The sequence below is a fragment of the Parundibacterium terreum genome (assembly GCF_014636315.1).
GTDB lineage: Bacteria > Pseudomonadota > Gammaproteobacteria > Burkholderiales > Burkholderiaceae_D > Undibacterium > Undibacterium terreum.
Map to the genome: position 1 here is coordinate 57,356 of NZ_BMED01000008.1, position 187,223 is coordinate 244,578.

At 54.1% G+C, this 187,223-nt stretch carries 175 protein-coding genes and 2 tRNA genes (1 of these 177 cut by a window edge); 88 read left to right on the forward strand and 89 right to left on the reverse strand.

Annotated elements, in window-relative coordinates; genetic code table 11:
- Positions 1-338, reverse strand: partial view of a S46 family peptidase gene (locus IEW12_RS26655; protein ID WP_188569191.1) — the 5' end (the start) only. Its footprint begins 1,744 nt before the window's first position; only the first 338 of its 2,082 coding nucleotides appear in the window; its start codon is at positions 336-338; the stop codon falls past the left edge of the window.
- Between the two features lie 39 nt (positions 339-377).
- Between IEW12_RS26655 and IEW12_RS26660 the strand changes: the two genes are divergently transcribed.
- A complete protein-coding gene (locus tag IEW12_RS26660) occupies positions 378-728 on the forward strand; it encodes a hypothetical protein (RefSeq protein ID WP_188569192.1) in 351 nt (116 codons plus the stop codon).
- 137 nt (positions 729-865) lie between these two features.
- Positions 866-2,788: a SurA N-terminal domain-containing protein gene (locus IEW12_RS26665; RefSeq protein ID WP_188569193.1), complete on the forward strand. Its 1,923-nt coding sequence runs from the start codon at positions 866-868 to the stop codon at positions 2,786-2,788.
- A gap of 199 nt (positions 2,789-2,987) precedes the next feature.
- On the opposite strand, the gene IEW12_RS26670 is transcribed toward IEW12_RS26665, so the two are convergent.
- Positions 2,988-3,443 carry an Hsp20 family protein gene (locus tag IEW12_RS26670; RefSeq protein ID WP_188569194.1) on the reverse strand — a complete coding sequence of 152 codons (456 nt, stop codon included), beginning with the start codon at positions 3,441-3,443 and terminating at the stop codon, positions 2,988-2,990.
- Positions 3,444-3,768: 325 nt separating this feature from the next.
- Between IEW12_RS26670 and IEW12_RS26675 the strand changes: the two genes are divergently transcribed.
- The 3 genes from IEW12_RS26675 to IEW12_RS26685 are packed head-to-tail and all read left to right on the forward strand — an operon-like array spanning position 3,769 to position 6,037.
- A complete protein-coding gene (locus IEW12_RS26675; RefSeq protein WP_188569195.1) occupies positions 3,769-4,320 on the forward strand; it encodes a thymidine kinase in 552 nt (183 codons plus the stop codon).
- 53 nt (positions 4,321-4,373) lie between these two features.
- Positions 4,374-5,534, forward strand: coding sequence for an MGDG synthase family glycosyltransferase (locus IEW12_RS26680; protein ID WP_229751372.1), 1,161 nt, complete (start codon positions 4,374-4,376; stop codon positions 5,532-5,534).
- Complete coding sequence (locus IEW12_RS26685) at positions 5,531-6,037, forward strand: hypothetical protein (RefSeq protein ID WP_188569196.1); 507 nt, start codon at positions 5,531-5,533, stop codon at positions 6,035-6,037. Before IEW12_RS26680 ends, IEW12_RS26685 begins: the two co-directional genes overlap by 4 nt.
- Here IEW12_RS26685 and IEW12_RS26690 read toward each other — a convergent pair.
- The 5 genes from IEW12_RS26690 to kbl all read right to left on the reverse strand — a co-directional run bounded on the left by IEW12_RS26690 (position 6,029) and on the right by kbl (position 11,332).
- A complete protein-coding gene (locus IEW12_RS26690; RefSeq protein WP_188569197.1) occupies positions 6,029-6,871 on the reverse strand; it encodes a universal stress protein in 843 nt (280 codons plus the stop codon). The genes IEW12_RS26685 and IEW12_RS26690 overlap by 9 nt on opposite strands.
- Positions 6,872-6,944: 73 nt before the next feature.
- A complete protein-coding gene (locus tag IEW12_RS26695) occupies positions 6,945-7,424 on the reverse strand; it encodes a universal stress protein (RefSeq protein ID WP_188569198.1) in 480 nt (159 codons plus the stop codon).
- Between the two features lie 298 nt (positions 7,425-7,722).
- The gene (locus tag IEW12_RS26700) at positions 7,723-9,105 is read right to left on the reverse strand and encodes an L-serine ammonia-lyase (RefSeq protein WP_188569199.1); all 1,383 of its coding nucleotides are present in this window, start codon (positions 9,103-9,105) and stop codon (positions 7,723-7,725) included.
- 39 nt (positions 9,106-9,144) lie between these two features.
- Positions 9,145-10,116 (reverse strand): NAD-dependent epimerase/dehydratase family protein, encoded by a 972-nt coding sequence (locus IEW12_RS26705; RefSeq protein WP_188569200.1) that lies wholly within the window; start codon positions 10,114-10,116, stop codon positions 9,145-9,147.
- Between the two features lie 10 nt (positions 10,117-10,126).
- On the reverse strand, positions 10,127-11,332 hold the full coding sequence (gene kbl / locus IEW12_RS26710; RefSeq protein ID WP_188569201.1) for a glycine C-acetyltransferase: 1,206 nt from the start codon (positions 11,330-11,332) through the stop codon (positions 10,127-10,129).
- A 159-nt stretch (positions 11,333-11,491) separates the two neighbouring features.
- Here kbl and IEW12_RS26715 point away from each other — a divergent pair, with 159 nt between their 5' ends.
- The 6 genes from IEW12_RS26715 (at position 11,492) to thrC (ending at position 19,394) form a co-directional block, all read left to right on the forward strand.
- The gene (locus IEW12_RS26715; RefSeq protein WP_188569202.1) at positions 11,492-12,064 is read left to right on the forward strand and encodes a helix-turn-helix domain-containing protein; all 573 of its coding nucleotides are present in this window, start codon (positions 11,492-11,494) and stop codon (positions 12,062-12,064) included.
- 395 nt (positions 12,065-12,459) lie between these two features.
- Positions 12,460-14,109: an OFA family MFS transporter gene (locus IEW12_RS26720; RefSeq protein WP_188569203.1), complete on the forward strand. Its 1,650-nt coding sequence runs from the start codon at positions 12,460-12,462 to the stop codon at positions 14,107-14,109.
- A 168-nt stretch (positions 14,110-14,277) separates the two neighbouring features.
- Positions 14,278-16,599, forward strand: coding sequence for an FdhF/YdeP family oxidoreductase (locus tag IEW12_RS26725; protein ID WP_188569204.1), 2,322 nt, complete (start codon positions 14,278-14,280; stop codon positions 16,597-16,599).
- Between the two features lie 7 nt (positions 16,600-16,606).
- Positions 16,607-16,903, forward strand: coding sequence for a hypothetical protein (locus IEW12_RS26730; protein ID WP_188569205.1), 297 nt, complete (start codon positions 16,607-16,609; stop codon positions 16,901-16,903).
- Entirely contained in the window at positions 16,884-17,732 is an 849-nt protein-coding gene (gene fdhD, locus IEW12_RS26735) for a formate dehydrogenase accessory sulfurtransferase FdhD (RefSeq protein WP_188569206.1), read from the forward strand. Before IEW12_RS26730 ends, fdhD begins: the two co-directional genes overlap by 20 nt.
- A gap of 201 nt (positions 17,733-17,933) precedes the next feature.
- Positions 17,934-19,394: a threonine synthase gene (gene thrC / locus IEW12_RS26740; protein WP_188569207.1), complete on the forward strand. Its 1,461-nt coding sequence runs from the start codon at positions 17,934-17,936 to the stop codon at positions 19,392-19,394.
- 80 nt (positions 19,395-19,474) lie between these two features.
- Here thrC and IEW12_RS26745 read toward each other — a convergent pair whose 3' ends face one another.
- The 6 genes from IEW12_RS26745 to IEW12_RS26765 all read right to left on the reverse strand — a co-directional run bounded on the left by IEW12_RS26745 (position 19,475) and on the right by IEW12_RS26765 (position 22,941).
- Positions 19,475-19,939, reverse strand: coding sequence for a DUF6265 family protein (locus IEW12_RS26745; protein ID WP_188569208.1), 465 nt, complete (start codon positions 19,937-19,939; stop codon positions 19,475-19,477).
- 129 nt (positions 19,940-20,068) lie between these two features.
- Positions 20,069-20,623: a glutaredoxin domain-containing protein gene (locus IEW12_RS26750; RefSeq protein ID WP_188569209.1), complete on the reverse strand. Its 555-nt coding sequence runs from the start codon at positions 20,621-20,623 to the stop codon at positions 20,069-20,071.
- A 96-nt stretch (positions 20,624-20,719) separates the two neighbouring features.
- Positions 20,720-21,067 carry a helix-turn-helix domain-containing protein gene (locus IEW12_RS28975; RefSeq protein WP_229751373.1) on the reverse strand — a complete coding sequence of 116 codons (348 nt, stop codon included), beginning with the start codon at positions 21,065-21,067 and terminating at the stop codon, positions 20,720-20,722.
- Positions 21,033-21,785 carry a DJ-1/PfpI family protein gene (locus IEW12_RS26755; protein WP_443098510.1) on the reverse strand — a complete coding sequence of 251 codons (753 nt, stop codon included), beginning with the start codon at positions 21,783-21,785 and terminating at the stop codon, positions 21,033-21,035. Before IEW12_RS26755 ends, IEW12_RS28975 begins: the two co-directional genes overlap by 35 nt.
- A complete protein-coding gene (locus IEW12_RS26760) occupies positions 21,736-22,647 on the reverse strand; it encodes an EamA family transporter (protein ID WP_188569210.1) in 912 nt (303 codons plus the stop codon). The genes IEW12_RS26755 and IEW12_RS26760 overlap by 50 nt, the downstream gene beginning before the upstream one ends.
- Positions 22,648-22,692: 45 nt before the next feature.
- Positions 22,693-22,941: a DUF1272 domain-containing protein gene (locus IEW12_RS26765; protein ID WP_188569211.1), complete on the reverse strand. Its 249-nt coding sequence runs from the start codon at positions 22,939-22,941 to the stop codon at positions 22,693-22,695.
- Positions 22,942-23,116: 175 nt separating this feature from the next.
- On the opposite strand from IEW12_RS26765, the gene IEW12_RS26770 reads away from it, so the two are divergent.
- The 6 genes from IEW12_RS26770 to pip all read left to right on the forward strand — a co-directional run bounded on the left by IEW12_RS26770 (position 23,117) and on the right by pip (position 27,656).
- On the forward strand, positions 23,117-23,992 hold the full coding sequence (locus IEW12_RS26770) for a PhzF family phenazine biosynthesis protein (protein WP_188569212.1): 876 nt from the start codon (positions 23,117-23,119) through the stop codon (positions 23,990-23,992).
- A gap of 99 nt (positions 23,993-24,091) precedes the next feature.
- Entirely contained in the window at positions 24,092-25,327 is a 1,236-nt protein-coding gene (locus IEW12_RS26775; protein WP_229751375.1) for a molybdopterin molybdotransferase MoeA, read from the forward strand.
- 43 nt (positions 25,328-25,370) lie between these two features.
- Complete coding sequence (moaD, locus tag IEW12_RS26780; RefSeq protein ID WP_188569213.1) at positions 25,371-25,628, forward strand: molybdopterin converting factor subunit 1; 258 nt, start codon at positions 25,371-25,373, stop codon at positions 25,626-25,628.
- Between the two features lie 64 nt (positions 25,629-25,692).
- Positions 25,693-26,184 (forward strand): molybdopterin synthase catalytic subunit MoaE, encoded by a 492-nt coding sequence (moaE, locus tag IEW12_RS26785; protein ID WP_188569214.1) that lies wholly within the window; start codon positions 25,693-25,695, stop codon positions 26,182-26,184.
- The gene (gene crcB / locus IEW12_RS26790) at positions 26,181-26,555 is read left to right on the forward strand and encodes a fluoride efflux transporter CrcB (protein ID WP_188569215.1); all 375 of its coding nucleotides are present in this window, start codon (positions 26,181-26,183) and stop codon (positions 26,553-26,555) included. Before moaE ends, crcB begins: the two co-directional genes overlap by 4 nt.
- A 135-nt stretch (positions 26,556-26,690) precedes the next feature.
- Positions 26,691-27,656, forward strand: coding sequence for a prolyl aminopeptidase (gene pip / locus IEW12_RS26795; RefSeq protein WP_188569216.1), 966 nt, complete (start codon positions 26,691-26,693; stop codon positions 27,654-27,656).
- 89 nt (positions 27,657-27,745) lie between these two features.
- Here pip and IEW12_RS26800 read toward each other — a convergent pair whose 3' ends face one another.
- Complete coding sequence (locus IEW12_RS26800; protein WP_188569217.1) at positions 27,746-28,291, reverse strand: hypothetical protein; 546 nt, start codon at positions 28,289-28,291, stop codon at positions 27,746-27,748.
- A 112-nt stretch (positions 28,292-28,403) separates the two neighbouring features.
- Here IEW12_RS26800 and clpB point away from each other — a divergent pair, with 112 nt between their 5' ends.
- Entirely contained in the window at positions 28,404-30,986 is a 2,583-nt protein-coding gene (gene clpB, locus IEW12_RS26805) for an ATP-dependent chaperone ClpB (protein WP_188569218.1), read from the forward strand.
- A 220-nt stretch (positions 30,987-31,206) separates the two neighbouring features.
- Here clpB and IEW12_RS26810 read toward each other — a convergent pair whose 3' ends face one another.
- On the reverse strand, positions 31,207-31,557 hold the full coding sequence (locus IEW12_RS26810; RefSeq protein ID WP_188569219.1) for a hypothetical protein: 351 nt from the start codon (positions 31,555-31,557) through the stop codon (positions 31,207-31,209).
- Positions 31,558-31,916: 359 nt separating this feature from the next.
- On the opposite strand from IEW12_RS26810, the gene shc reads away from it, so the two are divergent.
- Both shc and IEW12_RS26820 read left to right on the forward strand, forming a co-directional pair.
- Positions 31,917-33,908, forward strand: a complete 1,992-nt coding sequence (gene shc, locus IEW12_RS26815; RefSeq protein ID WP_229751376.1) for a squalene--hopene cyclase — start codon at positions 31,917-31,919, stop codon at positions 33,906-33,908.
- A gap of 14 nt (positions 33,909-33,922) precedes the next feature.
- Positions 33,923-34,597, forward strand: coding sequence for a phosphorylase (locus IEW12_RS26820; protein WP_268237275.1), 675 nt, complete (start codon positions 33,923-33,925; stop codon positions 34,595-34,597).
- On the opposite strand, the gene IEW12_RS26825 is transcribed toward IEW12_RS26820, so the two are convergent.
- Both IEW12_RS26825 and hpnN read right to left on the reverse strand, forming a co-directional pair.
- On the reverse strand, positions 34,579-35,424 hold the full coding sequence (locus IEW12_RS26825; protein WP_188569222.1) for an MlaA family lipoprotein: 846 nt from the start codon (positions 35,422-35,424) through the stop codon (positions 34,579-34,581). The two genes, IEW12_RS26820 and IEW12_RS26825, sit on opposite strands and share 19 nt — an antisense overlap.
- Before the next feature lie 6 nt (positions 35,425-35,430).
- The gene (gene hpnN, locus IEW12_RS26830) at positions 35,431-38,076 is read right to left on the reverse strand and encodes a hopanoid transporter HpnN (RefSeq protein WP_188569223.1); all 2,646 of its coding nucleotides are present in this window, start codon (positions 38,074-38,076) and stop codon (positions 35,431-35,433) included.
- A gap of 124 nt (positions 38,077-38,200) precedes the next feature.
- Here hpnN and IEW12_RS26835 point away from each other — a divergent pair, with 124 nt between their 5' ends.
- Complete coding sequence (locus IEW12_RS26835; RefSeq protein WP_188569224.1) at positions 38,201-38,833, forward strand: MlaC/ttg2D family ABC transporter substrate-binding protein; 633 nt, start codon at positions 38,201-38,203, stop codon at positions 38,831-38,833.
- A 26-nt stretch (positions 38,834-38,859) separates the two neighbouring features.
- On the opposite strand, the gene IEW12_RS26840 is transcribed toward IEW12_RS26835, so the two are convergent.
- The 6 genes from IEW12_RS26840 to ispH are packed head-to-tail and all read right to left on the reverse strand — an operon-like array spanning position 38,860 to position 45,514.
- Positions 38,860-39,885 (reverse strand): lysylphosphatidylglycerol synthase domain-containing protein, encoded by a 1,026-nt coding sequence (locus IEW12_RS26840; protein ID WP_188569225.1) that lies wholly within the window; start codon positions 39,883-39,885, stop codon positions 38,860-38,862.
- Entirely contained in the window at positions 39,882-40,691 is an 810-nt protein-coding gene (gene hpnK, locus IEW12_RS26845; protein ID WP_268237276.1) for a hopanoid biosynthesis-associated protein HpnK, read from the reverse strand. The genes IEW12_RS26840 and hpnK overlap by 4 nt, the downstream gene beginning before the upstream one ends.
- A 38-nt stretch (positions 40,692-40,729) precedes the next feature.
- Positions 40,730-42,151 carry a hopanoid biosynthesis associated radical SAM protein HpnJ gene (gene hpnJ, locus IEW12_RS26850; protein ID WP_188569226.1) on the reverse strand — a complete coding sequence of 474 codons (1,422 nt, stop codon included), beginning with the start codon at positions 42,149-42,151 and terminating at the stop codon, positions 40,730-40,732.
- A 31-nt stretch (positions 42,152-42,182) separates the two neighbouring features.
- Positions 42,183-43,388 (reverse strand): bacteriohopanetetrol glucosamine biosynthesis glycosyltransferase HpnI, encoded by a 1,206-nt coding sequence (gene hpnI, locus IEW12_RS26855; RefSeq protein WP_188569356.1) that lies wholly within the window; start codon positions 43,386-43,388, stop codon positions 42,183-42,185.
- A gap of 2 nt (positions 43,389-43,390) precedes the next feature.
- Complete coding sequence (gene hpnH, locus IEW12_RS26860; protein ID WP_188569227.1) at positions 43,391-44,551, reverse strand: adenosyl-hopene transferase HpnH; 1,161 nt, start codon at positions 44,549-44,551, stop codon at positions 43,391-43,393.
- A gap of 21 nt (positions 44,552-44,572) precedes the next feature.
- Positions 44,573-45,514 carry a 4-hydroxy-3-methylbut-2-enyl diphosphate reductase gene (gene ispH, locus IEW12_RS26865; RefSeq protein WP_188569228.1) on the reverse strand — a complete coding sequence of 314 codons (942 nt, stop codon included), beginning with the start codon at positions 45,512-45,514 and terminating at the stop codon, positions 44,573-44,575.
- Between the two features lie 147 nt (positions 45,515-45,661).
- Here ispH and hpnA point away from each other — a divergent pair, with 147 nt between their 5' ends.
- Positions 45,662-46,660 (forward strand): hopanoid-associated sugar epimerase, encoded by a 999-nt coding sequence (gene hpnA, locus IEW12_RS26870; RefSeq protein ID WP_188569229.1) that lies wholly within the window; start codon positions 45,662-45,664, stop codon positions 46,658-46,660.
- A gap of 63 nt (positions 46,661-46,723) precedes the next feature.
- Here hpnA and IEW12_RS26875 read toward each other — a convergent pair whose 3' ends face one another.
- Together IEW12_RS26875 and IEW12_RS26880 are read right to left on the reverse strand one after the other, a co-directional pair.
- On the reverse strand, positions 46,724-47,578 hold the full coding sequence (locus IEW12_RS26875) for a ferritin-like domain-containing protein (protein WP_188569357.1): 855 nt from the start codon (positions 47,576-47,578) through the stop codon (positions 46,724-46,726).
- A gap of 290 nt (positions 47,579-47,868) precedes the next feature.
- The gene (locus IEW12_RS26880; RefSeq protein WP_188569230.1) at positions 47,869-48,654 is read right to left on the reverse strand and encodes an AraC family transcriptional regulator; all 786 of its coding nucleotides are present in this window, start codon (positions 48,652-48,654) and stop codon (positions 47,869-47,871) included.
- Positions 48,655-49,066: 412 nt separating this feature from the next.
- Between IEW12_RS26880 and IEW12_RS26885 the strand changes: the two genes are divergently transcribed.
- Complete coding sequence (locus tag IEW12_RS26885; protein ID WP_229751378.1) at positions 49,067-50,251, forward strand: hypothetical protein; 1,185 nt, start codon at positions 49,067-49,069, stop codon at positions 50,249-50,251.
- A gap of 14 nt (positions 50,252-50,265) precedes the next feature.
- Positions 50,266-51,048 carry a hypothetical protein gene (locus IEW12_RS26890; RefSeq protein WP_188569231.1) on the forward strand — a complete coding sequence of 261 codons (783 nt, stop codon included), beginning with the start codon at positions 50,266-50,268 and terminating at the stop codon, positions 51,046-51,048.
- Positions 51,049-51,088: 40 nt separating this feature from the next.
- Here IEW12_RS26890 and IEW12_RS26895 read toward each other — a convergent pair whose 3' ends face one another.
- Complete coding sequence (locus IEW12_RS26895; protein WP_188569232.1) at positions 51,089-52,006, reverse strand: LysR family transcriptional regulator; 918 nt, start codon at positions 52,004-52,006, stop codon at positions 51,089-51,091.
- Between the two features lie 403 nt (positions 52,007-52,409).
- Between IEW12_RS26895 and IEW12_RS26900 the strand changes: the two genes are divergently transcribed.
- Positions 52,410-53,339, forward strand: coding sequence for an alpha/beta fold hydrolase (locus IEW12_RS26900; protein WP_188569359.1), 930 nt, complete (start codon positions 52,410-52,412; stop codon positions 53,337-53,339).
- 211 nt (positions 53,340-53,550) lie between these two features.
- A complete protein-coding gene (gene rraA / locus IEW12_RS26905; RefSeq protein ID WP_188569233.1) occupies positions 53,551-54,048 on the forward strand; it encodes a ribonuclease E activity regulator RraA in 498 nt (165 codons plus the stop codon).
- Here rraA and IEW12_RS26910 read toward each other — a convergent pair.
- On the reverse strand, positions 54,041-54,964 hold the full coding sequence (locus IEW12_RS26910) for a LysR family transcriptional regulator (protein ID WP_188569234.1): 924 nt from the start codon (positions 54,962-54,964) through the stop codon (positions 54,041-54,043). The two genes, rraA and IEW12_RS26910, sit on opposite strands and share 8 nt — an antisense overlap.
- A gap of 151 nt (positions 54,965-55,115) precedes the next feature.
- On the opposite strand from IEW12_RS26910, the gene metE reads away from it, so the two are divergent.
- A complete protein-coding gene (gene metE, locus IEW12_RS26915) occupies positions 55,116-57,416 on the forward strand; it encodes a 5-methyltetrahydropteroyltriglutamate--homocysteine S-methyltransferase (RefSeq protein WP_188569235.1) in 2,301 nt (766 codons plus the stop codon).
- A gap of 92 nt (positions 57,417-57,508) precedes the next feature.
- Here metE and IEW12_RS26920 read toward each other — a convergent pair.
- Positions 57,509-57,585 (reverse strand) — tRNA-Pro (locus tag IEW12_RS26920).
- A 265-nt stretch (positions 57,586-57,850) separates the two neighbouring features.
- On the opposite strand from IEW12_RS26920, the gene IEW12_RS26925 reads away from it, so the two are divergent.
- A complete protein-coding gene (locus tag IEW12_RS26925) occupies positions 57,851-58,666 on the forward strand; it encodes a TatD family hydrolase (RefSeq protein ID WP_188569236.1) in 816 nt (271 codons plus the stop codon).
- 11 nt (positions 58,667-58,677) lie between these two features.
- A complete protein-coding gene (locus IEW12_RS26930) occupies positions 58,678-59,736 on the forward strand; it encodes a ComEC/Rec2 family competence protein (RefSeq protein ID WP_188569237.1) in 1,059 nt (352 codons plus the stop codon).
- Between the two features lie 443 nt (positions 59,737-60,179).
- Here the strand turns inward: IEW12_RS26930 and IEW12_RS26935 are convergent, their stop codons facing one another.
- Together IEW12_RS26935 and IEW12_RS26940 are read right to left on the reverse strand one after the other, a co-directional pair.
- Complete coding sequence (locus IEW12_RS26935) at positions 60,180-60,722, reverse strand: DUF4231 domain-containing protein (protein WP_188569238.1); 543 nt, start codon at positions 60,720-60,722, stop codon at positions 60,180-60,182.
- Between the two features lie 325 nt (positions 60,723-61,047).
- Complete coding sequence (locus IEW12_RS26940; protein WP_188569239.1) at positions 61,048-62,061, reverse strand: hypothetical protein; 1,014 nt, start codon at positions 62,059-62,061, stop codon at positions 61,048-61,050.
- 495 nt (positions 62,062-62,556) lie between these two features.
- Between IEW12_RS26940 and IEW12_RS26945 the strand changes: the two genes are divergently transcribed.
- From IEW12_RS26945 to IEW12_RS26955, 3 genes are all read left to right on the forward strand, one after another.
- Positions 62,557-63,318 (forward strand): polysaccharide lyase family 20 protein, encoded by a 762-nt coding sequence (locus IEW12_RS26945; protein ID WP_188569240.1) that lies wholly within the window; start codon positions 62,557-62,559, stop codon positions 63,316-63,318.
- A gap of 641 nt (positions 63,319-63,959) precedes the next feature.
- Positions 63,960-64,757, forward strand: a complete 798-nt coding sequence (locus IEW12_RS26950; protein ID WP_188569241.1) for a type IV toxin-antitoxin system AbiEi family antitoxin domain-containing protein — start codon at positions 63,960-63,962, stop codon at positions 64,755-64,757.
- Entirely contained in the window at positions 64,754-65,602 is an 849-nt protein-coding gene (locus IEW12_RS26955) for a nucleotidyl transferase AbiEii/AbiGii toxin family protein (protein ID WP_188569242.1), read from the forward strand. Before IEW12_RS26950 ends, IEW12_RS26955 begins: the two co-directional genes overlap by 4 nt.
- A gap of 89 nt (positions 65,603-65,691) precedes the next feature.
- Here IEW12_RS26955 and IEW12_RS26960 read toward each other — a convergent pair whose 3' ends face one another.
- The 3 genes from IEW12_RS26960 to IEW12_RS26970 all read right to left on the reverse strand — a co-directional run bounded on the left by IEW12_RS26960 (position 65,692) and on the right by IEW12_RS26970 (position 68,409).
- A complete protein-coding gene (locus tag IEW12_RS26960; protein WP_188569243.1) occupies positions 65,692-66,741 on the reverse strand; it encodes a transposase in 1,050 nt (349 codons plus the stop codon).
- A gap of 748 nt (positions 66,742-67,489) precedes the next feature.
- Positions 67,490-67,969, reverse strand: a complete 480-nt coding sequence (locus IEW12_RS26965; protein WP_188569244.1) for a hypothetical protein — start codon at positions 67,967-67,969, stop codon at positions 67,490-67,492.
- Between the two features lie 29 nt (positions 67,970-67,998).
- The gene (locus IEW12_RS26970) at positions 67,999-68,409 is read right to left on the reverse strand and encodes an HAD domain-containing protein (protein WP_188569245.1); all 411 of its coding nucleotides are present in this window, start codon (positions 68,407-68,409) and stop codon (positions 67,999-68,001) included.
- 495 nt (positions 68,410-68,904) lie between these two features.
- Between IEW12_RS26970 and IEW12_RS26975 the strand changes: the two genes are divergently transcribed.
- From IEW12_RS26975 to ftsB, 6 genes are all read left to right on the forward strand, one after another.
- Complete coding sequence (locus IEW12_RS26975; protein ID WP_188569246.1) at positions 68,905-70,602, forward strand: DNA internalization-related competence protein ComEC/Rec2; 1,698 nt, start codon at positions 68,905-68,907, stop codon at positions 70,600-70,602.
- A gap of 99 nt (positions 70,603-70,701) precedes the next feature.
- Positions 70,702-71,505 carry an alpha/beta fold hydrolase gene (locus IEW12_RS26980; protein WP_188569247.1) on the forward strand — a complete coding sequence of 268 codons (804 nt, stop codon included), beginning with the start codon at positions 70,702-70,704 and terminating at the stop codon, positions 71,503-71,505.
- Between the two features lie 11 nt (positions 71,506-71,516).
- The gene (locus IEW12_RS26985; RefSeq protein ID WP_188569248.1) at positions 71,517-72,455 is read left to right on the forward strand and encodes a lipid A deacylase LpxR family protein; all 939 of its coding nucleotides are present in this window, start codon (positions 71,517-71,519) and stop codon (positions 72,453-72,455) included.
- Between the two features lie 100 nt (positions 72,456-72,555).
- Positions 72,556-74,199 (forward strand): CTP synthase, encoded by a 1,644-nt coding sequence (gene pyrG, locus IEW12_RS26990; protein ID WP_188569249.1) that lies wholly within the window; start codon positions 72,556-72,558, stop codon positions 74,197-74,199.
- A gap of 439 nt (positions 74,200-74,638) precedes the next feature.
- Positions 74,639-75,922, forward strand: coding sequence for a phosphopyruvate hydratase (gene eno, locus IEW12_RS26995; RefSeq protein WP_188569250.1), 1,284 nt, complete (start codon positions 74,639-74,641; stop codon positions 75,920-75,922).
- 90 nt (positions 75,923-76,012) lie between these two features.
- Positions 76,013-76,339: a cell division protein FtsB gene (gene ftsB / locus IEW12_RS27000; protein ID WP_188569251.1), complete on the forward strand. Its 327-nt coding sequence runs from the start codon at positions 76,013-76,015 to the stop codon at positions 76,337-76,339.
- 68 nt (positions 76,340-76,407) lie between these two features.
- On the opposite strand, the gene hslO is transcribed toward ftsB, so the two are convergent.
- Together hslO and IEW12_RS27010 are read right to left on the reverse strand one after the other, a co-directional pair.
- The gene (gene hslO / locus IEW12_RS27005; protein WP_188569252.1) at positions 76,408-77,334 is read right to left on the reverse strand and encodes an Hsp33 family molecular chaperone HslO; all 927 of its coding nucleotides are present in this window, start codon (positions 77,332-77,334) and stop codon (positions 76,408-76,410) included.
- Between the two features lie 6 nt (positions 77,335-77,340).
- A complete protein-coding gene (locus IEW12_RS27010; protein WP_188569253.1) occupies positions 77,341-77,865 on the reverse strand; it encodes a gamma carbonic anhydrase family protein in 525 nt (174 codons plus the stop codon).
- Positions 77,866-77,935: 70 nt separating this feature from the next.
- Here IEW12_RS27010 and IEW12_RS27015 point away from each other — a divergent pair, with 70 nt between their 5' ends.
- Both IEW12_RS27015 and IEW12_RS27020 read left to right on the forward strand, forming a co-directional pair.
- Positions 77,936-78,775 carry a ferritin-like domain-containing protein gene (locus tag IEW12_RS27015; protein WP_188569254.1) on the forward strand — a complete coding sequence of 280 codons (840 nt, stop codon included), beginning with the start codon at positions 77,936-77,938 and terminating at the stop codon, positions 78,773-78,775.
- A 98-nt stretch (positions 78,776-78,873) separates the two neighbouring features.
- Positions 78,874-79,866, forward strand: a complete 993-nt coding sequence (locus tag IEW12_RS27020) for a flagella assembly protein FlgT middle domain-containing protein (protein ID WP_188569255.1) — start codon at positions 78,874-78,876, stop codon at positions 79,864-79,866.
- A 49-nt stretch (positions 79,867-79,915) separates the two neighbouring features.
- On the opposite strand, the gene IEW12_RS27025 is transcribed toward IEW12_RS27020, so the two are convergent.
- Positions 79,916-81,607: an acetate--CoA ligase gene (locus IEW12_RS27025; protein WP_188569256.1), complete on the reverse strand. Its 1,692-nt coding sequence runs from the start codon at positions 81,605-81,607 to the stop codon at positions 79,916-79,918.
- Between the two features lie 122 nt (positions 81,608-81,729).
- Between IEW12_RS27025 and IEW12_RS27030 the strand changes: the two genes are divergently transcribed.
- The 5 genes from IEW12_RS27030 (at position 81,730) to IEW12_RS27050 (ending at position 88,445) form a co-directional block, all read left to right on the forward strand.
- A complete protein-coding gene (locus tag IEW12_RS27030) occupies positions 81,730-82,611 on the forward strand; it encodes an alpha/beta fold hydrolase (RefSeq protein WP_188569257.1) in 882 nt (293 codons plus the stop codon).
- 94 nt (positions 82,612-82,705) lie between these two features.
- Positions 82,706-83,947, forward strand: a complete 1,242-nt coding sequence (locus tag IEW12_RS27035) for a cystathionine gamma-synthase family protein (protein WP_188569258.1) — start codon at positions 82,706-82,708, stop codon at positions 83,945-83,947.
- Between the two features lie 42 nt (positions 83,948-83,989).
- Positions 83,990-86,488, forward strand: a complete 2,499-nt coding sequence (locus IEW12_RS27040; protein WP_188569259.1) for an ABC transporter permease — start codon at positions 83,990-83,992, stop codon at positions 86,486-86,488.
- A gap of 18 nt (positions 86,489-86,506) precedes the next feature.
- Entirely contained in the window at positions 86,507-86,926 is a 420-nt protein-coding gene (locus IEW12_RS27045; protein ID WP_188569260.1) for a group II truncated hemoglobin, read from the forward strand.
- Positions 86,927-86,960: 34 nt separating this feature from the next.
- Entirely contained in the window at positions 86,961-88,445 is a 1,485-nt protein-coding gene (locus IEW12_RS27050) for a DNA recombination protein RmuC (protein WP_188569360.1), read from the forward strand.
- A 123-nt stretch (positions 88,446-88,568) separates the two neighbouring features.
- Here the strand turns inward: IEW12_RS27050 and IEW12_RS27055 are convergent, their stop codons facing one another.
- The 7 genes from IEW12_RS27055 to IEW12_RS27085 form a co-directional block, all read right to left on the reverse strand.
- Positions 88,569-89,810, reverse strand: a complete 1,242-nt coding sequence (locus tag IEW12_RS27055) for a peptidylprolyl isomerase (protein WP_229751380.1) — start codon at positions 89,808-89,810, stop codon at positions 88,569-88,571.
- Between the two features lie 286 nt (positions 89,811-90,096).
- A complete protein-coding gene (locus IEW12_RS27060) occupies positions 90,097-90,444 on the reverse strand; it encodes a ComEA family DNA-binding protein (protein WP_188569261.1) in 348 nt (115 codons plus the stop codon).
- Between the two features lie 150 nt (positions 90,445-90,594).
- On the reverse strand, positions 90,595-91,455 hold the full coding sequence (locus tag IEW12_RS27065) for a peptidylprolyl isomerase (RefSeq protein WP_229751381.1): 861 nt from the start codon (positions 91,453-91,455) through the stop codon (positions 90,595-90,597).
- Between the two features lie 204 nt (positions 91,456-91,659).
- Positions 91,660-92,973 carry a molybdopterin molybdotransferase MoeA gene (gene moeA, locus IEW12_RS27070; RefSeq protein ID WP_188569262.1) on the reverse strand — a complete coding sequence of 438 codons (1,314 nt, stop codon included), beginning with the start codon at positions 92,971-92,973 and terminating at the stop codon, positions 91,660-91,662.
- Positions 92,966-93,601 carry a molybdenum cofactor guanylyltransferase MobA gene (mobA, locus tag IEW12_RS27075; protein ID WP_188569263.1) on the reverse strand — a complete coding sequence of 212 codons (636 nt, stop codon included), beginning with the start codon at positions 93,599-93,601 and terminating at the stop codon, positions 92,966-92,968. Before mobA ends, moeA begins: the two co-directional genes overlap by 8 nt.
- A gap of 9 nt (positions 93,602-93,610) precedes the next feature.
- Complete coding sequence (gene moaA / locus IEW12_RS27080; protein WP_188569264.1) at positions 93,611-94,738, reverse strand: GTP 3',8-cyclase MoaA; 1,128 nt, start codon at positions 94,736-94,738, stop codon at positions 93,611-93,613.
- Positions 94,739-94,924: 186 nt separating this feature from the next.
- Positions 94,925-97,993, reverse strand: coding sequence for an Rne/Rng family ribonuclease (locus tag IEW12_RS27085; protein WP_188569265.1), 3,069 nt, complete (start codon positions 97,991-97,993; stop codon positions 94,925-94,927).
- 619 nt (positions 97,994-98,612) lie between these two features.
- Here IEW12_RS27085 and IEW12_RS27090 point away from each other — a divergent pair.
- The 4 genes from IEW12_RS27090 to IEW12_RS27105 all read left to right on the forward strand — a co-directional run bounded on the left by IEW12_RS27090 (position 98,613) and on the right by IEW12_RS27105 (position 101,779).
- Positions 98,613-99,623: an RluA family pseudouridine synthase gene (locus IEW12_RS27090; RefSeq protein ID WP_188569266.1), complete on the forward strand. Its 1,011-nt coding sequence runs from the start codon at positions 98,613-98,615 to the stop codon at positions 99,621-99,623.
- Positions 99,624-99,727: 104 nt separating this feature from the next.
- Complete coding sequence (locus IEW12_RS27095) at positions 99,728-100,387, forward strand: HAD-IIIA family hydrolase (RefSeq protein WP_188569267.1); 660 nt, start codon at positions 99,728-99,730, stop codon at positions 100,385-100,387.
- Between the two features lie 12 nt (positions 100,388-100,399).
- Positions 100,400-100,765: a Rieske (2Fe-2S) protein gene (locus IEW12_RS27100; protein WP_188569268.1), complete on the forward strand. Its 366-nt coding sequence runs from the start codon at positions 100,400-100,402 to the stop codon at positions 100,763-100,765.
- Positions 100,766-100,804: 39 nt separating this feature from the next.
- Positions 100,805-101,779: a S49 family peptidase gene (locus IEW12_RS27105; protein WP_188569269.1), complete on the forward strand. Its 975-nt coding sequence runs from the start codon at positions 100,805-100,807 to the stop codon at positions 101,777-101,779.
- A gap of 402 nt (positions 101,780-102,181) precedes the next feature.
- Here the strand turns inward: IEW12_RS27105 and mnmH are convergent, their stop codons facing one another.
- The gene (gene mnmH / locus IEW12_RS27110; protein ID WP_188569270.1) at positions 102,182-103,303 is read right to left on the reverse strand and encodes a tRNA 2-selenouridine(34) synthase MnmH; all 1,122 of its coding nucleotides are present in this window, start codon (positions 103,301-103,303) and stop codon (positions 102,182-102,184) included.
- Between the two features lie 33 nt (positions 103,304-103,336).
- Positions 103,337-103,927, reverse strand: a complete 591-nt coding sequence (locus IEW12_RS27115; RefSeq protein ID WP_229751382.1) for an arylesterase — start codon at positions 103,925-103,927, stop codon at positions 103,337-103,339.
- 55 nt (positions 103,928-103,982) lie between these two features.
- On the opposite strand from IEW12_RS27115, the gene IEW12_RS27120 reads away from it, so the two are divergent.
- Positions 103,983-104,675 (forward strand): ABC transporter ATP-binding protein, encoded by a 693-nt coding sequence (locus IEW12_RS27120; RefSeq protein ID WP_188569272.1) that lies wholly within the window; start codon positions 103,983-103,985, stop codon positions 104,673-104,675.
- Between the two features lie 43 nt (positions 104,676-104,718).
- Here IEW12_RS27120 and IEW12_RS27125 read toward each other — a convergent pair whose 3' ends face one another.
- The 14 genes from IEW12_RS27125 to fliF form a co-directional block, all read right to left on the reverse strand.
- On the reverse strand, positions 104,719-106,272 hold the full coding sequence (locus IEW12_RS27125; RefSeq protein WP_188569273.1) for an NAD(P)H-hydrate dehydratase: 1,554 nt from the start codon (positions 106,270-106,272) through the stop codon (positions 104,719-104,721).
- A gap of 31 nt (positions 106,273-106,303) precedes the next feature.
- Positions 106,304-107,107 (reverse strand): flagellar biosynthetic protein FliR, encoded by an 804-nt coding sequence (gene fliR, locus IEW12_RS27130; RefSeq protein WP_188569274.1) that lies wholly within the window; start codon positions 107,105-107,107, stop codon positions 106,304-106,306.
- An 85-nt stretch (positions 107,108-107,192) separates the two neighbouring features.
- Positions 107,193-107,462: a flagellar biosynthesis protein FliQ gene (gene fliQ, locus IEW12_RS27135; RefSeq protein WP_188569275.1), complete on the reverse strand. Its 270-nt coding sequence runs from the start codon at positions 107,460-107,462 to the stop codon at positions 107,193-107,195.
- An 11-nt stretch (positions 107,463-107,473) separates the two neighbouring features.
- Complete coding sequence (gene fliP, locus IEW12_RS27140) at positions 107,474-108,250, reverse strand: flagellar type III secretion system pore protein FliP (RefSeq protein WP_188569276.1); 777 nt, start codon at positions 108,248-108,250, stop codon at positions 107,474-107,476.
- Between the two features lie 8 nt (positions 108,251-108,258).
- Positions 108,259-108,681 carry a flagellar biosynthetic protein FliO gene (gene fliO / locus IEW12_RS27145; RefSeq protein ID WP_188569277.1) on the reverse strand — a complete coding sequence of 141 codons (423 nt, stop codon included), beginning with the start codon at positions 108,679-108,681 and terminating at the stop codon, positions 108,259-108,261.
- Between the two features lie 47 nt (positions 108,682-108,728).
- Positions 108,729-109,145 (reverse strand): flagellar motor switch protein FliN, encoded by a 417-nt coding sequence (gene fliN / locus IEW12_RS27150; RefSeq protein ID WP_188569278.1) that lies wholly within the window; start codon positions 109,143-109,145, stop codon positions 108,729-108,731.
- Entirely contained in the window at positions 109,138-110,139 is a 1,002-nt protein-coding gene (fliM, locus tag IEW12_RS27155; RefSeq protein ID WP_188569279.1) for a flagellar motor switch protein FliM, read from the reverse strand. The genes fliN and fliM overlap by 8 nt, the downstream gene beginning before the upstream one ends.
- A gap of 3 nt (positions 110,140-110,142) precedes the next feature.
- Positions 110,143-110,652, reverse strand: a complete 510-nt coding sequence (fliL, locus tag IEW12_RS27160; protein WP_188569280.1) for a flagellar basal body-associated protein FliL — start codon at positions 110,650-110,652, stop codon at positions 110,143-110,145.
- A gap of 299 nt (positions 110,653-110,951) precedes the next feature.
- Positions 110,952-112,313, reverse strand: a complete 1,362-nt coding sequence (locus IEW12_RS27165) for a flagellar hook-length control protein FliK (protein ID WP_188569281.1) — start codon at positions 112,311-112,313, stop codon at positions 110,952-110,954.
- 21 nt (positions 112,314-112,334) lie between these two features.
- On the reverse strand, positions 112,335-112,775 hold the full coding sequence (gene fliJ, locus IEW12_RS27170) for a flagellar export protein FliJ (protein WP_188569282.1): 441 nt from the start codon (positions 112,773-112,775) through the stop codon (positions 112,335-112,337).
- A gap of 32 nt (positions 112,776-112,807) precedes the next feature.
- Entirely contained in the window at positions 112,808-114,238 is a 1,431-nt protein-coding gene (gene fliI / locus IEW12_RS27175; RefSeq protein ID WP_371874589.1) for a flagellar protein export ATPase FliI, read from the reverse strand.
- Between the two features lie 12 nt (positions 114,239-114,250).
- The gene (gene fliH, locus IEW12_RS27180; protein ID WP_188569283.1) at positions 114,251-114,946 is read right to left on the reverse strand and encodes a flagellar assembly protein FliH; all 696 of its coding nucleotides are present in this window, start codon (positions 114,944-114,946) and stop codon (positions 114,251-114,253) included.
- Complete coding sequence (gene fliG / locus IEW12_RS27185; RefSeq protein ID WP_188569284.1) at positions 114,939-115,934, reverse strand: flagellar motor switch protein FliG; 996 nt, start codon at positions 115,932-115,934, stop codon at positions 114,939-114,941. The genes fliH and fliG overlap by 8 nt, the downstream gene beginning before the upstream one ends.
- Positions 115,927-117,666: a flagellar basal-body MS-ring/collar protein FliF gene (fliF, locus tag IEW12_RS27190; RefSeq protein WP_188569285.1), complete on the reverse strand. Its 1,740-nt coding sequence runs from the start codon at positions 117,664-117,666 to the stop codon at positions 115,927-115,929. The genes fliG and fliF overlap by 8 nt, the downstream gene beginning before the upstream one ends.
- 293 nt (positions 117,667-117,959) lie before the next feature.
- Here fliF and fliE point away from each other — a divergent pair, with 293 nt between their 5' ends.
- Positions 117,960-118,268, forward strand: coding sequence for a flagellar hook-basal body complex protein FliE (gene fliE / locus IEW12_RS27195; RefSeq protein WP_229751383.1), 309 nt, complete (start codon positions 117,960-117,962; stop codon positions 118,266-118,268).
- 58 nt (positions 118,269-118,326) lie between these two features.
- Here fliE and IEW12_RS27200 read toward each other — a convergent pair whose 3' ends face one another.
- The 8 genes from IEW12_RS27200 to IEW12_RS27235 all read right to left on the reverse strand — a co-directional run bounded on the left by IEW12_RS27200 (position 118,327) and on the right by IEW12_RS27235 (position 125,596).
- Positions 118,327-119,088 (reverse strand): flagellar brake protein, encoded by a 762-nt coding sequence (locus IEW12_RS27200; RefSeq protein WP_188569287.1) that lies wholly within the window; start codon positions 119,086-119,088, stop codon positions 118,327-118,329.
- A 61-nt stretch (positions 119,089-119,149) separates the two neighbouring features.
- Positions 119,150-119,446, reverse strand: a complete 297-nt coding sequence (locus IEW12_RS27205) for an EscU/YscU/HrcU family type III secretion system export apparatus switch protein (RefSeq protein ID WP_188569288.1) — start codon at positions 119,444-119,446, stop codon at positions 119,150-119,152.
- Positions 119,433-120,641: a flagellar hook-length control protein FliK gene (gene fliK / locus IEW12_RS27210; protein WP_188569289.1), complete on the reverse strand. Its 1,209-nt coding sequence runs from the start codon at positions 120,639-120,641 to the stop codon at positions 119,433-119,435. Before fliK ends, IEW12_RS27205 begins: the two co-directional genes overlap by 14 nt.
- 5 nt (positions 120,642-120,646) lie before the next feature.
- Positions 120,647-120,985 carry a flagellar protein FliT gene (locus IEW12_RS27215; RefSeq protein WP_229751384.1) on the reverse strand — a complete coding sequence of 113 codons (339 nt, stop codon included), beginning with the start codon at positions 120,983-120,985 and terminating at the stop codon, positions 120,647-120,649.
- A gap of 2 nt (positions 120,986-120,987) precedes the next feature.
- The gene (fliS, locus tag IEW12_RS27220) at positions 120,988-121,509 is read right to left on the reverse strand and encodes a flagellar export chaperone FliS (RefSeq protein WP_188569290.1); all 522 of its coding nucleotides are present in this window, start codon (positions 121,507-121,509) and stop codon (positions 120,988-120,990) included.
- 42 nt (positions 121,510-121,551) lie between these two features.
- On the reverse strand, positions 121,552-123,564 hold the full coding sequence (gene fliD / locus IEW12_RS27225) for a flagellar filament capping protein FliD (protein WP_188569291.1): 2,013 nt from the start codon (positions 123,562-123,564) through the stop codon (positions 121,552-121,554).
- 106 nt (positions 123,565-123,670) lie between these two features.
- Positions 123,671-124,069, reverse strand: a complete 399-nt coding sequence (locus IEW12_RS27230) for a flagellar protein FlaG (RefSeq protein ID WP_188569292.1) — start codon at positions 124,067-124,069, stop codon at positions 123,671-123,673.
- Positions 124,070-124,144: 75 nt separating this feature from the next.
- Positions 124,145-125,596 carry a flagellin N-terminal helical domain-containing protein gene (locus tag IEW12_RS27235; RefSeq protein ID WP_188569293.1) on the reverse strand — a complete coding sequence of 484 codons (1,452 nt, stop codon included), beginning with the start codon at positions 125,594-125,596 and terminating at the stop codon, positions 124,145-124,147.
- Positions 125,597-126,126: 530 nt separating this feature from the next.
- Here IEW12_RS27235 and IEW12_RS27240 point away from each other — a divergent pair.
- Positions 126,127-126,753 carry a PEP-CTERM sorting domain-containing protein gene (locus IEW12_RS27240; RefSeq protein ID WP_188569294.1) on the forward strand — a complete coding sequence of 209 codons (627 nt, stop codon included), beginning with the start codon at positions 126,127-126,129 and terminating at the stop codon, positions 126,751-126,753.
- A gap of 200 nt (positions 126,754-126,953) precedes the next feature.
- Here IEW12_RS27240 and IEW12_RS27245 read toward each other — a convergent pair whose 3' ends face one another.
- The 7 genes from IEW12_RS27245 to IEW12_RS27275 all read right to left on the reverse strand — a co-directional run bounded on the left by IEW12_RS27245 (position 126,954) and on the right by IEW12_RS27275 (position 141,806).
- Positions 126,954-127,751 (reverse strand): hypothetical protein, encoded by a 798-nt coding sequence (locus IEW12_RS27245; RefSeq protein ID WP_188569295.1) that lies wholly within the window; start codon positions 127,749-127,751, stop codon positions 126,954-126,956.
- Between the two features lie 70 nt (positions 127,752-127,821).
- Positions 127,822-129,651: an O-linked N-acetylglucosamine transferase, SPINDLY family protein gene (locus IEW12_RS27250; protein WP_188569296.1), complete on the reverse strand. Its 1,830-nt coding sequence runs from the start codon at positions 129,649-129,651 to the stop codon at positions 127,822-127,824.
- Between the two features lie 320 nt (positions 129,652-129,971).
- Positions 129,972-135,086 carry a beta strand repeat-containing protein gene (locus IEW12_RS27255; RefSeq protein ID WP_188569297.1) on the reverse strand — a complete coding sequence of 1,705 codons (5,115 nt, stop codon included), beginning with the start codon at positions 135,084-135,086 and terminating at the stop codon, positions 129,972-129,974.
- 368 nt (positions 135,087-135,454) lie between these two features.
- Complete coding sequence (locus IEW12_RS27260; protein ID WP_188569298.1) at positions 135,455-136,813, reverse strand: HlyD family type I secretion periplasmic adaptor subunit; 1,359 nt, start codon at positions 136,811-136,813, stop codon at positions 135,455-135,457.
- A complete protein-coding gene (locus tag IEW12_RS27265; protein ID WP_188569299.1) occupies positions 136,786-138,927 on the reverse strand; it encodes a peptidase domain-containing ABC transporter in 2,142 nt (713 codons plus the stop codon). The genes IEW12_RS27260 and IEW12_RS27265 overlap by 28 nt, the downstream gene beginning before the upstream one ends.
- Positions 138,928-139,358: 431 nt before the next feature.
- Complete coding sequence (locus IEW12_RS27270) at positions 139,359-141,017, reverse strand: GGDEF domain-containing protein (protein ID WP_188569300.1); 1,659 nt, start codon at positions 141,015-141,017, stop codon at positions 139,359-139,361.
- 141 nt (positions 141,018-141,158) lie between these two features.
- A complete protein-coding gene (locus tag IEW12_RS27275; RefSeq protein ID WP_188569301.1) occupies positions 141,159-141,806 on the reverse strand; it encodes a response regulator in 648 nt (215 codons plus the stop codon).
- A 318-nt stretch (positions 141,807-142,124) separates the two neighbouring features.
- On the opposite strand from IEW12_RS27275, the gene greB reads away from it, so the two are divergent.
- On the forward strand, positions 142,125-142,676 hold the full coding sequence (greB, locus tag IEW12_RS27280) for a transcription elongation factor GreB (protein ID WP_188569302.1): 552 nt from the start codon (positions 142,125-142,127) through the stop codon (positions 142,674-142,676).
- 70 nt (positions 142,677-142,746) lie between these two features.
- On the opposite strand, the gene IEW12_RS27285 is transcribed toward greB, so the two are convergent.
- The 4 genes from IEW12_RS27285 to IEW12_RS27300 form a co-directional block, all read right to left on the reverse strand.
- Positions 142,747-145,044, reverse strand: a complete 2,298-nt coding sequence (locus IEW12_RS27285) for a RelA/SpoT family protein (protein WP_188569303.1) — start codon at positions 145,042-145,044, stop codon at positions 142,747-142,749.
- A gap of 42 nt (positions 145,045-145,086) precedes the next feature.
- On the reverse strand, positions 145,087-145,290 hold the full coding sequence (gene rpoZ, locus IEW12_RS27290) for a DNA-directed RNA polymerase subunit omega (RefSeq protein WP_188569304.1): 204 nt from the start codon (positions 145,288-145,290) through the stop codon (positions 145,087-145,089).
- 75 nt (positions 145,291-145,365) lie between these two features.
- The gene (gene gmk, locus IEW12_RS27295) at positions 145,366-146,010 is read right to left on the reverse strand and encodes a guanylate kinase (RefSeq protein ID WP_188569305.1); all 645 of its coding nucleotides are present in this window, start codon (positions 146,008-146,010) and stop codon (positions 145,366-145,368) included.
- A gap of 145 nt (positions 146,011-146,155) precedes the next feature.
- Complete coding sequence (locus tag IEW12_RS27300) at positions 146,156-147,061, reverse strand: YicC/YloC family endoribonuclease (protein ID WP_188569365.1); 906 nt, start codon at positions 147,059-147,061, stop codon at positions 146,156-146,158.
- Between the two features lie 233 nt (positions 147,062-147,294).
- Between IEW12_RS27300 and IEW12_RS27305 the strand changes: the two genes are divergently transcribed.
- From IEW12_RS27305 to IEW12_RS27355, 11 genes are all read left to right on the forward strand, one after another.
- Entirely contained in the window at positions 147,295-148,302 is a 1,008-nt protein-coding gene (locus IEW12_RS27305) for a serine/threonine protein kinase (RefSeq protein ID WP_188569306.1), read from the forward strand.
- A 63-nt stretch (positions 148,303-148,365) separates the two neighbouring features.
- Entirely contained in the window at positions 148,366-149,313 is a 948-nt protein-coding gene (locus IEW12_RS27310) for a PP2C family protein-serine/threonine phosphatase (protein WP_188569307.1), read from the forward strand.
- A gap of 8 nt (positions 149,314-149,321) precedes the next feature.
- Entirely contained in the window at positions 149,322-150,050 is a 729-nt protein-coding gene (rph, locus tag IEW12_RS27315; protein WP_188569308.1) for a ribonuclease PH, read from the forward strand.
- A gap of 92 nt (positions 150,051-150,142) precedes the next feature.
- Positions 150,143-150,727, forward strand: a complete 585-nt coding sequence (gene rdgB, locus IEW12_RS27320; protein WP_188569309.1) for an RdgB/HAM1 family non-canonical purine NTP pyrophosphatase — start codon at positions 150,143-150,145, stop codon at positions 150,725-150,727.
- Entirely contained in the window at positions 150,724-151,989 is a 1,266-nt protein-coding gene (gene hemW / locus IEW12_RS27325) for a radical SAM family heme chaperone HemW (RefSeq protein WP_188569310.1), read from the forward strand. Before rdgB ends, hemW begins: the two co-directional genes overlap by 4 nt.
- Positions 151,990-152,214: 225 nt before the next feature.
- Positions 152,215-153,423, forward strand: coding sequence for an EAL and HDOD domain-containing protein (locus IEW12_RS27330; protein ID WP_188569311.1), 1,209 nt, complete (start codon positions 152,215-152,217; stop codon positions 153,421-153,423).
- A gap of 2 nt (positions 153,424-153,425) precedes the next feature.
- Positions 153,426-155,444, forward strand: a complete 2,019-nt coding sequence (locus IEW12_RS27335; RefSeq protein WP_188569312.1) for a putative bifunctional diguanylate cyclase/phosphodiesterase — start codon at positions 153,426-153,428, stop codon at positions 155,442-155,444.
- A 163-nt stretch (positions 155,445-155,607) separates the two neighbouring features.
- A tRNA-Ser gene (locus tag IEW12_RS27340) sits at positions 155,608-155,697 on the forward strand.
- A gap of 278 nt (positions 155,698-155,975) precedes the next feature.
- Positions 155,976-157,301 carry a hypothetical protein gene (locus tag IEW12_RS27345; protein WP_188569313.1) on the forward strand — a complete coding sequence of 442 codons (1,326 nt, stop codon included), beginning with the start codon at positions 155,976-155,978 and terminating at the stop codon, positions 157,299-157,301.
- On the forward strand, positions 157,298-157,621 hold the full coding sequence (locus IEW12_RS27350; protein ID WP_188569314.1) for a hypothetical protein: 324 nt from the start codon (positions 157,298-157,300) through the stop codon (positions 157,619-157,621). Before IEW12_RS27345 ends, IEW12_RS27350 begins: the two co-directional genes overlap by 4 nt.
- Positions 157,569-158,366 (forward strand): hypothetical protein, encoded by a 798-nt coding sequence (locus IEW12_RS27355; protein WP_188569315.1) that lies wholly within the window; start codon positions 157,569-157,571, stop codon positions 158,364-158,366. Before IEW12_RS27350 ends, IEW12_RS27355 begins: the two co-directional genes overlap by 53 nt.
- An 8-nt stretch (positions 158,367-158,374) precedes the next feature.
- On the opposite strand, the gene IEW12_RS27360 is transcribed toward IEW12_RS27355, so the two are convergent.
- The 5 genes from IEW12_RS27360 to IEW12_RS27380 form a co-directional block, all read right to left on the reverse strand.
- Complete coding sequence (locus IEW12_RS27360) at positions 158,375-159,433, reverse strand: site-specific integrase (RefSeq protein ID WP_188569316.1); 1,059 nt, start codon at positions 159,431-159,433, stop codon at positions 158,375-158,377.
- Between the two features lie 11 nt (positions 159,434-159,444).
- Positions 159,445-159,687, reverse strand: coding sequence for a DUF4224 domain-containing protein (locus IEW12_RS27365; RefSeq protein ID WP_229751385.1), 243 nt, complete (start codon positions 159,685-159,687; stop codon positions 159,445-159,447).
- Positions 159,688-159,695: 8 nt separating this feature from the next.
- Entirely contained in the window at positions 159,696-159,893 is a 198-nt protein-coding gene (locus tag IEW12_RS27370; protein ID WP_188569317.1) for a hypothetical protein, read from the reverse strand.
- Between the two features lie 110 nt (positions 159,894-160,003).
- Positions 160,004-160,678, reverse strand: coding sequence for a hypothetical protein (locus IEW12_RS27375; RefSeq protein WP_188569318.1), 675 nt, complete (start codon positions 160,676-160,678; stop codon positions 160,004-160,006).
- Positions 160,679-160,761: 83 nt separating this feature from the next.
- Positions 160,762-161,127, reverse strand: coding sequence for a hypothetical protein (locus IEW12_RS27380; protein ID WP_188569319.1), 366 nt, complete (start codon positions 161,125-161,127; stop codon positions 160,762-160,764).
- Between IEW12_RS27380 and IEW12_RS27385 the strand changes: the two genes are divergently transcribed.
- The 9 genes from IEW12_RS27385 to IEW12_RS27425 are packed head-to-tail and all read left to right on the forward strand — an operon-like array spanning position 161,127 to position 166,163.
- Positions 161,127-161,777 (forward strand): hypothetical protein, encoded by a 651-nt coding sequence (locus IEW12_RS27385; RefSeq protein WP_188569320.1) that lies wholly within the window; start codon positions 161,127-161,129, stop codon positions 161,775-161,777. The genes IEW12_RS27380 and IEW12_RS27385 overlap by 1 nt on opposite strands.
- Positions 161,778-161,779: 2 nt before the next feature.
- Entirely contained in the window at positions 161,780-162,682 is a 903-nt protein-coding gene (locus IEW12_RS27390; RefSeq protein WP_188569321.1) for a hypothetical protein, read from the forward strand.
- Complete coding sequence (locus IEW12_RS27395) at positions 162,679-163,209, forward strand: hypothetical protein (RefSeq protein WP_188569322.1); 531 nt, start codon at positions 162,679-162,681, stop codon at positions 163,207-163,209. The genes IEW12_RS27390 and IEW12_RS27395 overlap by 4 nt, the downstream gene beginning before the upstream one ends.
- Complete coding sequence (locus tag IEW12_RS27400; protein ID WP_188569323.1) at positions 163,210-164,052, forward strand: hypothetical protein; 843 nt, start codon at positions 163,210-163,212, stop codon at positions 164,050-164,052.
- 2 nt (positions 164,053-164,054) lie between these two features.
- Positions 164,055-164,381 carry a hypothetical protein gene (locus IEW12_RS27405; RefSeq protein WP_188569324.1) on the forward strand — a complete coding sequence of 109 codons (327 nt, stop codon included), beginning with the start codon at positions 164,055-164,057 and terminating at the stop codon, positions 164,379-164,381.
- A gap of 26 nt (positions 164,382-164,407) precedes the next feature.
- A complete protein-coding gene (locus tag IEW12_RS27410) occupies positions 164,408-164,746 on the forward strand; it encodes a holin (RefSeq protein ID WP_229751386.1) in 339 nt (112 codons plus the stop codon).
- A 3-nt stretch (positions 164,747-164,749) separates the two neighbouring features.
- Positions 164,750-165,022, forward strand: a complete 273-nt coding sequence (locus IEW12_RS27415; RefSeq protein ID WP_188569325.1) for a hypothetical protein — start codon at positions 164,750-164,752, stop codon at positions 165,020-165,022.
- Complete coding sequence (locus IEW12_RS27420) at positions 165,019-165,651, forward strand: glycoside hydrolase family 19 protein (protein WP_229751387.1); 633 nt, start codon at positions 165,019-165,021, stop codon at positions 165,649-165,651. Before IEW12_RS27415 ends, IEW12_RS27420 begins: the two co-directional genes overlap by 4 nt.
- A complete protein-coding gene (locus IEW12_RS27425) occupies positions 165,648-166,163 on the forward strand; it encodes a hypothetical protein (protein WP_188569326.1) in 516 nt (171 codons plus the stop codon). Before IEW12_RS27420 ends, IEW12_RS27425 begins: the two co-directional genes overlap by 4 nt.
- Before the next feature lies 1 nt (position 166,164).
- Here IEW12_RS27425 and IEW12_RS27430 read toward each other — a convergent pair whose 3' ends face one another.
- The gene (locus tag IEW12_RS27430) at positions 166,165-167,586 is read right to left on the reverse strand and encodes a hypothetical protein (protein ID WP_188569327.1); all 1,422 of its coding nucleotides are present in this window, start codon (positions 167,584-167,586) and stop codon (positions 166,165-166,167) included.
- A 163-nt stretch (positions 167,587-167,749) separates the two neighbouring features.
- On the opposite strand from IEW12_RS27430, the gene IEW12_RS27435 reads away from it, so the two are divergent.
- The 5 genes from IEW12_RS27435 (at position 167,750) to IEW12_RS27455 (ending at position 172,246) form a co-directional block, all read left to right on the forward strand.
- Positions 167,750-168,190 (forward strand): LexA family protein, encoded by a 441-nt coding sequence (locus IEW12_RS27435; protein WP_188569328.1) that lies wholly within the window; start codon positions 167,750-167,752, stop codon positions 168,188-168,190.
- Between the two features lie 2 nt (positions 168,191-168,192).
- Positions 168,193-169,494 carry a Y-family DNA polymerase gene (locus IEW12_RS27440; RefSeq protein WP_188569329.1) on the forward strand — a complete coding sequence of 434 codons (1,302 nt, stop codon included), beginning with the start codon at positions 168,193-168,195 and terminating at the stop codon, positions 169,492-169,494.
- Positions 169,495-169,666: 172 nt separating this feature from the next.
- Positions 169,667-170,308, forward strand: coding sequence for a hypothetical protein (locus tag IEW12_RS27445; protein ID WP_188569330.1), 642 nt, complete (start codon positions 169,667-169,669; stop codon positions 170,306-170,308).
- The gene (locus IEW12_RS27450; protein ID WP_188569331.1) at positions 170,305-170,643 is read left to right on the forward strand and encodes a hypothetical protein; all 339 of its coding nucleotides are present in this window, start codon (positions 170,305-170,307) and stop codon (positions 170,641-170,643) included. Before IEW12_RS27445 ends, IEW12_RS27450 begins: the two co-directional genes overlap by 4 nt.
- A 910-nt stretch (positions 170,644-171,553) precedes the next feature.
- Positions 171,554-172,246, forward strand: coding sequence for a response regulator transcription factor (locus tag IEW12_RS27455; RefSeq protein WP_188569332.1), 693 nt, complete (start codon positions 171,554-171,556; stop codon positions 172,244-172,246).
- A 24-nt stretch (positions 172,247-172,270) separates the two neighbouring features.
- On the opposite strand, the gene IEW12_RS27460 is transcribed toward IEW12_RS27455, so the two are convergent.
- Entirely contained in the window at positions 172,271-172,885 is a 615-nt protein-coding gene (locus IEW12_RS27460; protein WP_188569333.1) for a hypothetical protein, read from the reverse strand.
- A 225-nt stretch (positions 172,886-173,110) separates the two neighbouring features.
- Here IEW12_RS27460 and IEW12_RS27465 point away from each other — a divergent pair, with 225 nt between their 5' ends.
- Positions 173,111-176,362 carry a bifunctional diguanylate cyclase/phosphodiesterase gene (locus tag IEW12_RS27465; protein WP_188569334.1) on the forward strand — a complete coding sequence of 1,084 codons (3,252 nt, stop codon included), beginning with the start codon at positions 173,111-173,113 and terminating at the stop codon, positions 176,360-176,362.
- A gap of 173 nt (positions 176,363-176,535) precedes the next feature.
- Here IEW12_RS27465 and IEW12_RS27470 read toward each other — a convergent pair whose 3' ends face one another.
- The gene (locus IEW12_RS27470; protein WP_188569335.1) at positions 176,536-176,997 is read right to left on the reverse strand and encodes a hypothetical protein; all 462 of its coding nucleotides are present in this window, start codon (positions 176,995-176,997) and stop codon (positions 176,536-176,538) included.
- Between the two features lie 310 nt (positions 176,998-177,307).
- On the opposite strand from IEW12_RS27470, the gene IEW12_RS27475 reads away from it, so the two are divergent.
- Complete coding sequence (locus IEW12_RS27475; protein ID WP_188569336.1) at positions 177,308-177,697, forward strand: VOC family protein; 390 nt, start codon at positions 177,308-177,310, stop codon at positions 177,695-177,697.
- Between the two features lie 226 nt (positions 177,698-177,923).
- The gene (locus IEW12_RS27480; protein WP_188569337.1) at positions 177,924-178,448 is read left to right on the forward strand and encodes a hypothetical protein; all 525 of its coding nucleotides are present in this window, start codon (positions 177,924-177,926) and stop codon (positions 178,446-178,448) included.
- Between the two features lie 28 nt (positions 178,449-178,476).
- Here the strand turns inward: IEW12_RS27480 and IEW12_RS27485 are convergent, their stop codons facing one another.
- Both IEW12_RS27485 and IEW12_RS27490 read right to left on the reverse strand, forming a co-directional pair.
- Entirely contained in the window at positions 178,477-178,938 is a 462-nt protein-coding gene (locus IEW12_RS27485) for a hypothetical protein (RefSeq protein ID WP_188569338.1), read from the reverse strand.
- Positions 178,939-179,055: 117 nt separating this feature from the next.
- Positions 179,056-179,673, reverse strand: a complete 618-nt coding sequence (locus IEW12_RS27490; protein ID WP_188569339.1) for a PEP-CTERM sorting domain-containing protein — start codon at positions 179,671-179,673, stop codon at positions 179,056-179,058.
- A 526-nt stretch (positions 179,674-180,199) separates the two neighbouring features.
- On the opposite strand from IEW12_RS27490, the gene IEW12_RS27495 reads away from it, so the two are divergent.
- A complete protein-coding gene (locus tag IEW12_RS27495) occupies positions 180,200-181,069 on the forward strand; it encodes a patatin-like phospholipase family protein (RefSeq protein ID WP_229751388.1) in 870 nt (289 codons plus the stop codon).
- Positions 181,070-181,229: 160 nt separating this feature from the next.
- Here the strand turns inward: IEW12_RS27495 and IEW12_RS27500 are convergent, their stop codons facing one another.
- Entirely contained in the window at positions 181,230-181,796 is a 567-nt protein-coding gene (locus tag IEW12_RS27500) for a C40 family peptidase (RefSeq protein WP_188569341.1), read from the reverse strand.
- Positions 181,797-182,384: 588 nt separating this feature from the next.
- On the opposite strand from IEW12_RS27500, the gene IEW12_RS27505 reads away from it, so the two are divergent.
- From IEW12_RS27505 to IEW12_RS27530, 6 genes are all read left to right on the forward strand, one after another.
- A complete protein-coding gene (locus tag IEW12_RS27505) occupies positions 182,385-184,079 on the forward strand; it encodes an HAD-IIIC family phosphatase (RefSeq protein WP_188569342.1) in 1,695 nt (564 codons plus the stop codon).
- A gap of 20 nt (positions 184,080-184,099) precedes the next feature.
- On the forward strand, positions 184,100-184,342 hold the full coding sequence (locus IEW12_RS27510; protein ID WP_188569343.1) for an acyl carrier protein: 243 nt from the start codon (positions 184,100-184,102) through the stop codon (positions 184,340-184,342).
- 58 nt (positions 184,343-184,400) lie between these two features.
- Positions 184,401-185,696, forward strand: a complete 1,296-nt coding sequence (locus tag IEW12_RS27515) for a hypothetical protein (RefSeq protein ID WP_188569344.1) — start codon at positions 184,401-184,403, stop codon at positions 185,694-185,696.
- Between the two features lie 55 nt (positions 185,697-185,751).
- A complete protein-coding gene (locus IEW12_RS27520; protein WP_188569345.1) occupies positions 185,752-186,285 on the forward strand; it encodes a GNAT family N-acetyltransferase in 534 nt (177 codons plus the stop codon).
- Between the two features lie 194 nt (positions 186,286-186,479).
- Entirely contained in the window at positions 186,480-186,899 is a 420-nt protein-coding gene (locus tag IEW12_RS27525; protein ID WP_188569346.1) for a sugar 3,4-ketoisomerase, read from the forward strand.
- A gap of 8 nt (positions 186,900-186,907) precedes the next feature.
- Positions 186,908-187,223: DegT/DnrJ/EryC1/StrS family aminotransferase (locus IEW12_RS27530; protein WP_188569347.1), on the forward strand; the 316-nt coding region annotated here is incomplete at its 3' end.

Sequence of the window (187,223 nt, forward strand, 5' to 3'; positions counted from 1 at the left end):
TCGGCTTCCCGGCTTTTGCTGAGAAAGCCATCATTCATGTAATTCTTTTGGGCCGTCGATATCTGCTCTATGCATTCGGAAGCGCAATGGTGGTTGGTCATCACCAGCCCATCTTTGGAGACAAAGGAGCCGGAGCAACCCAGCGCCAGCCGGGCAGAACTGAGCATCACATTCTTGACCCATTCGCCACTGGGTTTGTAGCCGTACTGGGATTGCAGTTTGGCCAGCGGTAAATTGTCCAGCGTCCACATGCCTTCGGCGGCACAGGACAGATTTGGCAGGGCAAGGATGACAAGTAAAGTGGTGGGGACAGCTTTTGAGAACCAGTAGTTTTTCATATTTTACCTGATGTAAAAGTCAAAAACGGGCGCAACCTGATGGATAGGGATGCGATTGGTCTAGCGGGTGGATCTGGTAGGGCGAAGCCGGTTCGGGCCGATTTTGTTCAGCCCACGGCTGCTTTCGGTGTGGCATCCTGCATGATACAAGGCCATATTAAAAAAGCAATATCGAAATGCATCAAGCATCTTGCACTTGATATTAGCTTGGGACTTCGTGAAAAAGAGGCGGAGGGCGTTGCACAAAAGATATTCTTTGGGCTGCTTTTTTGCTTTTATCAGTGTAAGAAGGCGGGAAACACTGCTAAAATCGGTGATCGTTTAGCAGTAGTAACAGAGTCAACACCAAGTTTCTGTTGCTTTCAATTAGTAGTGCTACTAAGTCTTTGATTGTATTGATGATTTTTGGAAGGTGAAAGCGTTTCAACGTCCTCCGGTCTCATCAGGAAATCAAAAAGGCGAACGTGAGTTCGCCTTTTTTCATATTAAGTAGCCTGAGCTTTTCCTATTATAGTGATCGGTCGAACATGTTTGAGTATATTCGTACACATCAACGCTTGATGCAGTTTCTGTTGTTGCTGATTATTTTCCCGTCCTTCGTGGCCGGTGGTGTTTTCAGCTACAAATCCTTCCAGGCTGATAGTGGAGTTGCCACAGTAGGCGGCAAGTCCATCAGCCGTCAGGAATTCGATGCGGCCCAGCGCGAGCAGATAGACCGCATGCGCCAGATGTATGGCGCGCAGTTTGATCCCAAGATGCTGAATACGCCTGAAGCCAGGAAGAGCATATTGGACAACCTGATTGCCCAGCGTGCATTGAATGCGGAAGTGGCCAAGAACCATTTGAGCATTCCCGACCAGGTACTGCAGCAAAGCATCCTGTCTACTCCTGGCCTAGTAAAGCCGGACGGCAGCTTTGACGTTGAGCGCTACAAGACTATCTTGGCTTCCCAAGGCATGACAACTGCCGGTTACGAGCAACGTCTGCGCCAGGACTTGGTTTACCAGCAACTGGTTAACGCCGTACAGGGCAGCGCATTTGTTCCAAAGACAGTAGCAACTCAGTTGTCTGCATTGAACGAGCAAGAGCGTGAAGTACAGGCGCTGGTCTTCAAGGCCGCCGATTACACCTCCAAGGTCAAAGTGACCGATGAGATGCTGAAAGCCTACTACGACAAGAATGCATCCTTGTTTGAGATTCCTGAATCCATCAAGGCTGAATATGTAGTCCTGAGCATTGATACGATTGCAGCGCAGATGGATGTCAGCGATGCCGATGTGCAGTCTTACTACGAACAAAACAAGAAAACCTATGGCACTGAAGAAGAGCGTCGTGCCAGTCACATCCTGATCGAAGTCAAAAAAGACGCGAACGACAAGGACAAGGCAGCCGCCAAGGCCAAGGCTGAAAGCCTGCTGGCTGAAGTGCGAAAAAACCCGGCTTCCTTCGCCAAGCTGGCAAAAGAAAATTCTTCCGACACCGGCTCTGCAGAGCGCGGCGGCGACCTGGATTTCTTCGGCAAGGGCATGATGGTCAAGCCGTTTGAAGAAGCTGCCTATAAGCTGAAGCAGGGCGAGATCAGCGATGTCGTGCAATCCGATTTCGGTTACCACATCATCCAGTTGACCGCGATCAAGCCGGCTACGATCAAGCCTCTGGAAGAAGTCAAAGCAGCGATTGTTGCCGAGATCAAAAAACAGAAAGCCTCCAAAGCCTATGCGGAAGCGGCAGAAACCTTTACCAATACCGTGTATGAACAGGCTGACAGCCTGAAGCCGGTTGCCGACAAGCTGAAGCTGAAAATTCAGACTGTGGAAAACCTGACGCGCAAGCCGAATCCTGCCTTGCCGCCAAGCGCACTGACTAATAACCAAAAATTCCTGACTGCGATTTTTGGCGACAATCCTGTCAAGAAGAAGCTGAATACCGATGCAGTGGAAGTTGCTCCTTCTACGCTGGTTTCCGGCCATATCGTTGAGTACAAGCCTGCTGCAAAACGTCCGTTTGAAGAAGTGAAGGCAATGATCACAACTGCAGTCACCCAGACTGAAGCTGTGGCACTGGCGAAAAAAGAAGGCGAAGCAAAATTGCAGGCGCTGAAAGCGGCGGACAATACTGCCGGCTTCTCTGAAACAAAAACGATTTCACGCCTGAAGAATCAGGATGTGCCAGGACCTGCATTGTCTGAGCTGTTCAAGGCTGATGTGCAGAAGCTGCCGGGTTTCGTCGGCATCGATGCACCGGGTAACGGCTATGTGATCTATCGTATAGGTAGGGTTAACGTCGGCACGCCGGATGAAGCTCGCCGTGCAAGCGAACGCGCGCAGTTGGATGGTGCGCAGGCGCAGACGGAAATGTTCTCTTATGTAGAGAACCTGAAGAAAAAAGCGAAAGTTACCATCACTCCTGGCGCGCTGGAAGTTCAGCCTGCATCCGGAGCAGATCAGTAATTCAAGATCTGGTAATCTGATCAGTATGAAAAAGGCACCGGATTCCGGTGCCTTTTTTTTGCCTGAGGGCCTCAGATTTCATTGTCCCCGGTAGGTGTTGTGCATGCCTCGCGATATAGCGGGTTTGCGCATAAAGCAAAAAAAGAAAGCAAAAAAGCAGGCAAACCTGGTTTGCCTGCTTTTTCTTTTTTGCGGGGAATTAAGCTGCTTTGCGATCCAGCAATTGCAGGTTTTCTGTACCGTCGATCAGGATCTTGCGTGGTTTCAGTGCTTCAGGCACTTCGCGCACCAGTTCGATGTTCAGCAAGCCGTTGTCCAGTTGCGCACCTGTTACGCGCAGGTGGTCGGCCAGTTGGAAGCTGTGTTCGAAATCACGCGCTGCGATACCGCGATGCAGGAAATTGCGCTGGCCTTCTTCAGTTTGTTTGCGGCCAGTGATTTTCAGTGTGCTGCGTTCTGTTTCGATTTCCAGTTCGGAACGGTCAAAACCGGCGACTGCCATCGTAATGCGATATTTGTCTTCGCTGATCAGTTCGATATTGTAAGGAGGATAGCTGGGTTGTGCATCGGCGCGTTGCGCATCGTTGAACAATTGTGCCAAGCGGTCAAAACCGATAGCGGAACGATAGAGTGGGGAGAAGTCATAAGTACGCATAATAATATCCTTGTTAAAGTAAGCGATATGGGTGACAGGCACACATCCGTATGTATCGCGCGATACACGCTTTTGCGGGCCTTCTGGCGGACCTCATTGAGCATCCGCTGGTACCGATATACGAACACTTGTGATGCTTTTCAAGGCTTTTTTTGAAAAAAGAAAATCTGCGTATTTGTCATCATTTTTTTGCTCCAGAACAAGTAGAATGGCGTCCATAGGTGCTGAGGGCGGAATCCGGAAATGCAAGAGCCAGTCTTAAAAATGGCGTGGCCGGACACGAAGCGGCAAGAAAAGTGACAAGAATTTGTTTTAAGGAAACATCGTGGCAAAACTTTATTTCAGGTATTCGGCAATGAATGCCGGCAAGTCGACGGCAATGCTGCAGGTCGCGCATAACTATGAAGAGCAGGGGCAGAGCGTCAAGCTGTATACCGCAGCGATAGATAACCGCTACGGCGGCGGCAAGGTGACCTCCCGTCTTGGCCCGCAACGCAATGCAGAAGTGTTCGACGCATCGTTTGATTTTTTAAAGGAAGTGCCCAAGGTCAGCTGTGTGCTGATCGATGAAGCGCAGTTCCTGTCCTCCGCTCAAGTCAAACAATTGCACCAACTGGCGCAGGTCAAGGGCGTGCCGGTGATTTGCTATGGCTTGCGCAGCGATTTCATGGGGGAGCCGTTTGAAGGCGCCGCCTATCTGCTAGCTTTGGCCGACGATATCGAAGAGCTGAAAAACATTTGCTCCTGCGGCAAGAAGGCGACGATGAATATACGCGTGGGTGCTGACGGCAAGCGTGTCACCAGCGGCGAACAGATTGATATCGGCGGCAATGAACGCTACAAGCATGTCTGTGGCCGCTGTTTTTATTCTTCCTGATTTTTAAACGTATTTACTGCATGCTCACAGACGCTCCCTGCTGATTGGATTCCATGAAAAAAAGATTGCTGCTGTTGAGCGTATCGGCGGGCGCTGGGCACATGCGGGCCGCAGAGGCTATCCGCGTCAGTGCCGGCGATGCCGACGTGGAAGTCACGCACCTTGATGCGATGGATTTCGTGACGACCGCGTTTCGTAAGCTGTATACGGATTTCTATATCAAGCTTGTCAACAAGGCGCCCGGCCTATGGGGCTATCTGTATAACGCCAGTAACGAGGCACAGCCCGACGGCACGATGGAAAGAGTGCGGCGCCAGCTGGAACGCATGAACGCACGCGCCTTGCTAAGGGAGATCAAGGCCTTCCATCCGGATGCAATTATCTGTACGCATTTCTTGCCGGCGGAGATGTTGTCGCGGCTGATACGCAAGGACGAATTACATTGCCCGGTGTGGGTGCAGGTGACCGATTTTGATTTGCACAGGATGTGGGTGCATGAGCATATGCGCGGCTATTTTGCGGCGAATGATGAAGTGGCCTTCCGCATGCGTGCGCAGGGTATAGCCGCCGACAGTATCCATATCGCGGGAATCCCCATCATGCCGGCGTTTGCGCAGCCGCTGGACCGTGTTGCCTGCGCGCGCGAGTTTGGGCTGGATCCGCAGCGCCGCACTTTTCTGCTGATGGGCGGCGGCGCCGGCGTCGGCAGTATGGATGCCATAGCCAAGCGCTTGCTGGCGCTGGAAGGGAATTTCCAATTAATCGTACTGACAGGGAAAAACACGGCACTGCTGGCCGGTTTGAAGACATTGGCGGAGGCCCAGCCCGGCCGCCTGTTTCCGCAAGGCTTTACCAACCAGGTAGAGCGCCTGATGGCCTGCGCCGATCTGGTGATTACCAAGCCCGGCGGCCTCACGACGTCTGAATGCCTGGCAATGGGTTTGCCGATGATAGTCAATGCGCCGATACCGGGGCAGGAAGAGCGCAATGCCGACTTCCTGCTGGAGCAGGGCGTAGCGCTGAAGGCATTTGACGATGTCACGCTGGAGTACCGCATACGCCATCTGCTGCAGCATCCGGCCAAGCTGGACGATATGGCGGATAAGGCGAGAAAACTGGGGCGCGCGCATGCTGCCAGGGATGTGCTGAATATCGTATTGAAAGACTTGTCGCTTCCACAAACCACGCCGGATGAATCTGTCACCACCTCATGACTAAACGAAACCAAGCTTTACCCATATTGATGACGCTGGCCTGGATTGCCTTGCTGGGGCTGTTCTTTGCGCAGACCGAGATACAGATAGAGGGCTCTGCGGGCTGGGCGGCCAACCTGCCAACCTGGCGCATAGAAAAACACTGGCTGCTGGATATCTTTTGGGGCGGTAGGGCAATGACCGGCTATCACGCCTGGGTTTTTCCATTCATCACGCTATTCTTCCACTTCCCGTTTTTCTTCATGCAGCAATGGTCCTGGCGGCTGCAGGCGCGCGCTGCTGCCAGCATCATGCTGTTCTGGATCACCGAAGATTTTCTGTGGTTCGTGATGAATCCGGCTTTTGGATTGGCGCGTTTCAATCCCGTGGATGTTCCCTGGCATAAGCACTGGCTCCTGGGTGCGCCTGTTGACTACTGGATGTTTTCCACGATTGCGCTGGTGCTGTTCTGGTATTCATACTCCCGCAGCAAAATTTCCCAGGGCCAGCCGGCATCAATGTGACATCAGGATAGGAACCGTCATGCTCTCCATGATGGTCCTGGTGACACCGCCCATGATCATTTCCCTGAAACGCGAATGCCCGTAGCCACCCATGACGATCAGGTCGCTGTCCAGGTCGTGCGCCAGCGATAGCAGGCCGTTGCCGACATCGGTATTGGTCTTATGCACCGACACTTCCGCATTGATACCGTGACGGCTCAGGTATAGCGCAATGTCTGTTCCAGGCCGCTCGCCGGGTACATCGAAAGTGGAGTGGTCCTGGTTGAACATCGCCACCTGGACTACTCCGGCCCGTTTCAGCAGCGGGATGGCGTCGGTCACTGCGCGCGTCGATTCACGGCTGGCATCCCAGGCGATCAGAGGGCGCTTGGCGAAGGAAGTGAAGTCGCCGGCATAGGGAATAATCAGTACTGGCCGTCCGGAATGCATCACGATGTATTCCGGGAAATCGGGTAGTACGGAAGGCGATGGTTCGTCGCGATTGGCTTGCCCCACCACGATCAGGTCGCTATACCTGGACAATACTCCTATGCCACCGCCTGCCTCGTCATGCGCAACCATGCTCTCCTGCGATAGCACACCCAGATCGTGCACCCGCTGTGCAAAGCCGGCGATAGCGCGCTCAGCCCGTTCGCGCAAGAAATTGAGGTGATTGGCAAGATTGGGGTCGCCGGTACTGATATTTCCGTCCTGATAAATAAAGCGCGACACGCCGGTGACCGCCGTTCCTATCAGATGGGCTCCTTCAAGCCTGGCTATTTCTGCTGCGATACCGACCCTGAAATCGGAACGGCTGGATTCGTCCACATGCACGAGCACCGTCTTGTAAGACATGTTGCCTCCTGAGCGAAAGAGTGCTTTCCGAAATGCCTGGCAATTCCCTATTCATGGGAAACGCGTCTTTTATTTATGCGGCTTTTGCCGTTTTTGTCGTCTCATGCTTGACGCGATGCACCAGTACGGGAATCTGGCAGTTCGACAATACCTTGGTGGTGACGCTGCCGAGCAGGAATTGGCCTAGGCCGCTACGCCCGTGCGAGCCCATGAAAATCAGGTCGCAGCCGAAGACATGTGCGGTATGCACGATCTCCTTGGCGGGGGAGTCATTGAATTGCACGACAGACTGGAATTCCACGCCATTTCTGGAGGCGGCATCTTGTATCGTATGCAGATAGGTTTCACCCAGCACCCGCATCGCGTTTTGATATTCGGGTTCGGTAGGCGTATTGGGTGGAATTAGGTCAACGTAGATAGGGTACTGGAAATTGGCGGCGACAAATACGCCGACCACGTCTGCATTCAATTGTTTGGCGAATTCGATTCCGGCCTGCACACTGCTATCGGATAAATCTGAGCCGTCGGTGGGAATAAGGATGCGTTTGTACATGATGCTAACTCCTTTTTAATAAGAAAGAGGATGCTGCACCTGAAGCGAGGTTGGCAGGGGCAAGATCAGGATTCGGGCCGCATCGCTGATAGTCTGCTATCTTGATAATAGGAAAAACTGAGCAAAATGTCAGGATTTTTTTTGTGTGCGCTTGCGGCAGGATTGCAATCAGGGGCGTTGCGTTGATTGCATCATCGCGGTAGTGGCCAGGCCAGTCTGTACGTTAGCTCTCATACAACCGGTGAGGAGAGATGCCGCGTCCGCGGCATCCGGAGGGAGGATTTGCTGGAGTGCTGCCTCAGCAGGCAGCGTAATTGACCGTTACGACGTGTACCGCAAGTCCGCCCAGCGAGGTTTCCTTGTACTTGTCCTGCATGTCGGCGCCGGTCTGGCGCATGGTTTCTATCACCTGGTCCAGGCTGACATGATGGGTGCCGTCGCTTTTCAGCGCCAGCGATGCGGCAGTAATCGCCTTGACCGCGCCCATGCCGTTGCGTTCTATGCAGGGGATCTGCACCAGGCCGCCGATAGGATCGCAGGTCATGCCCAGGTGATGTTCTATGCCGATTTCCGCTGCGGATTCTATCTGTTCATTGCTGCCGCCCAGTGCCGCCGTCAGGCCTGCTGCGGCCATGGCGCAGGCTACGCCCACTTCGCCCTGGCAGCCGATCTCGGCGCCGGAGATGGAGGCATTGCGCTTGCACAGCATGCCGATGGCGGAAGCTACCAGCAGGAAATCGCGTACGCCTTTTTCGGGATTGCTGGGTTTGCAGTCTTCTGCATAGTAGCGCAGCACCGCCGGGATGATGCCGGCAGCGCCATTGGTCGGTGCTGTCACGACGCGGCCGCCGGCTGCGTTTTCTTCATTGACTGCCATTGCATACAGGCTGACCCTGTGCATGCCGTCATGCGGCAGTTCATCCTTGTTGTCATTGGCCGTCAGCCATAGCTTGGCGGCACGGCGCTTCACATGCAGGCCGCCCGGCAGCTCTCCGCTGATTTGCAGACCGCGTGCGATGCAACCCTTCATTACTGCCCAGATACGGTCAATACCGGCATCCAGTTCTTCTTCGCTGCAATGCATCAGTTCATTGGCGCGCAGCATTTGTGCAATGCTGAGACCGGTACGCTTGCCGTGTGCCAGCAAGTCTTCCATCTTGGCAAACGGGTAGGGGATGGCGACTTTGGGTTCTTCGGTGGAAGACTTGGAGTTTTCGAGTTCTTCCTCGGCATAGATGAAGCCGCCGCCTGTGGAGTAGAACACACGCTCGCAGACGCTGCCGTCGTTCCTGGTCAGGGTAAAACGCATGCCGTTCGGGTGACCGGGCAAGACCTCTTGCTTATGCCACAGCAGGTCTTCGGTGATCTTGAACTTGATGTCGTATTCGCCCAGCAAGTGCAATGTGCCGCTGCTAGCCAGTGCGGCCAGCTTGCCTTCTACACTGTCGGGTATCAGGTCTTGCGGGGTTTCGCCCATCAGGCCCAGCAGGATGGCCTTGTCGGTCGCATGGCCGTGGCCGGTGAGGGCGAGCGAGCCGTACAGTGCAACCTGGACTTTGCTCGCCTTGAATAATTCAGGACATTCCAGCAGGAAGCGGCGCGCAGCCAGCATCGGTCCTACGGTATGGGAGCTGGACGGACCTACGCCTATCTTAAACAAATCAAATACACGCATGTCCATACAGTTCTCAGTCTCTATTCGTTTTAATCGTTTTATGTATCAAGCCGCCTGGTTCAGTGCTCCTTGCTCCACCTTGATATTGGCAAGCATGTCAGTGACCATTTGCGCCAGACCTATTTCAGCTTTCCAGCCCCACTCGGTGCTGGCGACGCTGTCATCCAGGCTGTCGGGCCAGGTATCGGCGATGTCCTGGCGGCTATCCGGCGTGTAGTGTATGTCAAATGCAGGCAAATTTTGTTTGATTGCAAGCGCCAATTCCCGTGGATTAAAGCTTAATCCGGCCACATTGTAGGCGGAACGTACCTTTAATTTGGCGGCAGGCGCAGCCATCAAGGAAATGGTGGCGCGGATCGCGTCCGGCATGTAGATCATAGGCAGCGTGGTCTCTGCACTCAGGAAGCAGGAGTAAGATTCACCCCGCAATGCAGCATGGAAAATGGCGATCGCATAATCGGTAGTGCCGCCGCCTGGAGGCGATTTGTAGCTGATGATGCCGGGGTAACGTATGCTGCGCACATCCACGCCGTACTTGATGAAATAGTATTCGCACAGACGTTCGCCGGCCAGCTTGCTGATGCCGTAAATCGTGCTTGGGTCCATCACTGTCAGTTGCGGCGTTTGCACGGCAGGTGTATTCGGGCCGAAAGCGGCGATCGAGGACGGCCAGAATACCTTCAGCGGTTTGCCTTCCAGACCGCGTATCCTTGCCAGCTCCAGGATGTTCAGCAGGCCGTCCATGTTCAGTGTCCATGCTTTCAGCGGCGCTTGTTCGCCGGTGGCCGACAGCATCGCTGCCAACTGGTAGACCTGGGTGATCTGGTATTGCTCGGCGATCTGTGCCAGGCGGCTGTTGTCCAGTACGTCGACGACTTCATAGATCTTCGCGCCGTACAGGCTGCGTGGGCTGATGTCGGCGGCGACGACATTGTCGGCACCATGCTGTGCTGCCAATGCATCAACCAGTTCGCTACCGATCTGCCCATTGGCGCCTATGACTAAAATACGTTCCATGCTGATTTCCTTATTTCAACAAACCAAGTTCGCGGCCGGCCTGCGCAAAGGCGGCCAGTGCAGTATTTAATTGTTCCGTGCTGTGCGCTGCCGACAGTTGTACCCTGACGCGGGCCTGGCCCATGGGAACGACAGGGTAGAAGAAGCCGGTGACCAGTACGCCCAGCTCATACAGGCGTGCTGCAAATTTTTGTGCAACCGGTGCGTCGAACAGCATTACCGGTACGACAGGGTGTGTGCCCGGTTTGATCGTGAAGCCCAGCGCCTCGATTTCGCGGCGGAAGTGTGTAGTGTTTGCGTGCAAGCGATCACGCAGTTCGGTCGAGGAGGACAGACGCTGCAATACCGATAGCGAGGCGCCGGCAATTGACGGCGCCAGCGTGTTGGAGAACAGGTAAGGGCGGGACTTCTGGCGCAGCGTGTCTATTACTTCCTTGCGCGCTGCAGTAAAGCCGCCCATCGCGCCGCCGAGAGCTTTGCCTAGCGTGCCGGTGATGATGTCGATGCGGCCCATGACCTTATGATGCTCATGCGTGCCGCGGCCGGTGGCTCCCATGAAGCCGGATGCATGGCATTCATCGATCATTACCAGTGCGCCGTATTTGTCGGCCAGATCACAGATCTTGTCCAGTTGAGCGATTGTGCCGTCCATGGAGAACACGCCGTCGGTGACGATGACTTTATGGCGCTTGCCTGCGGCTGCCTGTAGTTGCACTTCCAGGTCGGCCATATCATTGTGCGCATAGCGGTAGCGTGCGGCTTTGCACAGGCGTATGCCGTCGATGATGGATGCATGGTTCAGCGCATCGGAGATGATTGCATCCTGCTCATCGAACAGCGGTTCGAATACGCCGCCGTTGGCGTCAAACGCTGCCGCATACAGGATGGTGTCTTCCATGCCCAGGAATTCCGAAATCGCCGTTTCCAGCTGCTTGTGCACGGTTTGCGTACCGCAGATAAAGCGCACGGATGACAGGCCGTAGCCGAATTCTTCAGTCGCCTTGATGGATGCCTGCACCATCGATTCATCGCCGGACAGGCCGAGATAGTTGTTGGCACACATATTGATCAGCTTGCGGCCATCGTCACAGGTGACCTCTGCACCCTGACGGGAAGCAATGATGCGCTCCGCCTTATACAGGCCCTGCTGGCGTAGGGAATCAAGATTGCCGGCCAGGCCGGTGAAAAATGCCTGCTTGGAATTAGTTGCGCTCATTAGCTTCCTCCATGGATGACTTGTGCAAATCCGCCCCACCATGCTACAACACTCTGGTAATATGGATTTTTTTACAAATCATTGAATAATTCGATATTTAGAACTAAAGTTCAATATATCGAATTTTATCTATGCTTATTAAACTATGCAAGGAAATTTATGAAAAAAGCGGTTGCCAACACCCCGCCGGAAGTCGGTGCAACCTTGCAGAGAATGCGGCTGGAGCGTGGCCTGACATTGGAAGACCTGTCGCGCACGGCAGGTGTTTCCAAATCGATGCTGTCTCAGATAGAAAGGGAGAAGGCTAATCCTACGATAGCGGTGACCTGGCGGCTGGCGAATGCGCTGGGAGTCAATATTGCCGAGCTGTTATCGGCGGAGGTGCGCAAGGTGGATGCGATACGCATGCTGGAACCGCATGAGACGCCGACCTTGCCCGGCGGGCATTCAGGCTACGTGTTGCGCATCCTGGGCCCCATGGAGCTGGCGGGCAAGTATGAATGGTATGAGCTGACACTGGCCCCGGCTGGCGAGCTGGTTTCCAGTCCACATGACCCAGGCGCGACAGAACACCTGACGCTATTGCACGGCTCTATGGAGGTGGAGGTGGACGGCGTCAAGAAAAAGCTGAAACTGGGCGGCACTGCGCGCTATGAGGCCGACAAGAACCACGCAATACGCAACATAGGCAAGACTGAAGCGCGTGCGCTGATGGTGGTGATACATCGCTGAAATGGAGGGCCGCTGCCCGAAATTACTGATGCTTATGAAGGGGCCTCGCTTTTTAATGGGAAAAGCGGGGCTTTTTACTTTTGTTAGCCGAAAATTAGCCGAAATTTAACTTAACTAAATAAATGGCAATCAAAATGCGTATAAACACGTATTTTGTTTTTATTGATTAAATGTAATGTTGCGCTAGGCGAAGAAAATAGTTGTCAAGCGGCATGTTCTCAAACACAATGCGATGAAATAATACCGAATCCTTTGTTCCAGCAACTAGTTTTGGAGCGATGGCAAGTTGTTTAGGCATTATTTTGTATATAGACAACTATAAGTAATAGTACGCAACCCACAAGGCAGCACTTCGTCGCAGGGCCAAATACATAAATCTATACAGGGTGGACTCAATGTCACAATCGCAATTTTCATTACTTTCCAAAGAGCGGACGATCGCCGGCGAAGGCTTCAATCGATGGCTGGTACCGCCAGCCGCTCTGGCAATTCACTTGTGTATCGGGATGGCCTATGGCTTCTCGGTATTCTGGTTGCCACTGTCCAAGGCCATAGGCCTGGATAAGCCGCTGGCCTGCGCAAAAGACATGGGTCTTATTGAAGAGCTGTTTGCCACCAATTGCGATTGGAAAGTCTCCACGCTGGGCTTGATGTACACCTTGTTCTTCATTTTCCTCGGTTGCTCCGCAGCCTTGTTTGGCGGCTGGCTGGAACGCGCGGGTCCGCGCAAGGCCGGTGTTGTTTCCGCTTTGTGCTGGTGCGGCGGTCTGGTGATATCGGCCCTTGGCGTGTATGTGCACCAGGCATGGCTGCTGTGGGTAGGCGGCGGTGTCATCGGCGGCATAGGCCTGGGGCTGGGCTATATCTCGCCGGTATCGACGTTGATCAAATGGTTCCCGGACAAGCGCGGCATGGCGACGGGTATGGCGATCATGGGCTTTGGTGGCGGTGCGATGATCGGTGCTCCGCTGGCTGACTGGCTGATGCGTCATTTCGCAACACCGACCTCTGTCGGCGTATGGGAAACATTCCTGTGCATGGCTGCAATCTACTTCGTCTTCATGATGGCTGGCGCATTCGGCTACCGCGTTCCTGCTTCAGGCTGGAAGCCAGCGGGCTGGACTCCACCTGCCTCGCAGGGCAGCAACACCATGATTACTAGCAAGCATGTTCATTTGAGCAAAGCCTGGAAGACGCCTCAGTTCTGGCTGATCTGGGCCGTACTGTGCCTGAACGTTTCTGCCGGTATCGGCATCCTGGGTATGGCTTCTCCTTTGCTGCAGGAGGTATTTGCAGGCAAGCTGATTGGCTTGAATGACATCGGCTTCAATGACCTGACTACCGCGCAAAAAGCGCAGATCGCCACGATTGCTGCTGGCTTTACCGGCTTGCTGTCCCTGTTTAACATTGGCGGCCGCTTCTTCTGGGCGACTTGCTCCGACTACATTGGCCGCAAGGGAACTTACTTCATATTCTTCGTCTTGGGCGGAATCCTGTATGCGTCCATCCCATCCACGGCGCAAGCGGGAAGCCAGGGACTGTTCGTACTGTTCTTCTGCATTATCTTGTCCATGTATGGCGGCGGCTTCGCGACTGTGCCGGCTTATCTGGCCGACATGTTCGGTTCGCAAATGGTGGGCGCGATCCATGGCCGTCTGCTGACTGCATGGGCGACTGCGGGTGTACTCGGTCCAGTACTGATCACTTATATTCGTGAATCCAAGCTGGCTGCCGGTGTGCCTAAGGCAGAGGTCTATAACGAAACCATGTATATCCTTGCGGGCATGCTGGTACTAGGCTTCATCTGCAATCTGCTGGTGCGTCCTGTGAAAGACAGCGTATTCATGACGGATGAAGAGTTGGCGGCAGAGCGCAAACTGGCGCACGACCGTGTTGCAGCTTCCGCTACCGATTCTGCAGGTGTTGCCGTTGCAGGTACGCCTACCAGCCCGGTACTGGTCATGTTTGCCTGGTTGGCAGTGGGTATCCCTATGCTGATCGGTATCTCGATCACGCTGCAAAAAGCAGTAATCCTGTTTAAATAAGCAGCGATGTAAAAGCATGAAAAAAAGACCGCCTTGTGCGGTCTTTTTTGTTTGAAGCAGCCCGATGTAGTTTGGTCTAGCCGAATGTCTAATATGCTTTATTCAGCTTATTGAGCTGCTAATGGCAGGCGTGTTAGGCTACGGTCAACATAGTGATCCTAGGCAATTATGAGCAAAAAAACTATCCAGGTTTATGATCGTCCAGCCGGCGGTTGGGGCGCGTTGAAAAGTGTGGCGCAGCAGATCTTTGAGCAGGGCATACCTGCCAAAGGTGCGCGCACGCTATTGTCCGCGAATCAGCCGGACGGCTTTGACTGCCCCGGTTGCGCATGGCCAGATAAGGATCACACGTCCACCTTCGAGTTTTGTGAAAACGGCGCGAAGGCAGTTGCTGCGGAGTCGACTGCCCGCCGCGCTACCCCTGAACTGATTTCCCAGCATACAGTGGCCTACCTGGCCGCGCAGCCCGACTTCTGGCTGGAAAACCTGGGTCGCCTGACGCAGCCCATGCAGTACGATCCAGCGAGCGACCGCTATCAGACCGTGTCCTGGGAGCAGGCCTTTGAACTGGTGGCGGAAAGGCTGAATGCCTTGCCGTCGCCCAACGATGCGATCTTCTACACATCAGGGCGTGCCAGCAACGAAGCGGCTTTCCTGTATCAGTTGTTCGTACGCGAATTCGGCACCAATAATTTTCCCGATTGCTCCAATATGTGCCACGAACCTTCCGGTTTTGCGATGCGCGAATCGGTGGGCATAGGCAAGGGCACGGTATTGCTGTCCGACTTCCATGTCGCAGAAGCGATTTTCATTTTTGGACAAAATCCCGGCACCAATCATCCGCGCATGCTGGGTGAATTGCGTGAAGCGTCCAAGCGCGGCGCAGCCATAGTTTCATTCAATCCCTTGCGCGAACGCGGCCTGGAAAAGTTCCAGGATCCACAGAGCACGATAGAGATGATTGCAGACAAGGCGACGTCTATCTCTTCCAGTTATCATCAAGTAAAAATCGGCGGCGATCTTGCCGCCGTCAAGGGCATCATCAAGTGCACGCTGGAAGCCGATCAGGCGGCACAGGCAGCCGGCAAGCCGCGTGTGATCGATGTGGACTTCATCGCAGAGCACACGGCCAATTTTGATGCCTTCGCTGCCGATGTGCTGGCAGAGCCATGGGACGTGATTGTTACCGAATCCGGCCTTACCCGGGAACAGATACAGCGTTCCGCCGATATTTACATGAAGGCCAAGAGCGTTATCGCCTGCTGGGGCATGGGCATTACGCAGCACAAGCATTCGGTCGCAACGATACAGATGATCGTGAATATGCTGCTGTTGCGTGGCAATATCGGACGGCCCGGCGCCGGCCCTTGCCCTGTACGCGGCCACAGTAATGTGCAGGGTGACCGCACCATGGGCATTTATGAAAAACCTAGCCCGGCTTTCCTGGATCGCCTGGGTCAGGTGTTTGATTTTACGCCGCCGCGCGAGAACGGCTACGATACCGTTGGCGCCATCGGCGCGATGCTGGCAGAACCGAACAAGGTGTTCTTTGCGCTGGGCGGCAACTTCGCCACCGCGACACCGGATACCGATGCTACCCACAAGGCGTTGCGTAATTGCGCGCTGACCGTGCATGTCACCACCAAGCTTAACCGCAGCCACCTGGTGCATGGACGTGAAGCCCTGATCCTGCCTTGCCTGGGCCGCACCGAGATCGACATGCAGGAAACCGGTCCGCAAGCCGTCAGTGTTGAAGACTCGATGAGCATGGTGCATCTGTCTTCCGGCATCAATGCGCCGGCTTCCAAGCATCTGTTGTCTGAGCCGATGATTGTTGCGCGCCTGGCAGCGGCTACCTTGAAGAATCGCAGCAAGACGCCGTGGATGTCCCTGGTGGCAGACTACGACAGGATACGCGACAAGATCGCGATGGTATTGGATGACTTTGCCGACTTCAACAACCGGGTCAAGGTGCCGGGCGGCTTCCACTTGCGCAATACCGCATCAGAGCGTGTATGGAATACGGCTACCAAAAAAGCCAATTTCAAGGCGCATCGCGTACCGACAGACTTGCCTATCCACCGCGCCAGGGAGAAGCATGGCCGCCAGGTATTCAATCTGTCCACAACGCGCTCGCACGATCAATACAACACGACCATCTACGGCATGAACGACCGTTATCGCGGCGTGTTCGGCGAGCGCCGGGTATTGTTCATCAACAAGGAAGACATAGAGCAACTGGGCATGAAGGCCGGTAGCTGGGTGGATATAGAAAGTCTGGGAGAGGACGGAGTGCATCGCGAGGCAAAGCGCTTCATGCTGGTGGAATACAATATTCCGCGCGGCTGCCTGGCGTCGTATTTCCCGGAAACCAATAATCTGGTGCCCTTGTCCAGTTTTGCCGATTTTGCACGTACGCCAACCTCGAAGTCGATTCCTGTTTTGCTGACGCCGCATCAGGCAAAAGAAACGGCATCTGCGGTACACTGATTGTCACATGGAGCATAGCGTACAGTCCCTATCGGAAGCCTTGTTGCAAGAGCTGGCGATGCATGCAGAACCGGTATCGGCGGCGCGCCTGACGAAAAAGCTGGGTGTGCGCATGAGTAGCCTGCTGCGTTGTGTAGCCTATCTCGGCGACCAGCAGATAGGCGAGCAGGCTGGGCTGGGCTGGGTCGCGGTGGTGCAGGATGGCGACAGGACCTTGCTGGCATTGACCGCCAAGGGGCGCGCAGCCTGCGAGGAGTACAAAGGGTACAAGGGAGAGTCGCAAGATGGAAACGGATCCCGTTGAATTGCCAGGCTACCGTGATGTGACGGTAGTGCGCCATCAATGGCAGCAGCCTGATGCTTCCGCTATCGCTGATGGCTTGCCGACGATAGACCGGGTGGCTGAAGAAGTGCCGGTGGCCCTGGTATTCAATGGCATCTCGCATGCTGTGATGATGCTGACGCCGCAGAACCTGGAAGACTTTGCACTGGGCTTCAGCCTTTCTGAACAAATCATCGACAGCCCCGCGCAGATCTATGATATCGAATGCATAGCCGCACCGGATGCGGGTGGCATGGAAATTCAATTGACGATAGCCTCAGAGTGCTTCGTGCGCCTGAAGGACAAGCGGCGCCAGCTCGCTGGCCGCACCGGCTGCGGGGTATGCGGCCTGGAAAGCCTGACCGCGCTGGACTTGTCCATGCCCAGCCTGTCGGACAGCTTGCTGATCACCACGGCAGCCTTGCAAAAGGCCTTTGCATCCATGCAGGGGCTGCAAGAGATCAATGCCGTAACCGGCGCCACGCACGCGGCCGCCTGGGCCGATGTGGATGGAAATATCGTCTTGCTGCGTGAAGATGTGGGCCGCCATAACGCGCTGGACAAACTGATAGGCGCGCTGGCTTCTTCCAAAGCACCGAGATCACCTGGATTTGCGATCATGAGCAGCCGCGCCAGCTATGAGCTGGTGCAAAAGGCGGCACGCGCCAATATGAGCATGCTGGCAACCATTTCAGCACCGACCAGCCTTGCCATCAATATGGCCCAGCAGGCCGGCATCAGCTTGCTGGGTTTTGTGCGGCGTACCGGCTTTGTCGTGTATGCGCACCCGCAACGGGTTTCCCGGGCCTGAAAGCCGGCTTTTTCCTCAATTGCCGCTTCTGAGGTAGGAGACGATGCAGGAGACGACGCAAGAGACGCATCAAATACTTGTGCCAGGTAAATACGCCAAATAAATGCACTAATATTCTTTGTAAAAACCCAATTTTTACAGATTTTTGGCCGGTGGGGCGATATATAATAAGGAAAAATCCTTCCCACTCCTCTTGTTACTATGCAATATGTATCCACCCGCGGCCATGCCGCAGAGCAGACTTTTTCCGAAATACTGTTAGGCGGCCTGGCACCCGATGGCGGTTTGTATTTGCCGGTACATTATCCGCAAGTGAGCGGCGATGAACTGAACGCCTGGCGCAAACTGTCTTATGCTGACCTGGCTTTTGCAGTGCTGAGCAAATTTGCCACCGACGTCCCCGCTGCCGACATCAAAACCATTACGCAAAAGACCTATACCGCCGATGTGTACCGCAATACGCGTGCCGGTGAAGATGCCGCGCAAATCACGCCTTTGCGCGTGCTGGAAGAGGGCGCAAACGGCAAGCTGATTTTGCAGGCCTTGTCGAACGGCCCGACGCTGGCATTCAAGGACATGGCCATGCAGTTGCTGGGCAATCTGTTTGAATACACCCTGGCCAAGCAGCAGGCCGAGCTGAATATTTTCGGCGCGACCTCAGGCGATACCGGCAGCGCTGCCGAATATGCGATGCGCGGCAAGCAGGGCATACGCGTCTTCATGCTGTCGCCGCATAAGAAGATGAGCGCCTTCCAGACTGCGCAGATGTTCAGCCTGCAAGATCCGAATATTTTCAATATCGCCGTGCAAGGCGTGTTTGACGATTGCCAGGATATGGTCAAGGCGGTATCCAATGACCTGGAGTACAAGGCCAGGCAAAAGATAGGCACCGTCAACTCGATCAACTGGGCGCGCGTGGTGGCGCAGGTGGTGTATTACTTCCGCGGCTACCTGAGCGCGACTACGGCAAATGAACAGAAGGTGTCGTTTACTGTGCCTTCCGGTAATTTTGGCAATATCTGCGCCGGCCACATTGCGCGTATGATGGGTTTGCCTATCGATAAGTTGGTTGTTGCCACCAATGAAAACGATGTGCTGGATGAGTTTTTCACTACCGGCATTTATCGCGTGCGCAAATCGGCAGAGACTTACCATACGACCAGCCCCTCGATGGATATCTCCAAGGCATCCAATTTTGAACGCTTCATCTATGACTTGCTGGATGGTGATGCTGTAAGGGTCGCGGCTTTGTTCAAGAAGGTGGAAACCCAGGGAGGCTTTGATCTGTCCGGCAAGCCGGGCAGCGACGGCGATGAGTTTGCGAAGATCTCGCAGTTCGGTTTTGTGTCAGGTAAATCCGTGCATGCCGACCGCCTGAATACGATACGCCAGGTCAAGGCCAAATATGGGATCACAATCGATACACATACTGCGGACGGCATCAAGGTCGCGCAAGAACACCTGGCTCCGGGCGTGCCCATGATAGTGCTGGAAACGGCGCTGCCGGCGAAGTTCAATGAAACCATACGTGAGGCATTGGGCCATGATGCAGAGCGCCCAGCCGGCTTTGAAAACATAGAAGCCTTGCCGCAGCGCTTTGAAGTGATGACTGCTGATGTGAACAAGATGAAGGCCTATATCAGCCAGCATACCGGCCTGTAAGCGCCGCATCACTGACAAATAAAAATGCAGCCCCAGGGCTGCGTTTTTATTTGCATGTCTTTGCGCGCCTTTGCATGTTTTTACTGGCAGCTCTTTCTTTGCATGGGGAAATCGATGGCGCGCTCCTTGTCATTCGACTTGCCTTCTATGCGCCCCAGCAGACTGCCGTCATCCTTCAATTGATAGATCACACGCTGCGGGAAGTCCTTGGTGGCATTCTCAAATACCACCTTCTTGCCCTGCAGTGAAATCATCTGGAAGCTGGCTTCCGGCTTGCGAGATGGCTTGGCCGTAAATATCAGTTGATCCTTGTCCTGCTCTATGCGCATGAACTCAAAATCCACCATCTTGCCCTTGACTACGGTGCGCCCCATGCCCAGCAAGCTGCCGCCCGCTGCTGCCAGCCAGTGCTCTTCAGATCCTGCTTCGCCACCTGTGCTTTGCCAGCATCCGCTGAGCCAATCAAGGTCTGCCAGGCTGGCAGCTTGCGCCAGGCAAGGCAAGCCGGCGCAGCTTAAAGAAAATAAAAGGGGAAGGGCGCGCATGTTTTGTCTCCTGATATTGTTTTAATGGGAACAAGGAAGCTTAGCTGGATTTTGCGCTTGTTTACAGCGATGCACAATGCCTGGCCGTCACGCCCTGGCTAGCGTATGCGCGAAGATATTTGCGCTAATTCAGGATTTCTTGAGCCAGGGACCTAGTGTTTGATTTAATGCTTCTTCGCTATAGCCATGCAGTACCTGATCGCCTATCGTCACCACCGGCACGCCACCGCCGCCCAGTTTTTTATGACCGTTGTAGCCCTCTGTGGTTTTTTCTACATCGAGCTCGGTATAGCGTATGCCGTTCTCTTTAAAAAATTTCCTGGTTGCCGCGCAATAGCCGCACCAAGTCGTGCCATACAAGATGACGGTAGGCTGGGCGGTGTTGCTTGTTGTGCTATCTGCAGTGATACCGGTTCCGGCGGCATGGCGCAATGCCCTGGCTTTCATAATCGGCCTGGCAACCACGATGGTAGCCGCCAATATCACAAGCAATACGATGAGCTTTAATTTGCTTGATTCAGCAGGTGCCCGGCTGACGCTGGCAGCGCCATATTTGCCATAGCTGGCGTCGGCATCCGCACCGCCGGCCTTGCTATAGACAACCTGGCAAGATGGGCACTGCCATTCCGGACCTCCATCAGTGGCCTTGCGGATATAGCTGCATTTAGGGCAAATTTGTGGCATTCGGTGCTCAGGCTGAAAATCGGAAGGATGGACTATGATAGCTTATTTCGGGCCAAAGATTGCCTGATGGAACCATGCTTACTGCATGGCATGGTTTCAATGGCGCAGATTTTCCTGTGGTGCACGGTAGGCCCTGGGGGATTCGTCATGGAAATTGCCCCACACGCGGCGAAATTGCCTGGCGGAGCCAAAGCCCGACGCCTGTGCCACCCTGTCCATGGACCAGCCGGTCTGCGACAGCAGCTTGCTAGCCAGAGACAGGCGCAGGCTGGTCAGGTATTCCTGGACCGAAATGCCGGTATGTGTCTTGAACAGGCGGGTCAGGTGGCGCGAGCTGGTGCAGGCGATATCGGCCAGCTCCGGCAGGCTCCACGGATGGGCTGGATTTTTCGCAACTGCATCTTGTACTTTATGCACCACAGGATGGATATGATTCCTGTGCATGACCCACGGCGACAGTTGTGGATCGGAACCGGCCCGGCGCATATAGACGACCATGTTGCGGGCAACTGCAGCGGAAGTGAGCNGTGAGCGGACCGGCGAGCTGGCTGATCAGGTGCAGCGCGAGATCTATGCCTGCAGTAACACCTGCACTGGTGCTGACCATTCCCTGTTCGACAAAGATGCGGTTTTCCTCGACGCGGATGGAGCTATCGATATTGGCCAGGTCCTTGCAATGGTCATGGTGCGTGGTTGCCGCATGATTGGACAGCAGGCCGGCATGGGCCGCGAGCAAGGCGCCGGAACAAATGCAGATCAGCCGGTTGCTTGGTTTGACCTGTTGCCTGAGCCAGCGTATCGCGGCTTTTTCCTCGGGTGTATCGTAGTGGAACTCCATGCCCACGAGGCCCGGCAGGATCAGGATTGCATCTGCTTCCAATTCGTCGGGCAAAGGCGCCAGCTCACCCAGCAGCAAACCGACTGACGAGCGGATTTGCGGAAAAGGGCTGATGAATTTCAGGTCGAAATGGATATCCTTCTGGTAGCGGTTGGCAAACAGCAGTGCATCGGCGGGACCTGCCATGTCGATCAATAGCGTATCCGGCAATAGCAGGAAATACACTGTATGGCGTTTGACATTCTGCATGGTCGAGGCTCCGGGCGCTGCCATGTCAGACTGGCGCGCGCCGCCATTGCGCGAGCAGTTTGGCACCGAACACATTGATCACGAGGCCGCACATGACGATCGCCGCTCCTAGCAATTGCAAGGGATTCAGCGCTTCGCCCAGCAGTATCCAGGCAGTGCTGAGGCCGATCACCGGCACCAATAGCGTCAATGGTGCGACCATGTGCGTAGGCAGGCTGGACAGCAGGCTGCCCCACAATGTGTAGCCTGTCAGCGTCGCGGCAAAGGCCAGGTAGGCGATAGCGAGCACGGAGGACAGGCCTATATGGCTGAGGCTATAGCTGATCGTGTCTGCGCCTTCAAAAATCAGCGACAGCAGCAGGAAGGGAATTACCGGTATCAATGCGCTCCACGCCACCAGGCTCAGCAGCGAAGTCGAGCCTATTTTTTTATTCACCACATTGCCGCTGGCCCAGGATGCCGCGGCGAGCAGGGTCAGGATAAAACCGAGTAAGGTAACCTGGCTGGCCGAACTGCTGATGCTGGCGCTGCCCAGCAATAAAAGGCCTACGCTGGCGACCAGCATGCCGAGCAGATTGGATGCGCGGAGCTTGTCACCGAATACCATCGCCGAGAATCCCACCGTAAAAAATGCCTGTGCCTGCAGCACCAGCGACGCCAGCCCGGCAGGCATGCCGACCGCCATCGCCGAAAACAGGAAGGCGAATTGACCCAGGCTGATCGTCAATGCATAAGCCAGCAGCCACTTCAACTCTACCTTGGGGCGCGGCAAAAACAGGATGGCGGGAAATGCGACCAGGGCAAAGCGCAGTGCGCCAAGCAGAAAAGGGGGGACGCCTTTCAAGCCTATCTTGATGACAACGAAGTTGACGCCCCATAGCAAAATGACGGTCAGTGCAATGAGGAGTTGGCGTTTCGAAAGGACATTTTTGGACATGGCTGCTCGACTAGGGAAAATAGGTTTTATGCTTGCTTGATGCTTTTATTGAGTGCTCTTCAGTAAATCAGGATTAAAAACCCGCTTTTGCGAAGGAGTAAACTTGCCCAGCTTGCCTGCCGGCCGGATAGGCCGTGCTGCAAAATTGCCCCCGCAGTTAGGGCAGGTATCATGCAAGACATTCTTTACGCAATCAGCGCAGAACGTGCATTCGAAAGTACAAATCCGCGCCTCGGCCGAATCCGGCGGCAGGTCACGGTCACAGCATTCACAGCCAGGGCGAAGTTCCAGCATCACGTATCCTTAAAATATAATTCATAAAACCTGGATACGAGCGTAACAGTTTGATGCAAAACCGGTAGCTGGTTGTCAGACATTAAGCGGACATTTTAGGACATCATGATAGGCTATAAAAAGTAAGCCTCGCTTTTCAGGCACTTATGATATCTCTATTATCAGGATCTTGCCCATGAAGACTTATTCCTTCCGTTTGTTGAATGTCTTTGCCGAATCCATTTTTGGCGGCAACCCTTTGTGCGTGTTTGAAGATGCAGAGGGGCTGCGGGATGAGCAGATGCAGGCACTCGCGCTGCAGTTCAATCTGTCGGAGACGAGCTTTATTTTGCCTTCCGACAAGGCCAATGCCCGCATGCGCATTTTTACCACCGGCTATGAAATGCGATTTGCCGGCCATCCTACACTGGGCACAGCACACGTTGTACGCGACTTGATGGGAGGCAAAGACAGCTTGAGCCTGGAGTGCCTGGCCGGCGTGGTACAAGTAGAGGCCAGGCAGGATCACTGGGTCTTTACGGCGCCCAGCGACGGCAATCCGGTCATGACGGTACCCGGCTTGCCTGCGGAGGACATTGCCGCGATGCTGGGCCTGGAAGCTGATGACTTGTCAGCCAGTCCGGTCTGGGTCAATACCGGCACTGACCAGTTGCTGGTTCCGCTGAAAAGCGCTGCTGCCGTCAGGCGCGCGCAGCCGGACAGCTCGCGACTGGAGCAATGGCCGCAGAGCAGCCTGGGGCGCAAGACCGCGTATGTGTTTGCTTTTGACGAAGAAAACAGCAGCGCGGGACAGGAGATCCAGGTTCTGTCCAGATATTTTTTTGTCCGCAAGGGCGGCGGTGTGGTCGAGGACCCAGGTACCGGTTCGGCGTGCGCCAATCTGGGCGGCTGGTGGATTGCATCAGATCAGGAGCTGCCGGCACGCCTCAGTGTTTCCCAGGGGGAGCAAGTGCAGCGCCCGAGCCGGCTTAGTCTGGAAGTAACGGCTGACAGGCAAATTCGGGTCGGCGGCCGGGTGCTGGAAATAGGGCGCGGCACCGTCACGGTATAAAGCGAATATTAAGCGAATGGGCATTATCACCGCCCGCATCAGTGCAACTTATTGCTGCCGATATACAATAAGGCATGTATAGCAAAATAAGAGCCTGAGATGAGTGAAAAAAAGAGCGAAAAGAAGCCCATGCTAAGTGTTGCCGAAGCGCTGGATATCCTGCTGGCCGCAGTGCGCCCTGTGCTGGATGTTGAAACGATACCGACCATCTCCGCCTTTGGCCGTACCCTGGCGCAAGACCAGGTATCGCAATTACATGTGCCGCCTATGGACAATACCCAGATGGACGGCTATGCCGTGCGCACGGCAGACTGTTCCAGCGGCCAGGCCCGGCTGCGCGTCACGCAGCGCATCCCGGCAGGCCATGTAGGCCAGGCTTTGGAAGCGGGTACGGCAGCGCGCATCTTTACCGGAGCGATGATACCGCGTGGGGCAGATGCGGTCGTGATGCAGGAGCAATGCCTGCTGGAAAAATCGGAAGGCGCGGATGTTGTCACCATCAATCACGTACCGGTCTCCGGCGAATGGATACGCCGCCAGGGTGAGGATATACGCGCAGGGGCCATTATCCTGCCGGCCGGCACCCGCATGCGCGGGCAGGAGCTTGGCCTGGCGGCATCGGTGGGTCTGGCCAATCTGCCTGTCGTCCGCAAGCTGAAGGTTGCGGTATTTTTTACCGGCGACGAACTGGCAATGCCGGGCGAGCCTTTGAAACCGGGCGCCATCTATAATTCCAATCGTTTCACCCTGACCGGTTTGCTGCAAGGCATGGGCTGCGATATTACCGACTACGGCATCGTGCCGGATAGCCTGGAAGCTACCCGCGACACCCTGCGTCGCGCCGCGCAGCAGCATGACCTGATCATCACTTCCGGCGGCGTATCCGTCGGTGAGGAAGACCACGTCAAGCCTGCAGTGGAAGCGGAGGGGCGTCTGAATATGTGGCAGATCGCGGTCAAGCCGGGCAAGCCTTTGGCATTCGGCGAAGTGGGATCTGCTTTCTTCCTGGGTTTGCCTGGCAATCCTGTCGCGAGTTTTGTTACCTTCCTACTGTTTGTGCAGCCGTTTATTTTACGCATGCAGGGAGTGCTTGATGTCGCTCCGCTGTCCTATCAGCTAAGAGCCGATTTTGACTGGAGCAAGCCGGACAGGCGTAACGAATTCCTGCGCGCACGCATCAATCGTAGTGGCGGTCTGGACCTGTTCCCCAACCAGAGTTCCGGTGTGCTGACTTCTACGGTATGGGGGGATGGTTTGATTGATCTGGCGCCAGGCAAGGCTATTGCCGCGGGGGATCTGGTACGCTTTATCCCGTTTGCAGAATTGCTGTCTTGAAGAAACTCAGCTTTGAAAACAGATTTGAATGGTGGGATTGACTGTGAATATAGAATTACGTTTTTTTGCCAGCATTCGTGAAAAGCTGGGTACCTCGGCAGAGCAAGCCAGCTTGCCTGTAGAAGTAAAAACTGTCGGCGATGTACGGGCCTGGCTGATGACGCGCGGTGGTCCATGGGCCGAAGCGCTGGCGGAAGGCCGCGCTTTACGCATGGCTTATAACCAGCAGATGTGCGGCGCGGATACCGCTATTGCGGATGGCGGCGAACTGGCATTTTTCCCGCCGGTGACAGGCGGCTGAATTATTGACAGTACCCCGGTAGATGCGCCGGAAGTTCCACTATTTTTAACGAAGCAAATTCCTTATGTCGATTTACGTACAAACCGAAGATTTTGACTTGAGCACCGAGCTGGCGAAGCTGCGTGCCGACAAGCCTGCGATAGGAGCTGTTGTCAGCTTCGTCGGTGTGGTACGCGACATGAACGAGGGTATGGATGTACATGCGATGGAACTTGAGCACTATCCAGGCATGACGGAAAAGGCGCTGGAAGATATCGTGCAGCAGGCGCATCAGCGCTGGACCTTGCAGGATTGCCTGGTCATCCACAGGGTAGGGCCGCTGCAGCCGCTGGACCAGATTGTATTGGTCGCAGTGGCGTCCGCTCATCGCGGAGAGGCATTTTCCGCCTGCGAATTCATCATGGATTACCTGAAAACCCAGGCGCCTTTCTGGAAGAAAGAACAGACGCCCGAGGGTGCGCGCTGGGTGGATGCCAGAGAGCACGATGACAAGGCCCTGAGTAAGTGGGGTGTCGCTTCCAGCAATTCCGCCGGCAAGGATGAGGACGTTTCATGAGCTGGCTGGCGATCGGCCTGGGAGCTGCCATAGGCGCCTGGCTGCGCTGGGGACTGGGCCTGTGGCTCAATCCTGTGCACGGCGAGCTGCCGCTTGGTACGTTGGCCGCGAACCTGGGCGGCGGCTATCTGATAGGGCTGCTGGTGGCCTTGTTTTCCTCCTATCCTGAGATTGCCCCGGAGTGGCGGCTGTTTGCCATTACGGGCTTTCTGGGAGGCTTGACGACCTTCTCGACATTTTCTGCAGAATCCATGCTGTTGTTGCAGCGCGGTGAGTATATGTGGGCGGCCGGGCATTCACTGTTGCATTTGATCGGTTCGGTACTGTGCTGCATCGCCGGATTCGCATCCTGGCGGGCGTTGGCAAATTAAGCATTGCCTGCAAAGCGTTATGATCATGCCTGCTGCCACACTGGAGTAACATCGGAGTAGCCTGATTCGGGCTATGCAAGAACAATCAGGTGCAATGCGGTGATCCCGCGCTGCGCCATCATTTGGAAAATTCTCATGACGACTATCGATAATCTTTTGTTTCCGGCGATAGAGCCTTACCGCACCGGCACTTTGCAGGTTGATGAGTTGCATACCCTGTACTGGGAAGAGTGCGGCAATCCCGACGGCACGCCGGTCCTGTTCCTGCATGGCGGGCCGGGCGGTGGTTTGTCGCCGAATCACCGGCGTTTTTTCGATCCTCGCCATTACCGTATCGTCTTGTTCGATCAGCGCGGCGCGGGCAAATCGACGCCGTTGGGCGAGTACCGCAACAACACCACCGGCCTGCTGATTTCCGATATAGAGAAAATCCGCGAAATGCTGGGCATTTCGCAATGGCTGGTATTTGGCGGCTCCTGGGGTTCCACACTGGCCTTGGCGTATGGCGAAGCACATGCCCATCGTTGCCTGGGCTTTGTGCTGCGTGGCATTTTCCTGTGCACCCAGGCCGAGGTGGACTGGTTCGTCAACGGTATGGGCTGGTTTTATCCGGAAGTGCATCAACGTTTCGCCAACGCTATTCCTGAAGATGAACGCGGCGACCTGCTGCAAGCCTATGTGAAGCGCCTGTTCTGCGACGACCCCGCCATTTATACCGAGGCCGCCAGGAACTGGAGCCGCTATGAAGGCAGTTGTCTATTCCTGAAGCCACAGGCAGAGGCGATAGAAGATTTTGAGTCGGATGCGGTCAGCCTGGGCATAGGCCGGCTGGAAGCGCATTACATGCTGAACACGGCCTTTATGGAAGACGACCAATTGATCAGGAATATAAGCAAGATCAGGCATTTACCGGCGGTAATCGTGCAGGGCCGCTATGACGTGATTTGTCCTCCGGCGACTGCTTATCGTCTGCATCAGGCATGGCCTGAGGCACGCTTTCATTTGATCGGCGACGCCGGCCATGCTGCCATGGAGCCCGGGATTGCGGCCGCGCTGGTGGCGGCTACCGAACAATTTAAGAAAAAAATGGCGTTCGACTAGATATCATCCGCAGCGCGCTGGCAAGCGCTTGCTGCGGACATCCAAGCTGGAATGAAAAGCCTGCATGAAAATGGCAGGCTTTTTGCATTTTAGTTCAGCACGCGCGGCGCTGCTGAGGCATGTTCGCTGCCTGGTATGAGCAGCTCCAAGCCCCACTCTGCTTCTTTGGTCGCGGCCTGCAACAGGCTGCAGAAACCGTGCAGCAGGGTTTCCGGCATGGTGATTTCAAACGCTTCCTGGCCTACAGGGAAGAATTGCAGGCAAATGGATGCGCCGGCGACTATATTGAAGTTGATGCTATGGATCAGCAATGCGGCTTCTCCACGCGGGAAAATCTCTGCACAGGCCTGATAAGGGTTGCTGAAGCCGCCTTCTTCATGCATTTTTTGTAGTGAGGATTGATGTTCCATCTGGACAATGTCTGCGCTGGCGTGCGCGGCTTCCGGCTTGTTCAATACTACCTGGGTTGCAAGCGCTTGCAGTGTGGTGGGCCATAGGCGTAACAAAAGCCTCCTTGTCAGATGGGCCCGGATTTCTTGCCTTTCTCCTTCAGCAGCACTTTCGCCGAAAGAGAATTTGACCAGGATGCGGTCTTCCTCTGCCTGGTAGATTACTTGTATTTGTAATAATTCCATTGCGATTTTGGACGAAGCTTGATGCAGATCAAGCTTGTCGCATATTCCATTCTTGAAAAAAGGGTGATTGCCCCAATTTTTTGACGTAATAAACCATTTTCAGGAGCATTTAATGCGTCTCGACAAACTTACTACCAAATTGCAGGAAGCCCTGGCCGATGCACAAAGCTATGCGGTCGGCAATGATAACCAATACATAGAGCCCGTGCACGTTTTGTTGGCTCTGCTGAACCAGGAAGATGGGGGTGCTCGCTCCATTCTGCAGAGGGCAGGCGTCAATGTAGGGGGCCTAACCTCCGCCCTGAAGCTTTCCATGGAGCGCCTGCCCAAAGTGTCCGGCACTGATGGCCAGGTACAGGTTGGGCGTGAACTGAGTAATTTACTCAATCTTGCCGACAAAGAAGCCCAAAAACGCGGCGATGAGTTCCTGGCCAGCGAAATGCTGCTGCTGGCGCTGTCCGACGACAAGTCCGATGCCGGCAAGCTGGCAAGGGAAAACGGCCTGAGCCGCAAGTCGCTGGAAGCGGCTATTTCTGCGGTGCGCGGCGGCGCCAATGTCAATTCTCAGGAAGCCGAAGGCCAGCGCGAAGCCTTGAAGAAATACACGCTGGACCTGACCGAACGTGCCCGTTTGGGCAAGTTGGACCCTGTAATCGGCCGTGACGACGAGATACGCCGCGCGATCCAGGTCTTGCAAAGGCGCAGCAAGAATAATCCCGTGCTGATCGGCGAGCCGGGCGTGGGCAAGACCGCCATCGTCGAAGGGCTGGCGCAGAGGATTATTAACGGTGAAGTACCGGACAGCCTGAAGTCCAAGCGGGTATTGTCGCTGGATATGGCCGCTTTGCTGGCGGGCGCCAAGTTCCGCGGCGAATTTGAAGAGCGCCTTAAAGCGGTGCTGAAAGAAATCGCCATGGACGAGGGCCAGACTATAGTCTTTATTGATGAGCTGCACACGATGGTCGGCGCCGGCAAGGCGGAAGGTGCGATGGACGCCGGCAATATGCTGAAGCCTGCGCTTGCGCGCGGCGAACTGCATTGCGTCGGTGCCACTACGCTAGACGAATACCGTAAATACATAGAAAAGGACGCTGCACTGGAGCGTCGTTTCCAGAAGATCATGGTGGACGAGCCCAGCGTAGAGGCAACGGTGGCGATCTTGCGCGGCCTGCAGGAAAAATATGAGGTCCATCATGGCGTGGATATTACTGATCCGGCGATCATTGCGGCGGCAGAATTGTCGCACCGCTACATCACTGACCGTTTCTTACCCGACAAGGCCATCGACCTGATCGATGAGGCTGCTGCCAAGATCAAGATAGAGATCGACTCCAAGCCTGAAGTGATGGATAAGCTGGACCGCCGTCTGATCCAGTTGAAGATAGAAAAAGAAGCGGTTAAACGGGAAAAAGATGAAGGCTCGAAGAAACGCCTGGTGTTGATAGAGGAAGAAATCAGCCGCTTGTCGCGCGAATATGCGGACCTGGAAGAAATCTGGAAATCGGAAAAAGCCACGGTGCAGGGTAGTGCGCACATCCGCGAGGAAATAGAAAAAATCCGCTTGCAAATGGATGATGCCAAGCGCAAGGGCGACTGGCAGACAATGTCCGAGCTGCAGTACGGCCGCTTGCCGGAACTGGAGGCGCAACTGAAACAGGCTGACGATAGCCAGCAGCACAACACCGGCAAGATGAAGCTGCTGCGTACGCAAGTCGGTGCTGAAGAAATTGCAGAGATCGTCTCCCGTGCCACCGGCATTCCGGTTTCACGGATGATGCAGGGTGAGCGCGAGAAACTGCTGCAGATGGAAGATGCTCTGCATAAGCGTGTGGTCGGCCAGCACGAAGCCATCGTTGCCGTATCCGATGCGATCCGCCGTTCACGTGCAGGTCTGGGCGATCCTAGCCGTCCCTACGGTTCTTTCCTGTTCCTGGGACCAACGGGCGTGGGTAAAACCGAATTGACCAAGGCGCTGGCCAGCTTCCTGTTCGATACCGAGGATGCACTGATACGCATCGACATGAGCGAGTTCATGGAGAAGCATTCGGTGGCCAGGCTGATCGGTGCGCCACCGGGTTATGTCGGGTATGAGGAGGGTGGTTACTTGACCGAGGCCGTGCGCCGCAAGCCCTACAGCGTCATCTTGCTGGATGAGGTAGAGAAGGCGCATCACGATGTATTTAATGTGCTGCTGCAAGTGCTGGATGATGGCCGCATGACCGATGGCCAGGGGCGCACGGTGGACTTCAAGAATACGGTGATCGTGATGACGTCCAACCTCGGTTCGCACCAGATACAGGCGATGGAAGGTAGCGACCAGGCCGTGGTCAAAATGGCGGTGATGGGCGAAGTGAAAAACCATTTCCGTCCAGAGTTCATCAACCGTATCGACGAGATCGTGGTTTTCCACGCACTGGATACGAAGAACATCGGCGCCATCGCCAGGATACAACTGGATACGCTGACCAAGCGTCTGGAACAGATGGAGATGGGCTTGCAGGTAAGCGACGCTGCTTTGCAAAAAATCGCAGAAGCGGGCTTTGATCCTGTGTATGGTGCGCGGCCTTTGAAGCGTGCTATCCAGCAAGAGATAGAAAGTCCTTTATCCAAGCTGATTTTGCAAGGAAAGTTTGGGCCGAAAGATATTATCTCGGTGGATGCCGCCAATGGCGAACTGGTGTTTGGAAAAGCCTGAGCCAGCCTCGTCTCCCAGTGAAAAGCCGACTTAGGTCGGCTTTTTTATGCCTATTTGCACTTTGCACGAAGTTTGCTTGAGACTGAGGCTGGAATGCTGGTAAGCTAGTGTCTAAGTCGACCCTGTGATAGGGCGAAATGGAGCAAAGTACTACGGAATTTTTCCTCGTGGAAACATCCGAAAACTGCAAACGTGTTTAGCCTATGGACAGCAGATTTTATTACCGGTAGCGTTGCAGTTGCGCCGGACCGGCGGGAAATTGGATGCTGTGTGCAAGCAGGCAGCACGCTACCGTAATCGAAAGTAAAATAAGAAACAGCAGGCGGAGAAAACAATCTGCAGCACCAGAAAAACGCTGATTGATTTGTGCCCAGAACGTGTCTATATGCTTGCCGCTGATTGATGGTGAGCAGTTCATGTTCTCATATTCACTACCAGCCCGTAGATGCATGTGTTGATGAGCGCCAATCTGAATCCGCAAAATCGCGATCTTGTTATAATTCTTTGACCATATTGAAATCGCCAACCTTTGCCGGCAAGGTTGTAGTGTAGCGATGCTCAAATCCGGCATTTAGTTCAACATGAGATGAGGTGATACGTGGCAGGTACCCATATCGCTTTGCAAAGCACTCCGTCCGCGAGCGCAGCCAGTTGGCCGGAATCTTCTTTTCCCATAAGTTCACGAATATTTTTTTCTCTGCGGCCTAAGACTGTAGCTGAAATGGATCCTAATTATTTATCCCATTATTTCTCAGGAGGAAACCTCCATCGTGACCGGGGTGATGAGCCCGTACGAATGCCGAAAGCGTTATTGCATTAGTTGAACCATGCCGTGAGCGGCAAGCCAGATGGTATTTCAGAAGAGCGGCACGTTGGATGTAATTCAGGCGTGCCATGTAGTTGGTGTGAACGATTCGACCAATGAGCCCTATGACTACGTCCCAATTACGACAAGCCCACATTGCGCCGGAACCGCAGGATGCCGATGCCGCACTCGAACAGGCGTTGGAGGCATTACTGGCGCACCAGCGCGAAGATGGCCACTGGCTCTACGAACTGGAGGCAGATGCAACGATTTCTGCCGAGTATGTGTTGCTGGTTCATTACCTTGGTGAAACCCCGGACAGTTTACTGGAGGCCCGCATTGCCCGCTATTTGCGGCGTATCCAGAATGAGGACGGCAGCTGGCCCTTGTTTGCGCATGGCAAGGCGGATGTCAGCGCCAGTGTAAAAGCCTATTTTGCGCTGAAAATGATAGGGGACCCGGTGGATGCCGAGCACATGGTGCGTGCGCGCAAGTCCATACTGGCGCAGGGAGGGGCTGAGGCATCTAATGTGTTCACGCGCACGCTGCTTGCGCTGTTTGGTGTGATGCCGTGGAAGACCGTGCCGATGATGCCGGTGGAGTTGATGCTGCTGCCGATCTGGTTCCCTATTCATGTTTCCAAGGTCTCTTATTGGTCACGCACCGTTCTTGTTCCTCTTCTGGTATTGAACAGCCTGCGGCCGCAGGCGCGCAATCCGCGCGGCGTAGGCATAGACGAATTGTTCGGGCGTCCACGCGGCTTGATGCGGTTGCCACGCAAAGCGCCTCATCAGCAAGCATCCTGGTTTTATTTTTTTTCCGGCGTGGATTTCATGCTGAGGGTGTGCGAGCCTTTGATACCGAACGCCCTGCGTAAGCGTGCCGTCGCGCGTGCCGAAGAATTTGTGCGGGAGAGACTGAATGGCGAGTCCGGCCTGGGCGCCATCTTTCCAGCCATGGTTAATGCCGTGCTGATGCTGGATGTATTGGGTGTGCCTCGCGATGATCCTGCGATGCTCAGTGCGCGCAAGTCCATCGATCACCTGCTGGTGGTGCGCGATGATGAGGCGTATTGCCAGCCTTGCCATTCCCCGGTGTGGGATACCGCACTCGCATGCCATGCGTTGCTGGAAGTCGGCGGCACGCGGGCAACAAGTGCGGCGGCGCGCGGCCTGGCCTGGCTGCGTCCGTTGCAGGTGTTGGATCTGTATGGCGACTGGGCGGTGCGGCGACCTCAGTTAAGGCCGGGCGGCTGGGCTTTCCAATATGCAAATGCGCATTACCCGGACGTGGACGATACTGCCGTGGTGGTGATGGCGCTGCATCGCGCTGCAGAAACCCTGGACGGCAAGCTGCGGGTGGCCGGAGAGGCCATTCCTGTGGATGAAGGCTTGGCGCGTGCGGTTGAGTGGGTAGAGGGCATGCAGAGCAGTAATGGCGGATGGGGGGCGTTTGAACCCGATAGCACGCATTTCCATTTGAACCACATACCTTTCGCCGATCATGGCGCGCTGCTGGATCCCCCAACGGTTGACGTGTCGGCACGCTGCCTGTCGATGCTGGCGCAACTGGAAGGCGGCGTAAAGGGCGCCAAGGCGCAGGCGGCGCTGGATTACATCCTGGCGGAGCAGGAGGCCAATGGCAGCTGGTTTGGCCGCTGGGGCACCAATTATATTTATGGCACCTGGAGCGCGCTATGTGGGTTGAATGCCGCCGGCCTGCCTGCACAGGCGCCTGCCATGCGAAGTGCTGCCGCTTGGCTCATCAGCATCCAGAACGAAGATGGAGGCTGGGGTGAGAGCGGTGACAGCTATCGCCTGGATTATTCCGGCCACATGGCGGCGCCCAGTACGCCGTCGCAGACCGCTTGGGCCTTGCTCGGATTGATGGCAGCCGGAGAGACCGGGCACGAGGCGGTGGCGCGCGGCATCGACTATCTGATCCGCACCCAGCAGGCTGACGGCAACTGGGAAGAGGAATACTTCACGGCGGTGGGCTTTCCGCGCGTTTTCTATCTGAAGTATCACGGTTATTCCCGGTATTTTCCTTTATGGGCGCTGGCCCGTTATTGTAATTTGCGTCAGGATGCCTCAGACGTGACAGCCTGGGGCATGTAGCCGTGGCCGGGATTGTGGTAGTGACAGGCATGGCATTCGAGGCCCGTATCGCCGCCGGTACAGATGTCGAAGTGCTGTATGGCGGGCACGACGGCAAGCTGGAGCGTGAGTTAGCTGAACGCTTGCGCCACCCATGCGATGGCGTCATCAGCTTTGGTGTGGCGGGTGGACTGGATCCGCTATTAATGCCGGGCAGTATCGTGGTCCCCGAGCGTATTGCCAGCGGCGAGCAGAGTTTTGATACGAACAGTGCCTGGTCCGCAATACTGCGTAATGCACTTCCGGCAGCGGTGGGAGGCATATTGGCGAGCGGGGATGCCGCTGTCGCCAGCGTGGCCGACAAGCAAGCCTTGCAGCGTGCCAGCGGTGCGCTGGCTATCGATATGGAGTCCCACCTGGTTGCCCGGCTGGCGTTTGCGGCGCGGGTCCCATATGTGGCCTGCCGCATCATACTCGATCCGGCACAGCGGGCATTGCCATCGGCCGCATTGGCGGCTTTTGGCCGCGATGGCCATACCGATATGAAGGCCCTGCTGTCCAGCCTTGCCAGCCACCCTGGTCAGCTCAGCGATCTGCTGCAATTGGCACGTGATGCGAAGACCGCCAAGACGGCATTGCGGAAGGCTCGCACGACTCTGGGGCTGCGCTATGCGCTGCCGGAAGCTCCTGTTTATTTGGCCTCGGCCTGAACCGCATCCTTTACTGCTGCGCCTGCTGGTTTGGATGGCTCGGGCGGCGTAGATGGCGGCGAAACAGGTGCTTCCTCCTTGTCTTCTGGATCTTCATATTCAGGTAGCTTCTGCTTGCCCTGTCCTTTTTCTATCAAGGATTCACGCTGCTGCAGGTAGGCGTCGCGGACAAAGGTATATGGATCCAGTGCCGCCTGCGACAGCAGGTCCGTCGCACCTAAAAAATTGGCGCGCGTGTTGATGATATTGACTGCATACAGTTGATTGCGCAGCGGCGGCTCGGTGTAATTGACCGGATCCAGCTTTACGTTCACCACCTGGCCGGCACCATCGCGAAAGGAACTGGGTCCGAATAACGGAAGGACCAGATAAGGACCGGATGCAATATTCCAGCTCCCCAGCGTCAAACCGAAATCCTGCGAGTGCCTGGGTATTCCCGCTTGAGTGGCGATATCGATCAAGCCACCGAGGCCGAAGACCGTATTCACCCCCAGCCGCATAAAGCTGTCCATTGCATCCTGTCCCTTGCCTTGCAGCAGGCTATTGATGGTATTGCCTATGTCGCCCAGGTTGGAAAAGAAATTGGTGATCGCCGTACGTACCGGCGCCGGTGCGACCTTCTGGTAACCCTTGGCCAGGGGTGCAGCTACATACTGGTCGAGCTTGTCATTGGTGCGAAAGACTACCCGGTTGAATGGCTCCAGTGGGTCCTTCGGGTTGGCATTGGGGCCGGTGGCGCAGCCGCTTAGCAAGACAGATAAGAGCAGCAGTGCAGAAAAATTCTTGCGCTTGCGTACGGTAATGCTGAATAAAGTCAGGAGCGTCATAGAAAGTCACTCTTTCGTTGAGATGGGATCACGTGGCCGCCCCAGCAGGATGGGCTGGAAGAAGACCGCTCCGATCAGCGTGCACACCAGTGCCAGCGCCAGCAGCTTGCCCATGCTGGCGGTGCCGGGGTGATGCGAAAAACTCAGGCTGCCGAAAGCCGCAGCGGTAGTCGCGGCGCTATACAGCACCGCATGGGTCAGGCTGGATTGCAGCAAATGGGTCTGGCCCGCGCGCCAGGCCATCACATAGTAGATCTTGAAGGCTACGCCTACGCCCAGTAGCAGCGGCAAGGCAATGACATTGGCGAAGTTCAGCGCAATGCCGAACACAACACATAGTTCCAGCGTCACCAGCGTCGATACCAGCAGCGGGACAAGGGTGCGCAATACATCTCCGAAGCTACGCAAAGTAATCCACAATAATATCGTGATCGACAATACAGCCCAGGCGGCTGCCTGGGCGAAGGCGGACATGATGGTATCCGCCGAACCTTTTATCGATATCGGTCCTCCTGCCGCAGCGGGTTCGGCTTTGAGTACCGCGTCAAGAAAGTGCTGCAAGACTGCCGCCCGCTCTGGGCTATTGGCGCGGGGCAGTTTGGGGCTGATGCTGACCAGCGCTTTGCCGTCGGGCGTGAGCCAATCTCGTACCATGGCCGGTGGCAAGTCCTGTATGCCTACCGGTTTTGCCTGCAATGCCAGCTTCAGTTTGGTCAAGGTCAATTGCAAGGGCAGAGCCAATGCGGCCTCAGCGCGATCGCGCACAGATGCATCGCTGGCAGCAAGATTTTTCAGTACTTTTGCCAGTCGTGTACTCTGTGCAGCCCCCGGGCCTGGATGATCTTCCGCTGCAAATTCCAGTTGCTCTGCAAGCCGCTTCAATGCATCTACACGCAAGGCATCACTGGCTGGTGTGGCTCGCACCTGGTTCAAGGCAGGCGAGAGGCTAGTCGCAGCGGCGGCAATATGGGGCAGCTTTGCTTCCTGCTGTTCCGGAATGAAGCTATTGAGCGTGACCACTCTTGCCACCTCCGGCAGCACAGCCACGCGTGCCGCTATGGCTTGCGCGGCCGGCAGCGAAGCGGCCAATACGCTGACATCTTCGGTGCCGGCCTGCGGAGAATCAGCCAATGCAAGCAGCGTAGACATGGATTCGGATTGTGGATCTTTTAAATGCAGGGGATCGAAGTCGAAGCGCAAATGCCACAGTAAGGGCAAGGCTGCCAGGATGGCGACGCAACTGAGCAGCAGCACTGGCCGGCGATGCCGCTCGAAGAAATCGTCAGCCGGCTTTAGCCACTGCATGGTCGGTGTGTGCGGTTCGCTGGCGGGGCGCAGCACGCAAATCAGCGCGGGCAACAGCGTGACGGTGGTGGCGAATGCCACCAGCATGCCTGCTCCGGCTATCTGCCCCAGTTCGGCCACGCCGCGATAGTCCGTCGGAAGAAAACTGAAGAAGGCGACCGCAGTTGCTGCCGCAGCCAAGGCCAGCGGCACGCTGACTCCTGCGGCGGTGCGCGCCAGCGCTTCCGGTAAATCATCAAGCTCGTGGCGCTCGGCCCGGTAACGTACGCCGAACTGTATGCCGAAGTCGCCGCCGAGTCCGACGAACAATACGGCAAAGGCCACCGAGATCATGTTCAATGCTCCCACCATTGCCAAACCCAGCGCTGCGGTGATGATGAGGCCGGCAAACAGGCTCAGCAATACGGCAATGATCAGGCGGGTAGAGCGCAGCGCCAACCATAGTATCAGCAGGACCATCAATATCGTCAGCACGCCATTGAGGGCAGCTCCTTCTGCAACAGAGGCAAACTCTTCATCGGCCAGCGGTTGCGGGCCGGTCAGGCGCACGCTAGCTCCAAAACGCTGCTGCAGATTCAATTGTTTGGCCGTAGCGCGGATTGCTTCTGCCGCATCTGAGCCGGCTTCCAGATTGCTGTAATCCAGTACCGGACTGACTGTAACGAAGCTGCTGGACATGGCAGGTTTACCCGATGCAGAGGGCGCGGCTTGAATATCCACTCCAGCTTCCGGCGCCGCCAGTGCAGTCCAGGACAGTGCAGCCGGCTGTGTCGCCAGTACTCTCTCCAGTGTCAAGGCGCTTTGATCCAGCAAGGGCGCCATATCTCCCAGCTTGACCTGGCCCAGTTGCAGCGGCAAGGCAAGGGTGGTGGATAGCGTGTCTGCCAGACCGCGCAAGCTGGGGTCGTGTGCCAGCACATTCAGCAGCGGGCGGGCCTGTATCAGTTGCGTGCTTAGCTGGCCGACGGCTGGCGTCGGAAGGAAAAGCAGGCCGGAACGGGCGAAGAAATCGCCACCGCCAGGCTGATCCACCGCGCGAAAGCGCCGGCTTTGTTTGCGCAGTTCCTCGACCAAGGCATCGGCCGCAGCGTCAGCCAGCTCGCGTGCCGGAGCCTGGACTACCGCCAGGATAAGCTGCTGGCGTTGCGGAAAAGCCTTGCTGACGGCCGCATCGCGTTGTGCCCACGGTGCATTGGATTCCAGCAAGCGGTCGATATCGGTATCGATGGCGAAGTGTGCCACGACGTAAGCAGTGCAGCCGGCGGTGAGCAGCAGCGCGGCAATGATTACAGGCCAGGCGCGGCGAGCGGAGAAACGGACAAGGCGGGTGAGCAGGGATGACAGCATGTGGCTATGTAAGTTGGCGCGTGGCCGGCTGCTGGTCTATACTGGTTTGGTGGCACGTGCTTGCGCGTTTGCGCTCCTCACGGTTCCGGATGTCCTTTTTATTCACTATTTGTTCGCCTTCCTTATGAATAAACACGGCTTTGTTTGTTTTCTTCCCATCGCTGCAGTAACTGTCATGGCCTCGGTTCAAGCTCAGCCGGTCGCCAATGCGGCTCCTGAGGCCCAGGTGCAATCTGCTGTGGAGCGTGTGATCAGCAGCATACAGGCTGATCCGGCCACGCGCAGTGGCGACATCGCCAAGACGATAGCCGTGGTGCAGAAGCAGTTCTTGCCGTATACCGATTTTGAATACACGACTCGGCTGGCGGTAGGCAAGGCTTGGCGTGATGCGACGGTAGAACAGCGACAGCAACTGTTTGAGCAATTCCAACTCTTGCTGGTGCGCAGCTATGCCCTGTCCCTGTCGCAATTGCGCGAACAGAATGTCAAGTTCCGCTACAAGCCGGCACCGGTCGCTGCGACGGCGGCTGACGTAGTCGTGGAAACCCATGTGCTGAACAACGGTGACGAAATCCAGATCGACTACAGGATGAGGCGCACGCCCAGCGGATGGAAGATTTATGACATCAATATGCTGGGAGCCTGGCTGATCGAAGTTTATCGCCAGCAGTTTGCCGACATCCTCGCCAAAGACGGCATCAATGGTTTGCTCGCTTACCTGAACCGGCACAACGCCAGGCAAGCGGCCCGTCCTTAAAGCCTTTGTTGCGCCTGGATGGGGCATCATGGCAAACGCTCCTTGGGGTTCTTGCTGTCCACCGGAATCTTTCCGTTGCGCCTGTAGCGCTTGAATTCCACCCATTGCCAGCTCAATAATGCAGGAACGCCGAACAGTACTTCACGTGCGCGTTTGACCAGAGCGAGAGACAAGGCAACTTGTGGATTGACGCCAAGCAACTGACCGAGCAGTAGCACGACCGCTTCCTGTACACCCAGTCCTCCGGGTACAAAAAAAGCCATCTGGCGCGCCGCATGGGTCAGCGCCTCGATTGCCAGCGCCTCCCAGAAGGTAACAGGATGGCCAAGCAGTATCAGCGCGAACCAGACTTCCACCGTGCCTGAGACCAGACCCGCGAACTGCCAGAGCAGGGCCGCAAATAAATCACGATGGCGGCGATTGAGCTCGCGGATTTGCGCATCCAGGCGGGCACCGTCGACCAGAATATCCTTGTTATCGCTGCTACTGAACCAGCGTCTTGCAAAGTGTTCCAGCCGCTCGAAGATGCCGCTGTAGCGCAGGGATAGCGCAAATAGTATCGGAACAGGCAAGGATAGCAGGAGTCCGGCCAGGATGATCCAGCCGTGGCCGCTGGCATCGATGGAGATCACCAGCATCAGCACACCCAGCGCGGCAAACAGATATTGGGCAAATAGCGTCAGCATCACTTCTACTACTACGCTGGCCGCGATCGCGCTGGTGTCTGAAACACGCAGGCGCGCGAGCCGGATTCCAGCCAGCTCTCCGCCTACGCTCACCGTCGGCAGCAAGCGGTTGACGGCTTCACGCACCGTAGCCACCCACCACAAAAAGCCCAGCGATGCGCGCCCCTGCGGATCAGCCAATAGCAACAGGGTGCGCCAGCCTTGCGCATCCAGCAGCAGCGGCAAGGCATGCAACGGCACCAGCAGGAACAAGGCATAACCACCCTGCAGCAAGACAGCCGCCACATCGTCCACGCCCTGATGCAAGACCAGCAGCGTGAGCGCGAGCAGCCCGAGCAGGCCAGTCAGGTAGGCCAGGCGCTTCATGATGCCTGCAACAGTATGTCGGCAAAGCCGCCGCGCCGTGGAGCCAGCGTATCCAGCGCAGACCTGACTCTTGGCGACAGCAGTGCCGCCAGCTCATCGGCGTGACGGTAGCCGCTCATCGACGGTGCAACCTGGGCGCCGGATGCGACTCCGGGATGCAGGTAGATCTCGATGATTCCGCGGGGCAGTCCATGCAGTGCCGCCAGCAAGGCCGCCTCATCCATTTTGCCGCTGCCGGCGATTCCCACGACATAATCATTGTGAACGATGCCGGCTGCGCGCAAGCGGCGCCGCAACAAGGCCAGCCAGGGACGCAGCAGCAAGGGAGCCCCCACCTCCAGCGGCAGCCGCATTGCACGCAAACCGAATTCCCTGCCTATGCGCAAAATCAGTGACAGCACGGTCGGATGTAAATGGAAATGCTTATGGGTATTGACATGGTCCAGTGGCAGGCCTGTGGCGGCGTAAGCTTGGAACTGCGCGCGTATTTCTGCAGCCAACTGGCGGCGTATATGCGGAAAGAAAAAAAAGCGGAAGCCGTCGCGCACCATATTGGAACCGAAGCGGCTATTGGCATCCACCAGATCGGGAATGTCGGCGCGGGGCAGTGTGGCCTGTCCGTCGGCAAGGACCAGATGCAAGCCCACCCGCAACTGGGGCAGCCTGCGCGCGCGTTGCACTGCATCGGCGGCTGCGGGCGCGCTTACCATCAGGCTCGCTGCATTGAGAACGCCATCGCGATGCGCCAGTTCCACTGCCTCGTTGACGCCAGTATGCAGACCGAAATCGTCGGCAGTGAGTATCAGGCGCCGCTCCGTGGCCGCTTCAGATGGAGAACTCAGGATCAAGCCTCGTGTGAGTGGAGGAAGCGGAAGAACTCCACGCCTTCACGCAGACGCCGCTTGGTCATATCCCAGCTACCCAGCATCTCACGCACGATTTCCCAGATTTTGCTGGGGCGGAAATAGAAGCGTTTATAGAACACTTCCACGCTGTGGTAGATTTCTTCGCTGGACAGGTGTGGATAGCTGATGGCAGCAAGCTGCACGCCGCGGTCATTAACCAGGTTGATGACCTTGTTTTCCTTCAGCCAGCCATTATCCACAGATTGCTTGTACAAGGTAGTGCCGGGATAAGGCGCAGCCAGCGATACCTGTATCGTATGCGGGTTGATGTCCTTCGCATACTGTATGGTTTTCTCTATGGTTTCCTGGGTTTCGCCTGGCAGCCCGAGGATGAAGGTGCCGTGGATTGTGATGCCGAGTTCGCGGCAGTCGGCAGTGAAGCGCCTGGCGATATCGGTGCGCAAGCCTTTCTTGATATTCAGCAGGATCTGGTCGTCGCCGGATTCATAGCCCACCAGCAGCAGCCGCAGACCGTTGTCCCGCATGATCTTCAGCGTGCTATAGGGCACGTTGGCCTTGGCATTGCAGGACCAGGTGACGCCCAGTTCGCCCAATCCGCGCGCGATCTCTTCTGCGCGCGGCCGGAAATCGGTGAATGTATCATCGTCGAACATGATCTCCTTTACCTCGGGCATGTTCTCCTTGATCCATTTGACTTCGGCAATGACGCTTTCTGCCGAGCGGGTGCGGTAACGGTGTCCGCCTACGGTTTGCGGCCACAGGCAAAACGTGCAGCGGGACCGGCAGCCGCGGCCGGTATAGATGGAGACGTAGGGATGCTTCAGGTAGCCGATAAAATAATTGTCGACCTTGAGGTCCCGTTTATAGATGGGTGCGACAAACGGCAGCTCATCCATATTCTCTATCATCTGGCGCGGCGGATTGTGGACGATGGAGCCGTCCGCCAGCTTGTAACTCAGTCCAGTGATGTCCTTCAGCGGTATGCCTTGCGAAACTTCCACACAGGTGTAATCAAACTCTTCGCGGCAGACAAAATCGATGGCAGGGCTGGCGCCCAGGGTGCCGTCGGGTTCCACTGCCGGCTTGGCTCCGACCATGCCGATCAGCAGGGAAGGTTTGCGTATCTTGAGTTCTTCGGCGAACCTGGCGTCTGTTGGGAAGGAAGGGGTGCTGGTATGGATAATGATCAGATCGTAGCCGGCGGCAATATCCAGGGTTTCCTGTACGCTGATTCCATCTGCCGGGGCGTCAAGCAGGCGGCTGCCCGGCACCATTGCTGCCGGCTGGGCCAGCCAGGTGGGATACCAGAATGATTTGATCTCGCGCTTGGCCTGGTAGCGTGAACCGGCCCCGCCGTCAAAGCCGTCAAAAGAAGGAGCCTGGAGGAACAGAGTTTTCATAATGTCCTTTAGAGCATGTGTCTGTGACTGATTACATGGAAGGGGGAAGCCTGCCGGCAGTTTTTCCGCCCGTGTGGGCGGCGAAGGAATTGGCTGTGGTAGAGTCCGATGTCTGGCCGTCTTCAGCTCGCATACCGTCCCTGACAGACAGGGTTTGCCCGCGCCAGCTGACTTGGGACCCAAACAGCGCCGTTGCCCATTCCAGCAGCAACAAGGTGTCCCGCAACGGCGCCCGCAACGCGGCATGCATGCTGCCCGCGAGTATGCTGCGCGCCATTACGCCCGCTATGGCTATGACGAAGACTTCAGGGCCTGGCGCCAGCATCAGGCCCAGTAGTAGCATGGGCCAGGTATAAGTAATAAATGTAAAGAAGAAACCTGCGGGGCTTAGGGAGCGTATGGTACGTAGCCAGCGCAGCTCGTGCGTCCACAACTCGGCCAGGCTTGCCTCGGTGATGTCGGTAGTGACCACTACATCGGATAATACGGTAGCCAGCCCCTGGCGGCGCGTCAGTTCTCCCAGCCAGAAATCGTCGGCGAGACGGTCAGCCAGCGCAGAAAAGCCGCCAATCGCTGCCAATGCATCGCGCCGCAATGCAATGCTTGCGCCAAAAGCGAAGCGGCGCGATCCTGCAGTGTGGGAAATGCGCACCGATGGAGCAAACCAGTCGTCGATGAATTGTGCCCCTAGCCGGGACCAAAAACCCGCCAGCGCACGGCCGCGGTACAGGCAAGTCACAATGCCGGTGGAGGTATCTGCCAGCGGGGCCGTTATCCGTGACAGGTAGTACGGAGGTGCGGCAATATCGCTGTCGGCGATCACCAGCCAGTCGTAGCGCGCCAGCGGCAGCATATTGATCAGATTGCTGACTTTCAGATTTTGCCCATGCAGATCGGGTGTGATTGCCACTGCGATGTCGCAATCCGGGAAGTCAGCCTGCAAGCGGCGCACCACCGCCAGTGCGCGGTCTTCTGCATCTCGTACGCCGAATACGATCTGGAACTGATCATATTTTTGACGGCAAAGGGTGGCAAGGTTGTGGTAAAGCCGCGGCTCGCCACCGCAAAGAGGCTTGAGCACCGTGACCGGCTGCGGCGTGGAAGCGAGCTTACTATTTAGCCCCAGATTCAAGTCGAGCGGACGCCGCCTGCTCAGCCAGGCAGCCACGGCCGCATAGCAGGTGGCCACGCCACACAGGGCAGCTCCCAGCAAGCTTGTCCATTCTGCCGTTGTCATCATTAGCGCCCCTGGGCCGCCACTGCTTCGGCACGCTGCCTCGCATGCTTGGTGCCGCCTATCTCGGATAGCTTGATTGCCACGTGCTCTGAAAACACATATTCGGCCGGCCTTTGCTTGTCCAGCAAAATATCCGGCGCCATCGCCCCTTTGGTACGGACACCGCGTAGGCTGACGCCCATTGCCTTGAGTGGGTGCGCTATCGTATCCGCCACCGCAGAGGCCTCGTAGCCGCTGTGTACCATGCAGTCTGCGCATTTTTCATAATTGCCGGTGCCGTAGGCATCCCAGTCGGTTCCATCCATCAGTTCGCGAAAACTATTGACGTAGCCTTCGCCCAGCAGGTAGCAGGGCCGCTGCCAGCCAAATACCGTGCGGGTAGGATTGCCCCATGGAGTGCAATGATAGGTCTGGTTGCCAGCGAGAAAATCCAGGAATAGTGAAGACTGGCTGAAGGCCCAGTTCTTGCCGCCGCGGCCCAGCTCCAATATGTCGCGGAACAATTGCCGGGTCTTGTTACGTGCAAGGAAATGCTGCTGATCAGGAGCACGCTCATACGCATAGCCTGGCGAAACGGTAATCCCGTCCACGCCTATTCCCTTCAGCGTGTCAAAGAAGCTCGCCACCTGCGCCGGTTGCGCGTTATTGAAAAGAGTGCAGTTGATGTTGACCCGAAATCCCCTGGCCTTCGCTGCGCGTATTGCCTGCACTGCGCGGTCATACACGCCCGGTTGGCATACCGATGCGTCATGCATATCGCGGTCGCCATCCAGATGCACTGACCAGACGAAATAAGGATTGGGCTGATACTGGTCGAGTTTCTTTTCCAGCAGCAGCGCATTGGTGCACAGGTAGACAAAGCGCTTCCTGGCGATGATGCCTTCCACGATAGCCGGCATGTCACGATGCAGCAGCGGTTCACCACCGGCGATGGACACGACCGGCGCACCGCATTCATCCACTGCATCCAGGCATTGCTGGATGGACAGCCGCTGGTCCAGTATGGGATCGGGATAATCGATTTTTCCACAGCCGGAACAGGCCAGGTTGCAGCGGAACAGCGGCTCCAGCATCAAGGCCAGAGGATAACGCTTACGGCCCGCCAGATGCTGTTTTACAACATAGGCGCCCACACGTGCTACCTGCAGAAACGGTATAGCCAAGGGTTTCTCCTTGCTAAGAGGTTAGTCGACTGTAGAAACTGGATCTGCCAGTTCGGCCGGCAGGCGGAACTCGGCATGCTCTATCTCTCCGTCCATGGTGGAAATATCTACGGGACCGAAGCGGCGCAAGGCTGCCAGCACATCTTCCACCATGGCTTCCGGGGCAGAGGCGCCGGCGGTAATGCCCACCACCTGTGCATCCCGCACCCATGCCGGGTCCAGCTCACTGCCGTCGGCAATCAAATAGCTGGGCACGCCGCTCTCGGCACCGATTTCGCGCAGGCGGTTGGAATTGGAACTATTAGAGGCTCCCATGACCACGATCACGTCCACCAGCTTGGCGAGTTTGCGTACAGCAATTTGGCGGCTTTGCGTGGCGTAGCAGATATCACGCGTCTCAGGGCCTATCAGGTTGGAAAAGCGCTTGTTCAAGGCGGCAATCACGTTGCGGGTATCGTCCACGCTCAGTGTTGTCTGGGTCACATAGGCGACGGGAGCATCATCAGGCAAGTCGAGCAGGGCGACCTCGGCTTCATTTTGTACCAGGATGACCTTGCCGGGAATCTGGCCCAGGGTACCTTCCACCTCGGGGTGGCCGGCATGGCCTATCAGGATGACGGTGCGGCCGCTTGCGGCATATTGGCGGCCTTGATGATGTATTTTTGCGACCATGGGACAGGTCGCGTCGAGGACATGCAATTGACGGTCCCGCGCCTCTGCCTCTACTTCTCTGGATACGCCGTGCGCACTGAAGATGGTGACCGAGTGAGGGGGAATGCCGTCCAGGGATTCTGTAAAGTGAGCACCCTTGCGCCGCAGGCCATCCACCACATGCTTGTTATGTACGATTTCGTGGCGGATGAAAACGGGCGTTCCATACTTGAGCAGTGCGCGGTCGACGATTTCGATCGCACGAACTACTCCGGCACAAAAGCCGCGTGGCTGGGCAAGAATCACCTGCATACAAACCCCTCTTTCCGAAATCCGGTCGAATGTGTCTGATACAAAAGCAACACTTTTACAAAATAGCATTTAGTATATACCTGTGCCGTGTTCTTTGTTTCGCTGATTGTTGCGCAATATAGTGTATTTCAATAGGGAAATTTGGTGATGCTTGAAGACGATATCCTGGTAACCGGAGCGGCAGGTTTTCTTGGCTCTGCTGTAGTTAGGCAGGCTTTGAGCCGTGGCTTGCGGGTGCGTGTGCTGACTCGTCCGTCCAGCCCCCAGCGCAATCTGGAGGGCTTGCCGGTGCGCGTCTTCATGGGAGATATGCGGGATGCTGCCATGATGTCGCAAGCCTTGTCGGGCGTGCGCTACCTGTTTCATGTGGCCGCCGACTACCGGCTTTGGGCGCGCGATCCTGAAGAGATAGTGCGTACCAATACTGCAGGCACAGAGACGGTGATGAAGGCTGCGCAGCAATGTGGCGTGGAGCGCATCGTGTATACCAGTACGGTCGCCACCTTGCGTGTGGCCGGAGCAACAGCGCCGGTATCGGAAGACGCCAGGCTGGAGGCAGGCGAGGCCATCGGCGCCTACAAGCGCAGCAAGGTCCTGGCAGAACGCTGGGTAGAGCGTCAGATTGCCGACACAGGCTTGCCTGCCGTGATTGTCAATCCTTCCACCCCCATAGGTCCACGCGATGTGCGGCCCACGCCCACGGGCCGCATCATCCTGGAGGCTGCAAGCGGCAAGATGCCGGCTTTCGTCGATACAGGGCTGAACCTGGCGCATGTGGACGATATCGCCGAAGGACATTTTCTGGCGCTGCATCAGGGCAGGGTAGGCCAGAGCTATATCCTGGGCGGGGAGGATGTCAGCCTGCAGCGTATGCTGGCCGACATTGCAGAGCTGAGCGGCCGCCGCGCTCCCACCGTGCAGTTGCCTCGCTGGCCGCTGTATCCGCTGGCCCACGCGGCCGAGGCTGTGGCCAGGGTCACCGGGCGCGAACCTTTTATCACGGTGGACGGGCTGGATATGTCCCGTTATAAGATGTACTTCAGTTCCGGTAAGGCAAGGCAGGAACTGGGTTATCAGCCACGGGCCTATCGCGCAGGATTGCAAGATGCGCTGGCATGGTTCAAGGCCGAGGGTTACCTGAACTGAAAGCAGCTAGGAACATGTTCTTGCCATCAGGAATTGGTGCCGGGAAAATCCTCCGTTGGTCTGCTAAGCCAGCAGGCGTGACGCCAGCCGCGCCAGTCGTGGCACAGTCTCCGGCCGTAGCAGGCGTGCATCGTAACCTGCCATGCGCCGCGCATTTTCCGCAAGGCAAAGTTCGATCAGAGCGCGCGGCGATAAAGCCTCGCCCACTGAAGCCGAACCATTCATCGTAAAGTTTGCATCTTGTGCTGCACCGTCGGAATCGATGCCACGTGCTATGCCTATGCGCTCCCAGATCAGGAAGGCCCAGACGCGCATTACCTTAAGCGCGAACCACGGGCGTCGCCACCATGGAAGCTGGCGACGGTACCAGGCAGCCCAGTTGACGAAGAACAAGATATGGCGGCCTTCTTCCTGTATGACGGGCTCAAAAGTTTCCACCAGTTCAGCAGGAAAGAAACCGGAGCGTTTTGCGGCGGCGAACAGGCCAAAGGCGAAGAAGCTGTCTATGCACTCGCTGTAACCGGTGACCAGCCATCCCCATTCCGGATCTGCCGGAGGCGGATAGGCAGGTTCCGGGGCCAATGGAATGCCATAGGCTTGCACCAGTTTGGATAGCACTACTTTGTGGCGGGCTTCCTCTGCGCCATCCATCTCCAGCGCGCGACGCAACAGGGGTTCCTGCACGGTATCGGCAAAAGTTTGTACCCGGATTGAGGCGCGGCCTTCGGTTTGTACTGCAATATCCCAGATCGGTAGTGACTTGACATGCTGCAGCGCGTCTGGCGATAGCGCGGGCCATGCAATGACGGCCGGCTTGTAGGGATTGTGTGTTTGCAGCAGCATCTCGCAAAACATCTGCAGGTGGCGGCGGGAGCCTATGCGGACCGGCTCGGGCGATGCATCTGCCCAGTGGCGCATCGCATGGTCTGCTTGTTCAACGGCGTTTCGGTCGAACGTGGTAAATATAGGTGCTGTCTTTGTTTCGCCGTCAGCATCGGCGCTGGTGTAGCGGCCCCTCGCCGCTAGCTGATCTGCCATCCTGTCCCCCTGACTTTTTGCCTGGATTATTGGTGCAAATTAAATATTAACCCATATCGTTTTCAGGTGGCAGCCGGATGCCGGGGATGATTTTTTTTAATATCCGGATTTACAACAGTATTCGGCAAATTTTTACGTTGGGCAGACAGGGTTGATTAAATGTTCAATATTTATTTACTCTGATAAAACGCCGACGGTGATTTGCCGAAAGTTTTTTTGAACATTGCGGAAAATGCCGACTGGCTGGTGTAGCCCAGCTTGCTGGCAACCTTGGACAGGGGTAATCCGTTGGCAATCAACGAGGTGGCACGGGTCAGGCGCATCTGTTGCCGCCATTGGCCAAAGGTCAGGCCCAGGTCCTGCTCAAACAGGCGGGACAAGGTGCGCGCAGAAGCGCCTACCTGCAACGCATAATCTTCCAGGGTCAGTGCCGATGCGGGATCGGCGATCAGGCTCTCGCATAGGGTTTTCAGCCTCTTGTCATGCGGCATCGCCAGATGCATGGGCAGGGTTTCTGCATGGACGATTTCATCCAGTATCACCTGCACCAGATGATCTTCCCTAGGGCCTGCCTGGTTGACGTTCTCTATGCTAAGTATCAATTCACGCAATAGCGGCGACACTTCCAGCACGATGCAGTGGTCGGACGGAAAGGGGATGTAGCCGGCATAGCTGTAAAGCGCGCGCAGACGGGCGTCTTCCATCGTGCGTATCTCATGCACCATGTTCGGCGGTATCCAGATAGCGCGCAGGGGAGGCACAAACCAGGTGTTGTTATCGGCAATCACATGCAGCATGCCTTCGCGTGCATAAGTAAGCTGCCCCCACGGATGGCTATGCGGCCTCAGGATTTGTTGTGCGAGCAGATCGCGCGCCACCATCCTGATCTTGCGCTCCGCTGTCGGCGTGGTATCGCTGGGTGGCGCATTGGTATGTTTGATGGGGACGATGGGCATGGCGGATTTGCGATAAATGATATGGCTTTATCTTAAATCAGACAAGGAAATCCTGCTTGTTTCTTTGCAAAATACAAACAGGGCGGGGGTGCCCCATTTTTTATCCGGGACTGACAAACACATAGAAAGAGCCAACAAAATGCCGGCCGCATTCAACAGGCCTTGTTCTGGTCGGGCGGCAGGGGACCCGGCCCATCCAAAACAGCACGCAAATTCTAGTTTTATCAGGCGAGGCAGTCCAGAATTGATGGAGATGCTATTTGCCGGCTGGCCGTTTGCGAAGCGGCCACTCAAATGGCTATTTATGAAATGAGTTCCAGTTCTCTCATCTCTCCTGGCCGCAAGGCCATGCATTTTTTCTAAGGGCACTTCTATGAAAATGCGGGCATCTTTAGCGTTTATCGCCGCTGTATTGTCTCTCCAATCAGCACTATTGCATGCGGCTCCGGCTGCCGCGCCTCAATCTGCAACCAAGCTGACTTTTGGCGACGCCACCACTCTGTTTATTGCTGACTGGAAAGGAGTCAGAATTTATGCGCTCCCGGTTGCGGTGAAAAGTCCGGCAGGCAAGCCGTTTAATCTCAAGGATATCCAGGCGGCGATAGCGGCAGCCTTACAGGTACCGCAGACCTCGCTGCGCTTCGAGGATCTGGCCGTGCAGCCAGGTAGCGAAGTAGCCTATGTGGCACTGACGGTAAAGCATGGGAAATCCAGTTCGCCGGCGATTGTTTCCGTTGACTCCCAGGGCAAGGTCAGTCGAGTCGATTTGCGTAAAACATCTTCCTCAGTGGCGATTACCGATCAGCCATCTGCCAGTGAATCGTTCTGGCGCGATCTTCCTGCGCAAAGCCTTACGGTCACCGATATGAAGTTCTACCAGGGCAAGCTGTATGTCGCGGGTTTGTCCAATCGCAGTTTTGCATCGACCCTGCGGATCTATGATTTCCCCTTCCAGGGTAATGCACGCGCGTCGACCATAGAGATGTACCATCCGGTGCATAATCAAATTGAGACGCGCGCTCCTATACGATCAATGGTTGTGATGCAGGTGGGCGGCGAGGCCAGCCTGGTTGCGGCCTACACTTGCACTCCGCTGGTGACCATTCCGTTGAAGGATTTGCAGGATGGCGCGCACATCAAGGCAAAGACGGTGGGCGAGCTGGGTTGGGGCAATGCCCCGGTAGGCATGGTCACCTATAAGCAAGGTGATATGGATTACGCATTGATTGCCAATTCCAGCCGTTCGGCTGATTTGCTGACGCTTTCTGATATCACGGATGGCGCATCCAAGCCAGGCCTGACGACACCGATTGAAGTGCCTGCCAAACCGTATGCCGGCGTAAAAGCCATCATGACGCCATTGTCTGCAGTCATGCGTATTGATAATTTGAATGACAACCTGCTGCTTGCTTTGCGGCGTGATACGACTTCAGGAGACATGCAACTGGTATCCATTCCCAAGGGGGCATACCTGCGCTTGAGCGACTTTGTGAACGAATACGACTTCCCCGACTACCAGTATCCGGCCGGCGACAAGTTCCACGATTTCCATAAATTTGCGCGTGGCATAGAGGGCTATTCAGAATTGGCTCGATAACGGGCGAGGGAATAATGAAAATGCGTCAGCGCTTGTTGTCCCCCATTACTTGCCTGCTAATCGCCATTTCATTACTCGCTGTCTGTGCATCGGCGGCTACTTTTGCGGCGCCACGGCTTACACCGTCCGGCAATGAGATACCCGAAAACATATTGCGTATAGAGTTGTATCTGGATGCGCCGCTGGCGGCGCCTTTGGACATGCGCCATGTAAAATTGCTTGATGCTGCAGGCTCACAGATAAACGATGCGTTTCTCGATGTGCCGCTATCCGGCAGGGATGGGATGAGCGTCTCCATCCTGATGCATCCGGGGCGCATCAAAACCGGTGTCGGCCCTAATTCCAGCATAGGTATGGCCTTGCGTCAGGGGCAGACGGTAAGTCTGGAAATCGATGATCCTCAGTTGCAAAGTCCGGTAAAGAAAACCTGGATGATTGGTCCGGCGCTTCGGCAACGGATAGACTCGCAGCAATGGATTATTCAGGCCCCCACTGCTGGCGGACGAAAGGCGCTGCATGTTGATTTCCGCACGGCGCTGGATGCAGGTGCTGCCCAATTGATCGCTGTTGCTGCACCGGACGGCCGCCGGATGGCTGGCAAATTTGCACTTGAAAATGGAGAAGCAGGATGGCGATTTACTCCGTCGTCTCCCTGGCGTGCCGGGATCTATGAATTGCGGATTCATCCGGATATGGAAGACCCTGCCGGTAACCGCCTGTGTTCCGCCTTTGAGTCAGTGGAACAAAGCACCGTGGCTTGCGGATCGGAGGTCCGGCTGAAGTTTTCGGTACCTTAACATTGCACGGAAAAAAACGGTGGCAAGATAGGATTTGCCGCTAATTTTCTTGATTGTTCCAGGCGTCCCAGTAAGGCGGAGTTCCTATCGCAGTTTGCAGGCAGGCAGCGAATTCTTTCAATTTTGCCGATGCCCTGCGGCCCTCGGGATGCGCTACATAGATCGACTCTTCCGGCGCTTCCATCCCTATGTCGATCACAGCCAGATCGCCTTTTTGAATTTCAGCACCGGTGATGAAGGTGGGAAGCAGGGCGATGCCCAGTCCTGCCAGGACCGAGTCTCGCATCACGTCGCCATTGTTGACACGCAATGCGGCGGAGGTGCGTACAGTGATGGGGCCGTCATCGCTAATGAAACGCCAGTCTGATAGTCCACGGTTGGTATAGAAAACGCCACGGTGATTCTTCAGGTCTTCGATACTGCCCGGTGTGCCATTCCGCGCAAGATATTCCGGTGATGCGACCAGCATGCGCCGGCTTGGCGCCAGGTGCCAGGCCACCAGGCGTGAATCTTCCAAGGGACCGTGCCTGACGACAGCGTCATAGCCGTCGGCCGCTGCATCAACGCGGCGGTCATTCAAATCCAGCGTTAGTTCAAGCTTGGGATATTTTTCTAAAAAGGAATAGATCGCCGGCCCCAGATGCATACGCCCGAAAGTCACCGGCGCGGATATGCGTAAAGGTCCGATCAGGCTGCCGCGACGCTCCGCCATGTCCGCTTTGGCCTCTGCAACTTCACACATAATGCGCTTGGCCCTTTCCAGAAAAGCCCCTCCGTCTTCGGTGAGGCTAATTTTCCGGGTCGTGCGATGCAGCAGGGTTGCGTTCAGTGTTTTTTCCAGATCTGCAAGCCTTTCGCTGACCACTGATTTTGACAGTTGCAGGCGTCTTGCGGCTTCACTGATGGATCCGGATTCGGCAACTGCGACAAAGCCGGCGATGCCTTCAAGTTTTAACATTTTTTGGAGTTGGAAAAGTAAGAATCTATGTTTTGCACTAGCATGTGCGGCAGCCACGAATCCATGCGCGCAAGCCTGTTGCGCCCATTTCAGCACTTGCATACCAGCTTTTCTGACAAGTGCGAAGTATAGATTCATGCACCCAGGATCTACTTGAAATTTTATGACTGACTGCATCAGTATTATTCAATATGAGCGGCAGCAATTGCAGGGAAAAGCCTTTGCATCCAGGCCAGTTTCCAGGCGGGCAGCATGCTGCAAAGCATGTCAAAATTTTTTGAACGGTGAACAGCACGTACATACTAGTCAACGGATGGTGCTGAAGACTACTATGCTGCGTAGGTATGAAAAAAATTTGAGACCTGTCACACGAAGATTTTCTAGATAAAGAAAAGGGCTGATGATGAAACGCAAGCTTTTGTTTGTAATGGCAATGCTTGGACTTGTGCTGACGGCGGGTATGGCGGGAGCGGCTGCTCCTTCCTTGCCTCCCGGTTTCAAGACACAGACCGTCACAACGGGTGACGGAGTGGGTATCTTTGTGCGCTCGGGTGGAACCGGGCCGGCGGTGATACTGATTCATGGTTTTGGCGACACCGGCGATATGTGGGGGCCCTTGGCGAAAGAACTGGCCAAGACGCATACTGTGATCGTGCCGGATCTGCGGGGCATGGGGCGTTCATCCAAGCCTGCTTCAGGTTACGACAAGATGACGCAGGCCGGCGATATGCGGGCGGTGCTCGCCAAGCTGGGGCAGGATCGTTCGGCTGTGGTCGGGCATGATATCGGCACCATGGTGGCATATGCCTATGCAGCCCGATATCCGGACAAGGTGGACAAGCTGGTGGTGATGGACGCTCCCGTTCCCGGCGTGGCGCCGTGGGACCAGATCATCCTCAGCCCGCAATTGTGGCACTTCAATTTTGGCGGTAAGGATGCGGAGCGGCTGGTCGCCGGCCGCGAACGCATCTATCTCGACCGGTTCTGGAATGAATTTGCAGGCGATCCATCCAAGATAGACGAAGCGACTCGCGCTTACTATACGAAGCAATATGCGCAAGCCGGTGCGATGCGGGCGGCATTTGCACAGTTCAATGCGATAGCTGCCAAGGATGTTGCCGACAACCGCGTCGCCGCGCAGACCAAGCTCCCCATGCCTGTGCTTGCCATCGGCGGTGAAAAATCCTTCGGCCCGAATATGGCCGGCGTCATGCGCAATGCCGCGGTGAATGTGCAGCAAGAAGTGGTTCCCGGAGCGGGGCACTGGCTGATGGAAGAGAGCCCTGAAACGACGATAGGGCTGATCAAGAAATTTCTGGATGGCGCTCCATAGCGCGGATAGACTCGATGTCTCCTGCATTGCGACAGCAATGCTTAAGCCTTGCCTGGGTGGACCGGCAAGGCTTTTTAACATTCTGCATTCTGCATCCTGCGCTCTGCATGCTGAAGCAGCACCTGATATTAGCCATTGCAAACAGGCGGCGTTTGATTAATATGGAGGCAACAGGCATTCCAGATCAAACCCGACACTACAAGGCCCTATCATGAGTTTTTTCACCTGCGATATTTGCGATGCCAATGAAGACAAGCTTGCCACCGGCGAGCTGAGAGTACTGCCGCCCTTGTTCATGAAATTCGGTCGCCAGGGCAAGTTCCTGGGGCAGGCAGTGACGCTGAAAGTGTTTGAGGAAAACTCCCTGGTCAGGACCAAGCTGGAGAGCCCGGGGAATGGGCAAGTGCTGGTGATAGATGGCGGCGGCAGTATCCGTTGCGCGCTGGTAGGCGGCAATCTTGCCAGTCTTGCGCAACAAAACGGCTGGGTCGGCATTATTGTCAACGGTTGTGTGCGCGATGTGGAGGAAATCAACGCCTGCAATATCGGCGTGAGAGCATTGGCGTCTTTCCCCGTGCGTAGCGCCAAGCGTTCCACAGGGGAGCAGGACGTGCGCATCAGCATCGCGGGTGTTGCCATCCAGCCCGGCGACTGGATCTATGCCGATGCGGACGGCGTCCTGGTGGCCTCGGAGAATCTGCTTAAATAAGCTCTATGCTAGGCAAGTTCAGGTAGCTGCTTTCTCGTATCGTCGTGACGAAGTCGCTCAGATAGGATTTGCCTGACATTTCGGGCAGGCAGGCTGCATATAGCTTGCCGGTCAGCCCGTCTTTGGTAATGCGTTTTTGCATCACGTAATCGCGATTCACATAGTTTTGCGCTGCCCACACGGGCAGGGTGGCTATGCCACGGCGGCTGGCGACCAGTTGCAGCATTGCCACTGTCAATTCCGTCGTTCTTCTCGCTGCCGTATCCACGCCGGCAGGTTTCAACACCTGGCGTACCACGTCCAGCATATCATCCGGCACCGGATAGGTAATCAGCGTATCGGTGGCAAAGTCCTGGGCCACCAGATAGTCGCGGCTGGACAAAGGATGCTCCTTGGCCAGCAGCGCGACGATTTCAAAGCGGAACAGCGGGTGGTAATCAACTGTCTCCGCATGGTCAATCTCCGACACGATGGCGACATCGGCCCTATGCTCATACAGCAGGCCCACCGGGTCTGCCTGGAAACCCGAGACGATATCCAGCTCTACCTCAGGCCAGCGTTGGCGGAACACATCCATCGCCGGCATCAACCAGTCAAAGCAGGTGTGGCATTCCACCGCAATCCTGAGTTGCCCGGCAACGCCCTGCGCCATGCGGGCCAGATCCCGCTCCGCGTTGGCGATCTGCGGCAGCACGCTGTCGGCCAGTTGCAATAGTCGCTCTCCGGCCGGGGTAAAACGTATGGGCGTTGACTTTCGTTCAAAAAGTGCCGTGCCGTGATGATCTTCCAATAACTTTATCTGGTGCGAGAGCGCCGACTGGGTCACGTTAAGCAAGGTTGCCGCACGCAGCAGATTGCCTGCCTCGCGCAACGCGTGCAGGGTTTTCAGGTGGCGGAATTCGAGGATGGAATGCATGGCAGTGGGAAAAATTGATTATGAATTAAATTCAAGTTGATTCTTAATATTTATCGTTTGAATCATAATGGAGGATGTCCGATGATGGCAAGCAATGAATCATCAATGGATTTGCGGGTATGTCCGCAAACCGTCAACATCGGAGAAAAGCATGGCATCGGCACATATATTGGGGTTTCCGCGCATAGGTGCTCAGCGTGAGTTGAAATTTGCACAAGAAGCTTTCTGGCGTGGAGAACTGTCTGAGGCCGCATTGCGCGATGTAGGTGCTGATCTGCGTGCACGCCATTGGAAGCTGCAAAAGCAAGCCGGCCTGGATGCGGTAAGCGTGGGCGATTTTGCCTGGTACGATCAGGTGCTCAATACCCTGGCTTTGCTGGGCGGACTGCCTACCCGTTTTGGATTTGATGCAAAAAATCTGACTCTGTCCGAGTACTTCACCCTCGCGCGCGGCAATACACAGCATTTCGCGATGGAAATGACCAAATGGTTCGATACCAATTATCACTATCTGGTGCCCGAGTGGACTGCCGACAGCAGCTTCGACCGCGGCGTCGATTGGCTGTTTGATGAACTGGCAGAAGCCCAGGCACAGGGACACCGGGCAAAACTGACCCTGATTGGCCCCGTCACCTTGCTGTATTTGGGCAAGATCAAGGGGGGGCTGGCGCATAAATTGGACTTGCTGCCAAAGCTGCTCCCTGCATATCAGCGCGTGCTGGCGCGTCTGCAGGCAGCGGGCGTTGAATGGGTACAGATAGACGAACCTGTGCTGGCGCTGGATCTGGACGCCACATGGAAATCGGCATTCACACCCGCCTATGCAGTGTTGAGCCCGCAAGCGCCTAAGCTCCTGCTCGCCACGTATTTTGAATCAGTGGCAAACCATGCTGATTTACTGCACAGCCTTCCTGTAGCCGGCCTGCATGTGGACCTGATCCGCGCGCCGCTGCAAGCACAGTCCTTGCTGGCAAACTGGCCAGCGGGGCGTGTGCTGTCGGCGGGCGTGATAGACGGCCGCAATATCTGGCGCGCAGATTTGTCCGAGGTGCTGAAACGGCTGCAGCCGCTGAAGCAGGAGCTGGGTGAGCTGTTGTGGTTAGCGCCTAGCTGCTCCTTGTTGCATGTGCCGGTTGACCTGTCATCCGAAACATCGCTGGATGAAGAAGTGAAAAGCTGGCTGGCGTTTGCGACGCAAAAGCTGGACGAGATCGTTGCCCTCAAATGCGCGCTGAACGGACAGGCTGCGCAAGTGCTGCCGCACTTTACTGCTTCCCAGATTGCCATCCATAGCCGTAATGTATCCAGCCGCATTCATAATCCGCTGGTCAAGAAGCGGGTAGAAGAGCTGGCGGAATCGGATGCGCAGCGCCGTAACATATTCGGTGAGCGCATAGTCAAACAGCAGGCACGATTCAAGCTGCCGCTGTTTCCGACTACGACAATAGGATCCTTTCCTCAAACCAAGGCCATACGCCAGGCGCGTGCTGCGCACAAGCGCGGCGACCTGGGGCATCTGGAGTATCTGGATGCGATGCGTGAAGAAATTCGTCTGGTGGTGGAAAAGCAGGAACAACTGGATATTGACGTGCTGGTGCACGGCGAGCCGGAACGCAATGACATGGTGGAATACTTTGGCGAACAGCTATGGGGTTATGGTTTTACGCTGAACGGCTGGGTGCAGAGCTATGGCTCGCGCTGTGTCAAACCGCCTTTCATCTATGGCGATGTATATCGCCCCGAAGCGATGACAGTAGGCTGGAGTGAGTTTGCGCAAAGCCTGACCAGCAGGCCGATGAAAGGCATGTTGACCGGCCCGGTTACGATGCTGCAATGGTCCTTTGTGCGCGACGATCAGCCGCGTGAAACCACGGCGCTGCAGATTGCGCTGGCATTGCGAGACGAAGTCTGCGACCTGGAAAAAGCCGGTATAGGCATGATACAGATAGATGAGCCCGCTTTCCGTGAAGGTTTGCCGCTGAAATCCGGCGACTGGCCGCATTACCTGGATTGGGCAGTGCGCGCATTCAAAGTCAGCGCCTGCGGCGTCGCTGACGAGACTCAGATACACACGCATATGTGCTATTCCGAGTTCAATGACATCCTGCCCTGGATCGCCGCGATGGATGCCGACGTGATTACGATAGAAACCTCGCGTTCCGATATGGAATTACTGGACGGTTTCGGCGAATTCGCCTATCCGAACGAGATCGGCCCTGGCGTGTATGATATCCACTCGCCGCGCGTGCCGCGCATGCTGGAAATGCAAAGGCTGTTGCAAAAGGCGAGGGAAGTGATACCTGACCGGCGTCTGTGGGTCAATCCGGATTGCGGCCTGAAAACGCGCGACTGGCCGGAAACGATCGCGGCGCTGGAAAACATGGTGCAGGCAGCCAAGCTGCTACGTGCCTCGCTGGCAGAGCATGAGGAGCATGAAGGTAATTGTTGCTGAGTGCTCCAGCACGCTTATGCGTGCTTTCAGTGCTGTGAAATGAAGAGTCCCTGTTTGCCGTAGCATGGCAAACAGGATGGAGCCATATAAGATGGTCCGGGCAAGAGGATTTGAACCTCCGACCCCCTGCTCCCGAAGCAGGTGCGCTACCAGGCTGCGCTATGCCCGGACTGGCTCGTCCACTAGTGTTAGTCCATCACTACAGAAACAGCAGCGTATCCATGCCGCATCAGGCTGACATGCGGCATAGAAAATGGCTGTTGCGATCTAAATCATAATATAACTGGCTTCATCGCCGCCAGTTTATCAGTCAAAATTGTTGCAAGAAAATACAGGGACATGCCGGGCGCGCAGTATAATTATTGCATGCCTATTTTTCTCTCCCATTTTCTCTTTTACCTACGCCTGCGTTTTGCAGTGCAAAAGGCCGCGCAATGTGGATAGATACGCATTGTCATCTCGATGCATCCGAATTTGGCGGCAATTCTGTTGCGGTTGCCGATGATGCGGCACGCAACCACGTATCTGCGATTGTCATTCCCGCCGTCCATCCCAGCAATTTTCAGACGGTGGCGGAGCTGGCGCGCCAGCGCAAGGATTGTTTTTACGCGCTGGGCATACATCCCATGTACGTACCAAGCGCCAAAGAGCAGGATCTGGAAGCCTTGCGTACGCTGGTTGCAAAAACGCTGGAGCAGCAGACGGATCATCCGCGCTTCGTCGCCATAGGCGAGATCGGTCTGGATTTTTTTGTGCCGGAACTGACTGTCAATCCGCTGAAAGAAAAGCAGGAATTCTTCTATACCGAACAGCTTAAAATCGCGCGGGACTTCGATTTGCCGGTGCTGCTGCATGTGCGGCGCTCGCAGGACATCATTCTGAAATACCTGCGCCGCATCAAGGTCGTAGGCGGGATTGCGCACGCATTCAATGGCAGCGAGCAGCAGGCGCAGGCTTTCATCGATATGGGCTTCAAACTGGGTTTTGGCGGTGCAATGACATTCACCCGCGCTTTGCAAATCCGCCGCCTGGCAGCGCAATTGCCGCTGGAAGCGATCGTGCTGGAGACCGATGCGCCCGACATCTCCCCTAGCTGGCTGCATCCCGCTGCGAATAGCCCCGCGGAACTGCCGCGCATAGGTGCAGTACTGGCGGAATTGCGCGGCCTGCCGCTGGAGCAAGTGGCCAGGCAAACCACAGTCAACGCCCATCAGGTTTTGCCGCGCATGCTGCCGGCCCTGCCTGACTGATCCAGGACCGGATGCGCAGCGCCATCATCGCTTTTGTGCTTGGCGCGGCCTTCCTGCAGCAGCAGGCCAGTCTCTTGCAATGGGAATATCTTGGCCTGTTGCTTGCCGCTGTGCTCCTTCTTTTCTTCTCCAGCCTTAAATTCGGCAAGCTCAATGCGTACGTCGGGCTGGCGCTGCGAGCGATTTGCTTTGCGATTGCCGGCTTCGTCTGGGCCAGTGTCTATGCGCATGCCTATCTGGCGCAGGAATTGCCTGCAGAATGGGAGGGGCGCGATGTGGCCGTGATCGGCACCATAGACAGCTTGCCGCATCAGTTTCCGCAAGGCGTGCGTTTCAATTTTGCGGTGGAGCAGATATTGGCCCAAGGGCGGACTGTGCCCGTATTGCCCTTCAAGTTGTCGCTATCCTGGTATTCCAGTTTCGGCAGCCAGGAATTTGGCCCCATAGGGGATGTAAAACCCGGTGAGCGCTGGCAATTCACGGTACGCTTGAAGCGGCCCCACGGCAACGCGAACGAATATGGGTTTGACTACGAAGCCTGGCTACTGGAGCAAAACCTGCGCGCCACCGGCACCGTCCGTTCTGACGAGAACAATGCATGGAAGAACCAGCGCCTGGCGAATTTTGTGTGGAGTTTTGGCAATGCCGTAGAGCTCAGCCGCGCGTGGCTGCGGCAACGTATCAATGTGGCGCTGCCTGATAAGCCATTTGCAGGCGTGCTGGTCGCGCTGGTCGTAGGCGATCAGCGCGAAGTATCCCAATGGTTATCGACAATTAAAACCTGTGGTGGCGAATTTCTTAAGTCATTGATTTTAATGGCAGTAGCAATATCTGTATTTTATGCACTTACATTAAAATCTGTTTTGCACGGTAGCATTGCGTTTTGTCGATTTACAATTAAAACCTGTTGTGACGGGTTCGGCGATTGGCCTTCCTCGAATAGAAAAATCGATACTGGCAAGGTATCGGCTTTTCTATTCGAATTCTCAAACGTTACTCGGATACGTGTTGCGCAAGGCTCAATATTGATTCAAATTTCGACCAGCGGCGTCTTTATAACACTCCGGTAAAAACCACGCGCGTTCTCCATTGTAGTGAATGTGAATGCGAATTTTCTTCACGGAGTTCCCGACCCAAGTTTTCCTACAAGCACCCAGGCGGACCCCTTACTCAATGGGAAAACTTCAAATTTGGAACGACGTTATCCGCCAGCATCTCACACGTTGGTTTGCGATTGACAACGATGCCCTTGGGTGTCCCCTCCAGTGTAGAGATAACCTGGTCAAAACTGATGACCGGCTAGGCCTTAGTGCGTTAGATGTGCAAGACCAAATTCGTGAGAGACTGAATTCAATGAAGTGATTCTATTACCAATGGCCTCGAAATTATACCCGTTGAAAAACTTGGATTGGCCGGCCGCTTTCGCCCGAGGCAAGTAGCTGACCGCGAAAACATTGAATTATTTCTGTGATGGTGAGCGTCAGCTATATCTTGAGGCTGATTGTATTTATTCTTACGAAAGCACTTTCTTAGTATGGTCAATTTTCTGGTTACTGTCGATGACCGGTGCGGATGCCAACTCAATCTTGTCTTTTGCGGTTGCGGCAACTTCTTTATCTACGTATAACTTCTTGATTCCGTACATTTCCTTACGGGCCCATGAAATATATTCGGCGAACTTAACTTCAATGAACTCTGGTTTGACCTGCCGCTGGACCTCACTTCGCTTGGAATCCAATTCGGCACTCAGTTCCTCAAGCGCCATAGAAGTAAGTGAGGCATTCGCGTACCTGTCGCCATAACGCAGCACCGTGCGGATTGTTGCTGAAGCGCTTGCCAGTGCAGTGACGACAATCGCCATTAGCCTCCACCACATTTCGTAATAATTGCCTGATGGGTTGTAAGTGACAAAAGCGGGAGCCGCAACGCCAAGCAAAATTGTCAGTACCGTGAAGAACTGATGCTTCATTTGCATATTTTCTGCTTTGCACTTTAATTCGAATGCCTCGTCGCGTATATCTTTGATGACGGAGACAATCGCATCTTCTTCTGTCATAAGTCCCCCAATTTTGTAGGGCAGCCTTTGTTCGATTAGCTACAATCACTATCCAGCACAATTTTTTTTGGCTATAGGAAATCCCCAAACTAGACAAACGCGGTCAGTCAGTTATCAACTCTCATCTAATGGCTCGGCATGGTATGAAAGGAATCAACAGAAGGAATTAATGTTTTCTGTCGAGAGCGATTCCTTCATTTAGGAATATCGGCGTTGAAAGTTAAACCACTAAAAGTAAAATCGGAAAAACCCCTCCCCACCCGAACCGCTGCCCTAATCTAGGGGCAAGCGATTTTGCTGGTTTAGGCCATTGCATGGCACAACGTTATTGGTCTACGGTATAGCATAAGCGGCCATATTGGCCTACCCCGTGACTGCTTCCTTCAACGGAATATACAGTGATACCTCCAGTATCTAAAAATCCCGCAGGACAGCCCGGTGGCGATGGTAAAGGAAATGGGGCTCGGTCAGTGTATTGAATATTGAAGCGAAACTTATCTAGGCGAGAATTTGTTCGACTAACATTAGAGCTAGTGGTTGTCAGTGACGACTCTAGGATGGCCAAACGTGTTGCTATATCGGCAGCGTCGTCGGTAGCGACTGTTGTCTGCTTCGGAATGTACACGGAATAATTCCCATTGGGAACTATATTAGTAAATAGCGTCACGGTGGCAGTGTCGTAAATGGTGTTTCCCTTTGCATCTTTTGTGCCTGTTCGAGTACACCCTAAACTCACCGTATCATTGTTTGCTAAAGTTACTTTGGTATTTTTATCGAATTTGACAGCAGTAGCGCTTTTAGGCGTTTGCCCATAGCATTGCACGGCCCCTTCAACTTGGATTCCGTTAATGGTCACAGGTCGGTTAAAGCCGGGCGCAACTTGAAAGTTGAAGCTTTGGGCGCTGACCACCTGATGGCGTAATACCACGTTTTGAGCGGCTAACGCCATGCATTGGTCGAAAGACTGATATGCCCGACTAACGGTAGTGACCTTTACAGCCGATTGGTCCGACAGCGCGACGGTGCTGGAATCATAATTCTTACAGAAATTCTTCATCGCTTCTTGAGAGGAACCGTAGGAGCCAGTGAATTTAATTGGAATTGCATCAACCACAGCGTCCAGACCGAGACCAAATTTGCTGCTCTTGGCGGAACCACTTGCCTCGCAATAATTGTCATGAACGGAATTAAGATACTCGGATGAGCTTGTTTGGATTGAATATTCCCTTAACCCATCAGTGATGATTGTTTTGCAAGCATCATATATAGTTTCTGTTTGACCTACTATCGGTGTAAGGGCGAAGGCTGGAAGCAAAAAACTTAGCGCTACTTTTTTCATAAAACCTCCATGTTTTAATGAATACTGAGCTGTTAGCTATTAATTTTAAATTTGCACCAGTTCTGCTTAATCATGTGTTTCCGAACCTTAATAACAATAGTTTACTTTTTTGCAAAATTCAATATTGTTAATTATCTTCTAGGTTTTGTTGTTTTAGAGGACTCAAGTTAATCTAGTGTTAAAGGAAGGACGAGCTCAACATCAAGATGGCAGTAGGGTAAATGATTGTATTTTTGATTTTAATAATTATTTAAAAGCAACATATAATTAAATGGACAGGTCACTACGGAAATCTTGCTTCATTGGATTAATCAAACAGTCACTTGGGGTTGCCACCATTACAATCGGAGGAGCCCAGAAATCGGTTGTGACAATTTCGGCTGTAAAATCTGCAAATTAGATGACTAATAGCAATCAGTTTTGTCGCGTTCCGAACATTTTTTTTGATAGGTTGGACGGATTGTTCAAAGAACTCATAGGACATTGGGAATTATTATGGGTAAGCAGCCAGACAATGGTCAGAACGGTGTTTCGGACTGGGTATTTGAGTACGAAAGGTCACATTCAGCGAACCGTGAATATTCCTATCAGGAGATAACTTCTGACGCGAACATATTTCGACGGTGCCTGAAATCAGAGCGATTCGAAATACGGACGGGAGACGTCAGCGAACCTGACCGCATTCGAACCGACGGAATTCGCGAGCGCTCGGAAATGGCTCAAATGGAACCGCGAAACTACGAAGAAGAAAAATTTTGGTATGGCTGGTCATTCTTTATTCCAGCTAATTATGTAGAGTCGGGAAATGCGCCTGGTACATCGAAGACAGTTGCAATAGCCCAGTTTCATCAGGAACCGTGTGACCACGACGCACAATGGTATCCGGCATTCATGTTCGGGAAGAAATATGATGGCCCTTTTGTATTGAGAGTCTTTCCGACGCATCCTACTTTAGCGCAAGCGGAAATTGAACTGCTTAGCCAAGCGGATTTCGCGGGCAAGTGGCATGACGTCGTTGTCGAAGCAATGTGGAGCACTAGAGGGAATGGCTATTTTCATGTTTGGGTTGATGACGTGCTTAAGCACAAGCACATAGGTCCGACGATGTCAAAAGATAATGTAAGCGTCTATTTTAAATACGGCGTTTATCGTCCATCGACGCCGAAATTACCTGTCACTACAGTCGTTTATTTCGACAAACCAAAACGGGCGAAAACACGCGCCGAGGTTGATATTCGAATGCTCGAAAAAAACTAATTGGTCATTTCTTCTCCAGTACCAACACACCTCGTATAACTGGTTACCCATCGCGAGTTCAGCAGCGCGCTCAACCTGACGATAATTCTGGCGCCCGTGCTATCGCACGTGGAATTAACTGAGGTCAGAGGCGGCCGGCGGATAATGCCATCACGTTGCTGCTGCCGCACCAGTTCCTTCCCTGGCTCGCGCCTCTTGAAATCGCAAGCCTTGTCTGAGTCTAGGGCGAGATGTAAAAGTTTGTCGTAGCTACCCGTTTGTTTGCCCTTGGAAATTTACCAATCATAGTCCACCATTCTAGGCATCATAAGGTCGAAGACTCGCTTGCCCGGTTCGTTGTATGTTGTCAGATAGTCGTGAACGTTGGTGCTCAGTACAGTATTCAGCGTTGAAAAGGCTTGGTCGTAGCCCTGTGGGGGAGGTGTGCCCACATGACGTTGAGTAGACGAGGAACGTCATCATTTCATGGTTGCATGCTCTCGCTTCGCAGTTCCTTTCCATACATCAATACGGGTGATGAAAAGTTTTAAAATAACAATATCGTGGTCCACGAATCATTTGCACAACGGAGTGTTATACACTAAGATATGCAAATGATTCGCGACCAACTACCCCTTGCTAGGCCCTCGCATCGGCACCGAATGGTCAGTGCTGCTAAACGTTTCATACAGGCCAGCCAGGCTATTGGCAAGATATCTTTTACTATCGCGGAACTCTGCAAGGACACGGGGCTGTCAGTGATAGCCGCTCGGGACCAATTAAAGCGCTTGGGAGAACAAGTTGTCAGAGTGTCGCCACGCCAAGATTTTTTTCTCATTGTAAGTCCAGAACAATTTGCTATGGGCGCACCGCCTGCTTCTTGGTGGCTCCACGCTTATTTCCATCAGCAAAAAAGTCCTTACTACCTTGCCTTACTATCGGCTGCCGCTGAATACGAATCATCTCACCAAGCAGTCCAAGTGGTCCAAGTTATTACGGACAAACCTCGCCGAGAGATAAGCGTCGGTCGAATTCGTATTCAGTTTTTTGTTAAAAAAAACATTACGACCGCACAGCAAACTCGACTTCCTAACGCTTTTGCACCTTTGAACGTTAGTACTCCGGAAACAACAGCATTGGACCTCCTAAGATACGCTCATCGCATCGGCGGACTCGGCCGTGCTACCCAGGCCATTCAAGGCATGCTCTCCAAATTCACGAAAGCTGGTCTTCGAATTGCCCTTGATAATGAGAAAGAGGATTCCACTGTTCAGCGCCTAGGCTATGTTCTAGAAACTCTTGAACAACACAAGTTTTATCCTCTAGTAGACCGCCGATTACCACGAGAAGTTAAACGTATCCCGCTTGAACTTCACAAGCAAGATGAGCCAACTCAGACAATACCCTTTTCGAACAGGTGGTCTGTCTTTATCAACGCTGACATAACTGAACTTTCATGACTCCACTTACACGTCAAGACGTATTACTTCATCAAGCACAAGTTCCATGGCCTGTGCTTTATCAAGTGGAGCAAGACCTCCTTCTTTGCAGAGCAATGGTCGCAATCTTCAATGATGACTTTCTTTCGCAGCAAGTCGCGATGCGAGGCGGCACAGTTCTTCATAAGGTTCATTTGGCCCCTGCGTCACGCTATTCTGAGGACATCGACCTCGTGGTAGTTGGAGACCGGCCCGAGGAACACATCCGAGCAGCAATAAAGCGAGTATTGAAGGACGTACTGGGTACCCATCAAACTTGGGGCTGGGAATCGTTGAAACTTGCGGTACGCAACATTGCACAACCCTCGCGTATTCTCCGGGTCATATATCAGGTCCCTTCGGTTATCGACCCAGGGCGAACCTTGAAAATTGAGGTTGAGGCAAATGTCTCTGAGCGGACACCCTTTATGCCCGTCAAGCGATTTCCATTCTCCATCCAATTTCAGGGGGCGGAGTTGTCTACCGAGATACCCTCGTTTGACATTCATGAGATGCTAGGAACTAAAATGCGTGCGTTATTCCAGCGGAAAAAAGGGCGAGACCTCTTTGACCTATACTGGGCTTTGGCGCAAAACACCACGGAACCGGTTAACGGAGTTGATGTCATTAAGTGTTTCCAACACTATATGAATGAGGAAAAAACCACTGTTCCTCGACAAGAGTTTCTAGAACACTTAGATATTCGCTTGAAGGATAGTGGATTTTGCTCAGATATGACTGCCTTGCTACGAGCAGGCTTGGAGTATGACGTGCAATTAGCCGGCACTTACATTCGCGATAACCTTATTATGAGCTTGGATGAGTAATCGCAAGGCATTGCGCATGAACACATAGGTTATTTCAGAGCGCATTTCGATTGATGCACTGTTCACATAGATGCCCATCAGCACGGCCGTCATCTTACCTTGTTCAAGCAGTTCACAATTGCATCCCATCTTCCGTCTTTAAGCCACTTGCGATAGTAGAACCTAGCCAAATTTAATTTATTATCTGGAAAGCTTGTTTTTTGCCACGCTATCCCGCAACCTATTTTCCGAATAAGTGCATCAATCATCGGTCGCAAGTCGAACTTACTACCTTCACGACAATGCGTTTTGCCAGATTCAATGATTGCCGAAACGTCCGACCATTCGTTGTCTGTGAGAGCCCAATCTCCGTTGTCGTGCAAATTGATGGTCGAACTGAGAGTGATACCACCGCACTCGGTACTACCGAGCCTGGGACCGACGTCATTCAAATCGAAGTTTGTCAAACTGTTGGCGGCAAATTCAAAAGGACACTCATCCGTGGCCAACCGCCTTAAGCGGATTTCCGTTACTAAGAAATATTGTCTCGTGCGACGTCCACGGAATATCGCCGACAAGGTTCCTAACGGCAAATCTGCTGATATCAGACCACATAAAGCGTGTCGAAATATGCTATTCCAGAATTTGTTTGCGGAAGGAAAAGACCACATCCATGCGAGGGTACGTCTGTGTCCTTCCGTATAGTAGGGAGATGCGCGCGTACGCCCGTCGGCAGTCGTGGGTGAATGAAGTCGCATGTCCAGAAATTCTACATCAGACGGAACTCCCTTCATGGGTATGCAAAGCCGCTCAAGGCCGGCCGGCGAGAATAAATCCGGAAACACCTTGTGCTTGGGTCGGAAAAACGCATGCATTAGTACCAGGGCTGGTATTAGATACCTAATCCCATTGGATTCAATTTCAAAGACGGAATGACTTTCGTCTATGCCTTGGGGGAAGTCCGCCAGAGCCAAATAGATGGTGGGACGGCATTTCTTCCAGTCGGAAAAGTTGGTCGTAATTCTTATGGAGTCTGAATCGGTCTTAAGGGACAAGTCGGTCAACTCATTAATAGAGCATTTTGCCCGCTCGCCGTCCAGGTCGACTGTCTGCACGCACAACTTCCCGTCTTCGTCCCTCATAAATTTTTCTGCCCACATGATATATCCCAACTTGAAAGGGACATAAGCAATGGCATTGCACTGGCGCGGTCTGTTGGAAGTTCTTTTGAACTCTCTGATGAAGAAAAACAAGTTCTTTCTGAGGATATTAAATTTTGGGCGCAGCAACAGCTTGACGTGCCCAGGGGCGCGATGCAATTTTTTGGACCTTTCAGTAACGTAAAAACGGATATTGATTTTCTAGCTGACTTAATAGAGCTAATGCCGCTCTTACTATTAGATAGAGATACCTGCGACGGATAAAGGTGCACTTGGGTCCACAGATTGCGAAATTTAATTTCAACAAGGATAACTAATGCACTCGGTGCTATTGAAAACGTTTGGTGGTCTGACAAAACAATATTATTTTCGCCAACTATTTTTCGCACTCCTTATTCCCGCACTCATCCTTTCCTTAATGAGTTTGGCCCACGATTCCCGTGGAACGCCATTCAGTTTTTATATTTTCGCCGTTGTAAATACTGGCCTATACCCATATTCGCGCTTCGTATATGAAAGCGTGATTAATTTCATCATTGGGGAAAATGTATTTTATGGAAACGCGATTTTTCTGATGGTCATAAAATTATTTACAATGATGCTGTGCTGGTTTTTTGCTGTATTTATCGCGCCAATCGGCCTGATATACCTCTACTTTTATCACAGTAAGACCGCGAACTAGTCTACTTACTGGCTCTAGCGTTGAGTCTGCATTTGGTCCATGGGTATCCTGCCTAGGTTGCTGGCTTTAATTCTCCGGCTCAAGTAAGGAGTTCGGCGGTGCCTGCCAGCCGAGCAGTGATGCCGCACGCTGAATGACCCAACGCATTTGGGCGGGCGTGCCCCAATTGGTTTCCAATAAGCGGAGGAGGTATAGGTCCAGGATATCGGCTTCTCTCATATGTGCTCGCTTGCCTGCCTTCGTGTCCAAGGAGGCTTCTTTGAACTGCTGGGCTAGGTCCTCGCAATAACACCAGTCGGCGTGCAGTTGGGGAGGAGTTCCTCCAGCCGGGTAAAATTTTCCTTCATATTGCTCAACGACGAACTTGGTTACCGAACCAGGCAGGGTCGAAATAGGACTCGGTCGCGGAAAGCTGTCAGGGACAGCGAATACGTCAGTCACAACGTGGCCCTTTGTCATTGGTGGCAAGCTGTGCACGCAAAATCTTTTGGGCCGTCCGTAGTTTTGGATATTTGAAGCCTTTCCAAGCATCACAAAGAACAGCATTCGCCTCCAGGGGCGAACCTTTTAGCGACTTACCTGAGAGCAGGTCGTCCAGAATGACGAAGGCGGCGGGGGGCAGCCGCGTTGTGGACATCCAACCAGCCAGCAATCTCCTCGGCCCGTTCGGTTTCGGCTGTGCGCGGTGTACGCCATTCCTGGTGCAGGTTGTCAGATACAAACTGGAGGCCGGTCCTTTTAAACAATTCGACGATTTGGTTTTGTTCGAGCAAAGAAGCCCACGACGATGAAATGACATACTGGGGTTTGAACTCGTCATGGAGTGCTCGCAAGTTCGCGCACAAAATGGAATCAAAAATTTGTACCCAAAGGTCGGTGTTGTAATCAAGGTCGTTTTGCCGGAACGCGAGGACGACGGCTGAACCTTTATAGTGGTTGGAAATGGATAACACGTCGTCGAAGTCGAGAAATACTATTGCATTCACTTTGTGCCTCTCATCTTTCAGCAATCTTGAGTGCGAATTCGCACGCCCTTGTAATCAATGATAGTGACAGCAGGGCTTGTTCACAATCGAATTTATTTCCAAATTTCGCAGAAACACTAGAGCGCAAAGCGTAGGCTCAACTCTTATTTGTCACCACTTTTTGGAGCTCAGGTTTATTTGTCACGCGTATCGGCACGCGGGACGTAAAGCATTGATTTCAATGGAATTCGGGTTTTTGAACTTTTTATACGAAGTGGGAGGGAAGATTTGGAGGCAGGAGGAAGATAGGAGTATGGCGTGCTCGTATACTTCATCTCGAACATAGCTGGCAATTCGTTTGGTACGCAGCGAAATCTAGGCGCCATGCGGGTTTCGGAGGACTGGCTCACTTTTTGGAACAGCTTTTATTGAGCGCAAAAGTGTGGCGTGGCTCCATATTCTTTGGGATTTTTAGCGAGCGCCGGTTTATTTGTCACAGCTCAGGTTTTAATTGGAATGCTATACCAATCCGACTGGAAGGTGTTTAACCGCACCGGGATAGGTCATCTGATTTCAATCTCAGGTTTACACATCACCATGGTCGCCGGCCTTTTTGCCGGGCTGGTTTACTGGCTGTGGCGGCGTTCCTTTTTCACTCGCGCGCAATTGCCCTTGCTGCTGCCTGCGCAAAAGGCGGCAGCCGTTGCGGGTGCGCTGATGGCCTTCATCTATGTAGCGCTGGCCGGTTTCGGCGTTCCCGCCCAAAGAACCCTGTATATGCTGATGGTCATAGCAGCAGCGATGTGGCTGGGCCGCCTGACCAGTGTATCGCATGTGCTTTGCCTGGCGCTGGGTATCGTTATTGTTCTGGATCCCTGGGCGGTATTGTGGCCCGGTTTCTGGCTGTCGTTCGGCGCGGTCGCCATCATCTTGTTTGCCGGCGTGGGGCGGGTGCAGTATGTTCAGCAGCATGGATTGAAGCGCCGGTGGAGTGAAGTGTGGCGTGAAGCATGGCGGGCCGCCAGCCATACGCAGTATGTGGTGACGGTGGGGCTGGTGCCGTTGACCTTGTTGCTGTTCGGGCAGATATCGTTGATCAGCCCGGTTGCGAATGCGATTGCGATCCCGCTGGTCAGCTTCGTTGTCACGCCGCTGGCACTGGCCGGCAGCCTGGCGCCTGCGCCGATTGCCGGCTGGCTGCTGCAACTGGCGCATGCCTGCATCGCCTCGCTGGCCACATGCCTGGAGTATTTAAGCAAGTTGTCTTACTCGGTATGGACTACGCCCATCCCGGCAGCATGGATGTTTGTGCTGGCAATGCTGGGCACCTTATGGCTGCTGGCGCCGCGCGGCTGGCCCTCCCGCTGGCTAGGCGCGCTGTGCTGGCTACCGCTGCTGTGCAATCTGCCCAGCCATCCGCAGGAAGGGGATATGACTATCACTGCATTCGATGTCGGGCAGGGCATGGCGCTGCTGGTGGAAACATCCGGCCATCGATTGCTATACGATACCGGTCCGTTCTATTCGCCGGAATCGGATGGCGGCAATCGCGTGATATTGCCCTATCTGGATGCGCGCGGCATAGGCAAGCTGGACGCGGTTGTTATTTCGCATAATGACAACGATCACTCCGGCGGGGCCCTGTCGGTATTCCAGCATGTGAAAGTCGGCTGGGTGACTTCGTCATTGGCTCCGGAGAGCGCCATCGTTGCCGCAGCGCCGAACCACCGGCGCTGCGAGGCGGGGCAGGCCTGGGACTGGGACGGCATCCATTTTGAAATGCTGCAGCCGGCAGCGCCCAGCTACGATAGCCAGAAATGGAAGCCGAATGCCCGTAGCTGCATGCTGAAGATTACGCAGGACCGGCACTCCATCCTGTTGCCTGGCGATATTGAAGCGATCCAGGAGCAGGAATTGTTGTATAGCTCGGCAGATAAACTGCCGGCGACTGTGCTGCTGGCACCCCATCACGGCAGCGGTACGTCTTCGACAGCACCCTTCCTGCAGGCAGTGCACCCTCAGTTGGCCTTATTCCAGGTTGGGTACCGCAATCGCTTCCATCATCCCAAGCTTGAAGTTTTTGAGCGCTATGCTGATTTTGGAATAAAACGTCTAAGAACCGACGAATCCGGTGCAATCACATTACAATTCGGGACTGACCTGGAATTTTCCGAATATCGCAGCGAGCATGCCCGCTATTGGTATCACCGTTGAAAGAAGGTGTTTTTCATGCTCTGTCCCTTGTGTTGGACAGGATATGCAAGCGCATCGTAGCCAGATTTTTAAGAGCATCAACACTGAATTCCTTTATTTATGTCCTCAGATTCTGCAAAACCCATCCTGCATTTTGTACACGCCAACAGCTTCCCGGCGGGCACCTACCGCGTATTTTTTGATCACCTGGCGCCGCATTATGATGTGCAGGCGCTCGACATGCATGCGCACAACCCTCAATATCCTGTCACGGACGGCTGGGGCAAGCTGGTGCAGGAGCTGATCGATACGCTGGCCGCGCGCTACCAGCAGCCGGTGATCCTGGTGGGGCATTCGCTGGGCGGCATCCTGTCATTGATCGCAGCCAAGGCCCGGCCCGATCTCGTGCGTTGCGTTGTGATGCTGGATTCGCCGGTGGTCAGTGGCTGGAAGGCGCTGGCACTGCGATTTTTCAAAATACTGGGTGTCGATAAAAAATTCTCTCCTGCGCAATTTTCGGAAAAACGTCGGAATATGTGGAAAAGCGCAGAAGCGGCCTATCAGCACTTTGCGGCAAAAGAGATGTTTGCGATCTGGCCGACAGAAGTCCTGTGGGACTACATACACGCTGGGGTTGTGCCACATTCGGATGGTGTGACTTTGCGGTTTACGCGCGAAATTGAGACTGCTATCTATATGAGCCTGCCGGACCGCCTGGGCTACATCCTGCGTAAGCCCTATCCCGTGCCCATCGGTTTTGTCGGCGGTACCGAGTCAATAGAGTGCCGGCAGGCCGGTCTGGAAGCTACCAAAAAGTTGGTAGGCGATAAATTTGTACGGATTGCCGGCGGCCACCTGATACCGATGGAGGTGCCGGCACAGACTGCCGCCGCCACCCATGCCATGATACAGAACTTGATTTAAGGAAATACAGCATGCAAAAAAATAGCTTGAGCAAGCTCCTTGCGGCCAGCTTCGCCTTTGTCTCCATTTCATCTTTCGCCCAATCTGTGCTGCCATCCTGGCAGGAATATCAGGATGTGCGTGCCAAGGGTATATCGGTCTGGCAGCTGGATATAGAAAACGACAGCCTGCTATTCAATGACAAGGATGGTTTTTATACCAGCGGGGTGCGTCTTGGACAGCGCAATGTGTTCAATACACAGAGTACGTCCACCATTTACGGCTGGCGCATAGGGCAGGAGTTGTATACCGCGTCGGATACCAAGCTGCTGCCTTCGCAATTGTCGCCGCGCGATCATCCTTATGCCGGCTGGCTGTTCGGCGGCATTTATAAAGAGTCCGCAGATGCCAATGGCCGCAGTTTCAGGCTGGGGCTGGATATTGGCTGCCTGGGCCCTTGTGCCGGCGGCGATTGGGCGCAGACGCATTTGCACCGCTTATTGCATCAGCCGCTGCCGCAAGGCTGGAGTACGCAACTGGGTAATGAATGGGGCGCGGTGTTTTCAGGCGAGTGGTCGCCGCTGCGCTGGACACCGGCTTCCTATATGGATGTTACCCCTGTCATCAAGGGCCGTTTCGGCAACATCTTTACCGATGCGGCAGCGGGAGTGACAGTCCGTGCAGGGGTGCTGAACGCATTGCCGGAGCAAAGGGCGAACTATGCATTCGCGAGGGTGGAAGCCAAGGCGGTAGCATATAACGCTACCATCCAGGGTGGGTATTTCGCCAATGAGCACACGCTGGTCGATCCCAAAAGGGGCGTCGGCGAGCTGGAGCTGGGCTACGTGTGGCGGGGTGAACAATTTGGCGTGAATGTCTCCATCGTCCGCAGGAGCAATGAAATCCGCCAGTTGACGAATGGCGAGGGTGCACAGAATTTTGCCAAAATACTATTTTCCTATGCCCTATAGGCAAGCCCTGCCGGCATAAAAGCCGAGGAAAAATTGTGAGGGGAATTCGCTTTGGTGTATAATTCGAATTTCCCGCTTGTGCCGTCTGGCACCTTCTGCAATGACTAAGTTTGTGTTCGTTACCGGGGGCGTTGTCTCCTCTCTAGGCAAGGGCATTGCCGCTGCCTCTCTCGCTGCGATTCTTGAATCGCGCGGTCTCAAAGTCACCATGCTGAAACTCGATCCCTACATCAATGTGGATCCGGGTACCATGAGTCCTTTCCAGCATGGCGAAGTGTTTGTCACCGATGACGGCGCCGAAACTGATCTGGATCTGGGTCACTACGAGCGTTTCATCACGGCCAAAATGCGCAAGGTGAATAACTTCACCACCGGCCAGATTTATGAGTCCGTGATCCGCAAAGAACGCCGTGGCGAATACCTGGGCAAGACCGTGCAGGTCATCCCGCATATCACCAACGAAATCCAGGATTACATTCATCGCGGTGCGAACGGTTTTGACGTTGCGCTGGTTGAAATCGGCGGTACTGTCGGCGATATCGAATCCCTGCCTTTCCTGGAAGCAGCACGTCAATTGAGTCTGCGTGCAGGCCGCAATGCGGCAGCTTTCGTGCATCTGACGCTGGTGCCTTACCTGGCGTCTGCCGGCGAACTGAAAACCAAGCCTACTCAGCATAGCGTACAAAAACTGCGCGAGATCGGTATCTCGCCGGATGCACTGCTGTGCCGTGCGGACCGCCGTATCCCGGATGATGAGCGCGCGAAAATTTCGCTGTTCTCGAATGTGCCTGAAGATGGCGTGATCTCCGTATGGGATGCCGACACCATCTACAAGATTCCTCAGATGCTGCATGACCAGGGGCTGGACGCGATCGTTTGCGAAAAGCTGGGCCTGTCGCCAAAACCGGCAAATCTGGAAATGTGGGACAAGCTGATCTACGCGCTGGAAAATCCTAAGGAAGAAGTAACGATAGGCATGGTCGGCAAGTATGTCGATCTGACTGAATCCTACAAATCCTTGACCGAAGCTCTGCGCCATGCCGGTATTCATACCGAAAGCCGTGTCAACATCGAATACGTCGATTCGGAAGAGATCGAAGCGCACGGTACCAAGGCGCTGGAAAAATACGATGCGATCCTGGTTCCTGGCGGTTTCGGCAAGCGCGGTGTGGAAGGCAAGATCGTTGCCGCTCGCTTTGCACGCGAAAACAAGATCCCTTACCTCGGCATCTGTCTCGGTATGCAAGTTGCACTGATTGAATATGCGCGTAACAAAGCCGGCCTGACTGTTGCCAACTCGACCGAGTTCGATCTGGAAACTGAACAGCCTGTGGTTGCCCTGATCAATGAATGGCAAAACCATGACGGCAAGGTAGAAACCCGTGACGAGAATTCGGATCTGGGCGGCACCATGCGTCTGGGCGCGCAAACCTGCGCGGTCAAGCCGGGTACGCTGGCATCGGAAATCTACGGCAATGTTGTGACTGAGCGCCATCGTCATCGCTATGAGGCAAACAACCATTATCTGGGCCGCGTGGAGCAGGCCGGTTTGATCGTGTCCGCACGCACACCGACCGAAGACCTGTGCGAGATCATGGAATTGCCGCGTGATGTGCATCCTTGGTACCTGGGCGTGCAATATCACCCTGAGTTCAAGTCCACGCCACGCGACGGTCATCCCTTGTTTATCTCGTTTGCCAAAGCTGCGCTGGCGCACAAGCAAGCTGCCAAGGCAGACAAGTAAGAGTCAGGTTTTGTGGGTGTGAGCTTGGCTCGCTGGTTTGCCGACGGAAAAGTACCCGCATCCAAATCTGGCCAGGACCAAATCCTAAGCCCCAATGCTCAATCTTGGGGCTTAGGAAAAAATGAATGCCCACGCTGATCGAAGTTGATCGCGGTCGGGGAAACTGGCTTCCCGGAATCCGGTTTCGCATACGCAGTACATCAGTGAAGTAGCAAAGTAGAACAGATGGATGTCCCTTCTTCTTGGACTTTAAGAAAAGAAGGTGAGAGTAAAAAAGCTTTTGAGTTCGTCGAACCGGGGAAGATTGTCCGACAAGGAGCCCCGCCAGCATCAAAGATCAAATGCACCTTTATCTCGCAGCCAGCCCGGACCAGGGCTAGAGACACGCAGACACAGATAGAAATAAGAATTTTATTATTGCATTGTTTAGGAGAATTGAATGAGTGCTATCGTTGATATTATCGGTCGTGAAATTATTGATTCACGCGGCAATCCAACAGTGGAATGTGATGTCCTGCTTGAATCTGGCGTAATGGGACGTGCTGCAGTGCCGTCCGGCGCATCGACCGGCTCCCGCGAAGCAATCGAACTGCGTGATGGCGATAAATCACGTTATCTGGGCAAGGGCGTATTGAAAGCCTGCGAGCATATCAATACCGAGATCGCTGAAGCGATCATGGGCCTGGATGCAAATGAACAGGCTTTCCTGGACCGCACGCTGATCGACCTGGACGGTACGGAAAACAAGAGCCGCCTGGGTGCGAATGCAATGCTGGCGGTATCCATGGCGGTTGCCAAGGCTGCTGCTGAAGAAGCCGGCCTGCCTTTGTACCGCTATTTCGGCGGCTCCGGTGCGATGCAGTTGCCTGTGCCTATGATGAACGTGATCAATGGTGGCGCCCACGCCGACAACAACCTGGATATCCAGGAATTCATGATCATCCCGGTCGGCGCGCCAACTTTCCGCGAAGCCGTACGTTATGGCGCGGAAGTGTTTCATGCATTGAAAAAAATCCTGCAAGAGAAAAAATTGACGACTTCGGTTGGCGATGAAGGCGGTTTTGCTCCTTCCGTGGAAAACCACGAAGCGGCGATCAAGCTGATCATCCAGGCGATTGAAGCTGCCGGCTACGAGCCAGGCACACAAATCGCGCTGGGCCTGGATTGCGCAGCCAGCGAATTCTACAAAGACGGCAAATACCACCTGGAAGGCGAAGGACTGACATTGTCGTCCGCTGACTTTACCAACCTGCTGGCGACCTGGGTCGACAAATACCCTATCATCTCCATCGAAGATGCGATGGCAGAAAACGATTGGGAAGGCTGGGCAACGCTGACTGAAGTGCTGGGCAAGAAAGTGCAATTGGTGGGCGACGACCTGTTCGTGACCAACACCAAGATCCTGCGCGAAGGCATACAAAAAGGTATCGCCAACTCCATCCTGATCAAGATCAACCAGATCGGCACCCTGACCGAGACTTTTGCTGCGATAGAAATGGCAAAACGCGCGGGCTACACAGCAGTGATCTCGCACCGCTCCGGTGAGACCGAAGACAGCACTATCGCCGATATCGCAGTGGGCACCAATGCATTGCAAATTAAGACAGGCTCTTTGTCCCGTTCCGATCGTATGGCAAAATACAACCAATTATTGCGCATCGAAGAAGATCTGGGCGAAATCGCCAGCTATCCAGGACGTGAAGCGTTTTATAATCTGAAGTAAGTTTCAATGAGAAGGGGGAACGCAGTTCCCCCTTTTTTTGAGTTTCCCTGTTTCTGGGATTTTCCTGTTTCTTGGATATGTGGTTGTTGAATGCGTCTGATTGCGCTGGCACTTGCTACCCTGTTACTGCTGATTCAGTACCCGCTATGGCTGGGTAAGGGCGGCTGGCTGCGCGTTTGGGAATTGGACCGGCAAGTCACGCAAGTGCAAAGCCATAACGATGGCCTGAAAGAGCGCAACAGCAAGCTGGAATCTGAAGTGGAAGACTTGAAGACGGGTACTGGCGCAGTGGAAGAGCGGGCCCGTTTTGAACTGGGCATGATCAAGAAGGATGAGATCTTTGTGCAGATACTGGATGCCGGCACAGCATCGCTACCGTCTGCTCCACCCGCAGCATCTGCCACTCCCAAGCATTAAAGAAGCATAAAAAATGCCGCAATGATTAAAAATCATTGCGGCATTTTTATTTGCGAGACGCTTCGTTGCTAGTGTTTGCTATCGCTGGCCGTTGTAGTGGCTTCTGCCAGCGTGGCTGCTACAAACAACTGTGCGCAATCTACCTTGTCAAAGCCGTAGTGCTTGCCGCAGAAGTCGCAGTTGATATCCAGCCTGCCGAGTTCATTGACGGCGGTATTCACTTCTTCCTGGCCCAGCATTTTCAGCATATTGCCGACTTTTTCGCGCGAGCAATTGCACTGGAAGCTGGGGTGCAGCGGATCGAAGACGCGTATGGTTTCTTCCCAAAACAGGCGATGCAACAGCGTGTTGATATCGGTATCCAGCAACTCTTGCTGCTTCAGCGTGCTACCCAAGGTGACCGCACGGTTCCAGGCTTCGGTCTCGTCTTCAACCGTCGCCTCGATACCGCCGGTCTTGGGCAGTTTTTGCAGCAGCATGCCGCGCGAAATCTGGTCGTTCGACGCCAGCCACAGCTTGGTATCCAGCTGTTCCGAGCGCGCCATATAGTTTTCAATAATGACGGCCACCGTATCGCCGTCCAGCGGCACGATACCCTGGTAGGCTTGCTGGCCCGGCAGTTTATTGTTTGGATCCAGCGTGATGACGAAGCGGCCATTGCCGTGCGCATGCACCAGTTCTGCCAATCCCGCTCCGTCGGCGATTACCGCATCGGGTGCCAGCTTGGCGGTTGCGCGTATATGCAGTTCTGCATCGCACTCCACCACCAGCAGCTTGACCGGGCCGTCACCATGAATTTGCATGACCATGGTGCCGTCAAACTTCAGGTTGGCACTCAGCAGCGCAGATGCGGCCACCAGCTCACCCAGGATGACCTTCACCGCCTGAGGGTATTGCTGATGCGACAAAATCTGTTGCCAGGTGTCGGAAATTTCCACCAGTTCGCCGCGTACGCCTGCGTGCTCGAACATGAATTTTTGTAAAGTATCTATCATTATTTTTTAGCCAATTCTTTTTAATTGGGTCTTGAAAGCCTGACCGCGACTTACGTAATTTTGGGTGTTTCCTTGAATACGCAAGATGTCTTCATCAGTTAAAGTTCTGATGGCCTTGGCGGGAGCGCCGACGATCAGCGAGTTATCTGGAAATTCCTTGCCCTCAGTAACCAGCGCACCGGCACCGACCAGGCAATTCTTACCTATTTTTGCGCCATTCAGTATCACTGCTTGTATGCCTATCAGGGAGCCGTCGCCGATAGTGCAGCCATGCAACATTGCCTGATGCCCAACCGTGACATTTTTACCAACAAGCAGCGGATGTCCGGGGTCCGTATGCAGTACGCAGCCTTCCTGCACATTGCTGTTTTCACCTATGGTGATCAATTCATTGTCGCCCCGCAGCGTTACTCCAAACCAGACACTGGCATTGGCCTCCACTTTGACCTTGCCTATCAGCGTTGCGCTGTCTGTAATATAGGCTGAGGGATCGATTTCTGGAGCAACATCACCTAATTGGTATATGGCCATGGGATTCTTCCGTAAAATAGAGGGGTATGGCGATCAATTTGCCTTAACCCTCTATTTTAACGCTCTTGGTATGAACTCACAGTCTTCCGCAGTAAATTCGTCTTCCAGCACCCCTGGCACTGAGTTGCGCCAGGCAGCGCTGTTCTGGCTATCGCAGACGGATGCCCGGCAGAAGGCCGCAGGGGTGCGTGCGTTGCGGGACAGTTGGCTGCAGGGTGAATTGAGCCTGGACAGTAATGCCATTATCGCTGAAACGGATAATATCCCCGGCAGGCCGGCCAAGCCCGATCTGGTGGCGCCACTGGATGTGAAGCGGCGTGCAATGAATACGGTGGAAGGGCGCGCTGCACTGATCCATGCATTGGCCCACATAGAGTTCAATGCAATCAACCTGGCGCTGGATGCGCTGTGGCGCTTCCCCGGTATGCCGGCCGGCTACTATAGCGACTGGCTGCAGGTGGCGCAGGAGGAGGCCTACCATTTCAGCCTGCTGGCAGATCACCTGATCGCGCTGGGTTTCCAGTATGGTGAATTCTCGGCGCACAATAGCCTGTGGGAATTGACAGAAAGAACCGCCGGCGACGTACTGGCAAGGATGGCATTGGTACCCAGGACGATGGAGGCGCGCGGCCTGGATGCGACGCCGGCTGTGCGCGCCAAGCTGGCGCAAGCCGGTGACAAGGCGGCAGCAGAGATCCTGGATATCATCCTGCGCGATGAAATCGGCCATGTAGGCATAGGCAATCGCTGGTTTGCCTATTTATGCGAGCAGCGCGGCCTGGACCTGCTGGCTGCCTATGATCAGCTAGCCAAACAATACAGGGCGCCGCAAATGCGGCCTCCATTCAATATCGAGGCCAGGAGAGCTGCCGGGTTTAGCGAGGCGGAGCTAAAAATCCTGCAGGCCTGATGCAAAGCCTGGCGCAGCAGTTAAAGATGCGTTAAATATACGTTAAAGATGCCGTAGCGATGGCCGTTACCAGAACAAGTTCTTGATCGGAGCAATGCATGAGTCATAAAACGATGTGGATGGCCCTGGGCGCTGTGTTGGCAATGTCCGCGGCGCTTGGCGCACAAGCCCAGCAGCCCGTGGCCAAGCCTGCAACGACGCCCGCCACATCGGAAGTGGAGGTGATGCCGATAGCTCCGATGGAGCCCGAAGAGGCCAAGCCGCTTTTGCCGCTGTATAAGAAAAAACTGGTTACCAGCGCATTTAATATCGATGAGCCTGCACAGGTGGCGGATATCAACGATATTGCCAGGGGCTTTCCCAGAGAGCTGGCGGAGCGCTTGCAGCGGTCCGGTAAATTCCTGGTCAGGAAGGCGGATACTTTCCTTGGGTCCGGTATGCGTGGAGACACGCCGTCACTGAAGATGATACGGCAGATGGCCGATGCAAATGATAGCCAACTGGTTGTATCCGGCACGGTCAGGAGCGCAGAAGCTTCGGTTGAAAAGAAATACCTGGGCCTGTGGAATACCGATCAGCGTGATATAGAGATCGATCTGGTGATTTACGATGGCGCGACCGGCAGCCAGATAGCAGAACATCGGGTGGAAAAACGCGTGAAGAAGGATGTCCTGGTCGGCCGGGAAAAGTCTTTCGGCAGCAAGAATTTCTTTTCCACCAGCCTGGGCAAGGCAATCGATACCATGCTGGATCAACTGGTGGAGGAAGTTGATGTTGACCTGACCGATGTTCCCCTGTCGGCAAAGGTGTTACGCGTTAATAACGGGCAAATCATCCTCGACGCAGGCGCCAGCTCGGCAATTGCTGCAGGTGATGTGCTGGCGGTCTACAGGCTGAAAAATGAAATGCCGATAACGACTGCGCAGCAAGCGATATTTGGCACAACGGAAACGCGCGTAGGCACGGTTTCCATCGCGCAGGTGCAACCGCTGTTCTCCATTGGCGAACTGTCTGTGGAAGCGAGGGCAAGCGGGATACGCGCCGGGGATATCGTCCGCGCGGAACCCAAGGTAGAGGCGAGGGCGCAGTGAAAGGACAAGGAGCCTTGTACTCTTTGCCCCCTGGCTCCTACCGCACTCTTTAGTTTGTTTCTTTGCTACGCTCCTCTTCGCGCAAGCGCAATACCCGTCTTTGCACCTTGCCCGTGGTGGTCATCGGCAGCGCATCGATGAACTCAATTTCCTTCGGATATTCATACGGCGCCAGCTTGCCGCGCACATGGGCCTGCAATTCCGCCACCAGCTTGTCGTCGCCCCGGTAGCCTGCGCTCAGAACGATATACGCCTTGACCAGGTTGCCGCGTTCCTTGTCCGGCTTGGGCACCACGGCCACATTCACCACCGCCGGATGCTTGACCAGGCAGTTTTCGATTTCCGACGGGCCTATGCGATAACCCGCGGCCTTGAACATGTCATCAGCGCGGCCCTGATACCACAGGTAGCCATCCGCATCGCGCAGCGCCAGGTCGCCGGTACGGCACCAGTCGCCGGTAAATTTATTACGAGTAGCTTCCGGGTTCTTCCAGTAGCCGAGGAAGAAAACCGGGTCCGGCGTACCGTGGATATCCAGCCTTTGCATTGCCACTTCTCCACTTTGATTAATGCCGACCTCATTGCCATCGTCGTCGATGACAGACACCCTGTGCCCAGGATAGGGGCGGCCCATACTGCCGGGCTTGGCCGGCCATTGCTGCACGCTATTGCCGACGATGTAATTCATTTCTGTCTGGCCGAACATTTCATTCGGTGTGACGCCAAGTGCGGTCTGGCACCAGCCGAATACCGTGTCTCCCACTGCTTCGCCGGCACTCATGATTGCGCGCAGGCTCAGCTTGTATTGCTCGCGCGGTTGCGGACAAGCCTTCATCATCATTTTCAAAGCGGTGGGAAACAGGAAGGTATTGGTGACCGCATATTTCTGCATCAGGTAAAACGCAGTGTCGGCCGAAAAGCGGCCCTGGTAGCCGACTATAGGTTTGCCGAAGTAGAGCGTCGGCAGCAGCGCATCCATCAGGCCGCCGGTCCAGGCCCAGTCGGCGGGGGACCAGAATACATCACGCTCTTGCGGAAACCAGTTCTGCGAAGCGACAAAGCCGGTCAGGTTGCCGATGATGGCCGACTGCGGCAATAGCGCTCCTTTCGGCGCACCTGTGGTGCCGCTGGTATAGATCAGGATGGCAGGATCCGTGGCCTTGGTAATGGCAGCGCTAAATGTCTGCGGCATCGCATCCATGTGCTGATGCCAGTCCAGCGCATTCTCCAAGCTGCAATCCAGAGCAACGACAGTTTTTACGGTAGGGCAGGCTGGACGGATTTGCTGGAAAGCTTCCGCACCGCTTTGATCGACGATCAGCGCCACGGCCTCGCTATGCTGCAGCCGGTATTCGAGCGCTTCCGGCCCGAACAGAAAGGACAGCGGCATGGCGATTGCGCCCAGTTGCAGGCAAGCCATCATCGTCGCAGCAGTTTCCGGGCGTTGCGGCAAGATGCAGGCGACTACGTCGCCGCGTTGTACGCCTTGCCGGCTAAGCAACTGGGATAGCTGGTTTGCCTTTTGTTGCAGCTCCGTATAGCTCAGCGTTGCTGTATTTCCCTCTGCATCCTCGAAATACACTGCGATATTGTTCGCTGTGGCGGGGTCATTGGCCCAGCGATGGCAGCATGCTTGGGCAATATTGAAATCGGCGGGAACTTCCCATCGGAAATCCCGGTAAAGCTCCTCGTAATGATCCGGCTGTGCCTGATTGCTTGTAGGGGATATCTGCCTGGTCATCGTGTCTCCGGTATAATTATCGAACGGTCGTTCTTTTGTCTGTGTTCCATCTGTATAAAAACTAAATCAAAGCGGCCTTTACCATTGCCACGGCCCTGGTTGCCTAACCTGCTTAACCTAATATGAAACCTTCTCGTTCAGAATTTATCACGGTCCGCGGACTTCAATATCACATTCGTCACTGGGGTGAAGAAAATTCACCGAAAATCTTCATGATGCATGGCTGGATGGATGTCGCCGCCTCGTTCCAGTTTGTGGTGGATTGCCTGAAGCAAGATTGGCACGTAATCGCAGGCGACTGGCGTGGCTTCGGCTTGACCCAGACCCCGCCGGGCGACTGTTATTGGGCCCCCGATTACCTTGGTGATCTGGACGCCATCTTGCAGCACTTTTCACCCGGGGAGCCGGTGAATTTGCTGGGGCATAGCATGGGCGGCAACGTGGTCAGCCTGTATGCAGGCATCCGGCCGGAACGCATACGCAAGCTGATCAACCTGGAGGGTTTCGGCATGCCCGCCAGCCATCCTAAGCAGGCGCCAAACCGCTATCGCAAGTGGCTGGACGAATTGCGCGAGCAACCTGCGTTGCGTACTTACCCTACGCAGGCGGCAGTGGCAGGGCGCTTGCAAAAGACCAATCCTCGCCTGTCCAACGAAAGGGCGGCTTTTCTGGCGGAACACTGGTCTGCGCAGAATGACGCCGGTGACTGGGAAATCCTGGGCGACCCCGCGCACAAGCTGTCCAGTCCCCTGCTTTATCAGGTGGAAGAGGTGATGGCCTGCTGGCAGAAAATTACCGCGCCGGTTCTGTGGGTGGAGGCCAATGACACCGATGTGTGGCGCTGGATGGGGCCGAAAGAGCAGGCCAGGATAGAAATAGACCGCCGGATTGCGCACATCGCCAATGTAAGGACGGCAATGATCATGGATGCCGGCCACATGTTGCATCATGATCAACCTGAAGTGCTGGCGCAATTGCTGGAAGAATTCCTGGCTGAAAATTAAGCGCTGAAAGGGTGGGGCTGAGCTTGGCTTGCCCATAGGAGAAGGCCGTTTCTAGGGTACACTTGAGGGATTCGTTTTTTATTTCCCACAGATCATGAGTGACAAACCTTCCTACGGCTTTACCACCACTATCCTGCACGGCGATCGCCAGAAAAGCATAGAGCACGGCTCGCTGCACAAGCCTATCCATACCTCCGTTGCTTTCGGCTACAAGGATGCGCGCGACCTGGCTGCGGTATTCCAGGGCAAGCAGCCCGGCTACCGCTATGGCCGCCAGGGCAATCCTACCGTGTCTGCTCTGGAAGACAAGATCACCAAGATGGAAGACGGCTACGCCACCATCTGTTTTTCCACCGGCATGGCGGCGATAGGCGCCATCTGCCAATCCCTGTTGCGTGCGGGCGATCATGTGGTGTCATCCGCTTTCCTGTTCGGTAATACCAATAGCCTGTGGCAGACCATGGGTGGGCTGGGTGTCAATGTTGCGTTTGTCGATGCCACGGATGTAAGCAATGTGGAAGCGGCGATTACGCCTGCAACCCGCATCGTGTTTGTGGAAACCATTGCCAATCCGCGCACTCAGGTCGCGGATTTGAAGCGCATAGGCGAGCTGTGCCGCGCGCGCGGCATTTTGTATGTGGTGGACAACACCATGACTTCGCCTTATCTGTTCCGCCCCAAGACTGTAGGGGCAGGGCTGGTAGTGAATGCTTTGACCAAGGCGATTGCAGGCCACGGCAATGTGCTCGGCGGCGCGCTGACAGATACCGGCCTGTACGACTGGAATGCGTATCCGCATATTGTGGAAAACTATAAAAAATTCCCTGTCATCCAGTGGGGCATGGCACAGATACGTGCCAAGGCCTTGCGCGATTTCGGCGGCACGCTGGGGCCGGAGGCCGCGCATCACGTCGCCATCGGTGCAGAAACCATGGCCTTGCGCCAGCAGCGCGAATGCGAGAATGCACAGGCAGTCGCGGAACTGCTGGCAGCAGACGAGCGTGTGGCTGCTGTCCACTATCCGGGTTTGCCGGGACATCCGCAGCACCATATCGCCAAGGAGTTGTTCCGTTCCTACGGCGCCTTGCTCAGCTTTGAGCTGCGCGAGGATATAGACTGCTTTGACTTCCTGAACCGCATGAAGCTGGCTATCCCCGCCAGCAATCTGGGTGATACACGCACCCTTGTTATTCCGGTTGCACACACCATTTTCTACGAGATGGGTGCAGAGCGCCGTGCCAGCATGGGCATCGCCGAATCGCTGATACGGGTATCGATAGGCCTGGAAGATACCGAAGACCTGCTGGAAGATTTCCGGCAGGCGTTGGCTGGCTAAATAATTAGAGTCAAACTGGGACTACGGTCTGGAAGGACAGGAATGTTGCGGCTTTCTTTTAGTATGACAATGCGCGACTGGCGCGCAGGCGAATTACGCTTCCTGCTGGTAGCCCTGATGATTGCCGTGGCCTCCCTGTCTTCGGTCGGCTTTTTTGTCGACCGCATGCGCACCGGCCTGAACCGTGACGCTCATCAATTGCTGGGCGCTGACCTGGTAATCAGCGCAGATCAGCCGGTGAATCCGGCCTGGCGTAGTGAAGCGCAGAAGCGCGGCCTGTCGCTGGCGGAAACGGTGGTATTCCCCAGCATGGCGATTGCCGGTGTGGGTGACGGGGCCGCGACCAAGCTGGTTTCCATCAAGGCCGTCAGTTCCGGCTATCCCCTGCGCGGCAATTTAAAGCTGGTCCAGGGCAAGGCGGAAACGACCACGACGGAAACACCTGCCGCCGGCACCGTATGGGTGGACCCCGCGATGCTCCCCGGCCTTAACCTGAAAGTAGGCGACCAGCTCAAGCTGGGCGACAAGTCTTTTAATGTGGCGCAGATCATTGCCAACGAGCCTGATCGCGGCGCTTCTTTTATGAACTTCATGCCGCGCGTGATGATTTCCAAGCAGGATCTGGCAGGCACCAATCTGATACAGGACGGCTCCCGCGTCACTTATCGCTTGCTGGTCGCCGGTCCTGCCAAAACCGCCCAGGCTTTCCAGAAATGGCTGCAGGATACGATAGAACAGAATGATGTCAAAGGCGTGCGGCTGGAATCGCTGGAAACCGGGCGGCCGGAAATGCGTGCCACGCTGGACAGGGCAGAGCAATTCCTGTCGCTGGTCAGCCTGCTGTCCGCAATGCTGGCAGCGGTGGCTGTGGCGATGGCGGCACGACGCTTCATGCTGCGCCACCTGGACGCGTGCGCCATGCTGCGCTGCCTGGGATTGACGCAAAACCAGGCCACGTCCATGTACCTGGTTGAATTCCTGATGGTAGGTATTGCCGGCAGCCTGGCCGGCGTGATGCTGGGATTCGCCGGCCATTATGTGTTGCTGGAGTGGCTGGGGAAACTGGTTTCCAATGATTTGCCCGGCGCCAGTTGGTTGCCTGTATGGCAGGGCCTTGCTACCGGTTTGCTGTTGCTGATCGGCTTTGCCTTGCCGCCGATACTGCAGTTGCGTAATGTACCGCATAACCGCGTGATACGCCGCGAGCAGGATGCCCCCAAACCATTGACGCTGGCCAGCTATGGCCTGGGTCTGGCAATGTTTACCGGCCTGTTGTTATGGCAGGCTGGCGATATCAAGCTGGGCTTGCTGACTGCCGCCGGCTTCCTGCTCGGCTTGCTGGGCTTTGCGCTGATTTCCTGGCTGGCAGTGGCATCGCTGAAACGCTTGCGCGGGCTGATCAATCATGCGTCATGGCGCTTTGCCGTGACAGCGCTGCAGCGCCGCCCCGGTGCGACGGTGATCCAGGTCGTGTCACTGGCTTTGGGCCTGATGGCGTTGCTATTGCTGACCGTGGTGCGCTCCGACCTGATCGCAGCATGGCAGCAAGCCACGCCGGTAGATGCGCCTAATCAGTTTGTCATCAACATCCAGCCGGACCAGAAGGAAGAAATTGCGGCCCGGTTGGCGCAGGTAGCCAAACCTGTTTTATACCCGATGATACGCGGCCGCCTGACGCAAGTGAACGACAAGGTGATCACGGCCGACACCTATCAGGAAGACAGGGCCAAACGGCTGGTGGACAGGGAGTTCAATCTGTCGACGATGACTGAAATGCCGCTCATGAACAAGATCGTCGCGGGCCAATGGTATAACGATGGCACCACCCAGCAGGCAGAAGCCTCGGTGGAAGAGGGGATTGCTAAGACACTGAATCTGAAACTGGGCGACAAGCTGAGCTTTGATGTCGCCGGACAAAGTGTCAGCGCTATGGTGACCAGTCTGCGCAAGCTGGACTGGGGATCAATGCGGGTGAATTTCTTTGTCATCATCAATCCCAAGGCTATGCAAGACATGCCGCAAACCTGGATCACCGCATTCCGTTTGCCGGAAGGACAGGTAAATTTTGTAAATCAACTGACGCGTGACTATCCGAACCTGACCATCGTTGACGTGGGGGCCTTGATCAAGCAATTGCAAAGTGTGATGGACCAGGTGATCACTGCCGTTGAATTCCTGTTTCTGTTCACCTTGGCGTCTGGCGTGCTGGTGCTGTATGCGGCATTGGCAGGCTCGCAGGATATACGGATGCGGGAAGCAGCGCTGTTGCGCGCACTCGGTGCGACCCGCAAGCAGCTGTCGCAGGCGCAATGGATAGAATTCTTGCTGGTGGGCGGGCTGGCCGGCGTGCTGGCAGCGACCGGTTCCTCGGCGATAGGCTGGGCGCTGGCGCGCTTCGTATTTAATTTTGAATGGACTTTCAGCCCGCTGGTATGGGTGGCCGGTCTGGTAGTGGGAGCAGGATGTGCATTGATAGGCGGATGGGTAGGCCTGCGCAATGTATTGAACCAGCCGCCACTATTGAGCTTGCGCGAAAGTTAAACAGTTTTTGGAAATGGCATGACAGTAGAGAACACTGAAGAAAGCTCCGGCGCGACGGAAGCCACCTTGTTTGACGTAATTGGCGGCGCCGAGAAATTGCGTGAAATGGTAGACCGGTTTTATGACTTGATGGAGCTGGAGCCGGAATTTGCCGGCATCCGTGCCTTGCATCCACCGACCATGGAAGGCTCGCGCGACAAGCTTTACTGGTTCTTGTCGGGCTGGATGGGCGGCCCCAGCCTGTATATAGAAAAGTTCGGACACCCGCGTTTGCGCGCACGCCACCTGCCCTATGCCATTGCCAGCGGCGAACGCGATCAATGGCTGCGCTGCATGGCCTGGGCCATGCAGGATGTAGGCATAGATGCGGGTTTGCAGGAAAGACTGATGCAGTCTTTTTATGAAACCGCAGACTGGATGCGAAACCGGCAAGGCTGAAAATAGCCGCGATAAAAATGAATAAAAAATGACGATGAACCCTATAGAAATAATCATACTCCTGCTGCTATTGGCCTTGCTGGTAATGGGCTTGCTTATCCTCAAGCGCAGCAAGGGCGGCGACATCAATGCGCAATTGCAAGGCTTGCAGGATGCGCTCAAGCAGGATCAGCAAACGCAGCAGCAGGCACAGGAGAGGTCGGAGCGCTCGTTGCGCGAGCAGGTGCAGAGCACGGCGCAAGCCACCAGGCAGGAGTTGGGCGGTAATTTCTCCCAACTGCAGCAGAATCTGGCGGCTCAGTTGACCAGCGTTGCAACCTTGCAGAATAACCAGATTGATGCGTTTTCGCAGCAATTGGTAAAACTCAATGAAACCAATGCACAGCAACTGGAACAAGTCAGGCAGGCATTGATACAGCAGAGCCAGAGCGCACGCGAAGAACAGGCACTGAGCCTGAAGCGCTTCGGCGACACCATCAACCAGACCCTGGCTGCCTTGACTGAATCCAATGCGCAAAGGATGGCGGAAGTGCGTGCAACGCTGGAAGAAAAAATCCAGGGACTGCAGGCAGACAATGCCGCCAAGCTGGAAGAGATGCGCAAGACCGTAGATGAAAAACTGCATGCCACGCTGGAGCAGCGCCTGGGCGAGTCCTTCAAGCTGGTGTCGGACAGGCTGGAAAAAGTGCATCAGGGCCTCGGCGAGATGCAGCAATTGGCAATCGGTGTCGGCGATCTGAAACGCGTACTGACCAACGTGAAAACGCGCGGCACCTGGGGCGAAGTGCAACTGGAGATGGTGCTGGAGCAGATGCTGACGCCGGAACAGTATGCCAAGAATGTGGAAACCATACCCGGCACCGGCGAGCGCGTAGAGTTTGCGATCAAGCTGCCCGGCAAGGAAGACGGCAAGGTGCCTGTATGGATGCCTATCGATGCCAAGTTCCCTAAAGAACAGTATGAACGCCTGGTTGAAGCCGCAGAGCGTGCCGATGCCGAAGGTGTAGCACTGGCCGGCAAGGAGCTGGAAAGGGCGATACGCGGAGAAGCCAAGACCATCGCTGAAAAATACATTTCACCGCCGTTGACCACCGATTTCGCCATCCTGTTTTTGCCGACCGAAGGCCTGTATGCCGAGGTCATGCGCAGGCCGGGCCTGGCGGACGACTTGCAGCGCACCTGCCGCGTCAGCATCGCAGGCCCGTCTACCTTGTCGGCCTTGCTGAACAGCCTGCAAATGGGCTTCCGCACATTGATACTGGAAAAACGGTCTTCCGAGGTATGGCAAGTACTGGGTGCGGTGAAAACCGAGTTCGGCAAATTCGGCGACGTACTGGCTGCGACCAAGACGGCGCTGGAGCGCGCCGCCAAGAATATCGACAACGCCGAAGTACGCACCCGGCAAATGACTCGCAAATTGAAATCGGTGGAAGCCTTGCCGACAGAGGCGGCGCAAAGCCTGCTGGGCGTGGATGGAGATTTGCTGGCTGATGCCGGGGATCAGGATTTGCTGAGCTGAGTATCCGAAAACGGGTCTGCCGCTCCTACTTTCTGGAACAGCTTGATCAACAAAAGAAGATGATTGCGGATCAAACTATTCCAGTAAGCGAGTCTAGAAGAATTACTGTTTCTTCAGGCAATCCTATTGTATTTGAATGACAGAGTTGATCACGATAGGTGTTACCGGGACATCATTAAATCCACCACTCGATTTAGTGGTGACTGCCTTGATTTTGTCGACAACATCCATGCCACTCAGAACCTTCCCAAATACTGCATAGCCATCCACACCTGGAAAATTGGCATTCAGGCTGGGGTTATCCACTACGTTGATGAAAAACTGCGAAGTCGCGGTATTTGGTTCGCTGGTACGCGCCATCGCCACGGTGCCGCGTTGATTTTTCAAGGAGACGTCTGATTCCAGTAAGATAGGCGTGAAGGTTGGGATTGGGGCCAATGCGGGAGTATAACCGCCGCCTTGGATGACAAAATTATTGATCACTCGATGAAAAATTGTGCCAGCATAAGATTTACTCTCTACATAATTCAGGAAGTTGTCTACGCTGACCGGTGCTTTGACAGGATTTAATTCCATGACGATATTCCCCATCGTTGTGTTGATAGATACTTGCGGTGATGGAGGTGTTGGAACAGTGAGCGTACCAATGGACGTCCTGACATTGTCCACAGTGTCTACATATAAAGGTACCGTGCCCGTTCCAGTGATCTTTGCAGTGAACTTGCGTTGAGTTGACGTGCCGACGCCGATCTCAGTCACGTTTACACATCCGAAACAGGCAACCTTCAATACAGAATCAAGGTTTTTGCCGGTGAGTGTCAGTGTAGCTGTTTGACGGTATGCCAATTGATCGGTCACAACGCTGATCGTGGGTAAGGGGGGCGCCGGTTTAACCACTATTGAGTAAGGGACGGGGTAGTTGGAATTGCCGAGCTGTGTCTGGCAATTACTGTCCAGGCATACTTTGATCGTCAGGTTTCCACTATAGGTTTTCGCCCCCTTAGGTGCTACTAGTCCGCGCAGTTTGACAGCGCCGTTAGGCGTAGTATTGTTGAACGTAGCTGGGGTGATCCCTGTTGCGAACAATGGGTCCGGGATGGTAATGAATACATAAACTGTTTTTCCAAAGAGCACCGATAAATCACCATCCAGAGTGCCCGACAGAGTCACGTCGGGAATAGTTGCCCCCTCATATACCTGGAGGTTGATACTTGTTGGACTGACGTCTTTCAAGAAGGGCATACTGGGTGTAACCGGTGTCGTATTCGGATTTGTCGCCCCGCTTGATCCTCCGCCCCCACCGCCGCACGCGGATAGGAAGAGAGCAATCGACGTGTATAAACATAAATTCAGCAATTTCTTCATTCCAGATTTCATCATCAGTAATTATAGTTGTTAAAATTTTATAAAAAACAGACAACATTCTCAAAGGAAATTTCTATTCTGTCAAATTTTTTGATTGTGATGAAGCCGGCAGGATAAGCGTCGAGTTTGAGTGATGGAAGGGAATTGAATTACTTAGCTTGCAATGTGCGGGTAACGCGCTGATATGAAATAAGTTGAGTAAAATTTTAGTATTTGAATTGAGCGTTCGAAAAAAAGGCCGATGATTTCATCGGCCTCTTTCCATTTTGAAGAAACACTATATCGATTATTTCTTCTTTGTTTTTTGCTTCGCAATAATCATATCCTTGATGCCGTTATACACGTCTTCAGGAATGATTTTTTTGTTCAGCAGATCGTCTTTGCCATTATACGGACGGCCCTTGATGATGGCGTCGGAGCGGACATCGCCGATCTTTGGCAGCGCAGACAATTCCTTCTTGCTGGCGCTGTTGATATCAAGCAGTTCCGTCTTGGCCGGAGCCGATGCCGAGGCTGACGCAGGAGCTGCTGCACTGGCGGGTGCCGATGCTTTTTTGTCTGCGGCCTGGGCTGCACCTGCAAACATCAAGGAAACGCCTAAAGTCAGCAACATGGATTTCAATAGCCTGTTCATCTTTACTCCTTATGGTTTAACGCACCAGGTGCGGCATTTCACAAAAAATCTGAGCTACGGCTAATTGCCTGTTACCGCAGTAAAGCAGGCATGACGATCTGATTGCTGCGCTTGCAGAAGTCGCTGTAACTTCTGCAAGCATTTTTATACTTATTGCGAACGAGTCATTCCAGTGATGGTCACAGGTGTTACCGGTACATCCGTCATGCCGCCTTGTGTCGAAGTCGGTACGGCCTTGATCAGGTCAACCACGTTCAAGCCGCTGACTACCGCGCCGAATACTGCATAGCCGTCTACACCAGCATTTGTCGCATCCAGCGATGCATTGTCCACCACGTTGATGAAGAATTGCGAGGTCGCTGTGTTAGGCGCTGTCAAACGGGCCATTGCCACACTGCCGCGCACGTTTTTCAAGCCATTACCCGATTCCAGCACGATTGCCGATTGCGTCGTCGGTTGTGTCAGCGCTGCGGTATAGCCGCCACCCTGGATCACGAAGTTGCTAATGACGCGGTGGAAGATCGTGTTTGGATAGAAATTGCTTTCCACATAGTTGAGGAAATTATCAACGCTGATTGGTGCCTTGCTTGGCTCCAGCTGCATGACTACGCTGCCCAGAGTGGTAGTCATCGTGACTTGCGGAGGCAGGGCCGGAACAGGGACAGTCAGGGTGCCGGAATAGATCAGGGAATTGTCGCTGGCATATACCTTCAGCAAGGATGTGCCGACGGTGATCATTTTGCATGAGTATACACGCTGCGTATCGGTGCCTGTGCCGACTTCCGTCATCGTGAAGCAGCCATAGTTATTGATGGTCAAACCCTTCAGCAGGTTTTGTCCGGTGATGGTCAGAGTCGTCGTATTGCGGTAAACGAGCTGATCCGGAGCTACTTTCAAGATCGAGGCTACCGGACCTGTAGGGGTGGTTGTGGCGCTATCTTTGCTTCCGCCGCAGCCTGCCAGTAAAACGGTCGCTGTGAGTGCGCTTGCCAGCCAAACTAGTGCTTTCAATATTTTCTCCTGAATACAAATTGCATTTTGCAATCGAATTGTTGAATGAGGTGCTACAGTATTTGTTTCCTATCGGCTATAAACCGGGATATGTGCGTAGTATATCGCTACTGAAGGCCTTAGAGTCTGTTGGTAGCTAAATTGAAATGTAAATTTGCATGACAACATTTGTATATTTGCAAATTTATACGGCGAAGCCGGGGTTCAGATCAGGCCGTCGAACAAGATGACATTCACTTTGTCGCCTGCGGCAACATCCGACTGTCCCTCCGGCAATACGACAATGCAATTCGCCTCTGTCATTGAACTGAGGATGCCCGAGCCCTGGGCGCCGGTAATTTTTACCTGCAAATCGCCATTGGGCATTGCCGACAGATTGCCGCGTTGATACTCGGTACGTCCGGGGCGTTTGCGGATTGCACTGCTTGCTGTTGCAGGAACCAGCGGTAATGGGGCCGCATCGGCGCCTGCCATTCGCAGCAAGGCCTCGCGCACAAAAAAGTAAAAGCTGACCATCACTGCGACAGGATTGCCGGGCAGGCCGAATAGATAAGCGCTGCTGCCTTCCGATGCGATTTTTCCGAAGGCCATGGGCCTGCCTGGCCGCATATTGATGCCCCAGAACGCAACATCTCCCATGGTCGCCATCATTTGCCGGGTGTAGTCGGCAGCACCCACGGATACGCCGCCTGAGGTGATGATTGCATCTGCATGCTGGCAGGCTGTACTGAAGGCAGCCTTCAGCGATACCGGATCGTCCTTGACAATACCCATGTCGATTACTTCGCAGCCCAGGCGCGTCAGCATGCCGTATAAGGTATAACGATTGCTGTCGTAGACGCAGCCCTCATCCAGTGCATCGCCGACGGAGCGCAGTTCGTCTCCGGTAGAAAAAAATGCGACCCGCAGCCGGCGCCGGACAGGAACATCTGCAATCCCCAGCGAGGCCAGTAAGCCGAGATCCGCAGGACGCAGTATCTTGCCTTTTGCCAGCGCGATTTTGCCCTTGGCCAGATCCTCTCCGGCCAGGCGCCGGTTGTCGCCCGGCCTTACTTTTCCTGCCGGGACGGTGATGCTGTTCTCGCTGATATCTTGTGCCAGCTCCTGCGGTATCACAGTGTCCAGGTCTTGTGGCATCACAGCGCCGGTCATGATGCGTATGCATTCACCGCGTTGTACCGTGCCCTGATGGGCTCTGCCGGCAAAGGCGATGCCGGCTATTTTTAGTATTGCCGGCGCATCGCCGTCTAAATCCTGGCCATGGAAGGCATAGCCATCCATGGCCGAATTATCATATGCGGGGACATTAATGGTCGACACGATATCCTTGGCCAGTACCCGGTCCAGTGCGCTGCGTACTGCCAGCATTTCTACCTGATCAGCCGAAGCTGCCGGAGATATAAACTGGTGGATGATCTGTTGAGCGAGTGCCACCGGGACGGTAGTCGCTTCGTAGCCGGCTACTCCGGCGAGCAGGCTAGATAAATCAGGGGAGGGTTGGAGCAAGGATTCAGGCATTGGCTTCAAGTTGACGCAGTTCTTCCAGGGTGTTGATATTATAAAACGCGGTTTCATCGTCGAAATGGACCTGCACGACCTTCAGCGTGGCATGCCAGGCCCCCACCTTTCTGCCGCCTTGGTCCAAAAAAGCTGTCAGGGATGGCAGCACACTGGTTTTCATCAGCGAACATACCCTATGCACCTGCAACTGGCCTTTTACTGATGCGGTGGCCACGGCGAGATCCGCCTGTTGCTCCAGCAGGGCCTGCGACAGCCGGTTTGCCAGATCCAATGGCACGAAAGGGGCGTCGCATGGCGTACTCAGCAGATAACTGGTCTTGCAGTGGCGCAGACCCGCTTGCAGTCCTGCCAGCGGTCCGGCAAAGTCTTCCGTCTGGTCCGGCAGGATGGGGACCTGGTTTGAGTAAAGCATGGCGCCCAGCGACTGGTAAGCCTCTGCATTCTGGTTTGCATTGATGCTCAGGCTGCCTACCTGGGCAAGGAGCCTGCGCATCACATGCAAGGCCAGGGGCTCGCCGCGGAATAGTTGCAATCCCTTGTCGACATTGCCCATGCGCGAACCGCGGCCACCGGCCAGTAGCAAGCCGCTTATCTCAGAGATGGCGATGGGTGCAGTCTTTTCCATGGCGGCCTGTCAGCCGCCTATGTAAGACATTTCGACCTTCCTGGTGCTGCGGTCCAGCCTGATGGTTTGCTGAGTGCGCAATTCGGAATAGCGGTCGCCACGTGTGCGCCATATCTGGCCGATCACCGTGGAGATGGCCTGGTCGGAATGCAGTGTGTCTCCACTCCTGAGCAGGCTGCGCAGGTCATGGCCGCCGGTGGCAAACAGGCAGGTGTACAGCTTGCCTTCGGTGGACAGGCGCGCGCGCGTGCAATCCTGGCAAAAGGCCTGGGTGACGCTGGAAATGACGCCTATCTCACCACTGCCGTCGGCATAACGCCAGCGTGCAGCCGTCTCTCCCGTATAGTTGGCATCTACCGCTTGCAACTCCATGCCGGCCGCACTGATGCGACTGATGACATCGGCGGAAGGTATCACTTCATCCATTTTCCAGCCATTCGATGCGCCTACATCCATATATTCGATAAAACGCAGGATGTGCGGAGTGTCTTTGAAGTAGCGCGCCATGGGAACGATTTCCTGATCATTCAGGCCGCGCTTGACGACCATGTTGACCTTGATCGGGCCCAATCCCACCTGATGCGCGACCGCAATGCCGTTCAGTACTTCTTCCACTGGAAAGTCGACGTCGTTCATTTGCTTGAAGGTGGCGTCATCCAGAGAGTCCAATGAGACTGTCACCCGTGTCAGCCCGGCATCTTTCAAGGACTGTGCCTTCTTGGCCAGCAGCGAAGCGTTGGTGGTCAGGGTCAGGTCCAGATCCTTGCCGTCAACAGTCTTGATCTGGCTCAGCATGCCGATCAGCTTTTCTATGTTCTTGCGCAGTAGCGGTTCACCGCCGGTCAGCCTGATCTTGGTCACGCCGTGTGCGACAAACAAGCGGGCGATACGGGTAATTTCTTCGAAAGACAACAGCGAAGAGTGCGGCAAGAAATCGTAATCCTTGTCGAATACGGATTTCGGCATGCAATACACGCAACGGAAGTTGCAACGGTCCGTCACCGAAATGCGCAGATCGTGCAAAGGGCGCTTGAGGGTATCCAGCAGATTTCCATCCGGGGCTTCCAGAACATTGGGCACTGCCAAAGCCTGGTTCCGCTGGCGATGATCTACCACCGGGATGAATTTTTCGGTCATGTCTTATCCAAAATGCAGCTTTTTATGCTTATTTTTCTCATTCTTCAGACAACTACGATACCACGAGACGCGCCGCCCCGCAGCACCCTTGAATCGGCTATTTTCAACATATCGGCATGAAAAAACCGGCTGCATCGCAAGGATGCAGCCGGTTTCTGAGGGTAGAGCCTATTTGCTTACTGTTGCTTAGTGCTTTGTTTCCACTAGCACCAGCGGTTCAGTGGACGCAGGTTCCACCGGTTTGCGCTCGCGCGGTACGCGCGGTGCAATCGTAACCGCTGCAGCAGCTTCTTGTGCCGCGCGCAGTTTGGCCGGATCCGTGCTGGCCAGTACCAGGCCAGCCGATGCCAATACTGCACTCAAGTCTTCCGCAGGCGCGGCCTTGGCTACAGAAGGTGCGCTTGCAACAGGCTTGGCTGTTTCAACTACTGCATCAAACAGGGTTGCCTGTGTCGGTGCAATAACGGCAGCCTCTGCGACTGGTTCAACCACAGCTGGCGCCGGAGCAGCGACAGCAACTGGTGCCTCCACCGGTATCGCAGGCGTTGCCGGAACTGCTGGCGCCGCTGGTACTACCGGTGTAACAACAGCCGCTGGGGCTGCAGCTACTTCAGCTACAGCTGCCGCAGGAGCTGGCGCTGCTACAGGAGCCGCCTCTGCCGGTGCTGCAATCTCAGCAGCTACTGGAGCCATTGGAGCTACCGGTGCTGCAGGAACGTGAACCGGCGCAGCAGCAGGCGCTGCAACGGATTCGACGACAGCCTGGCTTACAGGCGCTGCGGCTGCCGGTGCAATAGCACTGTCAGGAGCAGGCACTGTTTCCAGTGCTGCGACCGGTGCAGGAGCTTGTGTGGTATTTGCAACAAATTGTGCAGCTTCTGCTACTGGCACAAAAGCGGCGGTTTGTTCACCCTGTTCTGCGCCCTCTGCTGTGTCGCCTGCTTCCGAACCATCGCGATCGCGGCGGTTACGGTTACGGCCACCACGGCGACGGCGACGACGACGCTCTTCGCCACCTTCACCGGCTTCGTTGTCGGCACCGACATTCAGGTTTTCAACAGCGTCAGCCTGATCAGCGGATTCCACTACTGGAGCTGTGTTTTTCAGCAAAGCGTCTTCCGACTTGGCTTCTGCAGCGACATTGGCAGAATTATCCTTGCGTTCTTCGCGCTGACGCTGCTGGCGTTCGCGGCGACCTTCCTGCTGCCCCTGGCCTTCACGGTCTTCACGCGGAGGGCGGGGTTGCTTAGGCTGGCGCTGAGCTTGCTCCGCCTGTGCCGGCTTGGCTTGCTCTTCCTTGTCGCCACGTTCTGCGCGTTCGGTGCGATCGCCACGGTCATTGCGTTCATTACGCTCGCTACGATTGCCGCCTGCAGGTGCCGGGCGCTCTTCGCGTTCTTCCTTGTCGCCACGGCCGTTGCGTCCGCCATTACGGCCACGGTTGCGTTGACCACGGCCGTTCTTGTCGTTGCGATCACGGGACTGTGAAGGCTTCTCTTCTTTGACTGGTTCCGCAACAGGTGCCGGTGCTGCCGGAGTACCTTTGAAGAAGCTGAACAGTTTGGCGAAGAAGCCCGGTGATTCAGTAGTAACTACCGGTGCAGGCGCTGCCACAACAGGTGCAACTTCCTTGCGTTCCACGATAGGTGCCTGTTCAGGAGTGATGCTCTTGACCATTGCTTCCTGGCGCGGCTTGACGTCTTCTTTCTGACGTTTGCTGTAGCCGATATCGGTGTCGGCCTGTTCAGCCATGGCATAGCTGACGTGCGCTTCTTCCAGACGTGGATCGTCGTGTTTCAGGCGTTCCAGCTTGTAGTGCGGCGTTTCCAGATGCTTGTTCGGAATCAGGATCACGGTTACGCGATGACGGTTCTCGATTTTCAGGATCTCGCCACGCTTTTCGTTCAACAGGAAAGCGGCAACATCGACCGGTACCTGTACGTGGATGGCGGCTGAGTTTTCCTTCATTGCTTCTTCCTGGATGATGCGCAGGACTTGCAATGCGGAGGATTCTGTATCGCGGATGTGGCCGGTGCCATTGCAGCGCGGGCAGGTCACATGGCTGCCTTCAGACAGGGAAGGGCGCAGGCGCTGGCGCGACAATTCCATCAGGCCGAAGCGGGAAATCTTGCCCATTTGTACACGTGCGCGGTCGTAGCGCAGTGCGTCTTTCAGACGGGTTTCGACTTCGCGCTGATTCTTGGCGTTTTCCATGTCGATAAAATCGATCACGATCAAGCCGCCCAAATCGCGCAAACGCAACTGGCGTGCAACTTCTTCCGCCGCTTCGCAGTTGGTGTTAAATGCGGTTGTTTCGATATCGGAGCCGCGGGTAGCGCGCGCCGAGTTGACGTCGACCGACACCAATGCTTCGGTATGGTCGATCACGATCGCGCCGCCGGAAGGCAAAGGTACGGTGCGCGAATACGCGGTTTCGATCTGGTGTTCAATCTGGAAGCGGGAGAACAGCGGCACATCGTCGCTGTAGCGCTTGACGCGATGCACCATGTCCGGCATTACGTGGCTCATGAACTGCTGAGCCTGCTCGTAGATGTCGTCGGTGTCGATCAGGATTTCGCCTATGTCAGGCTGGAAGTAGTCGCGGATGGCGCGGATAACCAGGGAGGATTCCTGGTAGATCAGGAAGGCGCCTGCGGCAGATTTGCCGGCACCTTCGATGGCACGCCAGAGTTGCATCAGGTAGTTCAGATCCCATTGCAATTCATCAACGTTGCGGCCTATGCCAGCAGTACGGGCAATCACCGACATGCCGCCAGGCAGGTCCAGCTTGTCCATGGTTTCGCGCAGCTCTTGCCTGTCTTCGCCTTCTACACGGCGGGAAACACCGCCGCCGCGTGGATTGTTAGGCATCAGCACCAGATAGCGGCCGGCCAGCGAAATGAAGGAAGTCAGGGCGGCGCCTTTATTGCCGCGTTCCTCTTTCTCGACCTGGACCATGATTTCCTGGCCTTCGCGCAGCGCATCCTTGATGGAGGCATTGCGGACGTCGATACCTTCTTTGAAATAGGTGCGGGCAACTTCCTTGAAAGGGAGGAAACCGTGACGTTCTTCGCCGTAGTTGACGAAACAGGCTTCCAGTGAAGGTTCGATACGGGTGATGACGCCTTTGTAGATATTGGATTTGCGCAGCTCGCGGCCGGCAGTCTCGATATCAATGTCAATGAGCTTTTGCCCATTCACAATGGCTACGCGCAATTCTTCCTGTTGCGTAGCATTAAACAGCATACGTTTCATGTTTTACTCCGTGACCTTCTGGTCATCTTGTGCTGCCTTCCTGTGTTGGGACGGCAGCTGGCTTACGTGGGGATGTATGCGCGGACGGAGTGTTTGACGGGGCGGGAAATGCCTGAGGCTGAACAGGACAGCAAATAACGCTCTTATTTCAGTATGAGCGCCTCTGTATCCCTAAGTTGCAGCGCGGGGCGCGGATAGCTTCTGCTGTTCGTCGAGTGCACATGTCCCCCGCGTTGTACTGGTCCGGAGATGCCGAACACAACGCCAGGCGATGCGCAACTTGTACGCTGGATAACGCATATGTATTTATATGAGCGTTTCCAGCCAAATCGAAAAACTGCTTCAAAGCCATCAACCGGCAAGCACACCTTTCATATTCAATTGGTGTCTCTTGCCAGACTTATCCTTACAATTCAAACAATCTGATCCAACTTCCCTTGCACTGTCCGATAGCGGCATTTGGTCGCTACCTTGACGTGCATCAGGACGCTGCATACACATCTTTTCCGTCGAATTTGCAAATTGGCGAGGCCGACAGATACGCCCCTGTGTAGAATAGACGTTTATTCATACACCTGCTTAAGCAAATTGCTGAAGCGAAAACGATTATATATTCAAAATGAAGGACTTAGCGATAAATAATGGGAAACCGGCTCAAAAGAATGCCCCCAGCCAGCCTTCACAAGTACAAGCCCAGGTTCAGCTAGTTACCATTTCCGAAGAGGAAGCGGGACAGCGTATCGATAATTATTTATTACGTATCTGCAAAGGTGTACCTAAAAGCCATATCTACCGCGTATTGCGCTCCGGCGAGGTGCGTGTCAACAAGGGCAGGATAGACCAGTTATACCGGCTGGTGGAGGGCGATATCGTCCGTATTCCCCCTATCCGTATTGCTGAAAGTGCAAATCAGAACGCTCCTGCGGCCGAATTCGCCATCCTGTTTGAAGATGCTCATCTGCTGATCATCGACAAGCCGGCCGGGACGGCAGTCCATGGCGGTTCCGGTGTCAGTTTTGGTGTCATAGAGCAACTTCGCGCATCAAGGCCGGATGCCAAGTTTCTTGAACTGGTACACAGGCTGGATAGGGAAACCTCTGGAGTGTTGCTTTTGGCTAAGAAACGCTCTGCATTGACAAACTTGCATGAGCAGATGCGCGACGGCATTACCGACAAGCGCTATCTGACCTTGGTGCATGGCGACTGGAAGAACGCCCGCCAGCACGTCAAATTGCCTTTACACAAATATACAACTGCCGAGGGTGAACGCCGGGTCCGGGTGCAGGCGGATGGTATGGCCTCGCATACGGTATTTACGTTGCAAAAGAACTACGGCGAGTTTGCCTTACTGGAAGCGGAACTGAAGACCGGCCGTACGCATCAGATACGTGTGCATTTGTCCGCCAGCGGGTTTCCTATCGCCGGCGATGACAAGTATGGTGACTTTGCGCTGAACCGTGCTTTGCTAAAAGCGGACAAGAACCGCGGGGCGTTGAAGAGGATGTTCCTGCACGCGCACCAGATCACCTTTACCCATCCTGAAACAGGGAAGAGCATGACCTTGAATGCAGCCCTGCCGGCGGATTGCGAAAAATTCCTGGTGAGTTTGTTGCCGACATCAAAATCTTAATGTTTTGTTAATTTAAAAAAATTAAGAGTAGAATAGCTTCATTGAGGATTGAAAGGGCCCGCAGCGATAGAAAAAATGACGTTGCCGGCTTATGAAAATAATATATGGCAAAAAAGCAATTTGATTTTATCGTCTTTGATTGGGACGGTACTTTAATGGATAGCACGGCAACCATCGTCAAATGCATACAGGCATCGGCCAGAGACCTGGGCTTGCCTGTACCCGACGATAAAGCCGCCTCTTACGTCATCGGTCTTGGATTGAACGAAGCCTTGCAGATGGCCATGCCGGGGCTTGATCCGAAATATTACCCGCGCATCACGGAACGCTACCGTTACCACTACCTGGCCCGTGATCACGAGTTGCCGCTATTTCCAGGAGTCAGGGAAATGCTGCAGGAGTTGTCGCAGGAGGGATACTTCCTGGCAGTCGCCACCGGCAAAAGCCGGGTCGGCCTGAACCGTGCCTTGCACGCCGCCAACCTGCTATCGATGTTTGATGCGACCCGCTGTGCCGATGAAACCTTCTCCAAGCCGCATCCGGCCATGTTGCAGGAATTGACGCGCGAACTGGGTCAGGACATGCGGAGGACCGTCATGATAGGCGATACCACGCACGATTTGCAGATGGCGATGAATGCCGGTGCAGCTTCGGTCGCGGTTGAATACGGTGCACACGATGAATTGTCGCTGAAAGGCTTGAATCCGGCTTTCTCTGCCAGGACGGTTGCCGAGTTGCACAGCTGGCTGACTGAGAACGCCTGAGGTTGAAGAAGAATGACTGAAATTTCCATTTGCCCATCCACCGATGTGGAGGAGGGCGGACGCGGAGTGCGTTTTCCGGTTACCGCCGGCAGCGACGATGCGACTGGCTTCGTGGTGCGCTACGGCGGCGAAGTGCATGCCTATCTGAACCGCTGCGCACATGTGCCGGTGGAGCTGGACTGGAATCCAGGTGAGTTTTTTGAGTCCAGCGGCCTGTACATCATGTGTGCGACACATGGCGCCATTTATGTGCCCGACTCCGGTTACTGCGCGGGCGGACCCTGCCGTGGAGCGCGCCTGCGCAAGATCAGTGTGATAGAAAAAGACGGGCAGATATTGTGGCAGCCCGACGAATTTGTTAAACCCGTAATGGCCTGAGCCCCCGAGTTCCCTTATTCAGTTTTCGCAAAGACACGTATGAACGACAATCAAACGGATCAGGCTGTACCTTCATCCAAGCCCAATTGGGAGCGTGAGCTTCTTGAAAAACTTGCGACTGATGCCTTGAAGGAGCAAAAGCTACGCCGCCGCTGGGGAATTTTCTTCAAGGGATCTTTCCTGCTGCTGGTGCTGTTTGGTTTATACCAGTTCAGCGTCTACAACAGCGCTGAAATGGAAAACCTCGGCCGCCATACTGCACTGATAGAAATTAACGGCACGATAGATACCGATAGCAGCGGCGGCGCCAAGGTGGTGGTGCCGGCACTGGATAGGGCCTTTGCCGATGCAGGATCGGTAGGCGTGGTCATGCATATCAATAGCCCCGGCGGCAGCCCTGTGCAGGCAGGCATTATCAGTGATGAGATGTTGCGCCTGCGTAAAGCTTATCCGCAAAAAAAATTGTACGTGGTCGTGGATGAAATGTGCGCGTCCGGCGGCTACTACATCGCCGCTTCTGCCGACCAGATTTATGTGAACAAGGCCAGCATCGTCGGTTCCATCGGCGTGTTGATGGACGGCTTCGGATTTACCGGTTTGATGGACAAGGTCGGAGTGGAGCGCAGGCTGCTGACAGCAGGTGAAAACAAGGGTTTCCTGGATCCTTTCTCGCCGCAGTCGGACAAGCAAAAAGCTTTTTCACAGGCAATGCTGAACGAGATCCACCAGCAATTTATCGATACGGTACGCAAGGGTCGTGGCCAGCGCCTTAAGGAAACACCGGAAACCTTTACGGGGCTGTTCTGGATAGGCACGAAAGCAGTGGACATGGGGCTGGCAGATGGCTTCGGTACGATAGACACCGTGGCCCGCGACATTGTCAAGGCGGAAGACATCGTGGACTATACGCAGAAAGAAGGCTTGCCTGAGCGCGTGCTGAAAAAGTTCGGCGCTTCCATTGGCAGTGGTGCCATCTCTTCGTTATGGAAGGGCAGCATCCCGGGCCTGCGTTAAGGGATTCAGGGTGTTTTGTCCGGTACGAACGCACTGTATTCAATGCATAAATCGAGTTGTTTCGGGGATATTGTTTATTTAATTTTTTAAATCTCCATCGCTGCTTGGATAGTTATATTTATCTTTCCGTATGCTAGGCATTGGCCTATATTGAACCCGTAACTGGTTCAAAAGAAGGAGGTCTAAAAACTGGAAATTCAGGTCGTTGTTACGAATTGAGTGTGTTCCGGTGGTGTCTGGTGTACCGGTTATTAGTGAAGTATGAAATTAAAATTTGAGCAGTTTGCTTCCCGCGCATAGGCCGCGGACCCGAGGTATCTTAGGTACCTCATCATGTCGCTAACACAAGGGCAAAAAAGACGGTGGTGCAATGCCACCGTTTTTTTATGGCCGCAAGCTTTATCAGGTTTTGCTTGCCGCGCTTGTTGGGTTTCCCATGCCTGCTGTATTTTTTGCCAGGGCCAAATCAGATTGCAATATCACTTTTGTACTCTGTAGAAAATCTTCGTGGCTGATACCTGTCTGATCTATCAGTAGCGCATTTTCCGACTGCAAAAAATTCCTGTTGATGGAGCGCAGATAAGCCGGGTCGTAGTGTTTTTCCAGCAGTTCCCTGACCAGTTCGCCTATCTGCCCCTTATCTGCCAACTGCTTCCAGTCCTTGATTTTTTCCTTGCCATGCAAGACGTGTAGAAAATCCAGTTGCCGGTTCAAATTATCTGTATCTTCGATGAAGTGGGCATAGTCATCCATCAGCAGTTCCACTCTTTGTTCGGTCGGCAGGCGGAGATTGATGCAAGGCGATTTGCGCATTTCTTCCATGATGGCTTCAGGCACCCTGAGCTTGCCTACTTTTTTACTTTCGGCTTCTACATAGACGGGAAGGGTGGAGTCGAAGTTGCGCAGCGTTTGCCAGATACTGCTTTCAAATTTTTTCTGCGATGGCTGTGGCTGGCTGGGCAGATCGCCAAGCACCGAGCCGCGATGTGCTGCCAGTTGCTCCAGGTCCAATACTTGCGCACCCTGGCTGGCCAGGCTGGTCAGCAGGCGGCTCTTGCCGCTGCCTGTGGTGCCGCAGATCACCCGCCATTGAAAGCGGGGCGCGAACTGGGGCAGTACTTCATTGACGTGGTTGCGAAAATTTTTGTAACCACCTTCTAGCTGAGCCACCGGCCAGCCTATCTTTGCCAGTATCAGCGCCATTGCGCCGCTGCGATTGCCGCCGCGCCAGCAGTAGATCAACGGCTTCCATTCCCTGGGTTTGTCCAGGAAGCGCTCTTCTATATGCTGCGCGATATTCTTGGCGATCAGTGCCGCGCCGATTTTCTTGGCTTCGAAAGAACTGACTTGCTTGTAAATGGTGCCGACACGGACACGCTGCTCGTCATCCAGCACTGGGCAATTGATGGCGCCGGGGAGGTGATCTTCCGCATATTCTGACGGGCTGCGCACATCGATGATTGCGTCAAATTGTGCAAGGTGCGGCAGCAGATCGTTGAAGCTAAGGACTTCCGGGTATTTCATGAACTCATTTCTATCTGTATTGATGCATTCTGTTTATCTGGACAACAGCGGTTGCAGATGAGACCAGACATTGTCCAGTATTCTTGGATGCGCCTGCGCTGTCATATGGATGCGGTCTGCCTGAAACAGCTCAGGCTTGTCGGCAACGCCTTCCAGCAGAAAGGGCACCAGCTCTACCTTACTCTCCCTGGCCAGCTTTGCATAAATCGAAAAGAATTTTTCAGTGTATTCGCGCCCATAGTTTGGCGGGATCTGCATACCGACCAGCAGTACCTTGGCTTTGGCGGTTTTGGACATGGCGATCATGTCGCGAAAATTGGTTTCGGATGCCCCCAGGGCTAGTCCGCGTAATGCGTCATTGCCGCCCAGTTCTATGATCACAACGTCGGGATGATTCTTGCTCAGCAGGCTCGCCAGCCTGGCCTTGCCGCCGCTGGTGGTTTCACCGCTGATGCTGGCGTTGATCACAGTGGCGTCTATCTTTTTTTGTTTCAGGCGCTGGTCCAGCAGCGCTACCCAGCCTGTGCCGCGTGCCAGACCGTATTCGGCAGATAAACTATCACCGAGCACAAGCACGGTTTTTGATGCAGAATAGGCGGCCGTGCCGCATAAAGCGATTGTCATTGTCAGCATCAGCCCATATATACGCCTGACCCAACCTTTTTGATTAAAGAACAGCATGAACCTTCCTTTGGAAACTACTCGCACTGCAATCGGGGTACAGCATTTATCCAAGCGCGTTGCTGACGCAACTGGCGAACTCACCATCTTGCACGAGATTGATTTTACCGCGCAAGCTGGCGAAACGCTTGCGATAGTTGGGGCATCGGGCTCGGGCAAGTCAACCTTGCTGGGTATCCTGGCAGGTTTAGATACCCCTAGCCATGGCAAGGTGTTGTTGGATGGCGTAGATATTTTTGCACTGGATGAGGATGGCAGGGCCAGCTTCAGGAAGGAAAAACTGGGTTTTGTGTTCCAGTCCTTCCAGTTGCTGATGCACCTGAACGCGCTGGAAAATGTGATGCTGCCTCTGGAACTGCGCGGTGACAAACGGGCGCGCGAAAAGGCCGAAGAGATGCTGTCGCGTGTGGGTTTATCCAGCCGGCTGAAGCACTATCCCAAATATTTGTCCGGCGGTGAGCAGCAGCGGGTGGCATTGGCGCGTGCTTTTGTGACCGAGCCGCCACTGCTGTTCGCCGATGAACCTACCGGGAGCCTGGATGCGGCCACCGGCGAGTCGGTGATACAACTGATGTTTGCCTTGAACCGCGAGCGCGGATCGACGCTGGTGCTGGTGACGCATGACTTGTCGATCGCTGCGAGGTGCTCACGGACGCTGACGATCACCGCCGGGCGCCTGCATCAGGACTGATGCGTGTCGAAAATGGGTCTTTGCGCTGGCGATGAAATAAATTCTAATATGCGTCAACGAGTCCGCTGCTATCAGCCAGCATCTCATTCAGGCACTCTCTGACTGCATGAATTAACTCACCGGACGTAATCCCCACTGGACCTATGCCGTGCTCCACCAGCCGGTCTGCTGCCTGCCCGTGCAGGCAGGCGGCTAAACCTGCCACATCTATGGCGGGCGCTTCCCTGACCAGCAGCGTGCCGCAGATGCCAGCCAGTATGTCTCCGGTGCCGGCGGTCGCCAGCGCCGGATTGCCGGTGTGATTGATGAATACATAGCCTTCCTTGTCCGCAATCACGGTGCCGGAACCTTTTAGTATGACCGTGGCTGAGAAACGCTGGGCCAGTGTCCGCGCAGCATGCAGGCGATCCGCCTGTACTTCCAGGCCGCTGATTTCCAGCAGGCGCGCGGCTTCCAGCGGGTGAGGGGTGAGCACTGTGGCACCCGAGCGCTTGGAGAGCAAGCCCTGCAGGCCGCTATCCACGGCAATCAGGTTCAGCGCGTCAGCGTCTATCACCAGCTTGGCCGCTTGCTGCAAGGCTTTGTACAGAAGCTGCTTGGCCGCGGTGGACTGGCCCAGGCCTGGCCCGATGACGACCGCATCTGCGGAAAAATCGGCGTCGGCGGCACGGCGAAACATCAACTCGGGATTCTGGCTGTCGTACACCGGAGGCTCTGCGATAAAGCCGGTGAAAACCCGGCCCGCGCCGCAATGCGCTGCGGCGCGGGCTGCCAGCACGGCTGCGCCCGCCATGCCCGGCGCTCCGCCGAGTATCAGCACATCGCCATACCTTCCCTTATGCGAATTGTGCGGCCTGGGTTTCAATATGGATGAAAACATCAGTTGATTGCTCAATTGCGCCTTGGGCAATTGCCTCAACTGCTGGTCTATGGCCAAGTCTGCGACTTCCACTTCACCTGCATAATCCTTTCCTGCGCCGGTGTGCAGGCCGGGCTTGTTGCCGATGAAGGTCAACGTATGGGTCGCATGCACGGCGATGCCCTGCTGGCCCACGACTTGCCCGGTATCGGCATCCAATCCGCTTGGGACATCCAGCGACAGGACTGGGATACGGTACAGGGCGGACAGTTTATTCAGCCTTTCCACCACCGCATAGAAGCCGCCGCTGACAGGGCGCGACAAACCTATACCAAACAGGCCGTCGATCGCCAGCGCCCATTGTTCCGGCCTGGCTTCGTTCAGATAGTCCGGGCCAAAAAATTGCACCTTGCTGGACAAGGCGCGCCGATAACATTGCTGCGCATCGGCAGAAAACTGGGTAATGTCCCCGCACAACATGACGGAGACAGCGTAGCCGTCGTCCGCGAGCAGATGCGCTGTTTCCAGCGCATCGCCGCCATTATTTCCTGGGCCGGCGATGACCAGCACATTGGCCGAAGCCCCTTTCAGCAGCAATTTTGCGTAGGCGGCAGAAGCGACTCCTGCCCTGCGCATCAGGGTTTCTGGCGGCAGGGTAGAGGTAGCCGCATTTTCCATTGCACGAATCTGCTGCACCGAGTACAGGGCATTTTTCGACAGAAAAGATTTGCTGGCCATGAAGTACGCTCCGCAGGAAATTTTTGTGCAGCTAACGCGGGATAGGAACGGGAGTTGGCGGCTGCAGGGACAAAGATTGTATCGCCTCTATGCTTTGCCTGAACATGGTTTCTATAGGCAGCATCAGGTAAGGCAGAATCAAACCTACCATCAGGAAACCGACGCCTATTGTGATGGGAAAACCTATGCCGAACAGGTTAAGCTGCGGCGCCGCACGGGTCAATATACCGAGTGCAATATTGGTGATCAGCAAGGCAGCAACGATAGGCAGCGACAGGCGCATGCCATAGATGAAAATCTGTTCGCCCCAGATGGCCAGGCGCTGGAAGCTGAAGCCGGTGGTCAGCGTGGTTGAAATGGGGATGGTGGTGAAACTCTCTACCAGCGTCGCCAGCATGGACAGGTGCACGTTCATGGTGACAAACAGCAAGGTCGCCACCAATACCAGGAACTGGCTGATCGCATTGGTACGGCCCTGGGTTTGCGGATCGAAAAAGCTGGCAAAGCCCAGACCCATCGTCAGTCCTATCACTTCACCAGCCAGTTCTATGCCGGAAAAAATGACGCGGATGACAAAGCCCATCGCCATGCCTATCACAAACTGCTGACCCAGAATCATGATGCCTGCGGCCGACAGCGGATCGGCGACGTCCAGCGGAGGGATGGTCGGCGCGACGATCATCGCCAGCATGATCCCCAGTATTAGCTTGACCTGGACGGGGACCGTGCTATTGCCGAAAGGCGGCGCTATCGCAAGCATGCCCAGTATCCGTGTGAGCGGCCACATGAAGGACAACATCAAGCCGATTATCTGATTGCTCGTAACGGTGACCATGAAATGGATCTAATGTGGATCTATTTAGTATTACTGGGAAGCGTCACAACGCCGGGAGAGTTTTTCAACGAAGCCTATAGCGCTATTATCCTGCCAATGTCGGAATGCTGGCAAAAACCTGCCTCATGTAATCCAGCAGTACCGTCAGCATCCAGGGGCCGGCAAGGACCAGCGTCACAAAAATACCGATCAGCTTGGGAATGAAAGACAGTGTCGTTTCATTGATCTGGGTTGCGGCCTGGAAGATACTGACGATAAGGCCTATGCCCAGTGCCACCAGCAGCAGCGGGGCGGAAACCATCAGTGTTACTTCTATCGCCTGGCGGCCAAGCGTCATTACGCTGTCTGGTGTCATCTTATTCTTTCTTAGTAAAAGCTTTGCGCAAGGGAGCCGATCAGCAACTGCCATCCATCGACCAGCACAAACAGCATCAGCTTGAACGGGAGCGACACAATGGCCGGCGACACCATCATCATACCCATCGACATCAGCACGCTGGCAACCACCATATCGATGATCAGGAAAGGGATGAAGATGGCGAAGCTGATCTGGAAGGCCGTTTTCAATTCACTGGTGATAAAAGCCGGAATCAGGATACGCAATGGGATTTCTTCCGGTCCCTGCAATTGCGGCGTATTCGACAATTTCACATACAAGGCCAGGTCGGTTTGCCGGGTCTGCTTAATCATGAATTTTTTCAACGGTTCAACGCCTTTGTCCATCGCCTCCTGCATGGTCATCTTGTTTTCTGCAAAAGGCTGATAGGCATCGACATAGATCTTGTCGAATACCGGACCCATTACAAACAAGGTCAGGAACAGGGCCAGTCCCACCATGACCTGATTGGGCGGCGCCGATTGCGTGCCCAGCGCCTGTCTTAACAGCGACAGCACAATGATGATGCGGGTGAAGCTGGTCATCATCAGCAATACTGCCGGGATGAAGGATAGCGCCGTCAGGAACAGCAGCGTCTGTATGGGCAGTGAATAGTTTTGGCCGCCGCCGGGAGCAGGGGTGCTGGTGATGGCCTGCAAGCCGCCGCTGGCCTGGGCAAGCGCCTGCGTGGGCACGAGCAAGGCTGCACCGGCCAGACAGGCGAGAGCCAGCAGCGTGCCCGGCGCGAATGTGTTCGATATTTTCATACTTTGGCTTACTGCTGTGGCTCGTTGCGTTTATCCATCGTCCGCTTCAGCCAGGTAGAGAACTGATTCACAGGCTGGGCGTCATCCTGTTGTTCAACCAGGTTGGTTTGCTTGGGCATCGTCGATAAAGTATTGATCTGGCTGGCAGTGATGCCGACAACGATCCACTGATCGGCAACCTCTACCACCACGATACGCTCACGGTTGCCGACATTGATGCCGCCGACAACTTTGACCGGTACCTTATTGCCGGTCGTGGCCGGCCCAATTTTTTTGAATGACCAGGCAGCGACGGCCATCAATGCCAATACAGCGACCAGGCCCAGAAAAATCTGCAGCAGGCCGGCGGTAGGCGAGATCGCCGTTTGTTCTGCCGCCGAAGCGGCGCTGCTTGTGAGTACTAAAACTGCAGGGATTAAAATTCGCCTCATTGGTTCGCTTATGTGTTCAACGTATTGATGTAACTTATTTGTTCAGCTTATTTGTTCAACTTACGTATGCGCTCAGCCGGCGTCACAATGTCGGTCAGGCGGATACCAAACTTGTCATTGACCACCACTACTTCGCCCTGTGCAATCAGGCAGCCGTTAACCAGTACGTCCATAGGTTCACCCGCCAGGCCATCCAGTTCCACAACGGAGCCTTGCGCCAGTTGCAGCAGATTCTTGATGGCGATCTTGGTGCGGCCCAGTTCTACCGTCAGCTGGACAGGAATGTCGAGGATAAAGTCGATATCATTGTGCGTCTCGGTAGCAGTACCTTTGCCGCTGAATTCCTTGAAGATGGTCGCTGCGGCAGGAGGTGGGGTTGTAATGGCAGCTTCCGCCTTGGCCTGCTCTGCAATGGCAGCGCCCCAATCATCTTCACTGATAGGTGCATCGCTATTGTCATCCATGATTTTCTCCTTGTGCTATGTCCTGTACGCTGGAGCTGATCAGCTTTTCCACGCGTAGCGCATATTGTCCATTGAATACGCCGTATTTGCATTCCATCACTGGCGTGCCGTCCACCTTGGCAGAAACGATTTCCGGTATCGACATGGGAATAATGTCGCCTTCCTTCATGTTCAGGATATCGCCCAGGGTTACTCTGGTGGTTCCCAGGTCGGCGACGATTTCCACTTCGGCGATCTGTATCTGTTGCGTCATCAGGCGCACCCAGCGCTTGTCAACTTCCAGGGTTTCACCCTGCAAGCTGGAGGTCAGTAAATCCCTGATAGGTTCTATCATCGCGTAGGGCATGCAGATATGCATCTCGCCGCTGACGGGGCCCAGTTCTATCGTGAAGGTGGTGGAGACCACAACCTCGTTCGGCGTTGCGATATTGGCAAACTGCGTGTTCATTTCCGAACGTATATATTCAAATTCGACCGGATAGACAGGCTCCCAGGATTTGGAATAAGTTTCGAAAATGATTTCCAGTATGCGCTGGATAATCCTTTGTTCGGTCTGGGTAAAGTCACGACCCTCGACGCGTGTGTGGAAGCGGCCATCGCCGCCGAACAGGTTGTCCACCAGCAGGAACACCAGGCCGGGATCCATGACGATCAATGCCGTTCCGCGCAAAGGCTTCATATGCGCCAGATTCAGATTGGTCGGGACTACCAGATTGCGGATGAATTCGCTGTACTTGGAAACGCGCACGGTGCCAACGGAAACCTCGGCACTGCGCCGCAGGAAATTGAACAGGCCTATGCGCAGCAGGCGTGCAAAACGCTCATTGATAATTTCCAGTGTCGGCATACGGCCGCGAACGATACGCTCTTGCGTAGCAAGATTGTAGGGACGGACCCCAGAGGTGTCTTCCGGTCCCGCCGCGTCGTCCTGATCTCCCGTGACACCCTTTAAAAGGGCATCAACTTCTTCCTGGGAGAGAAAATTATCAGCCATGATCTACTGTACTACAAATGAAGTGAAGAACACGCCGGTAATTTTTTGCGGTTCGCCTTTAGGGGTGAAAGGCAGTGAAGCCTGTTCCATGATTTCTTCCACCAGTTTTGCTTTGCCCTCGCCGGTCAGTATTTCAGTGGCATCCTTGCTGGAGAGCAGCATCAGCAGGCGGCTGCGTACTTGCGGCATATTCAATTTGACCAGGTTGACCGTTTCTTCGTCCGGCACTTGCAGTGTCATCGTGACCTGCAGGTACTTGTCACCGCCTTCGGATTGCAGATTGACGGTAAATGGCTCCATGGGGAGAAACACAGGGGCCTTGGCAGGTTCTGCCTTATGTTCTTTTTCTTTATGTTCGCCGCCACCTTTTTTTGACAAAAACATTGCTGCACCGCCGCCGGCGCCGGCCAGCAGGACCACCACTGCGGCAATGATGATAATCAGCTTTTTCTTGGAACCGCCGGCTGCTGCTTCGCCGGGAGCTGCCGCTGCTTTTGCTGGTGCTTTTGACATAATCTTCCTTATTACTGGGCACGGATGTACGGATATTGTTCCATATTACCGTTGATTGCTTCATATTATCTTTACAATCGTGCCTAACATCTGTGAAAAAGAAAGGTAAATGCAGTGTTTTTCCCTCATTCCAGATGGTGCACGATCAGACGCGCCATGCCGTGCCTGATTCTGCGGCTGTGACTGGCTTACTGTTATTTTACATGCTCTTACAGCTTGGCAAGCCAGACTGTTGCGACATTGAGGAAAGAAGGGGGCTTAACTGGAGCTTATAGCGGAGACCATAAGCGGTCGCTAGCTCAGGCGAAAGTGTCGACCATCCCCAGATTGCCGCCGCGGGAAGTTACCGTACTGCTGACTGTTGGCAACGAGCCAATATCCGCATCGGGAAGTCCATGGCTGAAGCGGTTTGAACTTGATGAGCTATTATTGTTGCCGGCAAACTGGCTGCCGGGATTGGATGACTGTGTGTTGAAGGAAAAGCTGGATAACTGAACGCCGGCATCGCTCATCATTTGCCTGAGCTTGGGCATGGCAGATTCCAGTGCCTCCCGCACTTCCGGTTGAGCAGTCACAAAGGTGGCGGTCGCCTTGTCATTGTTGACGCTCAATACGACTTGCATAGGGCCGAGATCCGGTGGGTTCAGGGTTAATTCGGCAGTTTGTTTGCCGCCTGCAACCATCCACACCACTTTTTGGCCCACGGCCTGATCCCAGCCTGCCGCGCCTACGCGAGGTGCCAGGTGGTCGGCTGCTGCCGTACTGCCCTGGCTTGCAGTTGCTGCTAGTTGCTGGGCGAAGTTTTGCTGGACCGGAGCAACGCTGGCGGCGCCATCCTGCATCAGGGCCTTGGCCGATGCCAGTTCCTGGGCCGCTTGTAATTTCTGGTCTGCACCGGCGGTCGATTCTGCCGGACTGCGAATTTGCTGCAATGCGTCTTTGGCAGCGTCGCGCGAGTCTGTCGTTACCTTTGCCAAGGTGCTTACATCTTTGGCTTTGGATGCGTCGGTATCCTGTTGGACACCGGCTTTGTCGGCGAGTTGGCTATCTACCGGTTTTTTTCCTGTCAGGTCTGCATCGGTTTTCAGGCCTGCATCCTTGGCTGCCAGCACCTTGTCGCCAGCGGTGACGTCGGTATCTGCTTTGGCATCCACCAACTGCTTGGATTTGTCTGCTAATCCCGCTTTTTCAGCACCTGTAATAGCTGACAGGTCTACTTTCTTGTCATCCGATTTATCGGAAGACGGCGCCTTGTCTACCGCCAGTTTTCCCAGATTTTCCACCAGGGCGATTAATTGCCCGCCGGGAGTTTGGTCGGCAGATGCCGCAGTCTGGTCGGCATTGGTGTCGTCGTCCTTGTCCTTGGCTTCAGTGGGCTTGTCGGTTTTGCCGCTGGCATCGGTTTGCGCTGGCTTGTCCGCAGGCTTGCTGTCTACCTGATTGTTATTGGCGCTGCTGTCTTTGTTATTGTTAACATCATTGTTGTTATTGTTGACGTTATTTTGATTGCTGTTGTTACTGTTGGACGGGCTTTTGGGGCTGGCAATTTCCTTGTTCAGGAACTGGTTGAACGATGGCCCGGACACGTCACTGGAGGCGGATTTTGTCGATACGGCAGTCGGCAAGAAGTCTGCTTGAGGAGGTACGGAATTCGTGCGCATGATATTCACCAGAAAATTGCTTTAGCGTTTATAAAAAAAAGATCGGGAAGCATGTTCGTCCATCGCTTTTTGATCCCGTTTTGCTTCCTTGCTCTGCTGCGACACCTCGGCCCTGTTTTGCAGCGTGCCGTATGAGAGCCGTTTCCGCTCATGGTCTTGCCACAGTTGCCGCGCCAGTTGTATCTTGTGCTCCGCATCTTTGACCACCTGTTTCTGGCCATCAATAGCGCTATCCAGTTTTCTGATGAAAGACTGAAAATTGTGATACTGCGTAATACTCAAGCCTTTAGCCGCCCCATCCTGGAAACGGGAGTCGTAATCGTCGCGGTACTGCACCAGCAAAGCCAGTTTCTTTTGCGTTTCCTCATGCGCTCGTATGGCGTTGCCCAGTCTTTTGGCGGCGTCATCGGTATTCTTTTCTTCTATCTCAATCAGGGTATTGAGCGGAGATTTTTGCGTCATGATGAGTCAATTATAGAGAGTGGTATCAGATTTCATCCGTTGAATAGAGCGGCAAGTCCAGCCAAGCTCTCGGGAATGGTCGATTTTTCCATGATGTTTTGTTGCAAAAACGAAACGATATTCGGGTGTAGCCTGATCGCCTCATCCAGCAAGGGATCTGAGCCGGGAGAGTAAGCGCCAACGCTGATCAGATCTCGGCTTCGTTCGTAACGGGAATACAATTGCTTCAGGCGCCGGGACAATTGCTGATGTTCCGGTGTGGTAATGCTGTGCATCGCGCGGCTGATGGATTGCTCAATATCAATTGCCGGATAATGGCCGCTTTCCGCCAGTGTACGGTTCAATACGATATGGCCGTCCAGAATCGCCCGGGCCGAATCGGCGATCGGATCCTGCTGATCGTCGCCTTCGGTCAATACCGTATAGAAAGCAGTGATGGAACCGCCGCCTTCCTTACCGTTGCCGGCGCGTTCTACCAGTATAGGCAATTTTGCAAATACTGACGGCGGGTAACCTTTGGTCGCGGGAGGCTCGCCGATTGCCAGTGCGATTTCACGCTGTGCCATCGCATACCGGGTCAGCGAATCCATGATCAGCAAGACATCCTTGCCCTGGTCGCGGAAATATTCGGCGATTGTGGTCGCATAGGCGGCGCCCTGCAGGCGCATCAGCGGCGGTGCATCGGCGGGAGCTGCCACGACTACAGAGCGGGCAAGACCTTCCTTGCCCAGAATCTGCTCGATGAATTCTTTTACTTCGCGGCCGCGTTCGCCGATCAGGCCCACCACGATCACATCTGCCGTCGTATAGCGCGCCATCATGCCGAGCAATACGCTTTTACCGACGCCCGAGCCGGCAAACAGACCCAGCCTTTGGCCGCGGCCTACAGAGAGCATACTATTGATCGCGCGTACACCCACGTCCAGCGTATCGACGATAGGTGCTCTTTCCAGCGGGTTATAAATACGCGCACCTAGCGGCGCTGATTCCGTGGCGCCCAACGGCCCTAGCGTATCCAGCGGCCTGCCATTGCCGTCCAGCACACGTCCGAGCAATTCGTAGCCCACAGGAAGATGGCGGGTGCGGTCGCTAGGGCGGCGTTTCGGATGTTTGGGATTTTCCAGTTGGACCACTTCGGCAGGAAAAACCGGTGTGCCCGGCGTGACGCCTTCCAGATCGCTATGCGGCATCAGGAACAGGCTGTCGCCGTCAAAGCCGACCACTTCGGCGTCAATTTTCATGCCGTTTTGCAGATGCACCGAGCAAGCGCTGCCTACCGGCAGTTTCAACCCTACAGCTTCCATCACCAGTCCGGTCACCTTGGTCACCCGGCCGGCTGTCTGAAAAGTCTGTATGTGCGGTATCTGCGCTATGCCCCGTTGCAGCAGCGATTGCCAGGGGTGCATATCGAGCTCGCCCTCCGCCTTGGCCTGGGTTTCGTTCTCGGTTTCAGTGATCGTCATTGAAGGCTTGCCTCAGCTTTTGGGCGGCAGTTGTTTTTTCATCGCGTCGCTGAGCTTATGCCAGCGCGAGGAGAAGCTGGCATCCACCAGGTTCTGCGCCGTTTCCAGCCTGCATCCGCCTGGCTCCATATGGCTGTCGGTGACGATACGCCAGCCATCCTTGTCCAGTTCATCCCCCATATGGCTCTTGATGATCTCGGCGTCATTCGGATTCAATATCAGCTGGGCAGGGCGCTGCACCGATGGCAAACTTTCGACAGCTTCACGTACCACGGGAAGTATCAGTTCCGGATTCAGTTCCAGGCTGGTTCTCAGCATGGCTTCGGACAGGTCCAGCGCCAGCTTGAATACATCCTGTGTAACCAGCTTGTGCACCGATGCGATCTGTTCTGCGAAATGATGGGCAATGCTCTGTACCGTGGCCAGTTCGGCATCAATGATTTCCTTGCCGGCAGCGAGTCCTTCCCTATGGCCGTCTTCCTGAGCTTGCTGCAAGCCTAATGCATAGGCTTCCTTGTAGCCGGCGGCATAGCCTTCCTTGCGCGCCTGTTCACGGGCCTGGTGCATTTCTTCCTGCTGCGCTTTTGCTGCCACGCTGGCATTCAAATTTCTTTCCGCTACCTGGGATGGACGCTCATCGCCGAAAGAGGCCATTTCCCAGCGTTGAAAGGCCGACATCTGGCCTTTCGGTATGGTGCTATCAGACATAGGCATCTTCGCCTTTTGCTCCCAGCATGATCTGTCCTTCGTCTGCCAGACGGCGTACGATCAGCAGGATTTGCTTTTGCTGCGCCTCGACTTCGGACAGGCGAACCGGTCCCTTGGACTCGAGATCTTCGCGCATCATTTCTGCCGCGCGCTGCGACATATTCTTGAAGATCTTGTCGCGCATATCCTGGTTGGCACCTTTCAGTGCAACGATCAGTGAATCGGACTGCACTTCGCGTAGCAGCAACTGTATGCCGCGATCGTCGATTTCCAGGATGTTATCGAAGACGAACATTTCGTCCATGATTTTCTCGGCCATATCGCCGTCGTACTTGCGCAGGTTTTCCATCACCGAAGCTTCGTTTTCGCCGCTCATGAAGTTCAGGATTTCTGCCGCCGCGCGCACGCCACCGATAGTTTTCTTTTTCAGGCTTTCGTTGCCGGTCAGCAGTTTGGTCAATACATCATTCAGTTCGCGCAGCGCGGTAGGCTGGATACCGTCCAGCGTCGCAATACGCAGGATGACATCGTTGCGCAGGCGCTCGGTAAACTGGTTAAGGATTTCACAGGCCTGATCCCGCTCCAGATGGACCAGGATGGTGGCAATAATTTGCGGGTGCTCGTTCTTGATCAGTTCGGCCACGGAAGGGGAGTCCATCCACTTCAGACTCTCGATGCCGCTGGCGTCCTTGCCGCCCAGGATGCGGTTCAGCAGCGAGGCCGCCTTGTCGTCGCCCAGGGCCTTGGTAAGAACATTCCGGATGTATTCGTCGGAATCAAGACCGACGGATGAGCTGATATTGGCCTCGGCCTTGAATTCTTCCAGCACCTTGGCAATGTTCTCGTGTGGAATAGCGCCGATCACCGCCATCGCCGCGCCGATTTTTTGTACTTCGCGCGGGCCCAGGTACTTCATGACCTCGGCTGCGCCGTCTTCACCTAGCGCAAGCATCAGGGTCGCTGCTTTTTGTACGCCGTCATCACTCATTGCTTACCCATTTCTTGATTACGTTTGCCACAATTTTCGGGTCGTTCTTCGCCAGGTCTATTGCCATCTGCAGGTCGTTCTCATAAGGAGAGCCATGCTTGACGATATTGCCTTCTGCATCCCTGGTCAGGCTGACTATTGCGCCTTCTTCTTCGTCGCCGCCGTTCTCCAGGCGGGCGGCTTCTGCTTCCGCTTCTTCCTGTTCCAGTCTGGCTTTTTCCTCTGCCGCGGCTTCTGCTTCCGCTTTCAGGCGGTCACGCTCTTCCTGGCCCGACAGTTTATACAACAAAGGTTTCAGGTAGGCAAAGAACAGATATCCCAATACTAGCGCGACCAGCAGATACTTGCCGACTTCTTTCATCAAGTCCCAGAACCAGGCTTGTTTCCAGAATGGTAATTCCACTATAGAGTCTTTTTCAGGGCTGGCAAATGGACTGTTGACAACATTCACCGTATCTCCGCGATCCTTGTTGTAACCCATGGCTTCTTTAACAAGATCAGTGATCTGGGCTTTCTCCTGCTCGGTCAGCGGAATGTTGTTTACTTTGCCGTTTTTGTCGACATCGCGCTTGTAATTGATCACCACACCCACTGTCAGACGCTTGATGCCGCCCATGGGTTGCTGCGTATAGCGTATCGTCTTGTCCACCTCATAGTTCACGGTGGAATCTTTTTGTACCAGTGCTGTATTGGAGGCCGTAGTGGAGTTTGCGGCACCGCTGGCGACGATAGGTGCAATGGCAGGCACCGGCGGCTGGTTGGACAGTGCGCCTGGAATGCCGGAAGGATTCTGGTTTTTATTGAAGCTCTCGCTGGACTGCTGGCTGCGGATTGCCTGAGGTTCCGGCGGCGAATTCGGTCTGTAGCTTTCTGCTGCCTGCTCGCTGCGGGAAAAGTCGACATCGGCAGTAGCTTCCGCGTGTACGTTAGTCGGTCCCACGATAGGCGCGATGATGGATTCCACGCGTTTGATGATGTTTTGCTGTATGTCCTGGATATACTTGAGCTGGGAAGGGTCCAGGATGTTGGGGCCGTTCTGCTTGTTCGGATCAGACAGCAGATTGCCGTTCTGGTCGACGATGGTCACATTCTTGGTGGTCAGTTCCGGCACGCTGCTGGCTACCAGATGCACGATGGCGGACACCTGCTGCTGGTCCATGATGCGGCCGGGGTAGAGGTTCAGCAGTACGGAGGCGGTAGGCTTTTGCTGGTCACGGATAAATACGGAAGCCTTGGGGATCGCCAGATGCACGCGCGCCGATTGTACGGAGGATACAGATTCTATGGAGCGGGCCAGCTCGCCTTCCAGCGCGCGCTGGAAGTTGACTTGTTCCAGGAACTGGGAAATACCTAGCTTCTGGTTTTCCATCAGTTCAAAACCGACATTACCGCCTTTTGGCAGGCCCTGCGCCGCCAGCTTCAGCCTGGCGTCATGCACCTGGTTGGCTGGAACCAGGATGGCGTTGCCGCTTTCCGAATATTTGTAGGGGACATTCATTGTTTGCAATTGTGCAACAATGGCACCGCCATCCCTGTCGTTAAAGTTGGAAAACAGGACTTTATAGTCCGGTTGCTGGCCCCATAGCCAGACTGCAACCATGATGCCGATAACCAATGCAGCGCCCAGGCCCATCAGCGCAGTACGCACGGCCGGTGTCTGCGGGATGCCGAAAATGCTCGGTACCGGTGCCGGCGCCGGTTCACCCAGTGCGGTTTCTTCAGCGATTGCCATGTCTTGCCTCGTGCTTCATCGGGGGAGTGTGCTGCATTTCTATTTCCAATCCGGGGTTTTTTCCTTGATACGAATTTTGCTGTGATTTGGAAAAATCAATTGCGAGAGCAAACTTGTTTTTGCCCTTCTTATCGAAGCTAGCCGGAGATGTTGGAGTGCTAATGTGATGGGGTGGCGAAAATGCGGATCAAAGCCGCTGCCGGATGTCTTATCAATTTTCGGTTCGCTATAGCTGATAAAGATGACCAAGAGGTACAAAAATGGGTGGAATTGATACTAGCAGAATAGATGCGATGGTAGCACAGCTAAGGGCTGCGTCCGCGCGCATGGAGGGGGGCATTCCCAATCCCGTTTCGCCGGCGACAGGAAGCGCTTCAAAGGTAGACTTTGCCGATATGCTGAAGGGTTCGCTGGACCAGGTGAATAGCATGCAGGTGAATGCGGACCAGTTGGGGCAGAAGTTTTCGCTGGGTGACGACAAGGTCAGCTTGTCTGATGTCATGATTTCGATGCAAAAAGCCAACATCTCCTTCCAGACTTCTATCCAGGTGAGGAACAAACTGGTGTCGGCCTACCATGACATCATGAATATGCAGATTTGATCTGGCTGATACTGAAAAAAACCTGGCATCCTGTAAAGGATGCCAGGTTTTTGTTTTTCTAGCGTATGCCGGTCATCTTGGCGTTGCGTTCGCGCTCCAGCTTCATGATGTAGCGCTGTATGCTGGACAGCACGGAGTTGGATAAGTCCATGAACTGGCAACCCAGCCGGCGGTTGGATTTGCCATTCAGCAGGATCAGGTCCTGTGAATTCCGCACTTGCAGCGTGACATCGATCAGGCCTATCGTCGGCAGATCAATCTTGCAGTTCTTGTATTCGGTACCGATCGCGCAGTCTATGATCTTGCGGTCATCCAGGATGGCCACGCCGCCGCAACTGATATCCACCAGCGACAATTTTACTGTTTCCGTACGATTTTCTTCGGACAGCGTCATCTGGCAGCGTATAGGATTGGACAGCGGGGTATTGATACGGTAGTACTCGCGCCTTTGCAGCCTGATCATACTGGTCGGAATGCCGAACTGCAGTGCCGGCCGATTTTCGAAATCGGTGCGCTGTATGCCGGTCGATGAAAATTGTATGCTGATCCTGTCCAGCAGGCCTTCAAACGATACCCGCGGCGCTTCCACGATGCGTTGATTGGCCAGTTGGCCCGGGGCGCTGTCGATGATGACGGTGTTATTGGCGTCGTCCACTTCCAGGATGGATGTGATGAAAACTTCGGACCCGCCGTTAATCATCATGCTGATCAACTGGTTGGCTTCTTTCAGGCCGCGCAATAGCGAGATGATTTCACGTCGCGAGTCGACCTGAAATGGACTTTGGTTCTCGGTGCCCAACACTGGAGGAGCTGATTGCATATACGTTTGTGGTGACCTGAAATGGATGAGTGGGAAATGTGCTTCCAGCCTGATTTCCGGATCAGATATCCGGTTTTCTGGATTCTCCAGATTTCTCTCTCTCAATATGGTATAGCCAAGCGAGCAGTTCTGCAACCGCACGGTACAAGGCAGGCGGAATATCCTGGTCCAGCTCCACCTTCATCAACAGCGATACCAGTTCCTTGGACTGATGGACAAACACGCCATGCTCCTTGGCCTTGGAGATGATGGCTTCAGCGATCAGGCCACGGCCTTTCGCGACCACTTTAGGCGTGGTAGCGCCGCCCTGATAGGCGAGTGCGACCGCGCTTTGCATGTCGGATTTAGGCTTTGTCATCCTTTTTCACCGAAAAACTGTCCAGTTGAGCGCCTGCTTGCTTCAGCGCTTGCGCCAATGTTACAGCATGTTCCTGTAAAGCGGTGGCGGAGGATTCAGAGTCGGTGCGGACGAAAATCTGCAGATGTTCGCCATGCAGGTTGATCGTTGCGGCAATTGCCCCCAGATGCGGCAGCTCGAAGCGCACGGTGCTTTGCCATGATTGTTCGGGTTCGGTCTGCTGGCTTTTGTTCTTTTCGGTGTTGCGGGTGACTTCCCATTCCATGGGTTGGCCCGGAAGCAGGTTGCCTTGCCAGACGATGCGTTGCTGTTCCAGCGTATTCAATTGAAGATTGACCATTTGCGCAAGTTCGGTGCCCTTGGCTCCATTGACCCCGTTCATGTCGGCGTCATTACCCAGGGCCTTGCCGATTTGCGCCTGCGGCTCCCGCATCAGGTCATTCAGCGGGCGCTTGCCCTCGGCCCAGTCGGCCACATGCGATTCATAGAACAGACCGCTGGAGCTGATGGTCTGCTTCAGCGTGTCGGCCATTTTGTCGGTATGCGCCATCGCCTCGCTGGACGCCGCTAGCGGGGTCTTGCCGACCAGCGAGTTTGGCGCTCCCTGTTCCTGGGCAGACCGCAGCATTTGGTCGATCAGTTTTCCTGCATTGCTCAAAATGGTCGGCGCACTGGATGCATGGTCGGCTTGGGGAGCCTGGTTTGTCGCCGTTTTGGCATCCAGCACCTGTCCGGTTTTGACAGCTTCAGTCTTTTCTTGGCCGGTTTCCGCCAGATAGGTGCCCAAGGGGTTTTGTTTGGAGCCGGCCAGAGGATTGGTATTGTCCTTGCCGTCGGTCTTTTGCTGGGCACCTTCTACCAGTTCCTGGCGCGTCAAGGCGACTGTGGTCGCAGATCCTTCGCCGGATTCCAGCAGGAAGGTAGGGCGGGGATTGGTCGAGATGAGGGTGAGTGGCAGGGAGGTGCCGGCTTTACTGTCTTTGGGGAGCGCCATGCGGGCGGTGGCGCCGTCCAGGCGGACTACAAAGGTACCGTCATTCAGACGGGACAGGATTTCGCCCTGAATCTGCTTCCCAACCACCAGTTGGGATAGCCTGGAAACGACATCCTGCCTTGTTTCTCCTACGGATGCTGCCGAGTTGGGAGCGTCAACCGATGGCGGCGGTCTGACTTGGTTGTCGACCCTTGGCAGCATAGTGATCAGCCGATACGGTTGCTACCGTAGGCATTTGATAGTTTGCGTGCTGTTCCGGTATTTCTCATCAATGCACTCAGGTGCGCCATCCAGGGTTCTGTGATCACACGAATTTCCCTGTCGTCAGCCAGTATTTTCTGGATCAGCTTGATCTTCTTTTCCTTGCTTTGCGGTGGCAAAGGTGCAGGAGAGTCTTCTTGTCTCAAGGTCTGTATGTGTTTTGCGCAATTGCTTTCAAGGTCGCTGAATTTTTCCCAGTCCTGCGATTTTGCTGCAACCAGCATCTGATCTGTAATTTCTGAAACTACTTCGTAGATAGAAATGATTTCTTCGCTATTCATCATCGTTAAACACTCACAAAAGAATATTTATTAGGGGCAAGTGCGTCATAGGCCGACATTTTTGGTCCTGCAGATTTTCCGCTCGCGGTGCTTGCATTGGTAGTGTCGGGGCCGCCAGCATCTGCGGTGCCTGCGCTACCGTTACCTATCGCATCCCACGCGGTTTTCAAATCAGTGAGCAAGGTATGGACTTCTTCCAGTATCTTTACGTCGTTTTTCAAGTTCGCTTCCAGCAGGCGCGCACTCATGTATTCATACAGCGCATCCAGGCTTTCTGCGATGTCGCCGCCGGCATTCTTGTCCAGGCTGGCACGCAGGCCGCCGTCAATGATCAGGATTGCCTTGGAAATGGACATGCCTTTTTCGGGGATGTTACCTTCCGCCATTTGTTGCATCGCTGTCTTGATGGCGACCAATGCACCCTCAAACAGCATGACTATCAGCTTGTGCGGGCTGGCAGCAGCCACCCCGGTTTCCATGCCTACTTTTGCGTAGGCATTTGCACCATTACGTATGGAACCAAACATCAATAACTCTCCTGGTAATCCTTGAAATAGTCAGCGTGACCGCTAGCCATTTGCCGATATTTTTGCTAGCTGCTGCGTCAAAAATGTAGACGTCGACTGCATGCTGCTGATCGATACATCCAATGCCGTGTATTGAGCGCGTAAGCGTTTCTCAGTCTGCGCCAATCGCGTATTTAACGCATCGGATTGCTGGTCTATACTCTTGATCGATGCATTGATTGAATCATTGGCAGCCTTGATCGAACCATTTGTGCCGATAAAACTGTCCAGCAGCGAACTGAACATTGACGCATATCCGCTGGAGTAGTTGACTGTGCCGCGATCACCGAGAGCACCGCCGGAAATATCCACCTTGACGCCGGCCGCCGGACCGCCGTCGGCACCGGTGAGGGTCGTGCCGCTGCCGCTTGCTGCTGCGCCGCCTATCGTGCCCTGGATATCGGTACCTACGGTTTCTGTTGTCGTTCCAAACAAGTTGGCTGCACCGGCGCCGGAGACGCTCACTTTGGATGCCGAGCCATATTTATTGGACGTAATCGTGAACACGCCGTTGTTCTGCGTCACAGAGACATTGATGCCGGCGCTGGAAAAAGTTTTGTTGCCATTAATGAGTGATTGCAACTGCGTGGCCAGCCCGCTCGCGGTATATGGCGTGCCGGATGGCGTCAGATTGACGCTTGCGGTCGTACCATTGATAGTCAGGTTAAGCGTGTTATTGCCGCTATTGATGCTCAGGCCCGCAGCAGTACTGCCGGTAACATTGCCCTGGGTAGCCAGAGCCGTGATATTGATCGCATTGCTGCCGACAGGAGCGGTTTTCCCCGCACTGACGAACTTGACCAGGCTGTCGGAAGTGCTGCCTGAACTTGCCAGCAGTTTTTGCACGTCGTCCGGATTACTCTTCAACACGGAAGACAGTTTGCTGGAATCCAGCGCCAGCGTGCCGTCGTCCTGGAAGGTAATGCCGATCTGGCTCAAATTGGTCAGATTGCCGTTCAATCCAGGCACATCTGTCGTAAACATCTTGCGAATGGAATTCTGGATATTCCTGGTGGCCGCATCGCCAACCAATGGACCGCCACCCGTAGGAGCTGCGCCTGCACTGGCTTGCTTGCCGGGCGCTGTCAGACCGGTGATGGTCGTGTTCAGGTCGTTGTATGCCTTCACAAAGGCATTCAGGCTGGCTGTAACAGTAGTGGTGTCAGCGGAAAGCGATAGTGACGTGGTACCGATTTTGGAGGCCGTAACGGTAACACCGGGGATCGCGCCGCTGACGTCATTGGTAGGGCTGGTAATGTCAATACCACTAATATTGACCTTGGCATCCTGTCCCACCGTTTTTTGCGACAGGTTTTGAGTGCCGGCAGGATCGTAGGCAAGCAGGTTTTGAATGGCGGAGTCGCCGGAAACCGAAATCTTCATGCTGGACGTCTGCCCAGTCTTGGTCGATGTCAGTACCAGGCGGTTGGGGGCGGACGAACCATCTGAAACGATGCTGGCGGTAACGCCAAGGCCGGCTTTGTTGATTGCGTCCTTGATGCCTTGCAGTGAATTATTGGTTCCGTCTATCGTGATGGTGCCCGCGCCTTTGGTGCCGTCTTCAGTGAAAGTGGCTCCCGTATAGGTGCCGTCAGGATTCAACGTGCCGCCGGAAATGCCGCCGAATTCAAAGGTGATCGAGGTCGATGCGCCCGAACCTATGGTCGCAGTGGTGCTGACCTGGCCGGTAGCAGCCAGATTTTGCGCCTGCGCCAATTGCGAGACATTGATGTTGTAATTGCCTGCGGAAGCACCTGTAGTCGTGGTCGCGGACAATATCGTCGCGTCGCCGGCTGTGGCAGAAAGCGCATGGTACTTGGAAGCGTCGCCCAGGCTGGTGAGCGTGCTCTGGAATGCACTCAAAGCACCGCTCAGGCTGCCATAAGCAGACAGCTTGGCTGTGTAAGATGCCTCTTTAATTTGCAGTAATTGCAATGGCCTGGCTTCGACAGTCATCAACTGACTGACAATGCTGTTCACATCGATACTGCCGCTACTGGTTGCACTGACGGTCACGAATGCCTCCGACTAAAACTATAATGTATCTGATAGCGGGCTATTCCAAAGCGACCTAAAGAGGGGAGAATTACCTGCTATTTCGAGATTCGATATAAGAATGCTATCAAGCTTTTTGCTTGATCAGCACACCTTGCAGTTTGTTTTGCAGATCATCCAGGGCCTTGGAGATTTCCAGCGCTTCTTTGGATGGCATCTGACGTATTACTTCCTTGGTTTTCTGGTCAACTACCTTGACTATAGCGCGGTCCGCGTCCGAGTCAAATGAAAATTCCAGGTCTTGAGAGAAAGAGGACTTCAGCATGTCATTGATGCTTTTGACTGCCTGGGTGACTTGTGCAGTAGTAGGGGCAGGGGATGGTTGCTTTATATCAGTAGCCTCTACAACAGGGGCGACGGCTGCCTTGACAGGCACTGCAGGGCTTGCTGTATCGGTGCCGTAAGCGCCAATACTCGCTGCACGCGACGCGGCTGAACTAGCTCCGCCGGTAGGTGATATATCCATGATTGCTCCCTCTATGACAATAAGCCTGGCAGAAAGAATTTCTGCCAGGACTTATTTACCGTACTATTTTTCCGATTAACGTAACAGCGCTAACACGCCGTTAGGCAGCGAGTTCGCTTGCGCCAACATCGCAGTACCAGCTTGTTGCAGGATCTGGCCACGTGTCAGATTGGCTGTTTCTGCTGCAAAGTCTGTATCCTGAATACGGCTGCGGGAAGCAGACAAGTTTTCAGAAGTAGTTTGCAGGTTAGTAACAGCGCTGCTGAAACGTGATTGTAAAGCACCGAATGTAGCACGTTGGCCGTTGACTGCGGACAAAGCGGAGTCGATAACCTTCAATGCATCTGTTGCGCCTTTAGCGGACGAAACGTCGATGTTGGACACAGTGTTCAAAGTAGCAGAGTTTGCAGTGAAGTCTGTTGCACCTGCAATGTTACCAACGGTGAAGCCTTTGTCCGAGTTCATGACAACATAACCCAGCGATTTGGATGTTGTACCGCCATTTGCAACGGCCGCATCTACCGCACCTTGCGCATTACCAGAAGCATCCAGATTCTGGTTATCGAAAGTTGCTGTTGCTGCAGTACTATTGTTAGTAATAGCAATGTTGTTACCGCTTGCGTTGGTCAGGATCAGTGCATCGTTTGTCGAGTTCAACTTGGCGGTTACGCCTGTTTTGGAAGAAGCGTCATTGATTGCCGATACTGCTGTTGCCAGGCCGCTAGCGTCCAGATTGGCGCCAACAGTGAAAGTAACGTTGGCTGCGGTAGAGTTGTCGGATACCAGGCCCAGAGAATAGGACTGACCTGCGACAAATTTTACCTGTGTATCTGTTTGTGCTGTTGCGCTCACACCGGTTGTGTCGGAAACGCTATTAATCGACGTTGCGACTGTTTTTGCTGTGTCAGTTGCTGAAACGTTGATTGTTTTTGTTGCCAAACCTTGGATGTCGAAAGTACCAGCTGCGTAGGCGGCTGTGGCACTTGCTGCTACACCGTCAGTAGAGAAAGCATTGTTACCATAGCTGTTTGTACGGAAGTTTGCTGTTGTCGCTGTAATCGTTTGACCGGCGTTAGCACCAACTTGGAAAGATGTAGTACCAAAGCTGCCGTCCAGCAGGTTCAAGCCGTTGAACTGTGTAGTTTGAGCTGTACGGTCCATCTCGGAGATCAGCTGGCCAACCTCTTTCTGGATCGCTGCACGGTCAGTTGCTGTATTGGAGCCGTTGGCGGACTGTACGGCCAGTTCACGAATACGTTGCAAGTTATCGCCTGTGGTTGCCAAAGCACCCTCAGCAGTTTGCATCAGGGAGATACCGTCGTTTGCGTTACGGCTAGCTTGTGACAGACCGTTGATCTGAGCAGTGAAACGATCGGCAATCGCCAAGCCTGCAGCATCGTCTTTTGCGCTGTTAATACGCAGACCGGAAGACAAGCGCTGGATCGAAGTGTTCAGGGACGATTGTGAAGTCGTCAGGTTACGCTGAGCATTGAGTGAAGCAATATTGGTATTAATTACTGAAGCCATGTTGATTCTCCTTACCGAAGTCATTAAATTTGGCGGAACACGCCTTAAACTTTGGTCTGCCTCGTAAAGACTAAGACAATCGGACCGCCGTTGCTAAGTGATATCGGACGGACTCCCAAAATGTTTAACTAGTTTCTGCAGATAAATATTTTTTTTTGGCCTTCAATTTATATTGATTACTTCGCTCTACGGCGTTATCTGAAAATACTTTAGGGTAAATTTTCAGTTAATTTTCGCAATGTTTTTTCTGTTCATAACCCCAAACCTTGGAGAAAAAATAGATTTCTTGTCGTGTTTAAGCTTATTTGAGAATTTAATTTTAAGAAAAATTAAAATTAAGACAACTCAATTCAAATTCCGGCGCTATTTACTTACTGAATAAAGCTTTTTTGATCACCAGAAATAAGGGGGAATTGCCGTTGATTTTATAAAATTGCTTTTGGGAAATATAATTTATTGTCTATGTGCAACAATTAGGCGATGGAATATTCTTTTTGCTGCAACTTTATCTACTATCCCGAAAGACATTTATGAAGAAGCGTTTATTTGCCGCCCTACTGGTAACTTGTGCTTTTACCGCAAGCAGCCAGGCTACGGTGATTGACTTTAATGCTGATAAGACTTATCACGCCAGCGGCCTGTATCAGGAAGATGGTTTCCGTATTGCCGCCAACGAAGACGGCGCGAATAAGAATCAGACTCTTGTTTTTTGGGGCGATAACAGCGCTCATTACAATGCCGACAGCAAAGGCAATACGCTGACTAATAATTATGCTGGTGCGACACTGACTCTCACCAAATCCGGCGGAGGCACTTTTTCATTTGATTCTATTGATATGGGGGACGGTGCAAACTCCACGTCTTCCGGAAATGTCATATTCAATTTCTTCTTCGCGAACGGGCTAACGAGCCAAAAGACAGTAACATTGGATAATATCGTCGGCCTTCAAACATTTGTTTTTAATTTGACAAACCTGTCAGCCGTATCATGGACTCCGTTGACGACAACAGCCAAACGATCCCAGGTGGATAATATTGTTCTGGATACTACCGTCCCTGCCAATCCTGTTCCCGAGCCAGCTTCACTGACGTTAGCCGGGATCGGGCTCATGGTTCTTGCAGCGAGCCGTTTCTTAAAAGCTCGTGCAGATTCTTGATGCTGCGAGGGTATTTGTGTCAGAGTGCGATCTGATCGCCGGTCAGCTAATCGCAGATAGATTTAGGCCCCCGACGCGCTTGTCGATCTCGTGAGGTTTACAGGACTGGGGGCAGACTCGGCTAATGGCGTGCATAGTCTGCGAGCGACCGGCTTTTCATTGCAGCGACCGGTTTAGCACACTTGAGTAAAATGCCGTTTTTAACGCAACACATCGCGGATCTTATTGAATGCCGTCAGGTAATGTGCAACATTGGGATTGTCATTCATGGCCATTTTCAGGGCGTCGCTGACCACGGCTTCATGCTCAAACTGGTTCAGGCGAGTGGATGACCAGGCGCAGGCGAAGGTATTGTAGGCCCACACTTTCCAGTCGCTATTGCTCTTTAATAGTAAAGAAGCAATCCGCTCCATCAGGAATACTTTTCTTTCCACGTCTTCGTAGCTGGTCGTATGGCAAAGCCGGGCCTTCAATTCGCTGTCCGGACCCTCGCAAATTGCGTACATGGCTTCATTAATCTGCAGCCACTGGCGCCAGAACGCTGGCCGCGCGACGAAAAAATTGCTGAATACAATATGGCGGGAGTCCATGATCAGGCCGGCCAACCGCAAGGGCTTGCCTATCGCGGCCAGAAAATCCTCGCCGGTCTGCGTGAAACCTTGGTCAAACAACTCATTCTGCTCGAAGACATTCAGGAAGAATGCGCCCATGTCAGCCTGCGGGCTGAAGGTGATGACATCCGTGTCGGCGGGGGAGGACAGTATGAACTGGACGGTCTGTGCATGCGAAAGCCCGGTCTTGGCACGGAACTTGGGTGAGAAAAAACCGTAAAAGCACTCCTCGTCCAGCGTTTCACTCAATAGGAAATTACGGATGGGGTAGTATTCACGCCAATCCGCCCGTGGATTGTCAGTGATATTCAAGGCGGAGTAACCCGCTTCCATATTGGCCAGGATTTGTTCGGAATAGGCTATCTGGTAGAGCTTGACTTGGCGCATGAGATGGATTCGTTGATCAATGTGGTTCTTGCAATTGGCTGAGTAGGGTTTGCCGCGAGCCTTGAGTCCGCTATGCAGTTTGTTTTAACTCAGCCAGCAAACGCGTGATGACCGCATCAAAGTCGGCCACAAATTTATGCGTATTCAGTGCCGCGCTATTTTGCTTGGCTGCCTTCAGTATGTCGCTGCTTTGCGCTTGTTGCTGCGGGCTGAGCGCAAAGGCAACGGCCTTGTCTTCATACTCTGCATGCGTATCGGCGATCAGGCTCTCCAGCCCGACCGAGCGCAGTATGCTGCCGGCCATGCGCGAGGTATAGCTGCGTCCAGATAAGGTCACCAGCGGCAGACCCACCCAGACGGCATCGTTGGCGGTTGTGCCGGCATTGTAGGGGAATGTGTCCAGGAACAAATCGGCCGAGCAGAATCGCGATAGGTAATCGGTAGGAGACACTCTGCCGGCAAAAAACAGGCGGTCGGGGTCGATGCCATGTGCTTGTGCCGCATTGCGCATGTTTTGCTCGGACCATTGATTGTCCTTCAGTAGCCACAATACACTGTCCGGAACCCGGCGCAGTATGCGCATCCATGACTCGAATACTTCAGGGATGATCTTGTAGTTGTTGTTGAAGGCGCAGAAAACGAACTTATCTTCCGGCAGTCCGTAATGCGCTTTTTTCTTTTCGCTGGAATATTCGCGCTGGTCATCGCTGACCTGGTAGCAGTCCGGCATATACAGCGGCTTTTCGGTGAAGTGCTGTGCCAGCTCCGGCGGATAGATATACTCATCGCCGATGACGTAATCGACATAGGGCAGTGCGGAAGTGCCGGGATAGCCCAGATAGGCGATCTGTATGGGAGCAGGGCCGCGGGCCACGATATTCGGGCGCGTGCCTGCAGTCAGCCCCTGCAGATCGAACAGGATGTCTATTTCCTGCTTCTGGATCAGCTCTGCTGCTTTTTCATCGCTGGTACCGGCGATGTCGTAGTATTTATCAAAGGATGAGAATACGCGGTGCTGGAAGGGCGTGCCGTCCCGGTTGCTCCAGCCGAAACCTATCACTTCATACTTGTTGCGATCGAGGAGTTCAAAGAAGCGCACCGTCAACAGTGATAAGGCATGCAGGCAGAAGTCGCCGGACAGGAAACCGATTTTCAGCTTCTTATGCTCAGGATAAAGCCGGCCGAACGGCATCATGCGCGGCACGTCGATGACATTCTTGCTCACATAATTGCGCGCGGTTTCCAGCAGGCGGGCGGGGTCGTCGGTCAGGCCGAGCAGGGCCAGCGGCGAGGCCGCCTGCCACATGTTTTCAACGGAAATGCCGGGCAGCTTGCGCAGGCTGGGCCATTTGCATTGTTTTTGCCGCAGGTGTATCCAGTGGTACAGCGCTGCCGGCTGCTCCTGGTTCAATTCCAGGCTGCGCCTCAATACGTCCTCGGCCTCGTCATACTCTTTGAACTTGTCCAGCAGCCTGCCCATGCCGTTCAGCAGCATGATGTGAATGCCATTATTCTGCGCATCCTTGAGCGCCGGCTCGGCTAGCGAGGCGCGCCATTGCTTGATGGTTTCCTGGAAGTGGCCCTGGCGTTCCAGATGAACGCCGACATTGTATTGGGCCTGGAAGAAATCCGGCTTCAGATGCGCCGCCTGGCGAAACGCCGCTACGGCTTCGGAGGAGCTGCCGACTTCACCCAGCAGCACCCCCAGGTTGAAATAGGCGGCATGCTCAAGCGCCCGCTCCGGGTGCTTGAGCCAGGCCCTGTAGAGATCAATCGCCTTAGCCTGTTGCTGCGTGCGGATCAGTTGCTCCGCCATCGGGATGACTTTTAACAGCTCAAGCTTGCCTTGCAGGGCCAGCGCAAGAAGTTCGTCGTAGTTAGTTTGTTCTGAGTTGGACATCTTTTCGTTTTTCTTATTTGCTGCACATTGAGGTCAAGTATCCGTGCTGGCGATGCCGCGCAATCGCGTAAAAGGCATGTAACAGGCATGCAGCAGGATATGGTCGCCCAGTGATTTTGCAAAATGGATAGCCTAAACGCAAGCAGAAATACTGCTTTAAGCGGTTTATTTGTGTTTTCGGTACGAATTGCAGATTTCGGACAGCTTTCAGCCGGATATCAAGTCGGCCATCAAGCCGATCTCCGGCCTAAGGCAAATGCCCAGGCGTAAAAAAAGCGGCAAGACTTTTCAGTCTTGCCGCTTCTATTCATGCAGCTGGATTACTTGTGGCTTGGTGCCAGGATTCCATTGTTGTTTGGATTCAGGATACCTTGTCCACCGCCAGTTTGGCCTGCCAACATTGCCGGTGTGCCGGAGCCGTTGACCAGATTGCCATTGGCATCGAAGTTTTTCATCACATCGACGATGGTCGCCACGTTTGCCGCCGTAGAGGCATTCGAGCTGGAGTTTCCACCCAATACGCCGCTGATGGCAGGCGCGCCGGCTGCAGCTGTCTGTGCACTATCGAAGGCACCGATGGCTTGCGACAAGCTGCTGACATTGGATTTCAGGTCTGCAGGCTGTTGGTTCTTGTCTGCAACAAACCAGACGTCACCCATCGCATGTGTCTTGCCGTCGGCGGTTTCGTAGCTGGAAACCAGACCCAGCCAGTTGCCGTTATCCTTGACCGAAGTTTTGGATGCGTCAAGATTCAGCTTGGTGATGCCCAGGTCGGTCAGGGAAGAGAGTTCCCCGGCTTCGCTGATACCGTCTGAGTTCTTGTCTACCCATACCTTCAGATCGCCGAAGGCGGTGTCTGCGCTGGAGATGACGTTGTCATGGTTGCTGTCCAGCTCGCTCAGTGCTGCATAACCATCAGACGCTTTGCCGCCTGTGGACGTGTTGGTTGCATTTCCGAACAGTTCCGAACCGTCGTTGATGATGCCGTCATGGTTGCGATCCAGTACCAGCAAGCCGTCGCTGGAAGAAACCCAGCCAGTATTGACCTTGTTGCCGCTTGCAAACAGATCGAACTCAACGCCGGACGCGATGCTCTGCGTTTTGATGCCGTCGCCATTCAGATCCAGAATGATAGGCGAAGTCACTTTCAGGTGAGAGATCTGTGCAGTGGTGAACGCAGGGATCTGGTCACTGGTCAGGGCCATGGTTTGTGTCGATGACAGGGCTTCTACCTGAGCAGTCGTCAACGCAACGATCTGGTCTGTCGTCAGGTGGCTGACTTGAGAAGTCGTCAAGTGGTTGATCGCGCTGGTCGTCAGGGCTTTAACGTCCTGAGTTTCCATTGCTTGCAACTGGTCGGTCGTCAAGGCCGCTACCTGCGCAGTCTTCATTGCGGCGACCTGAGCAGTCGTCAACGCAACGATCTGGTCGGTGCTCAATGCTTTGGAGACTTGATCTGTCGTCAATGCGCCGATTTCAGCAGTAGTCAAAGCAGCGATCTGCGCTGTTGTGAAGCCTTTGGAGATCTGGTCTGTCGTCAGGGCAGCAACTGCGTTGGTGCTCAGTGCGGCGACATCACGTGTTTCCAGAGCGTGAACCTGGTCAGTCGTCAACGCTACAACTTGCGATGTTTTCAGCGATGCAACCTGTGCAGTCGTCAATGCAACGACCTGGTCTGTCGTCAGGCCTTTGGAGACTTGATCTGTCGTCAAAGCGCCAACTTCAGCGGTAGTCAATGCAGCGATTTGCGCTGTAGTCAGACCTTTGGAAACCTGGTCTGTCGTCAACGCAGCGACGTTAGCGGAGCCCAGTGCAGCGACATCGCGTGTTTCCAGAGCAGCGACCTGGTCTGTCGTCAACGCTACAACTTGCGATGTTTTCAGCGCGCCGACTTGTGCTGTGGACAGAGCCACAACCTGGTCGGTGGTCAGACCTTTGGAAATCTGGTCTGTCGTCAATGCAGCGATAGAGGCGGTAGTCATTGCAGCCAGATCACGTGTTTCCAGAGCAGCGACTTCGTCTGTCGTCAATGCAACAACCTGGGTCGTTTTCAGGCCGGCGACTTGTGCGGTAGTCAAAGCAACGACTTGATCCGTGGTCAGACCTTTGGAGATCTGATCGGTGGTCAGGGCATTGATCTGGCCGGTAGTCATTGCAGCAACCTGCGCAGCGCTCAGACCTTTGGAGATCTGGTCTGTCGTCAATGCAGCAACAGCGGCGGTAGACAGGGAGGCAACGTCGCGTGTTTCCAGCGCAGCAACCTGGTCTGTCGTCAAGGATGCAACCTGTGCTGTTTTCAGCGCAGCGACCTGGGTGGTAGACAGGGCCACAACCTGGTCGGTCGTCAGGCCTTTGGAGACCTGGTCAGTTGTCAACGCAGCGACTTCAGCAGTGGTGAATGCAGCAACTTGTGCCGCAGTCAGGCCTTTGGAGATCTGGTCGGTAGTCAGTGCAGCAACGTTAGCAGAACCCAGCGCAGCAACATCGCGTGTTTCCAGAGCGTGAACCTGGTCGGTAGTCAGAGCGACAACCTGTGCAGTTTTCAACGCGCCTACCTGGGCAGTGGACAATGCCACGACCTGGTCAGTAGTCAGGCCTTTGGAGATCTGGTCTGTGGTCAACGCAGCGATTGCAGCAGTGCTCAAGACAGCCAGGTCACGTGTTTCTATCGCTGCTACCTGGTCGGTAGACAGAGCGACAACCTGAGATGTTTTCAGAGCGCCGACTTGGGCTGTAGTCAATGCGACTACTTGGTCAGTGGTCAGGCCTTTGGAGATCTGGTCTGTCGTCAACGCAGCGATTTCAGCGCTGGTCAACGCAGCAACTTGCGCGGTGCTCAGACCTTGAGAGATCTGGTCGGTAGTCAACGCAGCAACGTTGGCGGTACCCAGTGCAGCAACGTCGCGTGTTTCCAGAGCGTGAACCTGATCAGTGCTCAATGCCACAACTTGCGATGTTTTCAGTGCGCCGACTTGAGCGGTAGACAGAGCCACAACCTGGTCAGTAGTCAGGCCTTTGGAGATCTGGTCTGTTGTCAATGCAGCGATTGCAGCGGTGCTCAGGACAGCCAGGTCGCGTGTTTCCAATGCAGCGATCTGGTCAGTAGAGAAGGCTACGATCTGAGCTGTTTTCAGAGCGCCGACTTGTGCTGTAGTCAGTGCCACTACTTGATCAGTAGTCAGACCTTTGGAGATCTGGTCGGTTGTCAATGCGCCGATTTGCGCGCTGGTCATTGCACCTACTTGGGAAGCGCTCAAACCTTTGGAGATTTGGTCGGTAGACAAGGCGGCAACTGCAGCGGTGGACAGGGCCGCAACATCGCGAGTTTCCAGAGCAGCGACTTGATCTGTGGACAGAGCAGCTACTTGAGCTGTTTTCAGTGCGCCGACTTGTGCAGTAGTCAAGCCTACAACCTGATCCGTGGTCAGACCTTTGGAGATCTGGTCTGTAGTCAAGGCAGCGACTTCAGCGGTTGTAAAGGCGGCAACTTGCGCTACTGTCATGCCCAGGGAAATCTGGTCTGTAGACAGAGCTGCAACATTGGCAGTACCCAATGCAGCGACATCGCGTGTTTCCAGAGCGTGAACCTGATCGGTGCTCAATGCTACAACTTGCGATGTTTTCAGAGCGCCGACTTGTGCTGTAGACAGCGCTACGACCTGGTCAGTAGTCAGGCCTTTGGAGATCTGGTCTGTTGTCAATGCAGCGATTGCAGCGGTACTCAAGACAGCCAGGTCACGTGTTTCCAGTGCAGCGATCTGGTCGGTAGACAATGCTACAACTTGCGCTGTTTTCAGTGCACCAACTTGTGCTGTGGTCAGTGCCACGACTTGATCAGTAGTCAGACCTTTGGAGATCTGGTCTGTCGTCAACGCAGCGATCGCGGCGCTGGTCAGGGCAGCGACTTGCGCAGTGCTCAAACCTTTAGAAATCTGGTCTGTGGTCAATGCTGCAATATTGGCCGAGCTCAGAGCGGCGATGTCACGTGTTTCCAGTGCACGTACCTGATCGGTGCTCAAGGCAACAACTTGCGCGGATTTCAATGCGCCGACTTGTGCAGTAGACAGGGCAACGATTTGATCTGTTGTCAGACCTTTGGAGATTTGGTCTGTTGTCAACGCAGCGATTGCAGCGGTGCTCAAGACAGCCAGGTCACGTGTTTCCAATGCAGCGATCTGGTCGGTAGACAAGGCTACAACCTGGGCTGTTTTCAGCGATGCTACCTGGGCTGTGGTCAGTGCCACGACCTGGTTAGTAGTCAGGCCTTTAGCAACCTGGTCTGTTGTCAATGCGCCGATTTGCGCACTTGTCAACGCAGCTACTTGGGCAGTGCTCAGGCCTTTGGAGATCTGGTCGGTAGACAGGGCGGCAACGGCACCGGTGGACAGGGCAGCAACGTCGCGGGTTTCCAGCGCAGCCACCTGGTCGGTCGTCAAGGATGCAACCTGTGCTGTTTTCAGCGAAGCTACTTGTATTGTGGTCAATGCAACGACCTGGTCAGTAGTCAAGCCTTTGGAGATTTGGTCAGTCGTCAGCGCGCCAACTTCAGCGGTGGTGAAGGCAGCTATTTGTGCAGCAGTCAAACCTTGGGAAATCTGGTCTGTAGACAGTGCTGCAACGTTGGCAGAACCCAATGCAGCAACGTCGCGTGTTTCCAGTGCGTGAACCTGGTCAGTAGTCAGCGATGCAACTTGCGCCGTTTTCAGTGCACCGACTTGTGCGGTAGTCAGGGCAACGACTTGATCAGTGGTCAAGCCTTTAGAGATCTGGTCTGTCGTCAGGGCGTTGATTGCTGCTGTAGTCAGCGCAGCCAGATCACGTGTTTCCAGTGCAGCTACCTGGTCAGTCGTCAATGCAACGATCTGGCTGGTTTTGATGCCGGCAACTTGTGCAGTGGTCAGGGCGACAACTTGGTCAGTAGTCAGGCCTTTGGAGATCTGGTCTGTAGTCAACGCATTGATTTCGCCTGTGGTCATGGCGGCAACCTGTGCAGCGCTCAAGCCTTTAGAAATCTGGTCGGTAGTCAGTGCAGCAATATTGGTAGTACCCAAAGCGGCGACATCGCGAGTTTCCAGCGCGTGTACCTGATCGGTAGTCAATGCAATGATCTGGGAGGTTTTCAGTGCAGCTACTTGCGCTGTCGTGAGGCCAACTACTTGATCAGTGGTCAGAGCCAGCCTGATCTGGTCAGTGGTCAGTGCTGCGATAGTGGAGGTGGTGAACGCAGCAACGTCGCGTGTTTCGAAAGCGGGGATCTGATCTGTAGTGAATGCAACAATCTGAGAGGTTTTAAAAGCACCGACTTGAGCAGTAGTCAACGCAATGATTTGATCAGTCGACAAAGCGATGATGTCATCAGTTGAGGCACCGGCAATTTGGGCTGTAGTGAGCGCAGCGATTTGCGCGGTGGTCATACTTGAAAAAATCGAACTCATATTGCAACCTCCAGAGAGCTACCTGTTTTAGTGATATTTATCCACACCAAACCAGCATCATGAAACTTGATACTGGGCTAATGCGGAAGTGAATTTTATTGCGACAGTAAGTAATGGCGACAGAAAATCTTTGGTTCTTAAATGAAATAAGAGGATTTTTTATTCTCAGATTTTCATCAAGAAAGCCGTCAAAATTTCTACTTTGATCGGCCTCTGGACATTTAACGGCAGGAAATTTTGAATGTTTAGGGTAGTTCGAAAAAAAATTTCCGTGCGGTATTATTAATTTGCAGGAAGAACTACCCTATTTGACATGATAGGGTTTGGGAAAGCGCTGCACAGGCGTGGAGTGCTGTGCTTATACTTGTTTAAGGTTCGCGAAGACCTTCGTCCAGTGCCTTGGTGAGGGGCCATAACAGGTAAGACATTACAGAGCGTTTGCCGACGACGATCTCAGCAGAAAGAGTCATACCAGGCAAAAGCCTTGCCTTTTCCGTCATTTTTTTCAAGCCGACCTTGCCTATGCCCAGCCTGCTGACATAGTAGGCATCCAGTCCCTGGCCCAGATTGCCGGCATCGCGCTTGAAGGCATCTTCACTGATGGTGCGGACTTCCGCTGATAAGGTGCCATGCTGCTGGAAGGGGAAGGCATCCAGCTTCACATGCACTTTGTCATGCAGCTTGATATAGCCCACATCGACGGAGTCAATCTGTACTTCCGCCTCAAGCTCGGTGCCTACCGGTACCAGCGTGAACAGCGGCTCTGCTTCTTTGATGATGGAGCCGAGTGACAATTTCGCAATATCCAGCACTACGGCATCGGAAGGTGCGACCAGCGTGATCAATTTGTTACGGCGGTCAGCTTTTTGTAATTGTTCTGTCACAGAGTTGCGGTCCCGAGTGGTGGATAGCAAATCTTCCATCGCTTTTTGTCGCCAGCTTTTCTCAAAGGCTGCTTTTTCTGCAGTCGAGCCCGCCAGTTCGCGCTTGATTTCATTTTCGCGATTCTTGGTATTGAGCATTTCCCTTTCGACTTCAAGACGTTTGTCCTGTGCTGCCAGGTAGTTGGCGCGGGCGCCGTATTGTTGTTCTACCAGCTTTTCCTGCATTGCTTCCATTTCGCGCAGATACTGCACGCGCGATTCCAGCAACTGCTGGTCTTTGCGGTTGGTTTCCAGTGAAGCACGCAAGCGGGCGACTGTTTCTTCCAGCCTGGTTAATTGGGCCTGGTAGTTGGCCTGGCGTTCCAGCGAGAGCCTTGCCTGCAACTGTGTATCGGCATTGGCAGCCGGCGTATTTGGATTCTTTGCGCCGCCGAGTTCCGCTTCCAGGTTTTTGGATTGCGTTTCCAGGCTGCTTAGCCGGCTTTTCAGCTCAGCCTGGTCTGCCCCGGCAAAGGTGGCGTCCAGCACTGCCAGTACTTGCCCTTTTTTTACGACTTGGCCTACCTGCACGTTGATGGTCTGGATGATAGAGGTTTCCAGCGGCTGCACGATGATATTGGAAGAGGGCGTTACCAGCTTGCCGCGCGCAACAACTACCTTATCAATTTTCGCAAAAGAGGCAAAAATGATAAATGTGAAGAGGCCTGCCACCAGCACCAGCAAGGTAATACGTGCCAGGCGCGGCAGAGGGCGGCGTTCGATTTCGTCTGCGTCAGGCAGGAATTCGACGACGGTCAGGTCCTCGGCGGCCTTGTTTACAGGTGGCTTGTTTGTTGATTCCATAGATGTGCATAAGTAGAGCTACTGATGAGCAATTCGGAATGGCGGCCGCTATCGACCAGCTTCCCTTGTTGCATGACCAGGATGGCATCGGCGTTGACCAGGGTCGACAGCCTGTGCGAAATCATGATGACCGTCCTGCCCACGGCGATACGGGACAGGTTATTGATGAAGATTGCTTCGCTTTCCGGATCCAGCGCGCTGGCGGCCTCATCCAGGATCAGCACCGGCGGATTGGACAGTAGCGAACGGGCAATGGACAGCCTTTGCTTTTGGCCGCCACTGAGGTTGGCCGCATTTTCTTCCAGCAGCGTATCGTAACCCTGTGGCATTCTTTCGATGAATTCATCGGCGCCGGCCGCTTGCGCAACGGCGACGATCTCTTCAAAAGTGGCGTCCGGCTTGGTCGCAGAGATGTTTTCGCGTATCGAGCCGCGGAACAGGAAATTTTCCTGCAAGACCACGCCTACCTGTTTGCGCAGGTGAGACAGATCTATTTCGCGCGAATCTATGCCGTCAAAACGGATGATACCTTCTTGTATTCCGTACAAGCCCTGGATCATCTTGGTCAGCGTGGTCTTGCCGGAACCGCTGCGGCCGACAATGCCGATCACCGTGCCGGACTGGATTGTGAACGTGGTCCTGTCCAGTGCCGTGTTCGTCGCGCCGGGATAGCGGAAGGTCACATTGTCAAAGCTGATCTCGCCCTTGAACTGCGGGCGCAGGCCACCTGCACCGGCGCGTCCTTCAGGTGGACGATTCATCACCTCGCCCAGCATGCGTACCGACAGGGCCGTTTCCTGGTATTCATTGACCAGGCTGACTATCTGCACCAGCGGCGAGACCACGCGGCCGGAAATCATCTGGAAGGCGATCAATGCGCCGACTGTCATGGTCTGGTCAAATACTGCCTGCGCGCCGATGACGATGATGATCACAGGCAGCAGCTTGCCCAGGAAATCGGTAATGGCATTGGCGGTAATGGAAATCTGGCCTACCTTGAAATGGCTGCTGATCGCATCTGCCGAACGCTGGTCCCAGGTTTTCCTTTGTATCGGTTCTATCGCCAGTGATTTCACCGTGCGCATGCCGTGTATGGTTTCCACCAGCATGGCCTGGCGCTTGCCTTCGGCCGTGTACATTTTGTTCAGCCGGCGCTGATAGGTCGGTACCAGAATGGCAACCACGCCGCCTATCAATACCGTAAACATCAGTGTGATGCCGGCCAAAGGCACGGAGTAGGTAAACAACAAGGGAAGGAACAGGAACAGCGCGGTGGCGTCCAGGCCGATAAAAAACAGGCGGCCAGTCAGGAACTGGCGTATCCGCTCCAGTTGCTGCATATGGCGGGTAATCACGCCGGCAGTCGTTGTCTCGAAATAATCGATGGGCAGTGAAATCAGATGCGAGAACACGCGCCGGGTCAGCCGCATGTCTATCTTGTTGGTCGCAGCCAGCGTCAGGTATTGGCGCAAGAAGCCGAAGGTGGCGTCAAACATCAATGCCAGCACCACGCCCACGCCCAGCACCCATAGCGTTGAATTACTCTGGTGTACCAGCACCTTGTCCAGCACCAGCTGGAAGAAAATCGGCGATGATAGCGCCAGTACGTGCAGGCACAGCGCCGCAATGATGATGTCGCGAAAAGCCGCCTTCTGTTTCAATATTTCAGGAATGAACCAGCGCAGCCCAAAAGGCTGGTTGGGGTCGGTGATGGCATGTTGCCGTTTCAATAGCACGACCTCGCCACCCCAGCGGCTGCAGAACTGCTCCTTGTCCACGACAATAACGGTGGCGCGGTCTGCCTTGGGGTCAAGGATGGCAACCTTGCCATCGCCTTCCTTGCGTACGCCGACGATGATCACGCCTTCGCCGGTGTTCAGCCTGCCCAGGATAGGGAATACGCCGGCCTGGCCCATCAGGGTTTGCCAACTGAATTTCTCGGTCTTTGCTTTCAGGCCTATTTCAGAAGCGATGCGTTCCAGCATGGCGGCTGGCGGGTCTTCTGCAGCCAGCGCATAGTCGTCGATCAGCCGCTCAGGGTTGATCTGCAGCCCATGATGCTGCGCAATCGCAGTCAGACACTGAATTACCGAGTGAGGAAATTTTTCTTGCATCGATCGTGATTTATGGGGTGTAAAGAGTATGCAATTTAAAATCTTGGCCCGATAAGATGTGCATTATGTATTTATCGATAGACAAGCAAGCTGCATAGTACAGCCTGGCGCGCGCAACATTCATCAGGAAAGCATGCAATATAGGCTTCTATTCGTTATCTGGATGTTTGTCGACGCTGCCATCCGGTATTTTCTTATGCCTGGGTCTGGATTATGGCACGCGGTCTCATCGGATGACACCGGCGTGGCAAATACATCACATTGTTACCGTAGAGCAAAAAATTTTACCACGTTCGCTGCTCCAGATATACCGCTGCGTGCTTTAGATACCGATAAACCCTGCAAACAGCGGCAATCCTGTCAATACTTGCTAGGCGACAGTTTGGTCCGGATACTTAACTGGAATTATTCTGGAGCGGCCTGCCAAGGACTTAATCTGCTTTGATAACCCTGTTTTTGCCGGTATTTTTTGCTTCATACATGGCTTTATCCGCGCGCTTGACAACAGATTCCTGGGTTTCCCTTGGTTCGCGTAGCGCAACGCCGGCGCTGAAGGTAATCAGCAGGCGCTCATTATTGACCAGGAAAAAATGCTTGGTCAGTTCGCGTTGCACGCGTGTCATCGCCTGGGCTGCTTCATCCAGATTGGTTTCCGGCATCACAATCAGGAATTCCTCGCCGCCGTAACGCGCAATGACGTCGATAGAGCGCAAGGTCTGTTTGACGATGCGTACCAGATGCACAAGTGCCTCATCGCCGGCAGCATGGCCATGCATGTCATTGAGTTTTTTGAAGTTGTCCAGGTCCAGCATGGCCGCGCACAAGGGAGTGCCGCGGCGGTCTGCGCGATCCGCTTCGCGATCGAACACATCGTCCAGCCCGCGCCGGTTCAGGCTACCTGTCAGTTCATCTTCGCGTACCAATTCACTCATGTGCGCGAGCTTTTCTTCCAGCTCCTTGATCCTGTCTTCGGCTTCTTTGACTTCTTTTTGTGCTGCCAGCATCATGTCGCGCGAGCGTATTGCTTCGGATTGCACCAGCTTGGTTTCGTCCAGCATCGAGCTGACCAGTTTGCCAACTTCCAAGCCGTCCTTGGCCTGGCTGATTTTTTTCGAATAGCCGTCCATCTTTGCATGGTAGTTGCCGGTGCTGTTGGCGATCACTTCCAGGCGGTCGATAAAGGTCGTCATCATGTTCTTTACCGACGACTGCGATTCGGCAATGCTGTTTTTCAGCGCAGCCTGTTTGTAGATGACATCCTTCAGGCTGCGGGTCGCATCTTGCAATGCGCGGTGATCGATAGGACCTGAAATCAGGTTCTGCACGACTTCAATTTGCCCTCGCAGCCAATTGTCATGGTCCAGCAGTTCATGCACGTTTTCCAACAGCAGGCTAAACAGGCGCAACAGCAACTCCTGCTGCTCGGCGCTGTCACCGCTCTTCAATTCTATCTGGAAGCATAACTGCTTCAAGCGCGCAGCAACCTGGTTCAGGCTGTTCTCGTTGGTCGCTTCTTTGACAGCAGTACCCAGCGCCTCAGCATCGGCGGCCAGCTTGGGTGTGGTCTGGAGTAGCGAAGTCAGTGCCAGCGACAGGGTGCGGTACAGCGAATCCTTCAGGATGCGCACCATAGGCTCATCTTCGGCGAAGCTGTCGACTAAAGAAATGCCGGAACTGAGGGAGGGGGCGGGCGGCGGTATGTCATCCACCAGGCTGATCCCCTTGGATGCAGGTGGCGTGGCTGGCTTGGCCGATAGCTTTTCTACGAGCTGGTTCAAGCTCTTGCTGTAATCTTCCCAGTCTTTTGCCCTTACCGCGCGGCTTAGTCTCTGGCCGAACATGGCGATCTCTGGCGGAGACTTTTGCAGGCTGCTTGCAAAGCTTGTCAGCATTGCTTCTGCCTCGGATGCCTGTAGCGCTGCGATCTGTGCTTTTTTTGCCTCTTCGTCAGGCTCGCCGGAGATGTCCAGATATAGCTTGCGGTATGCGTCCGGCGTTGGCGCTATGCGCTCCAGTGCCAAACGCCGGAAGGTTTCCCTGGCAATGTCTGTGGGACTTTTGAATTGCGAGCTATTTGAATTATTTGACATGACGCAAGCGAGCCGATGTTAAGTGACGAAACTTATTGGTATGGGGTGAGCAGTCCCCAATAGGTCCGATCGGCAGACAGTTAACTTCGCGCCTCACGAACCATGTCGATTCTAGAGGTTTTTCGCGAAGCAAGACAAATATTATTCAACCAGTTGATTTTTTATTGCGTAGTGAGTCAGCTCGGCGTTGTGCCGCAGCTTCATTTTTAACAATACACGGGCGCGATATTCGCTGACAGTTTTGACAGAAAGTGAAAGCTCTTTGGCAATGTCGCTGACGGTCTTGCCGGAAGCGATCATGGTCATGGTCTGGAATTCCCTGTCCGACAAGCTCTTGTGCAAGGCGCCATCGTGCGGCTGGTTCAGGTTATTGGCCAATTCCTGTGCCAGTTGTGTACTGACATATTTCAGGCCTGCCGCCACTTGGCGTATCGCATCCAGTATGTCGGCCGCGCCGGCCTGTTTGTTCAGGTAGCCGGCGGCGCCCGCCTTATGCGAGCGTATCGCGTATTGTTCCTCGCTGTGGATGGAGAACATCAGTACCGAGATGGCGGGGATTTCTTTCTTGATCTGCTTCAGGACTTCGATGCCGTTGCGGTCAGGTAAAGAGATGTCCAGCAAGACAACGTCGCATTCCAATTGGCGCACTTGCTTGATTGCTTCCAGGCCGGTTTCTGCTTCGCCGGCGACGACAATATCCGCACTGCTGCCAATAATTTGTTTTAATCCTTCTCTCACTACCGCGTGATCGTCAACGATCAGTAGTTTGATTGCGGTGCTGTCAGTCATGCATTTACCTTGAAATTGAGGGGCATTATTGATTCTGTGCTATTTATTTCTGCCCTTTTTACCTTATCTGCTATTTTATAAGGCTTGGCACTTGAGCGGCAGGCAAATTTGTTATTAACTGTTTAATATGTTGCAAATAGCTACAGACGGCTAGATGCAGTTTTTTAGTTCGCTCCTGCTTGTTTGCGACCCGGCGGCAAAACTTATTAAGCTGCGCCGGTGCCTTGCATCCCGGTTCCGGCGCTTAGTTACAGGATCCGTGCGAAATTCGCTGAACTTTAGCTGCGTAGCCAGTGCTGGCTCCGCTACAATACCCTTATGAATAAAGCATTTGTCAAAGAAACCGAGCAGGATGACGACGACCTGGAAGCGGGCGCGCCGCCTATACCCGCGGGCGTTAAAAATTACATGACCCCGGAAGGTTACGACAGGATGAAGACCGAGCTGCTGCGTCTGATCGATGTAGACCGCCCCGAAGTTGTCAACATCGTTTCTTGGGCTGCTTCCAATGGCGACCGCTCTGAAAACGGCGACTATATTTACGGGAAGCGCAGATTGCGTGAGATCGACCGCCGTATCCGCTTTCTGACCAAGCGGCTGGATCTTGCCGAAGTGGTCGATCCGCGCGTGCACCATGGTTCCGACCAGATATTTTTTGGCGCAACAGTGCGCTATGAAAACCTGGCCGGAGAAGAGCAGGTGATCACGATTACCGGTGTGGATGAGTTCGATCCGCTCAAAGGCAAGATCAGCTGGATATCGCCGGTGGCAAGGGCGCTGACCAAGGCCAGGACCGGCGACACGGTCGTGCTGCAGACGCCTGCAGGCGAAGACGAGCTTTACGTCATCGACGTCACATATCCCGAGTAAGCGTTTTCGAGTGCTTGAGATTTAAGGCGCTTGCCCTGCAGCAGGGCAAGCGGCCAATTGGTCACGGTATTTATCCGTGATCGCGCACTATCTTGGAAACACCGTTGAGGTGCTTGATATTGCGCATCAGCCTTGCCAGATGCAGGCGGTCGTCCACCTGTATCGTGAAATGGATATTGGTCATGTCGTTGGCGTCGCCGTCTTCCATATTGACATGGCTGATGTTGACGTCCGATTCGCCGATCTCGGCGGCAATGCGTGCCAGTGCGCCACGCTCATTGTTGACTGTGACGGTGATGCGGGTATCGAAACGGCGGTTCAGGTCCTCGCCCCAGCTGACATCAATCCAGCGGTCCGGCTCTTTTACCTGCATACGCTTGGCGTTTTCGCAGGTGTCAACGTGCACGACCAGGCCCTGGTCGCGCTTCAGCTGGCCGATGATGGCGTCGCCCGGTATCGGCATGCAGCAAGGAGCGAGCTGCACCGATACGCCTTCGCTGCCGTAAATAATGACAGGGTCGCGTTTGGCAAAGGCCTTGTCTCCGCCGGTATGCTGGAAAGGGATAGACGGAGAATCGTCTTCCACCAGATCCAGGATATGGCGCGCGACCAGTGCGGCCATGCGCTTGCCTATGCCGATGTCGGTATGGATTTCGTCCAGCGACTTGGCGCTCGATTCGTTGAGCAACTTGTCTACCAGCGCGTCCGGCAATTCCGGGTTCAGGTGTACCGCAACCAGTGCCTGTGCCAGCAGGTGCTTGCCCAGCTCGGTCGATTCATTCAGGTTGATGGTGCGCAGATAATGGCGTATCGCTGAGCGTGCCTTGCCGGTGCGCACATAGGTCAGCCAGTTCGGCGTAGGGCGCGAACTAGGGGACGTAATGATCTCGATGATGTCGCCGTTTTTCAGTTCCGAGCGTAAAGGCACGGGCTCATTATTGATACGGGTGGCAATCGCCTGGTCGCCGATGTCGGTATGGATAGTGTACGCAAAATCCAGCGCGGTGGCGCCGCGCGGCAGCGCAATGATCTTGGATTTCGGTGTGAACACATAGACCGAATCCGGAAACAGGTCGATCTTCACATGCTCCAGGAACTCGGCGGAATCGCCAGTCTGTTTCTGGATGTCCAGCAGCGATTGCAGCCACGCATGCGTGCGCTGCTGCAGGTCGGTCAGGCTGCCTTCTTCATTTTTGTATAGCCAGTGCGCGGCCACGCCGGACTCGGCTACATGGTGCATGTCCTGCGTTCGGATCTGGAATTCCACCGGCGTGCCGTAAGGGCCGATCAATGTCGTATGCAGCGACTGGTAGCCGTTGGTCTTCGGTATGGCGATGTAATCTTTAAATTTTCCGGGCATAGGTTTGTACAACGCGTGCAGCGAACCCAATGCGTAATAGCTGTTCTGGAAGCTGTCGACCACGATGCGGAAGCCATACACGTCCAGCACCTGCGAGAAGCTCAGCTTCTTGTCATGCATCTTGCGGTAAATGCCGTACAGGGTCTTTTCGCGGCCATATACCTGCGCAGGCAGGCCGGCGCTGGCCAGCGCGTCCTTGACCGCTTCCATAATCTTGTTGACGACTTCGCGGCGATTGCCGCGCGCTGCCTTGACTGCCTTGGCCAGCGTCCGGTAGCGCATGGGATAAATATGCGAAAACGCCAGGTCCTGCAGTTCGCGATAGATATTGTTCAGGCCCAGGCGGTGTGCGATGGGGACATACACTTCCATCGTCTCGCGCGAGATGCGGCGCTGTTTTTCCGGCGCCATCGCACCCAGCGTGCGCATATTGTGCAGGCGGTCCGCCAGCTTGACCAGGATTACGCGCACATCGCGCGCCATCGCCAGCAGCATCTTGCGGAAGTTCTCTGCCTGCGCCTCGATCTGGCTCTGGAACTCTATTTTTTCCAGCTTGGACAAGCCGTCTACCAGCGTCGCCACCGGTGCGCCGAAGCGCTCTATCAGCTCTTCCTTCTTGACGTCCTGGTCTTCCATGACGTCATGCAGCAGCGCCGCCATGATGGCCTGCACATCCAGCTTCCATTCCGCGCAGATCTCGGCGACCGCAATGGGGTGCGAGATATACGGTTCGCCGGATTTCCTCACCTGACCCAGATGCATTTCATCCGAGAAGCGATAGGCTTCCTTGACCAGTTTCAGGTCGCCGGGAGCCAGGTATTCGGAAAGACGGTTGGTCAGGTCGGTAATCGACGCGACACAGGAATTAGTCGTGCGGGTAGTCGACGCATTAGCCGCATCGGCGACTGGTGTTGCTGCAGAGGAGAGTTTTTTTTTGCTTGCAGGGGGGCGAGGCGCGGGGTGCTCAGGAGCGGCTGTGAGAGAAGAATTGGTGTCTATGATATTCATTCTGCCTGTTTCCCAGCCGCTTCACGGTAGTAATAATCAGAATTAAACTGGAACTTTTTTCAGCATCTCAATACCGATCTTGCCTTCAGCGATCTCACGCAGGGCTACCACAGTTGGTTTGTCTTTGGAATCAACTTTTGGGGTGTGACCTTGCAACAATTGGCGCGCACGATAAGTAGCGCACAGTGTGAGCTGGAAACGGTTTGGGATTTGCTTCAAAGAATCTTCAATTGTAATACGGGCCATATATTTTCCTTAGTACAGTCCAACGACTAGCTTAAAAATGCTCAATAAATCAGTAAATACTGAGTGAATGCGTCACTATTGGGGGTTGGCATGGATGCCCAATTGGGCAAACAGCTCTGCATTGCGGGTAGATTGTTGTGTAAAACGACAGCGGGTCGCTTTGACAACGGCATTCAATTCTGACAATGCAGTCGCAAACTCTTGATTAATAATAACATATTCGAACTCAGGAGCGTGCGCCATTTCTCCGCCAGCCGCAAGTATGCGTCTGGTAATGATGTGCGGCTCATCCTGCCCGCGCTTTTTCAGCCTGTCTTCCAGCGCCGGAATCGAAGGGGGCAGGATAAAAATGCCGACCGCGTTCGGGAACTGCTTTTTCACCTGCTGAGCGCCTTGCCAGTCTATCTCAAGCAGGATATCGGTGCCGGCTTTCATCTGCTGTTCTATGACGATGCGCGAGGTGCCGTAGTAATTGCCGTGTACTTCTGCTGATTCCAGGAATTCGCCCTGTGCCTTGCGCGCCAAAAAATCTTCCACTGTGGTGAAGTGGTATTCACGGCCGTCTTCTTCACCCGGGCGCGGCGGGCGCGTGGTGTAGGAGATCGACAGGCGTATTGCCGGTTCCTGTGCCAGCAGTGCATTCACCAGCGTTGACTTGCCCGCACCAGACGGCGCAGCAACCATGAACAGGCTACCGGCGGTAGGAGATGAAATCAGCATATATCCTCTAAGGTGTGGTTGGTCGGACGCTGCTTTTGGGACGAAGGTGGAATTCCCTTCGCGCTTGCCGGCTCGCTGCCCTTATCGGCTATTTGCACCCGGCGGCACAAAATGCAAGGGCGCGAGTATAAGCAAATGCGCGCATTTATTCAAGATTTTGCACTTGTTCGCGCATTTGTTCTATCAGCAGCTTCAATTCCATCGCTGCATCTGCCAGTTCCTTGGCCGCCGCCTTGGAGCCCAGCGTATTGGCTTCGCGATTCAGTTCCTGCATCATGAAATCCAGGCGTTTGCCGACCATGCCGCCTTTTTTAAGTATGTGGCGGGTTTCAGTCAGGTGGGCAGACAGGCGGGCCAGTTCTTCGGCCACGTCTATGCGTATGCCATACATGGTGACTTCCTGGCGTATCCGGTCCAGCGCTTCTTCGCGGGTGATGGTCTGGGCGGCGTTATTATTGGCGCCATTCTGCAGGGCCAGGCCCAAAGCTTCTTCCAGCCGGGTAGTGGCTTTTTGCTGGAACTGCTGCACGACTTGAGGTATCAGCGGCGTAATGCGTACGACTATCTCTTCCATCGCGGCGATGCGACTCAGCAGGGTTTGTTCCAGTGCGGCGCCTTCGCGTTCGCGGCTTGTCACAAAAGCATCCAGGGTGCTGTTAATCGTCGATATGATGCTTGATTGCAACATTTCTTCATTTATTTCAGCTTCCTCGACCACGCCGGGCCAGCGCAGCAACTCATTGACCGATAATGGCGTTGCTGTCAGGAATTGTTTTGTGACATGGGTTTGCAGATCGGCGATCTGGGTCAGGACCTCGGCATTCAGGGACTTCATTGCGCCGCTGTTGTTTTTTTTGCCAAAGCTGAAGCGGCATTCGACTTTGCCGCGCGTCAGCTTGCGCGAGATCGCTTCGCGAAACAGCGGTTCTATGGACCTGAAATCGTCATTGATGCGGAATTGCAGATCAAGGAAGCGGGAATTGACGCTCTTGATCTCGATGGTGATGGTGCCCGCATCGGTCTCATTGGTCGTGGCGGCATAGCCGGTCATGCTGTTAATAGTCAATTGGATTCCTTGTTAGGCAGGGCACGGCGTAAAAATTAACGCCCGGTGCCGCTAGGTTACGATAAGCTCGAAAATCGGTGCAAGTGGTTTCGGCAAGAGCTTCAGTAATACAAATTCTTACAAACTCACGTAGAATCGCGCGCCAGTTAGGAAGAGATATCCTTTACAAACGCATCAATAATCAACACAATCCATTGTAAACGTGGATATAGGACGATATGGCTGCACAAAATAACGCTCCCTTGCCGGATGGCCTGGAAATCGCTGGATACCGCATTGTAAAGAAAATTGCATCCGGTGGGTTCAGTATCGTCTATCTCGCCTCGGATGAGGATGGCAATGCAGTCGCCATCAAGGAATACCTGCCCAGCTCCCTGGCCTTGCGCCAGCAGGGTGAGCTGGTGCCGGCAATCTCCCCGGAAAACCTGCCCGTCTACCGCATAGGCCTGAAATGCTTTTTTGAAGAAGGCAGGGCGCTGGCCCGGATTTCACATCCCAATGTGGTCAGCGTTATCAACTTCTTCCGCGCCAACGAGACCGTGTATATGGTCATGGCCTATGAGTCCGGCCGTTCGCTGCAGGAGCACATCCTGCGCCGCCGCGACAAGGGCGAAAAGCCGCTGGTGTCAGAACGCTTTATCCGCCGCATGTTCAACCAGGTGATGAACGGCCTGCGCGAAGTGCACACCAACAAGCTGCTGCATCTGGACCTGAAGCCGGCCAATATTTACCTGCGCCTGGATGGCACGCCCATCCTGCTGGATTTCGGAGCCGCCCGCCAGACGCTGAAGACAGATTTGCCCAAGTTGTACCCTATGTATACGCCAGGCTTTGCTGCGCCGGAACTGTATGTGAAGAACGGCAATCTCGGCCCCTGGACCGATATCTATAGCATAGGCGCATCGATTTTTGCCTGCATGGTCGGCGCACCGCCGCAGCCATCGGATCAGCGCAAGAACGGCGACAAGATGGATGTCCATTACCGCAAGCTGGAAGGCCTGTATTCGGAAGAATTGATCGAAGTCGTGCGCTGGTGCCTGAAGATCGACCCGCTGGAGCGTCCGCAAAGCGTGTTTGCGCTGCAAAAGGCGCTGGTCACCGCGCAGCCGCAGCCGAAGAAAGAACTCAGCTTCGTAGAAAAGGCAACGCTAAAGATCAATGCCTTGTTTGCGCGCAAAAAAGACATCAAAGACAGCACGACCATACAAGAACATACGCTGAACTAAAGGGCGGGGCGCGCCAGCGTCCCTGTACCTCTTACTCAGCCTGAACAGGATACAAAATCTTCAATGCGTTTCTCTGTCTATCAAGAAAGCCACATCGGCGGCCGCAAGGTCAACCAGGACCGCATGGGCTACAGCTTTACCCGTGACGCCATCCTGTTGTTGCTGGCCGACGGCATGGGCGGGCATATCATGGGCGAAATGGCTGCCGCCATTGCGATGCAAACCATAGGCAGCCTGTTCCAGCAACAGGCGCAGCCTATGATAGGTCGCCCGGAACGCTTCATGGAAGATAGCTTTCTGCTGGCACACCAGGAGATACACCGCTACCGCCAGATGAACGGCCTGCCGGAAACGCCGCGTACTACGATCGTTGCCTGCCTGATCCAGAATGGCCAGGCTTACTGGGCGCATTGCGGCGACTCTCGCCTGTACTGGATGCGCAACGGCCAGATCCTGCTGCGCACCAAGGACCACTCGCGCATAGAGACGCTGATTGCGCAGGGCAAGGTAGATCCGGCGGAGCGGCATACGCATCCTGACCGTAACAAGCTGTTCAACTGCCTGGGTGCGCCCAATGCACCTATTGTGGAGTTGTCGCGTCGCGCCACCTTGCAGCCTGGTGATGTGATCATGCTGTGTTCCGATGGCTTATGGGCGGTATTGCCGGACCACATGCTGGCGCAGCGCCTGCACGACCATACCATCGTGCGCGCCGTGCCGGAGCTGATACGCTCGGCCACCGATATCGCCGGCAAGCAAAGCGACAACGTCACTGCACTGGCAATGATGTGGGAAGGCGACGATAATATCGACGATACGTCGATCATCTCCACCAATACCTTGCCGATAGGCTCAGTCACGACCACGATACAGGCGCCAATGACGCCGGAAGCCGAAACAGCTGCTGCCGCCGAAGCCGATATCTTTGACGATGCCGAAATAGAAAAAGCCATTGCGGAAATTCGCAGTGCTATCCACAAATCATCCCGTATCACTACTACCAAGAGTTAGGCTCCATCATGTCTCAAACCCTCCGCCCTAGCGGGCGCGCTCCGGACGCATTGCGTCCTGTCGTCATTAGCCGCCACTTCACCAAACATGCGGAAGGTTCCGTGCTGATTGAGTTCGGCGATACTCGCGTGATCTGCACGGCCAGCATAGAAGACAAGGTGCCGGGCTTCCTGAAGGGCAAAGGCCAGGGCTGGATGACGGCGGAATACGGCATGCTGCCGCGCTCCACGCATACCCGCATGGACAGGGAAGCTGCCAAGGGCAAGCAGTCCGGCCGCACGCAGGAAATACAGCGCCTGATAGGCCGCTCGCTGCGCGCAGCCTTTGATCTGGAAGCCTTTGGCGAACGCACGCTGCACATTGATTGCGATGTGATCCAGGCTGATGGCGGCACCCGCACTGCATCGATCACCGGCGCGATGGTGGCGGCGTATGATGCCTTTTCCAAGCTGGTAGAGCGCGGCGCCATTACTGCGATACCGGTCAAGCATTTTGTGGCTGCTATTTCCGTTGGTGTTTATCAGGGCGTGCCGGTGCTGGATCTGGATTATCCGGAAGATTCTTCCTGCGATACCGACATGAATGTGGTGATGACCGAGCAGGGCCATTTTGTCGAAGTGCAGGGTACGGCTGAAGGCGAAGCTTTCGACCGTGCTACCATGAACCGCTTGCTGGATCTGGCGCAGGAAGGCATCACCGATTTGATCGCGCTGCAAAAACAAGTACTGAGCATGTAATTATGTAGTTCCGCGGCGGCCCTGCCTACGTTTGTAGGGCCGCCCGCAGCCCCGCGTAAAATGCCGGGCTGCATCTGTAGAGTAGAAATGTCATGACACGAAAAATAGTTCTCGCCTCCAACAACCAGGGCAAGCTGAAAGAGTTCTTTCAGATACTGGCCCCGCTGGGCATAGAAGTGCACTCGCAAGCCGAGTTCAATGTGCCCGAATGCCCCGAACCGCACATCACCTTCTTGGAAAACGCTTTGGAAAAGGCGCGCCATGCTTCCAGGCTGACCGGCTTGCCGGCTCTGGCAGATGATTCCGGCGTGTGCGTCAATGCGCTGGGCGGCGCGCCGGGAGTTTATTCCGCGCGCTATGCCGGCGAGCCCAAGTCTGATGCCCGCAATAATGCGCACCTGATTGAAAACCTGTCGGCACACAAAGACCGCTCGGCGTATTATTACTGCGTGCTGGTGTATGTGCGGTCTGCCAATGACCCGCAGCCCATCATTGCCGATGGCGTCTGGACCGGCGAGATGGTGGCAGCGCCACGCGGAGAAGGTGGCTTCGGCTACGATCCTTATTTCTGGATCCCTTCGCTGGGCAAGACCGCAGCCGAACTCACTTCGCAGGAAAAAAACCAGTTGTCGCACCGTGGCCAGGCTCTGCGTGCCTTAGTAGAAAAATTGAAATGATACCGATCAAACCGGTTGCCGATTTTGCGGCCACCAGCAGTAGCAATACCAGCAAATCCATAGACAGCGTTGCGCAGGATGTGGTGAGCAATTACCTGGGCGCAGGCAGCCTGAACCTGACTGCATTGCCGCCGCTATCGCTATACATCCATTTTCCCTGGTGCGTAAAGAAGTGCCCTTACTGCGACTTCAATTCGCATGAAGTAAAAAGCAGTTTCGACGAAGATGCTTATCTGGCTGCCGTCCGTGCCGATCTGGAACATGCGCTGCCATTGATCTGGGGCCGCAAGATCTATACGGTCTTTATTGGCGGCGGCACGCCCAGCCTGATGTCCGCTGCCGGCCTGGACCGCCTGCTGTCTGACGTGCGCACCTTGCTGCCGCTGGACCTTGACGCAGAAATCACGATGGAAGCCAACCCCGGCACTTTCGAGACCGACAAGTTCCGTTCCTATCGTGACAGCGGCATCAACCGCCTGTCGATAGGCATACAAAGCTTTAATTCAGATCACCTGCACGCACTGGGCCGCATCCATAACGGCGATGAGGCAATGAAAGCAGTCGCCATTGCGCAAAAGTATTTCGACAATTTCAACCTGGACCTGATGTTTGCGTTGCCGGGCCAGACAATAGAGCAAGCCAGGCAGGATGTGGAAACCGCGATTTCGCTGGCACCACCGCATCTGTCGCTATACCACTTGACGCTGGAACCGAATACCTACTTCGCCAAGTATCCTCCGGTGATACCTGACGATGACCTCAGCGCCGAGATGCAGGACCTGATCCAGGGCAAGATGCAGGATGCCGGTTACGTGAACTATGAGGTGTCCGCTTATGCCAAGCCTGGCCACGAATCGCGTCACAATCTGAACTACTGGAACTTCGGCGATTACCTCGGCATCGGTGCGGGCGCGCATTCCAAATTGTCCTTTCCTCACCGTGTGATCAGGCAGGCACGCTACAAGCAACCGAAAGCTTTCATCGACGCGGCAATGCAGGGCAATGCAGTGCAAGAGTCAGTGGAAATCGGTCGCCATGAAATGGGCTTTGAATTCATGCTGAACGCCCTGCGCCTGAACGAAGGCTTCAACGCCAATCTGTTTTATGAACGCACGGGTTTGTTGTTGAACAATATCGAAAAAGAATTATCACTGGCGGAGCAGAAGGGCTTGCTATACCGGGATCATCAAGTGATCAAGCCTACTGAATTGGGCAAGCGTTTCTTGAATGATCTGCAGCAATTTTTTCTGAAGAGCGAGTAGGTGTTGCCGGAATAGTGCTGTAGGCTAAATAGTTGTCGTACTGCAAGGTGTCGCTAAATCTGCGTAGGAATCTGTGCAATGTGAAATTTTACTGAGCACTTTCACGCAGATTCGTTAATATAGCTCAAGTATTTCTTCAATTCATGTTGCAATTGACTAATTTTCAACATAACATCCCTGAGCGAAATCCAACGCAATCCGACTCTAAGCCTCACACAAAGATAAATGGATATTCTAGACTCGACCAGCTCAACGGTACCGGTTGCTGCTCTATTGCCTGTCGTCAATACTAAGCAACAACTAGTCGCCCTCTGTCCCAATTTAAAAGTCGCCTCCACCGAAGAGGTGCTGCAATTACTGCAGCAATTTAAAGAAATCGATTTCTTCGACAAGCTGGCCGGCGTATCTTTACTGCTCTCCATTTCCGACCCCATGCTGTTGCCGCCCGACTTGGAAGGGCGGGTCGCTGCATCGCGCCTGATGTTCTGCATATCGGAACAGAGTTGTTCCAATCCTGAAGTGCAGACCAAGCTCAAATATCTGCTGAGCCTGGGTTACCGCATCCTGGTTGGCGATCTGGCCTCCAAGACCGAGCTAAGCTGGAACGGTTCCAAGACCGTAGCCATTGATTGCAGCACCGGCGTTCCGTTTTACGTCAAGCCTTTGCTGAGCGGCCTGAGTGGTGGCCTGCACTGGGCCAAGCAAATCACCAACCCTGCGCAGCTGCAGGATGCGATAGGCGCCGGCTTCAAAATTTTCTCGGGCGACTATGCGTTTACACCTCCCCCGAAAACCAGCGCTGCAGACAGCGGTGCCCGCGCCCGCTTGTTGAAGTTGCTGGGCCTGGTCTCACGCGATGCAGAATCGCGCGAACTGGAAGAATTGTTCAAGCAAGATACCAATCTGTCATTCAGTCTGTTCAAGCTGGTCAGCTCTGCTGCGTTTGCGCAAACGGTGAAAGTCTCCAGCTTCGGCCAAGCCATCAACCTGCTAGGCCGCCGCCAGTTGCAGCGCTGGTTGCAACTGCTGCTGTACGCGCGCCAGAATGAGCAGGGCGCAGGCCTCAATCCGCTGATGCCGCGTGCCGCCTTCCGGGCCAGCCTGATGGAATCCGTGTGTCAGAAAAACGGCGGCAGCAAGGATGAACAGGATGCTGCCTTCATGGTGGGCATGTTCTCTCTGCTGCATGTGTTATTTGGCCAGCCTTTGAACGAGGTACTGCAGCCGCTGAATCTGACCGAAGAAGTGATGGACGCATTGCTGGACCGCAGGGGGCATCTGGGCGGAATGCTCAGCCTGGTGGAGTCCGCCGACACCGACAAATCTGCCGTGGACCTGCAACAGTTGCTGGATACCGGCCTGGATATAGAGGCTTACTATCGCTGCGTGACCAAGGCCTATGAATGGGTCAATCTGGTCTGTCAGGATATGTAACGATGATATCTCGAACGGGAGCGCACGACCTCAATCTCGGCGCAGAACTTGGAGAAGCCATACTTTGTCTGCAGGGCGATGCGCTGGACGCCGCCTTGAGCCGTATCGCCAGGAATGTACTGGAGAGCCCACAAGGCGGCTATGTCCGCCAATCGCCCAGCCACGACGACGTGCCGCAACTGGTGCGTGCCGTTTTGCCTGGCACCTTCTACGTGTTGTCCGGCAAAAAGAACGGCTATACCGAGCAGGACCAGGCAAGGCTGGCAGTGCTGACCGATCTTACGGTAAGATTATTCGCCACCAAGGCCGAGCTGGGCAAGCGCATGAATGAAACGGCGCAGGTACAATTGCAACAACAGTCACAGATATTGGATCAGATGCAGGAGTCTGTCATTACCATGGATCTGGCTGGCTTTATCGTCAGCTGGAATCGCGGCGCCGAAAAACTATTTGGTTACACGGCCAGCGAAGCTATAGGCAAGAACATCCTGTTCCTGTATGACGATGAAGAGCTGGATGGCCTGAAACTGTTTGACGTTTTCCTGGAACAGGGCGGCCGCGAAATGGAAGTGCGCCGCCGTAAAAAATCCGGCGAAGTATTCTGGGCCAGCCTCACATTGTCGCCGCTGTGCGATGCCAACAAGGAACCGATAGGCATCATCGGTTATCTGCGCGACATCACCGAGCGCAAGCAGGCCGAAGAGCGTATCAACCACCTGGCCTATTACGACCTGCTGACCGGCCTGCCGAATCGCACGCTGTTCAAGAAACTGGTGGACAAGGCGCTGATACAGTTCCAGCGTAATTCCACGCTGGGTTCGCTGTTGTTCATCGACCTGAACCGCTTCAAGCCTATCAACGACACACTGGGTCACCACATCGGCGATTTGCTGCTCAAGCAGGTTGCAGAGCGCCTGCGCCGCACGCTGCGCGACAACGACGTGGTAGCACGCCTGGGTAGCGATGAGTTTGCGATCGCGCTGCTGGAGATCAACCAGCACTATCACGCAGGCCTGGTCGCACAAAAACTGCTGGCTGCGTTGGATGAAGAATTCATCATCGAAGGCCATGAGTTGCGCATAGGCGCCAGCATAGGCATCAGCGTGTATCCGCAAGACGGCCAGGATGCAGACAACCTGATCCGCCGCGCCGACATTGCGATGTTCAAGGCCAAGCGCAGCGGCGAGGGCGTAGGCGGCGGTTACGTTTTCTATAACCAGGAAATGAACCACACCATCGCCGGCCGTCTGCATATAGAGTCCGCTTTGCGGCGCGCGCTGGAGCGCAAGGAATTTTCGCTGCTGTACCAGCCCAAGATAGACATCGCCACCGGCAAGATCATCGGTGCGGAAGCATTGCTGCGCTGGCTGCATCCGGAGCGCGGCATGATTTCGCCGGTAGACTTTATTCCGGTGGCAGAAGAGACCGGCCTGATCCTGCAGATAGATGCCTGGGTGCTGGAAACCGCCTGCGCGCAAGCGCGTAAATGGCGCGACCTGGGACAGGATGCCTTCCGCGTTGCCGTCAATGTCTCGGCCAAGGAATTCACCAACTCATTGCCGGAACGGGTAGGCGATGTGCTGAGCCGCCACAATATCGCACCGCAATGGCTGGAGCTGGAAATCACCGAAAGCATGCTGATGAACAGCGCGCAAGGCGTGCTCGGCATCATGGATGAAATCACCACGCTGGGTGTGACCCTGTCGCTGGACGATTTCGGCACCGGCTATTCCAGCCTGTCTTACCTGAAGCGCTTCCCCATAGACACGCTGAAGATAGACCGCTCCTTTATCCAGGGCATACCGGAAGACGTGAACGACTGCGCGATCGCCAGCGCCATCATCAGCATGGCCAAGCAACTGAAGCACAGGGTCATTGCAGAAGGTGTGGAAAGCCAGGAGCAGCTCAATTTCCTGAAAAACGCCGGCTGCGACGAAGTGCAGGGCTACATGTTCTCGCACCCGGTCAGCGCTGCGAAGTTTGAGGAAATGCTGGTCAAGGATTATCGTTTTGCACTCTAGTCGCAGAGTCCAGGATTGTAATTCCTGTTGTCTTGGATCCTAGTCAAAGAATAGAGAAGCACAAATCTCGGTCTAAAAAATGCGCGGAAGTATTAAATCTGCAGTATAATCATGGGCTCGGAAGTTAGGCGCAATTGAAAATATTGCATCTGGTAACCGAAAAGGAAGTGTGGCCGAGTGGTTGAAGGCACCAGTCTTGAAAACTGGCGACGGTGTGAGCCGTTCGTGAGTTCGAATCTCACCGCTTCCGCCAAGTATTCTTAATTAAGCCCTTGATTATCAAGGGCTTTTTTTGTGTCCCGCGTATTGCTTCGATAGCGATAGTGCCATGCCTAACCGCTGTAGTACAGGCTAGTTGCGGAGATGATCTCCGCAACTAGCCTGTACTACATCTAATAGTTATTTGCTCAATGAAATTTTGGTAACACGAATAATTGTAGATTCGGCTGCAGGTAAGTATAATCGTTGCATTTGAGCTAACGTTAGTGGTTGCAAAACTAAAATAAAATCGTAGGGCAACAGAGCCTAAATATGATCTCGAATGAAGCCGACCTGTTATTATCAAATAAACGTTTGCGTAAGGCTAAGCGCCGCAAAAATCGGTTCGCAAGAAGACTGCGTATAGAAGCGAAGCTTGCCAGCAGACACCGGACTCGATTTGGGGATCGTTCGGTAATCATCAGGATGCTGGCTCAAGCGAATAGACACAAAGTTCCGGACCTCGGAAAATCAGTCGATATTGTTGTTCCGCCGGTTTTTTCGATCATTGAAGATCCGACAACGGCCATTCAGTTGGTGGAGAAATTTGCTAAGGTCGTACGCATGTATCGTGTGCGCTCTATTCGGATCGATCAGTCGGCACTTGAACAGTATGACCTAGCTGCAAATGCATTGCTTGATTTGGTTGCAACCGAAATTGTTGTAGAGGGCAGGTATAGAGACAGCAAGGTGGGCTTTTCGGGGGCATATCCTAAAAATGAATCGATAAAACGCTTTATTCGATCCATGGGGATCATCAAACATCTCTCGGTAAAACATGAAGGGCCTTCCGATAATGAAGTCGCAAAATTACGTCGTTTCGATAAAAGAAACCGTCATTACCATGTAAAAGCGGATCCGACTAAATCTGATTTTAAATCGCGAACAGTTCAAGGATTTGTCGATCACGTCGATACCTGTTTAGGTGATCATAGGCGAGCGCTGACTCCAAGGGCAAGACATAAGCTTTGTGAATATATCGGTGAGATTCTGGGAAATGCCGAGGAGCATCCGGGATTTGTAGATTGGACTATTCAAGGGTACCTTGATAATTCACTTGAAGATCCAATATGTGAGATAGCGATATTTAACTTTGGAAAATCAATCGCGGAAACACTGAAAGCGCTTCCAAGCGGTAGTTATACCCGGCAGCAGATTGATCCTTACCTTAAACTGCATCATGGGATGAGCCTGTTTACGCCTAATTGGCGGCAAACCGATTTATTGACATTAGTTGCGCTTCAGGGGCACGTGAGCTCGAAAAATAATTCAAAAGATGATACCCGAGGTCAAGGTACGGGAGATTTGATTGAGTTTTTTCAAAAGGTTCACGAGGAGTGCGCTGCTGACAGCCCAATTAAAGCGAAGATGGCAATCGTGTCCGGTGAAACATACATTTTGTTTGACGGGACATACAAAATGCGTGAAAGTGGGGGACGTGGTAAAGTTATAGCGTTTAATGTCTCCAATGATCTTTATAGCAAGCCTGATCCTAGATATGTGAAGCCTCTCGGCTTACATTTTCCGGGGACAATTATTAGCATCCGCTTTCCGCTAAGCACTACAAGTACAGTTGCTTTGGCCGGAGATAAGACATGAGTGATACCGTGATTATTGATTTTGGTAAGTTTGAAGGACCCGTATTTACTGGGCGGCCTCGTGGTGAATTGCTGCGTAAGTCGCTTAATGTAGATGGTTTTGACGACAACAACATCCTTGTGGAAGTAAAAATTCCAGATTCTACATATTCTATAAGTAGTTCCTTTATCTTGGGACTGTTTGGAAAGAGTGTAGTGAAGGCAGGTAGTAAACAGGCTTTTTACAATAAATATCACTTCGAAACCAATGGTCTATTCCGAGAAGTCATTGACAGCTGTGTTGCCAGAGCTCTTCAGGATAAAAATATTTTTTCTAGCTAATTTACTTTGTGCGAGTAATGCTTTTGCGCTCGCTGAAAAAGAACCAGAGAAAGTTACCGTTTGGGGGGCGTCTGTTATTGTTCGCCCCTCCTCTTCTGCAGATGTTGGACAGCCAAATCCCTCAAATCCTGAAGCTCCGCAATTTAATGGATCTCATTTTTCACTGACATCATCTCAAGAGAAATTGATTGATCAATTTCTTGAGAACTCACTGAAACCACCTGAAGTAACCTGGGATAAGATTTTTTCAGTTGGCACCGGAACATTGGCACTGATCGTATCTATAAGTCTCGGTATTTACACTAAAAGAAAAGACTCTCGCGCCCGTAAGCATTCTATTGAGGATGATTATTGGCTTCGGAAAGTTATTGGCCCAATTGCGATCGAACCGCTATTGAAAACTGTAGTCGAAATGACTGCAGCGGTTCCTGCTCCATTCGGTGATGCGAACTTTGATCAGTCGAAAATTACTCCATTTCTCGATTCGTACAAAAGCAAAGTCCTAGAGTTGAGTTTGGGATTGTCGGCACTCTCCCTGATTGATCAGGGCCTTGCAAAAACTGCTAGGGAAGGCCTTGATAAGATCGAAGATTTGCTAATTGAGTATTGTGCAGCGAATGAATTGGGGATAAATCGTGAGGACGATACTAAGCCGGGGGACAAAGCTATGTTTCTTGGGCAAGTACGTACAGAGGTTTTAGAAATTCTTCAGCAAATTAAATTGTTTCAATCGAAATTAGCATAGTAAAGCTGTTATTTTGTCGGCTTTACTTTCTCGCCAACGCGCCTATAAACAATCTTCGTAATTTCCTCTTTTGTATGCCCCAGCAATCTGCTGGCATCTGTTAGATCGTCAATCTCACTCGCTGCCTTTGGCCGAATATCTCGGAATTGGAATGCTCTAATTCTGGGTGCTAATAGCGTGTCGCCGGCGATTTCTGCGATGTCTGCGGCTGTCTTCCTAGCTTTGACAAACCGATCCCTCAGCATCTTTTTCGTCAAATGCCGTCCCTTAGGCGTGGCGATCAAGTGCATGCTTTTTACCTTCCGGGACCGTCCGCGAATCTCAGTCAATTTCTCACTCAAAAGAGATTTTTCTCCATTGCTTTCGAGAAGAATTCTTAAGATTTTATTGCTCTTATTTTGCTTCACATGCAGTGACTCGGGCTTGACGTCGTGCTCAGTCATCTTGAGAACGTCGGCCGGCCGCTGGCCTGTCAGGTAGTTGATGTCCATGGCATCGCGCAGTTCTTCGCAAGCGACCGCGTAGACGGCTTCCCAGACTTCTGGATCCGCATAATAGTCGCGCGGGATCTCCTTGTTTTTTTTCACGCCAGTGGTAGGGTTTTCCTTGGTGGTGTAGCCCCACTCACGCGCATGATTGTAGATGTGAGAAAGCAGAGAAATTTCTCTGTTAGCGCGGACTTTCGCAGTACGGCGATCGCGGTATTGGGCGATAACGTAAGGGGTGATGGCATCGATTGGGGCGTCATTAAACGCTATGCGCAGCTGCTTCAATGCGCCAAGGTTTTCGCTCTGAGTATTGATGCCTTTTTTCGGAATGATTTGTGCCTCATATCGATCAAAGATGGTTTTCATCATGCGTGTGTCAGGCGGAGGTTCCTTGCATTCCAGTTCTGCCCATTTTCGCTTCGCTTCATTGAGGTCTGTTCCGAGAGGAATTTCTTGACGGTCGCCATTGTCATCGCGCCCATTGTAGTAATAGGCAATCCACACCTTGCCGGACTTAAGTATTTTTGTCCGACGAAGCATTCTTGGCGGCAAGTCTCTGCCTGTGGATTTGGGCTTCATGATTAGATAGCTTATCGTATTTTTGACGCGTCAAGCGACCAGCTTGTGCTAGCGCCAAGCGACGACGGATTGATGCCGGCTAACTTAAGACGGGCATACAGGCGACCCACAATGGGATCTCCTGCCCGATTTTTAAGGAAGGTCCAGCCATTTAACTGCAGCCAGGCGATTTGATCTGAGCGACGCGCGGATCCTGAAATTTCCTGTATCTCTTCGTGGGTCAGGGTTTCTGTTGCGATGGGTATTTCAAACATGGCTCCCATTAGTCCTCCAATTCAGTAGTGCCAAGCCGTTTTTGTGCGATCTTGCCAGCGGCAAAATAGCGGCGTAGTGTAGCTAGGCCACCACGGATGATGTCGCGGCTGGTGTCCATTCGTGGGGTGTGGGTCGCGTGGTAGGCATCAAATTCTGTATCTGCCTGGCTTGCTTCGGTTGGCGGTGTATTGCGTAGGGCATCCATCACATGACTCCAACAAACTTGTTGAAAAATGCCGCCAATAGGCAGGTGGCGACGACAATGATGATGATGAACAAGAGGTTGAATCTCACGATATTGCCTCCGGATATTTTTTAAACTTCGGCCAATGTGTTTGCCGCTTGCTTCTTGGGGAACCAAGCTGGAAGGCCTGTGTTTAGATCGCGTTTTTTCATAATTGCGCCAAAACATTCAAGGTCGCCAATGCCGCTCAGCGTAAAGTTGAGGGCGTCTGACTCGCTTTTTGTGGTGAAAAAACGGATGGAGTCGCCGAAAGATTTGCTGATGACCAGCGCGTCATAGAGGTAGCGTGGATTGAGGCTTCCTTGAATGCCTTCGGTATAGCCCTTCATATTCATTACGCTCTCTATGCGAGGGAAAATGCCGTCAACCAATGCGTTGCCAGGTTGAATAAATAGCGGTTCGGCGACTTTTCCTGAGAACATGCTTTGTCCGTCGGACATCACGTCTAATGTGTTTTTGGCGCTACCGGCATGTTTGAGTGCGTCTTTGGAAATGGCGACGATAATTTCTTCTTCGGCAAAGCCATTGGGATCCCGAACCACAATCGCGCGGTGGCCGTCTGTCGCGACGATCATCACGCCACCCTCCGGCAAGGGCCGGATATTGATTCCGTTCAGGTAGTAGCGTATGTCTTCCTTAGCGATGAAGGGGAAAACCAACTTCACAGCGACTGCATTGATGCGTGCTATGAGGTGGCTATCTGTAGATGCCTCGGTTGCTTGTTGCGCTGCTGATTGGTTTGTCATGGTTGTTTATGAGTAAGTGTTGATTTGCTTCAAGAGGAAAAACATGACCGGCGTTGATCCGGCCAATGGGTAGGTCGCGCAGTTTAGCTAACCAGTTCGCGGCGGATTGGCAGCACGTTCATAGGTTCGCGGATGTTTTCAAAACCCTGACCACCAGTCTGGTAGTCATGGAAAGCGGCGGCACCTTGTGCTGTCTGCATGGATGTCCAGTAGCGGGAATTAGTGCCTGGTTCTGAGCCTGCCGCACGCATGGCAGCATCGATCACGTCATGCTCTTGTGGGCTGGGTATGTAGAAATCGGACAGGCCATGCAGATTGATTTCCGTCACACGCTGGGCAATTGGGCTGCCTGCTGCTGCCATAGCCTTGGTATTGCGCAGGCCATCCACTTTGGATGTGGCGCCCTCAATCAGATTGTGGTCGGCGTGCCAGATGTCGGAGAAAATCAATGCATCTACTGTGGGCGGGCTTATCAGCGCCCATCGTGCCAACACCGGCTGATGAATTACCTGATCCGCCGACTACGAGCGATCCGGTCAATTTTGACGCAAGGTCTGATGCCTCCTTGCTAGCGCAGCAAGGCATGGTCCCTCAGTTTAACGCCGGCCTTCAGAACGTCTATATGCCTGCGGCTATCAGTACCGCGCCCACCGGCACCAAGATCGCTTCAGGTGCGCTGCCGGCAGACTGGCTGACCACAAGTACTGCCGGCGCTGGTAAGAAGCAATTGAATGGGTCGTGGACGACAACGGGGCTGGCCGCAGCCGGAGCTGGGACTGATGTGCGCTACTACAGGATCGCCGTCAATGCCGACAATCGTGATTGCATCCAGGGTCTGGTGTCCCAACCATATGCATTCAGCACGCTATACAACACAGTGGGCAAACAGGTCGACCAAGGCGGCAACGTGTACCAGGTGATAAATCCCGGTACGTCCGCAGCTTCGGGTGGCCCGACAGGTACTGGTAACAGCATCGTCGACGGCACCGTCACATGGAAATATATCGGGCCTAAAGATCTGCGCACGGACAATACGAACGTATCCACCGGTCAGCCTTTTAACCCATCCCAGTGGGATATTATTATAGGCAATGCCTAACCATGCTGGCAGATCTGACCGGAGGTACATCGGCAACTGGCGGTACGGGGCCGCTTACCGTAACGACGGCGCGCGGGCTGGCGACTATGGGCTCGGGCCTGGCGTCTGACCAACCTTGCACCTACGTGGTCCGCCAATGGGCCAGCAGGGCGCTTGGTCTACTCCTGCAGGCAGAAACCGGATACGGGACTGTGTCGGCGTCGCAAGTGCTGAGCAGGGTAATTCCGGTCGAGACCTTGATTGGCAATGTGCTCAATGTCAGCGCGCCGCCTCCCGTCAATTTTGGTTCTAGCTCCGCGGACATCGATGTAGAGATCACTTCCATCTCCGCGATGAGCGCGATCGGGTTCCCGGTTCGTACCAACATGTCTGCAACATCCGGTGTGAATGATGCCAGCATCCCGATGAACTTCCTGGATAGCACGGATTTCTCGCTTTTCACTATGAGCCCGGATGTTCTGGTCAGTGTGCCAGTGCTTTTGCAGATGGGCTTTCCAATCTCCAAAATGGGCGTGAAGGTAGGGACGGCGGCTGCCGGCAAGAGTCTGAATATTTGCCTTTCCTCCAACAGCCTGGCTGACGGTGGTCCTGGGATCGTCATTGCGGCCGCAAGCGGCTTGTCCATGGCGTCGGCCGGCGCCGTGTATGCAAACCTGACCTCCAGAATCGTGGCCAACGGCTGGTACTGGTTCAATGCTGTTTCAAACGGCGCGCCGTCTTTGTATGGCTCCAACAGTGTATTGCCTGGCCCCATGGGTGGTGTTGCAGCATCTAACCGTATCAATCGCTTTGCCAGTGGTGGCATGCCCTTCGCCTCATTCGGCGTTACAGCTCGTGCAGGCGTACCGGCCTCCTTCGGTAATGCAACCAATAACGCACCTGCCATAGTGCCCTTATTCCAATGATCACAGTCAATTTCCCGATTACGGCCGACGTTATCCAGCGCATCGAGGCAGCGGGGCTAAGCGTGGCTTTTGAGCACCAGCTCGATGGAAACGGCATCGCTGACGCCGGCGCCTGGGTCTGCAGTGATTCTGCGGCGGTGCAGGCTGTCCTGGACGCCTACACGCTGGCAGACGCAAAGACAGCTCGGATGGCAGAGGTGGATGCGCTGACGTGTGTCCAGTTTGATACCGCTGGCAAAAAGAAATCAGCATTTGAGGCCGCACGCTGGCCGGTCTTGCTCTCGCAGACGATGGCATATCAGCAAACACAGTCTTTGGCGAGCTGCCCATCGGTTGTGGGAGAGGCGGCGATCCGGCGTATTCCAGTGCAGGATTTGATGGTCAAGATAATGGCAAACGCAGCTCTGCTGGATGGTGTCGGCCAGGAGATCGCCGGTATCAGTGGCAGGCACCGGGATGCCATCGCTACCCTGCAGTCCTTTGAGGCTGTGCAGGATTACGACATTGCTACGGAGTGGCCCTTCTAAATGGCAGTCGGCCTATCAGCGATGGGAATGGCAGCGGTGGGGATGTCCCCGCCGCCTGCAGGTGCCAGCGGCAGCTTTGTAGCGCTGAGCGTCACGCTTGATTCAGCAACGCTGACAGCGCAGGTGTCTGCGGCCAGTCGGGTTACGGCTAGCCTGGTCACTGCGCCGAGCCTCTTGACGGCGGTCAGCAGTGCATCGGCATCATTGAGTGTCAACGCCGCGCTGGCGCCAGCGACGGGAGTGCTGCAGGCGTCTGCCAAGGCTGGTGTCACTCAAGTGACGACGCTGGCCAGCGCGGCGATCGCGGCGGCCGCCAGCTCCGCTGCCAATGCTGGTTTGGCGGTCGCCCTGCAGGACGCCGCACTGTTCAGCCTGGTGAGTGCTATTCCGCCGCGCATAGGCTATCTGTCCATTACGCTGGACTCTGCCACGCTCGTGGCCACGGCCAGCGCTTCTGCAGGTGTCGCCGGGTCATCACAGCTGCAGCCTGTCGCTGCCAGCCTGGTTGCCTCAGCAGGCAACAATGTGCGCGTAAATGCAGCTTTGGATGCCGCCCAGCTGGCCGCCGCGGGATCGATGCAGACGTCTGCACGGCAGGCCGTCACGTTGCAAGACGCAGCGCTGACCGGAATGGTGTCCACCTCCAGCTTGCCGCCTAGAATAGTCACCCTCGATGTCGTGCTGGATGATGTAAAGCTGAATGGCTTTGTCACCAGCAGCGTCAATCTGGCGCCCGTCCACGCCAGCCGCATATTCCGCGTCAAGGCAGCGGACCGCACCTGGCGCATCCCGGCCGTAAATCGCGTCTATCGCGTGCCGGCAACTACTTCACAGCAGGGATAAGAATGATAGAAACCCAAAAACATGACGCGCTCAAGCGGCTGGAACTGACTGAAAACACCAAGTCAGTCCTGGGAGTCGGCTTTGATTACACGGATGCCTTTACAGCGCTGGGCCTGACTCTGCTCGATGCCGAGATTGATGTCCAGGGCGGCACCTTCATTACCAAGCGCATCACTGGCTACCTGGTGGAGGTCTGGGCTAAGGCGGTAGCAGAAGACGTAGACATGCTGATCGAATGCACCCCCAAGGCGCCGCCGGCAATTATAGGTGGGGTGACATTCACCCCGCAAATGGTACGCACCATCGTCGTCCATAACCGCCCACGTTAACGCAGTACTTCACTATAAGGATAAACATGAATAACGACGCAGGATTTTTCGCCACGATCTGGCTGCTGATCTCCAAATACATCCTGCCGCTGCTGCCGGGGGCAATGGGCGCCGCCGTCTCCCTTTCTTTCCTGGGGGATGGCATCAACCGCTGGCAAAAGCTGACCAGCTTTGCGATCGGCTTTTTCTTTGCAATTTATGTGGCGCCCATGTTGCTGGAGCTGATGTCCCTCAAGGGTGAGCACGTTACGCCAGGTGTGGAGTTCCTGGTTGGACTGTTCGCTCTGGCCACCTGTCGGGAGCTGTTTAAAGAGCTGAACAATGCAGACATCATCGGCTCGCTGAAACGAAAATTTCTGGGGTAAATCATGATCGCTAATCTGATAACGGCGCTGGCCGACATCATCATCCTGGCGCTATGTCTCTGGGCTGTCTTGGATAAACGGGTGCATACTCGCTTTATCGGCACACTGCTGCTTTCATGCTTTGGCATTTGGGCGTTCTTCAGTGTGCTGAAGGTGTATTGGCTGGGGCGGCCAGAGTCGGCGCTGATGGCCATACTTAACGTGTTGCTGGCCTTTGTGGCGGCAATGATCTATCTGTTCTGGCGGGATCCCCGCAAAAAGGAGCGTTTAAAGTGAATCAACAACAATTAATTGCGATCATGCCGCTGGCCGGAACTAGGGCGGCTTTATTCTTGCCGACATTGGTCAGTGCCATGGCTGAGTTTGACATCAAGTCGTCGGCACGCCAGGCAGCCTTCCTGGCGCAGATTGCCCATGAATCTGGGGAATTGGCACGCGTGGAAGAAAACCTGAATTACCGCGCCGCGGGCCTGTGCAAGACATGGCCTAAGCGGTTTCCAACGTTGGCCGACGCAGTGCCTTACGAGCACCAGCCCGAAAAAATCGCCAACAAAGTCTATGCGGACCGAAACGGCAACGGTAACGAGGCATCCGGCGATGGTTGGCGGTACCGCGGCGCCGGCCTGATCCAGCTCACCTTCAAAAACAACCAGGCAGCCTGCGCCGCATACTTCGGCAAACCGGTCGACCAGATAGGCGACTGGCTCCGAACACCAGAAGGCGCTTGCAGATCCGCAGGATGGTTCTGGAAAATCAATAACATTAACACCTGGGCAGACAAGGGTGATTTTGACGGTGTGTGCGACGCGGTGAACACAGGCCATAAGACCGAAGCGATCGGCGACGCGATTGGCTACCCTGAGCGCCTGGCATTTTGGAATGTAGCGAAGAAGGTGCTGGCGTGATCGGCGGCTTGCTGCTGTCTGCAGTTCCCGGTTGGGTACGCATCCTGGGGCTGGCAGCCGCCGGCGGCGCCATTTACCTGCTTGGCCAGCTTCACGGCGAGCGCGTCGCCGGCGAGGCTCATACGGAATATGTCCAGCAGCAAGCCGCGCAAACCGTCAAATTGGCTAAGGCCCAGCAAGTACTAGTCACAAAAACTGAAATTGAATACCGCGATCGTATCAAGACCATTTACGTCAAGGGAGACGAAATTGAAAAACAAGTACCTGTCTATGTCACTGCGGCTGATAATGCTGCTTGCACTATCAACGCTGGTTTCGTGCGCATCCACGATTCCGCCTGGACTGGCGAGCCTGCCGGATCTGCCGTCGAGTCTGACAGAGAACCCGCCGGACTATCGCTTGCTGAGGTCGGTGAAACCGAAGCTGCTAACGCCAAGTCCTGTAGGGCTTGGCGAGAGCAGGCCCTAGGACTCAGAAAATTTTACCAAAACCTTATGGCAATAAGTCCTTAATTCAGGTGGTTACGGGCATTTGCGGTGGTGGTACTGTTAGTGGCGGCGCAGGTGGGACTGCCGGTACTGCCGGGAGTTGCGTTGCTGCGACCCCAGCAGCGCTGGTTGTGGGGGTATCCGATTTACTGATCCCAAGCGTCTTCATTGATTCGATGGCTTCTTTTACATCTTTCAGTGTTAATTTCGATAGCCCATCTTTCGCAAGTTCAAAAAATTTATCCCTCAGAGCGGGGACCTGATTCATGGCATCACGGAACGCTTGTGAACTGATCAATTCGTGCCAAGGGCTTCCCGGGGTCGAGTTGTCAATCAGCCTCAAAGGAGCTTCTTCTAAGCGGCTAAGGGCTGAACTAAATAATCGAGCTGAAAACGTCTCATCTAATTTGGCCGCTTCGCGTTTGTATCCTTCATATGCTTTTGCGACTGAAGCCTTGAACCCGTAGTCTTCAGCTAACCGGAAACGTTGGCCTATCTGTTTGGTGGCAATCCAAGCGAACCAAAACGGAGCCCCAAGACTAAAAATCGAGAGCACGATGTGCATACTTATTGTGGCCCATTGTGCAGAGGGGGCTGATATTTCCTCCGTTAATTTTGTGAAGCGCAAGTATCCAATTGCTCCTGCGAGGCCTAAGGTTGCCATCAGTCCGACAACCCACATTGTGACCGAATTAGTTAGATTAGTTGCTCTCTCATCAAATGCAGCAGCTAATCCTTTCGTTGTGGTGATACTGTATGCTTCGCCAACTTGGGCGACTAATTTTGCTGTTTCCCGTTCTTGTCCCATAATTTGTGCTGCTAATAGCCCGCTGGTGTCGTAATACTCCTGAATTTTTGCTTGGAGTTTTATTACGTTATCTGTAATTTCGTCAATTTTCTTTTGTTCTCGTTTCAAGTAAGCGATGTCTGCTGGGAACGAGTCTGCGGCTTCGGACGCCTCTTGAATTTGTTTTACTTGTCCTTCCAGCTTCGCCATATCTGGCGTTAGCGTATCGAGTTGAGTCTGATACGCGTTCAATCTCCGCACTAAATTGTGCGGCATAGCATTTTTGTTCGGTGGGGATGACCAATCGACTTGAGTCACGGGTATTTGAGATTTGATCCATTCCAGAGTTGTAAGAAACACAGGGATGGCCGTTGGTCCGTTTCCATTGAATAGTTGCGGCACCGTCTCGGTGGCTAAAATTTCTACTCTCCTAGCAATCTCAGGAAATTTTGCGCTCTTGCCTGAGTCTACTATTGCTTTTTCCTGTGCAGTTAAGCTTATTGCGATCGCGTAAGGTATATCCGCAAGTTCTCGTTTTGTAATGAGTGGATGGTTCCATCCTAGATGGTCGCGTAGCGTGGCGTCCCCTGGAAATGCGTTTAGCACAGTCGTGGCGAGACCTGTTAGAGCGTTGTATGCAATTTCGATGTCGGAGTGCATTTTGAGAGTTCCTTATAGTCGTATTTTAATGTCATTACTTTTTGATACTACCTCAAAATTTACAAGTAGTTACATATACAAGGTCTAATGTCCTATTAAAGCGACCTTGTCGCTCCTTACATTTGCATTTATACTGAATGTATATACAGTATTGTGTGATGCCATGAATGCAATTAGCCTTGAACAAAGTACAGCCCTTGTCGCGGTATGCGGCTCCTTAATCCCGTTGATCGGCAATAGCGTGCCAGCAGGTTTTCCATCACCGGCGGCCGACTACGTTGAAACAACCCTGAACATTCACGAATTCCTGGTAGAACACCAGGCGGCGTCTTTTTTTATGAATGTATCGGGTGACAGTATGATTGGGGCCCACATCTGCAACGGCGATAAAATCCTGGTGGATAGGTCGCTGACAGCCAGAAATGGCGATGTTGTTGTTGCAATAATAAACAATGAATATACGCTCAAGCGGCTCTACATTGGTAGTGCCACGATGGAACTGCGGCCGGAAAATTCTGAGTATCAGCCCCAGCAAATGAAAGAGGGCGACGAACTCGAGGTGTGGGGCGTCGTGTCTGGGTTGGTGCGTAGAATTCGGAAATAACCATGGTGCAAGCTGAAAGTCAGGTCTTCGCCCTGGTTGACGTGAACAACTTCTATGTGAGTTGCGAGCGGGCTTTCAACCCTGGATTGCGCGGCAAGCCAGTTGTAGTTTTGTCTAACAATGATGGTTGCGCTGTCGCGCGCTCTAGCGAGGTCAAGGCCTTGGGCGTAGCTATGGGTGCCCCGTGGTTCATGCTTAAGGATCTGGCAAAGCAGCACGGCATCATTGCTTTGTCATCTAATTACACTCTTTATGGCGATATGAGCAACAGGGTGATGGAGATCCTACGTACCTTTAGCCCCAACGTCGAGGTGTACTCGATCGACGAATCCTTTGTTTCGTTAAATGGAATGGATGCCATGTGGCAGCAGCGGGCTCAGCTTGGCCAGAAGATCCGGAAGCAGGTGCTGCAGTGGACAGCATTGCCGGTTTGTGTCGGCATTTCTACTAGCAAGACGCTGGCCAAGATGGCAAACCACATTGCAAAGAAGCAGCCCCGGTTTCAGGGAGTGTGCGACCTCACCAGCCTGGCCCCGGCCGACGTGGACACGATCCTTGCCGGCATCGATGTCGGCGAGGTCTGGGGTGTCGGTCGACGGATATCTGAAAAACTCCGGGCCATGGGTATCAACACGGTCCAGGACTTACGAACTGCATCGCCCAAAGGCCTGCGTCAGCATTTCGGTGTCGTAATGGAGCGCACTTGCGAAGAGCTGCGCGGCGTGTCTTGCATGGGCCTGCAGGAGGTGGCGCCGGCGAGGCAAGAGATCATATCGTCAAAATCCTTTGGCGAGCTTGTGTTTGAATTCTCTGAGCTGGAAGAGGCTGTATCTCAGTACATGACCAGGGCGGCAGAGAAATTGCGTGGCCAGCAATCCTACTGCAACTCGGTCAACGTGTTCATTCACACAGATCCTTTCCGGCTGAAGGATCGGCAATATTCCCGTAGCATCACAGTGCCGATGCAAGATCCCTCCAACGACACGCGCGACCTGGTCCGCGCGGCCATCATGGGCCTGAAGCGCATTTACCGGCCAGGCTACAAATACAAGAAAGCAGGGGTGGTGCTGATGGGCCTCTCTAGAGAGAGCACGAAGCAGGGCACTTTATTTGAAGAATCCTGGAATATGCAGACGTCTGCAGCGGTGATGGGCGCCCTGGATGCGCTGAATAAACGCTTCGGCCGCGACACCGTCAAGATCGCATCCGCCGCCAGCAGCGCTCGATGGACGGCGAAGTTTGAAAACAAGACGCCGCATTACACAACGGATTGGGGTCAGCTCCCAACTGCATTTGCGAGGTAGTTACCATTGTTACGTGTCGCGTCTTAGAGGCAGCCATTCTGAGCGGATGTGCCGTAGTCTCAGGTTACTAAATACGAGCCTTTGACAGCAAAAACTTTACTTATTCAAACGTACAACTATACTGCAATTTTGCTAACCATATTGTTGGCGTTTAATTAAGGTCTTATAGAATATGCGCCTGACAAAACGACAATCGCAGGCAATCGTAAAAGGTGCTTCCGTTATTCTTTTAGGAATAATATTGCCAACATTTTTAATGTTCCAGGCTTTCTTAAGTATGCAGGACCTCAGGCATCAAGTTTCGGCGTCTGATACGAGTATCAGCGTGACCAAAAATTTCACAGAAGTAAGAAAGGAGATGCATGGGGTCAACGATTACCTGCTTTATTCGCTGATGCAGTCCGAATATGCCAACTTAAAAACAATGACAAATAAGCAAATAATGAAAGTTGCTGTGATGCATATTGGCTTTGCAATAATAAGTGTCGGTTTGATGTTTATTGTTTTAGGTATCAACGAGGGAGGCGTGGATGGGAGCGGAGAATCGACTGGCGTAAAATTTAACTTAAAAATCGGATCCACCGGTGTCGCATTGTTTGCATCTGGGGCCCTAATGTCTGGAGCAGCGGGCTTGCTTATCAATGAATACAAAACAGTCAGCATCCCAACCTACGCAGGAGGCGCTACGCAGGGTGACATTCGTGATATGGCTTTAATATATTCCCAATGCAAAGACGAAAATAAAGGTGGCGACGTTTCTGACTGTTTCATTACTCTTTTCGAAGCTAAATACGCTGAGGAGATTAAAAAATGATAAAGGTTATCTTGTTTTGTGTTTGTGCGATCTTTACATCAGCCGCCCTAGCGGACGATTGCAAAATATCGGCTTCGACGGGTAAGAAGTATTGCCTCCCAAAAGCAGGTGAAGGTATATCGCGAGTGCAAGGAGTTGGTGGTACCACTATAAAGGCCGATAAAAAGGCCGCCGAAAAGGACATTGAAAAGGACAGTAAAAAGGACAATAAAAAGGACATTGAAATCGTTCCATCTAGAAAAGAGCTAGGGAACGAATTAAAGGAAAAGCAGTCGTTCATAGACAGTAAAAAGGCTCTGGCCCCCTCACGTGAGAGCATTAGAGACACTAGATAAAAATGTTGGAAGTGACACCAGCCCTTAAGAGGAGAGGTCGGGTCAGAATAAAGATTCCTGTGGCGGTGCCGATACCGCCATTTTCTTATTTCCTGCTGACTGGCTCCTATTGTTTGAGATAATGTAACCTAAACAACATAGGAGTTCTATGTGTAGGATATGCTCAAAAAAAAGGCAAAAATCATTTCCGCAACTCGTAAGCACACCCTGTAGTAACAGGCACTATCACAAATTAAAATCAAGGTGTTGCGGAAACGAAAACGAACTAAGCTTCTGATTTGAAAGGATAAGCGGCTAGACTTGAAAACTGGCGACGGTGTGAGCCGTTCGTGAGTTCGAATCTCACCGCTTCCGCCAATATTTATTAAAAAAGCCCTTGATAATCAAGGGCTTTTTTATTTTCTGCATTTCCTTTGTGCTGTATTCGCGGTCCTCAAAAATGCTTGAAAATCAGTTGGTTGAGGAAATGGTTTCCGCAACTCAGGTCAATAAGTCAGCCCAGATTTCTCGCCAACTCACTGGCAAGTCACTTCGTGATCAAATCAAGATAGTGCCCTCATTGAAGGCTACGTTAGTTACGGTCTCGAGGGATATTGGAGGGCAAGGGGAGGATCGCAAGAGTATCGCGTTGTCCTAAAAGGAAGTGGTGAACGGGCGCTCATCGGCCCGGTTCACCGAGCTGCCACCATGCATATCGTTTGCATGTGTGCCAGTGAGACGAAGCATACCCGCCAATTATTTCAAGGATGTGAAATTTTGTGAAGCCTGCTTCAAAAAGGGGAGCTTGCCTATCTCTTTGATTATTTTTTGGTAATATATCGGCGGGTCAATATTTCATTGTGAACAAGGCCTCCGTGGCCCATGCTGGCTGGCTTGTCGCAACAACCTTTCTGGTCTTTTGTCTGCTCCCATGAGAATTGCTGTACTTGACGACGATAACAGTGTCCTTGAACTAGCCTCCAGCCTTTTGCGTGGGGCGGGTCATAGCGTGCATCCCTTTTTATTGGGGCAGGATCTGCTGAATGAGTTGAAGCGTGAGAGTTATGATTTGCTGGTATTGGATCTTCTGGTGCCGGATGTCAGTGGGGTCGAAATCTTGCAGTGGGTGAGGGAAAAGCTACCGCCTACCTTGCCTGTGCTGGTGCTGACCAATCTCTCAGCGGAAGAAGAAGTGGTGGCCTGCCTGCAGATGGGCGCGGATGATTATGTGGTGAAGCCGCCGCGCCATTCTGAGCTGGTGGCGCGAGTGCAGGCTTTGTTGCGGCGCGCCTATCCGCAGACCACGGTTGCCGAGCGCACGCAGTATGGCATCTATCGCTTTGAGACCGGCTCCGGCAACATCAGTGTCAACGACGTGACGGTGGAGATGACGCAGAAAGAATATGACCTGACCCGGCTATTCTTCAGCAACCTGAACCGCGCCTTGTCACGCGCGCATATCCTGGAGGCGATCTGGTCGCGGGATATCGATGTTCCTTCACGTACGATGGATACACATATCTCCAAAATACGCGCCAAGCTGGAACTGCGTCCGGAAAACGGTTATCGCCTCACTCCAGTGTACAGCTACGGGTACCGGCTGGAAGAGGTCGGCAAGGACTAAGCTGGGCAGCAGCATCTGGCGCACTCAGGCAGGCCCGGTTGCGTAGTGGAACTGATTCTGAACAAATTCCTGATAAGACATTTTTGCAGTTGCGGCCATCGATTCCGCCATTGCCGTCGCGAGATCGCGGCTGCGTTCGTTCATCTGTTGCTGGCTGCAGGCTTCTGTGCCATCGATGCAGTGGCCGAACAGCACCATGCCGCCCGATACCTTCTTGGTTTCCACCAGGATCATCGCGCCATGATAGAGCTGCCAGAATTTTTGCTCGGCTTCTCCCCGGTCTTTGCTCTCTTTGCTGTTGGCAATGGCAGTTGCCGCCGTCAGTGCTTCCTGATAGGTTTGCCGCTGGCTTTCCAGCCACGGCCTCATGAATTCGCGCTCGGCGATAGCGTTTTCCCGTTTGGACTGTGTCTCCTTGTCTGAGCGATTCTTGGCTTGTTCATCCGAATACTGCAAAACGCCCCACAAGAAGCCGGCGACGGCAACCAGCGCACTGATCAGCGGGACCAGTTGCAGTGGGAGTTGCAGCCAGCTTGTGCCTTTTCTGATTTTTTCCAGTTCCAGCGACAGTTTTTCATTCTCAAGCTGCATGTGTTGAAGTTGCGTTATGGCAAGCTGCTGATCAATGGGATTTTCCATATTGTCTCCAATTGCTTGAATCCTGTAGTGTTGATCATCGTTGGTGGCCCAAATCGGCGTTACTATTGTATGATCTTTCTAGCATTCAAAATTAATAATAGCGGCGTCCTGGCAAATCTTTGATGCCGCGTCATCCAGCAGAATGCGCAGACAGCACTGAATCTATCTGACTAGAGCAAAAATAGAACAAAAATTTTTCGGTGCGCTGCTGCAAAGGAAGGGGCCATGAAAAAAAATATAGGGGACAAGCCCGGCCGGTCCAGCGGTTGGCCGCTCAAAATTGAACTGGCACTGTTTGGGACGCTGATCTTTGTGCTTGGCATAGGTGGCTTGTCCTGGTTTGTCGTCGAGGGACTGCGTACAGATTTTGCGCATGTAGTAGAAGAAGAGCAAGCGACCGCATCAAGCTATGTAGCGCGTACCGTTGACCGTGAACTGAGCCAGCGGCTGAAGGCGCTACTGGCGATCGCCGACCAATCCGGCGAACTGCTGCAGACAGATCCGCTGCGTTTGCAGGCCTACCTGGCGGATAAACCGGTCGCCAAGCAAATCTTCACCCGCGATATCTATGTCATCTCCAAGCAAGGCATACGCATTGCGGAAGCGCCTGCGCTGGGTTTCACCGGCAGCAGCTATGCGGACTCTCCTTACTTCAAGGAAGTGATGGCAACAGGGAGGCCTGTCATCCGTCCGACCTTTGGGCGTTTTGCAAAAAAACCGGTGCTGATTGTGGCGGTTCCCCTGTACGAAAAAGACGGCTCCATTGGCGGCGTGCTATGTGGATCTGAGCTGATCGATCCGGGCAGCCCCTTCTATTTTGCCGGTGAAGTGCGCAATGGAAAGACCGGGGGCTTCCATGTGGTTTCTCTCAAGGATGGCGTTATTGTCACCAGCTCCGATCCTGCGCGCGTGCTGCAGGCGGTGCCGGCCAAGGGCAAGAATGCCTTGTTTGACCGGCGCCTGCAGGGATACATGGGGCCGGGGGTAATCGTGGATTCCACCGGCACTGAAATACTTAGCTCGGCCGCCAGGGTTGCTGCGGCGAACTGGCTGGTGATTGCCTATCTGCCGACAGCCGAAGCTTTTACGCCGATACGCGGTGTGGCCACCCGTATCTACACCGGTGCGGTATGCATCGCTTTGTTTGGCGGCATACTGATATGGTTGCTGGTCCGGCGCAAGCTGGCGCCGTTGGAGTATGCAACCCGCCAGATAGGCATGTCGGGTTATGGGAAAACCAGTATGGAGCCCTTGCCCGTTTCAGGCAGCAGCGAGATCCGGCTGCTACTGAATGATTTCAACCGCTTGCTAGTTTATGCGGGCGAGCAGCAAAACATTATCCGCAATGAGCGCGACCAATTGGAAAAGACCATGGCGGAGCGCGAAGAGGCAGTGGCGGCGCTGCATCAAAGCAGCTCCAGTCTGCGTAGCATGCTGGATTCGATGATGGAAGGCTGCCAGATCGTCGATTTCGACTGGCGCTATTTGTATATCAACGACGCGGCTGAAAAACAGAATGGCAGACCGACGGCTGAATTGCTGGGCAAGGTCGTCACCGATTGTTGGCCCGGCTTTACCGGGACGGAAATTTATGTGCTGGAAAAAAATTGCATGGATCAGCGCATCATGCAGCGGGGAGAGTTTGAATTCGAATATCCCGACGGCCGCAAAGGCTGGTTCAGGGTGATTATCCAGCCGGTTCCGGAAGGCATCGTCATTTTTTCTGAAAACATCACCGAGCGCATGCAGGCAGAGGCTGATCTGGGGATTGCAGCAGCAGCGTTTGAATCGCAGGAAGGTATCGTGGTGACCGATGCGGAAGGCATCATCCTGCGGGTGAATCGTGCCTTTACCGAAATCACCGGCTACACAGCAGAGGATGTAGTCGGAAAAACGCCTTTTCTGTTTCAATCTGATCGCAATAGCGAGGAAGAATATCGCGCCAAGTGGGATGCGGTCAATCTCACCGGCGGCTGGCAAGGCGAGGTGTGGAGCAAGCGAAAGGACGGTGAAAACTATCCGCAGTGGCTGACTATCTCTGCAGTGAAGGATAGCAGTGGAAAGGTCACCCATTACGTGCGTACGCAGTTTGATATCTCGGAAAGGAAGAAAGCGGAAGACAGGATACAGGAACTGGCATTCTTTGATCAGCTTACCGGCCTGCCCAACCGCACACTGCTGCTGGACCGCTTAAAGCAGACCATGACGAGTTCGCTACGGAGTGGCAATTTCAGCGCACTGATGTTCATTGACCTGGATGACTTCAAGGCACTCAACGACACGCTCGGCCATGACATGGGCGATTTGCTGCTGCAGCAAGTTGCGCAGCGCCTGAAATCCTGTGTGCGCGAAGGCGATACAGTGGCGCGTCTGGGCGGTGACGAGTTTGTGGTCCTGCTCGCTGGCCTGGGTTCCAATGAGGCAGATTCTGTTGCCAGCGCAAAGATTGTGATCGATAAGATATTGGTTGAGCTGCGCAAGATCTATGAACTGGGTGATGTCTCGCATCAAAGTACGGCTAGCGTTGGCATTACCTTGTTCGGCTCGCAACCGGTATCGATAGACGAATTGATGAAGCAGGCCGATCTGGCGATGTACCGGTCCAAGAGTGCAGGGCGCAACGAGTTCCGTTTCTTTGATCCGGCAATGCAGGTTGCGGCTGTGGAGCGCGTGGCACTGGCAACTGACTTGCGCAAGGCGATAGAGGAGAAGCAGTTCTTGCTGCACTACCAGGCCCAGGTGATCAGTGGGAATGGGGTCATCGGTGCGGAAGTGCTGGTGCGCTGGATGCATCCGCAGCGCGGCCTGGTGTCTCCCGCTGAATTTATCCCGCTGGCAGAGGAAACGGGCCTGATCCTGCCGCTGGGAGACTGGGTGCTGGAAACCGCCTGCGCGCAATTGGCAGTATGGGCTTTACGTCCGGAGATGGAGCATCTGACGATTGCGGTGAATGTCAGCGCGCGCCAGTTTGGAAAGCTGGATTTTGTGGAGCGGGTTTTGTCGGTGCTGAAAAGAACCGGGGCCAATGCTGCGCGGCTAAAGCTGGAGCTGACCGAGAGCCTGTTGGTGGACAATGTGCAGGAAACCATAGAGAAAATGTTTGCGCTGAAAGCCAAGGGGGTTGGTTTTTCGCTGGACGATTTTGGCACCGGCTATTCTTCGCTGTCTTATCTGAAAAAACTGCCGCTGGACCAGTTGAAGATAGACCAGTCCTTTGTGCGCGATGTGCTGCTGGACCCGAACGATGCTGCAATCGCCAGGACCATCGTCGCGCTGGCCCAAAGCCTGGGGCTGGGCGTGATCGCCGAAGGGGTGGAAACGGAGATGCAGAGGGATTTCCTGGCTGGCGTGGGTTGCCATTGCTACCAGGGCTATCTGTTCAGCCGGCCGGTAGTGCTGGAGGCTTTTGAAGAGCTTGTGTTAAAACGGGAAATGATAGAAGGCCTGTCTCATAAAGTTAATGCAGAAACAGCCTGAGGGATGGAGGAGCGGGGGCGCATGAAGCGCTGGCAAAGAATGTCGCTCGCCATCTTCGCCTGATATTTTTCAGTTATATGTCCGTGCAGAGGACTGCATCAATAGGGAGCTCAAATCTGCGCCGGAAGTGTGCGGATGGGCCTGGGGTGGCAAGCCCATCCGTCAATACCTGATTACTTCGCAGACGCCTCTTTCACGTCATTGGTTGCGACGCTTGGCGCGGCGCCAGCAGGCTTATTACCAGCAGCATCGCCGATCTGGCGCAAGGTCACCATGACGGACGGTGGATAGTCAAAGCCGGCGCCGGTATTCCTGTCTATGATGTAGCCGATGCCGCCGCCAATCAGAATGTTCCCCCATACAGCCCCGTTCGATTTGGATACCACCGCGACATTGCCGGCCAGGCTATCCTTTTTGCAGTCGATCGACAAGTCGCCGGTGCTTTTGTGGACGACAACGCTGGCTGGTGAAGTAACAAACCAGGATCCGGCGTCGTTTGATAAAGTGCAGCCTATGCCAGCGACTTCTTTATTGTCGTGTATCGTCGTCACAGATACTGGCTGTAACTTCTCACCGGAAATGGAAGCACAGCCGGTAAGGACAAGTGCCGAAGCCAAGAATAGCAATTTATGCATAACATCCCTTTTCTATTTTTATAAGTAAATCATCTGTAACAATTTGTTACGTCTTGGATAATAATAAAAATTTGTCAGTTATGCATATAAAATAATTAATATTTATTTGAGGCACTAATTTGATGCAATTTCGTGTAGAAAAGCCGGAGTATGAAAAAATCTGACTGCTGACAGGACGTAGTTTGTTACGCAGTTTGTTATTGAGGGGCGAAGAAATGCCATTGCACCGAATGGAGTTCAGTCTGGAGTACAGCGGAACAATTATTGCTGTCAGCTGTTCATTTTCAAATTCGAAATCAAGGAGACACACATGCAAATTAAATTTTCCAGCATTACTGTGATTGATCAGGAACAGGCGCTGCAGTTCTACACCAGGCAGCTCGGTTTTACCAAGATGGCCGACATACCGATGGGGCCTTATCGCTGGCTGACTGTGATCTCGCCGGAAGGTGTGGAGGGTACTGAGCTGGTGCTGGAGCCTTTGGGATTTCCGCCTTCCGCCGCGTACCAGAAAGCATTGTTTGATGCGGGCATTCCTGCTACCGCATTCATTACCAAAGATATTCAGGCTGAGTACAAACGCTTGAAAGAAGCAGGTGTCGTGTTTCGTGGCGAGCCCGTCAGCATGGGGCCTATCACGGCAGTCTTGTTTGAAGACACCTGCGGAAATTTAATCAACCTGGTACAGCCGCCGATGTAGTTTTGCGAAATTTTCTTGCGAAAATGTAGTTGGATATGCGAATGGAATAAGTGATGAAACACGATGCTGACGACCTAATGGCGCGGCATATTTTTCTCGTCAACGTGATGTTTCCTCATGGCATAGTTGTTTCATTTTCTGATATCCGCAACAATTTGTTACCACGGTTTTTCACGGCGAATTATTTGGTATAGTCATTTTCTTTTTTAATGCCTATTGGATCGTGATGAACCCATTCGACAAGGCTAAAGCCAAATACGAAGAACAACAAAAGCAAAGAAATACCGAAAGACAATCCGCAGCCAAAGCCGCCGAGGCGGCTAACCTGGCGTTTATAGAAAAATTTGAACCTGTACTGGATAAGCTGGAACAACTCTTTGAACCATCCGTCACTGGCCTGATCAATGCAGGCTACCAGCCCGTCATAGAACGCAAATTGACACCTTCTACAATGGTGGAGGCAACGCTGGTGTTTACCTCCAGAGAGATTGATCCGGCCTACGGTTATCCCAATCAGTACAGGATATCCGTCACGGTAAGAGGAAACTATTCAACGCAGATGGGATGCGAGCTGGGGCGTGGCGGGCCGGGCGAGCAGGACAGCCGCCTGGTGAAGCGGCATCTGGTGCGGCCGCTTGCCTTGCCGCCGTTTAAGCAGGAAGAATTCGAGGCCAGTTTCATTGAAAAGCTGGAACGGATTTTTACCAAGATATTGCAGCTGGAGCCGGTAGGGAAAAAGGAGTTTAGCTGAGAGGGATGAAAAGTGGCACTGGCTGCCGCTAAAGACTCCATACTTCATAAAGCTCTCTTTTGCCTAATAGCCATGCACGGCGAAACGGTCCTTTGATGGCGCTGAACCAGGGCTGGATAGCCGCAAAGATTTCATCGTCTGCGGTTTTCGTTCGGCCATTGGTATAGCATACCAGCTCTACCGGGCACGCCGTTCTATAGGTCTTGCTGAGTTTTTTGCAGACTATCCTGATAGACGGATCTGTCGCTACAGGTACTGTGCCGGCACCGCCGGCCAGCGAGTAGGCGATATTGGCTGCGAGCATGGGGTCGCAAATTTCCACCATTTCAAAAGCCACCTTGCCTTCATCACCCAGCGTGCAGAGTATGTCCGGCTCGGAATCGCCGCTGCGCTTTTCTATCGAGGTGTCCAGCACAGGCAATCCCGATCTTTGCGCAAAATCGCGAAAGACGCTCAACTCCACGATACCTTTGTCATGCTCTGTTCTCACATGCTTTCCAATCGGTTGGATTCCAGTATATGGTGCATGGCAGTAAGTCACAAATATTCTGCGGCTTTGATGTTTTGCAGAAATAAAAAAGCCCGTCGTAACGGGCTTGGCTTGCATTTATCTTGCTTGTCGCCTGCGTATGGCGATACCAAGCAGCCCAAGCCCAAGCATGGCTAGCGAGGCGGGCTCAGGGACTGCTACGCTTGCTTGACCTACGAAAACATTATCCAGGATAGGCAGTGCGCTATTGGCAGCCGAAATAGAGAACGTGGAAAACGGGGTGTCGGATATGAAGCCGTAAAATGTCCAATTGGCGAAGGGGCCTGTGCTTAATAGAAAAGACTGCCCATCAATGGTGACGGTGATATCTTGCTGAAAGTCATTCACGGTTCCAAATAGCGCTCCGAACGCCTTGGTCGGTGCAAATGTCAGAATTGGGGTGAAAGGAGCAGGGTTGGAAAGCAGCAGTACAGCGCCTGTTCCCCAATTGTAGCCGCCGCCGTCGAAGGCAGGGTCCACAGCGTAGGCGTTGTCGGAGTAAGTAATACTGCCAACAGTAGAGTCGGATAAAACCGCAAAACCGCCTGGCGGCGCATAGCCCTCATAGGTTTCTGTAGTTCCAGGTCCGGCCGCAGCCAGGAACTGGCTCAAGTCCTGGTACAGGACGACGCTCGCATGTATGGGGGCTGCGAACAAGACCAAGCAGAACAGCATGATGCGTGACATGATTTTCATGGTGAGTTCGCTCCGGTTAAGTTCAAAAAAAGCAGCAGTTATCGTGCCAGATTGGTAAAGTCCTTATAAATCAATGATTTACTTATGAACTTTTTGATATTGCGAATGATTTGTAAATTCCATCGACAAGCCAATAGGTTCATTGTTTCTGAGTGTATAAGCCAGGTTTTCCACGGGAATCATCCTCCCCCTCTGATTCTTGCCTGCGGGATTTATGTCTGGCAAAACAAGATATAATCCAGCGTCTTACAGCAACGAAACTTCCTTTGAATAAAGGGCGTGCAGAGCTTGATACCTATCGCAGTTTTTCTTCGATGAACTTTGCCGGTTTGCGGCGTTCTTATTCTATCGACGTGTTTATATCAGGTCTGTCTGTGAAAGCCTTTTTCCCTGCAGTTGATACTTTCGTTTTTGTTGGTGGCTGTAGGCCAGATTGAATATCCTTCCCTTCCTTGTCTAAATAAAGTCCATGCCCTCTTTTGGAAAAGCACTGAATTCCCTGAAATATCTGGCTTTATGCAGCCTTATGCTGGCAGGCTGTAAGAGTGTAGAGCCGCCTGCGGCACCGGTGGTGATTGCTCCTGTACCGCTAGTCAAGCAGCCGCGCACTATCAAGATAGGCCTGGCACTTGGCGGCGGTGCCGCGCGCGGGTTTGCGCACATAGGCGTGATCAAGGTGCTGGAATCGCAGGGCATCGTGCCCGATATTGTGGTCGGCACCAGCGCCGGCAGCCTGGTTGGCGCGATGTATGCGGCTGGCAATAATGGTTTTGTCCTGCAAAAAATGGCACTGGAAATGGATGAGGCAACCATCTCCGACTGGTCTTTGCCCTTGTTCTCCAAATCCAGCGGCGTGCTGAAAGGCGATGGCTTGCAGAACTATGTCAACAAGATGGTGGGCAATACGCCGATAGAAAAATTGAAGAAGCCGTTCGGTGCTGTCGCTACGGATTTGCATAGCGGCCAGCCTATCCTTTTCCAGCGCGGTAACACAGGTATTGCCGTCAGGGCTTCGTCCGCCGTGCCTGGCGTGTTCCAACCGGTAAAGATCAATGGCAGGGAATATGTCGATGGCGGCCTGGTCTCGCCGGTGCCGGTGCGCTTCGCGCGCGAAATGGGCGCGGATTTTGTGATTGCCGTCAATATATCTTCGCAGCCTGAAGGGCAAACGCCGGTCAGTTCCATGGATGTGCTGATGCAGACTTTTACCATCATGGGTCAGAGCATGAATAATTTTGAGCTGAAGAATGCCGATATCGTCATCAAGCCTGATCTGGCGAACATGAAGGGCAGTGATTTTGCCGGGCGCAATCTGGCCATTCTGGCAGGCGAGAAAGCTGCCACAGCAGCACTGCCGGAACTGAAGCAAAAGATAAAGGCGATGCAGGAGCACTAAGCGTGCTGATAGCCTGTAGGCTGCTGATGAGGTGCTGATGCGGCGAGAATTCGGGCGGTGATGCTGGGAAGTGGTAGGGGACTTGCTGGTGTCCTCAGCGTGTCTGTGCTGCTTAAGCCTGGGTTAGCCCCGGTTTAGTTTCAGATGTGCTGCTTGTTGCTTACTTCTTGTCTTTATTTTCTTTACTGTCTTTGCCGTCGTCGTCGTTGATTCTTCTGGCGCCGTTAAATCGTTTTTTCCAGTAAGCGATGTCCATGCTTTCTATGCGGACCTGGCCTCCAGCGGATGGAGAGTGGATGAATTTATTGTCACCCAGATAAATGCCGACATGTGAGAAACCGCGTTTCAGCGTGTTGTAGAACACCAGGTCGCCTGGCTGCAAGTCTTTCTGATCTACTTTTTCGCCTACCTTGCTGATCTCGGCGGAAGTTCTTGGCAATTCCGCACCGATGACATCTTTAAACACATAGCGGACAAAGCCGCTGCAATCCAATCCATTTTCCGGGGTATTACCGCCGCGCTTGTAATTGATGCCGAGCAGGCCCATTGCTTTTGCGCTGAGGTCTGCTGCGCGTTCTTTCAGTTCCTGGAGTTTGGTGTAGGCGGTGGAAGATTCGGGGAAGGTGGTGTCTGCGCTCCAACTTGGGCTGCATAGGCCGACTTGCAGCAGCACAGCCAAAAGCGCTAGCTTGGCTTGCCGTTGATGTCTGTCAAAGAATGTTGGCATCTATACACCTGGTTGGAAAAACTGGTCCACTGTAAACAATGTCAAAACGAAAGTCAAAACCTTGCTTGTAAAAAATTGTTTGTAAAATGATCGGTTTTACACTTTCTCCTATGAACAAAGGATCGGATTTATCTATGTTATTTTTGATAACTTAATATAAAGCCTAGCCATCATGGAATTGCTTTAAAAGGGAGGGCGGGATTGGCGCCTTGCGATGGAAAATTTGTGTTTTGGCGTGACGGGTCGCCTTATGAAGAATGGGCAGATGCAAGGGAGGATAAGGACCTATGGCTGTCCATGCCAATTTATGAGGCTGAGGGTTTTACCAGGCATCCTTTTGTTTTCCAGAAGCGTAGTAATTCGTTAAAATTGGCGTACTTTAAGAAGTAGATAAGAGCGTGGATAAGAGTGGAGGTGGCGGCGCGGAGCCGGCAGCCGGTATTGCACTCTCCTCGTGCTCTTCTACGATTGACGCCGTGCCTGCCGGGAGTATTTTATTTTGCTGTTTTTGCACGGGACTGGTCCCGACATCTTGCCGCGCCGCCTGGCCCTGCGATCTTCCTGGCAACCGGAGCGGGAATTGTATTCATGAATCATCCGGATACTCTCCATATAGAAGGCATGCTGCGCCGGGTGGAGGCGCAACCGGTGTTGTTTGCCCCAAAAATTTCGCGCCTGGCCCTGCAAAAACTGGACATTGCGGATGAGCCGCGGCAGTCGCTGCAGGTGAACGTCTGGCGTAACCACGCGATAGAGAACCTGCTTGGCCTGGCGCAGCCCTTCTTTGCCTATGGCAGAATCGCCGCCGGCTTCCATATCAGCGATTACGATGACAGCCTGATGTTTGCCGGCCACCAGTCTGCCGATGTGGAGCTGTTATGGCTGGATAGCGAGCGCTACCTGGCTGCTTCTGCTGCCGCAGAGTGGCTGACGTGGCTGGAGGGAAGGGTGCGTGCCTTGCGCGCCATCAGCAAAGCGCCGATAGTCATTGCCAGCTGGATGGCTGTGCAAGCCGACGACATACATCCCCTGCAGGCGCTGGCGGATGCCGTGCCCGCGGTTTATTTCGCCGACCTTGCCGCCGTATGTGCGGAGGCTGGCGTGGCGTTGACGGATCAGCGCTCGGCGGCAGCGGCAGGCACGCCGCTGGCAAATGCTGCGCAGCCGCTGCTGGCCCGCAAGCTTGCTTGCCATTGGCTGCCGGCGGCAGCCTTGCCGCCGGTGAAAGCAATTGCTCTGGATTTGGACCATACCCTGCACGCAGGCGTGCTGGGCGAGGATGGAGTAGATGGCGTGCAATTGACAGCAGAGCATGCCAGCTTGCAGCAGATGCTGGCTGGCTTGCGTGAGCGCGGGATATTTCTCGCGCTGGTGTCGCGCAATGAAATGCAGGATGCCGAAGCCTTGTTTGCCCAGCGCAGCGACTATCCATTGAAGTGGAGTGATTTTTCTGCGATCGAGGTTTCCTGGGACCCAAAGGCACAAGCCTTGTCCCGCGTTGCGCAGGCTTTGCGGATAGCGCCGGATGCAATTCTGTTTGTCGATGATAATCCCGGCGAGCTTGCCAGCGTGGCGGCTGCGCTGGATGGCATCAAGACCGTGCATGCAGACGCCGCGCTGACCCGCCGCGCGATTGAATTTTATCCAGGCCTGTGGCGCTGGCGCGTGGATGTCAATGACGCCAAGCGCGTGCAGGATCTGCAAGCCAATGCCGAACGTATTGCACTGCAGGCCGATGCCGCCGATAGTTCGGCTTACTTCCGCAGTCTGCAAGTTGCGCTGGGCTTTAGCTATGACCCGCTTGAGCAATTGGCGCGGGTGGCGGAATTATGCCGCAAGACCAACCAGTTCAATCTTGCGATGCGGCGTTTCACCGAAGCCGAGGTGGCCGACAGGATGGCGCTGCCTTCTGCATCGGTAGCCAGCATCAGCATGAAGGACCGCTTATCCGACAGCGGCATGATAGGCCTGATCATTGCCGAGCGAGAGGGGAGCCGCTTGCGCATTGAGGAACTTTGCATCAGTTGCCGCGCGATGGGGCGCCAACTGGAAGATACGATGATATTGGGGGTGATCGCCGGCATGCCGCAGTTTGACGGATGCACGGAACTGGCCTTTGTCGTACGCCACGGCCCGCGCAACCAGCCCGCGCTGGAGTGGCTGGGCAAGTTGCTTGATATGCAAGAGGCGCCGGCAGAAGGGGAGCATCTGCTTCCTGCCGATATTCTGAGGCGCTTCGTGCCTGACAGCAGTGTGACGATAACAAAAGATAACAAAAAATAACTAAAGGAAAGCAAGCCATAATGAATCGCCAGGAAATTGAAGACATCGTGCTGGATACTGTCGCCACCATATTGAAGCGGCCACTGGACGCAGGCCTGAATTCCACCCGCAGCAGTATCGTCGAATGGGATTCGCTGAAGCATGTGGAAATTATGTTCGCGCTGGAAGATGAGCTGGGGACGGAATTTTCTGAGGAAGAGCTGGCGCAACTGGACAGCGTAATGAAGATCGTCGATGTGGTGGCAGCCCGGCAGGCGGCCTAGATCAGTATAGCCATCAGCAATGATGCGGAATATGCAGTGAAATTTTAATTGGATTTGCATGGACGACTTATCGCCTTGTATTGAAGCTACTGCTTTGCAGGATCAGACATCGGCATTGATTGATGCCGGACAGTACGATGATGCACTCAGATCGATTGCGGTCGGTGTCGGGTCTTTCTATACACGGCCGGACATTATCGGTTACTCCCTCTACCTGTTTGGTTACGACCGGCTGGTGCAGCGCCTGGGCGAGGCGATGCGCGATACCAGCGTGCCGGCGGAGACGGAAGCACGCGGGGGCTATCTGCTGATCCTCAGTGAGTTTTACAGCGCCGGCGGACATTCGCGCGTGGCGGAAGATCTGGTGAGCGTGCTGGGTGGAGCAGTGGTCGTGTTGACTGATATGTTCGGCTCTTACCAGAGCGGCCGTTTGAAAGTGGCCGACGCGCGAGCCCGCATGCCCAAGGCCATGGTGCATAGGCTGGAAGACCCCAGCTTTGCCGGTAAGGTACGCGAGTTGCAGGCGGTATTTAGTGCCGTAAGGCCGGAGCGTGTGTTGATCCTGGCGCACCATCCGGACCCCTTGCCGTATGTGGCGGCCGCGAGCCTGCCGCAATCGGTTCGCAAAGTGTTCTTCCATCACTGCGACCATCAGCCTTCGGTAGGCTGCACGCTGCCGGGTTATGAGCATGTGGACTTTACCGAGCATCTGCAAACCATCTGCGAAAAAAATCTTGGGCGGCCGGCGACCCATATGCCTTTGTATGTTGCTGACCGCGGCGTTAAAACCTTTAGCAGTCCCACCCTTGAAACCCTGACTGTCGTTTCATCCGGCTCATCCAACAAGTACAAGCGCGATGGTGTGCTGGCGTATCAGAACGTGGTTGCCGAGGTGCTGGGACTGATAGGTGGAAATTATTGGCATATAGGCCATCTGGATGATGCGTGGCTGGCCCTGATACGCGAATCGCTGAAAGCGCGCGGCATAGCCGAGAACAGGTTTTGTTATGTGGCGCATGTGCCGTCCTTGTGGGATAGCCTGAAACAGATAGACGGCCATGTGTTCCTGGGTTCGTTCCCGATTCCGGGTGGGCGCGGTTCGATAGAGGCACAAGGTTGCGGCTACCCGGCTGTGTATTACGCCAATGATGACCGTGCTCCTTTGCTGCGGCATGCCGATATTTTTGCCAACAAGGAATTGGGCTGGACCGACATCCCTGAGTTGCTCGCGGCACTGAAGACGGTCGCCGCCGACCATGCGGCGCAAACGGCGCAGGCGCGTGATTATTATGTGCGGCAATACAGCTACGATGTATTCGTCAGCCGCCTGAATCTCGCCCTGGGCAGGCATTGAGCGCGCGCTTTGTGCGTGGTGGATGCAAGGCAGATAAAAATAATGGATAGACCTTATGAAGAGTTTTGACAAGAAAGATGTAGTAAACGGCAGATCCATTTACTTGCGTGCGGCGACCAGCGAGGATGCCGCCTTCGTGTTTGAAATGCGCAGTGATGAAATGAAGTCGCGCTACCTGAACAAGATACAGGGCACGATCGCGGATCAGGCCGCCTGGCTGGAAAAATCCTATGCCGACCCTTACCAGTTTTATTTTGTCATCTGCTCGCTGGCGCATGAGCCTTTGGGTCTGGTGCGCCTATATGATCAGCAGGGCGACAGCTTTTGCTGGGGAAGCTGGTTGATCAAGCGAGGGGCGCCTTCTTCAACGGCGATTGAGTCGGCCTTGCTCGTATATCAATTTGCATTGGGACAAGGCTTTACGCAAAGCCATTTTGAGGTGAGTGCTGGCAATGACAGCGTGATCAACTTCCACCAGAAGTTTGGCGCTGTCGAGACGGGCAGGGAGGGGGAGGATATCCGTTTCAGGATAGAACTGCCGGCGATACAGCAATCAATGCAAAAATTCAGGAAATTTTTACCTGCCTAGCCTGTTTGATCGGATAAAAGCAGGCTGCGAGCCTATTGCCGATTGAAAATTGCTTGTGCTACTCTCGCTTCCCGGGATTTCGGCATTGTTTTGGCGTTACCATACGCTGGAATCGCTGTTTCCCCTGCAATGACCAAGAGCAGCCTTAGATAAATAATAAAACTGGCTGAGTCCAACCCAGAAGAAAGAAGAAGATGTCAGTAGAAGACTGCCGCCTGATAGAGCTGCCCAAGATCCACGACCCGCGTGGCAATCTGACCTTCATGGAATCGAACAAGCACGTGCCGTTCGAGATCCAGCGCGTGTTCTACCTGTATGACGTGCCCACCGCCTCCGACCGCGGCGCCCACGCCCACAAAAGCCTGCACCAGTTCCTGATCTGCCTGTCCGGCAGCTTTGACGTCGCCCTGGATGACGGCAAGAACAAACGCACTGTCCACCTGAACCGCCCCTGGCAGGGTTTGCATGTGCCGCCGATGATCTGGGCCTCCGAAATCAACTTCGATGCCGGCTCGGTCTGTCTGGTGCTGGCCTCCGCCCCGTACGACGAATCCGACTATTATCGCAATTACAACGACTACCTGGCCGCCCTCGCGTCCTTACCCTCACCATGAGCACGACCATGAGCACCGCCGTCCCCTTTCTCGATATCCAGGCCTCCTACCGCGAACTCAAGAGAGAGATCGACAGCGCCGTCCAGCGCGTACTCGAATCCGGCTGGTACATCCTCGGCGGTGAAGTCGATGCCTTTGAGCAAGACTACGCCACTTACTGCGGCGTCCAGCACTGCGTCAGCGTTGCCAACGGCCTAGATGCGCTGCACCTGGCCCTGCGCGCGATGGACGTCGGCCCCGGCGATGAAGTCATCGTCCCGTCCAATACCTATATCGCCACCTGGCTGGCCGTCAGCCAGTGCGGCGCCATCCCGGTTCCGGTTG

Coding starts and splice junctions, on each gene's coding strand:
- thrC (WP_188569207.1), top strand. CDS start 17,934: ATGCAATATGTATCCACCCGCGGCCATGCCGCAGAGCAGACTTTTTCC.
- IEW12_RS27475 (WP_188569336.1), top strand. CDS start 177,308: ATGCAAATTAAATTTTCCAGCATTACTGTGATTGATCAGGAACAGGCG.
- IEW12_RS27445 (WP_188569330.1), top strand. CDS start 169,667: ATGCGCCTGACAAAACGACAATCGCAGGCAATCGTAAAAGGTGCTTCC.
- IEW12_RS26910 (WP_188569234.1), bottom strand. CDS start 54,964: ATGCATTCCATCCTCGAATTCCGCCACCTGAAAACCCTGCACGCGTTG.
- IEW12_RS26945 (WP_188569240.1), top strand. CDS start 62,557: ATGGGTAAGCAGCCAGACAATGGTCAGAACGGTGTTTCGGACTGGGTA.
- IEW12_RS28975 (WP_229751373.1), bottom strand. CDS start 21,067: ATGCACAGGAATCATATCCATCCTGTGGTGCATAAAGTACAAGATGCA.
- IEW12_RS26880 (WP_188569230.1), bottom strand. CDS start 48,654: ATGCCCATCGTCCCCATCAAACATACCAATGCGCCACCCAGCGATACC.
- IEW12_RS27405 (WP_188569324.1), top strand. CDS start 164,055: ATGATAGAAACCCAAAAACATGACGCGCTCAAGCGGCTGGAACTGACT.
- IEW12_RS27430 (WP_188569327.1), bottom strand. CDS start 167,586: ATGCACTCCGACATCGAAATTGCATACAACGCTCTAACAGGTCTCGCC.
- IEW12_RS26695 (WP_188569198.1), bottom strand. CDS start 7,424: ATGTACAAACGCATCCTTATTCCCACCGACGGCTCAGATTTATCCGAT.
- IEW12_RS27520 (WP_188569345.1), top strand. CDS start 185,752: ATGAAGAGTTTTGACAAGAAAGATGTAGTAAACGGCAGATCCATTTAC.
- IEW12_RS26770 (WP_188569212.1), top strand. CDS start 23,117: ATGAAGACTTATTCCTTCCGTTTGTTGAATGTCTTTGCCGAATCCATT.
- fliJ (WP_188569282.1), bottom strand. CDS start 112,775: ATGACGCAAAAATCTCCGCTCAATACCCTGATTGAGATAGAAGAAAAG.
- fdhD (WP_188569206.1), top strand. CDS start 16,884: ATGGAAACGGATCCCGTTGAATTGCCAGGCTACCGTGATGTGACGGTA.
- metE (WP_188569235.1), top strand. CDS start 55,116: ATGGCATCGGCACATATATTGGGGTTTCCGCGCATAGGTGCTCAGCGT.
- IEW12_RS27460 (WP_188569333.1), bottom strand. CDS start 172,885: ATGGAAAATCCCATTGATCAGCAGCTTGCCATAACGCAACTTCAACAC.
- IEW12_RS27095 (WP_188569267.1), top strand. CDS start 99,728: ATGGCAAAAAAGCAATTTGATTTTATCGTCTTTGATTGGGACGGTACT.
- IEW12_RS27120 (WP_188569272.1), top strand. CDS start 103,983: ATGAACCTTCCTTTGGAAACTACTCGCACTGCAATCGGGGTACAGCAT.
- fliS (WP_188569290.1), bottom strand. CDS start 121,509: ATGTTTGGTTCCATACGTAATGGTGCAAATGCCTACGCAAAAGTAGGC.
- IEW12_RS27360 (WP_188569316.1), bottom strand. CDS start 159,433: ATGAAGCCCAAATCCACAGGCAGAGACTTGCCGCCAAGAATGCTTCGT.
- IEW12_RS26660 (WP_188569192.1), top strand. CDS start 378: ATGGATAGGGATGCGATTGGTCTAGCGGGTGGATCTGGTAGGGCGAAG.
- IEW12_RS26840 (WP_188569225.1), bottom strand. CDS start 39,885: ATGAAGCGCCTGGCCTACCTGACTGGCCTGCTCGGGCTGCTCGCGCTC.
- IEW12_RS27255 (WP_188569297.1), bottom strand. CDS start 135,086: ATGAGTTCGATTTTTTCAAGTATGACCACCGCGCAAATCGCTGCGCTC.
- fliG (WP_188569284.1), bottom strand. CDS start 115,934: ATGAGTGATGACGGCGTACAAAAAGCAGCGACCCTGATGCTTGCGCTA.
- IEW12_RS27235 (WP_188569293.1), bottom strand. CDS start 125,596: ATGGCTTCAGTAATTAATACCAATATTGCTTCACTCAATGCTCAGCGT.
- fliQ (WP_188569275.1), bottom strand. CDS start 107,462: ATGACACCAGACAGCGTAATGACGCTTGGCCGCCAGGCGATAGAAGTA.
- IEW12_RS26895 (WP_188569232.1), bottom strand. CDS start 52,006: ATGTTAAAACTTGAAGGCATCGCCGGCTTTGTCGCAGTTGCCGAATCC.
- IEW12_RS26955 (WP_188569242.1), top strand. CDS start 64,754: ATGACTCCACTTACACGTCAAGACGTATTACTTCATCAAGCACAAGTT.
- moaE (WP_188569214.1), top strand. CDS start 25,693: ATGTCGATTTACGTACAAACCGAAGATTTTGACTTGAGCACCGAGCTG.
- IEW12_RS26975 (WP_188569246.1), top strand. CDS start 68,905: ATGCTATACCAATCCGACTGGAAGGTGTTTAACCGCACCGGGATAGGT.
- fliE (WP_229751383.1), top strand. CDS start 117,960: ATGGTAGCACAGCTAAGGGCTGCGTCCGCGCGCATGGAGGGGGGCATT.
- IEW12_RS26765 (WP_188569211.1), bottom strand. CDS start 22,941: ATGCTGGAACTTCGCCCTGGCTGTGAATGCTGTGACCGTGACCTGCCG.
- IEW12_RS27515 (WP_188569344.1), top strand. CDS start 184,401: ATGGACGACTTATCGCCTTGTATTGAAGCTACTGCTTTGCAGGATCAG.
- IEW12_RS27245 (WP_188569295.1), bottom strand. CDS start 127,751: ATGCGCCAAGTCAAGCTCTACCAGATAGCCTATTCCGAACAAATCCTG.
- IEW12_RS26965 (WP_188569244.1), bottom strand. CDS start 67,969: ATGCTGTTCTTTGTGATGCTTGGAAAGGCTTCAAATATCCAAAACTAC.
- IEW12_RS27205 (WP_188569288.1), bottom strand. CDS start 119,446: ATGACAAAGCCTAAATCCGACATGCAAAGCGCGGTCGCACTCGCCTAT.
- IEW12_RS27240 (WP_188569294.1), top strand. CDS start 126,127: ATGAAGAAGCGTTTATTTGCCGCCCTACTGGTAACTTGTGCTTTTACC.
- IEW12_RS26745 (WP_188569208.1), bottom strand. CDS start 19,939: ATGCGCGCCCTTCCCCTTTTATTTTCTTTAAGCTGCGCCGGCTTGCCT.
- ftsB (WP_188569251.1), top strand. CDS start 76,013: ATGCGTCTGATTGCGCTGGCACTTGCTACCCTGTTACTGCTGATTCAG.
- fliL (WP_188569280.1), bottom strand. CDS start 110,652: ATGTCAAAAGCACCAGCAAAAGCAGCGGCAGCTCCCGGCGAAGCAGCA.
- IEW12_RS27045 (WP_188569260.1), top strand. CDS start 86,507: ATGACAGTAGAGAACACTGAAGAAAGCTCCGGCGCGACGGAAGCCACC.
- IEW12_RS27100 (WP_188569268.1), top strand. CDS start 100,400: ATGACTGAAATTTCCATTTGCCCATCCACCGATGTGGAGGAGGGCGGA.
- IEW12_RS27335 (WP_188569312.1), top strand. CDS start 153,426: ATGATATCTCGAACGGGAGCGCACGACCTCAATCTCGGCGCAGAACTT.
- IEW12_RS26680 (WP_229751372.1), top strand. CDS start 4,374: ATGAAAAAAAGATTGCTGCTGTTGAGCGTATCGGCGGGCGCTGGGCAC.
- IEW12_RS27030 (WP_188569257.1), top strand. CDS start 81,730: ATGAAACCTTCTCGTTCAGAATTTATCACGGTCCGCGGACTTCAATAT.
- IEW12_RS26825 (WP_188569222.1), bottom strand. CDS start 35,424: ATGACGCTCCTGACTTTATTCAGCATTACCGTACGCAAGCGCAAGAAT.
- IEW12_RS27370 (WP_188569317.1), bottom strand. CDS start 159,893: ATGGATGCCCTACGCAATACACCGCCAACCGAAGCAAGCCAGGCAGAT.
- IEW12_RS26980 (WP_188569247.1), top strand. CDS start 70,702: ATGTCCTCAGATTCTGCAAAACCCATCCTGCATTTTGTACACGCCAAC.
- IEW12_RS27505 (WP_188569342.1), top strand. CDS start 182,385: ATGAATCATCCGGATACTCTCCATATAGAAGGCATGCTGCGCCGGGTG.
- IEW12_RS27375 (WP_188569318.1), bottom strand. CDS start 160,678: ATGACAAACCAATCAGCAGCGCAACAAGCAACCGAGGCATCTACAGAT.
- IEW12_RS27040 (WP_188569259.1), top strand. CDS start 83,990: ATGTTGCGGCTTTCTTTTAGTATGACAATGCGCGACTGGCGCGCAGGC.
- IEW12_RS27125 (WP_188569273.1), bottom strand. CDS start 106,272: ATGGCCAGCAAATCTTTTCTGTCGAAAAATGCCCTGTACTCGGTGCAG.
- IEW12_RS26750 (WP_188569209.1), bottom strand. CDS start 20,623: ATGCCACAAATTTGCCCTAAATGCAGCTATATCCGCAAGGCCACTGAT.
- IEW12_RS26930 (WP_188569237.1), top strand. CDS start 58,678: ATGCGCAGCGCCATCATCGCTTTTGTGCTTGGCGCGGCCTTCCTGCAG.
- hpnA (WP_188569229.1), top strand. CDS start 45,662: ATGCTTGAAGACGATATCCTGGTAACCGGAGCGGCAGGTTTTCTTGGC.
- IEW12_RS27055 (WP_229751380.1), bottom strand. CDS start 89,810: ATGAAGAAATTGCTGAATTTATGTTTATACACGTCGATTGCTCTCTTC.
- fliO (WP_188569277.1), bottom strand. CDS start 108,681: ATGAGGCGAATTTTAATCCCTGCAGTTTTAGTACTCACAAGCAGCGCC.
- IEW12_RS27200 (WP_188569287.1), bottom strand. CDS start 119,088: ATGCAATCAGCTCCTCCAGTGTTGGGCACCGAGAACCAAAGTCCATTT.
- IEW12_RS27230 (WP_188569292.1), bottom strand. CDS start 124,069: ATGGATATATCACCTACCGGCGGAGCTAGTTCAGCCGCGTCGCGTGCA.
- IEW12_RS26960 (WP_188569243.1), bottom strand. CDS start 66,741: ATGTGGGCAGAAAAATTTATGAGGGACGAAGACGGGAAGTTGTGCGTG.
- IEW12_RS27455 (WP_188569332.1), top strand. CDS start 171,554: ATGAGAATTGCTGTACTTGACGACGATAACAGTGTCCTTGAACTAGCC.
- IEW12_RS27395 (WP_188569322.1), top strand. CDS start 162,679: ATGATCACAGTCAATTTCCCGATTACGGCCGACGTTATCCAGCGCATC.
- rdgB (WP_188569309.1), top strand. CDS start 150,143: ATGACACGAAAAATAGTTCTCGCCTCCAACAACCAGGGCAAGCTGAAA.
- fliR (WP_188569274.1), bottom strand. CDS start 107,107: ATGGTCACCGTTACGAGCAATCAGATAATCGGCTTGATGTTGTCCTTC.
- IEW12_RS27215 (WP_229751384.1), bottom strand. CDS start 120,985: ATGATGAATAGCGAAGAAATCATTTCTATCTACGAAGTAGTTTCAGAA.
- IEW12_RS27390 (WP_188569321.1), top strand. CDS start 161,780: ATGCTGGCAGATCTGACCGGAGGTACATCGGCAACTGGCGGTACGGGG.
- IEW12_RS27085 (WP_188569265.1), bottom strand. CDS start 97,993: ATGAAACGTATGCTGTTTAATGCTACGCAACAGGAAGAATTGCGCGTA.
- IEW12_RS27300 (WP_188569365.1), bottom strand. CDS start 147,061: ATGACCGGCTATGCCGCCACGACCAATGAGACCGATGCGGGCACCATC.
- IEW12_RS26715 (WP_188569202.1), top strand. CDS start 11,492: ATGAAAAAAGCGGTTGCCAACACCCCGCCGGAAGTCGGTGCAACCTTG.
- hslO (WP_188569252.1), bottom strand. CDS start 77,334: ATGATAGATACTTTACAAAAATTCATGTTCGAGCACGCAGGCGTACGC.
- IEW12_RS27415 (WP_188569325.1), top strand. CDS start 164,750: ATGATCGCTAATCTGATAACGGCGCTGGCCGACATCATCATCCTGGCG.
- eno (WP_188569250.1), top strand. CDS start 74,639: ATGAGTGCTATCGTTGATATTATCGGTCGTGAAATTATTGATTCACGC.
- IEW12_RS27400 (WP_188569323.1), top strand. CDS start 163,210: ATGGCAGTCGGCCTATCAGCGATGGGAATGGCAGCGGTGGGGATGTCC.
- clpB (WP_188569218.1), top strand. CDS start 28,404: ATGCGTCTCGACAAACTTACTACCAAATTGCAGGAAGCCCTGGCCGAT.
- IEW12_RS26760 (WP_188569210.1), bottom strand. CDS start 22,647: ATGTCCAAAAATGTCCTTTCGAAACGCCAACTCCTCATTGCACTGACC.
- IEW12_RS27020 (WP_188569255.1), top strand. CDS start 78,874: ATGAGTCATAAAACGATGTGGATGGCCCTGGGCGCTGTGTTGGCAATG.
- fliH (WP_188569283.1), bottom strand. CDS start 114,946: ATGTCTGATAGCACCATACCGAAAGGCCAGATGTCGGCCTTTCAACGC.
- rph (WP_188569308.1), top strand. CDS start 149,322: ATGTCTCAAACCCTCCGCCCTAGCGGGCGCGCTCCGGACGCATTGCGT.
- IEW12_RS27090 (WP_188569266.1), top strand. CDS start 98,613: ATGAAGGACTTAGCGATAAATAATGGGAAACCGGCTCAAAAGAATGCC.
- IEW12_RS27490 (WP_188569339.1), bottom strand. CDS start 179,673: ATGAAAATCATGTCACGCATCATGCTGTTCTGCTTGGTCTTGTTCGCA.
- IEW12_RS26985 (WP_188569248.1), top strand. CDS start 71,517: ATGCAAAAAAATAGCTTGAGCAAGCTCCTTGCGGCCAGCTTCGCCTTT.
- ispH (WP_188569228.1), bottom strand. CDS start 45,514: ATGCAGGTGATTCTTGCCCAGCCACGCGGCTTTTGTGCCGGAGTAGTT.
- IEW12_RS26685 (WP_188569196.1), top strand. CDS start 5,531: ATGACTAAACGAAACCAAGCTTTACCCATATTGATGACGCTGGCCTGG.
- moeA (WP_188569262.1), bottom strand. CDS start 92,973: ATGCCTGAATCCTTGCTCCAACCCTCCCCTGATTTATCTAGCCTGCTC.
- IEW12_RS26730 (WP_188569205.1), top strand. CDS start 16,607: ATGGAGCATAGCGTACAGTCCCTATCGGAAGCCTTGTTGCAAGAGCTG.
- IEW12_RS27025 (WP_188569256.1), bottom strand. CDS start 81,607: ATGACCAGGCAGATATCCCCTACAAGCAATCAGGCACAGCCGGATCAT.
- IEW12_RS27270 (WP_188569300.1), bottom strand. CDS start 141,017: ATGTCAAATAATTCAAATAGCTCGCAATTCAAAAGTCCCACAGACATT.
- IEW12_RS26935 (WP_188569238.1), bottom strand. CDS start 60,722: ATGACAGAAGAAGATGCGATTGTCTCCGTCATCAAAGATATACGCGAC.
- IEW12_RS27410 (WP_229751386.1), top strand. CDS start 164,408: ATGAATAACGACGCAGGATTTTTCGCCACGATCTGGCTGCTGATCTCC.
- fliM (WP_188569279.1), bottom strand. CDS start 110,139: ATGGCTGATAATTTTCTCTCCCAGGAAGAAGTTGATGCCCTTTTAAAG.
- IEW12_RS27015 (WP_188569254.1), top strand. CDS start 77,936: ATGAACTCACAGTCTTCCGCAGTAAATTCGTCTTCCAGCACCCCTGGC.
- fliF (WP_188569285.1), bottom strand. CDS start 117,666: ATGGCAATCGCTGAAGAAACCGCACTGGGTGAACCGGCGCCGGCACCG.
- IEW12_RS27440 (WP_188569329.1), top strand. CDS start 168,193: ATGGTGCAAGCTGAAAGTCAGGTCTTCGCCCTGGTTGACGTGAACAAC.
- greB (WP_188569302.1), top strand. CDS start 142,125: ATGAATAAAGCATTTGTCAAAGAAACCGAGCAGGATGACGACGACCTG.
- IEW12_RS27060 (WP_188569261.1), bottom strand. CDS start 90,444: ATGAACAGGCTATTGAAATCCATGTTGCTGACTTTAGGCGTTTCCTTG.
- fliP (WP_188569276.1), bottom strand. CDS start 108,250: ATGAAAATATCGAACACATTCGCGCCGGGCACGCTGCTGGCTCTCGCC.
- hpnN (WP_188569223.1), bottom strand. CDS start 38,076: ATGCTGTCATCCCTGCTCACCCGCCTTGTCCGTTTCTCCGCTCGCCGC.
- IEW12_RS26690 (WP_188569197.1), bottom strand. CDS start 6,871: ATGTCTTACAAGACGGTGCTCGTGCATGTGGACGAATCCAGCCGTTCC.
- fliI (WP_371874589.1), bottom strand. CDS start 114,238: ATGACGATCACTGAAACCGAGAACGAAACCCAGGCCAAGGCGGAGGGC.
- IEW12_RS27305 (WP_188569306.1), top strand. CDS start 147,295: ATGGCTGCACAAAATAACGCTCCCTTGCCGGATGGCCTGGAAATCGCT.
- IEW12_RS26890 (WP_188569231.1), top strand. CDS start 50,266: ATGAAAATGCGTCAGCGCTTGTTGTCCCCCATTACTTGCCTGCTAATC.
- IEW12_RS27480 (WP_188569337.1), top strand. CDS start 177,924: ATGAACCCATTCGACAAGGCTAAAGCCAAATACGAAGAACAACAAAAG.
- IEW12_RS26940 (WP_188569239.1), bottom strand. CDS start 62,061: ATGAAAAAAGTAGCGCTAAGTTTTTTGCTTCCAGCCTTCGCCCTTACA.
- mobA (WP_188569263.1), bottom strand. CDS start 93,601: ATGGAAAAGACTGCACCCATCGCCATCTCTGAGATAAGCGGCTTGCTA.
- mnmH (WP_188569270.1), bottom strand. CDS start 103,303: ATGAAATACCCGGAAGTCCTTAGCTTCAACGATCTGCTGCCGCACCTT.
- IEW12_RS27010 (WP_188569253.1), bottom strand. CDS start 77,865: ATGGCCATATACCAATTAGGTGATGTTGCTCCAGAAATCGATCCCTCA.
- IEW12_RS26720 (WP_188569203.1), top strand. CDS start 12,460: ATGTCACAATCGCAATTTTCATTACTTTCCAAAGAGCGGACGATCGCC.
- IEW12_RS27450 (WP_188569331.1), top strand. CDS start 170,305: ATGATAAAGGTTATCTTGTTTTGTGTTTGTGCGATCTTTACATCAGCC.
- IEW12_RS26775 (WP_229751375.1), top strand. CDS start 24,092: ATGAGTGAAAAAAAGAGCGAAAAGAAGCCCATGCTAAGTGTTGCCGAA.
- IEW12_RS27525 (WP_188569346.1), top strand. CDS start 186,480: ATGTCAGTAGAAGACTGCCGCCTGATAGAGCTGCCCAAGATCCACGAC.
- IEW12_RS26705 (WP_188569200.1), bottom strand. CDS start 10,116: ATGGAACGTATTTTAGTCATAGGCGCCAATGGGCAGATCGGTAGCGAA.
- hemW (WP_188569310.1), top strand. CDS start 150,724: ATGATACCGATCAAACCGGTTGCCGATTTTGCGGCCACCAGCAGTAGC.
- fliN (WP_188569278.1), bottom strand. CDS start 109,145: ATGGATGACAATAGCGATGCACCTATCAGTGAAGATGATTGGGGCGCT.
- IEW12_RS27165 (WP_188569281.1), bottom strand. CDS start 112,313: ATGCGCACGAATTCCGTACCTCCTCAAGCAGACTTCTTGCCGACTGCC.
- IEW12_RS27465 (WP_188569334.1), top strand. CDS start 173,111: ATGAAAAAAAATATAGGGGACAAGCCCGGCCGGTCCAGCGGTTGGCCG.
- IEW12_RS26950 (WP_188569241.1), top strand. CDS start 63,960: ATGGTCAGTGCTGCTAAACGTTTCATACAGGCCAGCCAGGCTATTGGC.
- IEW12_RS27435 (WP_188569328.1), top strand. CDS start 167,750: ATGAATGCAATTAGCCTTGAACAAAGTACAGCCCTTGTCGCGGTATGC.
- hpnI (WP_188569356.1), bottom strand. CDS start 43,388: ATGACAACGGCAGAATGGACAAGCTTGCTGGGAGCTGCCCTGTGTGGC.
- rraA (WP_188569233.1), top strand. CDS start 53,551: ATGAGTTTTTTCACCTGCGATATTTGCGATGCCAATGAAGACAAGCTT.
- IEW12_RS27260 (WP_188569298.1), bottom strand. CDS start 136,813: ATGGAATCAACAAACAAGCCACCTGTAAACAAGGCCGCCGAGGACCTG.
- shc (WP_229751376.1), top strand. CDS start 31,917: ATGACTACGTCCCAATTACGACAAGCCCACATTGCGCCGGAACCGCAG.
- IEW12_RS26900 (WP_188569359.1), top strand. CDS start 52,410: ATGAAACGCAAGCTTTTGTTTGTAATGGCAATGCTTGGACTTGTGCTG.
- IEW12_RS27105 (WP_188569269.1), top strand. CDS start 100,805: ATGAACGACAATCAAACGGATCAGGCTGTACCTTCATCCAAGCCCAAT.
- IEW12_RS27385 (WP_188569320.1), top strand. CDS start 161,127: ATGCATCTACTGTGGGCGGGCTTATCAGCGCCCATCGTGCCAACACCG.
- IEW12_RS26665 (WP_188569193.1), top strand. CDS start 866: ATGTTTGAGTATATTCGTACACATCAACGCTTGATGCAGTTTCTGTTG.
- IEW12_RS27285 (WP_188569303.1), bottom strand. CDS start 145,044: ATGAATATCATAGACACCAATTCTTCTCTCACAGCCGCTCCTGAGCAC.
- gmk (WP_188569305.1), bottom strand. CDS start 146,010: ATGCTGATTTCATCTCCTACCGCCGGTAGCCTGTTCATGGTTGCTGCG.
- pip (WP_188569216.1), top strand. CDS start 26,691: ATGACGACTATCGATAATCTTTTGTTTCCGGCGATAGAGCCTTACCGC.
- hpnJ (WP_188569226.1), bottom strand. CDS start 42,151: ATGAAAACTCTGTTCCTCCAGGCTCCTTCTTTTGACGGCTTTGACGGC.
- IEW12_RS27345 (WP_188569313.1), top strand. CDS start 155,976: ATGATCTCGAATGAAGCCGACCTGTTATTATCAAATAAACGTTTGCGT.
- IEW12_RS27350 (WP_188569314.1), top strand. CDS start 157,298: ATGAGTGATACCGTGATTATTGATTTTGGTAAGTTTGAAGGACCCGTA.
- IEW12_RS27510 (WP_188569343.1), top strand. CDS start 184,100: ATGAATCGCCAGGAAATTGAAGACATCGTGCTGGATACTGTCGCCACC.
- rpoZ (WP_188569304.1), bottom strand. CDS start 145,290: ATGGCCCGTATTACAATTGAAGATTCTTTGAAGCAAATCCCAAACCGT.
- IEW12_RS26875 (WP_188569357.1), bottom strand. CDS start 47,578: ATGCGCCACTGGGCAGATGCATCGCCCGAGCCGGTCCGCATAGGCTCC.
- IEW12_RS27035 (WP_188569258.1), top strand. CDS start 82,706: ATGAGTGACAAACCTTCCTACGGCTTTACCACCACTATCCTGCACGGC.
- IEW12_RS27310 (WP_188569307.1), top strand. CDS start 148,366: ATGCGTTTCTCTGTCTATCAAGAAAGCCACATCGGCGGCCGCAAGGTC.
- IEW12_RS27275 (WP_188569301.1), bottom strand. CDS start 141,806: ATGACTGACAGCACCGCAATCAAACTACTGATCGTTGACGATCACGCG.
- IEW12_RS26700 (WP_188569199.1), bottom strand. CDS start 9,105: ATGGACATGCGTGTATTTGATTTGTTTAAGATAGGCGTAGGTCCGTCC.
- IEW12_RS27330 (WP_188569311.1), top strand. CDS start 152,215: ATGGATATTCTAGACTCGACCAGCTCAACGGTACCGGTTGCTGCTCTA.
- crcB (WP_188569215.1), top strand. CDS start 26,181: ATGAGCTGGCTGGCGATCGGCCTGGGAGCTGCCATAGGCGCCTGGCTG.
- IEW12_RS27470 (WP_188569335.1), bottom strand. CDS start 176,997: ATGCATAAATTGCTATTCTTGGCTTCGGCACTTGTCCTTACCGGCTGT.
- pyrG (WP_188569249.1), top strand. CDS start 72,556: ATGACTAAGTTTGTGTTCGTTACCGGGGGCGTTGTCTCCTCTCTAGGC.
- IEW12_RS26810 (WP_188569219.1), bottom strand. CDS start 31,557: ATGCCGGATTTGAGCATCGCTACACTACAACCTTGCCGGCAAAGGTTG.
- IEW12_RS27365 (WP_229751385.1), bottom strand. CDS start 159,687: ATGTTTGAAATACCCATCGCAACAGAAACCCTGACCCACGAAGAGATA.
- IEW12_RS26835 (WP_188569224.1), top strand. CDS start 38,201: ATGAATAAACACGGCTTTGTTTGTTTTCTTCCCATCGCTGCAGTAACT.
- IEW12_RS26725 (WP_188569204.1), top strand. CDS start 14,278: ATGAGCAAAAAAACTATCCAGGTTTATGATCGTCCAGCCGGCGGTTGG.
- IEW12_RS26800 (WP_188569217.1), bottom strand. CDS start 28,291: ATGGAATTATTACAAATACAAGTAATCTACCAGGCAGAGGAAGACCGC.
- IEW12_RS27050 (WP_188569360.1), top strand. CDS start 86,961: ATGAACCCTATAGAAATAATCATACTCCTGCTGCTATTGGCCTTGCTG.
- IEW12_RS26670 (WP_188569194.1), bottom strand. CDS start 3,443: ATGCGTACTTATGACTTCTCCCCACTCTATCGTTCCGCTATCGGTTTT.
- fliK (WP_188569289.1), bottom strand. CDS start 120,641: ATGCTGCCAAGGGTCGACAACCAAGTCAGACCGCCGCCATCGGTTGAC.
- IEW12_RS26925 (WP_188569236.1), top strand. CDS start 57,851: ATGTGGATAGATACGCATTGTCATCTCGATGCATCCGAATTTGGCGGC.
- IEW12_RS27500 (WP_188569341.1), bottom strand. CDS start 181,796: ATGCCAACATTCTTTGACAGACATCAACGGCAAGCCAAGCTAGCGCTT.
- IEW12_RS27250 (WP_188569296.1), bottom strand. CDS start 129,651: ATGTCCAACTCAGAACAAACTAACTACGACGAACTTCTTGCGCTGGCC.
- kbl (WP_188569201.1), bottom strand. CDS start 11,332: ATGAGCGCAACTAATTCCAAGCAGGCATTTTTCACCGGCCTGGCCGGC.
- moaA (WP_188569264.1), bottom strand. CDS start 94,738: ATGACCGAAAAATTCATCCCGGTGGTAGATCATCGCCAGCGGAACCAG.
- IEW12_RS27265 (WP_188569299.1), bottom strand. CDS start 138,927: ATGCAAGAAAAATTTCCTCACTCGGTAATTCAGTGTCTGACTGCGATT.
- IEW12_RS27495 (WP_229751388.1), top strand. CDS start 180,200: ATGCTGGCAGGCTGTAAGAGTGTAGAGCCGCCTGCGGCACCGGTGGTG.
- IEW12_RS27115 (WP_229751382.1), bottom strand. CDS start 103,927: ATGACAATCGCTTTATGCGGCACGGCCGCCTATTCTGCATCAAAAACC.